We start from the raw sequence: 230,686 nt of genomic DNA, 5'->3' as shown, positions 1-230,686 counted from the left end.
CGTCTATGCCGATGTAGTGCCCAATTCCGGAGGATACCCCAGAAATATATTTGTTGTCCACATCACGGAAAAGTTGCTTGTGTGAAGCATTTGCCCGCGATTTAGAATATGCTCCCGAAGACGGAGGAACGTCCTCAAAAATTTCGTCATCAACTTCATAATCTTCAGGTTGTCCCATCACTGAAATCACTTCGTCAAGATCTTTTAAAGTGACTACCTGTGAAGGGCTTTCAATTTTTTCGGAAAAAAGTTCGCCGATGCGGGCTTCAATGTCCTGCATGATTTCTTCACTACCGTCAGCTCCTTTCAGCGATTTGCGGATGGCGTCCAAGTAGCGCGAAAGTTTCCCGAAGGCATCTTCGTCTATGTGAAAGGAAGTGCCTGCCAAATTTATATTTACTGTCTTGTTCATTGTTTGTTTTTTTCGCTGGTTACTTTGTTCACGGCCTGTTGCAGTTCTGCCCAGGTATCGTTCAATTCGGTTAAAAATAGTTTACCGGTATCGGTAAGTTCGTAATACTTGCGTGGCGGTCCGCTGGTAGATTCTTCCCAACGGTAAGAAAGCAGCCCCGCATTTTTCAGCCTTGTAAGCAGCGGGTAGATGGTGCCTTCCACGACAAGCATTTTTGCGTCCTTTAGAGTTTCAAGAATGTCTGAGGTATATGCCTCGCCGTCTTTTAAAACGGAAAGGATACAGAACTCCAAAACTCCTTTTCGCATCTGTGCTTTTGTGTTTTCGATTTTCATAATTCGTTTTTACTTGTTTTTAATTCTTGTTCGCTATTGATGATGAATGAATAGGGAAGCACACTGGTGGTTTCTTCGCATTGTTGATGAGTCAATGCGCTAACAGTTTCCTGTTCCGTGGGCATACTTACGCCTATAAATTGTAAAATGGCGGCCAATAGGTAACTAACTAATGTGCTCATTTTGAATAGGGTTTTTAAGGTTGGTTTTTATAAATGGAATACAAAGTGGGTAATGATAAAGTTGCCCGCGCGAAGCGTGGATGGACGCATTTATTACGGCATAGAGTTCAAAAACGAACAATGCCAGAAGCAATAAAATGGCCAATCCGAACAATAATATGTATCCTGAAAGATTTTGAATGTTGTTTACTGAAAATTCCCCTGCATTGTTATCAATGGTTTCTATCAATGAAATAAAGTCCGTCGCGAAAATGATAAAGAAGGGGAGACAAATCAATCCAATAAGTATGGTGTAGATTAAAACACTCAGTTGAAAATTGATTGCCTGCTTTCCGTGCTCGTCCACAAAAGCCTTTTCCTTATTGAATGTCCAAATCAATAATGGCGCGATAAAATTCGCGAACGGGAAAAAGTATTTTAAAAAGGTGGATAAGTGAATAAATGCACTTACGTTTTTCTGGTTTTCTGAAATTGTAGTTTCCATTGCTTGTTATTTTCTTATGCAAATATATATCTAAAAGACAGTAGTATGTTACGCATAGTACTATAATTAACATATTTTTAACAAATAGGAAGTGTAGAATATATTGAATATCTTCGTGTAATATTTAAGTCAAAATGAAACTGAGCCCAAGTAAAATCAATACTTTTTTATTATTCAAATTACCTTCCGCTTACTTTACCGGTGTTCGGGTAAAATCAATTTCAGAAACAACTTGCATAACCACGGTAAAACATCGATGGATAAATCAAAACCCGTTCAAATCCATTTTTTGGGCGGTACAGGGGATGGCTGCAGAGCTCAGTACCGGAGCTATGGTTATGTCGAAAATAAAGGAGAGTAATAAAAACATCTCGATGCTCGTGGCGAATAATAGAGCTACTTTCACTAAAAAAGCTAAGGGCAGAATTTTGTTTACCTGTACCGATGGTGCATTAATAAATGAAGCAATTGATAAAACTATTTCTACGGGGAAAGGTCAAACCATTTGGATGAAATCTGAAGGAAAGGATGCGGCGGGGGATGTCGTTTCTACTTTTGAATTTGAATGGACTTTAAAGGTTAAATAGTGTAAACCTCAATTGTGCAAAGGTTTGCGAAACACAGATAGGTGATTAACAATTTTTTAACAAGCTTAATTGGCTCGCAAACAGAATTTAATTCGAAAAAAATGGTTATATTTAAAACGCATTAAAACAAAATCTTCTGCCTATTGTAAAAATCTACCTACTTAAATTTTTAACTAAACCTCAATTAGCTATGGCAAGAGCAATGTTTGATTACACCAAAGCTGTACTTTCAAAAGTAAGTTTTGACGTCAATTTGTTTTGCAAGGAGTTGAAGAAAGCGTTAACCAGATTACTTCCCTACGAAGTAGAAGAACTAAAAGTCTGGATTGACTCGCTTATCAAGCAGAACCCCCAATTAAATCAATGTCTAATTTATCTAAACCCATAAAAAAATCCCGCCTTTTTCGGCGGGATTTTTTAGTTAATAGTTAATGGGTTATTTAGTTATTTCACTGACCATTGAATACTGATCTCTGAATAAGGGCTACTTTTTAGTCGGACTTATAATTTTCACATCCTGAAAAGCAATTGCCCCGCGGATTACGCCAGAAATAATATCGTGCAGCGCATTGATAATTTGCATTTTCAACTCACTTTTGCTGTAAATCAAACTCACTTCGCGCGCAGGGGAAGGTTCCTTAAAATATCTTAAATTCTTGGTTTGCGAAGGCAAAATATCCAAGGTATGTAAATAGGGAAGGAGCGTCATGCCCAAACCTTCGTCGGCTAGTTTTAATAACGTTTCAAAACTACCGCTCTCCAATTGAAATTTTTCACTTCCCCCGTTTTTTGAAGCTTTGCAGAGGTTTATAATTCCATCGCGGAAACAATGCCCGTCTTCTAGCAATAATATATCCTCAATGTCAAGGTCATTGGTTTCCAACTTTTCCTTTGAGGCCAAACGGTGATTTTCCGGAATGTAGCCCACAAATGGCTCATAATAAATGGGTCTTTCTTTTATTTTTTCCTGTTCCAGCGGAGTGGCTGCAATGGCGGCATCTAAATAGCCATCGTTAATTTTTGTAATGATTTCGTCTGTGTTCAGTTCTTCAATTTTCAATTGCACCTTTGGATAACGGTTTGAAAAATTCTTCAAAAACATAGGAAGCAATGTTGGCATTACGGTAGGAATGATGCCGAGTTTGAAAGTCCCACCAATAAAGCCTTTTTCCTGGTCCACAACATCTTGCATGCGTTCCGATTCATTGACAATGTTTCGTGCCTGCTCCACAATTTTTTTACCGACGCCCGTAAGTTCAATTGGTTTTTTGCTTCGGTCAAAAATCTGGATTTCCAATTCCTCCTCCAGTTTTTGAATCTGCATACTTAGCGTGGGTTGCGTAACGAATGTTTTTTCGGCAGCTTTTGTGAAATTCTGCTGTTCGGCGACTGCCAAAACGTATTTAAGTTGGGTGATTGTCATTGTAAATTATATTTATGCAAATTTACATATTTAATCAATATAATTTATAGTGAAAATTTAAAGAAGCCCTCTCGCCTTTATTTCCAAATACTTATTGATGGTATTCACCGTAAGGTTTTCCGGCGCGGTAAGAATGGATTGGATGCCGTATTTATGTAGCTCGTTTACGATCAGCTTCTTTTCATAAATAAATTTTTCAGCAATTGTCTTCTCAAAAACTTGATGGGTGGTGGTTGCTTTTTTGTGCATAAAGGATTTCAACTCGGTATTCTCAAAAAAGATAACCACCAAAAGATGGGCTTTGTTGATTGCCTGTAAATACGGCAACTGACGGTGCAAAGCATCCATAGTTTCAAAATTTGTGAAGAGCAAAAGCAGGCTTCGTTGCTTGATATGTCGCTTCACATCAACATATAATCTTGAAAAATCACTTTCCGAGAAATCGGTTTCCACATTGTAAAGTGTTTCCAATATAAGGTGCATTTGGGCACTTCGCCGTTGCGCGATAACACGGTCTTCCACCTTTCGGGAAAAGGTAAACATTCCCGCTTTGTCGTGTTTTTTGAGGACTATGTTTGAAATAACAAGCGTAGCATTAATTGCATAATCCAGCAAACTCAATTGGTTGAAGGGCATTTTCATCACCCTTCCTTTATCGATTACCGAATATACCGGCTGCGATTTTTCATCCTGAAATTGGTTTACCATCAGGCTGTTTCGTTTTGCCGTGGCTTTCCAATTTATGTTCCGCACATCGTCGCCCGAAGTGTAATCCTTTATTTGCTCAAACTCCATGGTATGGCCAATTCTTCGGATTTTCTTAAGTCCGAAAAGTTTCAGTCTATTGGTAAAAGCGATGAAATCATATTTTTTAAGCTGAAGAAACGAAGGGTAATTTGGCACCATCGCTTCCGCGGAAAACTGTTGTTTCCGGGCAACCAATCCCAAAACCGTAGAGGAAAATACATTCAAATTTCCGAAGTGATATTCGCCACGCTCTGTTGGCCGAACTTGATAGGTGAATTTCTTTTCTTCGGAAGCATTTAAAATAGCTTCAATCTTAAAATCGCGAATCTGCCACTGAATGGGCAATTCATCAATAATTTTCACGGAAGTTTTAAACTGAAACCTATTTACAACCTTAATTTCAATGGAATTATCATCACCGTTGGAAAGTTTTTCAGGCAGTATTCGCTGTGCCTGAATTCCAGTTTTATTTCGATACAATAAGAAGATATCGAAAACAAAAACTCCCAAAAGCAAATAAAATAAAAGCTTAACCACGCCAAACAATTCTTGGAAGAAGTAAGAAAACACAAACATAACCGCCAGCGAGAACAGCACGCTGAAAAATCGTTTTTTTAGGTATAGGCTTTTAAGGAATTTCTTCACTTTTTAAAATTTGTTTCAAGTTTCGGGTTTTTCTATTGGCCATCCGCTATTGAGCGCCCAGCACCCAGCATCTTTATCTCGGAATTTCGATGGTCTCAATAATCTGTTGCACCACTTTATCTGCCGTTATTCCTTCCATTTCGCGCTCTGGGGTTAGCATAATTCTATGCCTTAAAACCGAAGGAGCAATTTTTTTAATATCGTCCGGCGTTACAAAATCGCGGCCGTTCATTGCGGCCAATGCTTTGGAAGCGTTCATAATTGCCAACGATGCACGTGGAGAGGCACCCAAAAATAAGTTGGCGTTGGTTCGCGTATTGTCAACTATTGCTGCGATGTATTTCAGCAAATTGCTTTCAATAATTATTTGTTTTATGGTGTGCTGGTATTCCGCAATCTGTTTTGCGTTCAGCACTTGTGTCACGCTATCCAAAACGAAAGCATCTTTCCTGTGGTGCTCGTTTGTAAGAATGTGGATTTCCTCTTCCAAAGTGGGGTAGGGCACATTTATTTTAAAAAGAAAACGGTCCAATTGCGCTTCGGGCAGGGCGTACGTTCCTTCCTGTTCTACAGGGTTTTGGGTTGCGAAGACCAAAAATGGCGGTTGCATTTTATATTCTGTGCCATCCATCGTTACTTGGCGCTCTTCCATAATTTCGAAAAGCGCGGCCTGTGTTTTTGCGGGGGCACGGTTTATTTCGTCAATCAAAACAATATTTGAGAAAACGGGACCTTGCTTGAATTCAAACTCGCTCGTTTTTACGTTGAAGATTGAAGTCCCCAAAATATCGCTCGGCATCAAATCTGGCGTGAACTGGATTCTGCTGAAATCTACCGCCAAGGTCTTTGCCAACAGCTTTGCGGTCAAGGTTTTCGCAACGCCCGGTACGCCTTCAATCAACGAATGGCCGTCCGTAAGTATTGAAATGATGAGCATTTCCAACATATCGTGCTGCCCAACAATTACCTTTCCGAGTTCGGCCTTAATTTTTTCAACAGCTTCCTGCAGATTTTTTAAATCAATTCGCGAATTGAATTCCAACGGATTTTCCTGTGTTTCTTCCATAATTTTATAGTCTAAATGCTTCTATTTGCTTGTTCAGTTCCAGCAAATCGGCTTCGCTGTGGACTGATTTTTCTTTTAAGTGTTTTATTAAGTGCATCAATTTCTGTGTCTTTTCCAACGTATTTCCGCTTTTCAACGCCAGTTTTTTGATGAAATCTTCCGTAATTTCGTTTGTGTTCACATAGTATTTTGAGCGAAGAGTTTCCAAAAAATAAGTAATCTTCTTCGCTATAATATTGCTGTAATCCTTATGCTGAAAATACAGGTCGCCAATGGTTTTGGTAAATTCCACCGAAGTATTTTCCAACGGCTCAATCACTTCCACAATCCGCTGTTCCCTTTTTCCCTTGAAAAGTACAAAAATCAATAATCCGCCAATCAAAACATAATATGCCCAAGTAAGCGGTGCTTGATCCAAAACAAACCGCATGGGCGAAGTGACCACTTTTCGGCCTGATTTTAAATATTCGTCCCAATAAATTTTGTCCGCATCAATGTATGAAAATACGTTGGCGGCGTATTGTTCGTTGCCTTCCAGAAGGTAATAATTCGAAAAGGCTTCGGGTAGGTTGTGCAATAAAAACTGTCCTTTTCCGAAGTTTATTTTCACATAATTCAAATCTCCCAATACACTTTCGGAATTTTTATAGTATCCCAGGGCCGTGGTTTTTAAGGTGTCAATTTCGTTAAAGGAAGCTTTAAAAACGCCTTTTTTGAAAGCGGGAAGCGAATCCTGCTTTAGGGAAGGCGAGAAAAATTGAGGGCGAATTTCTTCTTCCAAAATATTGTAATTGGCCGTGGATTCGATGCCCAGGGAATCCCTCAGAATGTAACCAATGCTGCGGGAAGCGATAAACACTGTGTTTCCGTTTTCCACATATTTTAAAATTTCATCGGTCTGTCTTTCATCAAAGAATATTTCGTCATTAATAAAAATATAGGCCGAATTTTGCGCATAGGTGCTGTCCGTCAAAAACTCGTACGGGTCTTTGACAATCTTTTCTATTTCGGCATTTTTGAATAGGGAAGGAGCTTCCTCAAAAAGCACAAACCCGCCGAACGGAATTTTATCTGCCGAAGTGTAACTGGCGCGCCAATCGATAGGTTTTGGGCGAACGAGCTCCGTAATCACGATGCCCAGCAACGCGATTCCGAAAATCCACAGTACCCTTTTTGAACGTTTATCCAGCATTTTTCAGGTTTTGGTTGAGTCGTTCAAAATCTTTTTGGGCGTTTTCAAAACCGGCCTTATCCAGTGCGTATTCGCCGTACCAAATGTTGTCGTAGAGATAGGAAGTTTTTTTGAAATTTTCCTTTAAAGTAATATTCTCAATTTCGCGGTAATAGTCGCTATTGGTTTTTTCAAAATGCCAATCGATGATGTTGTTCAGCGACAGTAATTTCAGCGATTTAAGATACATATAGCGAATCGCCAAGCGGTAATTTTCTTCCTTTAGGGCATTTTTTATATAGCTGTCCAAATCAATATTTTCAATGTGTTCCTCCTGAATATTGAGCGGGGCGACCATTTTGCTTTTTCTGCTGAAAAAGGACGAAGCATTATCGCCCACGAGCAATTTCACCAAAATATAAATTGCGAAAACGATGAGCAGGCCATAAATAATGAATTTAACGACTTGGTACATTTCCGGTGAAAGATGGATGCCGAAAATTTCCCCAATTTTTTTGAAAAACCATTGGATTGCGCGGCCCAAGAAGTTTTCGGCCTCGCCTTCCATGGAATCGTATTCAAAATCACTTCCGGAATATTTCTCACTTAAATTTTCAGAAAAATGTTTTGGAGCAACCTTAGTGCTGTCCACCGCAACGGTCAAACTATCCGTTCCGAATGCCGTTGCAGCGAAGGAATTCAGAAGAAAAATTAATATGAAGTGGTATCTATTCACCGGCGCCAATGTTTTCGATACGCTCGCGCGTGGCTTCGTTATAGGTTTCCTCGTGCAGGGAATAATATAGCACCCCATTCACAAATTGTATCATGGACTGGTTGAGTGTATAGAGTATTAGTAGCAGTGCGAGGGCCAGTGTCCATATTACGTTAGCCACGGCTGAATTGGCAAGATCCACCCCTGTATCCAAAGAGTGAAAGGCATAGACACCAATCAAAATGCCCGGAACCATCAAAACGACCATCATTAAAATGCCGAGCAGCATTCCGATTACCAGATTTGAGAGCACGCTTTTCCAAAAGAAACTTTTCAAAAGTTTCCAGCCTTCCCCGAAAGCGTCGGTTACTTCTTTATTGTCGTTTATCATGGCCATAAATGAAAGGCCCATCCAGCCGTTGTATGCCAAAACCAAGATGTAGTATGCAATGGTGCCCAAAAGCGGAATGAAAGAAATAACCATCCCGACCACCATAACCACGAAATACATCAAAATCATCAAAACGATAAAGAGAATTATTTTGCCGAGGTTTTGTTTTACGGTTTCCCAAACTTGGCTTTTTTCTACGGTTTCCCCTTTATTTTTTTCATATTGAATCATATAAGCCGCGGCCAGACTGTAATTGAGAATTGCGGTGACTACGAAAAGAATTATAAACCCAATGATACCGCCGATAAAATAGGCCTGATAGTTTGAAGTATCGGTATCAATTCCATAAACGGGCGTATTGACAAAAGTGCCAACAAAACCAGTTACCAAAAGGTAGCTTACTCCCAAAAATCCGAGAATAAAGAGCCCATTGTAGCTTATGAAAATGTTTAAAAAAGGCTTGAAATTCTGTTTAAAAAACTCGAAATAGACGGTAATTATTTCGCCTACGTCGCGCTGCCGTTTAAGCGGTATATGTTTGTGCTGCATGCTTTTTGTTGAGGATAATGGGATAAATAACGTAATAATAAATAATAAGCGCCAAGGAACTAAAAATAATGGTCATTGCCAACCAAACGGGCATATTGCTGTAACGGGTTATGAACCCTTCAATAAACCCGGCAATGATGAAAAAGGGAATGGTGCTGACCACAATTTTAAGACCGTCCTTTGCGCCTTTCAAAAATGAAACTTTCCGTGAATATGTTTTGGGGAAAAGAATGCTGTTGCCCATTACCATTCCCGCACAGCCTGCAATAACGATTACCGAAATCTCAATGGTACCGTGCAACCAAACGCTTTTAGAGGCTTCGAAAAGAAGGTCGCGGTTGTAGAAAAAGGTGAAAAAGGCCCCGAGCATCACGCCATTGCTGAATAATATGTAGGCCGTTCCCAAAGAGGTAATCACGCCAAAGGCATACGCCAAAAACGCCACGCGGATATTGTTGATGGTAATTCCCAGAAAGGTACCTATTTCACTTCCGCTTTTGTAAATGGCGGTCGGGTCGCCTTTGTCGATATTGTTCAAGGTTTCGTTTACATAACTATCGCCCAGAATCAACCGAACGAATGAATCATCGTTTACCGCGGAAATAGCGCCAATTGCCGTGGCTGTAGCGAACAGCAAAAATGAAAAGAGCAACATACGCTGATGCTGCCGGAAAAACAGCGGAAACTCGTATTTCCAAAAAGTCACAATGCGGTTTTTGGTTTCTTTTTTATTCTTGTAAATCTTTTGGTGCGCTTGCGAAGCCAACGAATTTAAATACTGAAGTGCCTTGCTATCAGGGTAATAAGTTTGCGCATAGGCAAGGTCGTTAGTGAGCTGAATGTAATGGTCCGCAAGCTGGTCTGGACTTATTTTTGAATTAAGTGTGATTGCTTTTTCAAATGCAATCCATTTTTCCTTATTTTGCTTGACGAATGCCGCTTCGCGCATCTTCTTAAATTTTCGATAAATATAACCACTTGCTTTTACATGGCAAACTTAGAAATCAATACAACCCAAAACGTAAATCTGGATTATAAGATAGTAAGTGTGGGCGAGCGTATTTTGGCTTTTCTTATAGACCTTTTCCTGTTTTTTGTGTATTTCTATATCGTAGAATTGGCCACCGAGGCAATGAATATGGCATTTAGTGATAATTGGACTGTTTTTGGGCTTCAGCAATTGTTGCTTTTGCCGGTAATGTTCTATTCGCTTTATATGCACATCCTTTTCAACGGAAGGACCGTAGGAAAGATGGCGATGAAAACCCGCGTGGTAAAAGTGGACGGAAGTCCCGCGCGCTGGAGCGATTATATGGTTTTGTGGATGCTCCGGTTGGTAGATATTTGGATTTTCTTGGGTTCCATCGGCTTGCTGTCGATTATTTTTTCCGATAAGAGACAGAGGGTGGGTGACCATGCTGCGGGAACTGTTGTGATAAGTACAAAAAGCAAGGTAAAAATAAGCCACACTATTTTGGAAGAAATAGCTGAAGACTATCAACCCAAGTTTTTAAACGTAACCAAACTGAGCGACAAAGACGCCAGACTTATAAAGGAAACCTATCTTATTGCAATAAAATCCAACGATTTCAAAACCTTGAACGCGCTTCGGAAAAAAGTGGAAAGCGTTTTGGAAACGTCTTCAGATTTATACGATAAACAATATATAGATACCGTACTGCGCGATTATAACCATTTTACACAGAACATGTGAAGCTGATATTACTCATAGACATTTTAGGGACCATCGCGTTCGCTATTTCAGGGGTGCTTACGGCCCTCAATAAACGGTTGGATCCATTCGGGATTTTGATAATTGCCTTTGTAACGGCTGTTGGCGGTGGAACATTGCGCGATATTCTTATTGATGCCAACGTGGCATGGATGCGCAACCTTACCTATGTTTATGTAATTTTTGGCTCCACAATTTTTGCAGTTATTTTCAGAAAAAGACTGGGTTACATACGCAGATCATTGTTTTTGTTTGACACTATCGGGATCGCGCTATACACTATTGTAGGTGTGGAAAAGGGGATTGCCGCTGGTTTTCACCCTATAATTTGCATCGCGTTGGGAACCATGACAGCCTGTTTTGGCGGTGTTTTGAGAGATATTCTCTGTAATGAGATCCCGATTATCTTCAGAAAAGAAATTTATGCCACGGCCTGTATCCTGGGCGCGTCTGCGTACTTTCTGTTGCAGTATTCCCCCATACCCGAAGATTTTATCGTCATTATTTCAGGCTCCATCGTAATGATAGTTAGATTATTGGCGGTTTATTTCAATCTTTCGTTGCCGAGTATCTACAGGAATGATGAATTGGAAGGAAGTTGATGGGTTGAGAAGTTTACGGGTTTAAAAGTTTATGAGTTTAAAAGTTTAGAAGAATAATTGAATAAATTTTTAAAAAGATAAAACCCTCTGATCTTTTGCTTGGAATTTGGAATTTGGAATTTGGGATTTGTGATTTGGAATTTTCTACTCTATCACTTTTGCCGAAATATAAATATTGTTCAACGGCCAATCCCCATCATCCGCTTTCACTTTTGAGATTTCCTCCACCACGTCCATTCCTTTAGTCACCTTTCCGAAGATGGTGTATTTTCCGTTTAAATGTGTGGTAGAAGATTTTGGCCCAAGAAATATAAAAAATTCATACGGCGCCGTTCTGTTATCGGGGTTTTCGCGGTATTCCTTTGCGCCGGAAACCGTGCCATATTCGTGCACACGCCCGGGAATTATTTCTGCGGGAAGCAAATATTCCTTTCCGAGTTCCGCGCGCTTTTTTTGGGTTGAGGTAAGGTCACTATTTCCCGCCTGGATTATAAAATTTGGAACAACGCGGTGAAAGAACGTTTCATCAAAATAATGCTGCTTTACCAAATAGATAAAATTGGCGCGGTGCAGGGGGGTATCTTTGTAAAGTTCAATTTCAATATCGCCAAAACGTGTGGTAATCAAAACTTTGGTTTCGGGATTTTTCTCGCCGTATTCAGTTAAAAAGGAAACTGCGTTTTCATTCGTGATTTCCGGAAAATTTTGAGTTTCTTCTTTTTTGGATTCAATTTTTTTTTCTCCTTCAGTTTTGATTTCGTTTTCGATTTCAGTTTCAGTTTGGGAAGCCTTTTTCTTATCTTCACAGCTTCCGAAGAACAACACAATTCCCAAGCAATAAATAATCAACTTTCTCATAAATGGATTTTCGCGATTTTGAAAAACGGATTGTAAAAGTAACAAAAATGGAACTTCCCGGCGAAACGGTCCAATTTAAAATGGCGCCAATGGAGCGCCTTCAGGAATTAAAACGTGTGGCGCGCAATCAAAATTCCGCAAAAAGGGCCGGTGTACTGTCTCTTTTTTATCCTTCGGAAGATTTTGAAACGCGATTGATCTTAATTCTTCGGAAAACGTATCACGGGGTTCACTCTGCACAAGTTGGTTTTCCCGGGGGCAAATTGGAGCCCGAGGACGAAAACATTCAGGATGCGGCCCTCCGCGAAACAGAGGAAGAAGTGGGCGTGCCGCGCAGCGCTATATCGGTCTTAAAGCAACTCACTGAAATCTACATTCCGCCGAGCAATTTTTTTGTACAGCCCTTTTTGGGAATCACTTCCCAGCCTCCAAAATTCGTTCCCGAGGAAAAGGAGGTGGAAGCCTTAATAGAAGTGAACTTGCGCGATTTTATGGACGATCTGAACATTACCACCCAAACCTTGTCCACATCCTACGCCGAAAGCATTGAAGTACCAGCCTTTCAATTGAACGGTCATATCGTATGGGGCGCTACCGCTATGATGCTCAACGAAGTGCGGGAATTGTTGAAAATGGCACTGTAACAGCTTATTTTAGTATATTTGCTGGGTTAAACGAAATTCAAAACAGGAAGTACGAAATTTAATAGCCCCAACTTGAAAACCATACCTGCGTACTGAGCACTGACCACTGATTACTGAAAAAATGAGTCTCTTCAAAAAAAATCCTTTTGGACACATACTTTTCTTAAAACTCTGGCTGATACGGATAGCGGGTCTGTTGACACACAGACGCTTTAAGGGTTTTAATGAATTGAAAATTGACGGTAGTGAAATTCTAAGGGAACTGCCGGACAAAAATGTACTCTTTGTAAGCAACCATCAAACCTATTTTGCCGATGTTGCGGCGATGCTGCACGTATTTAATGCGAGCCTGCACGGGCGGGAGGATAGCATCAAAAACATTGGTTACCTGTGGAATCCAAAACTGAATATTTATTTTGTTGCGGCAAAGGAAACCATGAAAGATGGTTTATTGCCGAAAATTCTGGCCTACGCCGGCTCCGTAAGTATTGAGCGCACTTGGCGTGAAAAAGGAAAGGAAGTCAATAAACAGGTAAAGATGAGCGATGTTAGTAACATTACCAAAGCACTCAATGATGGCTGGGTGATAACCTTTCCACAGGGCACCACCAAACCTTGGAAGCCTATTCGAAGAGGCACCGCGCATATTATCAAAAAAAATAAACCTGTGGTAGTGCCTATCGTCATAGACGGTTTCAGAAGGTCTTTTGATAAAAAGGGAATTCGAATAAAAAAACGCGGCATCCTCCAATCGATGGAAATTAAACCTCCCTTGGATATTGATTACGAAAATGAAACAATGGAACAGATTGTGGAAAAGTTGGAGTACGCCATAGAGCAGCATCCATCTTTTCTGAAGGTGATCCCTACTTCCGAAATACAGAGCGAGGAGGAGCTCAACAAGGAGCGGGAATGGCGGTATTAAATTTAGTCGGTAGTTGGTAGTCTGTAGACGGTAGTTGTAAAAATATTGCGAACAAACCCATCAAAAAACCTTGCTGGCTGTGATAGATTGGATTATTACAGCTTTATTCTCTGACTCCCTTTTTTCAAATCTCTATCTTCTTCAATTCCTTATAGTTTTTGTGCAGTCTTCTTAAAAGAATTCCGTAAACAATTCTGTAGAACAGCAGAATAAAACCGATCATCACAATTCCAAAAAGTATTTGTATTGCGAAAAACATCTTCATAAATCTTTCTTGTGAAATTTTTGTGATCCCGTAATCTTCGGTCATAAAATGAAATACTATATCTTGGTTGAAATAGTAGAAAATGTTTATTCCTATAATGAGCAAAACGGAGGCGGTAATATTGTAGATCACAAAATACTTTACCGTTTTACGCGTACGGAGAATATTCTTCATCAAATCTCTTATGGAATCGGTAGTTGAGATTTTGCGATAGTTTCGGTAAAAAAGAATGATAAAAACTCCAAAGACCGTATAGTTGAGCACGTTTACCCCCACCAGAATATTGTGAAGCCCAATGTCATCGCTAAACTTGGTGCTGGATTCGGGTACCAGAAAGGAAAGGAGCGTCCAAAAGAGAATCTCCGCAATACTTATATAGAATATCCATTTTACGATTGAAGAGGATTTCTTCAACAGCATTTTATAAATATCTTCATAGGAAAGCTTGGGGAGCTCCTGCTCCGTGCTTTGCCATTGTTTTTTTAATAGTTCAAGTTGATCCATAGTGGGTTACGGATTTAAAATGGTTCGTAATTTTTCCTTTATCCGGTTCATTTTTACTCTTGCGTTTACTTCGGTAATTCCGAGGGTTTCAGATATTTCCCTGTAGTTTTTGTCTTCCAGATAAAGAAAAACCAGCGCTTTGTCAATATCGTTCAGGTCCTTCACGGCGCTGTACATAAGTTTCAGTTGTTGCTCGGTGGTGTCGTCATAGGGTTCAGAGGAAATTTTAAAACTCACCCCTTCATAATCCTGTGTTTTAATGCTGCGTTTTGATTTTCTATAAAGCGTAATCGCGGTATTCAAGGCTACTCGGTACATCCAGGTACTAAACTTGGAATCGCCCCGAAATTTGGGGTAAGCCCGCCAAAGCTGAATGGTTATTTCCTGAAACAGATCGTTGTGAGCGTCACTGTCATTGGTATATAACCTACAGATTTTGTGTACAATGTTTTGGTTCTCCTCCAGTTGGGTCACAAAACTATGTTCCAGTTCTTTGTTCAATGGTAGTTTGTTAGCTTTTGATTAGTATTTGCCGAAAGAGCTTTGTTACAAAAATCATAAAAATTAAACGAACTCCCTTTACAATGCCTAAATTTAAGCTATAAAAAAAACGATGAATATTCCAGAAACCAGTGTGCCCCGAATTGTAGTTATAGGTGGCGGATTTGCTGGTATTTCCTTCATAAAAAAGCTTCAAAAGGAAAAAGTGCAGATCATACTTTTTGACAGGCATAACTACCATACATTCCAGCCTTTGCTATACCAAGTTTCCACAGCGGGGCTTGAACCGGACTCCATAGCATATCCGCTTCGCAAAATTTTCAGAAAAAACGTGGATTTCCACTTCAGAATGGCTGAGGTTGAAACCATCCAGGCTGAAAACAATACTATCCATACCTCAATAGGAAGTTTACATTATGATTTTTTGGTGATTGCTACGGGTACGCGTACCAATTTCTTCGGAAATGATAGCATAGCCGAAAACAGTATGCCTATGAAGACGGTGCCGCAAGCCTTAAACATTCGCAGTTTGATGCTACAGAATATTGAAAAGGCAGATATAACCACAGATGAAAGAGAGAGAAAACGACTTCTGAACTTTGTGATTGCAGGGGCTGGGCCTACTGGCGTGGAACTTGCCGGAGCTTTGGCGGAATTTAGAAAAGGAATTCTTGAGAACGATTATCCCGAGCTGGAAGAAGAAGAAATGAACGTCCATCTAATTGAAGGATTGGATAGGGTGCTTCCGCCAATGAGCGAACAAGCTTCAGAAAAAGCACAAAAATTTTTAGAAAAACTTGGTGTTCAAATTCATCTGGAAACTTTTATAAGTGATTATGACGGAAAGACTGTTACTACAAAAGATGGGCAAAAATTTGAGACCGCAACCTTCATCTGGGCTGCCGGAGTTACGGGAGCACCTATAAAGGGAATAAATGGCGAAGCTTTAATAGAAAAAGCCAATCGTTATAAAGTGGATGAATTCAATAAAATAAAGGGTTTTGAAAATATTTATGCACTGGGCGATATCGCACTAATGGAAACAGAGGAATATCCCAAGGGACACCCGCAGGTTGCGCAACCTGCAATTCAACAGGGAAAGCATTTGGGGAAAAACTTCAGAAAAATGCTGAAGGACAAAAACATGGAACCTTTTGAATATTTTGATAAAGGAACCATGGCCACCGTAGGTAGAAATAAAGCTGTAGTAGATATGGGCAAGCTGCACTTTGGCGGTGCTATTGCTTGGTTTTTATGGATGTTCGTTCACCTGTGGTTTTTAGTGGGTTTCAGAAACAGGGTAGTAACTTTTTTTAATTGGACATATAGCTATATAAATTACGATCGTGCCGCACGGTTGATAATTCGTCCGTTCAAAAAATAGTTATTGCACCTTTACCGGAATGGGGCCGCCGTTTGAAACCCAACCCCCGCCAATTTCGTCAATGTTGACATCCAATTCATCGGAGGTTTCAATTTTTTTTAGATTTACCTTTACTTCATCGTAGGTATCAACACTTTTTAGGTTTACGTTTAATTCATCGTATGTATTAATATCTACCAAACGTACGTCCAGCACTTCAGGAAAAGGTTTTTGGGTTACATTTTCAGTTTCGTTTGCATAGGCCGATGGGAAAATTTCAAAGTCCTTTATTATATTTATCGTCAAACAAATTGCAATGATTGTCAAAATGATTTTTGTGTAGTTGTCTGTTTTCATAGATTAAAGATTTAAGCGTTTAAACTTTATGTTTTAAAAAAAAATTACTTTTTCACATACGTAACCATTTCTATTTCTTCGGTTTTTCCGCGCAGTTTTTCTTTTCCAAGTTCCTTTTTGGTTACCCCTTTTGGCAGCCTGTAGGCTATGTCAGCAAATTGTTTGGAAGCTAAAATCTCAACATCAAGTTCGTTGCACATGGCCTGTATGCGTGAAGTTGTATTTAAAACATCGCCAGAAAATGCAATGTCGCGTTTTATCTGCCCAATTTCACCAACCATTACCGTGCCGTAGTGAAGACCAACCTTAAATTCGGGGACAACACCGTACTTTTTTAAATATTTGGGTGCTTTGTATTTGATGATTTTTTTCATACTGTAAAAACATTGAATGGCATTGCCATGTTTCAGTCCCCATTTCATTTTCCACGACACAACAACTTCATCTCCCACATATTGATACACCTCGCCCCGGGTTTGAACAATAGCAGGCGCTATGTGCCTGAAGAAATCTTTTAAAAAATTAAAATATTTTTCCTCACCCAAGCTTTCGGCGATTCCCGTTGCATTTTTTATATCGGCAAACATAAAAATACGTCGCTCGTGCTTTGGGCGAAAATATCTTCCTATTAAATAATCTGGAAAAACCCCCGGTCCGTACTTATCGTTTACCATTAAAACGATAAGCGTTACCAAAACGATAAAAAGCCAAATAATATAATTTTTTATAAAAAGCCATGTGCCAAAAAAATAAAACGTTTCCTGTAGTACTTCCCAAGAATAGAAAGGTACTCCCAAGTCTTCGCTGTTTATATAAATAGCTCCAAGGGAACCTACCAAAAAAGCCGTAAGTGTGTACGCAATAATTAAATACAAAAGTGCTTTCCAAAAAACCAACCGCCGGAGCCAGCGCTCCATTAAATTTACGGTAACAATACCGCCGATAAGCCCTGCTGAAATAGCGACGATGAGGTTGGCCATTACTGCTGAATAAAAATCATAGCTTGAACTCAATACTCCATTGCTTTTCAGGGTTATGAATTCATAAAAAAACATGACGTTTGAAATGATAATCCAAGCTACCAAGATCCAAAAAGCCCGCCGCGTGTAAAACCAAAGTTGGCGCGTGGTGTATCTTTCAAAATGTGGTTTTATGGCCATTAGCAGTTTTTGTATTTATCGTGAAGGCCAACACCATTTTTTATCATTGGGATACACTTTTCCAATCTACTCAATTTGGTTTTTTCCTGTTTCGCCTCGGTTATATATTCGGCATATTCCCGCTGTTTACCGGGAGTTAGTTTTTGGAAATGTTCTTTTAAAGTTGTGTCTTTTTTAAAAGCTTCATCCAGTAACGGCGGGATTGAAACACCTTTTTTTTGCACAGGTTTTAATTCCTTTCCAGCTTTGCAGTTTGCTATAGCTTCTTCTACATATTCCAAAACAATTTTTTGTTCAATTTTATCATTTTCTTCAAAGCGCCATTGCCGAAGGGCTTTGGCCTCCTTGGCGTTTATGAGCTTGTTGTGTTTGTCTTTTAAAAACACGCCTTGATGGAACCACAGCGCCATATGGTTTTTGAAATCGGCCATTCCCACTACCAGTTTCCCGTTGAGGGTGTAGGTGGGTTTGCCCCATTTTAATTCTTCTTTCAAATCTGTTTGCAATAGTATTTCACGCAGCTTTTCTAGTTTTTCCTTCCATTTTGTTTGCTTTGCAATAAAAGCATCTATTTTTTGTGAATCGGTCATGGTGCTTTCTTTTCTTCCGAAGATACAATTTTCCATTTCTTCCTTCCTAAAAAAGCTTTGTTGAATTTTTCAGTAAAAACCGTAAGTTCCAAAAAAGCTTAGATAATTACATTTAAAAAAATTACTCCCTTTAAAAAAATAATTGTTGATAAATAAAATATATTTATTGTTTATCAATAAATATTTATTTACTTTCGCAAAGTAATTTTAAATCAACCGTAAATGAAAACAAATATTATAATGAAAGTGATGAATATTATATTTTGGATCGTATTCATCGGTTTGTGCATAGAAACTGGAGCTTTACTCGTTTCTCTTTTTGTGACCCTTTTTATCAATTCTAATGGTGCCGAAGATACGTATATGGGGCTCGACCTTTTGGATTTATACAATTTCAACGTGGAGCACTACATTGGTGTAGCCAGCTTTTCAATAACCTTATCTGCCCTGAAAGCTTATCTTGCCTACCTTGTCATCAAGCTTTTTATGAAGTTTGATTTAAACTATCCTTTCAATGAAAAAACAGCCTCGGTCATTACACAAATGAGCCATTATGCCTTGAGCATTGGGGTTGTGGCCATCATTGCGGAAAATTATGCAAACCGTATAATGAGGCAGGGACTCACCCTCCAAATAGACTGGGGTGCCGAGCAATTTCTATTTTTTGCGGGCATTATTTACATTATAGCATTGGTTTTTAAAAAGGGAGTGGAAATACAAAGCGAAAACGAACTAACAATTTAAATTATGCCTATAATAGTAAACTTGGACGTAATGATGGCCAAACGGAAGATGTCATTAAACGAACTTTCCGAAAAAGTAGGACTTACGCTTTCCAATCTTTCCATTTTGAAAACCGGAAAAGCAAAAGCAGTGCGCTTTAGCACGCTGGAGGCCATTTGCGAAGCTTTGGAATGCCAGCCTGGGGATATTTTGGAGTTTGTGGAGTGAATCTACATTTGAAGACCTAAATTCTACAGTTCGGTCTATTTTATTCTGAAAAAATACACCAAAATTTAATCTTTGACCTGAAAATAAAACCAACCATTTTATGAAGATTTCAGTTATTACTTTTTTACTAGCTATTTTGCCGAGCTTGTTATTGGCACAAACCACCATTTCAGGGACGGTTATGGACAACAAGGGAATGCCGGTATTTGGAGCCAACGTTTATTTGGAAGGTGCTTATGATGGAAGCACAACCGAAGCGAACGGAAATTTTTCTTTTGAAACTACCGAAACAGGCACGCAGGTCTTGATTATTTCTTACGTTTCTTTTGAGCCCTTTAAGTTTGTGGAAGATGTTACGAAAATGAAAAACTTAAAAATCACACTTCGCGAAGATGTAAATTCCTTGGAGACCGTAACCATTTCTGCAGGTTCCTTTTCTGCGGGCGATAACAGTAGGATTTCGGTTTTAAAACCTTTGGATATTGTAACAACAGCCAGTGCTTTGGGCGATTTTGTGGGCGCATTGCAAACCCTTCCCGGAACCACGACCGTTGCAGAAGACGGACGCCTCTTTGTACGAGGTGGCGATGCCGGGGAAACACAGATTTTTATTGATGGTATCCGTGTTTTTACACCTTATAGCCCAACAACCAATAATGTTCCCACCCGTGGGCGTTACAGCCCTTTTCTTTTTGACGGCATTACGTTTTCCACAGGCGGGTATTCCGCGGAATATGGGCAGGCGCTATCATCCGTATTGCTTTTGAATACCATTGATGAGTCAACCCAAGAAAAGACAGACATTGCCATTATGAGCGTGGGCGCTGGGTTGGGGCACACTGAAAAGTGGGAAAAAAACTCGTTGAGCGTTAATGCTTCCTATATAAATTTGGCGCCATATATCGCACTTTTGCCAGATAGAAATGATTGGCAAAAACCTTTTGAGACCGCTTCGGGTGAAGCAGTTTTCCGTCAAAAAATAGGGGATGGGCTACTAAAGGTTTACGGGGCTTTTGATACTTCAGATTTTGAGCTTACGCAAGATGACATCAATCAGCCAGATGGAACACGATTTATGCTAAACAATCAAAACTTTTACACCAACGCAAGTTACAGTGAAATGTTAAATAAAGGCTGGACAATCTTTGGCGGTGGAAGTTACACGTATGGAAAAACTAAAGTTGGAATTGATGATGCAAATATAAAAGATGTTGAAAACTCAGCACACTTTAAATTGAAATTGAAAAAACGCTTTAGCAATCGTTTTAAAATGAATTTTGGCGCAGAACAGTTTGTGACCGATTTCAATGAAAATTATGACGACCCCAATGTTGACGCAAATTTAGGTTTCAACAATAATATTTCCGCAGCATTTACAGAGGCCGATATTATTTTTTCACGGAAACTTGCCCTAAAACTGGGCGTTCGTGGAGAGTATAGTGAATTGTTCAGCGAATTTACAATTTCTCCAAGAATTTCTTTTGCATACAAAACAGGGAAGAGCAGCCAGCTTTCATTAGCTTATGGCGATTTCTTTCAGCAACCGGAAAGTGAAGTGCTCAAATTCACAAACAGCCTGGAAGCGCAGCACACCCAGCACTATATTATGAACTATCAATACTCAGCCAATAATAGAATTTTCCGTGCTGAAATTTATAGAAAGCAATACACCAATCTTGTTACCTATAATGATGAATTTCCTGATGTAAATACCACATTTTTAAACAATGGCGATGGTTATGCACAGGGGCTGGATTTGTTTTGGCGCGATAATAATTCCATCAAAAATGTAGATTATTGGGTAAGCTATTCCTATTTGGACACCGAACGAAAATACCGAAATTATCCAATAAAAGCTATGCCCAATTTTGCAAATACCCACAACCTTTCCGTGGTTGCGAAATACTGGATAAATGATTGGAAAAGCCAGATAGGTTTCAGCTATCAATACGGTAGCGGCAGAACTTATACCGATTTGAATGAGCCTGGATTTCTTCAGAAAAAAACCAAGGGATATAACAGTTTAAGTTTGAATTGGGCGTATTTAATTTCACAACAAAAAATTCTCTATGCTTCAATAAACAATGTTTTTGCTTTTAAAAACGTGAATGGGTATCAATATGCAAACACTGCGGATGCAAACGGAAACTTTGCCCGAAGGGAGTTGCTTCCCGCGGCAGATCAGTTCTTTTTTGTCGGCTTATTCTGGACCATTAGTGATGATGGAAAGGACAATCAGCTGGACAATCTGTAATGCCACAATTCATCCATAAAAATCAACAGTTCAGAATATCAATTTTTAAAAGCTGGGTATTTTAGGGGAAATTTGAATATAAATTAATACTAACTAAAAAATAGAAACCATGCAAAACGTAGTCACTTATTTAATGATTTTTTTCACGGCCCTAATTATGCAGGGGCAAACAGATTCTGCAGTAAATGCAGCTGCCGAACCAACCAAATACCAACAGGGTATGCGTAAAGCTTTTCAACTTTGGCAGGAAAACAAATCGTGGGAAGCCGCAAATGTTTTTGAAAGAATTGCAGCCGCTGAACCGGACAACTGGTTGCCACCGTACTACGTGGCACAAATCAACGTAATCAACAGTTTTACTGAAAAGGACGGAACTAAGCTGAAAGCGCAACTGGACAAGGCCCAGAATTTCATCAATGACGCTACGGCAATCTCAAAAGACAACCCAGACTTACTGGTTTTGCAGGCACAGTTATACACGGCTTGGATTGTTTTTGACGGTCAACAATACGGCATGACCTACTCTCCAAAAGCTTCGGAGCTTTACGGAAAAGCTTTGGGGCTTGCACCCAACAATCCTCGGATTATTTTGGCAAAAGCCGAATGGGACATGGGTGGTGCAAAATATTTTGGCCAATCCATTGAACCCTACTGCAAGGACATTCAGCGTGCCATAGAACTTTTTGCTACCTTTAAGCCAGCAGGTGAATTTTACCCAACGTACGGCGAAGAACGAGCAAAGCAGATACAAGCTGAAAGCTGTAAATAAAAAATTTGCCACGAATTCACGAGTGTTTTTTTAAAATGATACGTGAATTTGTGGCTAACAAACAATTATTTCAATGCGTATTCTAAAGGATTTTGGTAAGGCTTTTTTTGTAGGAACCCTAGTTTTTATTATTCTGGGTTTGATACAGTATGCCAATGGCTATCAGTATGATAATGGAAGGGATATTCTTATCACTTTTCTATATAATCAACTGTATGCCGTGATTCTTTATATGGTGAATGCGTATTATTTTGACTTTTTGTTGAAGGTTTTTCCAAATGAGGTCTTTAAGCTGAAGAATCTTTTAAAAGGACTTCTCGGGGGAATCCTGGTCACACTTTTGGCACTTTTCCTAATAAGGATCATAACGGAAGTGCTTATAGAAGGAAGGGGCTTTTCAGAATTTATTGCTTCCGAAAAGATGCAGTATTACTACATTTCATTTGTAATATCTGTAGTGGTCACGACCATTTTTTATGTGGCCTATTATTACAGGAACAAGCAACAGACTATTGTAAAGGAACAGAAAATAATTGCCGGTACTGCCTCGGCAAAATTTGATGCCCTTAAAAACCAATTGGATCCGCATTTTCTTTTTAACAGCTTGAATGTACTTACCAGTTTAATTGAAGAAAACCCCGAAGCCGCAACGCGTTTTACCACTTCGCTTTCCAAGGTATATCGCTATGTTTTGGAGCAGAAAAATAAGGAGCTTGTTACATTGGAAGAGGAACTGAAATTTGCGGAACTCTATATGTCGCTATTGGCGGTACGTTTTGAGGACAGTATTGTTTTTACTTCGCCTTCAAAACTGAAAAACCCGCAGGCAAAGGTAGTTCCGTTATCGCTTCAACTTTTGTTGGAAAACGCGGTTAAGCACAACCAGGTTATGCCTTCCAAAAAACTTTATATAACTATTTCAGAAGAAAACGGCAATTTGGTTGTAACCAACAACAGTCAGCCGAAACAGGTTTTAAAAGAGAGTACGGGCGTTGGGCTGCGCAACATTCGCGACAGGTATGCACTTTTGACGAAGCGCCCGGTACTTATAAACGAAAACCCAAAGGAGTTCAGCATTGCAATACCCATTTTGGGAGAAAATCTTCAAATTATGAACACATCGGATACTTATATTTCAGAAAAAAAGTACAAACTCGCCAAAAAACGGGTGGAAAAACTAAAAGGGTTTTACATTCACTTAACGCTATATATTTTAATGGCTCCGGTATTTATTTATTTAAATTATATTTCCCGGGCGGGCTTCCCGTGGGCGCTTTTTCCCATAGTGGGTTGGGGCTTTGGAGTTATGGGCCACGCTGCGGAAACTTTTAATTACAACCCGTTTTTTGGAAAGGATTGGGAAGCGCGTAAAATTCGTGAGTTAATGGATAAGGATGAATAAACGACAGTCCATCCACTTAAAACTACAGTTGGGAGATTGTATTTTTTTGAAGCCTTTAATCTTTGATACCTTTATACTATAATTAAAAACTACAATTATGGAAATGGAAAATAACAAAGACAACAAATATTTTAAAGCCAAACAACGAGTGGCAGAGATCAAGAAATTCTACACAAGTTTGATGTTTTATGTAGTATTTATTTGCGCTTTGGCAGGATTGAATTACTACACAAATGAATTAAGGTATCCTTGGTTCCTTTGGGCAGCATTCGGTTGGGGAATCGGGATCTTTTTTCAGGCCATTAAAACATTTAGATGGGCGCCATTTATTGGCAAGGACTGGGAAGAAAAAAAGATGAAACAGTTTATGGAAGAGGAAGAACAAAAATCTAAAAATAATTGGAACTAATGGAGTATTCTGAAAATTTAAAATGGAGAAAGGCCCGCAGAAGGGTAGAAGCGCTAAAAGGATTTTTACAAACATCTTTTTATATATATACTTGTAAACGCTGCCCTGTTTATTATAAGGGGAAGGGTTTTGGAATTTTTTCAAATTGAATCGAACGATAAAAATTTTGTGGAGTGGATTGATTGGAATATTTTGATAGTTCCACTTTTTTGGGGAATCGGGCTACTATTTCACGCGGCCAAGGTTTTTCAATTTAAATTCAAGTTCCTAAAAAATTGGGAAGACAGACAAATAAAGAAATTTCTGAAAGAAGAATAAAAACCACTACAATGGAAACCAAAAAAAGTTTGGCCTATTTGCGGGCAAAGAAAAAAGTGGAAACCCTAAAGGGATTTTACGGTCACTTGGCGGTGTATATAATTGTTAACATAGCGATTATACTTGTTTCGGCCAATGTTTTTAATGCGAAGGAAATAAACTTTGCACACTGGAGCAATTACGTTACCGCTATTTTTTGGGGCATCGGTTTGGTGTCGCACGCACTGTACGTTTTCTTTGTTATGAATGTGAACAATAACTTTCTAAAACGCTGGGAGGAGAAAAAAATAAAGCAATTTTTAGAGGAAGACCTTTAGAAATCGAAATCGAAATCGAAACCAGAAACCAGAAACCAACCAAATGAATGTACTGATTATCGAAGACGAAAAACCCTCTGCACGCTACCTTCAGCGGATGCTCGAAAAACAGGAGGTAAACGTAAACCAAATGCTACATAGCGTGGAAGAAGCCGTGGCGTGGTTTCAAAACAATGAACATCCAGATTTGATATTTCTCGATATCCAACTGAGCGACGGACTTTCCTTTGAAATTTTTGATTCGGTGGAAGTGAACAGTGCCATAATCTTTACCACGGCCTTTGATGAATACGCGCTGCAGGCCTTTAAACTGAACAGCATAGATTATCTTTTGAAACCGATTGACGAGGAAGAATTGCAATGCGCCGTTAAAAAGTATAAATCTTTCAAACCCAGCCCCACAAACGTACAGCTGAATTTTGAGGATATTAAAAAACTGCTCGTAAACCCTGTGGAGCGCGAGTATAAAAAACGATTTACCACAAAAATTGGGCAGCACATAAAAATGATATCTGTTGATGAGATAGAATGCTTTTATTCCGAAAACAAAGGCACCTATGCACATACAGCGGATGGCCGCGACTATCTTTTGGAAACTACTTTGGAGCAACTGGAGCAGGAGCTTTCCCCAGAAACTTTTTTTAGGATAAGCCGAAAGTTTTACATAAACATCAATTCAATAAAAGATATAATAGCATACACAAATTCCCGGCTTCAATTGAAGTTAAATAGTTATAAGGAACAGGAAGTGATTGTTGCCCGCGAGCGCGTTAAGGATTTTAAACTTTGGTTGGAATAACTAATCTTTTCTTTTAAAAGTTTCAATTCTATTTTCCTGAAAGGAAGACGGTAAAAGCTTCGGAATGAATTTTACCAAAAGCGGCAAGAGGACCGTTCCGCCGGGCAAGAGAAAAATTGTAAGTGATGGGATGGTTTTACAAATATCCAATAACTGTTCTTTCACTTTCGATTTTTCTTCAGCAGAAAGATCGCGCAGGGTGGACTGCCCAAGCAATACCATCAATTCACCGCTTTCTTCCAGTTCGCGTGTTAAGCGGTCTTTGTTTCTTATAATCAACAGTTTTACAGTAGAAGCAGATTGCTTGTAAAACTGTTTCACCGGGTGCGAATATTCAAACAGCAGGATTTTTTCGGTATAATTTTTTGAAAAGGTATTGAGGGCCAAAAGACTTTTCTGAAGCTCAGCTTCAGGATAATCAAGTGTAACCAAGAGTTGTTGTAAAAATTGATGTTCTATTTCGTCCATTTTTAAATCTTCCCACACGGTAAGGCAGCAAAGGTCCAGCAGATAATTTTTTTCTAAAGAATTTTCGCTGCTCTTCAAATAATTTAGGCTTTCCAAAAAAGTTGCAGCACCACCTTCTGTATCATCAATTATATATTGCGAAGAAGTTTCAAAAAGTTCAATGAGAAGTTTGTCGTATTTTGTTTTTTTCTTTTTAGACTTTAAGGTGTAGAAACATCCAGTTAAAATTACGGTTTCCAATTGCTTGTAATATTTTTTTGCAGACGCGGGATCTGCCTGCCACTGTTTATAAGCTAAGACGTCTAAGTATAAAAGCGCATAGGTTAATAATGAAACCGTATTTTTTTTCAACAATGTATTGGCCTCCTGCAATCTTGTGGAAAGGATATGCTCTAAAGTATTTTCTGGGCGTTGTGAAAGTGAAAATTTCTGAAAAAAGCCTGTTTTCCTTTTTTCCATCTGCTGGTAAAAAGATAAAATATCTGCTACTGCATCTTTATTTGTCGCATTTTTATTTTTTTCAAAAAAAGAAAAAAGTAAGGAATGAAAGAGGTTTATTTTAGCGAGTTCCTCTTTTGTAAGTTTCAAATTTCCAAGTCTCTTCTTTGGCAAAGCAGCTACAGAGACTCCGTAAATAAATCCAGTTTGTTTTAAAGAATTATAAAATTGTTGATCGTTTTCAAAAGAAGTAATGAGTTCGTTCCTGTCGAAAAGATTTAAAAATTTCAATATCCAATCAGGAGCAGAGGGGTTCATGGTATAAATAATTGAGTAATTTTAGAGCTGTCAAAGCTAGTGTTTTTCACGTTAACAAAAGATTAACGTACTTTTAAAAACCATGCAGTTACATTTAAACGTAAGTATAAGCGAACAAGTAAAAATAAATAATATAAACCAACAAAAAAGATGAAAAAATCAAAACTTTTTGCAGTAATCGGTGGAATAGGCGTAGCCGTACTATCGATATTTTTAATATCCGCAGATCATATTGACGCACCTGCAGTTCAAGGGACTACAGCAGATATTACAGACTTTTATGCCTTTCAAGGACAGAACTCTAGCAACTTTGTATTTGTTGCCAATGTCCAGGGATTATTGCCTCCGGGCCAACCTACAGATGAAGCTGTTTTTGATGAAACGGTATTACTAGAATTTAATATTGACAGCAATAATGATCTTAAGGAAGATTATGTGATTCAAGCAATTAAAAGAGGCGACTCTATGTATTTCTTTGGTCCTTCGGCCCCGGCAATGCAAGGTTTGGAAAGTACAATTGCAACTTCAACACGAAGGAGCGTAAAAATTTCTACCAAAGATGACGTGCAAATTACCGAGCAAGATGGAATGAAGTTTTTTGCAGGACCGCGCGAAGATCCATTCTTCTTTGACTTTAATCAGTATAATGCCGTGCTTTCTGGAACGGCCTCAAGCTTTAACAACCCTGGGATGGACACATTTGCCGGAACAAATGTTTTGAGCGTTGTGGTAGAATTTCCAAAATCTATGTTGCCTGGTGGTACTACTGGTGTAAATCCATTTGCGGCATCAACACCTATGTACAACGTATGGGTAGAAGCCAAAAGAAAACAATAAAAATTGCTAACCTTAATAAATATAAAAAAGATGAAAACATTAAAATATATAACCCTCTTTGCTGCAATCTCAACATCACTTTTATTTGTGCAGTGTAAAGATGACGACGATAACGTAATAATACAGGAAACCTGTACCGATGGAATTATGAACGGGGAAGAAACAGGAGTAGATTGCGGTGGTCCCGATTGTGAGCCTTGCGGACTAGTACTTGATTTCAGCGGAACTTATGTACAAGAAGACCAAATGGGCCGTCCCGGTATAAACACCGTTTTTGGAACTGATGGTTTTAAGGATGCTTTTAACGTAACTGTACCTTCGCAGATGCAAGCTGCTTTTCAGGAAAAATTTGAAACTAAGTTATTGGGCTTAAATCCAGGCTACACTAGTAATGCCTTAGGTCTAGATGCACCAACTTTTACAACTGTACTCTCTAATGATGTGCTTTGGTTGGCGCAATCTGGAATCACAACCTATTTTAACGGAACAGAAATACTTACGGGTAGAGCCTTGAGTGATGATGTTATAGATGTATCACTATTATTGATTTTTGGTGGGCCAATGGGGGATGAAAACCCAGGGCTTACAAGCGATGGAGTGCCAACGAATGATGTTGCATTTTCAAGTAGCTTCCCATATTTGGCTGGACCATTTTAATAGACCTAACTTAGAATCAGAAAAGAGAACCGTCTGTGTTCTCTTTTTTGATTTTAATAAATTTTTAAATACGCGAAACCAACTAAAAAATAACTTATGAAAAAATTCATCACATTAGTTTTTGTTGCTGTATTTTTCGGATGTCAGGAAAAGGCTGAAAAAATCACCGATAGCAATGATTACAACAAATATTTAATTACCTCAAACATTCCTTCGAAAGACGCCATAGATAAAGATTATGAATTTTGGCAGGAAAAGTTCAAGAATGATTCCACAAACTTGATGGAAATGAGCCAATTATCTAGAATTCACGCAGCACTTTTTGGAAGTACGGGGAATATTTCAGAATTGAAAACTTCAGAAGAATTGATTAAAAAATCATATAATGTTTCTGCCAGAAACAAGGATGTTTATCTGCGTAGCCTTGCCCATAATTACATATCTCAGCATCGCTTTAAGGAAGCACAGGTACTATTGGATAGTGCATATACCTATCCTGATAATAAAAAAGAAACAGAAATGATGCTTTTTGACGTGGCGATGGAATTGGGCAATTATGAAAGCGCTGATACACTGCTTGGAAAAATTAAAAGCCCAAAAGATTTCAATTATTTAATTCGCTTAGCAAAATGGAGCGACCACAATGGCAATCTCGATGCGGCGATTAAATATCTGGAACAAGCCAAACAAATTGCCGAAGAACGTGACAATTCAGGTTTAAAATCGTGGATATACAGTAATCTGGGTGATTTTTATGGCCACGCCGGCCGCCTTAAAGACTCTTATAATAGTTACTTAAAAGCATTGGAACTTGAGCCGGACAACCATTATGTAAAAAAGCAAATAGCTTGGATGGTTTATTCTGCTGAAAAAAATACAAAAGAAGCCAATAGAATTTTAGATTCTATTATGGTCAACCATAAAGCACCGGATTACCATCTTTTAAAAGCTGAAATAGCAGCTTACAATGAAAATATTACCGAAGAAGAAATACAATATGAGTTGTTTTTAAAAAAAGCAGAACACCCTGATTACGGAGCAATGTACAATACGTATTTAATTAATCTATACGCTGAAAACAATCCAGAAAAAGCATTGAAGTTGGCTGCAATGGAAATTAACAATCGTGCTACTCCCGAAACCTATCAATTGTTGGCGTATGCGCAATTAAAAGTGGGCCATAAGAAAGCTGCCTTAAAAACAATAGAAGAATATGTAGCGGGCAAAACAGAAGAACCTAGGGCTCTATTTCATTCGGCGTTGGTTTATAAGGCTAATGGCATGGATAAGAAGGTTGCTTTTTTAAAAGATGAACTTTTAGGTGCGGGTTATGAATTAGGCCCAGTAAAAGCTAAAGAAATCGAAAAATTATAATTATTTGAAAACCATACCCTGCCATTTTACGTAAATATGGTTGAGGTTGGTTATCTATCAAGAAATTGATAGATTTTACAAAACCGGTTGATCCGGTTTTCAGAGTTTTTTTGTTAGTTGAAGCGTCCGCCATTGGCGGACGCTTTTATTTTATGCACAAAAAAAATCTGGACGTAGCCCAGATTTTATGATTAATCTTTTTCTTAAATAGTTATCACACCTAAGGTGTAAAGCTGGGACATAGTTGGCATTTCACTTCCGCCCTCTGGTTCTAGGGTAATCCCAAAAGCTTCAGCATCTGGGAAATTCACAAACTTAAAAATGCCTTCACCCATTTCATTTTCTGTTGAGATCAAACCCATACTTGTGGGGGTAAGCGGTTCCATTTTAAGTGACCACACTTGATACACCTTACCTCGTGGCGGAGTAGGGAGTCCTTTGGTATCTATGTATGCAATGTTTTCCTGTTTGTTAAGATAGACCTTTGCAAATGCTTCGGGAGCAACTGCTTGGTTGCCCGGAAGTGTATAAACCTGATAATCTTTTGATCTTAAAACTTCAAGAACTTCATTGTTTTCAGCCAATTGGTTTTCAGCTTTTGATTTTTCTTCACGTAAAACCGTATTCTCTGTGGTTGTTACCTGAATTGAGTTATTTAGATCATTGGTTTGTTTCAGCATCCACATGATTCCGCCCATAAATAGAATTGCTGCCGCCCAGCCAGTTATTGCAGGCCAGTTAATTGATCTTACTTTGCTTTCTTCAGTATTGTTGTCATTTCTTATAGCATTCAATATAGCGGTCCAGCTCATTGCTTGAACTGGTGGTGCTACGGTCTCTGCCAGATGCAATAAAGATTGTTCGATAAGTTCTACTTCGTGTCTTACTTCGGGAAAATCCTGAATTGCCTTTTGTACTTCCAAGACTTCATCTTCAGGTAAGGCACCGCAGACGTAGAGTTCTAAATTTCCTGATGCTATTAATTCTTCGGGGTTCATAATATTTTATCCTAAAACCATTACCCGCAATTCATTGATACAGGTTCGATTTCGTGTTTTTAATGTTCCTAATGGTATTTCCAATGTTTTTGAAGCTTCCGCTTGTGTAAATCCTTTAAAATATAAAAGGTCTATTATTTTTATACATGCAGGCTTGAGCGCGTCAACAAATTTTTTAATCCCAATTGTATTTGTTTTTCTATTTAAGCTATCGGAGGATGATAATATATCTACGAAATTTGTCGTACTTAGGTTTTTTCGGGAGTTTTTAAATGCTTTTGATCGGGTTTCATCAATTGCCGTGTTCCGTGCAATGTTTAGAAGCCATGTGAAAAACCGGCCTTTATTGACAGAATATGAACTAGCGTTGTTCCATACTTTTATGAAGACATCTTGCAAAAGTTCTTCAGCTGTTTCTTCATCTAGTACAATACTGTATATTATTCCGTAAATGGCTTCGCTATACATAGTATATAATCGGGAGAAAGCTTTCTCGTTCCCGTTTTGCATCTCTATAATGAGATCATTGGGTTGCTCCATGGCACATTTTTTTTTTGAAAGTAAATGTAGTGAAATTATTGAGAAGACCCTTTGTTGTAAACCTGCACCTATAAAATTGTTGACGGATATATTGTGTTAAATTTCAATGGAATTTTAAGAAAAAGTTGTGAAAAAATTAATTTTTAATAGCTTTACAGAACTTAACCATCTTGAGTCTAATATTAATCTAAACAAATCAAAAAAATGAAAAAAGTTACCCGGAGTTTATTCCTGGCAATCTTGCTCGTCTTTTCGGGCACAATGGTTGCTCAGAATTTTTCAGGAGCAATCGACCAACAACTAAATCATTATGTAGAGCAAAATGATTTATTGCCACAGGACGCACAGTGGCAAGTAACGAGCGAAACCCAAAGTAGAACGAGCGGTATTCAGCACGTTTACTTTAGACAGCTACTTAATGGAATTGAAATTTATGGTACTGAATCTAGTATCCATCTTGCGTCAAATGGACGTGTAATTTCAAAAGACAGTAAATTTATTAAAAACACTTCTCAAAAGCGAAAAGGTTCAAGTTCTCCTGCACTTACGGCTATTCAGGCTGTTCAAGCAGCAGCTGGACATTTGAATTATTCACTTACCGGTTCTCTTTCAGTATTGCAAGGTGCAGAGGGAGTTGACAGAAAAACATTATTGAGCGACGGCGGAATCTCCTTAAGCCCCATACCAGCAAGGCTGATGTATGCTGTAAACGACAATAATGAGTTGGTTTTAACTTGGGATATTTCAATTCAGGAAAAAAGCCAACAAGACTGGTGGAGTTTAAGAATTGATGCCAATACAGGTGAAATAGTTAACCAAGCCAACTGGATGGTAAGTTGTGCAATTCATCACGATCACAGCAATGATGTGAAAGAAATGAATTTTAACGCAAACTTGTATGATATTCCAAATTACGATGAGATTGTAGCAGATAATACTGCAGCATGTACTGAATGTTATGAAGTATTTGCCTTGCCCCTTGAAAGCCCATATTACGGAGCACGCACCATTGAAGTTCAACCTGCAAATGCTATCGCTTCACCATATGGATGGCATGATACAAACGGCGTTGCTGGTGCTGAATATACCACAACTCGAGGAAACAATGTAAATGCATATGAAGATGGAAACAATCCGGGATACCAGCCAAATGCTGGTGCAGATCTAGAGTTTACCGGCTATCCATTCAGTCAAACATATACCAATGCAAACCAATATGAGGATTCTGCAATCACAAACCTTTTTTATATGAATAATGTTTTTCACGACATTATGTACCAATATGGATTTGATGAAATAAGCGGTAACTTTCAAGAAAACAACTACGGAAACGGAGGCGCTGGAAGTGACTCCGTAAATGCGGAAGCCCAAGATGGTTCTGGAACTTGTAACGCAAACTTCGGTACGCCTCCAGACGGTTCAAACCCAACAATGCAAATGTACATTTGTGGTGATAAAGATGGCGATTATGACAACTTGGTAATTCTTCACGAATATGGCCATGGTATTTCAAACCGTTTAACGGGTGGCCCAGGAGCTTCTGGATGTTTACAAAATGCAGAACAAATGGGAGAAGGTTGGAGTGATTTCTTTGGTGTATTATTGACTATTGAACCAGGTGACACAGGAACCGACTCTAGAGCTGTTGGTACATATCTTTTCGGCCAAGGCCAAGGAGGCGCAGGTATTCGTGACTATCCTTACAGTACTGATATGGGTGTGAACCCACAAACGTATGATTTTATAAAGACTGCTGCCGTACCTCACGGGGTAGGTTCAGTTTGGGCTGAAATGTTATGGGAAGTAACATGGGCATTGATAGACGAACACGGTTTTGACGCAGATATTTATAATTTTACTGGAGATGTAAGCCAAGATGCTGGTAACATTCAAGCTTTGGCTTTGGTTACTGAAGGTATGAAACTACAACCTTGTAGTCCAGGTTTTGTGGACGGTCGGGATGCAATTTTTGCCGCAGACCAAGCAATCTATGGTGGAGCGAATGAGTGCCTTCTTTGGGACGCATTTGCAAAGAGAGGTTTAGGCTACAGTGCTAGTCAAGGTTCTTCTAGTAGCAGAAGTGATGGAACACAAGCTTTTGACACTCCTTCACAAACGGCTACATTGTCAGTTCTTGAAGAAGTTTGTGCATCTTCTGACGTTCTTACTGATTTAGGTGGCGGTAGCCCAAGCGGTGGTACTTACAGTGGCCCAGGAGTAACTGATGATGGAAATGGTTCTACCTTTACATTTGATCCTTCAGTAGCTGGTGTAGGTGTACACACCATAACTTACGATGTTCCTTCTGGACCATGCTCTGTGGCTTCTTCAGCAACTGATACAATTGAAGTACTTGCAGTTCCGGCTGGACCGACTACTACGGGCGTAACAGACTTTTGTGTGGGAGAACCGGTAACCGTTACGGCTACTCTTAATGATCCTAGCAACGTAATTAGATGGTTTGATGCCCCAACAGGAGGAAATTTCCTTTTTGAAGGTGAATCATATACATTTACACCTACTGGGTCTATAGACGTTTATGCACAGGAAAGTGCTCCAGGCCCATTATCACAATTGGTTATTTCAGAAATTAATTTAGAAACACCAGATAGATTTGAGATTCAAAACGTGGGTGTAGCTAAAGATTATACAGGATATAAAGTTGCCGTTAGTGATACTCCTTATGCAGATATTAACGCTGTAAACACAATTGTAAAGAACTTGAGCAGTATGGGCGCCAATTCAGTTATGGATTGGAATGACGATAGCGGTTCTGGATACTGGGGAAATAACTTATTCTGGGATAACTCTGGAACAGGATGGATATTAATAATTGATCCAAGTGGAGAAGTAGTTGACTCTGTTTTCTGGAATTTCAGCGCTGCAGAGATTGCTGGGTTCAATGTAACCATATCTGGTTTCAATATTACTGCCGCTGATTTAGACTGGACTGGAGTAGGAGCTAATTTATCAATAGATTGTTCTTCGGGATCTTTCAGAAGAGTTGGCGATTTAAACACAGCTGCTGATTGGTCTGGAACTTGTGAAGCTGCTGATTTTGGAACACCAAACAGCGATATCAACTTAGGGACTCCAGGATGTCCTGGCGAACGTACGATAGCAGAGGTTATAGCTGAAACCGAAGATCCAGTTATAACTTGCCCTGCAGATGTTACTGTTGAAGTAACCCAAGGAGAGCAGTTTACATTGCCAGATTATACTGGTGATGCAACAGCAACTGATAATTGCCCAGATCCTGTAATTACGCAAGATCCTGCAGCTGGTACAATGGTAGGTCCCGGTGTAACAACAATGACTATGACTGCAACTGATGGTGCCGGTAATGAAGACACCTGTACTTTCACAGTTACTGTAGATGAAATTTTAGGACTTGGAGATAATGAATTTTATAACAATATCTTATTGTATCCAAACCCAACAACAGGCGAACTTACCTTGTTGAATAGAACTACTACTCAGCTTAATAACGCTGTTATTACAGATATAAAAGGTAGAGTGATTAAAACAATAGACTTAAAAGAAGCAGGAATGGAAACCAATTTCTCTTTGGAAAGTCTTGCCACAGGAATGTATTTTGTGAAAATAAATGCAGCAGATACAAGCATTGTGAAGCGTATTGTGAAACAATAATTCCTGGTTAATAAATTTTGAGAGCCCGCGTCAATTTGTTTGACGCGGGTTTTTTTACATCCCACTTTTCAATAACTTTGGCAGATGAAAAAAATTTTATTCTTTGCCGGAAGTAACAGCAGTAAATCCATTAACCATAAACTCGTCAGTTTTGCCGCCACGCAAGTTGCGGAACATAAGGTTGAAGTAATTACATTAACAGATTATAAACTCCCCATGTTTGGTGAGGATCTAGAGAACGAAAAAGGCTATTCTGTGGAATTAAGAATGCTGTATAATAAAATCAAAGAAGCCGATGCGCTGGTTATTTCCGTTAACGAGCATAACAGTACTGTTTCGGCATATTTTAAAAATACAATTGATTGGCTTTCACGTTTGGATCGAAATTTTCTAAAGGATAAAAAGGTTTTGTTGATGAGTACTTCCAACGGAAAACGCGGCGCTGCTTCTGCTTTGGAATACACAAAAAATGTACTTCCCAGATTTGGAGCAACCATTATTGAAAGCTTTAGTTTTCCTTCGTATTCGGAAAACTTTTCGGAAGAAACCAATTCTATTTCCAACGAAGTTTTATTACTGGGTTTTACGGATGTTCTTCAAAATTTCGTGCATCAAATTGAACAATAATGCGCACCGTAAAGAAATATCCCTTTTCTTTAACTGAATATTCTAAAACTCAACTGCTCCAATGGGCGCAACAGTTTGATGAAGTTGTTTGGATGGACAGCAACAATTATTCACAAAAACATCAAACCTATCAGGCAATTCTGGCAGTCGATGCTTTTACCTCCATAAAAACTGATGCCTATAATGCTTTTGATAAATTAAAGGATTACCAAACCACTACGGCAGACTGGATTTTTGGATATCTTACTTATGATCTTAAAAACGATGTGGAAAAGCTGAATTCCAATAATTTTGATGGTTTAGGTTTTCCCGACCTTTATTTTTTTCAACCAAAAAAAATCTTTCTTTTTTCTGAAAGTAATGTTGAATTACATTATTTAAATATGGTTGCCGATGAAATGGATAATGATTTCCATACTATTTCTAAAATTAATCAGAGCCTCGAAGAATCTACCTACCAAAAAAATATAAAAATAAGCATCCGGACCTCTAAGGACAATTATCTTCAAAAAGTGGAAGAGGTGCTTGAGCACATTAAACGGGGAGATATATATGAAGTGAACATCTGCCAGGAGTTTTATTCCGAAGATGCTGAAATCAATCCGTTGGAAGCGTTTATTCAGCTTAATAGAATTTCAAAACCTCCCTTTTCGGTTTTTTTAAAGCTGAACGATATTTTTGCGCTTTCAGCTTCGCCCGAGCGCTATTTAAAAAGAACGGGAACCACTGTTGTTTCCCAGCCTATAAAAGGAACTGCAAAGCGTTTAAAAAATAAAAAGGACGATTTAAAAATGGCGCAACAATTGGCCAAAGACCCCAAAGAACGCAGTGAAAATATTATGATTACAGATTTGGTTCGCAACGACCTTTCCCGCATTGCTGAAAAAGGGAGTGTTACCGTTGAGGAACTTTGCACCATTTATACTTTTGAACAAGTGCATCAGATGATTTCCACGGTCACTTGTAGCGTGGCCCAAAATACTTCTAGCGTTGAGATTTTAAGAAATACCTTTCCAATGGGCAGCATGACGGGTGCGCCAAAAATTTCTGCAATGCAAATTATTGAAGAAACAGAAGATGCCAAACGTGGCTTATACAGCGGCGCTATCGGCTATTTTTCTCCTTCGGGAGATTTTGATTTTAATGTTGTTATCAGAAGTATTCTCTATAATTCTTCTACTAAATATGTAAGTTTTTCCGTTGGTGGTGCCATTACTATAAATTCCGTCCCCGAGAGGGAATACGAAGAATGTTTGTTGAAAGCAAAGGCTATGCGTGAAGTTTTGAATAACTCTTTATGAGTTCTAAAGCTTATAAAGGTTATTTATTAGCTTTTAAGCTTATAAAGTACATTTATTAGTGTTTAAGCTAATAAATTTATATATTTGAATAAATTCTAATAAAATGAACTATTCGGTAATATCTGGCGATATTGTTTCATCAACAGGTTTGCATACCCAAGACCGCAAATTTGTGGAAGAAAACTTAAACATCTTGCTCCAAAGCTTGAAGGAGGAATTTAATGTATATGGCCGCATTATAAAAGGCGATTACTTAGAGTGTGTGGTTCCGAATGCCCCAGAAGGACTGCAAGTGGCCTTGGCCATAAAAAGCTTTGTAAAGGCAATTCCCATTAAAATGAAGGCTTACACAAGTGAAGACAATAGGATAAAACAATTCAAAACCCACGGAATAAGACTTGCTATTGGTTATGGCGAACTGAGCCGTTACAAACCCGAAGAAGGCGTTATAGATGGCGAGGCCATTTATCTGTCGGGGCGCGAAATAAGTGGCGAAACAACCTACAATAAAGAACGCATTGTTATAAAAAACACCTTGTTTTTTGCGTCAAAAAACGAAGATTTAAATAAAAATTTCCAACCTTTACTTGCCTTGCTGGATGTTTTGTTAAGCAAGGCAACATCCAGACAATGCGAGGTTTTGTATTTAAAATTAATGAATAACCAAGAGGACGAAATTGCCAAACGCCTTGGCATAGGACAATCTGCCGTCAATCAGCACTCTACCAGCGTGGGCTGGAATGCCATTGATGAAGCGGTAAACTATTTTAAAATGGTAATTTCAAAATAGAAACTATGGGACTAAAGGAATTATTGCTGCTCCAAATAATCGCACATCTGTGTTTGGATTATTTTTTCCAAACAGACAAGTTGGCAAATCAGAAAAACACAATCGGCTTTAAAAGCTCCTTTTTATATTGGCACGGGCTGGCCTGTTTTGTTTTGGCGTGGCTTTTTTCATTACAGCTAAGTTTTGCTTTGGGAGCGGCGATAATCGCATTTTCCCACTTCTTGCTAGATGGCTTTAAGCGCCATCTCAACAATAGCAGTTATTTTGGACGGTATGCATTTTTTATAGATCAAGCAGCTCATTTGGCCATTCTTACCTTGGTAGTTGTTTTGTTCAATAAGTGGCACGGTATAACTACTTCAATTGATGTTTCAATAAATTTTAAATATTTGCTTATAATTACCGGATATTTGGTCTGTTTAAAACCCGCAAACATTTTTATAAGAGAAGTGTTCAAGGCTACTGAGATTCAAGTGAGCAGCGATAATGAAATGCCGAATGCGGGAAAGGTAATAGGTGTTTTGGAACGTATTTTAACACTTACGTTTATTCTTGTTTCACAATATTCAGCAGTGGGCTTTCTTATTGCCGCAAAATCCATTCTCCGCTATGGAAACAACGAAACCCTAAAAACCGAATACGTGCTTATTGGTACCATGCTCAGTTTCGGAATAGCCGTTATTGCTGGAATTGTAATAAATTTTTTCTAAATTTTTAATTTGCATACTACATTCAAAAAAAATATTGAAGCCAATTTTCCTTTTTTAAGTGAAAAAAAACTGCTCATTGCTTGCAGCGGTGGTTTGGACAGTGTGGTGTTAACATATTTAATGAAAGAATTGAATTATGAGATCGCTTTGGCACATTGCAATTTTTCACTGCGCGGAAAGGAAAGCGATGGCGATGAAATGTTCGTAATCGGGTTGGCTAAAAACTTGGAAATCCCCGTTTTTGCCGAAACTTTCGACACAAAAAAATTTGCCAAAGAGCATAAAATCTCAACCCAAATGGCAGCGCGCGAGCTCCGCTATAATTGGTTTTCCGAAATTTTAAAAGATTTTAAATACGATTTCTTATTGACCGCCCACCATTTGGATGATGATCTTGAAACTTTTTTCATCAACCTATCGCGTGGCACAGGATTAAACGGACTTACTGGTATTCCGAAGGAAAATAATAAAATCATTAGACCGCTTTTAAAATTTTCCAGAGAAGAAATCTTGAAATATGCTGAAGAAAACAATTTGAAATGGCGCGAAGACAGCAGCAATCAAAAGACCGATTATCTTCGGAATACGTTGCGGTTGGAAGTTCTGCCCAAATTCAAAAAAGTGAATGATTCGGTTTTGAAAAATTTTCAAAAAACCCAACAAAACCTAAAGGCTTCACAAAATCTCATAGAAGATTATTTGGCTTTGGTTTATAATTTGGTGGTCACCGAGGCAGCGGATTCATATAAAATTAATATTCAAAAAATCAAAGATCTGCCGCATACAGAAGCATTGCTCTATGAATTATTAAATAGTTTCGGATTCACTGAATGGGATGATGTTTCACAATTGCTCGATGCCCAAACGGGAAAAAAGGTTTTTTCTAAAACGCACCAACTTTTAAAGAACCGTGATGAATTGATTCTCACGGAAATTTCAAAAGAAAATTTTTCCGAAGAGTTTTCAGTTCCAAAAGAAGGGGTTGTTTTTCCAATTAATCTGAAAATAGAATCCGCAGAGTATATCGGCGAAACCGAGAAAAATTTGATATATGTTGCTTCTGAAAAGCTAAACTTCCCTTTAAAACTTAGAAAGTGGGAGCGCGGCGATAGCTTTCACCCTTTTGGAATGAAAGGCAAAAAGAAGTTGAGCAAATTTTTTAAAGACGAAAAAATTCCTCTTACCGAAAAGGAAAAAATCTGGCTGCTTTTAAGTGACGAAAAAATAGTTTGGGTTATTGGCCACCGAATGGATGATCGTTTTAAAGTAACTAAAGATTCGAAGAAAATTCTGAAAATTACTTGGAACGACTAATTCACTAAAACAAGAATCCCGACCAATGGCCGGGATTCTTTAACAAACCTAACTTAGTAAACTTTAAAGTGCACTAAGAATATTTTCTATCCCCACAAAAAATATTGCTTTGTGCATTATCCACTAATTCTATGATTCAAATATAGGTCAGTAAATAAATTTCCACAATACGTACTTACACGTATTTTTTTTCTGATGGAAATCATTTTGAATTGTAAACAATAATAGTAACTTTCCGTTTATGAATTTACCAAAAAGAATAGGGGTTTTAACCAGTGGCGGAGATGCCCCGGGAATGAACGCTGCCATTAGGGCGGTGGTTAGGGCTTGCGCCTACAACGGTATCGAGTGCATAGGCATTTATCGTGGTTTACAAGGTTTGATTGAAGGTGATTTTAAAGAATTGAATGCGCGTTCTGTAAAAAACATCATCAATCGGGGCGGAACTTTTCTGAAATCTGCACGTTCAAAGGAATTTAGAACTGAAGAAGGCAGAAAAAAAGCTTTCGAAAATCTTAAAAAGGAAAACATTGATGCTTTGGTCGTCATTGGTGGCGACGGGACATTTGCGGGAGCTTCCGTATTTATAAAAGAATTCAATTTTCCCATTGTCGGCCTGCCGGGAACTATTGATAACGATATTAATGGAACCGACTATACCATAGGTTACGACACGGCTTTGAATACGGTTGTGGAAGCGATTGATAAAATTCGCGATACGGCAAACTCGCACAACCGTCTTTTTTTGGTTGAAGTAATGGGCCGCGATGCGGGAGATATTGCATTGAATGCGGGCATTGGTGCAGGAGCGGAGGAGATTTTGATTCCTGAGCAAAACATGGGCCGCGAGCGTTTGGTGGAATCATTAGGCCGAAGTAAAAAATCCGGAAAAACCTCAAGTATCGTAGTAGTTTCCGAAGGCGATCAAATAGGGAAGAATATTTTTGGCCTTGCCCAATATATTGAAGAAAATTTAAAGGAATACGAAGTTAGGGTTACTGTACTTGGCCACATTCAAAGGGGAGGTTCCCCCAGTTGTTACGATCGTGTACTTGCGAGCCGTTTGGGTGTTGGCGCTATTGATGCGCTTTTGCGCGGCGAAACCAATGTAATGATTGGGATTGTTCACAACAAAGTTATTTCGGTTCCTTTTTCAGAAGCAATAAAAGGCAGTAATGAAATTGACGAAGATTTGATACGCGTTGCAGATATCATTTCAATTTAAAATTAAAAAAATAAAAATTTATAAATGAAAACGAAAATAGGAATTAACGGCTTTGGCCGAATTGGCCGATTGGCTTTCAGAATTGCATCACAAAGAAAAAATATTGAAATAGTTGCGGTAAATGATTTGCTGGAAGTAGATCATTTAGCCTATTTATTGGAATACGATTCCGTGCACGGAAAATATCCCGGAACGGTTGAAGTAAAAAATGGAAATTTGGTAGTTGATGGAAAAAAAATAAGGGTCACCGCCGAAAAAAATCCCGAAAATTTAAAATGGGACGATGTAGGTGCTGAAATAATAATTGACTGCACCGGAATTTTTAAGGAAGTTGATTCAGCTTCGGCACATTTAAAAGCAGGCGCCAAAAAAGTAATTATTTCCGCACCATCAAAATCGGCACCAATGTTTGTGATGGGCGTGAATCATAAAGAAATTAAACCTTCCGATACAATCATTTCAAACGCTTCTTGCACCACAAACTGTCTTGCACCAATGGCAAAAATTATCAATGACGAATACGGAATTGTTGAAGCTTTAATGACAACGGTTCATTCCGTTACGGCTACACAATCTACGGTTGACCAGCCTTCAAAGAAAAATTATCGTTTGGGAAGAAGCGCATTGAGCAATATAATCCCAACAACCACGGGTGCCGCCGTTGCCGTAACCAAAGTAATTCCAGAGTTGAAGGGCAAACTTACGGGAATGGCTTTCCGCGTGCCAACCACAGATGTTTCCGTGGTAGATTTAACGGTTCGCACTGAAAAACCCGCCACATACGAAGCAATAAAGGCACTCTTCAAAAAAGCTTCGGAAACCAATTATAAAGGAATCGTAAACTACACCGAAGCCGAAGTGGTTTCACAGGATTTCGTTTCGGATCCATACATTTGCACCTTTGATGCCAATGCCGGCATTGCGCTTAACGATAATTTCTTTAAGTTAGTGGCTTGGTACGATAACGAATACGGCTACTCCGCAAAACTGGTAGATTTGGCCGCTCACGTTGCAACTTTATAAACTATGACCCTAATAACCGACGGCGGTTCTACAAAATGTGATTGGGTATTGTTGGATAATTCTGGCGAAGTCGTTTTTAAAACAGCTACTTCCGGGTTAAATCCTACGGTTGTTCCAAAAGAGGAATTGTTGCTTCGCATTGCTTCAAACGAAACTTTAAAAAGCATTTTCAATAGTGTTGAAATTTTAGATTTTTATGGAGCAGGTTGTGGCACTACAACGCCGCGAAGCATTTTAAAGGATGTTTTGGAAGCACTCTTTACCAAGGCAAAAGTCAACGTATCCGAAGATATGGCGGCCGCGGTTTTTGCCGCAACCACCAAACCGGGAATTGTTTGCATTTTAGGTACGGGCAGCAATAGTTGTTATTTTGACGGCACCGAAATTCACGCGCCAATCCCAGCTTTGGGCTTTATTTTGATGGACGAGGCCAGTGGAAATTACTTCGGAAAAAGATTGATCCGCGATTATTATTATCAAAGAATGCCAAAGGAAATTGCTGCGGAATTTGAAAATAAATTCAATTTAGAAGCAGATGAAATAAAGATGAATCTTTACAAAAAGCCCAACCCAAACGCATATTTGGCGTCTTTTGCGCAATTCATATTTACCCAGAAAGAAATAAACCCATACTTTTACGCGCTGATAAAAGAAGGTATTTCAAATTTTATTGAATGCCGCATTCTTTGTTATGAAAAGGCGCACGAAGTCCCTATTCATTTTATTGGCTCCATTGCACATTTTTCAGAAGAAATTATAAAAGAATGTTTTGCGGCACACAATCTTGAACTTGGAAATATCGTTCAACGCCCAATTGATGGGCTAATAGATTATTATAAAAGCAAAATTCACAACTCGTAAATTTAAAATCGTCAATCGTAAATCAGAATGTCTTTACCCAAAATAAATCCTACAAAAACCGAAGCTTGGAAGGCACTTGAAAAACATTTTCAAGAAACCAAAATGCTGCAGATGCAGGATGTTTTTTCAAAAGATCCCGGTCGGGCAGACCGTTTTAAGATTGAATGGCAGGATTTTTACTTAGATTATTCAAAAAACAAAATTACAGATGAAACGCTTTCACTTTTAATAAATCTTGCGGAAGAGGTAAAGTTGAAAGAAGCAATAAACCAACAGTTTTCTGGCAAAAAAATAAACGAAACCGAAAATCGAGAAGTATTGCATACAGCACTTCGCGATTTTGAAAACACCAAACCGGAAGTAAAAGCTACGCTTCAAAAAATGGAACGTTTTTCCGAAGAAATAATAAATGGTTCACACAAAGGTTTTACAGGAAAAGTAATTACAGACGTTGTAAACATTGGCATTGGCGGAAGTCATTTGGGTCCCGAAATGGTTGCGGAAGCGCTTCAGTTTTACCGCAATCATTTAAAAATTCATTTTATAGCAAATATTGATGGCGATTCAGTTGCCGAAACATTAAAAAAACTAAACCCAGAAACTACACTTTTTATAGTTGTTTCAAAAAGTTTCACCACGCAGGAAACCATTGCAAACGCTTCCGTAGTAAAAAAATGGTTTTTGAAAAATGCTTCGGAAGCGGATATTGAAAAACATTTTGTAGCCGTATCAGCAAATGTAGAAGTAGCAAAGGAGTTTGGCATTTCCGAAGAAAATATTTTCCCGATGAAGGATTGGGTAGGCGGCAGGTTTTCACTGTGGAGTTCGGTCGGTCTGTCAATTTGCTGCAGCATTGGTTTCAATAATTTTGAGGAATTGCTAAAAGGTGCTTTTGAAATGGACAAACATTTCAAGAACGAGGATTTCAATAAAAACATCCCAGTTGTACTGGCCTTACTTTCAGTTTGGTATAACAACTTTTTTAACGCAGAAAGTGAAGCCATTGTTGCCTATTCGCAATATCTGCACAAATTGGTTCCATACCTGCAGCAGGCCGTGATGGAAAGCAATGGGAAGAGCGTGGACAGAAACGGCAATAAAATAGATTATCAAACTGGGACGATAGTTTGGGGAAATGTGGGCAGTAATTCGCAGCACGCCTATTTTCAACTTTTGCACCAAGGAACAAAACTGATTCCGACGGATTTTATAGGTTTTAGTGAACCATTGCACGGCAATAGTTACAATCATAATATTTTAATGGCCAATTTCTTCGCCCAGACCCAAGCACTCTGGGAAGGAACGCACGCCGAAAAGGTTGAAAATCCATTCAAGTTTTTCGAAGGCAACAAACCGACCAATTCCATTTTGATAAAAAAATTGACCCCGAAAAACCTCGGAAGCCTTATTGCCATTTACGAACACAAACTTTTCGTGCAGGGCATTATTTGGAATATTTTCAGTTACGACCAATGGGGCGTGGAACTGGGGAAAACTGTAGCAAAAGGAACATTAACTGCTATGGAGAAAAATAATCCTTCCCTGGTAAAGAATCCATCCACCAGAAAACTTTTGGCCCAATTTTTAAAAAAATCACAATAAACTATAAACCACAAACCCTACACTACAAACATTTTTTATATCTTTCAGTTGTAAACTCCCCGTTTATACTTACTGAATTATGCTTACAAAAGTTTATGGAAGCGCCGTATTTGGCGTTGAGGCCACAACCATTACTGTTGAAGTAAATGTTGATAATGGTATTGGTTACCATCTTGTTGGTTTGCCGGATAATGCCATTCGTGAAAGCAATTTTCGAATTGCTGCCGCTTTACAGAACAACGGTTACAAAATCCCCGGGAAAAAATTGATCCTCAATATGTCGCCCGCAGATCTTCGGAAGGAAGGCTCTGCCTACGATCTTACTTTGGCGATGGGAATCCTCGTTGCCACGGAACAAATTGAAGAGCGAAACCCTCTTTCAGAATTTATCATCATGGGCGAACTTTCCCTCGATGGAAATCTACAGCCCATTCGTGGAGCCTTGCCAATTGCGTTAAAGGCAAAGGAAGAAGGTTTTAAAGGATTTATTCTTCCGAAGCAAAACGCCAAAGAGGCAGCTATCGTTGAAGGAATTGAAGTTTATGGAATTGAGAATATAAAAGAAGTAATCGATTTTTTCAACGAGAACATTCCCCTCGAAAAAACCGAGGTGGATATGGTGGCCGAATTTTACGAGCATTTGGAACATCCCGAATTCGACTTTGCAGATGTAAAAGGCCAGGAATCCATAAAACGCTGTATGGAGATTGCCGCGGCCGGTGGTCACAACATTATTTTAATCGGCCCACCGGGTTCGGGAAAAACAATGCTTGCCAAGCGATTGCCAAGTATTTTGCCGCCAATGACGTTGCAGGAAAGCCTTGAAACCACAAAAATTCACAGCGTTGCGGGGCGTACGATGGAAAAAGGAGGCATTATGACTTCGCGGCCTTTCCGAAGTCCACACCATACAATAAGCGATGTTGCCCTTGTGGGTGGCGGACAATATCCACAACCGGGCGAAATAAGTTTGGCGCACAACGGCGTTTTATTTTTGGATGAACTTCCTGAATTTAAACGTGGTGTTTTGGAAGTGATGCGACAGCCTTTAGAAGATCGCGACGTAACCATTTCTCGTGCAAAGTTTACAGTAACTTATCCGTCCAGTTTTATGCTCGTGGCCAGTATGAATCCAAGTCCGGGTGGTTATTTTAACGATCCCGATGCGCCTGTAATGTCCTCGCCTGCGGAAATGCAACGCTATTTAAGTAAAATTTCGGGTCCACTTTTGGACCGGATTGATATTCACATAGAAGTAACGCCAGTCCCTTTTGAAAAATTAAGTGACGAACGTCGGGGCGAATCCAGTATTGTTATTCGGGAGCGGGTTACAAATGCCCGAAAAATACAGGGTAAGCGCTTTTCGGAGTTTGAAAATATACATTACAATGCCCAAATGGGCGTGAAGCAAATTCGTCAATTCTGTAAACTAGACGACGCTTCATTGCAGCTTCTAAAAACCGCAATGGAGCGCTTGAATCTTTCGGCCCGTGCGTATGACCGTATTTTGAAGGTAGCGCGTACCATTGCAGATTTGGAAGCTTCCGAAGCGATTAATGGCAATCACATTTCCGAAGCCATTCAATACAGAAGTTTGGATCGGGATGGGTGGTTTGGATAATATTTCGAAATTATAATTACAGTCTCGTTTTAACTTATTTTTAAGACTTAAACACGCTTCACATAGTATCTTTAAAACTTTCTTAAAAATTCAGTCAATTATGTTTAAAAACTCCCTTAAAATCAGTGTTGTGGCAATGGCTTTCATAGCATTGATAGCCTTTTCCTGTAAATCAAAACAAGAAACTACCGCCGAAGATAGTGCAAAACTTTCAGTAGAATTTGAAAAGTACGAGCTTGAAAACGGACTCGATGTAATTCTTCACCAAGACAAAAGCGACCCGATTGTTTCACTCGCCATTCAGTACGGTGTAGGTTCCAACCGTGAAAAAACTGGGCGCACCGGCTTTGCCCACCTTTTTGAGCACATGCTTTTTCAGGAATCTGAAAACGTGCCGCAGGACCAATTCTTCAAAACAATCCAAGACGCTGGAGGGACACTAAATGGTGGAACTTGGAAAGACGGCACTATTTATTATGAAGTTGTTCCTAAAAACGCAATGGAAACCGTGATGTGGCTAGAGAGCGACCGAATGGGCTTTTTAATAAACACAGTAACCGAATCTGCTTTTTACAACCAACAGGAAGTAGTTCAAAACGAAAAGCGCCAGCGGGTTGACAACAATCCCTACGGACATACAAGTTGGGTTATAGACAAAAATTTATATCCCGAAGGGCATCCGTACAACTGGCAAGTAATTGGCGAACTGGAAGACCTTCAAAACGCGACCGTGGAAGATGTAAAGGAATTTTACGATCGCTTTTACGGTCCAAACAATGCTACTTTGGTTTTGGCAGGAGATTTTGAAACTGACGAAGCCAAAAAAATGATCGAGAAATATTTTGGTGAAATAAAGCGTCGTCAAGAAGTGGAGCCCTTAAAACCGCAACCGGTCACACTTTCAGAAACCAAAAGACTTTATCACGAAGATAATTTTGCCACGGCACCGCAACTAAATATGGTTTGGCCAACGGTGCAACAATACACCGAAGATGCATATGCACTTGATTTTCTTGGAGAAATCCTTTCCCAAGGAAAAAAGGCGCCCCTATATAAAGTTCTGGTAAAAGAGAAAGATTTAACTTCAAGAACGACGGCCTATAACAATTCAAGTGAATTGGCCGGAGATTTTCAAATTTCGATAACTGCAAACAATGGAGTTGACCTTGATTCTATTGAAAGTGGCATTAACGAAGCTTTTGCGCTTTTTGAAAAAGAAGGTGTAACCGACCGCGATATTGAAAGAATAAAAGCAGGTCTTGAAACTCAATTTTATAATGGAATTAGCAGCGTTTTGGGTAAATCGTTTCAATTGGCACGATACAATGTTTTTACAAATGATCCAGGTTTTATAACCGAAGATATTGAAAACATCAAAAAAGTTACCAAGGAAGATGTTGTAAGGGTTTATAACAAATATATAAAGGGAAAACCTTATGTAATGACCAGTTTTGTTCCAAAGGGACAATTGGAGCTGATTACGGAGAATTCAGAAAAGGCTAACGTTGTAGAGGAAGAAATTAAGGACAATGTTGCTAAAACCGTAGAAAATAAAAACACCGAAATAGTAAAAACACCTTCAAACTTTGATCGCTCCAAGCCACCCGTTCAAGGAGCGGCTCCTCAATTGACGATCCCTGAAGTGTGGAATGCCAATCTTGAAAATGGATTGAAAGTTTCGGGAATTGAACAAAACGAAATACCAACAGTGAATTTCAGTTTGGTTATTGAAGGAGGTCATTTGCTTGACGATATGAAAAAGAATGGCGTTGCCAACTTAATGAGCGATATTCTAATGGAAGGTACAGCCAATAAAACCCCTGAAGAGTTGGAGGAAGCCATTGACCTTTTGGGTGCAAGCATTAATATGTACACTACGGATGAATCTATCGTAATTAGAGGCAATACCTTGACGCGTAATTTCGATAAAACAATGGATTTGGTAACCGAAATCCTCTTGGAACCGCGTTGGGATGAAGAGGAATTGGGACGTATTAAAACCAAGACCATAAACCAAATTGAACGTTCCGATGCAAATCCAAATGCAGTTGCCGATCGTGTTTACAATAAAATTCTTTATGGTGAAGATCATATTTTCAGTTATCCTACTATTGGAACCGTGGAATCTGTAAAGGCAATTACAATGAACGATTTAAAGGAATATTACAACAAGAATTTTTCGCCTTCCATAAGTTCATTCCAAGTAGTTGGAAAAATTGACAAAGACGCGGTTTTGAAAGATTTGAAAGGTTTGGAAGAGCGTTGGGCTGCAAAGGAGGTTACTATTCCTGAATATCCAGTTGCCAATAATCGGGATAAGGCTTCCCTTTACTTTGTAGATATCCCGAATGCCAAGCAATCTGTTATAAACGTAGGCTATATAGCTTTACCGAAAACAGATAATGACTTTTATCCTGCGGAAGTAATGAACTATAAGCTGGGCGGTTCCTTTTCAGGAAACGTAAATTTAATACTGCGTGAGGAAAAAGGATATACCTATGGCGCCCGAACCAATTTCAGCGGAAGTAAAATTCCAGGGACATTTACAGCCTCATCAAGCGTTAGAACCAACACCACAGGAGAGTCCGTTCAAATATTTAGGGATGAAATCTCAAAATACAAAGAAGGCATTTCGCCCGAAGATTTAGAGTTTACAAAGAATGCGCTCATAAAATCAAATGCACGCCGTTTTGAGACCCAAGGTTCACTTTTGGGAATGTTGCAGGAAATCAACGAATACAACCTTCCGGCAAATTACATTGAAAAGGAAGAAGCCGTTGTGAAAAATATGACATTAGAGCAACATAAGGAATTGGCCAATAAATATTTGGACGCTTCCAAAATGGCTTATTTGGTGGTTGGTGATGCCGCCACGCAGTTTGCGCAGTTTAAGGATATGGGCTTTGACGAAGTGAAGCTTCTCGACAAAAATGGAGAGGAAGTAAAGCTTGAGGAAGTAAAAAAGTAATATTTATATTTAGAAATTTATTTACCACGAATCCACGAATAATTTTTTGTTCGTGGATTTGTGGCTTTATCTTTATCCAAATTCGACAGTTTTATGAAAAAATTCTATCTGCTTTTTTTCTCTGTAATCCTTCTTTTTGCCTGTAAAGACCAGAAAAGAGATAGCTCAGAAACTTCCAAAAAAGATGAAACTTCCATACAAACGTTTCCCGAACCAACCTTTACATTAGCTGAAGCCAATAAACTGATTGAGCTTCCACTGCAATGCGTAGGCACAAAATATCCTTATAAACCCGGTGAAACCTTGGAAAGTAAAGCAGATTTGGTGGAACCAATCGCCGTGCATCCTATCTTTTATGGGTGTTTTGACTGGCACAGCGCCGTCCATGGCTATTGGTCTATGGTTACGCTGCTGAAACAATTTCCAGAAATGGAAAAGGCAGAGGAAGTTAGAAAATTGCTGAAAGAAAAGATCACAGCCGAAAATGTGACTACCGAGCTTGCCTTTTTTGAAAAACCCATCAATAAATCCTTTGAAAGAACCTACGGTTGGGCTTGGCTCCTAAAACTTTCCGAAGAATTACACAATTGGGACGACCCAATGGCGAAGGATTTGGAACAAAACCTGAAACCATTGGCAGATATTATTGTGCTTCGTTACAAAGAATTTCTTCCAAAACTGAATTACCCAATCCGAGTGGGTGAGCATACCAATACAGCCTTCGGATTGACTTTCGCTTATGACTACGCTAAAACTATGGGCGATTTGGAATTAAAACAATTAATTGAAAAGCGCGCCCGCGATTTTTATATGAATGATGAAAACTGTCCTATTGATTGGGAACCCAGCGGCTATGATTTTCTTTCGCCTTGTTTGGAAGAAATTGACATCATGCGCCGCGTACTATCACCAAAGGCAAAATATTCTGATGGAGAAGAGTTTATAGAATGGTTGGATAAATTTATGCCTCAACTTGCTGATAAAAACTATCATTTAAAAGTAGGGGCGGTAAGCGACCGTACTGACGGCAAATTAGTGCATTTGGACGGCCTGAACTTTAGTAGGGCTTGGGTTTTTTATGGTTTGGCAAAACGGTACCCGAAATACAAACATCTTGAAAATTTAGCGAATGAACACGTGGCCTATTCCTATCCAAACTTAGTGGGTGATAGTTACGAAGGCGGCCACTGGCTGGGCAGTTTCGCTATTTATGCATTAAATACGCTTCACGAAAAATAGGCTAATGTGTGCGGTTTTCCTTTAAAAACTCACGTCTGATTCCCTGTTGTAAAATTTTAAATGAAAGTGTTTCAGATTTTTCACTTAAAACCTGTAAGCAGCAAAATTGGATGATGTTCAAAATATTGGAGCCCGTGAGTTCGTATTTTTTTGAAATTTCTTCCCAATCAATTTCTTTTGAAATTTTCAGTTTTTCGGGAAGATTTGTTTTCCAAATAACAGCCCGTTCCTTTGCACCGGGCATTTCGAAAGCGATAATAGATTGAAACCTTCGCGTAAAAGCTTCGTCAATATTATCCCGAAAATTGGAAGCCAAAATAATCAATCCGGGATGCGATTCTACGCGCTGCAGTAAATAGCTAACCTCTTGGTTTGCATATTTATCGTGGGCATCTCTAACATTTGTTCGTTTTCCGAAGATGGCATCGGCCTCATCAAAAAACAAAATCCAGTCTTTATGCGCGGCCTTATTGAAAAGGTTTGAAAGGTTTTTTTCGGTCTCGCCTATGTATTTGGAAACCACTGTTGAAAGGTCAATACGATACACGGGTTTGTGGGTGTATTTTCCCAAAAGGCTTGCGGTCAGTGTTTTTCCCGTACCCGCTGGTCCATGGAAAAGCACTCGGTAGCCTGCTTTCAAGCGTTTCTCCATTCCCCAATTTTTGAAAAGATGGTCGTTGTGTTGCAACCAAAATTCAAGCTCCTTTATTTGCTGCAAGGTTTTTTCGCTTAAAATCAAATCATCCCACTCCAATTGGGTTTCAAGTTTTTCCGCCGGAAATTGGGTGCTCAATTTTGGTGGCGGCACCTCTCCCGTGGTGAGCTTGTGTATAATTTCTGGGAAAAGCACTAATTTTCCGCTCATCATAGGTTCTCCCGAAGGTACATTTTCGAGGTAAAGCACATCTTTTTTGTTGAAGAAATGTGCTTCCGAAAAGTAGTCCATGCACTCCATTCTTTTTGTGAAATCTGAGCCCCCCAAAATAAATTGAACGGTTTCGCCCGTGGGAAGAATGCCGCGGTGATTTTGCCCTTTTACACCGCCAAACTCAACAAAATCGGTCCCTTTTGGGAATTCCTTTGAAACCACATCGAGCAAAATTGACGGATAAATGGAAGGTGCGAGGGCCAAAAGAAGAACTAATGCTTCCGCTTGTGAAATGTTTTCTTCTTTTAAAAATTCGCCCAATTTTGATTTCCCCAGTTTTTTTAAATCCAAAGTAGGTGCTTGCGTCCCAAAATCTGAGATGGGATTTTTTATTCGCCACGAAATGACCGCTTCCAAAAAGTTGAAAATTTTAGTTAGCTCAATTTCAGATGTATCTTTCATCTATATTTTATATTATTTAAAAAGCGATTTCCGGATTTTTGTTTTTTTCCATGGCTTTTGTATTGATTATTTTTTCGATTTCTGAAAATTGCTCTTCCAACAAAGGATGTTTTAAAATGGCATCGATATAATTTAAGCTGCTTATACTTAAATGCCGTGAAAGGGTAGGTTCGTAAAATTCCCAAGGGTCAAAAAAGGATTTGTTTGGCTTTTCGGTCAAGGAAAGTATCAAATTGTTTTCCTTTTCGAGAAAAACTTCAAGTTTTTTGCGGGTTTTGGAATTTGTAATCGTGCCCTTAAAAAACGCTTCCACATCATCAATGGAGACTTTGTGCGGCATAAAAATTTTGAAATAACGCAATTTTCCATCGGCTGCTTCTTCCCAATTGGTCAAATAATCACTGAGGTAGTTGGGGATTTTATCAAGATTGAGCCCCGTTTCCAAATCGACGATTATGTTATCCGATTCGTTTTCGTTTTTGTGGATGTGAAGGATTTTGTTTTCTTTTTTGAATTTTTCAACCAAATAATTCACATACAGACTTTTGCTGTTTATAATTTCAACATAAGCAATCTGTTTGTCGCCCAAAACCTGATTGCGAAGTAAATAATGGTGCAAATCCAAACATCCCAAAAGTCCGCTATTGTCAATCGCCCCCGCATCGATAAAATGGCCGTGCCCCTTTATTTTTGCGGCCGGACTGAAAATAGGGAAACGGTTGGTAGTGGAAACCGCTTGGTAAAAAGGAATGGTTTTATTGCCCGCCAAATCGGCCAGATTTTCTGCATAGGGAAAAATTGCGTTGAAATCTCTTTGTCTCACAGACCACAGAATGCCACGGTTTCCTTTTTGGCCGGCGGTATTCATAATGAGCGACGGAAAATAGCCGCCTTTCAAGAAAGCTTCTTTCCAATAATCGCGAAAAGAGACTTTGGAAAGATGTTTTGAAGGCGTGTTTTGAATGTTGTTTTGATATTTCACCATTGCATAATATGGACGGTCGCGTAAGCCGATACGCTGGCTAAACGGCCACAGCTTTCGATAGGTATCCAGCCCGAACGTTAGTGTTAAATCCAGTGATGTATAATTTTGTTTTGCGAGGGAATCTATCTTTTTTTTGATGCGAAGCGTATCCAAAGCATCTTCCTTGAAAAGCCCCGTATAGAGCGCCAAACCTAACGAACCGCCCGAAGCGCCCGAAAAGGCGATGCTTTGTTTCAACAGTTTTCCTTCTGTATTTGTTTGTAATTTGTTCAGCACATTAAGTGTCCAAACGTTTGCTTTTAACCCGCCGCCGTGTGAAGCTATAAAGAAAAGTGTGTTGTCCTTTTTTGCTTTTAGACTATCCAAAAATACTGCTTCGGGTATTTCGGTCTTTGTGTTTTCAACTAAATCCAGTTCGTGGGTAGTGACTTCGGTATTGGTACAATTTGTAATAATTATGAGAACAATCAATATCAGGTTAATTGCCAAAAATGCACGATAACTTTTGGTGTTCAGCAATTGTTTTTTTCTGGCAACAAAAAAGTACTTACCCAGACTTGCCAATACAAAATAGTAAAAGTAGAAGAAGGCGAGCAAAATGGGAACGCCATTCATCAGCGGCCATCCCAAAATGCTGGCCATTGTGAGTACAAAAAGAAAAATTGCGGCCACTAAAAAGTTCAAATAAAACATTAACAGATAGTTCTCGGATTTTTCCAAAAAGTGGATTTTTTCAAAAAATATCCGTACGGGAAGATATTTGGCGCTAGTTAACGTATCTAAAATCAAACTGAATTTGGAGCGCAACAATCTGAAAAAAATGTAATTGAACATAAAGGCATAGCTGGTCAACAGCAGCATTATAAACCCTCCCGGGCTGAAATTGCCCCAAGTAAGCGTATTTATGAGCAGAACAACGCACAGGATAGCAATGATTAGGTACCAAAGGGCCAATTTTCGGTAGAATTTTATTAGCTTTTCAGGAAGTTCTTCGGTGGTTTTTTCACTTTCGTACCTGGTGATTTTTTCCTTCAAATAGATATAAAGTACAAAAGGGACGAGAAGCAGCACATAAATAATAATCTTCACCTTATCAAAAGGGAAATCCTCAAAAATGAAGTTTGGCTTAAAACTGCTGATGATGAAGTGTATCCAAACAATGTGTATTAAAATGCCCGTGGAATAGCGGAAATAATTGGCCCAGTTATCGGGTTTGTAACCTGAGCTCTTATCTGTGGTAAAAGTATAGACCGTAAATTTTTTAAAAATCCACCAGTTTAAAGGGTGCTTTGCGTGCCAGTTTGTATAATCGCCACTGTTGTTGAGATCAGCTGCATAATAGGTATAAATAGGGTAGTGGGAAAGCGCAACAGCCAGCCCGTTAATGAAAAAGAATGCCAAAAACAGGGAAACCCATTTGGTCTCTATCAAATCGACCATCATAGTGAAGGCCTGATCCATTTGGGTTAACAACAAAAGAATGATCAATATGACCAAAAGGCTTAAAATAGAAGACTTAAAAAAGTTTTTGAAAGATTTGAAAAGACGATGCACAACATCAATCAGCTTTGTAATCCACGATTTTTTTTCTTCAGTTTCTTTCATTGAAAAATTGATATAAGCTTCTAATTTAAAGATAATTATCTAGAAAAATTTCTTTTGAAAAAATAATAAACTATACCAATGGCTCGATGGAGAAAACATCCAGTTTCGATTTTCTGAAATTTCGGGTTCTTTTTAAAACCGCAATCCCGTTTCGGGAGCCCGCTTGGTTGGTGTTTCCCTCAATGGTCTCAATCACGTCGTTGCCCACGGAAATGATAATACCTGTATGCGTCCAATCATATCTAGATTTTTGCAAAAGGAAAAAATCACCCGGTTTCATCACCGAAGGATTGTTGCGAACCGTTTGGTAACGCGTCAACAACCCTTTGCTCAAACCTGTCGTCCCAACGGTATCGCAACTGTAAGTAAGCGGCATTAAGCTGCGGAAATCCTTCCCGAGCGCGCTGGCGGCTTGGTCTAAAATTGTTTGTGCAAAGCCCATGCACCAGTACCAAGGCGAACCGTCATGGCCGTCCATATACGCCCGAACCCACGGGCCACTGTTGGATTGTCCTTTTATTTCGAGTTCGAAAGGGGCATTCCTTAAATGATTTTCAGCCGCTTCCACCATTGCATTTCTTAGCGTGATTGACTGCAATGGTCTTTCAAAGGCATCTTTCATGCCTTCGCAGAGTTTTTCAAAAAGTTGTGGGGTAACTATCCCGTTCTGGCTGCTTTTTGTTGCCTTTTGAAAATTTTTGACCGCTTTTTCGGTTGCTGGGCCAAAATCGCCGTCAATTCCGGTTACAGTACCACTTTCGGGGTTTTGAATGGCATAGAGTGAAAGCCAAGACTGTATTTTCATCACATCTTTTTTAGTATTGTCGCCGTGTCTTTTTTGGGTCTCGTTAATGGTCAGCTCTTTTAGATATTTGTCTTTTTTCATGATTTCATCTGTTAAATTGTTTATTTTTTGAGGAAAATTATTTTCGATTCCTGAACGGCGACGAGCATCCCGTTCCAAGCGCCAACGGTGTGTATGAAATTATCGATTTCAAAAACTTCAACATCTTTTTGAATAAATGCAGATTTCCATTGGTAATTTCCGTCAATGTCCATTTCCTGTTTTTGTAGCCAGAGCGCGGCCTCGCTTCCCGAAATCGCCTGTAGTTTTCCGGTATTTGCGTTTTTTGAAGCAACACAATGTTTCTCTTCACTGTGCTGAAATTTTAAACACACGGTGTTGCTTTCCATCCATCCAAAATAAATATCTTCATTTGATTGCCCAACTGTTATAGACTGTGAAATATTTAAGGAATGTTGCTCATTTGTAATCAAATCAATTACGATCGTTTTGTTTTTTTCTGAAATGATCGCGAAAAGGGTTTTCGGGACGGCGATGAGTTTTGCTGGCGGATTTTCAACTTGTATTTGCTGAATTTGTTCTATTTCAGAATTATTAAAATTTAAGATACCACGCTTTATTTCATCAGTTTTTTCCTGCCAAGCAACATATATTTTATCCGTGCCGCCAACCTTGGGCCAAATACTGGGAGTGATTTCCAAAGGTATTTTTTGAAGAATTTCTCCGGAAAAATTTATAGCTACAATTATGGCGTTTCCCTCATTATCACTGCCGGAAATAATTATTTGGCTTTCAAAAATATAAGCAGATGTCGATAATATGGGAAGGGTTTTAATTTTTTCAAAAGTGAAAGAATCACTTATTTTAAATACAAAAGTTTCTCTCTTTGCAATTGAATTTGTTAAGATGAAAAGACTTTCCTTCCAAGAAACCAAAACGGCATTCGTTTCAACAGCAACGGGCAGTGAAACGGTTTTTTCAATTTTCAGAAATGATTTATACTTTGTCATCTTAATATTTTTCTGATTTAGGCATTGTCGTGCATAAATTCCGCAAAGGATACATAAGCCGGTATAAAAGCGGCCTCCACGCCGGGTGTTGAAGCGGCGAGGGCTTCCAAAAGCAATGATATCTGCTGCCGCGGATCAGCCCGGAAAAAATCAGGGCCAATAAACAGCGTATCGCCTGCAATGGTGGCGCCACCCATCCAAGACACTACACCAACGGCAAGGCCAAATACTGTTAAGTCTCTTTTTACGGCAAAGCGCATCAATTTATATTTTTCAACGATAGCGGCTAATTTCACCATATCGTCCAAAGTAGGTTGGTTTGGCGGAACGGAAGGATCATTTACGGGAAATCGCAATGCAGCTTCGTGCATATATGCATTGGCCCAAGTTGCGGCCCAGGTTTGGGAGCCATCGCGTACTAATTGTGCTTCCCCGAAGAGTTGCCCCGAATGGCTTGTTGCCCAAGCCAGTCTTTTCTCCAATTGTGCAATGGCAAGTTTCAGTGGGTCTTCATCCGCAGCATCTATCCCTATAAAAGTATCATTGGACGGCGTGCTTATTCCGGCCGGCACCGCATTTGCATTTCCTGTAGTCTGTACTTCTTTTGCAAAAAGTGCAAAAAGCGCATAGCTGTCTGAATTTCGTAAACGATCTTCAGGCGAAAGCTGGAACATCATCCGTTCGTGCCTATACGCCACGTCTTTTGTCCCTTCGGTAGGAGCTCCCGCGCCACCCAAAGGTGTGGTTCCGTGGGCGCTTTCGTGAATTAGATTTCTAGCGGCATCGTTGGTGTTCAAACTTTTAAAGGTAGGAACGCATAAAGTCATGGTTGAAGCAGAATCGACACCATTATTATATGCTATTGGCCCATTTTCACACCCGCCGGTATCACATTGGCCGCCACAATTTGTAATTGCGGGCAAACCTGCAACATGCGCTTGCAGTCTTAACAAATTGCTTGAAAGTGTTGCTAAAATGGCAGCATCATTTCTTCCGAAAAATTGCTGTACTAAATTTGGGTTAAAATCTGCGTGTGTTGCATTTGCAGCATTTATGGCTGCAGTCATGGCGTCATTGGCTATGGGCAATGCGGTATTAAAAGCGGTCAACGTATCGGGATCCATCGTTGCGCAGGGCTGGGTAGGCGGATTTACTTTTTGTGGAGGATTGCTTCCCACAACTATTGCATCGCAATCCAAGGTTGTGGGAGTAGCCGTTCCCGTTAAGATTTCAACGCTTCTCGCACTTGCAAAATCACTTCGTGTTGAAGTGGCCGCGGCATTTCCAATAGCCGAAACAACGCTTATGGCGTTTGGATTCTGTTGTAATCTTGCCAAAACCGCATTGGCCCTATCCTGCGCAAGGGTAGTGGGTTCTTCCATACTTGCAAAGCCAATCAACCTTACATTCGTGGGCGTTGTCAATTTTAAGGCATCAATTGCGGCAATTCCACCTGGAGTAAGAATGGCACTTCCCGCTGCGAAAAAAATCTTGTCCTGCGAAGAAGCAGGTATTCTCGTAATCTGAAAATCGTTTGGTCCCGCTGTTGGCATTACGGCCGGGAGCGCACCAGCGGTTGGCTGAAGTGTTACTAGGCTTTTTCGGTTTTGGGTTGAATCTATGGCCGAAAATTCCTCCGTTTCCCCATGTGCAAATTTGTTAAAGGTTGCGGTTGAAGGAATACCGGGACTTCCATCGCTAGGGTTTTTCAGTTCGTTTTCCACTGCATTTGCGCGATCGCAGGAAAGACGCCAATTGGTTGAAGCCGCTCCATCACAGCTCGCAAAGCCATCAATGCGTACAGTGTCATTGCGTGCGTCGGCGTGCCACTTTGCCGCAATTGCTGAAAGCGCTGCTTTGCTTTGGGCGTCTATGGCCCAGTTTCCGACCACATAATTTATTTCAGTGTTTTGGTGGGTTGGGCGTGATGTTTCGGTAGAACATCCGTTCATACCCGTTGAGGGAATTGTTGTAGGACTATTTTCGCAGGCCCGCTGAATATTATTGTGAATGCCTTTATTTTGCTGAATTACATGCGTAAGCTCGTGCGCCAACAAGTGTTTTCCAGATTTTGTGGAAGGATTGAATTTCCCGGAATTGAAATAAATATCGTTGCCATTTGTAAACGCCTGCGCTCCCAAAGCGCGGCTCATTTGCACGGAGGTACTATTGTTGTGAATGCGTACATTGCCGAAATCTGCCCCAAAACTTTTCTCCAATTTTGCTTTTGAATTTTTGGGAAGGGGAGTGCCACTGCCTTTCGTGCTTTTTAAAGTGCTTTGAATATTTGAAGCTGAAGCACTGCTGCTTTTGGAGGATTTTTTTTGAATGCTTTCTTCTTTCTGTTCGCAGGCTTCACATTTTTTTTGGATTTTGGGAATCCCATTTTCAGAGGCTTTTGAAATACCGGTCTCCTTTTCACATTCCTCACATTTTTCTTGGATTTGTTCGTCTTCAACGCTCTTTAATTGGACCAACGGGGTTATGGAATCGGAAAGCGGCTGTTGTTGGATTTCCGTATTTTCTTCCTCGGTTTTTTTCTGAATTGTTGCTGGTGGAAAAAAAGTTTCCGAAGCACGGAAGGCACCATTTTCCATTCGCTGCACCACTTTATCGGCTACGGAATCGGCTTCTTTTTCATAAGCATCGTCGGCTTTTCCCACAGATAGCTTGGCCTGTGCCGCAAAAAAGGGCGTATTGCCTTTTGTGGGCTGCAAGGAATTTGGTTTTCCGTTTTGGGCGCTATTTATTGAAAAAGCTCTCATAATTTTACCAATCCACAAACAGGATTTTTTCCTTCCACGGAATTTTGATCAAATGCACATTCCACGGCAGTTTGTCCAAAAGAATATCCTGGGTTTTGCGTTGAATATAAAGCTGTTGTTTTTCTGCTGAAACCGTGAGTTTGCCTTCCCGTTGCAAAAATTCGTTTTGAAGAATTGCGGTGGAATTGCTTTTCAGCGCCGTCCAATGGCCAAGCACGGCCTCCAGCAATATCTCACAGGCCATTTTTTGCTCCTTTGTCAACAAAATATGACGGTTAATTGGATGGTTTAGAGGAACATTGCAAAGAAATTTCTCAAAAACAAGTTCGTACTCATACGCCTGTTCCTTTCCCGTTGCCAAATAGTGGAGCGCGTGGATGGCTTCGTCCATTTTTTCAGGTTTGATAGTCTTTTCCGAAATAAAATCCATTTTTTCAAAAAACATTTTTAGGAAGGGATGCAGTAAAACCAATCCGGCATTTTGTACCAAAATACCATCCTTATTTGTTTCAGCTTCTTCTTCAGCGTCAGTAATGTCTATCTCTTTTTGGCTCTTTTCTGTTTTAAGGGAAACTTCTCTTTCAGCAGTTTCCTTTTGAATATTTTTAGTGTTCAAAGAAATATCCAAACCGAAACTTTCTTTTGAAATTTGTAGCAATTTTGAGACTTCTTTGGCGGGAATATTTTGAAATATTGTTTCAACTTCTTCGGCGTTTTTATGAATTGAATACAACAGCACAGCTTTCCAAAATTGGGTTCTGAATTTTTTGGGAACCTTGTTTTGCCAATCACCTAATTCGGTTTTTTCTAAATAAGAATTTACTATTTTAAATAACTGATTGTCATCAAATTGATAAATCAATCGCTTCCGAATCGTTGCTTTTGAAAGAAGGTTTTTCAGTTCTTTTAATGTTTCACTTTTGGAAATTGTTTCCTCAAAAAAACCTTTCCACATATCCGGTTTTTGATCAAACCACCACGGCAGTGTTCCTGTTTTTAGAAAATGAAGAAATGATTCGGCCTCGTTTTGCGCAGGCGACGTGGTTTTAAAATCATTCCACTCCGGGCTTAAAATATTTTCTTTATTAATCGTTCTTTTTAATTCTTTGATAATTAATCTTTTGAGGTCTTTCAAAGGATCTTTTTCTTTAATAGAGATTTCCAAGGAAATATTTTCAATTCGAATAATTTTTGGATTGTTTTTTTGAAGCGAATTGAAATAACTGTCTATTTCAGGAAGAATTTCTTCTTTAAAAAAATCGCCCAATCCATCTTTTAATTGCATACCATGGGCAAGTGAAGGGGTATTTACCCCAATTTGTACTTTTTTTATGATATTTTTTGGCGCAACCATTTGTTGTTTAGTTTTTTAGACTTATATTTACTACTCGATTCAGAGATGAATTACTGGGTTGTGTGCAGTTTAGTTCAAGTTCTTTTATAGTTTGTACTTTAGTTCGTTCGTTAGGTTTACTTTCGTCGGTCTTTTGTCTTACTTGTAGTGCTAGTTCTTTAGTGTTTAGACCCATAAGGGTATCATTCGGATTGTACAATTTTACCGACTGATACCCTTCTTTTTTTACGCTATTTTCAGCTAAACTTCTCATATTCTTATCGCATTTTCGCCCGTTGGCGTTCCAAAATAGAAATCTGCCACTGTTTTGTATTTTGCCATTGCAGCATCCAGAACGCTTGAGTATTCAAAATTTGTTATGTAAATGGAGAGTTTTGTGACGCCCGTTTCATTGTGAAGATATTTCCGCAGGTTCACGAACAGCACAATATCATCGTGGGTATTTTTCTTGTTTCGTCTATGGTGGTCGAGCATAAATTTGTTTACCCAAATGCCATTTACCCAATCGCCATCCAATCGGAATTGTAGGTTCGTGCCACTTCCGGCCGCCTGGTTCAAATCGCGTTTTAAGTTGCCGATTATGGTTCTAATCTCTTGTGGCAACTGTGCTGAAGAGGTAACCATTCGGGTCAATCCTGCTTCAATTATTATAGGATTGGTAACCAATCGCTCAGTGAGTTTGCTCCATTTTGCCCATTTTTCATCATAAGTTCCGTAATCATCATCTTTATTTACTGGTGCAATCTGTGCGTGCAGTTTTTGATAGAAGGCCTCGCGGTAATTTCTCAAATCACGGCAACGCATCGCATCGGGCCTGAAAACGCGATTGTTTCGGAACATGCCATTGTTGCTGTATGTATAAATGGCATTGTTGTTTGCCTGTGAAATCTCCCGCAGACGAATGGTGAAAGTGTCTTCCTTCGCACGCGTAATGACCAGCCTTTTCTGACTTTCGTTAAAGTCGAAAACCACGCCTTTGTCAAATTTTTTATTTAACGCTTCGGTCACTGCGTGTATCCTTCTCAAGAATATTTCCTTTAAAGGAATTGTAATTGTAGTCGTTCTATTAATTAGCGGTTCGCCGTTAATCCTGTATTCAATAACCTGCAGCACATAATTTTGCGGCATCGGTTTATTGCGGCTCTGCGTTCCTTTCAAACTTCGTGAAAGGTTGTTCATATATTTTAGCGAGCTGATCCACGGATAGGTACATTCCATCAAAGAGCAGCAACCGTCTGAAGCAGTGCTGATTTTAGTCGAAATACAAAAATCGGCCACCACATTTTCCCTTTCGGAAACCAACACGAAGGTTCCGCCTTTGGGAACTCCCGCTTTATGGGCAATTGAAGGGTTTTCCCTTAAAAAAGAAGTAAAGGCCTGCGCATCTTTTTGAAGGTCGAAAAGCAAACAGTCAAAATCCAAAGCGTAGTCATTCTTTAAATTATTTATTGCATTGCGGCTGTCCTGCGCGGGATGCCCAAAATGCCCTTCAATCCTGTAAAAATCGTTGCAATCCAACTCAAATTGCAATGGATTTTGAACCCAGCTATTCGGCGCGAGGTTTTCTTTGTGAAAGCTTACGTTGAATCGCTGTTTGTAGTTTTCGGTTTTGTTGAAATCCCAAGCCGTGAGCATTTCAGCATCAACTTCGTAATAAACGGGAATGGCTTTTTCGCCCAAATTTCCGCAGGTTTTTGAAGGCGTAATGGCAACCTGTCTTTCATCGGAAAGATTGAAATTGTCCAAAACCAAAACCAAGCGCTGAACCAAACTTTTCGCCGTTTTTAGATATTTGGCGTATTCATTGTTTGTTGGCGAATGGTAAAAATCGTGGCGCAATTCGGGATAAATTTCTTCGGACGAAAGTGCGCCCAGCAACAAATGCTTAGGAAATGCCTCAATATTTGGGCAACATTCGGTTTTCAGTTTTAAAAGAATCTCTGCCAGTTCATTATAGGTATCGCTTAAATCGCGTACCAAATCATAGCGGTATTGGACCTTTTCATTGGTGTTGAAATCATCCAAATTATTTATCTGGTTCAACATCGTGTTCGATGTCCCGTCCTTTATATCCAAAACGTCGGAAAAACCTTGGAACAATTGCTGAAACGCGGAGTGCAAACTGTTTTTTGAAGCTGTAATTGCAGCTTTATAAGCAGCGGCCAATTTTGTATATGAAGTTGCATTGCCATCGTTTAAAATTACCTTCGGAACAGCGGTTTGCGGAAGGTTTGTAAATGCCTCGTAAACGTTGTGCTTCGTAAAAATGGCATCCTTTGCATTTACTATATTTTCAACATCTTCCCGGTTAATCAATAACACCCGAAGATTTTGGATATTTAGCTGCCCTTGATTGTCGCAATTTGTGGTGGTACAGATGTCTGCTTCTTTCGGAAAACTTTCCAAATACAGTACGACAACTTTTCCATTGAGCAATTGAGAATTTATGGGAAGATGACCGGCTTCCAAATCTACCTTTTCCTGCGGAATTAACTCCCATAAATCAATCGTTGCATTGCCGTTTCTGAAGTGTTTGTACTTAGCCTTATCATCGTCAAAATCGCGAAAATGCGAATATTTGATACTTTCCAAAACAATGGAGGTAACGGAAGAGTTTTTGATACTTTTTTGAAGTTTCAGCAAATCACCATCGGTCGTAACACCGCAGCCCTGCGTTACGGTTACAAGCGATTTTTGGTTGTTTACCGAAACCTTAAATCCGCACGCGACGCCAACGCCCACCAGGCATACGCGCGTCAAGCGGTCTTGGTCCTCAAAATATTCTATAAATTCGTTCAACTGCCCGGAGGTCAGTACTTGGTCGTCCACGAAGGAGCGGTACTGTGGAGTAATTTCCATTAATTTAGTGCCCATAACTTTGGTATTTTAAAGTTTGCCCAGGTTGGTCCTGCCCAGGATAATATCTTGTTGTTCTTCGTCATCATCACAATCGTGAAGCGTTCCCTGCGTGTAAATGGTGTGCAATGTGCTCATAATTTTGATAAGCCTTTTCAATTTTGTGGTCGGTTGTTTTTGGCCCATATCGGTTTTTGCCAATAGCCAGGCTTTGTAGGCTTCTTCCAGTTCCACCATTTCATTTTCCTCGCCTTTGGTGTCGTAACTTTTTGGGTAACCAATCCAACAGATTTTTGCCAAAATATGCGAAGGCAATTCCTTTTGAATCAGTTCTTCCAAAAACCTTCGGAAATCTACATTGCTGTAGCGTTCCGTCCATCCCGGCAAAACGATGGAAACCCTGAAAGAGTAGGGGTCAATGCCTTCGCAACCCTCGCAATTATCGATACAAATCGGTAAAAAAGTATTTTCGGGAGCGGTGTCTTTTGTTACGTCGGGGCGAAGCAGAATATGCTCAATAACGTACATTCCTTCGTTGAAATCGAGGGTGTTTACAAATTCAACGGTTTTAGCAATTGCATTTTCGGCGGTCGATTGTGTTGAAAAATTCGAAATCCTTCGGGCTATCACGTGGCCTTCATCGGTTGTATCGGGAATGTTCGGATTGGTAAGGTTGAAGTAAAACTTTCCGGCGGTATTCACTTTTATTTCATAGTTTTCCGCAAAGCGGCCGTAATTTTTCACGTCTAAAATTTCCTTATAAAGCGAAGTCAAATTGTGGTAATGCTTGCTGGAGGAAGAAAGAATTTCCTTGTCTTTGCTTCGGAAACGGAAACGGTATTCAATGATGCCGTCGGTGTCAATTTCCTCGTAAATTTCCAACGGGTCGTCAGAGAAATTTCTACGGAAATAATTTGGGTTGCCGCTTAAAAGTGCGATGCGTTTTTGGAATGCCGAAACATTGCCGGTGTCCCACAAATCTTCGGCTTTCTGTTCAAAATAATTGAAACTCAAAGGTCGTTCACAGCCAATCATTCCGTATTGTTGAAGAAAACCTTCCTTGGTTTTGATAACCGCAGCGTCGGTATTGCTGCCGTAAAGTTGCTTCATCAAAAAAGCGTACTCGCTGAAACTTTCCGCAAAACGTGAAAGCAAATGATCGAGCATTTGGTTCCTGCGCGCAACTTTCTCGTCAAGGTCGGAGAACAAAATATCAGTAATGTTATCATCGGAAGAATAATTGGCAGAGACCAATTCTGAAAGGTCTTTTACGTTTTCAACCATCTGCGTGAAATAACTTTTGTCCAGTTCGCCGTTGATTGAAAAAATATCCTTTACATTTTTTAGATGTGCAAAATAGCTTGCGAAAATCTGGTCAAAAAAGAGCAGATATGCTTTCAGTTGTTTCACTTTTGCGCGGTCTGCAATGGTTGCCGTGCTTTTTACGCCCAATTCCCCAACGCCATAAACTTCTGGAAAATCGTTTTGTATCGTACTGTAATTGCCAACATCGGAAAACCGTCCAACGGGCAGTTCCAACGATTTTTTCTGCGAAGCGGTGTCGAGAATATTGGCTTCGATTTCATCATAAATCGCTTCCAAATAATCGGCAACCGCTTTTTTGTTTATGTTCAGCGGAAGAAATCCTTTGTAATAACTGAACGAACTTTTATCGCAGCGTTTCGGCTTTTTTCCTTCGGGAATGCAGAGATTCCAGATTTTTTTGGTTTCGGGCTTGCCATCGCAATTGTTGATAGTGACGTCACGGATAACATCAACGCCTTCAATTTTTTGGATTAGATCAATTAAGTCGGTCAATCGCACCTCTTTTCGAAGTTCTGTTTTTCGAAGTTCTGAATTGTCAATAAATCCATTTTTCAAAAGCGGTCCGTTAAAGATTTCATCGGGCGCATAGCCTTTTTCAAGCATTTCCTTTAAAGAGTAGAAGCGGAGGGAAGGCGACAGATATTCGTCAATTGTATAAAGAATCTCTGCGTGCACTTTGTCCTCGTCGGCTTCGGGTTTCAGTTCCACGATTGCGCAAACAGCTACCGGATGGTTTTCAACTTCCTCGATTTCAATTACATCTTCGCAAAGATTTCGGTGTGCGTGATAAACCGTTCTAACCTCTTCTTTTAGACTTTTTATTTCTTTGTTTCGCTTCGCTTCGGTATTGAAAATTTCTGAGTCAAGCTCGTCCAATTCCACCAAAACATCGTACAACCCATTCAAAATGAATTCCTTTTTATACTTTTCCTTTATTTCGAAAGGTTTGTAGGAAAGCTTATTTTCTTTACAGTTGGCATACACTTTCTTTTCGTGTTTTTTCAGCCAGGCATTTTTCACGCCTTCAATGTCGATAAACAATTTTCGGTAATCCAGCGCGGTTATTGGTTTTATGGGCAGTGCATTTTCGGCTGTCAGAAATTGCTCATTTAAAAAACTCGGATTGTTTTCCTCTGCCAAAATATTCTCCAACGGAAGGGAAAGCCGCGCGCCCAAATCGGTAATCGCGTAGCACAAAACTTCCAAAGTCGTGATTCCCGGGTCGTGGGCGTTGTAGTCCGTCCACAGACCGCTGCCCAAAGCCTCGATGTATTCGATTCCCTTTTTTCTAAGGAATTCGAAGTCAAGGTCGTCCTGGGTGGAGGTATCCTTCGCGATGGTGCTGTATGTTTTTACGGAAGACATACGGTTGGTTTTTTAGGGGTTTGTTCACTGCATTTTGATTGCACGGCGGTTATAAAATGCTTTTTTGCCGAGACCAAAATTGCTTTCGGACTCGATGGAATCACGTTCGTTTTTTCAATATATGCTGAAGTTTCAGAGGTTCTGTGCTTCACACTCACATCGTCTAAAAAGTCAACGTACGGCTGGTTTTCCAAATAGGAAATGAGTTTGTTTTTGTGAAAGGCAACACCAAAATTCAGTACTGAGGTTTCCGAATACGCCCAAGGCGAAAGGTATTTTTTGACGTCTTCCTCAATTTGTTTTGTATAGAAATTTTCGTCAAAACCTGTGTTGAATTTCACACCGAGCGTAACCTCAACTTCTTCGTAATCGGGGTTTATAATTTCCGCGAAAACGAAAAACGTGTTCAGTTCGTTGATGTAATTTTGAATCTCGTTTCGCTTGGCAGTACTCAATCGCGGCTGAAAAATATCGAAGGCATTATTATTTTTAATATCAGGAATCACAACTACCATAACATTTCCCGGCGCGTGAAAATCATTGCCTTTTGTGTGGTTTAAGCATTTCACTTTATACACTTCCGGAAATTTTTGAAGAATTAAATGTTCGTAATCCCACAGTGAAATGGCGCGGTCGCGATGGCGAATCCGTTCGCTCACGCGGCGATAGTAGCTTTCATCGCTTTCCTCGGGTTTTCCGCCAAAGGAATTGTAGGGTTGCAAAACACTTTTTATTGCGGAATCGCGCTCCGTAAGTTTGCTGATGGTTTCGGCAGGCAGACCGTTTTTAAGGTGCGAAAGTTCATTGCTATTGTTTACGAAAGTTGCCGTAATAACCTGTGCGTGGACGTTTATAAACCTACAAACCGCATCGAAGCTCTTTGGATTTTTTGCGCGCAGCCAAACCATTCCCGAAGGCAACAACGTATTGTTTTCGGTAGCTTCGCGCGGAATTATGATGGTTACAATTCCTGTTTTTAGGAAGTTATCTGTTGTATTTCCCAACAAATAATCGCTCGAAAGTTCCATCCAAGAATTGTTTGAAAGCACTGCCCAAGAAATTTTTTCAGCAGAGGAAAAAGTTTCCGCCAACGGGTTTTCGGTTCCTTCCAATAATTGAAACAATAACTGCACTTGCTGCAATGCCTCGGTATTCTCAAGACCGATGTAAAGTTCGCCGCCAGCACAGTACGTTGGGACCAAAGTCTCGGAAGTTTCCGCCTGCCCGAACGGATGCTCGTGGAACAATTGTATCTTTTCAAGATTTGCGGTTTGTGAAACACCAAATTCAACTTCTTGACTCGCGGTATAATTCAGTGCAATTTTTTCAATAATTGGAGTGTACGGTTCGTTGGGCAGTACGGTATCTTCTTCCGTGGAAAGCGCGAGCGCATAAACCTTTGGGAAGAGTGCGTGTAAAAACGATTGGTTCAACGATAGTTTTATTGGTCCGTTTTTTCCCGTTGTGTAATTTGCGTTATTGATGGAAAGATTGCTTTCAAAAAGTTCCCCATTTTTGGTGAAAAGCGGAAAGGCACCGTTTACGGTTACCAAATTTTCATTGTTTTCAACGGAAACCTTCGCCTTAAAATAATCGTTTCCGGTTACGTAAAGATTGCTCGGGCTTGAGGTTGGATTAAAAGTTAACCCAGCAGGTTTTGCATATTTTTTGGTTACCGTATTAAAATTGAAATAAAGCGTTTGAAAATACAGATTTGGCGATAGGTTGAAATTGTTATCGTCTTTTCTGTATGCAATGTAATGTTGTTTGAAATCGGACGGAGTATTCAGCCACGAGGCGTGAAGTGAAACTGTGTTCCACTTTTTGCTGAACATTTCGGGATAGTCAATATAGAAAGCGGAGCGTTCCATAGGCTGCGTTCCGAAAGGAAAAAAGGGCTTGTCTGCAGCAAGGGTTCCAAAATCATTTTTCAATTGCAGATTTTCAGCTTCGGAAACGGAGACTTTTACGGTTGTTTTTTTTACTTTTTTCTGAAGCAATTCCGTATAAAGTTGGTAACCGATGCTGAATTCGGGTTGTTGCGTTTTCAGCAGAAATCGAAATACTGGTTGTTCGGTTTCGAAATTTTCTTTGTGGATTTCTTGGTTATACGGAACAATTGCCTTTTCCGTTTTATCAATTTTCAAACAAAATTGAACTGTTTTATTTCCAACAACCGAAGTAAAACCCTTTGTTGAAGCCGAAATTTTAAACGGTCCCAGCCAGTCTTTTTCACCAGTGGCAAAAACGTCGATACAATCAATTAGCTGTGAAATATTGAAAACCGGAATTGATTTTTCAAGATTGAAAATAACTTGGATTACGCGTTCCCCTTCGCCCAAATTCAAGGTTGGTGCTGCAATTGCAAATCCAAGGTTTGGGGTTTCCAAAGAAATTGAAGGTTTAAAATGGGTTGGGTAACCAAAGGGCAACCAATTTCCATCGGCTTTAAAAGGTTCGCCTTTGCCGTCTGCGGAATTTACTGCTGGCGCGGCAAATAGCCCGTTAAATTCAATTGGGTTTAGATTGTTGGTTTTTCTGTGATGGTAAATGCTTTTTAAGGCACCAACAGTCGCTTTGTTAACAACTACTTCTTTATCGGTTGCGTATTGCAGTCGTTTCCCCAAAGCATCTTTTCCGGCCTCCAGTAGCGTGTGTTCATCTACTTTGGAAGTAGAAAAATTCTTGGCCAATTCAAAAATAAGATGAACACTATCTGCGACCGGAGCTTTTTTGTCAATTTGAAGAATTTCGTTGTAATAGAAATCGAGATGTCTTTTGGTAAGTGCATTAAAATGTGCTTTGGAAATTTCAAGCAATTTCAGAAAGCACACAAAAAGTGCAAGGTGCGGGGAGAGGCGGTTTGACGTTTCGGCCTCTCTTAAAAAAGCTGTGATTTTTTCCTTTTCAATAAAAAATGATTCCCAATTTCCCGAAGGTACAGCAGCATTTTCAACAGAAAAATAATTTACTTCCGAAGCAAAATTATAGGCAAACTTCATCCAGTCTTCTGTTGAAAAATCGTTCAAGTTCAGATTTTCCGGAAGCATGGCGCTGAGCGACCTTTGGGTCTGTTCGGTGCCCTTATGGTTTATCAGAAATTTATTTTCGCAGTCTTTTGCCATGGTTTTTATACTTCGGTGCCTTCGGTTTTGTAAAATGGAAATACAAGGTTTGCCCTCGAATTTGTGATTCTGACAACGTATTCAATGTTTATTAAGACCTCGCCGTTCAGCTCATTTGTGGTGTCTAGCGATACTGTTTGTGTATCAATTCGTGGTTCGTAATACAGAATTACGGTTTTTATAAGTTCAATTATATAGGTCTTTAAGGTTACATCCAGCGGTTGAAATAATAGTTCTTCCAAATTGCAGCCATAATTGGGAAGCATTACTCGTTCGCCCAAGCGGGTTGATAAAAGAATTTCAAGGCTTTTGTTGATATCTGCCACTCCGGTCGTGGTGACCAATTGGCCCGTTTTTTTGTCAAAATGGGGCGGAAAACTCCAACCTTCTCCTAAAAATGTATCTGATGTATTCATAATTATCCTCCTATTAATACCGTGAATTCCCCCAAAACAATACTTCCACCGTGTGCCGTGCTATCTCCCAATCTCGCTGCGGGCATTCCGCCGATAAATACCGAGGACGAGCCCATTATTATTGAGTCCGGTGGTCCCGCACAGGTTGCCATATCTCCAACTCTGGCTGCGGGCATTCCGCCTATTAAAACCGTTGGTTCGCCCGCAGGAAGTATTGGCCCGCCAACGTGCGGACTTCCGTTTGGGTTGGTCATCGGGCAAATGTGCATATCGTTTATTCGGGCTGCTGGTGGCATTTTGGTTGTTGGTTTATAGTTGTTAGTTGATTGACTTTTTAATTTATTTGAACTAATGATCCTTTTAAAACTGCGACGGCACTGGTTGAAACTTCCGCTCCAGCACTGCCTTCAGCTTTGAATTGGGCATTCGCTTTTACATTTATATTCATAGCTTCAATGTTGCAATCACCGGTTGCTTTTATGCTGAAATCCTTTCCGCTTTCCATCGCAACCCCATCACTGTCCATTGTAATTTTGTTTGAATTTTCATCCTCAATTACAATTGCTCCCGCATCTTCGTCTATGGTAACTTTTTTCCCGCCGGGCGTTTCAATAGTGATTGATTTTTTCTCATCATTGAAAATGAGTTTCATTTCACTTCGGGTAACAAACCCTTTTTCGTGATTGTCGTCGGAGGCTGTCAAAGGGGCGGGTTTTGCGCTGCTGTGGAGCATTCCGAGGATTACCACATGGTTTGGGTCGTCGTTTACGAAACCTACAATTACTTCGTCTCCAATTTCTGGCAGAAAGAAAGAGCCTCGGTTATTTCCGGCATCCAGAGTTGCGATACGTGTCCAAATGCCCTGTTTTTCTTTGTTGATGATGGGTATTTTCACCAAAATTCTATCCTCGCCGTCGGGATCCGATTCCAATTGTGAAACAACCCCAATTTGCAAGCCACTCACCGCGGGAATAATTCCGGCAGCAGGCAACTCTGAAATATCATAGGTTTCGCTGAACCATTTTGGGTTCATCCCGAATTCGGCGTCAACGGTCCAGTTGCCATCCACAATTTCGTGGCGAACGGCACTGATAAAAATCTTTCCGTTGAAACGTTCGCCCACGCCTTCCAACTTGAGCATCGTTCCGGGTTTTACGGTTGGAATGCCTTGAAATTTTACGTGTCCGCGCGTTTTTGAAAGTTGCTGGAATAGACTTTTTGCATCGCTCCAATCTTTTAATTGGGTTGAATTGTAACTTCCGCCGCTTTTCAATTCCAAATTTTCAAGGTTTATTATTTCCGCTAAATCTGAAACCGAAATATTTCCGTTTAGGGAAATTGCGGGGTCAGTGGCTTCGGCTTCCACAATTTCCTGTTCGGAAGGATTCCAGCCGTATACGGTAATTGTGTTGAATTGGTTTCGGGCATCCATTTCCGCATCAAAATCGAGTAGGGTAGCGCCGAAGGCAACGGTTTCAATTGCATCTTGGGAAAGATCGGGTTTTGAAACTGTTATTTTTCCATCATCAACAGTACAAATTTGTCCGTTGATTTGGGCACGAGTCATTATAAAATCCCAATCGGAAGCTCGATATTGAACCATTTCCTTATTGGTGAACGAAGTTGCTTCCACATCGCTTTCCAAGGCGTATTTGCCAATAATTTCTTCAATAATATCGCTGTCCTTGCTTTCGTAGTAAAAATTGCTCTTTCTGCCAATGGTCATTTTCACGGCCTCATCGCGGCATTCCACAATCAAAACTGAATTGCTTTCGCGGATTTTAATGCTTTGTTTTATGATTATTCCTTTAAAAATGGTTTCCTCATCGCTGTGGTAGCCTGCCTTTATTTCGATATTTTTTCCGGGAACCAATAAATCCTCATTGCTGAGACTGAAATTTTGCGAAGCCGCTTCCCCATCAAAAAACACGATTTGCGCAAAGGGAATTCGGTTTATTTCCTTTTCCACCGAAATATTCTTCACTTGATGTGCGGCCGAAAGTTCGGTGCCCTCAATCAAGATTTTGAAGGTTACCAAATCGGCGCTTCTGGAGGTTTCTATGGTTCTACTGTTCGGCATTTTAGGATACTTTTTCTATGGGTGGAAATTTTAGCTGTTGGCCCGGTTTCAATCTTCGGAAATTGGTCAGGTTATTGGCGGCGGCAACCTGCAAGTAATATTTTGAATCGCCGTAAATCCTGAAAGTCATTAGCGGCAGCGTGTCGCCTTCCTTCACAATCCGCACGTGTGTTAAATCTGGGGAATTGTTGTTTTCCTTTGCCAATCTCAAAAGTTCGTCCACGACGCCCTTGAAACTTGCAGTTACCGTGGCCCGAAGGGGAACGCCTTCTGGTGAAAAAAGCTTGTATTCAATAGACATTTCTGCCAAAATCCCTTTGAAAAGCAGCGTGCCCCATCCAATCATTAAATAATTGGGTTTGTGCTCATCGCCGTTATAATCGAAAACGATTCTTTTGAATCGCTCAATATCGGCAACGATTCCCATGCCAATCGAATTGTCGTGCCCTTTGATAATGCCCGTTCTGTCAAAAAGAAATTGGAGATTCAAATCCTCGGGCAGCGAACGAACGTATTTGGGCTGCGTGGCACTAGTGCCCTGGCCTTGCGCTTCGGTGTATTCCACCTTGTATTTGAAAGCGTATTTTTCGGGATTCAATAAAGAAGAAAATACGCCGTCGCCCACCAATTGGGTGAATTTGTTATCGCGGTAGGCTATAATTTTCAGCTTTGTGAGTTCGCCTTTCATTATCGTTCTTTTTTTCGGGATTCAATTCGCATAACCTCTTCAACGGCCGCTTTCACAATTCTTTCCGCTTTGCCCACGGATTGCGTATCTCGTGGGGCATTGGATTGTTCGTCGCCGTTCACATTTATCTTGATGTGAAGCTCTTTGATTTCGATAGGCATTTTATACGAGTGTAAAATAGTTATAGGCTAATTCTATGGTCTCAATCGTTATTTTGCTTTCTTCGGCATTAAAATCGTCAACGCTCCATTTTACGGGATAAACATGCACAACGTTCCAGGTTACAAGCGGTTCATGCTTTTCGTTCAGCAATTTTACTGTGAGATCAACGGGTTCAAACTGAAAACTTTCAATGGCGTTCCGGCACCATTTTATGATTTCGGAATCGGTTACCATCCCGCGTTTCAAAACAAGGTTTGGAAATTTGGACCGCACCGGCAATTTATGTTTGAACCTGTTTTCGCCTCCCTCTGCAAATTCCTCGGTCTCAATATCTATGGAAAGCCCCGATACCGATTGGAACTGAACGTCTTTTTCCTGTGAGGAAATTCCGTTGAATTCCACCTTAAAATGAAAGCTTACCGGAGGATATTCAGTGGCCATCAATCTCCGTTTTGGATGGTTAGACCTTCGTGGGCAATCTCCAGAGTTTCAATGGCGGTTTCGTTGCCGTCGCCTTTCAAATCTGTGGATTGTACCTTTATCGGAAAGGCGTTTTTCACCTTCCAAACTATTACCGGCGCGTGCTCTTCGTTCAGCAATGAAATGGTGATGTCGCGGCGCTCAATTTTATTTAGGCTTACGGTATTCCACCATTTGTAAAACTCGTTGTCGTTCGCAAATGAACCGCGTTTTAAGGTTATGTTGCTGTATTTCTGCATTCCCGGCATCTTTATTTTGCTGTATTCCGGGCTGGCACCGTGACGGTACTCGATCAATTCGGTTTCTACGTCCAGTCCACTGACCTCGGTAAAACCTATGTTTGTTCCTCCCCAGTCCACTGAGAAATGAAACTTTACTAATGGATATGTATTTGCCATTTTGCTATGTGTTAAATGTTAATGGTTAAATGTTAAGTGTTTTGTGTTCCGTTTGAAATAACTGCTCACTGCTACTGAAAACTGCAAACTAAGACTAAGCTTCCTGCATTTTGTGCGAGAATTTCAAAACAATGAATTCTGCAGGGCGTACTGCAGCCATTCCTATTTCAATATTCATAATCCCGTTCAATATGTCATCTGCGGTCATTGTTTCGCCCAAACCTACGCGCACGTAAAATGCCTGTTCGGGTTTGGCGCCTGCCAATGCGCCTGCTCTCCATTGAAGAATTAGAAAATTTTCAATCATCGCGCGTACTTTTACCCAAGTGTTTGCATCATTAGGTTCGAAGACAAACTGTGCCGTAGCTTTTTCAACAGACTCTTCCACCATATTGAAGAAACGGCGAACGGGTACGTATTTCCACTCGTTGTCATTGCCCGCAAGAGTTCGTGCGCCCCAGACCAAGATTCCCTTCCCTGTAAATGACCGGATGGCATTGATGGATTTTCCTGAGGTATGGATGTTCAAATCCTGCTGTGCTTCGTGGGTAATTTTGATTGTGGGCTCCACAGCGGCACTCACCGATTCGTTTGCAGGGGCTTTCCAAACGCCCCGATTGCTGTCCACTCGTGCATAAACCCCGGCCATTGCACTGCTTGGCGGAAGTGTTACGTATTGTTTTTCCAGTTCGGTTTTTATTTTGTTATAAAGTATCAAGTTGAAATCGGAATCGCCACTGTCTGCAAGCTCGCTTAATGCTTTGGTGTCATATGCGCCTGCTGAAGTAGTATTGGTTTCATCTGTTACATTATGTGCCAATGTAACGGCTGCATCATCGTATGCATAGCTGTAAACAGTTCTTAAGAAAGGGTGATAGGCCGCACCATATTTCAATAAATCAACACCATTGCCCAAGGACGCAGTGTTGCGAATATTGTCACTATTGTTAGCGAAAGCATCTATAATAACAAAGCGGTCTTTCAGCTTTTGCGATTGCATCAATGCTCTGTTTATAAGCGAGTAGTAGCTTGAAGCGGTGGAAACCGCCATCGCATCTGGAAATACATAAAGCGTGGGCTCATCAAATTTTTCAAACTCGTCTAAACCTGCGGCAAGCAATGGCTGATTTACGGTTCCGCTGGTATAATCACCCACAGAACATATGTAGCAAGGCCCACCGCCATTGTCAAAATACATGCGCATGGCATAATACATTACGTATGGACTGGTGGTTCCCAGCGCCACGCTAAACTTTTGGTCCAAAAGCTGTACTGGTGGCCCGCTGTTTATGGTATCGTTGATGGTTACGGTAATGTTTGCTTCCTTCTGCGCCTTTCCAAAATAGGTTTCGTATTCCAGCAGCGAAACAATACGTTTCGGTTTGTTGCGGACGGTTGTGTCGCTGATTTCGGTGTAGCCAATAAAGGCCGGGATTGCTGTTTCCACTTGGGCCACAGATGGTGGAAACTTCGATATTTCCTCCACATAGACCCCGGGTGTTTTGTACGTAGTTGCCATAGTTTTTGTTATTGGTTAATAAATATTTCTGAAATGGTTTTTATGATATTTCCGCCGCCGTCCTTTTCAAATATGAGTCGGGATGGGAATGCGGAAGGTCTTTCTTGGCCGTTAAAACTGTAACCTATAATACCGTTTTTGGCCAACGGAAGTGTTGTGGGATCTGTAGAGTGGAGGAGTGTATTGGTTGAGGCATCACGGTAGTTCCAGATGGTGCTTCGGTTTTTTAATTGAAGTTTGAAGGTTTTTGGAAAAGCGGGAATGGTTCCGTTTGCGTTTAGAATATTCCGTGCGTTGCCGTCGAAGGGAACAGTGTCGTCTCCCGCCATTTCCAACGAAATGATTCCGAAAAGCCCAATCTTTTCTTTGGTGGAAAGATTTTTTGCCATTTCACCATAACTTGTTTGGTTTATAGTGAAATTTTCTACGGGCAGGGTAGTGGTTTCCAAATCTAAATAATTGAAAGAAACGCCTTCGGAAACAGGTTTTTTGTTTGAAAAATAATAGGGAATGGCCGGCTTTGGATTCACCGTTGAATAATTTTCGAAAAGCGGATCTTTCACATAAATCAAAAAATTGAAAACTGTTGTTTGCGGAAGATTAACAAAAGGTCTGTATGTTCCCGAATTGGGCGCAGTTTCCTCGGCTTTCGCATATATGGTGAACCCACTGGGAGTGGTTTTGAAAACTAGCTTGCTCCCTTTAAAAATTTCCTGGGTTTCTTCGGAAGGAATTATTTCACAGAAATCCCCAAAATTGTATTTGTTGAGCTGCGCTTCCTTTAAAGTAGCATTCGCATCAAAAGCTATACTGCCATCATCTAAAAAATAGTGGTGGTACAGATTCATACCGAACAGAATTTTATATGTGGCAGTAAAACTCATGGCATATTGTTATTGAGGATTCCAGAAATTTCAGTAATCGGTTTGCCTTTTTCAACAAGCGAGTCGCTTTCAATTTTTACGACACTTATTTTGTAGAGCACGCTTGGCAGGGCTTTTCCGCCCAAAGTGCCCCAGATATAATTTAGTTGTTCAAATGTTGGGGTGTAGAGCTCGGCAATAAAGCGAAACTCTTTTATATTCTCCAAAGCCGGAATGGTTGGATTCAATGGTGTGTTTGTTTGCGTAAAGATTTTTTTTGATTGAAAAAATTCTATAATAAAGGAAATAGCAATTAGCGAGCGCGTATATGTATTTCTATTTGCCGAGAAGAGTGCAAAAACATTTAGGTTTACTGGTGCATTTTTGTAAATAGTTTCCCCGTTTTTAACTTTGATATTTGGATTGTTTTTTAGTGAAATTTCCTCTTCAATGTTTAAAAGCGATAGCACCACTTTATCGCTCATAGTATTTATGTCGGGATCCTCATATTTTGAAACATTTTCCAGAACCACCAGATTTGCATCCGTAGTTTTTTGCTCCAAATATTTTGAAACTTGATCTTTTACTATTTCTAGTGTTTCGTAAATCATTTTACAAAGAATCTGTTGGTTGTTCTTATAAACCCAAATGTATTGAAACATAAGAGTCTATACAACAGGATTTTACCTGAATTTTCAAGGGGATTTTCACTGTATTTTTTATAGGTAAAACCCCTGTTAGGTTATAGGAAAAATCCTATAAGGAAAGGGGATTTTCCCTGTTTATTCGTTACAAAAAGCACTTTTTTGATTGTTTTTACTACATTGCTGCCAATTAACCATAAAACCAATTTAATTATGTCAAAACCATCAAATTGTATCACGGTTGCTGCGGCAAAACAATTACAGGATAACTGGGTAGCAACACGCGCTGTTGATATTGAACGTGCCATGGGATCGGGAGATACTCGTGAATTTTTGTTTAGCGTTGCAGAGCTTGAAGAGTTTCTGGCCTATGTGAAAGCTGGTTCCGGAAGTATGAATCCAGGAATTCGTATTTATTTTGGAGCGTATGATAACGCAACATCTGATAAAGCTACGGTCTTTTTGGCTCCTACATTGGGAACTACTCAAGGAGTGGCAAATGATTATAGTTTAGAGCCTTTAAACAACAGTATTGGTGGGTTTCCTCCAAAAAACTATTAATAGTGTTAGCACTTTTCTTTGTACACCTAGTAGAATTTTTAGCATTTCTAACCGGGCTTGTTTATTATCAAAAAAATAAATCCAAACCAACTTTTTACCTAGTTTGGTTTTTAGGTATTACTGTGTGTTCTGAGATTTTTGGTTGGTACGCATATTTTGTTGAGAATGGTTTTTTGTATTTTTTAAAGGGAACCCCTTTTGAATCAAATTATTGGTGGGCGAATATTTATACAGTAATTAGTTATTTGTTCTACGTAAACTATTTTAAGTGGTATTTATCGGCTAAAAAATCAGTAACTATTATTAATAGGGTTTCAATAGTTTTTTTGATATTCAGTATTTTGGAAATAGTGTTTTCAGGAGATTTCTTCATTAAGTTTATGCCTATAACCAATATTCTCGGGACTTTGTTTGTTTTCTTAAGTATTGCATTTTATTATTTGGAATTGTTGAAAAGTGATCAAATCCTGCAAGTACAAAAAAGCCTTCCATTTTATATATCAGTAGGAGCGTTGCTTTTTCATCTATGTACCACTCCATTTTTTATATATAGTTCTTATTACAGCAATACTATTGACCCTGGGTTTGTGAATCTATATAAACAGGTTATCTTTGGGACTAACTATTTGTTGTATTCCATCTACATTGCTGGATTTTTAATATGCTATCGGACAGAGAACCCCTACTACCCCAAGAAAAGCTTTTAATAGTTTATTTTATTGCTGTACTATTGTTTTTTGCGGTCTTTGCAATTGTTTTCGTTGTTGCTTTTCAGCGCCGAAAAAACAAATTTTTAAAGGAACGTTATGAAGCAGAAAAGCGTTACCAACGCGAATTAGCAGATTCACAAATAGAGATACAAGAACAAACCCTAAAGAACATCGCTTGGGAACTGCACGATAATGTGGGCCAATTGCTTTCCGTGGCCAATATCCAGCTTAATGTATTGTTGAATTCCACTCCGGCAACTTACCATGGACAAATTCAGGAAACAAAGGGCATAGTGCAAGAATCCGTTCAGGAAATACGTTCCCTATCCAAGGTGCTCAATAACGATGTGGTTCTAAAAAATGGGCTACTTGCTTCGCTGAACGTGGAGCTTGACCGATTTAAGCGTTTGGGCTATCTCGACGCCTCCCTAAAAATAACTGGCGACATAATTCCTATAAATAGCGCGAGCGAAATTATCATTTTCCGTATTCTGCAGGAATTTCTTTCTAATGTATTGAAACACGCTAGAGCTTCAAAATTATTCGTACATTTAGATTATAAAGAAAAAACACTGGAAATTTCTGCAAATGACGATGGAATTGGCTTCGATACTTCGCTGAAAACTGACAGCTCGGGTATGGAAACTATGATGAGCAGGGCAGTATTGATAAATGCAGAATACAAAATCATTTCCGAAATAGGAAAAGGCACTCAATTATACTTAAATTATCCCTATAAAAGCACAAAATGAGACCAGAAACAAATCATACAGTTGGTATAGTGGACGATCACTCTCTTTTTGCACGTTCATTGGAAAAACTTATCAATTCATTTCCGCACTTCCAAGTTATATTTCACGCTAAAAACGGATTACACCTCCAGAAAAAAATTGAGGACAGTGATCTTTTGCCAGAGATAATACTTTTGGATATAAACATGCCCGTGATGGACGGTTTTGAAACGGCAGAATGGCTCACGCTGCACCATCCGGAAATAAAAGTGTTGGCACTTTCCATGCAAGATGATGAACATACAATCCTTAAAATGTTGCGTCGAGGAGTAAAAGGATATTTGCTGAAAGACATACACCCCGAAATTTTGAACACAGCCCTTAAAGAGTTGAGCGAAAAAGGATATTATCACTCCCAAAAGGTATCTGAAACCTTGCTGCATTCTCTAACTCCCGATGAGGAAGGAAGAATTTTCGACTTTAAGGAAAATGAACTTACTTTTATAAAATTAGCTTGTTCTGAGTTGACCTATAAGGAAATAGCCGTTATGATGGAATTGAGCCCAAAGACTATTGACGGGTACCGTCAGGATTTGTTCAAACGACTTAAAATAAAAAATAGAGTAGGACTTGTTATTTTTGCTTTGAAAAGAAACTTAATTCAGCTTTAATTACAGGCATTCCATACAGCATCAACTGGGGGGGTAGCTTCTATACAAATTTCTTCTTTTTGAACTGGATGGGTCAAAGTCAATCTTTTAGCGTGAAGATGAATACTGCCATCTGAATTACTTCTGTCAAAACCATATTTCAAATCTCCTTTTATGGCACACCCAATAGCCGATAGCTGTGACCGAATTTGATGGTGCCTACCAGTTTCCAAAGTTATTTCCAGTAAATAATAATTGTCAAGTTTTTTCAGAAGTTTATAATGGAGTATTGCTTTTTTGCTGTCCGGTACTTCTTTAATATGAGCGTATGATTTGTTCTGTTTTGAATTTCTTTTTAAGAAATGCGTTAGCGTATCCTCCAATTTTGGGGGAGGATTTTTCACTATAGCCCAATATATTTTCTCCGTTTCCCTTTCGGAAAACATTTTATTTAAACGGGCCAATGCTTTAGAAGTTCTCGCAAATACAACGACTCCGCTCGTGGGACGGTCTAATCTGTGAACTACCCCAAGAAATACTGCGCCGGGCTTGTTGTATTTTTCGGCAATGTATTCCTTCACAACTTCCAAAAGGGGGGCATCTCCAGTTTTGTCGCCCTGAATAATATCTCCCGGACGTTTATTTACGACGATTAGATGATTGTCTTCAAACAGAACTTGAAGATTGTCTTTGGTACTATGTATGTTTGATTGTTTGATTTTTCTAAAAGGCAAATTATCTAAGAATCTAAAAATCAGATTTTAATATTGTTCACTATCATTGGGAAAATCACCACTCTTTACATCAGTACTATACTGGCTGAAGGCGTTTTTCATTTCAGAATATAAATCTAGGTACCTTCTTAAAAAACGTGGGTTGAATTCATGCGTCATCCCAAGCATGTCGTGAGTTACTAAAACCTGCCCGTCAACACCATTTCCGGCACCAATACCGATTACGGGAATGCTTATTTTTTCTGCAACTTCCTGGGCCAACTTAGCGGGAACCTTTTCCAATACCACTGCGAAACAACCTGCTTTTTCAAGCAATAATGCGTCAGAGATTAGTTTTTCCGCTTCCTCTTCTTCTTTTGCGCGAACAGTGTACGTTCCAAATTTATAGATAGATTGCGGCGTTAGACCCAAATGGCCCATTACTGGAATTCCCGCATTCAAAATTCGTTTTATGGACTCTTTTATTTCTTTTCCGCCTTCAAGCTTCACAGCGTGACCGCCACTTTCCTTCATAATTCTGATTGCTGAGCGCAACGCCTCTTTTGGATCGCTTTGATAGCTTCCGAAAGGTAAATCAACCACAACCAAACTGCGTTCGATAGCGCGAACCACAGAAGCCGCATGATAAATCATTTGGTCCAGCGTAATCGGCAGCGTAGTTTCATGGCCAGCCATTACATTGGATGCCGAATCGCCCACCAAAATTACATCTATACCGGCGCTGTCCACAATCTTGGCCATTGTAAAATCGTATGCCGTGAGCATCGATATTTTTTCGCCTTTCTTTTTCATATCCACCAAAGTTTTGGTAGTAATTCGTTTATATTCTTTTTTGGCTGTTGACATATTCTTTAAAACTGGTTCTATTAAAATGTAAAAGTACTATTTTTGAATAGTAACCAAGTAAAATTTTCAAGATGAAATCTCTAATCCTTCTTTTTTCAATTTTTATCGCAGTCCAAAGTTTTGGCCAAGAATCGCTCTCTACGGAAAATGCCAAAATAATCATCAATATTTTTATGGATGGATACCGTGCAGGCGACACGCTAAAAATGAAATCGGTGATGCACCCCAACATGACCATGAATCGCGCCTATCTTAATACCGAACAGGAAAATATATTAATCTATATTAGATCGTCAGATTTGCTTCAGTATGCCGCTACAAAGGGCAAAGAGCTGGATTGGGATGAAAAGTTGAACGATTATATTGTAAATAGCGACGGTAATATTGCACACGTTTGGGCGCCCTATGAATATTACATGGACGGAAAATTTAGCCATTGTGGGGCCAATTCATTTACGTTGGTTTACACGGACGAAAGTTGGAAAATCCTGAATCTTATAGATTCCCTTCGCATTGGGAGCTGTAAGAAAGAATGATTTTAACAATCGCTAATATTCACTTGCACCGCAAGACCGCCCTCACTGGTTTCCTTGTATTTTGAAGTCATGTCCTTTGCCGTTTCCCACATGGTGGCAATCACTTTATCGAGGGGCACCTTTGCTTTGGAAGGATCGCTATCCAAAGCCATTTCGCAAGCGTTTATTGCTTTTATGGCACCCATTGCATTACGCTCTATACACGGAATTTGCACCAGACCTGCAATGGGATCGCACGTCATTCCCAGGTGATGTTCCATTGCAATTTCGCTGGCCATTAAGCACTGTTCGGGAGTTCCGCCCATCAATTCACAAAGCGCGCCAGCGGCCATGGAGGAAGAAACGCCAATCTCTGCCTGGCAGCCACCCATAGCTGCCGAAATGGTAGCACCTTTTTTGAAGATACTGCCAATTTCGCCAGCCGTGAGTAAAAATTTAAGAACGTCCTCAAAATTTGCATCGTGGTTTTCAATCACCATGTAATACATCATCACGGCAGGGATTACGCCCGCGCTTCCGTTGGTTGGAGCTGTGACCACACGGCCCAACGAAGCATTTACTTCGTTCACCGCGAGGGCAAAACACGAAACCCATTTCAGGATTTGACGGAACTTCACTTCGGTATTTCGTATTGCGGCAATCCATTCTTCGGCATTGGTGTATTTGCTATCGCCAATTAGGTTTTTGTTCATCTCAAAAGCACGGCGCGTTACATTGAGTCCGCCGGGCAAAGTACCCTCCGTGTGGGCGCCAACGTACATGGAATCCAACATCACGTCCCAGATTTTCTTTAGGCCGTCGTTTATTTCGGCTTCGCTTCGCAATGATTTTTCGTTTTCTAAAACTATTTCCGAAATACTTTTCCCTTCCGCTTTGCAATATGCCAAAAGTTCCGTTCCTTTTTCAATAGGGAAGGGGAATTGGGCAAATTTTGCCAATTTAATTTTTTTGCGTTTCCGTTCCTTTTTTACGGTAAAACCGCCACCGATGGAATAAAAAGAAGAAGATTTTTTGGAGCCGTCTTTTAAAGTTGCCCTAAAAGTCATCCCATTCGGGTGAAATTCTAAAAACTTTCGGTTGAAGATGATGTTTTGCTTCGGAAAAAAAGGGACTTCCAGTTCGCCGTTTAGTTTCAGTTTATTCTCCGAATTTATAAAATCAATTTCCTTTTCAATATTTTCAATAGGAAAAGTTACAGGATCAAAACCCGAAAGGCCCAACATTACCGCAAGATCGGTTGCGTGCCCTTTTCCCGTGAGCGAAAGGGAACCGTACAGATCTACTGAAATTTCCGCTACTTTTTCAAAATTGCCTTTCTCTTTCAATTCGCCAATCCATCGCAACGCCGCGCGCCACGGCCCCAAAGTGTGCGAACTTGACGGCCCGACACCAATTTTTAGCATGTCAAAAACACTGATACTTTCCATAAATTCAATCTTGATTCAAACCTAAGAAATTTTGCGCTATCCCGCTAAAAGGAAAGTAGTATTTGTTTATAATTATTATTGGAAATAATCCACAAAATAGGAAATATTCCTATTTTTGAACTATGGAAATTTTCACTTCAGGCAAACTCACAAAAGTAAAAAGCAGGCACGAACCGGGTGTTTCAAAACAAACGGGCTTTGCAAGCCCCGCAACACATTATTTGGAACCCACTATTGATTTGAACCAAGAATTGGTACTGAATAGAGATGCTACATTTTTTGTGCGGGTAGATGGCAATGGATTTAAGGAACACAATATTCTTGATAGGGATGTTTTGATTATCGATAGGTCGTTATCCCGAAATTTTGATGATTTGGCGTTAATAATCCAAGAAGGGGAATTTAAGATAAAGCGCATTCCTTTTGGTTTTTCGGAAGAAGAATTCACCGTTTGGGGAATAATCACTTACATAATCCATTACGCCCGATGATTGCCTTGGTAGATTGCAACAGCTTTTACGCCTGCTGCGAGCAGGTTTTTCGTCCCGACCTTTTGGGAAAACCCGTTGTGGTTTTGAGTAATAACGATGGCTGCGTGATTGCCGCAAACAAAGAAGCGAAGGCGATTACGGACATCCCTATGTTTGAGCCAGTTTTTAAAATCAAGGATCAACTGATTGCCCACAAAGTGAACTTTTTTTCTTCAAATTATACGCTTTATGGCGAAATGTCGCAGCGGGTGATGAACATACTCGGGACGTTTTCTCCAAATGTGGAAGTTTATAGTATTGATGAAGCCTTTGCAGATTTATCTGGGATGAAAAATATTTTGCTGAACGATCATGGGCATTTAATTAAAGAAACCATTTCAAAAAATACGGGGTTACCAGTAGGTGTGGGGATTGCGCCAACAAAAGTGCTGGCAAAGCTGGCAAACCGAATGTCGAAGAAAATTCCTGACAACAACCACGTTTTTGTAATCGATTCCGAAGAAAAAAGGATTGAGGCACTAAAATGGTGCAAGATTGGCGACGTTTGGGGCATTGGCAGAAAGCATGCCGAACGGTTGAAAAATATAGGCGTTTTTAATGCACTTCAATTTACTGAAACTCCGTTGCAATGGGTCCGAAAGGAAATGACAGTTGTAGGCGAGCGCACCTGGCGCGAACTAAAAGGCGAGCCGTGCATGGAATTTGTAACCCAACCGCCGCCAAAAAAAGGAATCGGCACCGCGAAATCTTTTGGTAGAAAATTACCTGACTTGGAGCGTATTGAGGAAGCGTGCGCGTATTACATAAGTGAAGTAAGCGAGGTGCTTCGCGCCCAAAAATCATGCGCCACTTATGTTCAGGTTTTCATCATAACCAACTACCACAGCGATGTAGATAAGCAATATTCCAACAGCCGGACCGTGACTATGGAAATTCCTACGAATGACACCTTCAAACTTATTTCCGCAGCGCGAAAAGCGTTAGTTGAAATATACAAACCTGGTTATCGCTATAAAAAAGTAGGAGTGAACCTTACGGGCATCATTCCACAGGATTATGTGCAGGGAAATCTGTTTCACCAACCTTCTAAATTAAATAACTCAAAACTTATAGAAACCTTTGACGCCATCAACCGGAAATTTGGAAAAGCAACTATTTCTTCAGGTTTGGTGGGCACACGGGTTAATGAATGGGAACTCATTAAAAAAGAACGAAGCCCGCGCTACACTACGCAGTGGAAAGAATTGTTAAAAGTTGGGGAGAGAGTTGAAACTCAAAAATCAACTTTTTTAAAATCAACTTTTCCGTTTTCATCAATTACTTTATAAACTCCAAACGGGGCATCTTCATCCACAATTAAAAAACTTTCATCCTTCTCAAAATTATTGAGATAAGTTTTGTCTTCTGCTAGGTATGAAAACAACACCCTAAACAGGTTTACATTTGTCTTCAGTTTATCATCAAATCTTGGCACTTCATTGTCAGGCCATTTTATGGCAAGCGTGGAAGCAAATATTGAGTTTATAAGCCTAGGATCAGTTATTTTTTTATGACGTTTGCTCGTGTAGTTTAAGCCCACATACCCTCCATGGTCAGCAACGATAATTATAAGCCCGGAAGGGTCATCTTTGATTATTAGAGTAATCATCTCGTATAACCAAAGATTTGCTTTTTCAAAATTTTCAACATACACTTTTCTTTCTTCTTCTTTGCCCTTGGATTGATTTTTTGTGACGGAAATATGGCCCGGGAGGATTTTTTCAATAAAATAAAAGTTAGCTTGATTTTTATTTTCTTTAATAGCTTTTTTCATTTCATCTAGGCTATTCACTGCCATGTCAAACCCGCGTGATAAAAATGAAAGTTCTTTATATGGAATGGAGCAATAATCATAGCCTAACGTTGGCCTATTGACAATGATATATGGAGATTCAATGATCAGCGATGTTTTGTAGTCGTTTTTATTAAAGACGGATACCACGACATTATTGCTGGCTATACTTTTTCGCAAACCATAGGCTTCCTTTGTGTTGTCTTTCGGATTTTTATAATAATGATGTTTCATCGCAAACATTGAACTGTTGGAGGTAATTGTGTTGGAATAATTACTTCGGAAATTGGGATAAATCTTAAAATCTTTTTCGATTAGAAAACTTTCAAAGTTACTATTGTCAATATGGTAAGGCTCATTTTTTAAGGTATTGGCATTGGCATAACCATCTGGCTGAATAATATAAACATTTGGCATTTTCTTAAAGGTAACTTCTGAAATACTATCTGGCAGTTGTTTCCATTCCGAAGAAAAATTTATGTTTCCAATATAAAAGACCAATTGAACCGCGACAATCAATGCGAGTAGATATTCCAGCACAACTACTTTTTTCAAATGTTTTTTCAGTAGAAAGGAAAACCCAAACGAAAGTATAATGACCAAAAGGATTATTTTCTTTTTTGGGCCAATAATACTATAGGTAAGTAACCCAGCAAAACTTACCACGTTTGAAAAGGTTAAGAGCAAATCATAATTTTTAGCGACAAATGATATTTTTTTTGAAGAGACCTTTAAAAAAATATTAACTGCAACTGGGATTAGTAAAAAGAAGACAATAAAGAACAATGTCTGCGATAAGGAATCTACCAGCGTAAAGTTTGAATAATAATTATAAAGAAAAGGGTAAAAGCCACTTGCAATACCAAGTATTATAGGATTTTTAATATTGAATAAATTCTTCAAAAGGGCTGCTATTTGCTAATAGTAAAACTACTAATTAATTTTTTTATTAAAATTCTGCCATCCTGTCATAATCCTTCCGCTGGCACAATCATTGACTTATACACTCCGTAAAATAAAAATTGAATTAACTAAATATATAACACAATAGATATGAGTAAAATAATTGGAATCGACTTAGGTACAACCAACTCCTGCGTTGCCGTGATGGAAGGTAGCGAGCCAACGGTTATTCCTAACGCCGAAGGAAAAAGAACAACTCCTTCCGTAATTGCATTTGTGGAAGGTGGCGAAATTAAAGTAGGGGACCCTGCAAAACGTCAGGCTGTTACCAACCCTACAAAGACCATCAGCTCCATTAAGCGATTTATGGGGAACAAATATTCCGAATCAAAGAGTGAAGCGGAACACGCAGCATATAAAGTGGTAAAAGGTGATAACGATACCGCCCGTGTTGACATTGACGGCCGTATGTACACCCCACAGGAACTGAGTGCAATGATTCTTCAGAAAATGAAGAAGACCGCCGAGGATTATTTAGGACAAGATGTTACCCGTGCGGTAATTACCGTTCCTGCATATTTTAACGATAGCCAGCGCCACGCAACCAAGGAAGCCGGTGAAATTGCCGGTCTTAAAGTGGAACGTATTATCAACGAACCCACTGCGGCAGCTCTAGCGTACGGTCTTGATAAAAAGGGAACCGACCAAAAAGTAGTGGTTTTTGACTTTGGTGGTGGTACGCATGACGTTAGTATCCTAGAATTGGGGGACGGCGTTTTTGAAGTATTGGCTACTGATGGTGATACCCACTTGGGTGGTGATGATGTTGACCAAAAAATTATCAATTGGTTGGCTGATGAATTCAAAAAAGAAGAAGATTTTGATTTGAAGAAAGATCCAATGGCGCTCCAGCGTTTAAAGGAAGCTGCTGAAAAAGCAAAAATTGAATTGTCTTCCTCAACACAAACCGAAATCAATTTGCCTTACATTACGGCTACTGCTAGCGGACCAAAGCACTTGGTAAAAACGTTGACACGCGCCAAGTTTGAGCAACTGATTGAGCCACTTGTAAAAAGAACTATCGAGCCTTGTGAAAAAGCAATGAAAGCTGCTGGTTTGAGCAAGAGCGATATAGATGAAGTAATTCTTGTTGGGGGTTCTACCCGTATTCCTGCAGTGCAGGAAGCCGTTGAAAAATTCTTCGGAAAAAAACCACACAAAGGAGTAAACCCAGATGAAGTTGTAGCTGTTGGTGCCGCAATTCAAGGTGGTGTATTGACCGGAGATGTGAAAGATGTACTTCTTCTTGATGTAACCCCACTTTCACTTGGTATTGAAACTATGGGTGGTGTAATGACCAAATTGATTGAGGCCAACACTACCATTCCTACCAAGAAAAGTCAGGTATTCTCTACTGCGGCCGACAATCAGCCCAGTGTTGAAATCCACGTATTGCAAGGGGAGCGCCCAATGGCGAACGACAACAAAACAATCGGTCGTTTCCACTTAGACGGAATTCCACCAGCACAGCGCGGGGTGCCACAAATTGAGGTGACGTTCGATATTGATGCCAACGGTATCATTAAAGTAAGCGCTACCGACAAGGCTACCAACAAAACGCAGGATATCCGTATTGAAGCTTCTTCCGGCTTGACCGAAGAGGAAATCAAAAAGATGAAGGCCGATGCCGAGGCAAATGCCGAAAGCGATAAGGCTGCGAAGGAAAAAGTTGAAAAACTGAACGAGGCGGACGCAATGATCTTTCAGACTGAAAAGCAACTGAAAGAGTTTGGCGAAAAATTATCTGACGATAAAAAGAAGCCAATCGAAGATGCTTTGGAAGAATTGAAAAAAGCGTACGAAACCAGAGAAGTGAGCAATATACAGCCCGCTTTGGATAAAATAAACGAAGCTTGGAAAGTTGCTTCTGAAGAAATGTACAAAGCCCAGGCCGAACAGCAAGGTGCCCCAACTGGTGATGCCGGGGCAGGAGCCGAGCAGGGAAGCACAGGTGGCGGTTCTGAAAACAGCGATGTTGAGGATGTAGATTTTGAAGAAGTGAAATAAAAAGCCCCCTAACCCCAAAGGGGGGAATCGGGAAATGCTTAAAAGCAAAACCGCAACCTGAGAGGGTTGCGGTTTTTTAATTATTATAATTCGAATTATTACTTTTTATCTGTATGAAGCTTTAGATTTTTTAAATCATATCAGTATTCCAAATTATAAAAAAAAAGAGCGACCTCATAAAGGCCGCTCCATTTAAAAGCTTGCTTTTTAACCAAATATTAAGCTTTAAGGTCTTTGGAGTGGGTGGGGGCCACTTGGTACAAAGACCGGGGCAATCTACTAATATTTTTCAAAAATACAATGTTTTTTATCGATAAAATATGTTTTTTAACGTGTTTAAAAAATAAGCGGCCCATTATAGGCCGCTTGGAAATGAGGAAATAGAATAGTGTTAATCTTCATTTTCGTCCCGTTCTACAGCTATTATGGGCTGTGCGGGCTCAATTTGTGGGGAGTTATTGAGTAAATCTATTTTTGCTCCAGAATTTGACAGCAATATCACTGAAAAATCACTCGGATTGTTAAAATTATTTTCTGCAACCATAAGCTGCTTCAAATTTGGACAATTTGCCAATGATTGTGGTAAAGCGCCATACAAATCGTTATCAAACACATTAAAAACTTCAATCTGCCTAAGATTTCCGATACTTTCGGGCACCGTTCCGCTCAATTGGTTACTGCTTAGGTGCAGCTGCTTCAAATTAGAAAGCCTGCCTAAAGACTCCGGAATGTTTCCATTCATGGCTGTCCCGTTTATTGCTAAAATTTCTAATTGTTCCAGATTGCCCAATTCCGCAGGAATGGTTCCCGAAATAGGGTTAAACGACAATTCCAATTTTTTCAAATTTTTTAATTGTCCCAAAGAGGCTGGCAATATACCATTCAAATTATTGAACAATAAATTGATGCCCGTTACCTTATTGTGTTCAACCGTAACTCCGTACCAAGTTTCCACAGGTTGCTCCAAGTTCCATTGTTTGTTCCATTCCAAACCATTGGTAGCGGTATAAAGATCTAAAAGAACTTGTTTTTCCTGTTTGCTCACCTGCGCCATAACCATGGACGCGATAAACATACATACGCAGGTAAATATTGCCTTTTTCATAGTTTGGGGCTATTTGGTTGTTAAAGCGAAGTAAAAGAAAAACAAAAGAAGTTAAAACACAAAATTATTCGATGAAATACACAATATTCTTAAAATTATATGGAATGTTTTAATAATAATTCCCTGTTAACCTCATGGATTCCATCAAAAACCTCAATGTTCAGCCGATCTTGAAAAAGTTTGGTGCCTTTAAGTTTCTCTTCGGTCTCACGGGCTTCTGTAATGTACTGGTCCTTATTTCCGTAAAGATAGATTACCTCGGCATCCTTTTTGAGAAATTCAAAATCGTTGGGTTGCAATTCATTTGGAATTCCCCCCGAATGAAGAATAAGCTTATCACACTGAACTTTACGGCTGGCAACCCAGCGCGTAGCTATGGAAACACCTTGGCTATAGCCCATAACTATTAAGTTTGCAGTAGTTTCGGCAAGCTCCTTTACATAAATTGCGTCGATATATTTCAGTATATTCTGGGTTTCAAGTTGTGTATTTTCACGCGTAAGCCAAGAGGCGCCAACGTGCTTAAAATCATTTCCTTGGTAATATTTTGAGGGAGCCTGTGGTGCAATGATGAAATTTTCTTCGGCATTTAATTCGGAAAAATAATTGATAAAGTACTTGCTCAAATAGCCCATTCCGTGAAAAACCATCCATACATTCTTGGTTTTTTCGGTTAACTCATTGAGGGTGTGGTATGTATTCGTAGTTGTATAGGTAACCTCTTTCTGGATGCTCATTTTGTTGAATTCAATTTTGTATTTTTACAAATGTAAACCAATACAATGAAGTACACCAACGACGAAATTTTGGCGGCCTGCAATAAAATGTGCCAAAATACCTTAATGGAAACACTGGGCATAGAATTCACCGAAGTGGGCGATGATTTCCTCGTTGCCAAAATGCCCGTCACGCCAAGGGTTCATCAACCCGATGGGGTTTTGCACGGCGGCGCCTCTGTAGCCTTGGCCGAAAGTGTGGGCAGTGCGGGGGCATTTATGTTTTTGAATGCAAATGATGTAATAATCCGTGGAATTGAAATTGCCGCCAACCACGTAAAAAGCGTGCGCGATGGTAATGTATATGCCCATGCCAGTATTATTCACAAAGGAAGGACCACCCAGCTCTGGCAAATAAAAATTACGAATGAAGACGGCGCCCTCGTTTCCCTCGTAAAACTTACCACCCTTACCTTACCAAAAAATTAATGGATTTTAACCTACTCACTGAAAAAATCGAAAAACATTTTGAAGAAGGATTGCCCTTTGTGGTATATTCGTTGCCGAATCAAAAAATTGTATCTGCTCTACTTCAGAAGAACCCAGAACTTAGTACCATTAGCGAATTGACGGACAACGGTTTTGTTCTCGCGCCTTTTGAGTATAATGATTCAGCATACTTTATTCCTGAGAATGATTCAGAAATAGTTAGTGCAGAATTATCGGAAAATACTATTGAATTGACGCCCGTTCCGGTAGCCGAAAACGCTTCGGAGCGGAAAACTTATTTGGAAAAAGTTCAAAAAACTATTGACAATATAAAAAGACGAAGGGCTACCAAAATCGTTATTTCGCGTCCGAAAGATTTTCCACTATCAAATTTTTCACTTAAACAATTGTTAGAGCGTTTGTTTGGGGCCTATCCATTGGCCTTTCGATATATTTGGTACCATCCGCAAACGGGGATGTGGTGCGGTGCAACGCCAGAAACCTTAGTGCGGGTTGAGACAGACTCCTTTAAGACCATGGCCCTGGCGGGAACACAATCTTTTTGCAATTCGGAAAAGGTTTCCTGGGGCCCAAAGGAACTGGACGAACAGCAAATGGTAACCGATTCAATAACCAACAGTCTGCAGCGCGTAACCTCGGTATTGAAAGTTTCCAATCCGTACACATATCGCGCCGGGTCGTTGCTTCACTTAAGAACCGATATTACCGGCATTTTAAAAAGGGGAAAAGCCACGCTGACAAAAATTGCAGCTGCCTTGCATCCAACCCCTGCGGTTTGTGGCAGTCCACAAAAATTTGCCAAGGAATTCATACTCCAAAACGAAGGGTATAACCGCGAATTTTACACAGGGTTTTTAGGACCCGTAAATGAAAATGGAGCTTCTGCCTCACTAATGGTTAACCTGCGGTGTATGAAGATAGAAAACAATACGGCCCGCATCTTCGTGGGCGGGGGTATCACTATTGGCTCACAGCCGGCCGATGAATGGCAGGAAACCCAAAATAAAATGCAGACAATGCTACAAGTATTGGCACCAATGCTGTAATATTTTCGGCGTCTTCGTACCTTTGCGCTGCATGAAATTCTCAACTAAGATTCTCTCACAAACGCTTGTGCAATTATGTTTGGACAAGGGTATTGACCATATAGTTATTTCTCCCGGATCGCGCAATGCGCCACTTACCATTGGTTTTGGGGAACATCCCGATTTTAAGTGCTTTAGCATCGTAGATGAACGTTGCGCAGCCTTTTTCGCATTGGGTATCGCGCAGCAAATTAATAGGCCCGTAGCGGTCGTCTGTACATCGGGTTCGGCCTTGCTCAATTATTACCCCGCGGTGGCCGAGGCATTTTATAGCGATATTCCTTTGGTCGTCATTTCCGCAGATAGGCCCGCAGACTATATTGACATTGGCGATGGGCAGACCATCCGACAGGAAAACGTTTTTGAAAACCATATTCTTTACAGTGCAAATTGCAGTGAAGGCGAAGATTTTCAGATTAAAAATGAAACCGAAATAAACGTTGCCTTAAATACGGCAATCGAGCTGAACGGTCCCGTTCATATAAACATTCCTTTTTCCGAACCTTTATACCACACGGTGGAAAACCAACTGGTTTGGCCACAGAACGTTCCTGCGCGACAGCGGACAGCAGGCGTTGAGGAAAATCTGGATGCTTTTGTAAGCCGATGGAATTCCAGTAAACGCAAAATGGTATTGGTGGGAGTATTACCGCCAAATAGTGTGGAAATGCGTTTTGTGGAGCAACTTGCAAAGGACGATAGTGTTTTGGTGTTGACCGAGACCACTTCCAACCTTCACCACGAAAATTTTATCACGGCCATAGACCAACTGATTGCACCTTTAACGGATGGAGATTTCAAAAAATTGCAGCCCGAAATACTGCTCACCTTTGGCGGAATGGTGGTTTCAAAAAAGATAAAGGCCTTTCTGCGCAGTTTTCCTCCAGCGAAACATTGGCACGTGGATTCGAAGAAAGCTTTTGATACTTATTTTGTACTGTCGCATCATTTCAAAACAAGCGTCAATGGTTTTTTTGCTGAATTTCTTCCGAAGACAATTTCGGTGGAAAGTAACTATCAAAGCCATTGGCTCGCAATAAAGCGACACAGATTGCAGCGGCACGCAACTTACGAAGCTGAAATTCTATACTCGGATTTTATGGTTTTTTGCGAAATATTCCACAGTCTTCCACAAAATATCCAGTTGCAATTGAGCAATAGCGCCACGATTCGCTACGCCCAACTTTTTGAAATTCCGGCTTCTGCCGAAGTTTTCTGCAATAGAGGTACCAGCGGAATAGACGGAAGTACGAGTACTGCGGTAGGAGCGGCCTACGCTTCAAGATTGCCAACGGTTTTTATAACCGGCGACCTCAGTTTTTTCTATGACAGCAATGCGCTTTGGAACAATTATATTCCTAAAAATTTTAAAATAATTGTCGTGAATAACGGCGGTGGCGGTATTTTCAGAATTCTTCCAGGGGAAAAGGATACGGAGCTTTTTGATACTTATTTCGAAACAAAACACAACCTAAACGCCAAACAGCTTTCGGCAATGTATGGTTTCAAATATGAAACAATTCACGGAAAAGAAGATTTGAATAAAACGCTGAGGGATTTCTTCAGAATAACTGAAGGTCCTGCTCTGTTGGAAGTTTTTACGCCGGCAGCGATAAATGATAAAGTGCTTTTAGACTACTTCAAATTCATTTTATAAATACCCTTTCCCCCAAATGGCGGCTTCTGTAAGATTGTCAAACATTTGAAAGGGTTTTTTGCAAAACTTAGCCTCCAGTTCTGCGTTGGTATGTCCCACTTCGCTATAATTTACCACTCCTACGGCGCGTAGTGTAGGTACTTTGTTCAAATATTTGTAATCCATCGGCTTAATGGAGTAGGAATGCACGCGATTGGAAATATATACCCAAGGCTTAGTTCCTAAATAATTTAGCCCTTTTAGCAAAATGGAAAAACCAGTTTTATACGAAAGAACCACACCTTCATTGGCTTCAAAAATAACGATGCCATTATAAAAATAAACCATGCCAATATCGGTCTCCAATCTTTTTTTCAACTGGAAGTCTGGGGGAAGGTTATGTAGCGTTATTTTTTCCATTTTCAATGTGAATTTACATTTTAAGTTTGATTTGTATGTACGTGGTGTGCACTTTTTTTTGATAAGAATACAGTACCTTTGCAACTATGATAAAACTGGGCGAATACAATACTTTGGAGATTCTTCGAGAAACCGAACCGGGTCTATATTTGGGCGATGACGAGGAAAATGTGGTGCTTTTGCCGCATAAATACAAACCAGAGGAATACGAAATAGGCGATGAGATTACCGTCTTCATATACTTGGATAACGAAGAGCGGCCCATTGCCACAACGCTGGATCCCTTTCTTCAATTGAACACCTTTGGGTACTTGCATTGCAGCGATGTAACCGAATATGGCGCCTTTATGGATTGGGGCCTGGAAAAGCAACTATTTGTTCCTTTTAAGGAGCAGGCGCGGCCCATGAAGAAGGGTAACTGGTACATTGTCTATTTATATATTGACGAAAAAACCAATCGATTGGTGGGAAGCAGCAAGACGAACCATTTTCTTCAAAATGAAAACTTGACCGTAGAACCTTTTCAGGAGGTAGATATTTTGGTTACGCACTTAACGGAAAAAGGTGCGAACGTTATTGTGAATGGGCAGCATAAAGGATTAATTTATATTGAAGATATTTTTGAGGATATCCGTACGGGGGATAAGATGAAGGCTTTTATAAAAAAAATTCGTCCCGACAATAAAATTGATATCGTACTGCAAACCCCGGGCTATAAAAGCATTGAGCCGAACGCCAATTTTATCCGCGAGGAATTGGAGGCTGCCGGGGGTTTTTTGCCACTTCACGACAAAACCGATCCCGACACTATCAAAAATATGCTTGGGATGAGCAAAAAGAGTTTTAAAAAGGCAATCGGTACGCTTTATAAAGACAAGCAGATTATTATTAAGGAAGATGGAATAGAGCTGATTTAGCCAGGTTTTTCCTCAAATTCTGGGCAGTCAACGCGTATGGTTTCGGTTTTTAAAGGTTTCTGAAGATATTCGCAATAGTCGCCTCCATCTTGTTTCGTGTGGTACTTACAAGCAAAACACATCCGCTGCACGCTGATTATCCCAGCTTTGTTCAAATTGTAAATAAGCTTTACAATGGTTTCATAGACAGTTTCCAGTTGGGCTGCGTCAAAAGTGTCGAACTGTTTTTTTAGGGGATTTGCGTAATTCTCGGTTACCGAAACCAATTGTTTTCCTTTTTCCGAAAGCGCTATCAGATAACTTCTGCTATCGGAATTTGAATAATCCTTTAAGATCAATTTCTTCTGTTCCAAAGATTTCACCGCATCGCTGATGGTAGGTTTGGTAACGTCAAATTCCTTTGCTAGATAACTCACCGTGCAGAGTGAACTTTTATGATAGGCAACAAAAATGAGGATCTGGATCTGGATGGGGCTCACGCCAGCTTTTTTTGCTTCGGCCCAGAGTAGAGTACGGAATACTTCTGAAATCCGTTCAAGGCCAACCACTATCTTGTTGCTCACACTTTCCTGCTGAAAAGAGGTATCGAAAACACTTTTTTCCATAATAAAGCCTGTTAAGGGGTAAGCCCTAACAGGCAAAGTTAGTATTCCTAATTACTTTTATCAAATTTTTTAGCAACAGTTTTCCATTTCCAAAATATAAAAACCTTTATCCCTAATAGCTGCTTCAATCTCTGTACTCGCATTTTCAATATGACAGAAATTGCATCTTTTTGAATCCAACGCTTCGGTTTTAAAAGATTTATTTTTTAAATATTGTTCACCGTACTCATAAATTTGATTCTCGTCTTCTATGGCTGCGGGTACCAAAATATCAAAGTGCATTCTTGCACCATTAGACCTTTCCACATATGTATCCCAAACTGCTATTTGCATAATTAATTACTTTTTACGGTATAGGGTAAGGTCAAATTACCACTGGCCACACTGTAAACCTTATAAACTCCAAGCATTGGCTTATCCAAATTTTCAGTGTTTACTTGCATATATGCGGCCACACCATCATAGTTAAAACTGATTTGATTGTTCATTCTGTATTTTGGAACTACAACTTTAATAGTGTTGTTTATTGCCTTTACACCATAGCCGGGAGAGTCCATATACATTGGCATTCCAGGGTTGGTGGGTGGAAGTTTTACAGTTGAATCGTCCTTTTTAAACTGCTTTACAGCAAGTCCTCCTTCAACTCTTTTATCTTCAACCAGAACAACCCAATGTGGATGCCAGATTACACCATCATTATCATATTTACTATCCATATTCTCATCCCATAGAGGAGTGTCATCAAAATCTGGATGGGAGGTAAGGGCCAAGGCTACAATTCCATCAGTTTCACTGAATCCAACATCTGAAGACTTTAAAGTGGTAGGAAAAACATACCCTAAAACAGGAGCTCCGTTCATTTTACCGGCAGGACTCGGAGTGGTGGCGCCTGCATTTCCGGCTACCGTTATTTCCCAAATTAAGACATCTAAATTAGTATGATATGTAACTTCGACATTTGTAATTTTGAAATCATCATTACCATATTCTGTATTTTGTGAGAGGGCAATAGTTGCCAGCAAAAGTGTTGCTATTATAAATATTGATCTTTTCATTTTTTGTTTATTTAAATACAAAGACTTTCCGAAGAAACCTATGTATGGTTAATTAATTTTTTAAATCGGCCATGGAAGCGCCATAGTTAATGTGTAACACATTACCAGTAGGAGTAACCAATGCTGGAACAGATTTTACACCTGCATTTTCGGCTTGTGAAATTTGTGATTTTTGCTCACCAAGATGAACCACCTCAACTGTAGCGGGATCCAACAGTTCGAGAATTTCGTTTTCGGCGTTTACGCATACGGGACAACCTGCGTGATAAAAAACAGACTTTTTCATAATTAATAAGGATTTAAGTTTAACAGCAATATTGCTTTAGCAAATATAGTAAGGAATCCTAACTAAATAAAATAAAAATGATTTTATTTATATGTAAATACTAAAGTCATAAATTATTAATAACCATTTATACGGTAAGGAGCACAACGAGGGCAAACGCCGTACGGAGGACAGGAGTCGGCAAAGAGAAACCCTCGGGAAGCGTCTTTGTACGCAATGTTTTTAACCTTTGTGGAGCCATCAGGGTTATAGCTTCTGTTGCCATAAACTCCATATTCTTTTGGATCCAAAGAAATTTTAATGTCTGACTTTACATAATTTTCGCTCGCGGCCATTGCGTCATACATACTCACAGGTTCACGATAATTATTTTTATCCATTTTAAACGAAGGGAGTTTATTTGAGATTTTTTTCGAAAAACCTGAATCTAAAGGTAAGGGAGTAGTCAGAAGGCTTTCAATTTCCGGTAACTTCACAAAATCCAATTTATATTTATTGGATTCAAAGTCCAACTGTGCCGAAGCTATCAGTGGAAGAAATAAAAGAAGAAGTAGAAGCTTTTTCATCGTGACAAATGTATCAAAATTTGAGCCAACATTAATAATCTTTTTTATCTACAAATTTAATTTTGAGGCAGTGTTTTTAGGTAAAGCGTCTTTATGAACTGTTACACTTATTGCCTTTAACCGCATATAACCTTCGCTAAAATATACATAGCCACCGTTGGCAACGCGCGTTTCGTCTGTTCCCCAACTGTTTTTCACTTTGTAGTATTTGGTGCCGTGTTGGTCGCGGAGCATTCCTGTAATGTGCATTAGGTGATCATCTGTAGTGTTATAATTTTCAAACTCTTCTTGGCGATATTCCTGTGTTATTTTCTTTTCGGGATATATGCCCTGCAGGGCTTTTATATTATTCTCGCTAATTTCGGGAATAACCGCTACGCCGTCTTTTGAGGAAAATGTTTTTTCACTAACGTCGCAATCCAATTCAACCGTAAAGCCGTTTTCCAAAGCATTATCAATAGTCGCCATCATCTCATCCAGTGGAACATTGTAAAAACTGCCGTTGCTCCAATTGTCCGGGATGTTCAGAATAAATTTTGAATAGAAGGGGACGTGGGTAAAACTGCTAAGGTTCACGTAATCGGCAGGCTGTATTTTGGTCATTGCCAAAAAAGTTTGTGGGGTGTATTGTTTTTCCTCAAATGTGAAGTTGGTTACGTTTTTACCGATATATGCGTCCAAAACACCTTCAATAGCCGTGCGCCATTTTTTGCTGAGTTTTCTACCAGGATTGTCAACGTAGGTTTTTAGCATAGCTTCAAGAACGGCAACCATTTCGGCATGGTTATGGGTAGTTTCTCCAGTATTCAAACCATCAAAGACCGCTTCGGGCACTAAACCATATTTTTCTACGGAATTCATCACATCGTGTGCCAGGCCACCCTCGCTGAACTGTGCTTTACCTTGTCGCATGATAAAGTTTTCTGCTTTTAGTGGATATGTATTCCGCACTTGGTACATTTCGCTTAAATCAATTTTCTTTCCCGTAAGGCGCATAATTTCACTCTCCAAAAACGAAGTACTGCTGAAACTCCAGCAGGTTCCCGTAATGCCCTGGCTTATTACTGGAGTGGTTTCAAGGTCTGTAATGGTGGTAAATTTGTAGGCTTCTTGGGCAGTTAGGTTTAATGTGAAAAGAATTGCCAAGGATAGAAGAAATTGTTTCATGGAATAGTTTTTAAATAAAATTCTTAATTATTTTAGAGGTTTTTGGGTCGAGTTTTCCGCTGAAAATTAAATTCTTTGCTTTTTTGTTTGTGAGCATTTCATAAAATATGCACGCATTCAGAAATGCTCCAGCCATTGAAGGGTGTTGGTCGTCTTCAAATATTTCAATATCGGGATAACTGCTTAAAAATCTGTTTGCGATATTTCCATTGTTGCTTTTTTCAATATTAGTTGCATTTGCAATAAAAGTATACGCTTCATCAACAGCTTTGGCTTCTTGTTCAAAATTGATGAATTTTGTAGAGCAGAATTGCTCATCACTTATTTCCCGTGTTATTAAAAAGGAGGAATAACAGTATTCTTTTGGATACTCATGTTTGGATACCCAAGTGTGGAAAATAGCAAACCTACAATCTTTATTTGGTACCAGCCCTTTTATTCGTTGAATGGATGGAATGACCAAACTATCTTTTGACTCAGGTATAAGAACCCTCACTGTTCCTTCCTGTAAAATTACAACATCCCAAGGCTTTACTAAAAGTTTTTTTTCTGTGCTGGTTGTATCTCCCAATTGTTTTTCAAATCTGGAATTTTCTTTTGATGGGTCAACCATAAAGTTTAAGTGGCTTTGTAATGAAACCCCCGGAAATGTAATTTGGTCTATTTTAATATTTGGATCTGTTTCGTTGAGCATCTCTTGAAGTAACTGTGGCATATCATTATAATATGTTAAGCTATTACCTACAAAGAGAACATTTATAGTTCTTTTCTGTGAATGGCATCCCCACAAAAAGAGGGAAATTATTAAAGGAAGAATTTTTTTCATTAAAAATTGACTGTAACTTTACGCTAAAATAACAATTATGGCTACACCCAATTGGAAAACCGCTAAAGAATATACCGATATAACCTATAAAAAATCAAACGGCGTGGCTCGGATTGCGTTCAATAGACCCGATGTGCGCAATGCGTTTCGCCCAAAAACTACGGCTGAATTGCTCGATGCCTTTCACGATGCGCAGGAAGATACTTCCATAGGCGTGGTGCTGCTTTCCGCCGAAGGACCTTCGTCCAAGGATGGAGTGTACAGTTTTTGCAGTGGTGGCGACCAAAAGGCGCGCGGCCATCAAGGCTATGTGGGCGAGGATGGGTATCACCGTTTAAATATTCTTGACGTGCAACGCTTGATTCGGTTTATGCCGAAAGCAGTTATATGTGTGGTTCCGGGCTGGGCCGTGGGTGGGGGACACAGTCTGCACGTGGTCTGCGATTTAACCTTGGCAAGTAAGGAACATGCAATCTTTAAACAGACCGATGCCGATGTAACCAGTTTTGACGGTGGCTACGGAAGTGCTTATTTGGCAAAAATGGTAGGGCAGAAGCGGGCACGTGAAATCTTTTTCCTCGGAAGAAATTACTCGGCACAGGAAGCTTTTGAGATGGGAATGGTGAATGCCGTAATTCCGCACGACGAACTTGAGGATACAGCTTACCAATGGGCGCAGGAGATTCTTGCAAAAAGTCCAACTTCCATTAAAATGTTAAAATTCGCAATGAACCTAACCGACGATGGAATGGTGGGCCAACAAGTGTTTGCGGGGGAAGCTACGCGCCTTGCTTATATGACGGAAGAGGCGAAAGAGGGCCGTGATGCCTTTCTTGAAAAACGGAAGCCAAATTTTGATAAGAAGTGGTTGCCGTAGCTTATTAGTGGGTAGTGGGGAGAGTAGTTGATAGTGGCTCAACGGCGAATAACGTTTCTGGAATAGATTGTTTCTTGGTGAGTAACGTGATGGTTTATTTCGCTAAATTCTAATTCTCTTTCTCTATTTCACTATTGACCAGTTCTTTTTGTACCCAGGCCATAGCTTCGCTGAGTGTGTCGAATACTTCAAATTTTTTCTTGTAGAACATGCTTTCCAATCTGGCGTTTGACTTTGCAAGTTCAGTTTTGGCCACTATGGCTATGGCAATCAGTTTGTGTATTTTGGAGGTTTCGAGATAGGTGAGCGGATCCACGGCATAGTTAAAGTATCTGTTGGAAATATATACTACCTTTTTGTTTGCAAAATGTTCATCCAAAACTTTTCTGAGCTTATCATTGTGCTCCGGAGTTACGGTTACGCCTTCCTCAAATTGATTCACGATAAAGTTATCAAAAATGAAAACTTCTGATTCCGGAAATTTGTAATAATGAAACATGCCCATGGCTCTTTCGGTTGGATGGTTTCCTTAAAGGTACGTATTTTTTCTTTTTGAAAACGTTCTATAATGGAACTGATTTTATCTTTTTTTTTGGGGAATAAGCATATTGATAATGAGACAATTGCAAAAAATTCGAGAAAATTCTGGTTGCTTGATTAGGTTGGGAATCTGCTACTCCTTTTTTGATGCAAAGTAACCTTTCAAAATTAATTGCACGCCCCATTTCATAATTTCCATCGATTGTGTATTATTTAGGCCAACAACATCTTTAGTGACTATTAAAGGCTCAATTCCCATTAAAATAGTTAACAGATTTATTAATTTTTCGCTTTCCTTGTTATCGATTGATGTATTTTCAAAGGCAAGCTGTAGCGTTTTTTTGCGTCTTGCACCTCGTTTTATTTCTGATGGATTTGAGGTTATGACCGAGCTTAGATATTTTCGAAATGCGCTTTCATGTTCTATGGCCAGTTTGTTATAATAATTTTGGATGTAAAGAATCCTATCCTCAAGACTATCCTCTTTGATATTTTCAACAATTTTATCTGGATTTTCTGCTTGGATATTGAGAGCGGCCTTATTCACTAAAATTTCAATGTTTGAATAATAGCGATAAACTGTAGCCCTTGAAATACCACATTCTTTTGCAATATCTTCCAGCGTAAATTCTAAACCTCTATTTAGAAAATATTGGGCGCTGTTTAATATTTTATTTCTCGTTTCTAATTTTTGATTTATCCGACCGGATTTAAAATATTCCTTTTTCATAAGACAAATATCTCATAAAACTTGGTTTTTTCAAAATTGTATTTTAAGTTTGTGAGACAAAAATCTCATAAAATGAAAAATCAAACTGCTAAATGGGTATTGGGCCATAAAATAACCACCCACGGGACATCCGGGGACTTCGATTTGATGCTGGCAGAAACTCCCGCACATATTCAAGTACCTCCACCGCATTTTCACAACAACTTCAAGGAATCATTCTTGATAATTGACGGTGAAATGGAATTTTTAGTAAACGGTGAAGTAAAAATTGTTAAAGCGGGAGAGTCGCTCGACATTCCCCCTAAAACGCTGCATACTTTTTCAAATAATAGCAATTTACCCTGTAAGTGGATAAATATTCACAGTCCCAAGGGATTTAAAGGATTTTTTGATGCCGTAGGAATACCTGCTGAAATAGAAAATGCTCGAGAGAAGTCCCATACTCCCGAAATTGTCCAGAAAGTAATTGCAACTGCCGAAGCATTTGATATGAACATCAAAGTTCAATAAAAAACGCCAGCAAAGAAAACTATCGCTGGCGTCATAATGTTTAATTAAATTTTAAAATTATGGCAAATTTTATGGATAGTTTAAATATACAAAAAAAAAAATTCTTGCATGGGCAAAAAATAAAATTCACGTCTCAAATCTCACGTCTAACATCCCAAGTCACATCCTCACTACTTCGCATACGCATCGGCATGTACATTTTTAACCGCCCGGCCGCTTGGGTCGTTCATATTCTTAAAACTTTCATCCCAATCGAGGGCTACTTGACTGCTGCAGGCTACGCTGGGTACACTGGGCACTGTTAGTGCCGCGGCATCGCTGGGGAAATGTTCCTCAAAAATGGTTCGGTAATAGAATTCTTCTTTGCTTGTTGGGGTCTGTATAGGGAATCGGTAATGGGCATTTGCTATTTGGTCGTCGGTAACTTTTTTGTTTACCATTTCCTTTAGGGAGTCTATCCAGCTATAGCCCACGCCGTCGCTAAATTGTTCCTTTTGCCGCCACGCAACTTCTGCGGGGAGCATATCGCCAAAGGCTTCGCGAAGCACCCATTTTTCCATGGCCTGTTTGTCCTGTGGGGCTTTCTGCCCGGCAAGTATCATTTTATCTTTTGGGTTAAGGCGCATGGCCACGTCCATAAACTCTTTGTCGAGAAAAGGTACACGGCCCTCAATACCCCAAGAGGCCAGGGATTTATTGGCGCGAAGACAATCGTACATATGGAGTTTGTCGAGTTTTCGCACGTTTTCCTCGTGGAAGTCCTTTGCCGAAGGAGCTTTGTGAAAATAGAGGTATCCGCCAAAAATCTCGTCGGCCCCTTCACCAGAGAGTACCATTTTTATCCCCATGGCCTTAATGGCACGGGCCAAAAGAAACATAGGGGTGGAGGCGCGAATGGTAGTAATATCATAGGTTTCCACGTGATAGATTACGTCCTGGATTGCGTCCAGCCCTTCCTGGATGGTAAAATGGATTTCGTGGTGCACGGTTCCAAGATGGTCCGCTACTTTTTGGGCGGCAGCCAAATCTGGCGAGCCCACCAACCCCACCGCAAAGGAATGGAGCCGAGGGTACCATGCGCCCTCGGTATCGCCAGTTTCCACACGTTTATCGGCGTATTTTTTGGCCAGGGCAGAGGTGATGGAAGAGTCCAATCCGCCCGAAAGCAGTACACCATAGGGTACATCGCTCATCAACTGTCTTTTTACGGCGGCATCCAGGGCATCGCGCAAATCCTGAATGCTCGTCTCGTTTTCCTGCACGGCATCAAAGCTCATCCAGTCGCGGGTCCACCATCTTTTCAACTTGCCGTCGCTGCTGTGCAGATAGTGGCCGGGAGGGAAAAGTTCAATTTTGGTACAGTAGCCTTCCAGCGCTTTCAACTCGCTGGCAACGTAAAATGTTCCGTCCTTATCCCAGCCCATATAGAGCGGTATAATGCCCATATGGTCGCGGGCAATCAGGTATTCGTTCTTTTCGGCATCGTATAAGGCAAAGCCGAAGATGCCATTGAGTTCATCCAAAAACGAAGGTCCTTTTTCCTTGTAGAGCGCTAAGATAACTTCGCAATCGCTTTTTGTTTGAAAGTTGTATTTTCCCTCAAATTGCTTGCGCAGTTCCATATGGTTATAGATTTCGCCATTGGCGGCAAGCACCAGCTTTTTGTCTTCGGAAAATAAAGGCTGTTTCCCCGAAGTGGGGTCTACAATGGCCAAGCGTTCATGGGCCATAATGGCTTTTTTGTTGCTGAATATCCCGCTCCAGTCTGGGCCGCGGTGCCTAAGGCATTTTGCCATGGTCAGTAACTGTGGCCTCAAGTCTTCTGAAGGCCTTTTTAAATCGAATGCACATACAATTCCACACATAATTGATAGGTTATTTGGTTAATAGTTTATAGTTATTTGATAATTGGTTTTTATTAAAATCTCTTCAAATATTATTTTCTGTTTCTGTTTCCCCCTTTTGGGGGCAAGGGGAACAAGAGGCAAAAAAAAAGCCCGTCAGGAAAAAAACCTGACGGGCTATGTATCGCGACAAGTTTTTGTTACGGCAGCTCGTTATTATTATTATTTAAACTGTTGAAAGACATAAACCTGTTCTAGTTTTAGAATTGAATTGCTAATTTAAAGTAATTAATTCCAGACTTCCAAATATTTATTGAATAAAATGTAATTAATAGTTGAAACTATTGAATATTCGATAAAGTGCAGGATTTTGTGATTTTAAGGTGAATTCCTTCAAACCTAATTCATCAAAATTTTAATCTCCAATGGGAGCGAATCTTTGGGGATTTCATTGCCGGCTGTGTTGTAAAAAACATATTGTACGCCAATATCCTTTAAAAGTTTTACCATGTAGATTTCGCGTTTTGGATTGTAAAAGGTGATAAATTCTGCGTGGCGGATGCTGTAGTCCTTATAATCCTTGTCAATTTTAAGGCGAACCTCTGCCGGGATTATTTCACTGGGCATAAATTCTGAATTGAAAATAAGCACCCCACTGGGAAGATAGGAGGCTGAAAACCCGGGACGGCCGTCGTCTTCAAATTTGGCGATGTACCTTAGGTTTGGGGCGTCCTGCATTCCGTCCATTTCCTGTACTCGCCATTCAGAAACAAAGTTGGTAGGAAATAAGGTTTCCTGCCGGTCCAATACATGCTGCGGCACTTGTGATTGGGGGATAAAGCGAATGTTGTCGTTTACATCCTGTGAGGTAACGACGGTGGTAAAAATGATACTCAGCAATAGTGTAAAAATGTTTCTCATGGCGCAATATTTTTAAATTACGCTATAAGATACATAGCCTAGCTAAAGTATAACAGGACTTTAGCGTTATCTTAACTTGGGAAACTCCGAAGGATTTGACTCGTGCATGATGGCGTAAACCCTTTCATAGACATCTTCCACGGAAGGTTTGCTGAAGTAATCACCATCGGTGCCATAGGGCGGACGGTGGTCCTTTGCCGAGAGGGTCTGGGGTTTGCTGTCCATAAATTTATACCCGCCCTGTACTTCAATAATATGGTTTAAAATGTATGCCGAAGCGCCTCCCGGCACGTCCTCGTCAATTACCAGGAGTCGGTTGGTCTTGGCTACGCTCTTCACCATATCGTGGTTGATATCCAAAGGCAGCAAGGACTGCACGTCAATAATTTCAGCATCTATACCTGCCTGTTGCAGTTCTTTGGCGGCTTCTTCCACAATTCTCATGGTGCTTCCGTAGGAAACCAAGGTAATATCGGTTCCTTCCTTAATGGTTTCCACAACGCCGATTGGGGTTTTGAACTCGCCGAGATTGTTTGGCATTTTTTCCTTTAAACGATAGCCGTTTAAGCATTCTATAACCAAAGCGGGCTCATCGGTTTCCAATAGGGTATTGTAGAAACCTGCGGCCTTGGTCATATCGCGAGGTACCAGCACATACATTCCGCGCAATAGGTGGATCAAACCTGCCATTTGTGAGCCACTGTGCCAAATGCCTTCCAATCTGTGGCCACGGGTGCGGACAATCAACGGGGCTTTTTGGGTGCCGTTGGTTCGGTATCGAACGGTAACCAAATCGTCACTCATAATTTGAAGGGCATAAAGTATGTAATCCAAATACTGAATTTCCGCGATGGGTCGCAAACCGCGCATCGCCATCCCAATTCCCTGGCCGAGAATGGTAGCTTCGCGAATTCCGGCATCAGCTACCCGTAGCTTGCCGTATTTTTCCTGCATGCCTTCCAGGCCTTGGTTTACATCGCCAATTTCACCACTGTCCTCCCCAAAAATCAATACATCGGGGTGTTTGCTGAAGATAGCGTCAAAGTTATCGCGAAGCACGACGCGGCCATCTACTTCCTCGGCATCGGTTGCGTAGGAGGGAAGCACCTCCTTTATGGTTTTGGCGTTCTCTTTGGCCTCACTGTAAAGATGGGCACTGTATTTGGGCTGGATTGTTTCGCAATAATTCTCAATCCAATCCTGAAGTTGTTTCTTTTCAGAAGAATTTTCCCCTACTACATAGCGCAGTGCTTTGCGCGCGGAAGCGAGGATATTTCTACGCAATGGCTCCTTTTCGGAAGCCAATTCATTCTTTATTTTTTCAATGAAATTTTTGTTTGGGCTGCTCTCGGCTAAGTTGCCCAACAATACCACGGCTTCCTGCTGCTCCTTTTTCTGGGGAGCCACAAAGGCTTCCCAGGCTGCTTTTTTGCCGTCACGTACTTTCTTTTTTATTTCCTTTTCTATTTCTGAAAGCTCTTCATCGGTAGCAATATCACTGGCAATCATCCATTCGCGCATTTTCAGGTTGCAGTCGAATTTTGCCTCCCACTCCAAACGGTCCTTGCTTTTGTAGCGTTCGTGCGAGCCACTGGTACTGTGGCCCTGGGGCTGGGTAAGTTGCTGTACGTGGATCAGGACGGGCACATGCTCCTCCCGGGCAATCTTAGAGGCACGGTTGTAAACTTCAATCAATTCTGGATAGTCCCAACCTTTCACGCGGATAATTTCATAACCATCCTCTTCCTCATTGCGTTGGAATCCTTTTAATATTTCTGAAATATTCTCTTTGGTGGTTTGGTATTTTGCGTGGACTGAAATTCCGTACTCATCGTCCCAAACGCTCATTACCATCGGTACTTGGAGCACGCCCGCGGCATTTATGGTTTCCCAAAACAGCCCTTCGCTGGTGCTGGCATTACCGATAGTTCCCCAAGCCACTTCGTTTCCGTTTATGGAGAAATTGGTTTTGTTTTCAATCCCTTTTACATTCCTGAAAATCTTTGAAGCTTGCGCCAAGCCCAATAATCTTGGCATCTGACCTGCCGTGGGCGAAATATCGGCACTACTGTTTTTTTGTTGGGTAAGATTTTTCCAACTGCCGTCTTCATTGAGGCTGTGGGTTGCAAAATGGCCTCCCATCTGCCTTCCCGCGCTCATAGGGTCCGCCTTTATATCGGTATGGGCATAAAGACCTGCGAAGAATTGCTCAATAGTTAATTTCCCGATGGCCATCATAAACGTTTGGTCGCGGTAGTAACCACTGCGCCAATCTCCATTTTGGAAGGCCTTGGCCCAAGCCAGTTGCGGTACTTCCTTGCCATCGCCAAAAATCCCAAACTTTGCCTTCCCTGTAAGTACTTCACGGCGGCCCAACAGACTACATTCACGGCTGGTAACAGCTATTTTATAATCGTTTATAACTGTTTCCTTGAAATCGTCAAAGGAAATTTCGCCGTTGGTCTTTGGGTCTGTCTGCATTTCAATGGGTTTTAGTTTTGCAAAAATAGCGAAATTGAGGGTGTTTCGCAACGCTTAGTTATCCACAGGCGGTTTTTGTAACAGAGCGGATTTGTGTTTCAATCTTTTTTTGAAGGAAGAGCGCTCACAATCAACAATCTAAGCAAAAGTATAAAAGGAAACCCGTGGAGCAAGACATCAAACCAGTCTGCTCCCTGCATGCCTTCGGCGCCGCCTGCAATCCATTTGATTTTGCCCCAAATGTGGGGTTCGGGCAAAAATGGTGCTAAGCCCAAGGTTAGGCAAAGGAGGATGACGATTCGCCAATTATTTAATAGCTGCATTTTTTGATTTTATTTGAAATACCGGTTTTTAAAATTTCGGCTCTCATTAATACCATCTTCGCGTAAAAAGTCCCAACAGGGTTTTTGGGCTCAAAGTAATTATAAACCTAACTTTTTCATCATAATGGGGCAGATTTGGTTCAAAACCCAAGTTTGAATAGATTGGGAAGTAAAGCTCAAAATAATCGGCCACCAGACTTACCCGCACCCCACTGTCAAAAACCGCATTTGTGCCGCGTTTTTTGTTGCTGACCAAACCTACATCGGCATAGGCATAGATCCATCTCCAGATGTTGGTACTGGCATTTACGGTGGCCATCCAGCTGTTGGCATATGCCGGCTCCAACTGCGACTTAAAACCTCCTTCGGCTATGATGAGCTGCTGGCTAAAAAGCCCCGAATCTTCACTTCTACCGTAATAATTATAATCGAAAAGATAATCGTTGGGACGGTCTAGGGCAAAGCTGAAGAAATCTTCATTTTCACGGGTATCGTTAAAGAGAAAAACCCCTGCAAAGAAGCGAAGGTTCAACTGGCGGTTGCTCAGAAAGAGCTTGCGGTATTCCAAATCAACCGACAGCTTGCTGAATTTAGAGGAAATTTCATAGTCGGCAACGCCCCTAAAATAATTGATAAGGTTGGGGTTTGAATACACATATTGCATGTTGAAAACGCTGTAATTCGGCTCCTGGTTGGGATCATTTGGGTTCTCGTCCCGATATACGTTTACGTTTCTGAGATTGATGTATTGCTTTTCGTTATTTCGCAAATCGTCGTTACGAAAGGCGAAGGTAATGTATGGCGTAAAGCGCTTATAGAAAAGTCCCCGATCGTAGGAATAATAATTTCCGGAAAAACCGTAGCGCATGGCGTAGAGATTGCCTTGGTCCATAGTCTGCGTATAGCTGATGGAGGCACTCCCCACAAGGGTTTTGGAACGAAACCCAAACTGCGGCTCCAGACTGTAATGCACGGCCTTGGGCAATACCGTTTTATTGTAAAGCCGCAATCCCGCCGAAATACCGTCATAGAGGTTATATTCAAAAATGGGCATGAAGAAAAACTGGGTGTAATTTGGGTCCTCCACATCCTGAAAAAGCCGGAACTGTAAGGGTTTATTCAGCAAACCTTTTACGGCCTTAAAGTTGTTTCTTCTGTTGTATTCGGGAATTTTTCCTTCGTAATTGAGCGCCAGTTTCCGGATGTTTTCCGCAGGAATGGTTACCGTAGTTATACTATCCACGGGCCTCGTCCAAGTTTTATAGACAACTTCCTCTTTGTTGAGGCCGTAAAGCGAAATGGGCAATTCGCTATTTCTGTTGTTCTTTATAAAGACCTTTAGCGAATCGCCTTGTTTTTCAACTTTCTTTATTTTGAAATCAATCGTGGTGCGGGTATCGGCAAAATCCTCAAAAAACCAATTTATGGGAAGTTCGGTGTTTCGGGAAAGCACCGTTTCAAAACTCGAGGATTTAATGGGCTTCAATCTATTTTCAGAATAAAACTCCTTAATACTTCGGTTTACGACACCGTCGCCCAAATAATCGTTCAAATACCGAAGCCCACTTGCGCCGTAGTAGCCGTTGGCAATATTCATATTGAATTTCAACAAGGAGTCCTTTGGCGTGGTCAGGGCCTGATGGATGTTGTTGCGTGCCATATTCAAATAGAGGATTGGATACTGGTCGTTAAATTCCAGATCTGCCGCGTGCGCCCATCGGATTATCCACCAATTGCTCAGATTGCCTATTATCTTCATTTTTGGGTAATAGGTATCCACATATTCCATCATCAGGTAAATTTGCAACGCATCCTGAAGCCAGTAATCATCCCGGGAATCCATAATGAGGGTATTGTCAATATAGTTTCGGGTAATGGTTTTTAGCTGCTCCATATCGTACTCAAAACCATCGGGAAACGGACTGATAAACCGCGGCAATTGGTTAAGACCGTAAACGGGATTAGTTTTATAATCGGTTTCGCTAATGACCATTTTTTCAAAGGGATATGGGCCAAGCCGCTCATCCAGAAAATGCGCAATTCTATCAATCAACAAGGCCTGTACTGGCGGATTTACCTTGCTGTTCTGTATGTTTGTGATTACCTGCAGCTTATCTGTTTCAATAGTTTCAAAAGTGGGAATCTTTTCTAGGTAGATTGTTGCGCCCGTGCGCTCCCTTCCTCCAAGAGCAATGGATTTCGTGTTTTGGGAACTGGGCTCGTCCAGCAAATCCAAATCTGAAGTGAGGGAGTAGTTCTTCGGAAAATGGAGGCTCACCGAAAATTCGGACGGCGTTAAATAAAGGTCGTCAATATTTTTATTGCTGTAAACCTGCCATTGGCCATTATAAACAGCGGGGGAAATATACCAATACCGAAGCTTGTAATTGCCGTTCTTATCTACCCCGTAGCGCGTAAATTTATTATCTGCAACCTTAACACTATATTCCAGATTGAAGGTGTAGCTATCTCCCGGCAGGAGGGGAGTCTGCGGGATTATTCTCAATATATCCACTTCGTCACCGCGTTGCCACTGTAATGGATTTTTGGCCGTACCATAAATTTTTTCAATGGTGGTTTTGCCGCGATCTTCTTCTTTTTCAAAATGAAAGGAGCTGTCGTAATTTTCGGCAAAGCGCTTGCCCAACGGACTGGTTTTGGTGGAAAAACTATTGGCCCAATCAAAAAGGTATAACTCCCTTAGCGTATCTGCAGAAGTATTTTTATAGGTTATCTGTTGTTTTATTGCCAGTGTTTTTTTGCCCGGAAGGAGCGTCGCATCAATGTTTATAACATGCTGCGCGCCTGCCTGGGCCGCCAAACAGAAAAAAAGTAGGTATAGAATCCTTTTTGGCATCAAGGAGTTTTAAGAAATTTTAGGGTTTTGAAGCCGGGGATGTTCGTTTTTAAATAATATATTCCATTGGCAAATTGGCTTATATCTATCGAAATATGCCCTGTATTTTCTGAAGTGAATTCCAAGAGTTTTTGCCCCAAAGTATTGTAAATTTCAAAAGAAACGCTTTCCGAAACACTCGACGCCAGACGAATGTTTAATTCTGAGGAAGCCATTGTGTTTTCTAAAAGAATAGCGCTTATAACCGCAAAATCCGGATTGTCCAAAACAATTTCCTTGTCCGTTTCCAGGTCCATCACAATGGGCAGATGATCGCTCATATTGTAAAGATGCTCCCGCAATTCTTGGCTGAAATCTCCAGCGCAGTCGGGGCTGTTTATACTGTTGTCGTAGCAATTGCCATTGTTCCCAAAAGATTTATAGGTGCTTTCAATATATTTTAATTTGGGGTTGCCCAGCATATTTTCTGAAATGGTTATAAAATCAAACCTATCGTCCAGCCCGCCGCCGGCTCCCGCGCCAAAAGGGCCTGAGCTTAAACGGGTGCTTTGCGAATGTATATCCTGAAAACTATCATTGTTATGCCACGACCCCGGACGATCAATAGGATCTACCATTACAATGGCGTTCGTGGGGTCCAATAATTCTTGGTATCCCGGCTCGCTCGAAGTATAAAAGTTAAAATCGCCACTGAAAATTACGAAGGAATCGGGATCCAAGGTTTCCAGTCTGTCGGTAAACTGGTTTACCATATCCAGGCGCAATGTTTGGTTCCCGCTACCTTGGCTGGATTTAAGATGGGTTACGAATACCTCAATTAGCACTGGGTCTGTTTGTTGGTCGGCAGTGCTGAGTTTTAAGGTATAATGGTTTATATCGCGCACTTGCGTTGGGATAACTTCGGCAGCTTCCAGTGTAAACATTCCTTTTCTGTAAAACAGGATTTGTTGATGGTCTGGGTCGCCGGATTGGCTGGGCTGAAATGGAGCCCGTAAATAATTGACGCCTTCATCGTTGAGCGATGTATTCAAAATTAAATCGGCACCATATTCACTTTCCAGCTCGCAAACCATAAAGATATCGGGCTCGTAATCGTCGATTATCTCCATTAAAATCTGTTCGCGATTACTGGGCTGGGCAGAGGGAAACTCCAACAGGTTGTAAAACATGGTCTTTATGGTTCCCTGTGCATTTGCGCAAAGCGAAATTATAAAAAAGGCAACCGTAAGTATCGTTTTAAACATTCGGATGGTTTAAGAATTAGAAGTTCGGGCTTAAATTGTATTCGTTATAAAAATCGTTTAATATTTGAAGGACTTCGTCTTCCGAATCAACCAAATGTACCAAGTCCAAATCTTCCGCACTTACGTTGTTATTGGCTTCCAAAAGCGTTGTTTTAATCCATTCAAAAAGACCTCCCCAAAATTCGGTGCCTACAAGTATTAATGGGAACTTATCAATTTTGTGGGTTTGGATAAGGGTCAAGGCCTCGAAAAATTCATCAAGCGTTCCAAAGCCTCCGGGCATTACAACAAACCCCTGGGAGTATTTTACAAACATAACCTTTCTTACGAAGAAGTAGTCAAAATCGATACTTTTATCGCTGTCAATATAAGGGTTGTCGTGCTGCTCAAAGGGAAGGGTAATGTTTAACCCAACGGAAGTCCCTCCGGCCAAATGTGCTCCTTTGTTTCCAGCTTCCATGATTCCTGGTCCACCGCCGGTTATGACGCCGTAACCATTTTCAGTAATCTTTTTGGCAATGCTTTCTGCTAGTTTATAATATTTGTGGTCTGGTTTTGTGCGGGCAGATCCAAAAATGGAAACACAGGGGCCTATTCGGCTCATTTTTTCATATCCACCCACAAATTCTCCCATAATCTTAAAAATGGCCCAGGAGTCGTTGGTTTTTACTTGATTCCAGTTTTTAGGTATTTGTTCGTCTCTCATTTTTCAGTGTTCGATGTTATGAGTTATGCGTTATGCGTTATGCGTTATAAGTTAAGTGTTACTCGTCATTCGTTCCTCGTGCCTCACGAATGTAATTCTTTTTTAAGGAATCGGGCGGTATAACTCTTTTTGTCTTCGGCTACTTCTTCCGGGGTTCCCAGGGCCATAATTTTTCCGCCCTGCTTTCCGCCTTCGGGACCAATATCTATAATATAATCAACGGTTTTAATAACGTCCAGATTGTGTTCAATAATCAGTACCGTGTTTCCTTTGTCAACCAGTTTATTCAGCACTATCATCAAAACGCGAATGTCCTCAAAATGAAGTCCCGTTGTGGGTTCGTCCAGAATGTAAAAGGTGTTTCCCGTATCGCGTTTGGAGAGTTCGGTAGCCAGTTTAATTCTCTGTGCTTCCCCGCCCGAAAGCGTGGTGGATTGCTGGCCCAACGTAATATAACCGAGACCAACATCCTTTATGGTTTTTATTTTTCGGTGGATTTTCGGGATATTTTCGAAGAATCCATCCGCCTCGTTGATTGTCATTTCCAAAACATCGTAAATGGATTTCCCTTTATAACGTATTTCCAAAGTTTCACGGTTAAAACGTTTGCCTTGACAGGTTTCGCATTCCACATAAACATCGGGAAGGAAATTCATTTCAATAACGCGCAGACCGGCGCCTTTGCAGGTTTCGCAGCGGCCGCCGGCAACGTTGAAACTAAAACGGCCCGGTTTATAGCCACGAATCATCGCTTCGGGAGTTTTGGCGAAAAGATTGCGTATTTCAGAAAAAACACCCGTATAAGTGGCTGGATTGCTTCGTGGCGTGCGGCCGATGGGCGATTGGTTTATATCGATTACTTTGTCAATATTTTCAAGCCCTTCAATTTTTTTGTAAGGCATCGGTTTTTTTACGCCATTAAAAAAATGTGCGTTGAGAATAGGGTAGAGGGTCTCGTTGATAAGTGTACTCTTTCCGCTGCCGGAAACGCCCGTTACACCTATCATTTTTCCCAAGGGAAATTCCACTGAAATGTTTTTCAAATTGTTTCCCGAAGCCCCTTTCAACGTTAGCGTTTTGCCGTTTCCTTTTCTTCGCTTTTTTGGGACTTCAATTTTCTTCTTTCCGCTTAAATAATCTGCGGTAAGTGTGTTGTGTTTTTCTATTTCTTTTGGAGTTCCTTCGGAAACAATCTCGCCACCGTGCCTTCCCGCTGCCGGCCCAATGTCAATCACATAATCGGCGCTTTCAATCATATCTTTGTCGTGCTCCACAACAATTACGGAATTGCCTATATCCTTCAATTGCTTCAGGGAAAAAATCAATCGCTCATTATCGCGTTGGTGCAGGCCAATACTGGGCTCGTCCAAAATATAGAGCACGCCCACCAACTGCGAGCCAATCTGCGTTGCAAGTCGTATGCGTTGCGCCTCCCCGCCCGAAAGTGATTTTGAGCTGCGGTCCAGAGCCAAATACGTCAACCCAACATCCACCAAAAACTGAAGCCTTGAGCGTACTTCCTTTATAATTTCGGAAGCGATTTTAAGCTGCGTTTCCGAAAGGTTGTTTTCGAGGTTTGCAAACCATTCCGCCAATTCCACCACATCCATGTTAGCGAGTTCGGCAATGTTTTTATCGTTCACTTTAAAGTAAAGCGATTCCTTGCGAAGCCGTGTGCCGTTGCACTCCGGGCAGGGAATTTTGTCCATATATTCCTTTGCCCAGCGTTTTAGAGAAGTGGTTTCGTTTGCGTCGAAAGTATTTTGGATAAAAGTGGCGACGCCCTCAAAATCTATTTTATAGCTGCGGGTGATACCGAGTTCCTTTGAAGCAACTTCAAATTTTTCATTTCCGCCGAAAAAGATAACATTCTTTGCTTCTTGCGGAATACTTTCAAACGGATCGCTCAACTTAAACTTAAAGCGTTCCGCAATCAATTCAAGCTGCTTAAAAACCCAATTGTTCTTTTGGGGCCCGTGCGCGGCCAAGGCGCCCTGCTTTATGGATAGTTTTGGATTTGGAACGAGCTTGTTCAAATTTACCTCGTAGAGTTTCCCCAACCCTTTGCAATTGGGGCACATCCCTTTTGGTGAATTGAAGGAAAAATTGTTCGGCTCGGGATTTGGGTATGAAATTCCCGAGGACGGGCACATCAGCGACCGGCTGAAATAGCGGGCTTCGTTCGTATCGTTATCCAGGACCATCAGCACATCATCACCGTGGTACATTGCGGTGTTTATGGTTTCGGAAAGCCGCTTGTTGTTATCGCTTTCGGCGGAAACCTTCAGTCGGTCAATAACTATTTCAATGTCGTGGGTTTTATAACGGTCCACTTTCATGCCCTTCACAATATCGCGCACCTCGCCGTCCACGCGTACTTTTAGGAAACCTTGTTTGGCAATCTGTTCAAAAAGTTCGCGGTAATGCCCCTTTCGTGACCGGACAACCGGAGCCAAAATGCTCACTTTTTTATCGGCGAAATATTCAAGGATAAGCTGTTTTATCTGCTCATCACTATAGCTGACCATTTTTTGCCCTGTGTTGTAACTGTAAGCATCACTGGCGCGGGCGTAAAAAAGACGGAGGAAATCATAAATTTCAGTAATGGTGCCAACGGTAGAACGCGGACTTTTACTCGTGGTTTTTTGCTCAATGGCGATTACTGGGGAAAGGCCTTCAATTTTATCTACATCAGGGCGTTCCAAGCTGCCAAGAAATTGGCGTGCATATGCTGAAAAAGTTTCAATATAGCGACGTTGTCCTTCGGCATAAATGGTATCAAACGCCAAGGAGGATTTTCCGCTGCCGGAAAGCCCTGTGATTACTACTAATTTTTCTCTTGGAATGCGAACGTCAATGTTCTTTAAGTTGTGGACGCGGGCGCCCAAAACTTCAATAAAATCCTCATTTTTCAGCATAGCTGGCAAAGGTACTCAATAGATTGGAAAATAAAGAATGCATGGCAATGGCGCGGTGTTAATTTTTGGTAAAAAATGAAATGTTTTTTTAGCGGTTCACTTCCTTTGAAAGAAAAATATGAAATGTAACCGCAACGTAGAAGATGGTACTTATTACGATGGAATAACCGACAATAATAGCCAGTACCGAAAATCCGAGCATTAAATAGGTAAGCGGCAATAGCACACCAAAAACCATTAACAAAAAAAACACGATGTATAGATAGTAAATAAGTCGTGGGGTTTTTCTATTTATGTGGCTCTGGAATTGGGATAATTTCGGAATGACATCCTTGGTCAAGTGCTCCCAGAGTTTCGAAAAGAAAATTTCATTAAAGGAGGAGTTTTCAAACTTGTCCTGGTCTATGGTATTGGCAAGCGTTAAAATTTTCTCCCTGTGGCGCTCGAAGACGGCTTCCAGATTTAATGATTCCTTATAATTTCCGAATTTATATCCAAACACATACCACAGGCCTGAGCCGCATTTGTGTTCAACCCATTTTTCTATGATATCGTTGTCATAAAAAATAGGATAGTTTATAGTTTCGGGAATGTGCTTGTCCTTCGGGTCGGTCATCAACAGCGATTTTAATTCCAAATAAAGGTTCTCCGTTTCACCGAAATGATGCGTTTCTTGAAGAAACTCAATGGCCAGCTTAGATTTTCCTTTGTAAAATTCCTTAACGTCAAAATAAGTAAGATCGGCATAGTCTTTTTCCATATATTCCTTCAGTCCAGGAAGCCAAATATTTGAGTTGAACAAAATTTCAGCAATATTGCGGAAATTGTGCATTTTCTGTGTTGTCTTGCTTATTTTATGGATAATTTTGGCTTTATATGACTTTTGTCTCATGGCAGAAGCCGCTAAAAAAACCATTAAAATCGCCGATAAAAAACCACTGATGCCTATATAAATTGACGTAAGTTTTTTTAAATTTTCTTCAAAACCCAGTGTGTTTAGGTATTTATCATAAAGTAGAAAAATAAGCCCTGCACAGATTGCCCCACTTATCACAAAGGCAATAATGGAGTACAAATCCTTTAAAAAAGATTTACTTTTCATAGGCTACAAAGCGCCAAACGGCGAAAAGATAATAAAACGAGGATTTTTAAAACAAGAGAATTATTTCAGAAATGTGAATTGATTAATTTCTGCAACAAGAGATAAAGAAAAGATTATATAGGTTTCTACGGTAGAAGAAATAAATAGTTTTTTCAAAAAGTCTCAATCTAAATTTTTTAAAAATCCTTGGTTAATTCCCTCAAATCTAACCTTTTTTATTTCCCAAATATACCTCTTTCGATATAATGCACAACATTTCGATTAAGCGTGAATAATAAGTTAAATTAATAGCCTATAGCTGTATCATCGCCTCGACTATCAGCTCCGCCTTCTAGTTTTCCGTTTGGTAATACCAATATAGCATCTACGTAACCTATCTGTGGCAGTATTTCGGTAGATGTATAGTATCCTTTTGATTCTAGATCTGCGATGGTAGCTTCAGAAAAACTTTTTTCTTCCATCAAAACTACATCGGGCAACCATTGATGATGAAACCTGGGAAGATCTACTGCTTGCTGCATATTCATTTTAAATTCATAGACATTCAGAAATGTTTGTAGCACCGATGTAATAATTGTGGAACCTCCAGGAGTGCCCAAAATCATTAACAGCTTTCCGTCTTTTTCAACAATGGTAGGGGTCATTGAACTTAGCATTCTTTTTTGTGGAGCTATGGCATTTGCCTCTCCTCCTATAAGCCCAAACATATTTGGAACACCGGGCTTGGCGCTGAAATCATCCATTTCGTTATTCAAAAAGAAGCCTAGTTCCGAAATATAGAGCTTTGAACCGTACGAAGCATTAAGTGTTGTAGTGACTGAAACCGCATTTCCAAATTTATCCACGATGGAATAATGAGTGGTTTCCATACTTTCGCCAATACCTATTTTTCCTGGCTTAATTTCTTTGGAAGGTGTTGCTTTTTCCAATGAAAAGTTTTCCATTCGTTTTAAGAGATAATTTTCAGACAATAATGAATCTACAGGAATATCGATAAAATCAGGGTCGCCCAAATATTCACTTCTATCTGCATACGCCCTTTTTTCGGCCTCAACCAAAAGTTGGATATATTTTGTGGAATTGTGCCCATATTCTGAAACTGGGTAAGGCTCAATCATTTTTAAGATTTGCGCCAAACAAATGCCTCCGCTAGAGGGTGGTGCCATGGAAATGAGCTTAACATCTTTATACTCAAAAACTAGAGGTTCTCTCCAAATAGCCTCATATGCATCTAAATCCTCCTGTGTTATTATTCCTCCTTTTTTTTGAATATAATCGATCATCTTTTTTCCGGTCTCTCCTGCGTAAAACTCTGCACGTCCATTTTTCGCTATTCGCGAAAGTGTATTAGCAAGCGCTATATTTTTTAGTGTATCTGCCTCTTCATAAATCTCAGTAAAAATAGAAGGTTCGCCGTTTATTTTTTTAAATTGCTCTTTAAATTCATCAAAACGGGCTTTTTGTTTGGGTGTTATTGAATACCCTTTATTAGCAAGGTCTATTACGGGTTTTAGGAGAATTTCCATGGGAAGGGACCCAAACTTTTCATGAACAGCAAATATCCCCGCAATAGTTCCGGGAACACCTACCGCAAGGGCACCATCCGTACTTTTTTCAGCAATTACATTGCCCTCTTTGTCCAAATACATATCTGTAGTGGCCGCCAACGGGGCTTTTTCTCGAAAATCGAGGGTGCCAATTTCGCCGTATTGGCTTCTGTAAACCATAAATCCGCCACCACCAAGATTGCCAGCATTGGGGTAGGTTAGGGCAAGTGCCATTTGTGTAGGGATCATTGCATCAAATGCATTTCCGCCCATTTTAAGTATTTCAGTACCGATTTGTGAAGCTTCCGCCCGTGCCGAAACTACCATCGCGCTGTCTGCAATTACTGCTGCTTTTTCGGTTTTTGGTTTTTCAATATTGGCTTGGGCTTTCGGTTTTTCTTTGCAGGCGAAAAACAGTAATACGATCAATATAAGGTGGGTGGGTTTCATAGGCTGTCAAGTGTTTCTTGGGAAAAGACAATCAATTCTTCAAAAAAAGAGGTGAATTCAGCTTCAAATTCTTCGTAATATTCTTCAAGTTCCACAACGGCCAAGTTCATTTTTGAAATGCCTTTGGTACGCACGTTCATTTGTGCCAAAATTTTACTGATACCTTCCACGGTAGCATAGCTCAGCAACCAATTATCAGCAATCATATAGGGCATCATTTTTTGGATACGCGCAGGAAGAATTGTGAAGTTTTGCCTAAGCAAGGTATAAAAATTTTCCACGAAACCGGCTAATGGCTCCTCAGAATAGTTGCTCCAGTTTTTCGCCAAAAAGTGATCGTAAAGTATGTCCACAATCACCCCGCTGTAATGGCTGTAGTTTTTGTGAAGCCGAGCTGTACTTTGGTGTACCGTGGGATGTGCATCGGTAAAACTATCAATGGCACGGTGCAGCAAAATCCCCTTTGCGATGGAAGGCGGAAATTTTAAATACCGTTTTCCTTTGATGCCATCGGCAATAAAATTGCCGATGATAACACTTTCGTCCTTGCCGGAAAGATAGATGTGGGCCAAAAAATTCATTCAATAAATATATGTATTTTTGGGCTGTAAAAACTGAAAATTGAACCGATTACCAAATTTGGACCCACTGCGGTTTTTTCTTGCTTCCTTTGTGTTGCTTTTTCACTTACCCCAACTTTCCGCCAATCAGGGTTTGCCTTATTTTGATAGCCTTCCTATCTATCACCGTGGTTTGGAAGCGGTTTACATGTTTTTTGTATTAAGCGGGTTTTTGATTATTCGGCTCATTTATCGCGCAAAAATCAGGGATGCCTTTTCCATAAAAGATTTTTACGTCAGAAGGATTCTGCGGATTTTTCCTCTGTATTATCTTGTTTTGGGGTTTGGGCTGCTTTTTTACAATGTGATTTTGCCTTTTCTGAATATTCCTTTTGAAATAAATTACACTTGGAAAGAAGCCCTTTTTTATAACGTTTTCTTTCTTCCGAATGTCTTTGCAAAAATCTACGAACCCGGCGGCATACTTGAAATTTTGTGGTCTATCGGGATCGAGGAACAGTTTTATCTCGTGATTGCGCCTTTGCTCTTTTTTATAAATGTAAAATGGGTACTGCGCGTATTGAGCCTTTTGCTGCTTGGATATTTCATACTTTATTGGTTCGATGTTTTTGAGGTACTCCGTAACTATACTTTTGTATTTTTCTATCTGTTTTCGGGAGGGGTAATCGCAATTTTGGAAGAAAAGCAAATGCTGGATTTTTTAAAACGTTCGGCGGTTTTTCCTTTGGTGATTTGCATTGCGACATTGCTTTATTTTACAACCGATTGGTTTCTATTTGAGCCGCTTTGGCTTCGGGCTGCCTTCACGTGTTTTCTCTTTGGATCTTTTATCCATTCGCTGGCATTCAATAATCGGGGAGTAGAGGTAAACAGTAAAATTTTAAACCATTTCGGTAGTATTTCCTACGGAATTTATATGTTTCACGCCATTGTTTTAAATGCTGTTGTATTTTTGTTTTTGAAACTGGAAATGCTCCAAAACCTTAATGAAACTTTAACCATATTTTTATTGCACCTGCTTACCTTCGCAAGCACACTTTTGATAGCTCATTTATCTTACACCTACTTTGAGCTTTACTTTTTAAAATTAAAAAATAAATTCAGAAAATGACATTAATTAAATCTATATCAGGAATCCGTGGAACTATTGGCGGAACGCAGGGCGAAAACCTAACTCCAATTGATGCCGTAAAATATGCCGCAGCCTATGGAACTTGGGTAAAACAGCAACGCAATAAAGAAAGCTATAAAGTTGTTGTGGGCCGTGACGCGCGTATTTCTGGCGAAATGATCCAGCAATTGGTGATGAATACCTTGGTAGGAATGGGCATTACCGTAATAGATTTAAATCTTTCCACAACGCCAACGGTTGAAATTGCGGTTGCTTCGGAACATGCCGATGGTGGAATCATTTTAACGGCAAGCCACAACCCAAAACAATGGAACGCCTTAAAATTATTGAATAATAAAGGCGAATTTTTAAATGCCGAAGCGGGACAGCAAATCCTCGATATTGCCGAAAATGGAACTATTGAATTTGCGGAAGTTGATAATTTGGGTGAAATCCATAAAAATGATGCTTACATAGATTTGCACATTGATGAAATATTGAATCTGCCTTTGGTGAAAGCCGATGCCATAAAACGTAGCAAATTTAAAGTGGTTGTTGATGCGGTGAATTCTACGGGAGGCATTGCGGTACCTTTGCTTTTAGAGGCTTTGGGTGTTGAACTCGTAAAATTGCATTGCACGCCAAACGGACAGTTTCCGCACAACCCCGAACCTTTAAAAGAACATTTGGGCGATTTGATGGAAAGTGTTGTAAAAAACCACGCCGACTTCGGAATTGTGGTTGATCCAGATGTTGATAGACTTGCATTTGTAGATGAAAAAGGCGAAATGTTTGGCGAGGAATATACGCTGGTTGCGGTTGCCGATTACGTTTTGCAAAACACGCCTGGAAATACAGTGAGCAATATGTCTTCTTCACGAGCTTTGCGCGATGTTACCGAAAAGCACGGCGGAATTTATACTGCCAGTGCTGTGGGCGAAGTAAACGTGGTTGAATTGATGAAGGAAACTAATGCCGTGATAGGAGGTGAGGGAAATGGCGGAATTATTTATCCAGAGCTGCATTACGGCCGCGATAGTTTGGTGGGCATTGCTTTATTTTTAAGCTTTTTGGCGGAAGAAAAAATTCCCGTTAGCGAACTTCGGAAAAAGTACACGGCTTATTTTATGAGCAAAAAGAAGATTCAATTAACCCCACAGTTGGACGTTGATGCCATTTTAAAAGCGATGGAAGCAAAGTATGCTGCGGAGGAAATAAACACGATTGACGGCGTAAAAATAGACTTTCCCGAAAACTGGGTGCACCTTCGAAAATCAAACACGGAACCTATAATAAGAATTTATACCGAAGCAAAAAGCCAAGAAGAAGCGGATGGTTTGGCGGATAGGATTATTGAGGAAATTAAAGGAATTGCTGGACTATAGTCAATCCATTTTCCGCAACTTCCACCGTTTATGCGACCATAAATAATACTCGGGTTTTTCGCGAATCTGTGCTTCCAAAGCATCAAAAAACATACGAGTAATTTGAAAATCGGGGTATTCTTTTGGATTGTCAACCAAAGGAACAAAAGTGGCGGTGTAATACCCACGTTTCACTTTTTCAACTTTTAAATAGAGTACTGAAAAGTCGAGCTTTTTAGCCAGTTCCTCGGTTCCGGTGAACATGGGTACATCAATTCCCATAAACGTGTCGCGGTGTTTAAAAGCACCCTTTTTTGGAGTTTGGTCTGAAAGAATATAGGTAAGTGTTTTTATTCCTTTTTTCCACTTTCGGAAAAGGACAGCTACAATCTTTTTATTGCTCACAATGATGCCACCAAAGTGTTCCCGCGTTTTTTTCACAAGCGCATCAAATTGCTTGCTGCCCAAAGGCTTGTAAACGGCGTGGGCTTGATGCTGCATCAATTTGTTGAGGATTCCGCTCCATTCCCAGTTGCCGTAATGACCTGCCATTAGCAGGATGCTACGGTCGTTTTGGTAGTAATGGTCGAGTACTTCGGCATTGGTAACCACAAAACGTTTGCGGATTTCCTTTTCGGAAATGGTAAAGGCCTTTATGGTCTCAAAAATTATATCGCAAAGATGTTTAAAGAATTGCTGCGCGATCCGGTCTCTTTCTTGTTGTGTTTTTTCGGGAAAAACCAACGCCAGATTATCCTTCACTACTTTTTTGCGATAGCCAATAATGTAATAAGCCAAAACATAGAGCGCGGTGGATTTTATGTACAAAATGCGCATCGGCATAATGGAAAGAAGCCAAAGAATTGGATAAGCCAGTATATAAAGCAATCTTTGCATAGAAATTATTAGCGCAAAACTAACTAATTTTATTGCAAGAATTAGAATACAAAATTCATTATAATATAATAACCCAATAACTTCAATTCCTAAATGCAAAATTTAGATATCGCAACAATCGTAATCATCGCCGCCAATGTAATCATCTCGATGAAAGGTTTCAATGATTTTTCCTTTTTTGAAAAATATAAATTTAATATTGCGGGAATACGCCGTGGCGAGCAGATACGTATGTTTAGCTCTGCTTTTCTACACGCCGATTTTTCACATTTGCTCTTCAATATGCTTACGCTTTATTTCTTTGCACCCGTAGTTATTATGAGCGTTGGGATTACTTATTTTGTGATAATCTATGTGGCGAGTTTGCTGATAGGTAATTTGCTTTCCTTTTATTTCCACAAAGATGAATACCATTACAGCGCAATAGGGGCAAGCGGTGCGGTGATGGGCGTACTATATTCCGCTATTTTGTTTTTTCCCGATATGGGCCTTTATTTGTTTTTTATCCCTATCCCCATTCCAGCGTGGCTTTTTGGGATGGCATATTTGTTGTACTCTATCTACGGAATGAAAAAAAGATTGGGAAACATTGGCCACGACGCCCACATTGGTGGGGCCATTGGTGGTTATGTACTTACACTTGTTTTTGCACCTTATTTGTTTCAAACAAGTTTATGGATCGTGGTTTTACTCGCCATTCCATTAATTCTTTTATTCGTTCTTCATAAACTAGGAAAAATTTAAAAAAAAGAAAACTATGAAAACCTTACAAACACTTTTAATCTTAGCAATAACTACAACTACCGCAATGGCTCAAAACACACTTCCACCAAACACTATAGACGTTACAGGCGAAGGGATTGTTCGCGTGGTTCCAGATGAAGTTACCATCAACATTCGTGTGGAAAACACCGGAGAAAACACCAAAACACTCAAAGAACAAAACGATGCAACCATCAGCGAGGTTTTAAAATTTCTGAAGAAAATGGACATAGCCGATAAAGATGTACGCACCGAATATATGAACCTCAACAAAAACTATGACCATAACAGCAAAACGTACACCTTTGCCGCCAATCAATCACTTTCGGTAAAGCTGCGCGATCTTAAAAAATATGAGGCAGTAATGAAAGGCTTGATTGATACTGGAATTAACAGGATTGACGGTGTGAGCTTTTCTTCTTCAAAAGAAGAGTCACTAAAAAGCGAAGCGCGAAAAAAAGCGGTTGAAAACGCTAAAATGAAAGCTCAGGAATATGTTTCAGTTTTAAACCAAACAGTAGGGAAAGCTGTTTCAATTAGTGAATTCAATAATGCCGGCGGGCCGCAGCCTATGTATAAAATGGCAATGATGGATTCTTCATCGGGCGGGGGAGGCCAAACGATTGCCCTCGGCGAAATGGAGATTAAAACAACGGTGAATGTTAGCTTTCTTTTGAATTAAGAAATATTTTTTCCAAATAAAAAGCCTCGGTTTCATTTTAAACTGAGGCTTTTATAGTTTTAAATTTTACTGATTATTCTCCGCCTAAAAGCGTAGCAATTTTTGCTTCCAATGCAGCTCCACGAAGGTTTTTATCTATAATGATTCCGTTTTCATCCAAAAGGAAGGTTGCGGGTATAGACCTAACGTTGTACTGTTGCGCAATAGGATCTTGCCAAAATTGAAGATTGGATACATGGTACCAATCCATTTTGTCATCTTGTATGGCTTGTAGCCATTTGTCTTTTTGTCCCTCTTTATCTAAAGAGACACTTATAATATTTAAACCTTTATCGTGATATTGGTTGTAAACCTTTACCACATTTGGATTTTCTATTCTACACGGGCGGCACCAAGATGCCCAGAAGTCAATAATGGTGTATTTGCCCAGCGCATCCTTTAAGGACATCATTTCACCCGTCGGGGTGGGAGCACTGAAATTGGGTGCTGCGTTCCCAATTTCTGCTTTTTTCATTGCCTCAAGATTAGTTTTTAAATCTTTTACAATTTCGGTTGAGGCTAGTTTAGGGTCCATCTTTTCAAGATAAGCAGAGGCTTCCGCTGGAGTAAGATCTTGCCTGCCAACCATTTCGGAAATAAGCATTGCTGCAAACAATGTGTTATTGTTGTTTTCTAGGAATTCTTTTTTATATTCTGTCTCTTCTGCCAGAATATTTAGATTTTGGCTTTGAATTTGAGCAATTGCCCCAGTGTCATTTGTCTGTTTTGCGGCGCGAAAACGCTCCATACTTTCTTGCTTTCTTTTATTGAAAACAGTCATTTTATTTACAAATTCAGTATAAGCTTCATTTTGTTTACCACCAGATACGCGTGAAGCCTGAATACTATCTTTGTAAATAGTTGCCTTCATATCTACATTTTCAGGAAAAAATAGGACAGAGCCTTGTACTTCGTTAACCCTTAAGAAATTAAGACTTGAATTTTCTTTGTTGGGATAAGTTGCAGAAAACTTTCCTTGATTGATTGTAATGGTATCCAGTAATTTAGGTTGCTTGTTTTCCAGCGTGTAAAGATACATTTCAGTACCATCGGCAAAGCCAATTGCGTCGCCTTCCAGCTTATATGAATTGGTATCTTTATTGCAGGAGATTAATGAAATTGTTAAAAGTAAAGCTAAAATCAGTCTCATAAATTTGTCTTTTTTTAAGATTGTGGCAAAAATAGCTGTTTATTCTCTCAATGTGCGAAATGAGCTATTTTTTTATTATTTATTAACATATTATGGCGGTATTAACCTTTACTTTTATCCAATAAATAACTTCTTATGAAGAAATTGAAAAGGGATTTTCCATTAAAATTAAAAATAGGTTTCAAAAAAGTTTTTGATGCTTACAAGGAAAACACGCCCGAAACTGAAGGAGAGAAAAATCTTGCTGCTGAAATTCTTTCAGTTGAAGAAAAATTTCCACAGTTATCTGAGGGTATTAGTGATTTTAATAAGCTATCAGAATATACAGAGCAGATAAATACAATTATGAACCCATTGTTTCCAACGGCATTGGGCCAAAATGAAATTAAATTTGCAACCATTCCATTTCAAGACGTAGCCTTTAAAAGTACACAACGCTATAAAAATATAATTGAAGCCGCCGGTTCTGATTTTAAACTGGACATCATAAATTTTGATGAAGATCAATTTTATATCATGGGCTGTAGTATGATTCTAGGAGCTTATTATGATAAGAAAGTTGATTTTAGACGTTCCTACTATTACAACATTCCAGATGCGCGTGGAATGATTAAAAACTATAGGTTGCTCTATAATGCAGATTTTGTAGAAATTCAAAAAACCGATAAGGCCAAAGATATAACCGAGGAGGATATTAATGAACTTTTGGAAAGTTTTGAGGATGTTTCCGTTTGGAAAGAAAAATTTCCGCCAGAAAGTTGGATTTTCAATGGCTTTGTAATTGCGTCCTTGACAGATGTTACACTAAATGTTTCTATTTCAGATTTTAAGTCGAATCTATTGCGATTGGAAAAAAACGGTGGTTTTGAGAATACGGAATTCAGTCGTATTTTCCGTTCCATATTCGATTTAAAAGAATTGATGATCGGTTTTACGGACTATAATGAGGAAACCGAATCTTTTGAAAGAACTTTGTTTAAAGAAATTACCAGTTTTATTCTCAATAATAACAAGTCTCAATTAAGCAAGGACGCACTTTGTAGTGCTTCCTATTATACTCTTTTTAAGCAGAAGGAATTTTATTGTGTAACCGATGCGCAACGGTATCACGAAATGTATCCGGAAAACCTACTCTATAAAAAAATGCTGGATCAAGGCATGAGGAGCGCCATTTTTGCTTCTATTGTACACGATGATAAAATTTTAGGAGTTTTGGAATTGGTTTCGCCAAATGCCAATGACTTAAATACAATTAATGCCAATAAGCTGCGCGATATTATGCCTTTTTTGGTTGACTCTGTTGTACGCTCAAAAGAAAACCTTGAGAATGAGCTTGAACTTATAATTCAAGAGGAATGTACTGCCATACACAGCAGTGTGCACTGGAAATTCCGCAAAGAGGCGAAACGTTATCTCAATACCATAAATGAGGGCAATCCTACCTTTTTTAAGGAAATAGTTTTTGAGGACATCTACCCGTTATATGGACAGACTGATATAAAAGGATCTTCCGAGGCGCGAAACGAGGCTACCAAGCAAGATCTCATTCTTCAATTGAGTTATATCGATGGGCTTTTGAAAAAACTTTCCAATCAAACTTCCCTTCCAATATTTGATCAGATGATGTTTAGTATTGCAAATTTTTCAACAGAAATTGAAGAAAATTTGCAGGTAGATACCGAGCGGAAGATAATGAATTTCATTTCTTCCGAAATCATCCCTTTGTTAAAACATATTAGACATAAAAATGATATCTATAAGGAATGGGTAGATGAATATTACAAGCTCATTGACATAAACACTGGCTTTGTTTATAAATTCAGAAAAGATTATGATGAGTCTGTAATGCAAATAAATAAAAGGCTTGCCGCCATTTTAGACCGCAAGCAACAGGAGGCCCAAAAAATGTATCCACATTATTTTGAGCGTTTCAAAACCGATGGAGTAGAGCATAATTTATATATTGGTGAAGCTATTACAAAAGAACGGTCGTTCAATAAAATATACCTTAAAAACTTAAAACTGTGGCAGCTCCAGGTTATGTGCGAAATGGAGAATAGTTTTTATCGTTTTAAGGACTCACTGCCCATGAGCCTAAACGTAGCTTCAATGATTTTGGTTTTCAATGGCTCATTATCACTTCGTTTTCGAATGGATGAAAAACGCTTTGACGTTGATGGAACATACAATGCGCGCTATGAAGTTGTAAAAAAACGCGTAGATAAAGCAAACATTAAAGGCACTGAAGACCGTATTACTGAGCCTGGAAAAATTGCAATAATTTACTCTCAAAAAGAAGACGAGGAAGAGTATTTGAAATATTTGAGTTTTCTGCAACATCAAAAAATGATTGATACAGAAATCGAAATACTCGAACTTGAAGATCTACAAGGGGTAACTGGTTTAAAGGCTTTGCGTGTAAAGGTGCTTTACAGTAAAAGCAACGACAAGGTTAAGGAATACTATACTTATGAGGATCTAATCTCACAAATCGAGGAGTAATTATACTTCCAAATAAAAGAAAACCGCAAAGGAAATCAAGGAAATAATAGTTCCGGCTACAAAAATTGTGTAGGTAAGCCTTAAAATCCGGTATTTCCTGTCCAATACTTTTCCTAAGAAATACAAATCTTTAGTAAGTGACTTGTACACATAGTTTCTGTCCTTTAGTAGTTCTTCAATGGCCCATTCGTATTGTTCCAATTCCATTTTATGAAAATTTCCGAAGAAGGTTAGATTCACACTTCTATTAGCTACATCTTCTTTGGTAAACTCTCCGCGGGTAACGTTTGGGCGGGTAGCGATTACCGCTAAAATCATAGTTATGGCACTGAAAAGTACAAAAATGGCGGTAGGAATAATCAAGTAATTGTTATTGTCCAATTTGGAGATAAGATTGGAAAGTACCAACGAAATTATAATTGCATTTACAGAAAGCATAATATTCGCTTTTGTATCAGCAATATCGCTCAATTTCATATGGTTTCTTAAGGCCGTCCTGTAAAAGGTTTGTATGCCGCGTTCGGGGCTGTCGTTTTTATATTGTGCCTTTAGCTTTGCCTTTACACGTTCTTTCTGGATTTTTTCCTTTCTTTTTTTTCGTTTGTTTAGCAGATCGGCAAGATTTTCCTCCTTTACGGGTTGCCATTCCTTTAGGGCATATTCGGTATAAAATTGATGGTTCTCTACCAAAACTTTTATATTTTCATCCAACCATTCCCGTGAGGTATAGTTATGGACTTTTTGGATCAAATACTCTTGTCTTAAAAACTCGCTGGCTTCCTCAAAATAGTCCTTGCCAAAATGTGATGAATCAGCATCTCGAATTGCTTTTTCAAGTTCCGATTGTGGAGTGGTATCCTTAAATTTTGTGGCAAGAATACACTTTTCTACTCCATTTATTATATCATCATCTACATTATGCTCCTTTAAAAATTTATTCGCAATTTTCACACTTTCTTCTTCGTGGTTTTCCCGTCCAATTATATAGCCCGTATCATGCAGCAAAGCCGCCAAACGCAGTATTGTAGCATCTTTAACATCAAATTGGGAGTTTTCAATAATTTCATTTATACTTTTATAAACACGTTTTGAATGGGTATAATTGTGATAAACGAAAGTGCTTGGAAGCTTGTCCTTAAACAGTTGAAAGATAAAATTATCTGCAGCTTCAACAATATTGCTCATAAATTTTTTTTAGATATCCAAAGTAGTAAAAAATCAACGTACATAAATAAATATGAATAAAATTAACATCTTTATAACTTTTGTTGCCGCTGCGCTTTTTTCAGCTTGTGCAAGCTACAATCCACAATTTAAGAACCCCAATTCAGAAGCTCCACTACCACTTTCCAAAAACAATATAGATAAGACTTTTTATCTTATAGGTAATGTTGGAAAATCAAGTGAAAATACTTCGAAATCACTTCAATCCTTAAAAAATTATATAGCGGAAAACAATTCTGAAGATAGCTATGTATTGTTTTTGGGGAATAGTTTTTATCCCTCAGGAATGCCGCCAAAGGATGAAGCTGCAAAAGCACGGGCAACTAAGGGAATGCAAATGCAGGTTGACGCATTGAAAGACTTTAAGGGAAAGGTTGTGGTACTGCCTGGTAATCGTGACTGGATAGGTGGTGTGGACGGCTTAGAACTTGAAGAGGATTTTCTTAAAGCACGTTTTAACGATGCCGATGTGTTACAGCCAAATAACGGTTGCCCTCTGGAAAGTATTGATATTAATGATAATGTGCATCTGATTGTCTTAGATACCCAATGGTTTCTGGAAGATTGGGATAACAATTCTAAAATGAACGATAAGTGCGATATCAAAACCCGTGAGAAATTGTTTATTGAAATAGAAGGTGAATTAAAGAAGAACGCTACAAAGACAATTGTTTTTGCAATGTACCACCCTTTGATTACGTATGGCGAGCACGGCGGTAAATATCCCGCAATCCACAAAGATTTTTTCAGCACCTTAATAAAACAAGTGAAAATCCAAGGCGCAATCTCTAAGCAAGACCGCTATAATGAACGTTATAATGCCTTAATGAGCCGTCTTAAAGTGCTCACCAAAGATTTGGATCGTCTTGTATTTGTTTCGGGTCATGATGAGTCGCTACAGTACAATGATGACGGCACGGTAAAACAAATTGTATCTGGTGCCGGTTCTGGCGCTACTGCTGCCGCACTTGGTCAGTATGGGCAATTTGTATATGGACATGAAGGTTTCGCAAAGCTGGAGGTTGGTAAAAATGGCGCTTCCCAAGTAGAGTTTTTTAAATCTGAAAAAGATGGAAATTACCAATTGATGTTTCAAAAGGAAATTTTCCCCGCTATTGAAACGTACGATTTTTCAACCCTGCATGAAAATTTTCCCGAAACCGTAAAATCACAGGTATATACAGATGAAATGGTAGATAAAACTGGTTTTTACAAAGCTTTATGGGGCGAGCATTACAGAGAATTGTATGGCACCGAAGTTACGGCAAAAACAGTGCTGCTCGATACACTTTACGGAGGCTTAAAGGTAATTAGAGCAGGAGGAGGCCATCAAACCCGCTCTTTGCGTTTGGAAGATAAGGAGGGCAGAACCTATAATATGAGAGCTTTAAAAAAGAGCGCCGTACAATTTTTACAAACAGTTATTATTAAGGATAAGGAAATAGAAAATGATTTCTTAAATACAATCCCCGAAGATTTAATTCTCGACTTCTATACGGCTGCACATCCTTACGGAGCCTTTACGATACCTAAGCTGGCAGAAGCCGCATCTATATTGCATACCAAACCAAAGCTTTTTTATGTTCCCAAGCAAAAGGCTCTAGGAAATTTTAATGCTGATTATGGAGATGAACTTTATATGATTGTGGAAAGGCCCGATGAAACTTTCACGGGACCTATTTTCAATTATCCCGATGATATGGAAAGCACTGATGATTTATTGGCAAAACTGCGCGAGGATGAAAAATACAAACTAAACGAAAAGGCGTATATACGCGCACGCGTTTTTGATATGCTTGTGGGCGATTGGGACCGTCATAACGATCAGTGGCGATTTACACAACACGACAATGAAGACGGAACGGTGACTTTTGAGCCTATCCCTCGCGATCGCGATCAGGTTTATTCCTATTTTGACGGTGGACTGTTTGATTTGGCAAGGACTGTTTTTAGTACTTCACGTCAATTTCAGGTTTACGATGAAGAGTTGAAACACACAAAATGGTTTAATGCTGCCGGTATAAAACTGGATCACGCCTTAATTCAGAACAATGGAAAGCAAGCGTGGCTGGAAGAGGCAGCAATTGTACAGCAAAGTATTACCGATGAAGTAATTGCAGAGGCTTTCAGCGATCTTCCTAAGGAAGTACAGAATGAAACTGCTGCGGAAATAATAAAAAAACTGAAAGGGAGGCGGAACAACCTTGTTGAAATAGCAGAAGAGTATTATGAATATCTTGCAAAACTCCAAACAATCACCGGAACAGATAAAGATGATTACTTTGAAATAACCCGTTTGCCAGAGGGAAAAACCAATATCAAGACTTACCGTATTAAAGATGGAAAAAAGGACGGGCTAATGGTTGACAGAACTTTTAATGCAGACGAAACCAATTCAATTTGGGTATATGGATTGGATGATGATGACGTTTTCGAAGTAAAAGGAAAAGGTGATCACCCTATATTTTTAAGAATTATTGGAGGGCAAAATAATGACACCTATAAAATTTCCAATGGTCGAAAAGTGAAAATTTATGACCAAAAAAGCAAGAAAAATACAATAGAGGAAAAAGGTGGCGCTACATTTAAATTTACCGATAATTATGATTTTAACACTTACGATTATAAAAAACAAAAACAAAGCATTCATTTGTTTCTTCCAACGGTAGGGTACAATCCAGATGATGGCTTTAAAATTGGTCCTTCGTATTTACTAACCTTTAATGGCTTCCAAAGAAACCCCTTCTCGCAGCAGCACCGCATAAGTTCAGGCTATTATTTTGCCACAAATAGTTTTGATATAAATTACGAAGGCGAGTTTGCAAATATTTTCGGAAGTTGGAATTTCCTATTGGGAGGTTATTTTAAGAACCCCAATTTTTCTGAAAACTTTTTTGGTTTTGGAAATGAAACCCTTAACCCACAATATGAATTTGACTTTGATATGGACTACAATCGCGTTCGCATTGGTGGCTATGGGGGCTCTATTGGCGTAACAAAAGATTCCCCTTACGGAAGTACATTTCAAATCAAGGCTATTTTTGAAGGAATTGAAGTGGAAGGTACAAACGATAGGTACATAACCGAAGTTATTCCCGCGCCCACCGAGCTTGACGAAACCAAGTATTTTCTTTCCGCAGAAGGAAAGTATCAATACGAAAGTTATGACAATAGGGTTAACCCCACACGGGGCATGAATTTTTCATTAGTGGCCGGAGGAACCCAAAATATTGATGATAGCGAAAAAATATTTGGATATGTAAAACCACAAATAGTTTTTTACAACGCTTTGACGCGCAACAGAAAACTGGTACTAAAAACAGACGTTCGCGGACAGTTCAATATTGGGAATAACTTTGAGTTCTATCAAGGTGCCCAATTGGGAAGCGATACTGGGCTTCGTGCATATCGTGATGAGCGGTTTACAGGACGAAGTGCTGCGGTTGCCGGCGCAGACCTTAGATATAGTTTCAATAAATTCAAGACTGCGCTTTTACCCATACAGCTGGGTATTTTTGGAGGATATGATGTGGGAAGGGTATGGGTTCCAAATGATACTTCCGATGTGTTTCACAATTCTTATGGAGGCGGATTTTGGGTAAATACTGCAGATTTGTTAAGCGGAACGTTTAATGTCTTTACTGGGGAAGAAGGAGTACGCTTCACCTTTGGCGTTGCTTTTTCAATGTAAGAATTTATGATTTTTAAAAAGTTCTATTTTATATTTTTTACTGCGTTTTTCATCTCTTCCTGCGCTACGTATGCACCGCAGTTTAAGGATAAGGATGCGATGCCATTGTATCCTTCGCAAAAAAAAATAGAAAAAACTTTTTACTTGGTTGGCGATGCAGGTCTTTCACCTATGGGTGGTATGAGCGATGCGCTAGCTACCTTCAACAATTATCTTAAAAACGAAAAGACAAAGGGCAATTATACCATTTATCTGGGTGACAATATTTACCCATCAGGAATGGATCCCGAAGGTCACCCGCGAAGAAAGGAATCTGAGAATATGATTGATGCCCAATACAAAGCAGTTAGGGATTACAAGGGGCAAACCATATTTATTCCCGGTAACCACGAATGGTACAACGATGGAGTAATAGGCGTTGCCCGTGAAGAAAATTATGTGGAAGCGCTATTTCCAGATCAAGATGCGTTTAGGCCTAGTAATGGATGCCCACTGGAAAGTGTAGCCGTTTCTAAAAACATTCAGTTGCTCATTATAGACACGCAATGGTATTTGGAGGATTGGAACGCAAACCCCACAATCAATGAAAATTGCGATATAAAGACCCGGGAAAAGTTCTTTATTGAGCTAGCGTTGGAATTGGAGAAAAACCAAAATAAAACCATTGTCTTCGCCATGCACCATCCCATGTTTACCAATGGTAATCACGGGGGGTATTTTGCGCTTGAAAAGCATCTATACCCTCTCCAAAAAAAAATACCGATGCCCCTTCTTTCCTCCTTGGTGGTACAGGTACGATCCCAGGGCGGGGTTTCGGTTCAGGATAGATATAATGAGCTCTATAATAATTTAATGAACAGGCTACAGGAGCTAGTAAAAAATAATAAGCGATTGGTTTTTGTATCCGGTCACGACCATAATTTGCAATACATCGAAAAAGATGGTCTTAAACAGATTGTTTCTGGTGGAGGTGCAAAAGAATCGTATGCGGCATTAGGAAAAGACGGTTTTTTTAGTACGGGCATGCAAGGTTTTGCGGTGCTGGATGTGTTTGAGGATGGCTCCTCTTGGGTGCGTTATTTTGTGAAGGGTGAAAATTTTCAGCCAAAAATGCTTTTTCAAAAAGAAGTTATTCCCGCACCTATAAAGCGGGATATTTCGGAGTTACCTGAAATATTTCCACAACAGTACACCGTTCCCATCTTTAAACAGGATAGTATAAATGAGGCATTATTTTTTAAAACGGTTTGGGGTGCAAAATACAAAGAAGCATACTCAACACCAGTTACTGCACAAGTTGCTTCTTTAGACACTTTGTATGGAGGCTTAAAAGTGATTCAGGAAAACAAGGGAATGGATTACAATTCACTTTTATTGGAAGACAAAAATGGTAACCAATATCGTATGCGCGCAATGGGCAAAAACGCCTTGCAGATTTCAAGAAAACTCATTTTTGAAGATACTGAAGACAAACCTACAGATACTGAAAAGTCTGATGTCCCTTCCGTAAAAGGACAAAATACAAATTTTTATACCGCTTCGCATCCATATGCTATCATGGCAATTCCGGATATGGCCCGGGCAATAAATATATTTTACACAACCCCTCAATTATATTACGTTCCCAAGCAGAAAAGTTTGGAGGGTTACAATGATCGTTTTGGAAATGATTTGTATTTGATTTCTATAGAACCTTCCGAGAAGAGCGAAGGAGAAGGTCTTTTCAAATACCCCGATGATGTAGAAACAACGGATGATATTTTGATCAAACTCCGAAAGACAGGAAATGTTCAAGTTGATGAGGAAAATTATATAAAATCCAGATTGTTTGATATGCTAATTGGCGATTGGGACCGAGAGCCAAACCACTGGCAATGGGCAGAATACTACAACCGATATAAAAAAAATGTTTACGTTCCCATACCCAACAACCGCGACAATGCCTTTTCAAGTTTTGAAGGAAATATTTTCGATTACACCCGTTCGCTATTTAACGGGTCTCTGCAAACTCACGTATATGGTGAAAACTTGAACGATTTGGAATGGTTCAATAAAGAAGGTGTGATTCTAGATCGGGCCTTATTGAAAAATTCGGGCAGGGCACAGTGGAAATATTTGGCAGAATCCATACAGGACAGTATTACCGATGCGGTAATTGAAATGGCTTTTAACAACATTCCACCAGAAGTTCAGGATGAAGCCCTTGAAGATATTAAGCAGAAATTAAAGGAACGAAAGAAGAATCTGGTTACCATCGCAGATAATTACTACAGTTATCTTTCCACATTACAAACTATTGTAGGAACCGATTATGACGATCTGTTTGAGATAACAAGACTTCCGGACGGTAAAACGCTGGTGAGAAGCTTTACAACCATCAATGGAATAAAATCAGATACCATAATTGATAGAACATTTTCAAGAAACGATACTAAAGAAATATGGATCTACGGCCTAAATGGTAATGATAGGTTTATTGTAAATGGAGCGGGAGATGATTTAATTTTTTTGCGAATAATTGGAGGAAGGGATAAAGACAATTTTAGTTTAAAAAAGGGTAGAAGATTAAAGGTTTACGATTATGAAAGTATGCCGAATGTAATTGAAGAAAAAAAGGGTGGGAGCATACGTTATACGGATATTTACAATCTAAACACCTATGATTATCGAAAGCAAATAGATCGTTCGCAAGGATTGGTTTCGGCAATTGGGTATAATCCCGACGACGGCTTTCGTGCGGCACTGCAATATGCTTATAGGGTAGATAATTTTCAAAGAAATCCATTTTCCCAAAAACACATAGTAAGTTTAGCCTATTTTACTGATATCAATAGTTTTGAACTTTCATATTCTGGAGAATTTGCGAATATAAAAGACGATTTAAATCTAAGTTTTGGCGCCCGGCTTACCAGTCCAAATTACAAGGTTAATTTTTTTGGCTTTGGAAATGAAACCCAAAATCTGCAGGACGAAAATGGGTATGATTATAATAGGGTAGATGTGCAGCATATTTCAGGAAATATTGGATTGCTTCGCAATAGTAATTTTGGTAGTTTTTTCAAGTTGCAAACTACCTTTGACGCTTATGAGGTGGGAAATTCACCAACCAATTTTATTTCTGAAGCAACAGTTGAAAATAAAGGAGAAACAAGCTATTTCGGCACCTTGGAAGGGATTTATAATTACCGAAGTTTTGACGACCCCCAAAACCCGACGATAGGGATGATGTTTGATCTTAACGCGGGAGTTACCGATAATTTGGAAGATATGGATGAGGTGTTTGGCTTTTTAAAAACACGTCTCGGGTTTTATAATACTTTAGTTAAGAACAGGACCTTAGTGCTGAAAACCAACATTAATTACCAGTTAAATATGGGACAGAAGTACCAGTTTTATCAAGCTGCAAATCTGGGAGGAGACAATGGTTTAAGGGGCTATAGGGAACAGCGTTTTACAGGGAAATCGTTTTTGGTGGGCAGTGCAGATCTGCGATATAGCTTTCCAATGTTTAAAGTGGGGTTGTTGCCATTTCAGATTGGTATTTATGGAGGTGCAGATTTAGGAAGAGTTTGGCTGGCTGATGATAGTTCAAATAAGTGGCACAATTCCAGAGGTGGTGGTTTTTGGATAAATGGACCGGGTGGAGCGAATGTTAACCTTAGTTTGTTCAATTCTACTGAGGGAACAAGGCTTAGCTTTGGATTGGGATTTGATTTTTAAACATAAAAAAACTTGCCAAATATTATAAATATTTGGCAAGCTTCAAGGTTTTTAAATTATAAAGCTTAAGCTTCCGGATGGCCTTCTCCCGTTTTCATTGTCCAAGCATCCAGCATCCAACTTATTTTTTCTATATGGCCAATGAAGCCGCCAATCATATCAATAGTACCTTCATCGCCAGCAGCATCAGCTTTTTCAACAACCGTGCGCATTTGCTTCAGTAATTTTCCGTGATCATCCAGCAATATTTCAACCATCTTTAAATCTTTCGTGTCAGATGGAGACTCCTTAATATTGCTCATTTTTACATAATCGGTAAAATTACTGGTGGGTTGAAAACGAAGAGTCAAGATTCGCTCAGCAATTTCATCAATTTTCAATTTTGCATCGTCGTACATTTCTTCAAACTTAATGTGAAGATCAAAGAAATTATGGCCAATTACATTCCAGTGAAAATTTCTAAGTTTTTGATAGTACAAATGGTAGTCTGCGAGTAGTACATTTAGCTCTTTTGCTGTTGCGGTAGTTTTCTTTTTATCGAGGTTTAAATAGCTCATTATATTGTTTTTTAAGGTTTCACCCAAAGATAATTAACCTTATTTAAGCAATCAATTTTAATAGATAGTTTAGCCTTTTTTTAACTCTGAAATACTTATAATCGGTACATAGAATTGCTTAAAAAAAAGGCCAAGAATTTTTTGTAGGAAAAAACGACGTTTTTCTTACATTTTAATGACTTTGCTATGGCTTTGCTATGGCTTTGCTATGGAGTAGCCGTGAGGAGGTTATTTTGAAGTTTTTTTATTCTTTAAATTGCTATCGCTTCCCCTATTTGGCGGTTTTGGCAAGTTGGTGTCTTTTTTAATTTTGTCCTTATCCTTTTCCACCTCACCATATTGGTTGTGGTCGCGTTTTTTTCCGAATCCGTCAACAGTATTTCCCATAATTACATTTTTCTTTAAAATTAAAAAGATTTTGTTATGGCACCAACATTTGCTTTGTATTTCAATAGTTTCAAACCTTCTCTTTAAATTCAAAATTGTAACTTTCCAAACTCTATAAAATCTCACGATGAATACTCTTTTAAGTACAGCAATAAAAGCGGCTTTGTCTGCCGGAACAGAAATTCTTAAGATTTACGATACCAATTTTGAGGTGGAGCACAAAAACGATGATTCACCCCTTACGCAAGCTGATAAAAATGCAAATGAGGTAATAAATGAGTATTTGAAACCTACCCAAATTCCAATTATAAGTGAAGAAAACAGGCAATTGGATTATGCTGAAAGGAAGGACTGGGACCGTTGTTGGATTGTGGATCCACTGGATGGCACCAAGGAGTTTATAAAACGAAATGGTGAATTTACGGTAAACATTGCTTTGATTGAAAACGGCAATCCCGTGCTTGGAGTGATTTACGTTCCCGTTACAAAAGAGTTATATTTTACTTCTTCGGATGGGAAGACTTCAAAAAAAATAGTTATTACCTCAGAAAATGATTCGGTTGAGAAAATAGTAAAAAACGCTAAAGAAATCAAGCCAAGTAAAGCTTCCGTGGTAAAAATTGTGGGTAGTCGTTCGCATTTAAATGAAGATACTAAAAATTTTATTGCAGAAATAGCGAAGCAAAATGAGGTAGAAATTGTTTCAAAAGGAAGTTCGCTAAAATTCTGTTTGGTAGCCGAAGGACTCGCACAACTTTATCCCCGTTTTGCCCCAACTATGGAATGGGACACTGCCGCGGGACACGCAATCTGTAATGCTGTAGGAGTTTCGGTAATTGATCAGACCACTGGAAAAAATATGCAATACAATAAACCCAATTTACTGAACAATTATTTTTTGGTAAGGGTATTATGAAGGACCACACCAGAAAGAGGCATATAGCAAAAACCATCACTTGGCGCATTGTCGGTACGCTAGACACCATATTGTTATCTTGGCTCATTACCGGAAATCCGCTGACCGGACTTAAAATTGGATTTGCCGAGGTAATAACCAAAATGATATTATATTATTTTCACGAACGGGTTTGGTTTAGCATTAATCTTTCAGAAAAAGGCATTATCCGCGAAAGCCGAAAAAGGCATGTATTGAAAACCTTCACCTGGCGTGGTGTAGGAACGCTAGATACTATGTTGCTTTCTTGGTTAATAACAGGAAACCCTTTAACGGGACTTAAGATTGGCCTTGCGGAACTTTTGACAAAAATGATTTTATACTATCTTCACGAACGCTTTTGGTATCGCATAAATTACGGACTGCCAAATAGAAATTAACTTACAATTTTATGGAAGAAAATATAATTCCACATAACTTCAGTATCACACAGCGACAACGGAGTGATTTAAAAAAGCACGAGCCGTTGTTGATTTGGTTTACGGGGCTTTCAGGTTCTGGAAAATCTACCATTGCAAATGCATTGGAAAAGGCCCTTTTTATTAAAGGCATCCATACATATCTATTGGATGGCGATAATGTGCGCAAGGGTTTAAACAATAATCTTTCCTTTACGCCAGAAGACCGAAGTGAAAATATTAGACGAATTGCTGAAGTGGCCAATTTAATGATTGATGCAGGTTTGGTAGTTTTGGCATCGTTTGTCTCACCTTATAGGGAAGACCGTGAAAACGTAAAACGAATTGTAGGTTATGAAAATTTCGTGGAAGTTTTTGTTAATACCCCGATAGAGGAATGTGAACGGAGAGATGTAAAAGGATTATATGAAAAAGCAAGAGCTGGAGAAATCAAGAATTTTACTGGTGTAAACGCCCCTTATGAACCTCCCATCGCTCCCGATGTGGAAATAAATACAACCATGATTTCTGTGGAACAAGCGGTGACGTTGATTATGAAATTTATTAAAAAAAAAATATAAATGGGGATTCGTTGATTCGGGATTCGTTGATTCGGGATTCGTTATTTTGAGTATGGGGTCTATTTTGAATTAGAGTGATAGGATTATAAACGATGGACTATGGCAGGAAATTTTGAAGAGCTGCATTGTTGGCAAGCTTGTTATAATTTGAAAACTTATTTGAAAACTAATGTTTTGAAAAAGTTGCCAAAAATTGAAAAATTTGAACTTCACGCGCAAATACTGCGTGCTGCACGTTCTTCCACTGCAAATATAGCGGAAGGCTGGGGGAGGTATCATTACAAAGAGAACATCAATTTTTTACGTTTTTCAAGAGGTTCAGTTGCTGAAATTTGGGATCATTGCATTGAAGCAAAAGACTGTGATTATATAAATTTGGAAACTCTTAATGCCGTTCGTTTACAGACAGAAAAATGTATACAATTAATTAACGGTTACATTAGATATTTACAGCAGAAGAATAATGAAAAATAATGTTTTATAATGAAAATGAATCGAATCCCTAATGTACCAATTGAGAAATTCACGTATTAATCAATTAATGAATCTTCAATTAATAAATTAATAAAAGACTAATGAGTAAATATTATTTAAATTATTTAGACGAATTGGAATCTGAAGCCATCTATATTCTTCGAGAGGTTTGGGCACAGTTCCAAAACCCCGTGATATTATTTTCAGGGGGAAAGGATTCCATTCTTGTGACACATTTGGCGAAGAAGGCATTTTACCCTTCCAAGATTCCGTTTCCGTTGCTACATGTAGATACAGGGCACAATTTCCCTGAAACCATTCAATTTCGTGATGATTTAATAAAGGAATTGGGAGTGCAATTAATTGTCGGTTCAGTTCAGGAATCGATTGACACGGGAAGAGTTGCCGAGGAAAAGGGAAAAAATGCAACACGCAATGCGCTTCAAATTACAACTTTGCTCGATGCCATAGAAAGCAACAAAATAGATTGCGCCATTGGCGGCGGAAGACGTGATGAGGAGAAAGCCCGTGCCAAGGAACGTTTCTTTTCACATAGAGACGATTTTGGGCAGTGGGATCCAAAAAACCAACGTCCAGAACTTTGGAATTTATTAAATGGAAAACATTTTGAAGGCGAGCATTTTCGAGCCTTTCCCATAAGCAATTGGACCGAAATGGACGTTTGGAATTATATAAAGCGTGAGGATATAAAGATTCCTTCCCTGTATTTGGCACACCAACGCGAAGTGGTTTGGCGAAATGATTCGTGGATTCCGGTTTCTAAATTTTTAAAGTTGGAAGAAAACGAAAAAATTGAAACCAAAAAAATCCGTTTTAGGACTTTGGGAGACATTACTATTACTGGTGGAATAGAAAGCGATGCGGACACTTTGGAGAAAATCGTGGCTGAAGTTGCCGCAATGAAACAAACCGAACGAGGTAACCGTACAGATGATAAGCGCAGCGAAACGGCTATGGAGGATAGGAAAAGACAGGGATATTTTTAAGGAATCCGAATTAATCCGAATTAATCCGAATTAATCCGAATTTTTGCGAATTTATGCGAATGTTAACGAATTTATCCGAATTAGGGGATGGAAACTAATAAGATATTATTTAAGGAGGAAAGCTATAAAATTATTGGCGCTTGTATGCAGGTACATAATAATTTAGGTCCTGGTTTTTTGGAAGCTGTTTATGAAGAAACGCTGGAAAAGGAGTTCCGTAATTTGAGCATCCCCTATAATAAGCAAGCTAAGCTAAATATTTTCTATAATGACGAAAAGCTGAGTAAAACCTATAGAGCAGATTTTATATGCTATGAAAAAATTATTGTAGAGACTAAGGCAGTAAGTATAGTTCCAATGGCCTTTTCCAAACAATTGAGAAATTATTTGAAGGTGACAAACCTTGAACTGGGAATACTCGTCAATTTTGGAGAATCATCCCTAACCTATAAAAGAATTTTAAATAAACCCAATTCGAACCATTCGTAATAATTCTGATAAATTCGTGCAAATTCGGATAAATAAGTGATAATATGGAAATAGATAAAAACCAACTACTAAGATTTACCACGGCAGGAAGTGTGGATGATGGTAAAAGCACGTTGATAGGGAGGTTGCTTTACGATAGCAAGGCAATTTTTGAAGACCAATTGGAAGCCATAGAAAATACGAGCCGTAAAAAAGGTCACGAAGGCGTAGATCTTGCCTTGTTTACAGATGGACTTCGCGACGAGCGGGAGCAGGGAATAACAATTGATGTGGCCTATAGGTATTTTACCACTCCAAAACGTAAATTCATAATTGCGGATACTCCCGGACATATTCAATATACACGGAATATGGTTACAGGTGCTTCAACGGCAAATGCAGCTTTAATATTGATTGATGCCCGTCACGGAGTAATTGAACAAACCAAACGCCACGCCTTTATCGCTTCACTATTGCAGATTCCGCATATTATTGTCTGTATCAATAAAATGGATTTGGTGGATTATTCAGAAGAAGTATATGAAAACATCATCAACCAATTTGAGGAGTTTTCCTCAAAACTATACGTAAAGGACATTCAGTTTCTACCCATTAGCGCTTTGGATGGTGATAACGTGGTGAACCGTTCCACAAACATGGATTGGTACCAAGGCGCCCCTTTATTATATACTTTGGAAACTATGCACATAAGTAGCGACATCAATAAAATAGATGCCCGTTTTCCGGTACAAACAGTTTTACGCCCACAGCGGGAAGGTTTTATAGATTACCGAGGGTATGCGGGCCGTGTGGCCAGTGGAATCTTTAGACCTGGTGATGATGTAGTTGTATTGCCTTCCGGTTTTACTTCAAAAATTAAAAGTATAGACACTATGGACGGTTCTTTGGAAGAAGTTTTTGCACCCATGTCTGTTGCTATCACCTTGGAAGATGACATAGACATCAGCCGTGGCGATATGATCGTTAAGGAAAATAATCAGCCAAAGCCACTTCAGGAATTTGACGCCATGCTCTGCTGGTTCAACAATGCCCCTGCGCGGCCACGGGCAAAATATACCATTGTGCACACTTCAAACGAACAAAAGGCGATGATAACCAATGTGGTCTATAAAATTGACATAAACACCTACGCCCGCGAGGAAGACGATAAGGAATTGAAAATGAACGACATTGCCCGAATCAGCATCCGCACCACACGGCCGTTGATGGTGGACGAGTATCGGGACAACCGCATAACGGGCAGTTTTGTGTTGATTGACGATGCTACGCATGAAACCGTTGCGGCGGGGATGATTGTTTAAATGTGGATTCGTGATTCGTCATTCGCGATTCATTGATTTGGAAATTAAGATAAAATCGCACTCTCCTTTTGACTTAGTTAGGAATGACATCCCCCTAACCCCCTTGAAAGGGGGGACTGTCTTGCCTTGGTTTGAGGTTTGGGATTTGGGGTTCGGAATTTGGGATTTTAGCTAAAATCACACCCTTCTTTTAACTTGGTTTGGAATGACATCCCTCGATCCCACTTATCTAATTCTAAGTGGTTTAAAAATAATTTGTCCAACTTCTAAGATAAATTTGGTGTTTTTGAGAAGATATTTTTATCTTGCTCCGGCATCCACAAGGTTCCCCAATCTTTGTGAGTGCTTGTAATTTGTGGCTGCCCCGCGATAAATTGCAACGCTGTAAAGAACTTAACCGCAAATAATTAAAATGAATTTATCCCCACTTCGTACCTACCTATTTCCTTTATTTTTATTTTTCACATTTAGTCTTTTTTCCCAGAACGGTGAATACAATCGTTGGTCTGCTGAAGTTTCCACCGGTATTCACGTGCCACTTGCGCCCAATGACGGGATATCGCGTAAAAAGTATATAGCGTTTAAGCAGTTCCAATTAAGTGGACGCTATATGTTTAGTGACAAGTTTGGCGTGAAAGGGCATTATGGCTTTAACCGCTTTGCCAATCCGGATGATACTGAAATAGGCATAAGTTTAAACAGATTGGGTCTTGAAGGTGTGGCCAACGTAGGCCGATTATTGAATGTGAGTTACCGGCTAAGGGAGCGCCTAGGACTATTGATACACGTGGGCGGAGGGATAACCTTTGCGCAACCCGCTACTATTAGCGGTACTGAACATATAGGAAATATAATGGTAGGACTTACCGGGCAAATTAAATTGAGTGAGAGTTTTGCCTTTATTGGCGACCTAAGTTATATTACCAACCTAAAACAGCATTACGCTTATAACGGAGCGCTCTTGGACCCAAATTTTGAAAGCGTTAGCGGTAGTTTCGTTACTGTAAGTATTGGGATTATGTACTATTTAGGAGAGAATAAATATCACGCTGACTGGTATTGATTAGGGGTATTAGAATTGTCTTAAATCTCCACGAAAATTGGTCATAGCCCGGTCCCCTAAATCCCCAAAGGGGACTTTTCTGCTCGGAGTTTTTTATGGTTTAGGCTTGGAGAGCGAAACCCCACGAGAATTTGCCCCTGCGCTAAAGGGAGAAGGCTGAAACCCCACGAAAAATTTGCCCCGCCCCTAAAGGGAGTTTTTCGTGGGGTTTCTTGGTTTTGGGGAATTTCCTTCTGAATTGGTTTTTAGGGTTTGGGCTTTGGGAGCGAAGCCCTACGAGAATTTGCCCTGGCCCTAAAGGGAGAAGGCTGAAACCCCACGAAAAATTGCCCCGACCCTAAAGGGAGTTTTTCGTGGGGTTTCTTAGTTTGTCATTAAAATTCTCCAAAACCTCTCCCTTTAGGGTTGGGGAAGAAGGTTTTGGGGAATTTTCCGTTCGAAATGTTTTTTAGGATTTAGGCTTTGGGAGCGAAGCCCTACGAGAATTTGCCCTGGCCCTAAAGGGAGAAGGCTGAAACCCCACGAAAAATTGCTCCGGCCCTAAAGGGAGTTTTTCGTGGGGTTTCTTGGTTTTGGGGAATTTCCTTCTGAATTGGTTTTTAGGGTTTGGGCTTTGGGAGCGAAACCCTACGAGAATTTGCTCCGGCGCTAAAGGGAGTTTTTCGTGGGGTTTCTTGGTTTGTCATTAAAATTCTCCAAAACCTCTCCCTTTAGGGTTGGGGAAGAAGGTTTTGGGGGATTTTTCTTCTGATTTGGTTTTTATGGTTTAGGTTTTGGGGAATTTTCCTTCCGAAGTGTTTTTTAGGGTTTAGGCTTTGGGAGCGAAACCCCACGAAAATTTGCCCCGGCCCTAAAGGGAGTTTTCGTGGGGTTTCTTCAATAGTATTTATCATTATATTTAGGTTTTATTATTTGAATGGGAAAATCTAGACCTTCTTATCATCACGGAATGTTCAAGGGTGCGCCTACAAGCAGCTTTGTCAAAGCTTTGGTATTAAGGAGAAATATGACGGTTGCCGAGAAAATTTTTTGGGAAAGGATAAGGAATAAAAAATTGCAGGGGTTAAAGTTTAGGAGACAGCATCCTCAGCATTTATATATATTGGACTTTTACTGTCATTCGCTACAATTAGGTATTGAGATCGATGGTCCCTATCACGACGCCAGTGATCAAACAATAATTGATGAACATAGAACTGCGGCCCTTGAGGCAATGGGAATATCAATTGTCCGTTTTACGAACTATGATGTGGAGAATCATATTGATGAGGTAATTTGCAGATTAGTAGAGATCATAAAAAATATTTAAAGGATCCTCCAGTCCAATAAAATTCCCCCGGCGCTAAAGGGAGAAGGCTGAAACCCCACGAAAAATTTGCCCCAACCCTAAAGGGAGTTTTTCGTGGGGTTTCTTGGTTTGTCATTAAAATTTCCCAAAACCTCCCCCTTTAGGGTTGGAGAAGAAGGTTTTGGGGGATTTTCCGTCTGATTTGGTTTTTATGGTTTAGGCATTGGGAGCGAAACCCGACGAGAATTTGCTCCGGTCCTAAAGGGAGAAGGCCGAAACCCCACGAAAAATTGCCCCGACCCTAAAGGGAGTTTTCGTGGGGTTTCTTATTTTGGCTTTAAAAATTCTCCAAAACCTCTCCCTTTAGGGTTGGGGAAGAAGGTTTTGGGGAATTTTCCGTTCGAAATGTTTTTTAGGATTTAGGCTTTGGGAGCGAAGCCCTACGAGAATTTGCCCCGGCCCTAAAGGGAGTTTTTCATGGGGTTTCTTGGTTTGGCTTTAAAAATTCCCCAAAACCTCTCCCTTTAGGGTTGGGGAAGAAGGTTTTGGGGAATTTTCATCCAAAGGTTTTTGGTTCGGCTTTAAAATTTGTTCAAAAAAATTGCCAATAGGCTGTTTTTAGCGTTGCTGGCTATCAAGTTATTAACATTTCATCATAGGCATGAACTGTTGTGGAGCTTTTAGGTAGTAAAAATTATTGTCTCCCAGTAAATATTCAACAGTCTTTTTTTAAAAGGATCGCACACTTCATCTATAAAAATGCACATTTAATCTTCCCAAATTTTAATTGTAAAAGGTTAAGTAGCTGATTTACAAATATAAAACCCTGTAATTTTCGTTAATAAATATTTCGCGCGTTAATTACCACTTTTTACCATAAAAAACAAGAATTTTTTTGTTGATAAGTGTTAAAATTTATTTTCAAAAAGAATTGTATTTCTTCTTAATTTGCCGATGTCAATGCAATGAAGCGGCGACCGCCGAAAGGCGAAATACTAATTCTATATGGTTTTATTAAAGCCAATGGAGCGTAAGAATCCCCAAGATGTGGCCGCTCCGCCCAAATTTTATGCCCAGGCTATTTCGCAGGGCATCACCGATCTGCAAAGGTTGGCGTATTTAGTGTCTAACCAATGTACCGTAAGGGAAGCTGATTGCCTTGCCGTTCTCAATGCCCTCCAGCACAATGTGATGGACGAACTGGCAATGGGAAGGGTAGTGCAACTGGGTACCTTGGGCAATTTCCAGATTGGCGTGCGATCAGAAGGTACGGACGTGCAGGAAGATCTGAATGTGGCCGCGGTACGGTCTGCACACGTAAACTTCAGGCCAGGACCACGGTTCCGGACATTCCTGAAAACCGTAAGATATAGGATGACGGGCAGCTAGTAATTGCGTCATTCTTCTATTTTACATTTCTGAAAATAAGTCCCGGGGAACGTTCTTTCCCGGGATTTTAATTCTAGAAAAACTACGCGCCATTATAAAAAACATCTACATCTTTTTCTTAAACTGCTACGCCCTTCCCAAAATTCGCTAAGCGAATAAAAATATTTCATAGGCAGTTCCAAAAAATCCCTAAGCACTTTTAAAAATCCCACATTTTTTGATTGCTTTTTCTCTTTTAAAGCCATTTTAAGCCGCTCCGTTTTCTGAAATCATACATGGGCAGGTTATGGTAATAAACAATTTATAAACAACTTGTCAACAACTAATTAAACGTCAAAACTGCTCTCAAAAGCGAAGCATTGAGGGAAAACCTTCTTAAAAAGAAAAAGCCCAAAAAAATCAGGCAGCTAGTAATTGCGAGTTCTTCTGGGCAGTTCTGAAAATAAGTCCCGGTTTGTTAACCGAAATTTATGGTATAAAGTTAGAACTTATCTACTCCATCCACAACAGCATTGGCAAAATTCTATCAGCAGAAGACCACAAAGCGATTATTAACAATCCTTATCCCACAAAGCCAGAATCCGTCATTCACTGAACGCTGCACCTAAATAACTTACATTCGAGAGAAATGTGGTTATATGGGAATTTGGCAATAGGCCATTTTGGAACAATTTGTATCTTGGATACGTAACTTAAATTCAGAATATGTTTCCCTTTAAATTGACCCAAAAAAAAGACACGCTTAAAACACAAGAACACTTCTATTACGCGACCGCCATAAAAGTTGGCAGTCTGGAGGAGGAGGTACTAATTGCTAGCTTAAGCGAGCGCAGCAAATTGCATCCGGTGGACTGCGAGCGGCTATTATACCATCTGGCCGATCTCATGGGGGAAACGCTTATGGAGGGAAAAACCGTAAGCCTACCGAATTTGGGGATTTTTCGGGCCACCATTAGCAGTAAGGGAGTGGCGGCACCAAAGGATTTTAAAAAAGAATTTATAAAAGGTTTAAAGATTGCCTTTTTGCCGCATAAGAGAATGAAGGCAAAAATGAAGGCGGTGCAGTTTAAGGAGATACGGCGATAGGGAAAAATCAAAGTTTTAAATCACTGAATGATTAGCCATAGATTTAGTTTTGCATTCGCTGCTGTATAATTTGTTCCAGTATAAGACATTGGCATACTTACGTAGTAAATTTTTTACCACTCAATTAACATCTAATCGGTTTTATTTGGCAGTTAATCGATAGCGGTTAGTTATCTTTGCGGGCTTAAAAATTTTTGAGACGAGTATAGCACTGGTTTTAAATTTTAATGACTACAATATGAAAGTCATTAAGAAACACTAATATAAGCTGGGAGAATGAAGTTTAGTTTAATTATTTTAAAATGAGCTTAAAGCAACAAGCAATCAGTGGCGTAATATGGACCTTTGCACAGCAATTTTCTGTGCAAATTATCAATTTTGGAGTGCAAATTGTTTTGGCTCGTTTACTAATGCCAGAAATGTTTGGGTTAATTGCGATGATTAACATCTTTGTTTCAATTGGACAAATGCTAATGGATGGTGGGATGACCACTTCTTTGATAAGAACTAAAAATGCTGATAACAAAGATTACTCTACAGTCTTCATGACTAATTTATCGGTAAGTATTTTTGTTTATTTAATTGTTTTTGTTTGTGCTCCATTAATTGCTGATTTTTATGATCAAGCTATTTTAACGGAAATAGTTAGGGTGTTTGCTCTAATGTTTGTGATTAATGCTTTTTCAGCAGTTCACGTGGCAAAACTCACTAAAGAAATGAATTTTAAAAAGCAAATGACCTTTCAAATTCCATCTACGGTAATTGGAGCTATAACGGGAGTCACTTTAGCTTTAATGGGCTATGGGGTGTGGAGTTTGGTCTGGTTGAATTTGGCACAAGTAACAGCTTTAAGTTTGCAGTATTGGCTAATGACCGATTGGAGGCCGTCTTTTATCATAGATAAAAGCAAACTAAAATATCATTTTAATTTTGGTTATAAAATGACACTCTCGGGATTGCTGGATAGAATATATAATAATGCTTATAATATTGTAATTGGGAAATTCTTTAGTCCAGCTCAAGTTGGCTTTTTCTATCAAGCAGAATCAATGCGATTGTTCCCAGTAAACCAAATTGGTAGTGTATTGGGAAAAGTTACATACCCAATGTTTGCTAAAATTGAAACCGACAAGGAATTAAAAAATGCTTGCAAGAAAACGATGAAACTGGTTTTGAGCGTAGCAATTCCAGTAATGTTTATTTTAATTCTTGTAGCAGATGATTTATTCTTGTTGGTATTTGGTGAAAAATGGATGCCTGCAGTACCTTATTTTAAAATATTAGCGATTGCTTCTATAGTGCGCCCTATTAGTGGTTACAATCTTAATATCCTTAAGGTAAAGGGAAGGAGCGATTTGTTTTTAAAAGTTGAAGTAATCAAAAAGATTCTTGGTGTAGCTGCTATTGCTATAGCCCTACCATTTGGCATTATGCCCTTAGTGATTTCTTTAACAGTAGTTTCTTATTTGTTTGTGATGGTTAATATGATTGTTTCTGGACGACTGATTAATTATAAAGTTTGGGAACAGTTAAAGGATATAAGTTTGCTTTATCTAATAGGAATTATAGTAGGTATAATTTGTTTTTTTGTATTGCCCTACACAGATACGTCCTATTTAATAGCAAACATATTAATTGGTACCACCATTTATGGTGCCTTATATGTATTTTCTGTTTTATCATTTGAAAAACAGATAATTGAAGTTATTAGAAATTTAATCAGAAAATAGAATATGATATTTAATTCAGACATATTATTTACTGGATATTATGGACAACAAAACACAGGGGATGATGCTTTTGTAGAAGTGGCTTCTTGGGGTGCAAATAAATATTGGAATAAGACAAATAACAGATTTCTTGCAAAATCTGAGAATCTTCCTAAAACATTGTTTCCTGTCAGTGGTTACCCATTGACAATACCAAAGACTTATTCTTTACAGGCAGATTGCTTATTAAGCAATACACAAGCTTTTATTTATGCTGGTGGCTCAACTATACATTCCCGATTAAGTCCTTCTAACATAAGGTATAAGGCGGTTCAAAGAAAAAAAAATGGTAAGGATTTAAAATATGGAGCAATTGGTGTATCGATTGGTCCATTTAAATCTATCGAGAACGAAAGAGCAATTCAATCCTATTTAAAACATATGGATTTTCTCGCCGTTAGAGACCAAGCTTCATACGATATTGTTTCAGAATGGGACTTGCCCTATAATCCTATCAATGCCTTCGATTTAGCCGCCTTGCTTCCAGAGATTTATAATTATTTATTTCAAAAAAAAAATAATCAAATTAAAATAATTGGTATTAGCGTATGTCCTTATGAATCTCATCAAGTAGGAATGAATTCTTCAATGGAAATAAAAAGAAATACTATGCTAATTGATTTAATTAAGAAATTAGACAAATTAGGTAATTTTCATTTCAGATTTTACGTAATAAATGGAAATCCTAAATATGGAGATTTAAAACTGACTACAGAAACTGTTGAAAAGGCTTCGCCTAAAAATTTTGAGATTTTCTATTACAATAAAAATACAAAACTAACTTGGGAGTCCATAGCGCAATGTGATTTAGTAGTTTCAACAAGGTTGCATGCAGCAATTTTTGCTTGTTTTGCAGAAGTGCCTTTTATGCTAAACGAATATCATAGAAAATGTGGTGATTTTCTTAATAATGTAGGGTATAATAATATGTATAGATTATTTAATAGTGAATTTGATGTAAATAAAAAAGCCGAACAGATAGTAGAGATAGTAAATAATCCTAGTATATATAGTAAACCAAAACATATTAAAGAAATGACTGAAAAGGCAAGAATAAATTTCACTGCAATAAATTTTTAAAATGTTTACCGTAGTAATCCCATTATATAATAAAGAATTAAGCGTTTTTAACACTATAAAATCTGTAGTAAATCAGACTTACAAAGATTTTGAAATTGTTATTGTAAATGATGGTTCTACCGATAAAAGTGTAGAAGTCGTGGAGCAAATCAAAGATGATAGAATTCGTTTGATCCATCAGGAAAATCAAGGTGTTTCTGCTGCTAGAAACACAGGAATTAAACACGCAAAGCACGAATGGATTTGTTTTTTGGATGCGGATGATTTGTGGGAGAAGGAGCATTTAATGACTCTTAAAGAAATGATAAGTGATTATTCACGACATAAAGTGTTTTGTACTTCTTATGTTAGAAGTAATAACACTCTTCCAATGATTCAGGATAATTCAGTTATTATAATTGAAGATTATTTTAAAGAAGCAATTAAACATCATTTTTTTTGGACCTCGGTAACTTGTATCCATAATTCTATCTTTGATGAAATAGGAGGGTTTAATGTTTTATTAAATAGAGGAGAAGATTTAGAATTATGGGGAAGAATTGGCAGGAAATATATTTTTATAAGGTCTAAGAAAATTACAGCTATTTATCGTTGTGAGGCTGAAAATAGAAGTGACCTGAAATTTATACTGGAAAAAAGTAGAGTTTATAATTATCAATTCTTAGATAATAGTACTGATTCTGAAAAGGCTTACTATAATAAGCAAATTTCAAATGTTTTAAAATCATTCATAAAGCAAAGAAAAATAGAAGATTTTATTAAATTAAAGAAAAAGCACAAAGGCTTTATATCTTTTTCAGATATCTTAAAATATTAGCTATATGAAAATTTTAATAACCGGTGATTTTGTCATTAATATAGATTATCCAATTGATAATATCAATAAGGAGATAATTAGCTTATTTCAAAATTCAGATTATAATATTGTGAATTTAGAAGCGCCTGTAACCAACAGCAATTCAAAAATTATAAAAACGGGACCTCATTTAAAAGTCAATAAAGTGAGTACGCTCGCTGTTTTAAAAGTTTTGGAAATTGATTTAGTTACATTAGCAAATAATCACGTACTGGACTATGACCAACAAGGAGTGTTGGATACCTTAAGGTTCTGTCAAGAAAATTCAATAGCAACAGTAGGAGCGGGAAAAAATAAAGAAACAGCTTCAAAAGTTTTTTATATAGAATCTGCAGAAGGTAAAATCGCTATCATTAATATGGCCGAGAATGAATGGGCTTCTGCTACAGAAATTACAGCTGGGGCAAACGGCATGGATTTGATAGACGATGCAAAACAAATTCAAGAAGCAAAATCTAAAAGTGATTTTGTTTTTGTAATTGTTCACGGAGGTCATGAATTTTATAATTTGCCAAGCCCTCGAATGCAAAAGCAATATCGCTTTTATATAGATAATGGAGCTGATATGGTTATAGGACATCATACGCATTGTATCAGTGGGAGGGAAATACATAATGGCAAACCGATTTATTACAGTTTAGGTAATTTCTTATTTACTGAACCAAGTACTTATAATGATTGGTATACTGGATTAGTATTGGAAATTGAAATTAATGAAGGAAAAGTTACAACTTCTCACTTTTCAGTTATTCAAAACAAAGATAATTTTGGGTTAAGTTTATTATCTGGTAAAGCAAAAGAGAATATAGATAAAAGATTTGCTACGTACAGTAGTGAAATTCAAGATTTCGCAACCCTTAAAAATTCGTGGGAATATTTTGTAAAACAAAGAACAAAAACCTACTCAAGTTATTGGTCTCCCTCCACCTTTGTCAAAAATAAATATTTAAAGGCGGTGTTGAATAAAACTGGAATACTCAAACCTCAGAAAAAGGCTTCTGCTCTCTATCTTAATTTATTGAGATGTGAGGCACATAGAGATGCTTCAAAAGTATTTTTAAATGAGATTCTAAAAAAATGAAAATAGCGGTACATCAAAAAAAAGTTTTTAAGAGCTTTGGATTTAGCATTATGAGGCTAAAAGTGCTATTTATAAAACCATATAAATACGATGATAAATAATTTAATTTCATTTACCTATAAATTCATATTTACACCTAAAATTTATTGGTCTTTACAAGTACTAAAAAAGTTGAATATTCAGGATGTTGAAACTAAAAGAGTACATCAACTCGATAAGTTAAAAAAAGTTTTGAAAACTGCTTTTGAACAAGTCCCTTATTACAAAAATATGAATGTGTCAATCGACCCAAATAATTTCTCATATAAAGATCTTCAAAAAATCCCCGTACTTACAAAAGATATTATTAGAACCAAGAGTAATGAGTTATTTAATGATAGTTATTCTAAAATGCAAAAGGTGCGCAAAAATACTTCTGGTGGTTCAACCGGCGAACCCTTAGAGTTTTATCAAACAAAAGATCAAGGTATTTGTGGAACAGTAAATTATTTTTATGCCTTACACTTAAATGGTATAAATTTTTATGATAAATCTGCCGATTTATGGGGTGCAGAAAGAGATATGTACAACTCAAACAATCAATTTAATATCAAATCTCTAATTCATAATAAAACTACTCTTAACACCTTTGTTCTAAATGATTCCATCATTGCATATTACGTAAAAATTCTTAATAAAAAAAAACCTTTGTTTATTAAGGCCTATGTACACTCCCTTTATGATATTGCAAAATATATCAATAAGAATTCGATTAAAATAAATTTTAAACCGACTATTCATTGCACTACAGGCCCGTTGTATCCTGAAATGCGCAAAGAAATTAGTAAAGCATTTAACTTTGCTTATGTATATAACTTCTATGGATCAAGAGAAGTCTCTGCAATTGCAACGGAAGTTAAGGGTCTGCAAGGAATGTACGTGATGTTTGACAATGTTTTTGTGGAAATACTGGATGATGATAACAATCCTGTGAAAAAGGGAGAAGAAGGCGAAATAGTAATTACAACACTTAATAATTTTTATATGCCCTTGTTGAGATATAAAATTGGCGACCGTGCAGTTAAAGGTGATGATATGGAGTGGGGGGTGTTAAAAATGGAAAAAGTGATTGGACGAACACTAGGTGTGATTTATAGAAATGACGGCACTAAAATAGATGGACAGTTTTTCACAACATTATTTTTTAATAAAAAGGGGATTAAATCATTTCAACTAATTCAAAAATCTATTTCTGTTCTAAATTTATATATAGTGAAAAACAAAGATTACGAAGAAAGTGAATTGGAAAGCATATTAAAAAAGATTAATAAAGAATTACCTCATTCTCAAATCCATGTGATATTTGCCGATAAAATTAATTTGACGAGAACGGGCAAGATTATGTATGTTTATTCTGAAATTGAGAAATAATTTAATTTAAGAATGAGTGAAATTAAATATGGAAATTTAAAATTTTAGGAAAAGTTTTATGAAAAACTTTTTGTATTTACTGGTGTTACTTTTATTGATTTTTCTTACCCCTGATAGGTTTGAACATTTCAATGCAAATTATATTTTTCTTATCTCCATTTTGTATTTAATCTCAGTAGTTTATTTCCTCTATCAACAATCTAAGCATACCTCAAATTGGCTACGATTTGATGTAATGTTTCTAATTGGCTATACCATAGTTCATTTTCAGATTCCTTTTTTAGCATCTTTGGGGATGGAACCCGAAAGACCGTCTTTTATTTGGTTGAACAAGGCCGTGGTGAATTTTGCAACCTGGATGAGTGTAGTGGCTATTGTGTTATGGATGTTGGGGTTTTCATTATATAAATATCCAAAGCAAAAAAGTATTGCTCAAACTACTTCCGCAACGGTATCTGTAAATCTTTGGATTTATGATGGTCTTTTATTTCTTTCGTTCGTAGTTTTTTTATTCTTAGTGGGTCCAGTTTTCTTATCCGGAGCTTATAATACTAATGTGTGGGGGGAAGGGGCAAATTATATATTTCTTTTATTGCGAGTTTTACTTTACTTACGAATTTTTTATTTTATACAAAAATTGCCTTCTAATACCCGTATAAAAGATGTTATTAAATCCTTTTCTGCCAATAAAATTTTCTTTATTGTCTTATTTTTATATACACTTCTATTTTTGCGCACAGGTGATAGAGGGCCTGTGATGCAAGTTGCATTAATATTTTTAGGGGCTTATGCTATCTATGTAAAGCCAATACCAGTTAGAAATCTGATTTTATATACTCTTTTGGGAGCATTTGTTTTTACAATAATCCGTTATGGAAGAGGTAGGGATGCTTCTGCTTTTGATGAGGGAAATATTATAACCAGAGGGTATTCGTCCTTTCAGGATCAGGAGGAAGTGAACATTACCAATGAACTCGCATCCTCGGTTCGAATACAATATCGAGCTTTGGATGTGGTCCCAAATAGCCACCCCTATCTTTACGGACTAACTTTTGCTACTGTGGGCATTGGTATTTTTCCTTTTGCTGGCTCTGCCACTTTAGATTTATTTAATATCCCTCGAATCTATGCAGGATCGGCGAATTTTTTCACATATTTAGGACAAGGCAGATTTGTTTCCTATGGCGAAGGAAGCGAAATATTGGCGGATATTTATATCAACTTTGGTTTGTATGGTACCTTTTTGATAATGCTGCTTTTTGGGTGTTGGAGCGGTAAAGTATATAATCGTACAATTTTACAGGACCCAATTTATGTACTTATTACATTGATCTTACTTGCATCTGCTCTTTCTATGAACAGAGGTATGCTATTTACCCCGCTGAAGGATATAGTTTATATTTTATTTTTAAATTATTTATTTCTAAAAGTGATTAAATAAATAAGACAAACCAAATCTATGAATTAACCTTATGATAAATAAAATAGTCTTTTTTGTTACAGGATTAGATTCTGGTGGAATAGAAAATTATCTTTTGCGCTTCTTAAAATATAAAGCTACGTCCTTCTTAAAGATAATCGTCTATTGCAAAGGAGGAAATGGTGGACAACTAGAAAACGAATATTTAAAAATACCGAATGTTCAAATCATCAAAAATAAGTTAAGTTTTTTCAACCCCATTGATTATATCAATCTAACAAAATATTTCAAACAACATCATTTTGATACGGTATGCGATTTCACGGGTAATTTTGCCGGTCCTATTTTATGGAGCGCAAAACAGGCGGGAATTAAAAATCGGGTAGCTTTTTATCGAGGTTCTACCGATCACTTTGAAAAAACATTTTTAAAATCGCAGTACAACAGTTTTGTCAAGCGCTTAACTTACAAATATGCATCTAGTATATTGTCCAATTCACAAGCAGCTTTTGATTTTTTCTACAGCAAAAGACGGCAGGACAATCGATTTAAAGTAATTTACAATGGTGTGGATTCAAAACAGTTTGAGGTTGGTAATCAGAATTTAAGACAAGCTTTGAATATTCCTAATCATGCCTTTGTCATAGGTCATACCGGCAGGTATAATCCTGCCAAGAACCACAGAGTTATTGTTGAAGTGGCAGAAAAGTTGATAAAAATGCATAACGACATATATTTTATTTTGTGTGGTAACGGTGTAAAGGAGAATTTGAAAGACAAGGTGAAAGAATTAGAAATTGATTCAAACGTACGCTTATTTGAGAATAGAAGTGATATACCTGTTTTCTTAAATTCCATGGATGCCTTTTTTTTTCCATCCATAACGGAAGGTCAACCCAATGCTTTGATTGAAGCAATGATAATGGGCTTGCCATTTGTAGCTTCGGATATTGAACCAATAAAAGAAACAGTGGGTAAAAATTCTTATTTATTAAATCCTAATGATATAAATGGTTTTGTTTTCATTTTGGAAGATTTTTATTTAAAGAATGTAAAAAGGAATTCAACATTAAGAGATCAAACAATCAAAAAGTTTGACTATAAAGAACGGTTTAATGAATTATATTATGTTCTGGTAAAATGAGATTATTATTTGTTCACGACCATCCTTTTTTCAAAAATAAAAACGGTATAGTTTATACTGGCGGTTCTTTTCCCAAAAAGTTGTGGGACAATTATTTAATTAATTTTGGAGCTATAGATGTTTATGGTAGAAATTCTAAATCTACCTACTCTAAAATGAGCATATCTTCGGCTGACCAAGTCTCGTTCCATTTAACGACAAAATATAATTCTGCTTCTACACTTTTCAAAAACCGAAAAACCATTGAAAAAGAACTGCATACCTTAATGATAAATGCGGACGTTGTTTTAGTACGACTGCCGAGTGTTTTAGGTTTTATTGCGAGTAAGGTTGCATTTATTAATAACAAGCCATTATGGGTGGAGCAAGTAGGAAACGCGAAAGAAGCATTGTCCAGTTATGGTTCGTTAATGGGTAAAATTGCCGCACCGATTTTTGAACATCATAATAAAAAAATAGTCTCGAAAGCTGATTTCGTGAGTTATGTTACCCTAAGTAAATTACAAAAAGATTATCCAGCTAGAAATACTGCAATTACAATATCATTATCAAACGTTATCATAGATAGAATCTTAGGAGTTGAGGATTTAAATAAAAATAGGTTTTCCAGCGATATTTTTAGACTTGGCATTATTGGTGGATTTGACGCCAAATACAAAGGTCAGGATATTTTCCTTAAAGCCATCGCCACTTTAATTCCGGATGTCAAAAAGAATTTAAAAATTAGTCTTGTAGGTAAAGGAAATTATGAATGGATTATTGATCTTGCGGAAAGATTAAACCTTAAGGATAATATAGAATTTATAGGTCCCCTAGAATCCGGGTCTCAAATTAATGAGTTTCTCAAAACACTTTCATTATACATCCAACCTTCCCTCACTGAAGGAATGCCACGAGCTACAATTGAAGCAATGGCAATGGGTTGTCCTGTAATTGGAAGCAATGTAGGTGGTATTCCGGACATTCTTTCAGATAGGTTTATTCATAAGAAGGGAAATATAAAAGAGTTGGCAGCACATATTGATTATCTATATTCTAACAGAGATGAGCTAAAACGAGAAGCTGTTTTAAGTCTTACTAAAGCCGTTCCTTACCTTAAAACAAACCTTGACAAAAAAAGATTGGATTTTTACGCGTCAATGAATAAAATTTTAAAAGATGCCTAAACCCAAACTAATCCGTATAACAACAGTACCTATTTCCCTCGTAAAGTTACTGGAGGGGCAACTTGCCTTTATGCAGAAGTATTACGAAGTTATTGCTGTTTCCGCAGAAAAAGAAAGATTGGAAGCCTATGGAAAGGAGGAAGGCGTGCGAGTTTTTTCTTTAGAACTCACTAGAAAAATAACACCCATAAAAGATATTGTAGCGGTTTTTAAACTGTATCGCTTCCTAAAAAAAGAAAAGCCATTAATCGTACATACCCACACCCCAAAAGCGGGAATCGTGGGCATGATGGCGGCTTGGCTTGCAGGTGTTCCAAATCGTTTGCATACCATTGCAGGTCTTCCACTAATGGAGACTACAGGGAAGAAGAGAAAACTGCTAGATTTTGTAGAAAGGCTCACATATAAATTTGCCACCAATGTGTATCCAAATTCCAAAGGTCTTTACGATTTTATTATTAATGAAAATTTAGCGAAATCGGAAAAGCTTAAAATAATAGGACAGGGGAGTAGTAACGGTATAGATACTGAATACTTTAATCCTACACTTTTCAATTCAAAAAGAAATATTCTTCGCCAAAATCTTAATATTTCGAATGACAATTTTGTTTTTGTTTTTGTCGGTAGGCTAGTAGGTGATAAAGGAATAAACGAGTTGTGTGCGGCTTTCTCAAACCTTATAGTTGATTTGGGAATGCAGAAGTTAAAATTGTTATTGGTCGGACCGCAAGAATCTCAATTAGATCCATTAAAAAAGGAAACTCTTAAAACGATTGAAAATAATCCAAATATTATTATGGTGGGGTATCAGCAAGATGTTCGGCCATATTTTGCCGCAGCAGATGCCTTGGCTTTTCCAAGTTATCGGGAAGGTTTTCCTAATGTAGTTATGCAGGCCGGTGCCATGGGTTTACCGTCTATAGTAACCGATATTAATGGCTGCAATGAAATTATAATCCATAGGGTAAATGGATTAATTATTCCGATTAAAAATTCTGAAGCCTTAGCGAAAGCTATGCGATTATTGATTGAAGATGTAAATTTATATCAACACTTAAAGGGCAATGCTAGGGCTCAAATAACGAATCGCTATGAACAACAACAGGTTTGGGATGCGCTGTTCGAAGAATATCAAAGCTTACTCAAACAGAAAAGTAGGAAATAGAAAAAATTGTTCATTTTTAGCCTCAATCTAAATTTAAAGAAATAGACAGCGTGTTATATCAAAACTCAATAAAACCTTTTTTGGATTTTGTCTGCGCCTTCTTGGGTCTTATATTGCTTAGTCCTATTTTTTCCGTCGTTTGGTTAGGTCTTACAATAGCCAACAACGGAAAACCTTTTTTCTATCAACGGCGCCCCGGAAAAGGAGAAAAGATCTTTACCATCATCAAGTTTAAAACGATGACAGAAAAGAGAGACAGTAGCGGTAGATTGCTACCAGATGCCGAACGCCTTACTGCCATAGGCAGTTTTGTAAGAAAAACTTCACTAGACGAGCTGCCACAATTGTTAAATGTATTAAAAGGCGATATGAGTTTTGTGGGACCGAGACCTTTATTGCCGGAATACTTACCTTTATATAGTGAAACACAACGAAAACGGCATAACGTAAAACCTGGTATTACAGGTTGGGCGCAGGTAAATGGGCGGAATGCACTAAGCTGGGAACAGAAGTTTGAGTTTGATGTTTGGTATGTTGAAAACCAAAGTTTCCTGCTCGATTTCCGCATTCTGTTAAAAACTCTGTGGAAAGTTTTTAAACGTGAAGGGGTTGCACAGGAGGGCCAAGCTACCGCAGAACAATTTAAGGGAAGTAGAGGTTAATAGATGGATTGCAATTTTCAATTTAGTTATAACTTAATAAAATATGATATTATTCGGTGCAAGCGGCCATTCTAAATCTGTAATTGACATTGCAGAATCCATAGGCGAGAGGATTACCCGCATATATGACGACAATCCCAAGGTCGAAGCAGTATGCCATATTCCGGTTCAAAAATTTCTTGCCGAACCTATAAATGCGAATGAGGCGTGGATAGTTTCTATAGGCAATAATCGGAACAGAAAGAAAATTGTGGAAAAATTGACGCAACATTTTGGTCTTCTTGTACATAGAACCGCCAGTGTTTCTTCTTGGTCATCTTTAGAAGAAGGAACTGTTATTATGGCAAAGGTTGTTATAAATGCCAATACGGCCATTGGAAAACATTGTATCATAAATTCTGGAGCTGTTGTGGAACACGATTGTATGCTGGGTGATTTTGTTCACGTTTCACCCAACGCGAGTCTAGCAGGGGGTGTAATTGTGGGGGAGGGAACCCATATTGGCATTGGTGCCTGTGTATTGCCGGAAATCAAAATTGGAAAATGGGCCACCATCGGGGCTGGCGCTGTAATCATAAGGGATGTGGAAGATGGGGCAGTAGTGGTAGGGAATCCTGGCAGGGTAATAGGCTGAGATAAGAATGCGGACCCAATACTGTAAGTTGTATTTTATAAAGTTTAAAAAAGATCTTAGCTGCATTTATACTACCTCTTTGCCCTGCATTTAGGACAGGTTGCTCTCTGTGATACTTAATACCCAACCCCATTTAAAGATTACTAACCAACAAAAATATTTCTATCAAAAGAATATTCGACATAGTATTTTCGATAATTGGTCTCCTGATTTTTGGCTGGTTAATACTCTTGTTATTGCTTTTCGCCTATTTTGATACGGGGAAGGCTCTTTTTTGCCAGCCAAGGGTAGGGCAATATGGCAAACAATTTACCATTTTTAAGATACGGACATTACAAACTTGTTGTGGAAGCGTTTCAAAATATGGAAAGTTTCTCCGGCGTTCCAAATTGGACGAGTTGCCGCAACTGTTAAATATCCTTTTTGGACAAATGAGTTTGGTGGGCCCACGTCCCGATATTCCCGGATATTACGATAAACTGGAGGGGGAGGAAAGAAAAATATTGGAACTGAAACCGGGTTTAATCAGTAAGGCGGCTTTAAAATATTATAATGAGGAAGCCCTTTTAAAAGAACAGACGGATCCCCTTAAGTACAATAATGAAGTTATCTTTCCCGACAAGGTACGAATGAACCTGGAGTATTATTACAATAGATCGTTTGCGGAAGACTTGAGGATTATGTGGCTCTTTTTGACGAAGTAATTTTTTTCTCAATTAATTTTTAATGTTGCGCAGCTGTTTCTATGTATAATTCAAAACTAATCTAGCTACTTTCGGAAGGTCTTCACCTACGTTCAAGCTGTATCCATTGGAGTTGAGGTAGTTTTAAGCTACTAAAAGGCTACTTAAAGCCTATTCAAAAGCTAAAAAATTTATATGGTTCGCGCGGAATATTAATTTTGAGGGATAGAATAAATTTGTCAATCCCTTATCATTTAATGTCGTCATATTATTTCTTAACTTTGCGCCCTTTTAAAGGTGCGATACTATTTAATATTATGCTGTTACCTCATTATAGGGTAAGCTTTATGCGATATTACTGTAAATGAAATTTTAAATATATTTCCCCAACATCAAATTAATGGACTCAAAAATATACCTATCCTCCCCACATATGGGCGGTGCCGAGCAAAATTACGTTAATGAGGCGTTTGACACAAATTGGGTAGCTCCCTTGGGTCCAAATGTGGATGGTTTTGAGAAATCTTTAGAAAGTTATCTGGGAAATGGGAATCACGTTGCCGCACTTAGCTCTGGCACTGCGGCAATACATTTGGCACTTATTTTATTGGGCGTTGAAAAGGGCGATGAGGTAATCTGCCAAAGTATGACCTTTTCCGCTTCAGCAAATCCAATTGTTTACCTAGGCGCAACTCCCATTTTTGTTGATAGCGAGCCGGACACCTGGAACATTTGCCCGAATTATTTGGAAGAGGCCATAAAAGATCGAAGTTCTAAAGGGAAAAAACCAAAAGCAATAATCGCCGTACATCTTTACGGAATGCCCTATAAAGTTGATGCAATAAAAAAGATTTCTGAAAAATATGAAATTCCAATTGTGGAGGATAGTGCCGAAGCGTTGGGAAGCACTTATAAAGGTCAAAAATGTGGTACTTTTGGCGATATTTCCATCCTATCCTTCAATGGTAACAAAATCATCACAACTTCAGGAGGTGGGGCATTGGTTTCTCGATATTTGAAGCACAAAGAGAAAGCTATTTTCTTGGCTACACAGGCGCGGGATGCCGCACCGCATTACCAACATTCTGAAATAGGCTATAACTACAGGTTGAGCAATATTTCTGCGGGTATAGGCCGAGGCCAAATGGAAGTTCTTGATTCACATGTAGGTTTGCGTAGAAAAATGAATGAATTTTACAAAGTAATATTTAAGAATGTCACTGGAGTTAATGTGTTTTCAGAACCTAACAGCAATTATTTTTCAAATCATTGGCTTTCCTGTATTCTTGTAGATAGTTCAGAATGTGGTTTTTCAAGCGAAGATATTAGAATGGCAATGGGGGAAAATAATATTGAGTGTAGGCCATTATGGAAGCCAATGCATTTACAGCCAATATTTGAAAGAGCTCCATATTATGGTGGGAAAACTGCAGAGAGCCTATTTAATATAGGCCTTTGTTTGCCCTCAGGTTCAAATTTAACAGATGAAGAAAAAGTTAAGATTAACGATGTTTTAATACCTTTTATCGATAAATAGGTTATATTTGTAGTCCCAAATCTTACGAAACCGTGCCTTATAACAATTCACTATTTGAGCAATTAAAGATGCGCACTAGAACTATAGGTTTATTAAACCGACGGTATTTGCCACGTTGGGCTGTATTGATGTTGGATGTTTTGATATGTTTGGCTTCATTTGTATTGGCTTATTTAATATTGGACGGTACGCCGTTAAAATTTCAGAATGTATGGCCTACTCCATTGCGGGCTCTATTCATTTTGGGTATAAATGTATTTTTCTTTTATATTTTTAGGACTTATGCGGGAATAGTTCGCCACTCTACATTTACCGATGTATTCAGGGTAGCTGCAGCGTCTTTTTTTACAGCCATTACGGTTGTTACTTATAATACAACTTATTATTTTTTTCAGGGAGAAAAAATATTTCTTACTACGGCGGTTATACTTTACATGTTTTTTTCATTTACATTAATGTTGTTTTTTAGAATTGCGGTGAAGGAGGCCTATCAGTATATACGTAGAATGAATACTGCTAAAATCAAGAAGCGGGTATTGATTGTAGGAATGGACAATCAGACCATTAACCTGGGAAGGGCGCTGACCTCGGAATCTGACCAAGCTTTTCAATTGATAGGGTTTATTTCCGATGATAATTCCACTAAGAGATTAAATGTTCTTGGAAAGCCGGTTTTTTTAACATCGATAAAAAAGGATTCTAAAGAATTTTCCTCTTTGCTGGAAAAACATCGCATTGATGGGGTTTTAATGGTGCGTGATTCTTTATCAGTAGCCGAAACAAATGAAATAGTAGAAGCTTGTTTGGCGAATAAAATACAGGTATTTAATATGCCGTCTGTTGAGAATTGGAACCAGAAACAAGACCTACAGACCCAAATAAAGCATATAGAAATTGAGGATTTATTGGATAGGTATCCGATTGAAATCGATTCTGCTATAATTAAAAACGATCTTGAGCATAAAACAATTTTGGTAACCGGGGGCGCAGGATCGATTGGGAGTGAAATAGTAAGACAATTGTCATTATTCAATCCTCGAAAAATCGTGGTTTTGGATAATGCGGAGTCGGCATTATATGAGATGGAACTTTATTTGGAAAATAATTTTCCAGATTTAAAATTTGCCAGTGTTTTGGCTGATGTGAGAAATATCGATCGCCTTGAGATGATATTTGCCACCTACAAGTTTGATATAGTTTTTCATGCTGCGGCATATAAGCATGTACCTATTATTGAGAAAAACCCTTACGAGGCTGTAGGCGTAAATATTAGTGGTACGATAAATCTTGCCAACCTCGCTGTACAACATGGGATAGATAAATTTGTGATGATATCTACCGATAAGGCCGTTAACCCGACGAATGTAATGGGAGCATCAAAAAGAGCAGCGGAGATGTATGTACAGTCACTTCAGGAGAAAATAGGCACCCATACCCGCTTTATTACAACTCGATTTGGAAACGTTTTGGGATCCAATGGTTCGGTAATCCCGCACTTTAGAAAGCAGATTGAAGCAGGAGGACCTGTAACTGTCACCCATAAGGATATAATACGTTATTTTATGACCATACCAGAAGCCTGTCAATTGGTATTACAGGCTGGTACCATGGGTAAAGGAGGAGAAATATTTATATTTGATATGGGTAAGCCGGTAAGAATACTCGATATGGCTGAACGAATGATAAAACTCTCCGGATTCCAACCTTATAAAGATATTGATATAAAAATTACCGGTTTACGTCCTGGGGAAAAACTGTATGAAGAGCTTTTAAGCGAAACTGCTGAGAGCTTACCAACTTTCCACTCGAAGATTATGGTATCAAAAGTGCCCACAGAGGATTTTTATAAGGTTAGTGAGAAAATACAGGCTATTGTCAAAGCCACCAACCAAAATAAAAAAACGGAGGTGGTCCTAAAGATTAAGGAACTAGTGCCAGAGTATATTAGCCAGAATTCTGAATACCAGTTTTTGGATATTCAGCACCAGAATTAATAATATAATGTTATCAAATAAATTAACCTTCATATAAGTAATGAAGGTTTTCTTTTTTATAAGTTTTATATATTTTTAAATACGCTTGTTTCCTTAAAATCATGAATCCTTTAGTGTACGGTTGATAAAAGATTATATTTGCAAAAAAGATATGATACGATATTTTATAAAGTTATTAGTTGTTGTACTCCTGGGGACCCTAGGGGTATCCTGTGTTTCTTCTAAGAAAATTGTTTATTTCCAAGATTTATCTGAAGGGCAGCGAGTGCTTGATACTCTACAAAAAAGCTCTAAAATTCAATCTGGAGATCTTCTAAGTATTGTGGTTTCCGCATACGATTTAAATGCGGTTCGTCCATTCAATCTAATTAGTGAGACACGTCCTACAGCTGAGGTTTCTGGAATAAGTATAAACAATACCAACCAGCAACAAGCCTATCTTACTGCACAGGACGGAACGATAGATTTTCCTGTATTGGGCAATGTAAAGGTAGCCGGGTTGAGTAGGACGGAATTAAGTGAGATGTTGACAAAACGTATTTCCGAATATGTGAAAGATCCTATTGTTACCATTCGTATCCTTAACTTTAAGGTAAGTCTTTTAGGGGAAGTAAATAGGCCCGGAACCTATAATTTTGAAGGAGAGCGACTGACACTGCCTGCTGCCTTAGGATTGGCCGGAGATATGACAATCTACGGAAGAAGGGATAATGTATTGGTTATTAGGGACGATGGTAAAACTAAACAATATGAATATCTGGACCTTAGAAGTGCAGATGTTTTAAACAGTGAATATTACTATTTGCAACAAAATGATGTAGTATATGTGGAACCCAATCGGGCACAGGTACAGAGTAGTAGTTTTAATAGAAATACCGCAGTCTATGTGAGTGTAGCCTCTCTACTATTGTCTGCGATGGCTATTATATTTAGATAGTTTTAGATACTGTTAAATACCCTCCAATAGCTTTTAATAATTGGGAAGGAAAATTATTATATGAACGAGAATCCAAAAATCCAAGAGTCAGATGAGCTTTCATTAAGAGAGTTAATAGAGCAATATACCCAATATTGGTATTTGTTTGTAATAGGGGTGTTGATTGCCCTTGTACTCGCTTTTCTTTATCTGCGATACACCCCACAATTGTACCAGAGTAAGGCAACTATTATCATAAAGGATGAAAAAACCCAGAGTCCATTGGAAATGGCGGCCTTTTCCCAATTTGGAAGTTTTTTATCCCGATTTAAGAATAATCAAATAGACAATGAACTTGCAATCTTTAACTCCAAAAGATTAATTTCTGAGACCGTAAAGGAGTTGCAGCTCAATATTAAATATGAGGTTGTTGGCAATATAAAGACCTCTGAACTGTATGGCTACAAACCGTTTGAGGTTAAGTTTCAAAGTTTTAATGAGGATTTGGATACAAATGTACCCGTCCTCTATTTCAAAATTTTGTCCAGCAATGAGTTTCATCTTGAAAGTGAGGAAATTGAAATTGCCGATACTTATAATTTTGGAGAACAAATAAGACTGCCTTTTGGCGAGATAACCGTATTGCCAAACCTAGAAGATGCTGACAAATTTGAAGGATATGTAAATAAGACCTTACTCGTAAGTTACCATACGGTAGAGAAAGTAGCCTTGGGTTTTCAGGATCGTGTCAATATTTTTAATACAGATGGCAAAAGTAATGTAGTGGAATTGTCCATACAGACCCAAAATAAGGAGAAAGGTCAGGATTTTTTAGATGAGCTGGTACGGCAATACAATAAGGATGCGGTACTGGACCGAAATGAGATTGCGAAAAAAACATCGGCCTTTATAGAGTCACGATTGCAGATTATTACCAAGGAGCTGGATTCGGTAGAAAGCAATAAGGAAGATTTTAAAAGCTCCAATAGACTGACTGACATTCAGGCGGAAGCCCAAATAACCCTGGAAAATGCCAGTGAGTTTAATAAGCGGCAGTTGGATGTTTCTACCCAAATGGAGTTGAGCAATACCATGATAGACTATATCAAGAATAGCAATCCTGATGAATTGCTGCCCGCCAATATTGGAATCTCCAATGAAAGTGTAGGCACGGCAGTGAATAATTACAACGAACTTATTTTATACCGAAATAAATTATTGCAAAGCTCCACCTCTAAAAATCCTGTAGTAAAGAGTGTAAACGAACAAATTGCACAAATGCGCGCCAATATTTTGGGAAGTTTGGAGAATTCACGTAATGGATTACGAATTGCGATGAAGGATTTAAATGTACAAGAAAATATTATCAGCTCCAAGATATCCCAAGTCCCTGCCAAAGAAAAAATATTTAGGGGCATAGAACGACAACAGACCATTAAGGAGCAGCTTTACCTCTTTTTACTGCAACAGCGGGAGGAAGCCTCCATTGCCCTGGCGGCTACGGCAGATAGGGCCAAGATAGTGGATAGCGCCTATGGCCCGCAGGAGCCGGTATCGCCAAAAAAATCCCTAATTTATTTGGGTGCGCTCTTGGCGGGACTGCTTGTGCCATTCGGCGGTATTTATAGCTTTAATTTATTGAATACCAAAGTTAAAGGAAGAAAGGATGTAGAAAGACATCTTAAATCGGTACCTATTATCGGGGAGATACCAAAAGTGCAAAAAGGAGACTCAGACCTGATAAAGCATAACGACCAAAGTATAATGGCAGAAGCCTATCGGATTTTCAGGACCAATCTGCAGTATCTGTTTATTAATAAGTTGGAGAAGAACGAAGAGGGGAAATCCCTAATCGTAACCTCCACCATAAAAGGAGAAGGCAAAACGTTTGTAGCATTCAACTTGGCCCTAACCCTTGCTCTTACCGGGAAAAAGGTAGTTTTGGTGGGTGCCGACATACGGAACCCGCAATTGCAACGGTATTTGCCAGAACATTTAAAATCTAAAAAAGGTCTTACGGAATATATTGTATATGAAGACCTGCAGGTAGCAGATGTGGTGGCACAGAGTGAGTATAACGAAAACCTAAATATAATTGTATCGGGTGCCATTCCCCCGAATCCCGCGGAATTGTTAATGCAGAAACGCACTTCCACCCTAGTGGAGGAGCTGCGGAAACAATACGATTATATAATTTTGGACACCGCGCCAGCAATGCTTGTAACCGATACCATTTTGATCAATAAGCTGGCTGACATCACCCTTTATGTGGTGCGGGCAGACTATACCGATAGGCGCCTGTTGGATTTTGCGAAAGATGCCATTGAGGACGGTCGCCTTACCAACGTGGCAATGGTATTGAATAATGTAGCTTTAAACAACTTCGGTTATGGTAATAAATACGGGTATGCCTATTCGCGCGAGGATCGTTCGTTGCTCAAACGAATTTTGAATAAGCAATAAGCTGCTACTTACTATGAAAGGTTTCCTGGTTTTAGTTTTGTTATTTCCAATGTTTCTCTCTTCCCAAGAATTCGGGATTGAGGGGGAAGTGGGAACCAAAATTATCGTGACCAATAAAAATGACAATCCGTTTTGGTTCCACACCAATACGAACTATGGAGTGGGAGCGCTAACAAATCTTTCGGTAACTGCCCAACTTAATGCCAGTCTTAATTATTCTACTTTTAAAATTAATGCGGGTGCAGCCGCTTTTGGCAGGGATGGAGTGGAAGATGCCATCCAGCGTCGGGATTTATATCTTCAGTTTGAAAATTCGTGGCTGTTGGCAACCGCAGGAGCTAAGAAACAAAAGGAAGTATTGGATGGTCTTTCCGCAACCAATCAAAACTTTCTATGGTCCGGAAATGCCCGGCCTTTGCCTGGGTTTCTATTGGAAGCCAATAACCCTTTTAAGATTTCAAAAACCTTTGCCATAGATTGGGGAATAGGACATTATGTTATGAACGATACCCGATATGTGGACAATACGCAACTGCATTACAAGCGTTTGGGGTTAATCACCAAGTTTAATGAAAACAACATCCTTACGCTAAAAGTGCAGCACTATGCACAATGGGCAGGTACTTCGCCAGAATGGGGCAAGTTAAAGAGCGGGTTTAAGGATTTTGTAAATGTATTTTTTGCACACACCACGGAGGAATATGGTATTGAGGGCGAAACCCTAAATAAGCTGGGTAATCACCTAGGGAGCATTTTGTTGCAATACAACCTAAAAAATAAGTTTGGGGAATTCTCTATCTATCACGACCACTATATTGAGGATGGAAGTGGCACTCGATGGGCGAATTTTCCCGATGGGCTGTGGGGTATCTATTTTAAACCGAACAACCAGCGTATTATAAGTTCGATACTCTATGAATACATCGACACCGTGGACCAAAGTGGGATATCAGTTGGCAGCGGAAAGGACAATTATTTTAGCAATTCCATCTACAGGAGCGGCTGGACCTATGAGGAGAATGTAATTGGCGTCCCGTTTATTTTATACAATAAGGAACTGTCCTTGGAGAGTACGGAACCGCGGTATATTAGCAACAGATCCAAAACACACCATTTGGGGATTATGGGACAGTTCAATAACTTAACCTGGAAAATAAAAACCACTTATTCAAAATATCTCGGCACTTATGGCGCCCCTTTATATCCGGAGTGGAAGTATTGGTATAACTATGGTTCGCTATCGTATAAAACTGAAAAACTGGGTATTTTCACGGCGATGGGAGGTGTCGATTTTTCTAACAGAAGCTCTACGGTTTTTGGTGCTGGCTTGGCCTATTCGTACCAGTTTTAATTTTCAGGAATTCCTGTCTTTTTTAAATGTTACTATTTTCATAATTTTTTTGAAATGAAGTCAATTAACTTTGGTGGAACAGAAAATAGCCGTTAATTTTGTCTTTTATTTATAATCAATATAAACTACAATACAATGAAAAAACTAATTTTAGTATTCGCGGCCGTCCTTGCAATAAGCTGTGGCGACAACAAGAAAGAAGAAAAAAATGATTTAAAGATCGGTGCTCCGGTAGAGGAAACCACTCCTGCCGAGACTACTGATGATTCGGTAACCGAGGTTACGATTACCGGAAACGACCAGATGAAATTCAATAAAAGTGAAATTCGCGTAAAAGCGGGTCAAAAAGTAAGACTTACCTTAAAGCACGTTGGGACAATGCAAAAAACAGTAATGGGCCATAACTGGGCACTGCTTACTCAGGATGCCGATATGGCTACCGTGGGACAGGCTGCAGCTGTTGCGGAAGATAACGACTATATTCCTGCGGATATGACAGATAAGTTTATAGCGCATACCAAAATGCTTGGTGGGGGTGAAAGCGACACCATTGAATTTGACGCTCCTGCTCCAGGCACTTATATTTTTATGTGTACCTTCCCTGGGCACTATGCTTTAATGCAGGGTAAGTTTATCGTAGAATAATCGGATTAATCAAAATATCTTTTAAAAGCCGCAATCTATATTGCGGCTTTTTTATTTGTCGATGTTTTTTCCCTTAAGGAGAAAACCCAAGGGCAGCATCAAAAAAATAAATAGGTACCTTCCCGTTATCAGCCCCACGATGGTCACTACCGCCGCCGCTACCATAAGGATGATTTTAGTGTTTTTGCTCATTTGAAGAGTTTTTAAAATAGGCATTAGGGATTAGGGATTAGGAAATAGACACTAAAAACTTGAAACCATCAACTTAATCTCCCCCATAAACCAATTCAATAAAATCAATTTTTGGAATGTCTCCAAAATATTCTTTAACTTCAATATCTTTCAGCAATTCTGAAATGTCTTCTTTTTCATAACGGGCGCCTTCCAATAGTTTTTCAAGCTTTTCCACGGGCTCTTTTCCGAAGAAATCGCCGTAGATTTTAAAATCCTTGATGTGTCCCTTTTCCACAAAAATACGAAGATCAATTTCACCAATTGGAAAACGTTTGCTCCGCTGTATGTTGAATTTTGGGGAACGTCCGAAGTTCCAATCCCAAGTGTCGTATTTCTCTTCTTTCAATTCGTGGACAGCTTTCCATTCCTCGGGCGTTAAATGATAACTCTCAAACGGTTCACTTTCCTCATATAGTCCTTCCAATAACAATTTTCTGAATTCTTCAATCTTTAAAGGTTGCTTTAAAAATTCAGAAATATTGGCCACGCGGCTGCGTACCGATTTATGGCCCTTGCTCTCAATTTTACTCATTTTGACGTTAAGCGCGTTTACCACTTCGCCCAAAACCGTATCAAACAAAAGTGTGCCGTGACTTACCATCCGCTTTCCGGTAGAAAACTGCGCAGTGCCAGAAATTTTCTTTTCATCAACCTGAATGTCGTTGCGGCCCTTTAGTTCAGCGTTTAGGCCCAAACTGTTCAAAACCTTTATTACGGGCGCGGTGAACTTTTTAAAGTTGTTCAAACTTTTTATATCGTGATCGGTAATAAAACTGAAATTGAGGTTCCCAAAATCGTGATATACCGCACCCCCGCCTGAAACCCTTCGCACTACGTGAATATTGTTCTGCTCAATATACTCGTGGTTAATTTCTTCCAAGGTGTTTTGGTTACGGCCAATAATAATCGACGGCTCGTTTATGTAGAAGAGCAGATAATCATTATCTGCGCTAAAGTTCCGCAGGGCGTATTCTTCGAGTGCAAGGTTAAGTCGTGGATTGGTATTGCCTTCGTTTTCTAGGAAAATCATGATGTTAAAAGTTTTCGCAAAGGTACAAACTTCAAGGCTTAAAGTTGATACTTTAGTTTAAAGCCGCTATACCAATTTCGAGGCATGCCGGGGTAGTAGTATCGCGGTTCGGAGCCCCCAAAGCCTGTGGCATTTATCAAAACCGAGGAGGCATATTTTTCATCCGTAAAATTATTTATGCCTGCATTTATTTCAAAAGAGAGCGCTTTTGAAAGTTGATTTTTATAGGAAGCCTTAGTATTGAAAACCGTATATTTTTCTGAATAAAGCGCGTTGGCGTCGTTAAGTGGAATTTCCCCAATATGAAGAAAATTAGAACTCAAACTGAAGTTTTTAAAACCAAGATTTATGCCTCCGTTTATTTTTTTATCGGGGACTCCCGTAAGTTGGTTTCCCGAAAAATCACTGTCGCCATCCACGAAGTCGATAAATGTATGGTCCGTAATTTCCGCATTTAAATAGGGCGAGATATATAAAAATCGTCCTGCGGATTGGTTATAGGAAATATTTAATTCAATCCCTTTGTGTTCCGTTTTGCCCGCATTTCTGCCAATATACTGATCGTCGCCAACGCGCTCCGCTACCAGTAAGTCGTCAATATCCAACAGATAGGCATTCACCTGAAGGTGAAGTTTTCTCCTAAAAAGAAAAAGCTCACTTCCCAATTCATAATTGAAACCCTTCTCCGGCCCGAGGTTGGGATTTACGACTCCGTTTGGCGTAAGGGTCTCCTCAATGGAAGGATAATTAAAGCCGCGACTAAAGTTGAAATAAACGCTACTATTTTCAGTGAATTGATATAATAAGTTTACATTCGGCGCCAGAATGGGCTCAAAATTGCGTTCCGCACTTTTATTGGAAGCCCCTTCGTTAAAGTCGTCGGTAAAATCATAAGTGGTTTGGTTAAAATTGAGGCCAAACTGACCTTTCAACTTTTGGGTAAAGGGAAGGGTCACGGTCGCAAAAACATTCAAATTGTCCCTTTTTTCAATATTATCACTTAACAATTGTCCTTCCAAACTGCCGTTGCCATTGTTTTCCTCATATAAATTTTCAATCGTTTTCCAGTTGTATTCATCTTTGTAAAATTCCCCTCCAAAACTGAGATTGGCTTTATTTTTTAAAAATGAAAAGTCTTTTGCAAAAACCGTCCGTGCGCCGTAACCGATGGTGTATTCATCCAAAATATTAAAAGGCCGCGGCTCATAATGGTCCAAATAGGTATAAAAAACACTGCTGGTATTGGTGAAATTTTCGGAAAATCGATGTGTATTGCTCATTCCCAACAAGGTCTGTTTATTATCCTCAAAACCCTGCGCAGCCTTCCACGTAAAGGCCGCTTGGGAAGGGTCTTCCTCAAAAGCCGTCCTGCCAATGGAGCTGGGAATCTGGGCGAGATAGTCCACATAATTAACCAGTAAATCGATTTCGTTTTTAGGATTCAATTTATATGAGGAAGTAAGTAACAAGGTTTTCCTATCATAATCGCTATTCTCGCGAAAGCCGTCCGTTTCCAAGTGGTCGTAATTTAAATTTAAGGAAAACCTGTCGGTTGCAGTCGCGGCGGCGACCGTGTTTTTAATCAGTCCAAAGGAGCCAACGGAAAGGTTGGTGGCCAAGAAAGAATTGCCCACGGCAGCCTGTTTGGAATTTATCAGCAGGGTTCCGCCCAAATTGGTGCCGTATTGAGTGGCTTTGGGCCCTTTTACTATTTCCATGGTCTGAATATGCTCGGGATCAATCGCGTCTATTGCCGTTTCGCCACCGCCATTGGTAAGAGAAATTCCGTTAAAATAGGCGCGGATTTTATTGGTACCATAAAGCGTGCGCGAGCCTACGCCCCGAATTACGATCCGGTTGGTATTGATGGCCCCGCTCTGTATATAAACCCCGGGCGTTTCATTGATGGCTGAAACTAAATCCCTGGGGCTGTATTCCTCAAATTTTTCAGCGGAAATTTTTTTCGTGGGAATCAGGATCTTGCTTTCTTTTTGATAGGTTGAAGAAATGATCACTTCATCTAGATTTTCAGATTTGGATAGCGGTGAAAGTTGAAAAGCCTCGTTATTCTTGGTCATTTGCACGGTAACATTGTAAAAATCTGGATGCCGAAGGGTTATTTTTAAGGGGAGTTTGAATACTTCGGAAAGCTTAAATAATCCTTCGTTATTGGTTTCAACAGTCTTTTCACCATTCACAAAAACCGAAACCTCAGGTATTGGGGAATTATATGTATCAAATACAAAGCCCTTCAATTGCTGGGCTTGCAAGGTATTTAATATGGCGATTATAAAAATAGTGGCCAGCGTACTGTGAAATGTTTTTCCCATAAAATTATTTGATTTAAAAATAGCCAATAACTAGACGAAAGGAGGCACACTTTATAAGTTTAATCAATTTTTAACTAGGGGTTAGTGAATATTTCAGGATTGATTATTGTGAAAAACTTCGCCATTAAAAATTTATATTTGCGCTCTATGGGCAGATTGGTACAAATTGCGATATTACCGCGGCAACAGGAAGATTTGGATTATATCCTTGAACTTGCTTTGGAAAAAGAGAAGCTGCGCAGGGATGGAATTAGTGACTGGCGGATTCGCAAGCGCTCCATTGATGCACGCCGGAAACCCATAAAAATAAATCTGCAGATTGAACTGTGGCTGAAAGGTGAGAAAAGGGAAACCATTCCGCCATTCGTGCCCCAAGATGTTTCAAAAGCAAAGGAAATAGCGATCATTGGCGCTGGGCCGGCAGGGCTTTACGCAGCGCTTCGGGCAATTGAGGCTGGATTGAAACCGATTGTTTTTGAACGCGGAAAAGACGTCCGCGAGCGCAGAAGGGATCTTGCGGCCATCAACAAAGACCAAATTGTAAACCCGGAAAGCAATTATTGTTTTGGGGAAGGCGGCGCGGGAACCTATTCCGATGGGAAACTATATACGCGCTCAAAAAAGCGTGGAAATGTACTGAAAGCCTTGGAATGGTTTGTGCACTTTGGCGCCGATGAAGATATACTGGTTGATGCGCACCCGCATATTGGCACCAATAAACTTCCAAAGATAATCACTGCAATGCGGGAAGCTATTATCGAAAATGGTGGTGAAGTGCATTTCAATTCAAAATTGACCGACTTAAAGCTGAAAGCGAATGCTATTGAAGCCATTCAAATAAATAACGAAAAATGGTTTGGGTTTGAGAATGTAATACTTGCAACCGGCCATTCCGCACGGGATATTTTCTATTTGCTTCACGATAAAAATATTAAGATTGAAGCCAAACCGTTTGCCATTGGGGTTCGGGTGGAGCACCAACAGGAACTTATCGATTATATTCAATATCACGGCGAGGTGGACAATCCGTACCTGCCACCGGCCAGTTATGCCTTAGTGGAGCAGGTGGATGGATTGGGTGTGTATTCTTTCTGTATGTGTCCCGGCGGAATAATAGCGCCCTGCGCCACCGAGCAGGAGGAGGTGGTTACCAACGGTTGGAGCCCAAGCAAGCGCAACAATCCGTACGCAAACAGTGGCATTGTGGTGAGTGTGGAGCCGAAGGATTTGCCAAACTATAAAAAAGACGATCCTTTTGTATGCTTAAATTTTCAGAAGGAAGTGGAAAAGTGTTGTTGGGAAGCAGGAGGGAAGACCCAAAAAGTCCCTGCCCAGCGGATGATTGATTTTGTGGAAGGAAAAATTTCTGAGGATTTTCCAAAAACATCGTACCAACCCGGAATTGTTTCGGCGGATTTGAATGAAGTACTGCCACCATTGCTTTCAAAAAGATTGAAAAAGGCCTTTGTTATCTTCGGAAAAAAAATGAAAGGATATTATACAAACCAAGCAGTTTTGCATGCGCCGGAGAGTAGAACTTCTTCCCCCATAGCAATTCCAAGAAATTCTGAAACGCTTGAACATATTGAAATAAAAGGTTTGTATCCTTGTGGCGAAGGCGCAGGTTATGCCGGGGGAATAATTTCCGCAGCCATTGATGGGATTAATTGTGTGGATGTGATTGTTCTTAAATTAGAAACAAGAAAGCTGTAATTCCACAACCATACTACTGTAAGCAATTTCAAGGATTTCTTTCCTTTTTTTCTATTCCATTCTTGCATACTTACAATAAATACTTCGCCATTTTCTATTTTTTATCCAGATAATTTGTTTTGTGGAAACCCAAGTGATGACATTTCACAAAGAAATTCGATGGACTTTTAAAGGGGATGGAAACCAATCCCTATAATTAAAAAATGATTTTATGATGAAAAAAAAATTACGACACTTATTTTCTTTATTAATAATATTTATGACTACAGCCGCCTTTTCACAGGATTGGGAAGTGGTTGGTATTCCCGGATTTTCAGCGGGAATTGTTCAGGATATTTCCTTAGTATTTAATACTAATGGAGAACCGTATGTTGCCTATAGGGATGGTGGTAATTCATTTAAAGCTACTGTGATGAGGCATAATGGAAATAACTGGACTTCTGTTGGAACAGCAGGATTTACTCCCGGGGAAGTAAGTTATACTTCGCTCGTCATAGACAATAGTGGAACGCCGTACATAGCATATTCCGACAGTTCACTTGACTCAAAAGCAACGGTAATGAAGTTTGATGGCACCAACTGGGTAGTTGTTGGTACTGCTGGTTTTTCTGCAGATACTGCATATCACACTTCCCTCGCAATTAGCAACACTGGTGAATTATTTGTCGCATACCAAGATTGGGCGGAAGGTTATAATGTAACTGTTATGAAATTTAATGGAAGCAACTGGATACCTGTGGGCAGTCCTGGATTTTCCGGTGGTGGTTCAATTTATACCGATCCTGCTCTCGCCATTGGCAATAGTGGCAATCTTTATGTGGCATTTCGTGATGCTGGAAATGCAAGCAAGATGAGCGTGATGGAATTTGATGGAAATACTTGGGTTTATGTAGGAATTCCAGGATTCTCAGCGGGTAATATTATATATCCATCACTTGCTTTTGATAGTAATAATGATTTGCACGTGGCTTACACAGATGGTGGAAATGAAGGTAAAGCGACTGTAATGAAATTTGATGGGAACAACTGGATACCGGTTGGGAATACCGGATTTTCGGAAGATGAAGTTTCATTTACCTCGCTTGCATTCAGTAATGCTGGAGCTCCGTATATAGCTTTTCGGGATAAAGCAAATGCAAATAAGGCAACTACAATGTTTTATAACGGGACAGATTGGGTAGCCCTTGGAACGGAAGGATTTTCGGAAGGAGCAACGGGTTATACCTCACTTGCATTCAGCAATACGGGTATGCCTTATGTGGCCTATTTAGATGCAAGTAATGGAGAAAAGGCTACTGTGATGCGTTATACCGGCACCTTGGAAATAAATACTGTACAAGCTGTGCCTTTTTCGATATATCCCAATCCTGCGCAACACAACATTTATTTGCAATGGGAAGAAGGCACCCAACCTAATTCTGTTTCAATTAGGGATATGCAAGGAAGAAATGTGATGGAAATTTTTCCGGTTATCAATACTATTAACATTGAAACATTACGTTCGGGAATCTATTTTTGCGTATTTGAAAATGCGGATGGTGTATTTTATAAAAAGTTTATAAAGAAATAAATAAAAACCTCTCCATTCTTAATTACTTTTTTGTTTTTAATTGGAAATAAAAAAAGACTACTTTTTTTGGTAGTCTTTTTTGCATCGATACGGTTATCAAATTTATTTTATTGCGAGGAGCTCGAGTTCAAAGGTAAGATCTTGCCCAGCCAATGGATGGTTTGCATCTACAATAATAAACCCGTCTTTTACATCGGCTACACGAAGTTGGCGTTCGCTGCCATCGGGGTTTTTTGAAACAAGACCCATTCCCACTTCAGGTTTTATTTCCGGAGGAAGGTTTTCATTTGGAATTTTTTGAAAAAGCGACTTTTGAACTTCGCCGTAAGCTTCTTCCTTTGGGATGGTAATTGTTTTCTTTTCATTCACTTTCATATCGACCAATCCTTTTTCAAACCCCGGAATTAGCTTGCCTTCACCCAATTTCACTTCCAGCGGCTCACGTTGAACGGAACTATCGAAAACCTGTCCGTTGTTCAATTTTCCTGTGTAGTGAAGTTTTACGGTTTCATTTCCTTGTACTTGACTCATAATTTTGTTTTTTCAATTATTGTTCAATAAGGGGGCAAAACTATGGGTTTGCATTGCCAATTCCACAGAAAAGAACCATTAATCCTGAGATTTATGGAAATATTAACGGATTTACCCTTGTATAAGAGGTGGTGGGGGATAATGAAGAGAACTGATTTAAAATTTGTAAATTTAGTTTTTACACTACATCAGTAATTAAGCAATGGACCAACCAGTAAAAATATTTAGGTTTGACGTTGAAGAGGCAAAAAAAGTTGCTTCTTCAACTAATGAACCTCATATCCACGATTTTGAAGAAATCCTTATAGGAATGGAGGGTTCTATTGAGCATTTCATAGATTTTGAAACCACAACCGTAGATGCTCCCTATGTTTGTTTTGTAAGCAAAGGTAAGGTTCACAGAGTAAAGCCTATAGTAAAAGATGGTAAGTGCGATGTTTGGGTAATTAGGTTTGGTAGTGAATTTGCAGCTGAAATTATTTTTCAACTTTACGCTGCATTCCACAATACGGCTAATATATTTTGGCCGGTGGAAAGGTTTACCGGCCGCCTTCCTGTTTTGACTGAAATGATGTATAATGAATTAAGACAATCAAATCCTGATTTTTCCGTCATTCGCCATTTGCTCAATGCCGTTATTTCGATTGTATTATCAGAAAAACAGAAACAGCAGCCCACAGCTATTTCCTCAAACCAAAATGAGACGTTTACCAATTTTCTCGCCATTTTGGAAGAAAATTTTCGGCGCCCCTTGAGCGTGGGATATTATGCAGAAAAATTGTTTATGAGCACACGGAACTTAAATTTAATTTGCCAAAATATTCTACAGCAAAGTGTGTCGGAAATCATTGAAACCAGAAAATTGATTGAAGCCAAAAACCTTCTGATTTCCACGGATAAAACCATTGCCGAAATAGCCTACGAATTGGGTTATAATGAAAATTCTTACTTTTCTAATGTTTTCAAAAAGAAATCGGGGCAAACACCAGGTGAGTTTCGGGATGAAATGCGAAGCCTGTTAACTTCCTAAAATTATACCTCTACTACCGAAAAGTGTAATTCTTAACATCCGTATTGCTACTATTTTTGTAATCAAATAATTAATTACAATTTAATTCTAAATGATTATGAAAAAAGTACTGATTTTAGTTGTAATGTCCCTATTTACAATAGGAGCTTTTGCACAGACCCAATGGCAGGTAGACCCAAACCACTCTTCGCTAAACTTTAGCATCAAGCATTCAGGCATTAGTTTGGTGAATGGCAACTTTTTAGACTACACAGGTAGTTTAACCACCAATGGCGAGGCCTTGAGTGATGCACAATTTAATTTTAACGTGCAAGTGGCAAGTATCAACACCAATGTAGATGCGAGGGACAAACACTTGAGAAGTGCCGATTTTTTTGAGGTGGAAACCTATCCGACGATGACCTTTAAAAGCACTAAAATTTTAGCGACGGGTAAACCAGAACATTTTTTATTGTATGGAGAGCTTACTATTAAAGGAGTTACAAAACCAGTAATTTTTGATGTGTACTACGGGGGAACTGCCAAGAGCGACCAAGGTGAAAAATTAGGTTTGAAAGCGAAAACCACTATCAACAGGTTTGACTATAACATTAATTTTGACCCTACCGCAACTGGTATTGGTAAGGATGTGGATATTGTAGTTCATCTACAGTTCGCCAAACAGTAAAACTATTTAAAGGGAAGTTATTCATATTTTGAATTTAGAAATCATGAAAAAGTTTAAAATCCAAAAGATAAGCAGAGAAGACGTGTATGGCAAAGCAAGTTTCGTAGTTAGATTACGTCAATGAATAGAAAACAATTTTTAAAATCAATGGCACTATTGCCGCTAATAGGTTCAAGTATGAAATTGAAAGATTTAAATAAAATGACAGCAACAATGAGTAGTACAGAAAAAATGCCTGTACTATTCTTGGGTCATGGAAGCCCTATGAATGCCATTGAGGAAAATGAATTTGTGGCAAATTTTAGACGGCTGGGAAATGAATTGGTACGCCCCAATGCAATACTCTGTATTTCTGCCCATTGGGAAACGAATGGCACATATGTAACAGCAATGCAAAATCCTCCTACCATTCATGACTTTGGAGGTTTCCCACAGGAGCTTTTTGAAGTACAATACCCAGCACCGGGAAGCCCTCAACTGGCAAAACAGACCAAAGCGATAATAACAAAAACAAATGTAGGATTAGATGATAAATGGGGGCTCGACCACGGAGCGTGGAGCGTTATAAAACATCTCTATCCCAATGCCGATATCCCGGTAATTCAAATGAGCATTGATTATACACAGCCTGCAAAATATCACTATGAATTAGCAAAGGAATTGAATGGCCTTCGCACAAAGGGTGTTCTAATTGTGGGAAGTGGAAATATGGTACACAATCTTCGCATGGTTTCATGGAAAAGGTTAAACGAAGTATATGCCTACGATTGGACTATAGAGGCCAACGAAAAGATGAAACACTTTATCGTTAACGAAGATCACAAAAGTTTAATTGACTTTAAATCCCAAGGAAAAGCTTTTGAGTTAGCCATCCCAACGCCCGAACATTATTTGCCGTTGATTTACACCTTGGCATTAAAGACCAAAAATGAAGAAATAACAATATTTAACGACAAACCTGTTGGAGGTTCACTTACAATGACTTCAGTAAAGATAGGTTAGAAACAAAACAATGAATTATGAAAAAATTACTGGATATTGAATTAAAAGAGAACACAGTTGGTATGGCTGTCTTATTATTAAGGTTGGGTGTGGGTATAATGATGCTTGTTCATGGAATTCCAAAACTATACATGCTGTTTAGCGGAGATATTCAGTTTCCCATTGTTATGGGGATGAGCGCAACGTTTTCATTAGTATTAACTGTGGTTGCAGAAGTTTTATGCTCTATATTATTGCTAATTGGACTTTTTACCAGAATAGCGGCCATTCCATTGATTATAACCATGTTGGTAGCCGTATTAATGATTCACGGTAGCGATCCATATGCCTTGAAAGAATTAGGACTGTTTTACTTGTTGGCCTATGTAGTTTTGTTAATACTTGGCAGCGGTAAATATTCTTTTGATGCTATTTTGAAAAACTATCAACTATAAGAATAGATATCTACAGCTATGTCCCTGTCAAAAACCATATTGGTTAGGTCACTTGTGCTTTTTCAAACCCATGGAATCAAGACCGTTAGAATGGATGATATAGCCCGAGAAATGGGTTTATCAAAGAAGACCATTTATCTTCATTATGGCAGTAAAAAGGAATTGGTTCAAAAATGTATTCACCATCTTTTTGATTTACATTTTTCAAATATCAAAAGGATTCAAGATGAAAGGGGAACACCGATAGAGAAAATAATAAAGATTTATGAATACGCCGTAAAACATTTAATAAAAGTTACACCTAATTTTTATTTTGATTTAAAAAGAGGTTATCCGGAAACCTATCAGTTTTATGCCCTTCAACGCGGTAAAATAGTTTTTGGTATAATTAAAACCTTATTGAAAAAGGGGCAAAGGAGTGGTGATATAGACCCCACAATCAATACCCAGTTGTTTTGTGAATTTCATCTGATAAATCTGGATCAAGTAATAAGCCATAAAACCGCACTTATGGAATATAGCTTGCAAGACCTATTGGACAACACTATTAGAGTGAGCCTGAATGGTATTATTAAAAGACAATAATTTATTCAGCTCTTTTTAAATTTAAATCCTGCATGTTAATGAAGGCAAGTTACTTCCCGATGCAATATGTAATTATCCTTGATTTTACGATAGTTACAGCATTTGGGCAACAAATAGGATACAAAAAATGCATAAAAAGAGTAAAACAAGAGCAATCATTAATAAATTCACTTACGAATATAACATAAAAAAACCGCTCGATTTGAGCGGTTTTCAAATAAAAGCACCAAGCTATTAATTGGCTATCCCAGAGCCTAAATAAGTACTGTTTGACACTTGGCTACCATCGGCAGTTATAAATGCCATAAATAGCTCTACAGTATCTCCTGCGTAGGTTGTTGGAATTGCAACAATTTGAGTCCCTACTGTTCTGTCGGCTCCATCTGTTAAAGAAATAGATTCTTTCTTTGATGGATTGTAAACCAATAACATTGCTTTATCGGTAGCATTTGCGTTACCTTCAGCAGAGTTATCATCCCAGTTAAAAGTTACCTCTCCAGCTGTTGCAAGATCTGTAGAAGGGTTCAAAGCAGCTGACAAACCTCCTCTACTTACTAATGCGGTTGCATAATCCACCTCAAAGTCAGGTTCGACTCCTGTGATGGCATTATTCAACACATAAGACATCGCAGCATTAAATGCTGTTTTCTTCACTGCTAAAAACTTATATCCTTTTTGGACAAATGGTTTTACAGCCTGAATAAATTCTAAAGTCACAGTAAACTTGGTTCTTTGGTTTACCTGACCTACAGTTCTTGGATTGGCTACACTTGAAGGTTTAATTCTGATGTAGTCAATACCTTTCCAGCTTCCACCTATAATGTTTCCAACCTTACCGGAAAGCCCTCCTAAAATTCCTTGAGCAATTTTACCCATAACATAAATAATTTAAATGAAACTTACTTTTCTTCGGACTTGGTACGGACTTGACACGAAGTTGTACCTTCCGTTGAAATATATGGCAATAATTATGCATTCAATTCAATCAAGATTATGTTGCGCTGATTTGCATTCCATTGCATTACTGTCAAGATTATCAAACTTTTGATTTGGTTTATTCCTTTGACAGATGGATATTTTGACAGTGAGCAGGATTGCGTCAAATCGGCAAGATTCTACTTGTTCAATCCAATTGTTCTAATGGTTATAATTATTCAAGATATTCTTGGTTACATCTTTTTTTTTTAGAATCGAATAAAAAAAGAGCCCCCTAAAAAGGAAGCTCTGAAAGACAGCACTCAAACCAAAAGATGCGCAACGTGTACTCTTTAAAGCCAACGTAATGAACACCTAAATGGAATGGACTACCTGATGTACGTATGCCCGCCAGCAACCATCTGCTACCTAAACGGACTCTAAATAAAAACTTAAACATAATGCCCCTATTTCACAGGACGGTGCGATTGGTGCAAGGGCTATGGAAAAAATACTACCCGGATTTTTAGTTTGCAGTTGTCTGTTAAAGACCATATTATCAATGACATAAAAATTATAATAGCAGAAAAAATTAAGGGTGGAGATTTTTTTCAACAGGCGAAGCGAACCCTTGTGGCTCTCGCATCCGCACGCCTGTACCTTTGCTTTTTGTTTGAGTTTTTTATCCTATATAATCAGATGCAAGTTGTTTATCATCCTTTTGTCTAAAGACAAAAACAATAATGTTTTTTCAAAAGAAAAAGAAAAAAGAAAGTAGATTCTTTAATGGCGTAGACATACTGTCAAGTTTTTTGTGAAAAATATTGCTTCACAAAATGGCGATAGCAGGAACGACTTAATCTTGGGGCAAAATTTTTTAGAAAACCCGTAGGGCTTGACCTTTATAGCCTTGTGCGGTTGGCAAAGGTAGCCACATATATTTGCCATCTTTTTTTATTTTAATATTTCAAATTGGTTTAAACTTGATTCAATTTGCTTTTAAATTTTCTGGGGAATTAACTCTTAAAAAAATAGGTTTACTAAACGCATTGAGCGGTGGGTGAAGCGTTTGTATGGGTAGAATTTTAAATAGTTGTTTGATAAAACAGCATTTAAACAAGCTACTTATACAGGACTTTTAGACAATAGCTTATTACTTTTTTGACCTCTCGACTGGCGCTCGAGACAAGGCGAGCGATAAAAAGTAATGTGCTATGGCGTACTATAAATATTGTAAACCTATTTTTTTATATCCTATTTCTTGGGTGGTGGGGAAAAGTGGACTTTTATATTTGTTAGCGAAATGAAACAAACAAAGACTTGAGGTAAGGAATACTTGGACTTAACGATGGTTTTGTGCAGTTGAATGAGATAACTAATATTATAATTAACTTAAACTTTCTACTGTTTAATAATAGTTCAAAATATAGTTAAATGTTCGGATGTGAGCGTTGGATGAGCGGATATTTAGCTCGTTTCATTTTTATTTTAAATTAATGTACTCGTGAATATCCACAGTTTAATTTTAGTTCCGATTTGTGCGGATGGTGAGTGGATATTTTACATAATAGCAGTTATAGCGACGAAAATATAATAAAACGCCGTAGGCAACCTTTGAAAGGATTTTTGCTCCTATAACTTCTATTATGTAACATAGCTTGGGATTGGTTTTGTGGCGTAATAGTTGTTTGAGCGTTGGCAATGGCTCTTTGCTTTTTTATTGTACCAATTTTATAAAATAACGACGTTTAAATAAAACAAGCAATGTGCCATTATAGCTTTAGATACAAGTATTATGACATAAAACCAATTATGCATTGGCGCGCGGAACAACACAAAAGACAGAGGATTTTGAGCTTTCGACAGGCTCAAGCCAAGGCAAGCGAAAAAACTGGGTTTTGGGTTGTGGGGAATAAAAAAGAGCCTTCCGAAAAAGACTCTTTCATTATTGCTTAATGGTCGTGATTTGAATGGTCATCACTTTCTTCTTCACCAGATTGATTCATCATCATTTCGTGGTCGTATTTACAACAACCTGGTAAACCATCATATGCTTCTTCATCACCTGCTACTTTTTCGGTATCATATCCTGAAGCTGCGATTGCTTTATGGATTGCCATTGCATCGGTTTTTGTATCATCAAAAGACACATCAATCTTCTTTTTATCGACATCCCAATTAGCACTTGCAACACCTTCAACACCGTTAGCTGCTTTTTCGATAGTGTTTTTACACATTCCGCAATTTCCTCTTACACCAAAAGACAGGTCTGTCATTGCCATATCTTTTGACATTTCAGTAGTTGTGGTTTCTGTTTCTTTTTTGGTTTCGTTTTTACAACTTGTTAAACCTAATGCTGCTATTACAGCTACACTTAAAATTACTTTTTTACTCACGTCGATTACATTTTTGTTTTTGTGTTCGTGATTTTTCTTTGAAAAATTCATTGTTTAAAATTTAATTGTTATTACTTGATTTATTATTCTATTACTTGTTTTACTTCACCACAGGTTAGCATTGCTTCGCCAAAATATGGATTGATTACTTTTTCTTCTTTGCTTAACCAATAGGCTCCGTTATTGTTATCTGCCATAGGGCAAAATTCTACATATACCTTTTCATTTACACCAAATATTTGAACCGCTTTTATTAAATATGAAGACAAGTGTTTAAAGTGATTTCTTTGGGTTTTAATGTCTTGTGAACCGGCTATTGAAGTTGTAGAAGATTTTATCTCATCTATTAATGACATCCAATGATTGTGTGCTTCATCTTTAAGCAATTTCATATCTGTATTACCCAAATTTGATAGTAAAGAAGTTGCATTTTGTGAACTACCTTTTGAGTCTTCTTTTACTAAAGCATCTTTTAAATTGATGTAATCATTGTACACCTCTTTTAATTGCTCTTGAAATTTCTCTGACACTTTTAAGCGTTCATTCATATGAGTATGGTCACTTTCCTTTTTTGATGCATTATTATCCATACCTAAATGACCTTCGTGACCTGACATAGTTTTACCACCTTGCTTGTTCATCATTGATTTTTTGCCTTGTAGTTGTGCAGCAGCATCTACAGTAAATGTTCCGTTGGTAACAATTTCATTTCCTACGAACAATCCTTCCAACACCTCATAATTATCACCTATTTTGTTACCTAAAGCAACTTCTTTCAATTCAAAAACAGGTTCATTAGGATTTGATTTGAGATAGACTACAGAGCGTTCGCCTGTCCAAAGTACTGCCGAAGATGGTATCATTATTACTTCATTTGCATTGGTTTTAGAGCTTTCAATTGCTGCGGTTACAAACATTCCTGGTTTAAAAATGGTTTCTTTATTATTTAAAACCACACGTAAATCAACAGTACGAGTTTTGGTATTTAAAATTGGATCTATAAAATCTACTTTTCCTTTAAACTGTTTATTAGGATAGGCATTGGTGATTATTTTAACTTCTTGCCCTTTTTTGAAAAGTTCAATTTGATTTTCATACACATCAAAATTTGCCCAAACTGTGTTGAGATTGGCAATTTTTAATAAGGGTTGTCCTTGTTTGATGTAATCGCCTTGCTCTACCAATTTTTCTGTAACAGTACCCGAAACGGTTGCATAAACAGGAAAGTTTTCTTTTACTTTTCCTGTTTCTTCAATCTGGTTGATTTGATTTTCAGAGAGTTTCCATAATTTCAATTTATTACGGACTGCTTTGTATAAAGCAGGTTGAGATTCTTTTAAAGAAGCTGCTGTGATTAATTCTTGTTGTGCTGCATATAATTCGGGTGAATAAATAGTTGCCAATAATTGTCCTTTACGAACTTCTTCGCCAGTAAAACTAATGTTTAAGCGTTCAATTCTCCCTGAAAAATAACTCACTTGTACTGCATTTGCTTCTTCGTTTTCGGCTATTTTTCCTGATAATTTTATGATTCCATTTTCGACTGAACCATTACCAACAACGATAGTTTGAATGTTTGCTAAAGCCATCGCATTAGCTGTTAATTTAAACTGGTCTGCTGTTAAACCATCTGCACCAGCTTCAGCAGGAATTAAGTCCATTCCACAAATAGGACAATCGCCTGGTTCAGGCTGCATAATTTGTGGGTGCATAGAGCAAGTCCACATTTGATTGGTTTGTGTAACTTCATTGTGATTATGGTCTGCTTCTTCTTTTGATGAACCACCAAATAGGAACCAACCCAAGAGCAAACCTACTGCCAACAAACCTATGTATATGACTATTTTATTATTTTTCATTTTCTAATCGTTTTATCATTGCTTTCATTTCTTCTATTTCCTTTTTCTGTGCTTTAATAATATCCTCTGCTAATTGTTTAACTTCTGGGTCTTTTATATCTGCTCTTTCGCTTGTTAGAATTGCTATGGAATGATGTGGTATCATACCCTTCATCCAAAGTACATCACCTACGGTTGATTTTTGGTCACGTACTAAACCTAAAGCACCAAGGAAAAGGACGATGCTACCTAATACAATACCCAAATTTTTCCTTTTATTCTTGTACATATTCTTCATAAAGAAAAACATAATTAAAGCCATAGCTGCAATACCTAAACAGACCATATAAAATCGTGTTAGACTAAACCATACGTGGTCTATGGAATAGGTGTTTAAATACATCGTTATGTACATTGCTACAAATGATGAGCCTAACATTAAAAAGAATTTTGTGTAGTTGCTCATACCTTTTTCGTCGTGTTTGTGTTTTTCCATAATTTTAAATTTTAATGATTATAATTTTCTTTTTAATAATTTTCTAATTGATGGTGAGGATGTGTACCATAGTAAAAAGCCACTTAAAACCGTTATTAAGCCTAACAATGAAAATGCCCTTAAAACAGTTGTATTAAAATTGTCTCTTCCTTCATAATCCATAGTGTGCGTCATCCATAGAAAATCGAACCAACGCCAACTACGATGTCTTACAGTTTGAAATTTTCCATCTTTAACAGACACATAGGCTTTTAATACTTCATCAGATTTATAAGAAATCACATAAGCAGGTAATAAACGTTCTCTGTATTCGTGGTGTTTACCTACCTCATTTATTTGCTCTATTGATTCTACTTCTAAACCACTTTTCATATAATTTTTTGCGATGTAAAGCGCTTCTTCTTTTGAAATAAAATTCTTTTTTGTTCCGTCTAAAGCGTTATATAATTGCTCATTATTTACCCAATAGTAGGGTGTATTATTTATATCTCTTAATTCAATAGTATTGACACCATTAGCAATATTTAGTGTTGATGGGCTTATTAAATTATTGAAAGCTTGTGGTTGATAATCCAAATTCTTGAAATGGTCGCCGTGTATGTCGTCTATATTTGTCCAACTGAAGTACAAACCACTAATTGTCCAAAACAGGAATTGAATGCCTAAAAAGAGACCTAAATAGCGATGTGTTTTTCTGATTTTTAAAGCTGTGTGTCTGTTTACCATAACTATATTTTTATCCTTCTTAAACGTAACGCATTTGCAATAACTGACACCGAACTAAAACTCATTGCTAAAGCAGCTATCATAGGTGATAATAAAATTCCAAAAAATGGAAACAACACACCTGCTGCTATAGGTACACCTAACGTATTATAAACTAACGCAAAGAATAGATTTTGTTTGATATTCTTCATTACTGCACTACTTAAATGACGAGCTTTTACTATACCGTGTAAATCGCCTTTTACCAATGTAATCATAGCACTTTCAATAGCGACATCTGTTCCTGTACCCATTGCAATACCTACATCACTTTTTGCTAAAGCTGGTGCATCGTTAATACCATCACCTGCCATAGCAACCACTTTACCGTTGTTTTGAAGTTTCTCAACTTCTTTTAATTTGTCTTCGGGTAACATACTCGCTTTAAAATCTGCCATATTTAATTCAGAAGCTACTGCTTGAGCTGTATCATGATTATCTCCTGTCAACATTATTACATCAATGCCTTTTTCTTGAAGTTCCTTAATCGCTTTGGCACTTGTTTCCTTTATTTTATCTCCTATAACCACATATCCTACAACGGTTTCATCTAATGATAAATAAGAAACTGTCTTACCTTGTTTTTGGTAAGATTTAGCTTCGTCTTTCATTTTAGAAGTAATATCTGCGTTGGCATATTCCATCATTTTAGGATTTCCTAATGCTATTTTTTTATCATTTATTATCGCTTCAACACCTTTTCCTGTGACAGCACTAAAGTTTTCAGATTTTATTATTTCAGCGTTATGTTCTTTACCATATTTAACTGTCGCTTCTGCCAAAGGATGTTCACTATTGGTATTTAATGAAACGATGTATTGAAGTACCTTTTTGTCGTTATAATCATCACTAAAAGCACTTACGGTTTCAACTGTGGGTTTTCCTTCGGTAATCGTACCCGTTTTATCTACAATTAAAGTATCAACCTTATCCATTTTTTCAAGAGCTTCTGCATTTTTAATCAGCACACCATTTTGAGCTCCTTTACCAACACCAACCATTACAGACATTGGTGTTGCTAAACCTAAAGCACACGGACACGCAATAATCAAAACTGCAATTGCATTGACTAATGCATATACATAGGCAGGTTCTGGACCCCAAATAGCCCAAACAATAAAAGTGATAACAGAAATAATGACTACTACAGGTACGAAGTAACCCGATACTTTATCCGCAAGATTTTGAATAGGTGCTCGACTTCTACTGGCATCGTTTACCATATGTATAATTTGTGATAACAGTGTATCGCTACCTACTTTTTCAGCTTTCATTAAGAATGCTTGGTTGCCATTTATTGTGCCACTACTAACTTTATCATCTTTAATTTTGTTAACAGGAATAGGTTCACCTGTAATCATTGATTCGTCAATACTGGTTTCACCCTCTGTAATAATACCATCAACAGGGATTTTATCTCCTGGTTTTACCTTCAAAATATCGTTAAGTTCTATCTTATCTATACTGACTTCAACTTCTTCACCATCTACCATTTTAATGGCTTTATTAGGTGCTAATTTTAGTAATTCTTTTACTGCGGAATTGGTTTTACTGTGAGCACGAGCTTCCAATAATTGACCTAAAAGCACTAAAGTTAGAATTACCGTTGCTGCTTCAAAATACACGTGAACTGCTCCAGATTCAGTTTTAAACTCATTGGGAAATACATCAGGAAATAACATACCAAAAACACTGAACAACCACGCTACACCTGCTCCTATACCGATAAGTGTAAACATATTGAGATTCCACGTTTTTATACTTCGATAAGCGCGTTCAAAAAACATCCACGTAGCATAAAATACCACTGGAATGGATAAAGCAAACTGAATCCAATTCCAATATTTCTGTTCCATTATATCGTATAACGGATTGTTATGTAGCATTTCGCTCATTGCTATTAAGAAAATTGGTAATGTAAATGCTGTTGCTATCCAAAACTTTTTCAATAGTTTTTTATAAGTCTTTTCTTCAGCAGAAAGATCTGGTTGCATTGGTACTAAATCCATACCGCAAATGGGACAGGAACCTGCTTCATCTTTTACAATTTCAGGATGCATTGGACACGTCCATTGTTCTGCATTTGATGTTGATAGATTTTGTTCTTCAACCAAATCCATTCCGCATACAGGACAATCGCCTGATTTATCGTAGGTTTTATCACCCTCGCAATGCATTGGGCAGTAAAAAGTACCTGTTCCTTTGCCTTTTTGGGTTTTCTCCGTTTTCTGTTTTGAATGATGATGATGTTCCCCTTGGTTATGAATGCTGTATCTACCACCATCATCTTTTAAGGCCTTTTGAAAGATTTCTAACGGAATATGCTTTTCCATTTCGATGGTAGCTTCGGCTTTTTCAAGGTTAACAGTTACTTTTGAAACGCCTTGTACTTTTGAAAGTGTTTCCTCTACGTGAGTACGACAACCGTTACAAGTCATTCCGTGTATATGATATGTATGTTTCATTGTTTACTGAATTAAATAATTAATTATGGCACTTTGAACATAGTAGGACTTAACAGATTCTATTTGGTTCATTTGAAACTTTAATTGCAATTCCTGTATATCCAAAACATCATTAAAATCAATGTTTCCTGTTTCGTAGCTTTTGATTAAAATATCTTCTGCATCTTTAGCCTGTTTTAAGTTTTTGGTTTGGGTGGCATAACTAATTCTTGCAGAAATTCGTTCGTTAATGGCTTTGCTTAAAAGGGTTTCCAAAGTATTTAAGCGTTCTTGTTTTTGTGAAAGAATTTCTTGTTGTTGCAACTCATTCTGTTTGGTTTGTGATTTGTACTTTTTGTTGAATATTGGAATTGATACTGATACCATTGGCATTATAATGTCTTTTCCGTTATCGCTAAAATCCATATCTGGTCGCTTCTCAACATTGATATAATCCAACCCAAAGCCAATCATCGGACTGCTTTCTTTTTGGTTTAATAATTCGGATTGTTCTACGGATTGGTAGAGTTTATCATATTTGAGCAGTTCAGGATGCAATGCTAAATTTTGAGTTGTAGTATCAAAGTCTTCTAAAGGCATCATCAATTCTTCGATTTCGTTTACCACAACATCATTTTCTCTATTCAATAGATTATTAAAATTAGTTTGTTCCGCTAAAAACTGTTGTTGCAATACATCTTTTAATTGTTGCATTTCGTTTTGACGCATTTGCAAACGTAATACATCTACTGCTGACGCCTTACCTACCTCAACAGAAGTCAATGCCATTGTTTCATAGGTTTCCAACAATTTAATATTATCACTCAACACTTGCTGTTTTGCTTGGTTTGCATACAGATTGTAATAGGATTGAGATACCGAAGCCATTAGTTTACGTTTGGCAATAACAATCTCTTCATACTTCGCATCTGCAAGTGATGTTACATAATCTTCACGAGAGGTAATTGTACCAAACCAAGGCAACATTTGTTTTGCTGATACTTTAAACCGTTGTGCGCCTGTTCGTGTTTCGGGTTCGCTAACAAAGTAGCCAACACCAAATTCTGTATTTGGAATGGTATTGACTTCGTTTACTTTTTCTGAAACTCTTTTGTATTGCAACTCGAATTTTTGAATCTCGGGATTGTTCTCTAACGCCTCGTTAATTAATGTTTCTAATTGTTGGGCGTTTCCTTTGAGACAAAAGAGAATAGAAAAAAGAAAAAAGACTGTTTTTATAGATTTCATTTTGATGCACTTTTAAGTTGAACTTCGGCTTTCCAGCTATACAAAACTGGTACAACAAACAAGGTGATTAAAGCGATAAGCATTCCGCCAAAACTTGGTATGGCCATAGGAATCATTATATCGCTTCCTCGTCCTGTTGATGTGAGTACAGGCAAGAGTGCTAAAATGGTTGTTGCTGTAGTCATTAAACACGGTCTAATACGCTTCTCGCCTGCTTCTACAATAGAGGCTCTAATTTCCTTTTTTGTTTCTGGTGAATTTCTGTCAAATGTTTGTGTTAAATAGGTTGCCATTACTACTCCGTCATCGGTTGCTATACCAAATAGAGCAATGAAGCCTACCCAAACAGCTACACTTAAATTAATGGTGTGCATTTGGAATAAATCACGTAGGTTTTCACCAAAGACACTGAAGTTTAAAAACCAATCTTGACCATAGAGCCATATCATTACAAAACCACCAGCAAAAGCAACTGCAATACCTGTGAATACCATTAGTGATGTCCCTACTGAACGAAATTGGAAATACAGAATTAAGAAAATGATTGCCAACGCTAAAGGCACAACAACCGACAAGGTTTTTTCTGCTCTTAATTGGTTTTCATACGTTCCCGTAAATTGGTAGTTGATACCTTTTGGGACTACCAATTCACCACTATCTATCTTTTCTTGAATTAAGGTTTGTGCATTTTCTACCACATTGACTTCTGCAAAACCATCCATTTTATCGAATAACACATAGCCTACCAAAAAGGTATCTTCACTTTTTATGACTTGTGGTCCTTGTTCGTAACGAATGGTTGCCAATTCGTTTAAAGGTACAGGACTGCCTTTTTCAACAGGTACATAAATTTGTTGTAAGTCGGTTGGATTTGCTCGTAATTCTCTTGGATAACGTACACGAACGCCATAACGCTCACGACCCTCAACGGTTTGGGTTAATGACATACCACCAACAGCTACTTTTAATACGTTTTGCACCTCTTCAATACTTACACCATAACGTGCAATTTTTTCTCTGTCAATATCAATAAGTAAATACGGTTTACCTACAATACGGTCTGCAAAAACGGCTTCATCCTTTACACCTTCAGCTTCTTTTAAAATGGTTTCTAACTGCATTCCAAAGGCTTCAATTTCTTTTAAATCTTGTCCTTTTATTTTGATTCCCATTGGTGCACGCATTCCTGTTTGTAGCATTACCAATCGGGTTTCAATAGGTTGTAGTTTTGGTGCTGATGTGACGCCTGGTAATTTGGTGACTTTTACAATTTCGTTCCAAATATCGTCTGGTGATTGTATTTCTGGTCGCCAGTTTCGGTAAAACTCGCCATCATCGTCTGGGATTAATTGTTCTTTTACATTTAGAGATTGCCACGCTTCACGTTGTTCCGCTCGCAATGACATTCCGTTTTTTAATACATACTCACCATCATTGTTGACCTTATAGCGTTGACGCCCTCCTTTATCATTCAGCATATATTCAGGTTTGTATTGAATGATGTTTTCATACATTGATAATGGTGCAGGATCTAAAGCTGATTCTGTTCTTCCTGCTTTACCCACAACGGTTTCAATCTCTGGAATACTGGCTACTGCCATATCCAATTGCTGTAAAACGCGCTTATTTTCTTCTACTCCAGAGTGTGGCATTGAAGTTGGCATTAATAGAAAAGAACCTTCGTTTAAGGATGGCATAAACTCTTTACCTGTGTTTTTCATTATGAAAAAGCCTGCTATGACAATTGCTGTAGGTATGGAAAGAAATAATAATTTATTGTCTAAACACCATCTTAAAATACGTGTGTAGTATTTAATGAATAATCCAAATACACCTAACAAGCCAAAACAAATAATAGCTACAAAAATGAGGTTTAAGAAGATGCTTTCGTTTACTCCTAACGGTCGCCAATATTCTGCTAATAAGAATACAATTGCCGAAGCAGAAATGATGATGTTGGCAAAGTTTGCTTGTTTATCTGAAATCTTGTTTTGAAGATTTAATAAAGCTGTGACACCAAAAGCGATGAGTATGACACCTAACCAATATCCATAAATTATTGCTGCTATTCCTAATACTATTAAAACACCGTTTAAAGCATATTTAAAATGTTTTTGAATGCTCTTTTTTCGGAATAAAAAGGCCGCAAACGGTGGTATTAGAAATAAGGCTACAATTATGGACGCTGTTAAAGCAAAGGTTTTAGTAAATGCTAATGGTCTAAATAGTTTTCCTTCTGCACCAATCATTGTAAATACAGGAATAAAACTGATAATGGTTGTCATTACTGCGGTTACGATTGCACCAGATACTTCTGCTGTTGCGTTGTAAACGACTGTGTTTATTGGTAATTTGTTTTCGTTTTCGTCTAAATGCCTTACGATGTTTTCTGAAAGTATGACACCAACATCTACCATTGTACCAATAGCAATAGCAATGCCTGATAGTGCTACAATATTGGCATCGACACCAAAGAGCTTCATTGCTATAAATACCATTAACACCGCAACAGGTAATAGCCCTGAAATCAATACGGAAGCACGAAGATTAAATACCATTATGATAATGACCAAAATGGTAATGAGTATTTCTAAAGTTAAGGCTTCATTGAGTGTACCCAATGTTTCTTGAATCAATTCTGTACGGTCGTAAAATGGTACTATAGTTACTTGTGATGTTCTACCATCTGCCAACGTTTTTGTAGGTAGTCCTGCGCTTAATTCGTTTATTTTGGCTTTTACATTATTAATCACTTCCATTGGGTTAGCGCCATAACGTGCTACTACAACACCACCAACCACTTCTGCACCTTCTTTGTCTAAAATTCCACGTCTTGTTGCAGGACCTAAAGACACTTTTGCCACATCTTTAATTTTGATAGCTGTGTAATCTTCTGAAGTTACAACTGCATTTTCGATGTCTGCTATGGATTTCACATAACCCAAACCACGTACCAGATATTCGGCTTGATTGATTTCTAAAGTCTGTGCTCCAATATCTCGGTTACTTTCTTTAACTGCTTTTACAATATGGTGCAAGCCAATATTATATTGACGCATTAACTCTGGGTTTACATCAACTTGATATTCTTGCACGTAACCACCAATAGATGCAACTTCAGATACACCACTTGCAGATGACAATGCATATTTTACATAGTAATCTTGAATACTACGTAATTCGTGCAAATCCCAACCACCCGTTACATTTCCATTTTCATCACGACCTTCGAGTGTGTACCAAAATATTTGACCTAATCCTGTAGCATCTGGTCCCAAAGCAGGATTAACACCATCAGGTAATAAACCACTTGGTAAGGAATTTAGTTTTTCGAGAATGCGACTTCGACTCCAGTAAAACTCTATATCTTCTTCAAAAATGATGTAGATACTGGAAAAGCCAAACATAGACGAGCTACGAATGGTTTTTACTCCAGGAATACCCAATAATGATGTGGTTAATGGATAGGTAATTTGGTCTTCTATATCTTGTGGTGAGCGACCATCCCATTTGGTAAAAACGATTTGTTGGTTTTCGCCTATATCTGGTATGGCATCTACAGCAACTGGATTACTTGGTAAGAAACCAGTATCCCTATTGAAAGGTGCATTAACCGTTCCCCATCCTACAAAAAGGACGAGTAGCAGAACTGCAACGAGTTTATTTTCTATTAAAAATTTGATGCTTTTATTGAGCATTGGCTTTGATTATTAAACAGTTAGACATTGGTGATAGGACAACACCGAATACAGCAAATTATCCTTATGGCAAAAAGCCATAGAATAACACAGTCTAAAGTTTAAGAATCAAATTAAATAGGTCTCGTCAATCTTGTAGATACGCCTTATGACGAGTGGCGGTTTGTATTCTTCGTAAGCCGTTACGTTTTTTTCTAAACCTTCAAAAAGGTTGATGTAAGTGTAAACAAATGAAGCTAAAAATACTTGTTGTTCAAATGTGATTTTGTCAACTTGCAATTGTAATTCGTCTTGACCTTCAATTGCTAATTGTTTATCATCACAACAATTTTTCTTGGTAATAGAACATCCTTCGGTTGAAGGCTTTTCCATTTCCATTCCGCACCCTTTGGCTTTATGAAAAATAGCAGTTTCTACTAACGTATCTCCGCAATAATGCATATTCACAGTAAATGACATTGTAGAGAATAACACTACAAAAGCCATTGCGAAAGCCATTATTTTATGCAATACTTTTTTCATTGTAATTGCAAAGTTACGAAATTTTAACAAATACTTATTTAATTAACAGAAGTTTAATGCTCAACTCCATTTCATTTTCTGTAACCTTACCGCATTTAGAATTGCTAATAAAGCCACGCCTACGTCTGCAAATACAGCTTCCCACATTGTTGCCAAACCTCCTGCTCCCAAAATCAGTACAATTACTTTAATACCAAAAGCCAAAATGATATTCTGCCATACAATTTTTCGAGTGGAACTGCCTATTTTAATAGCTCTCACTACTTTTGAAGGTTGGTCGGTTTGAATGATAACATCGGCTGTTTCTATGGCTACATCGCTACCTAATCCGCCCATTGCTATACCTACATCACTTGCTGCTAAAACAGGTGCATCATTAATACCATCACCAATGAAGGCTACTTTATTTTGTGGATTTTTCTTTAATGCTTCAACTTCATTTAATTTATCCTCTGGCAATAAACCTCCCTTGGCATTTTCTATTTTTAAATCCTTTGCCACTTGTTGAGTTATGGAATCTTTATCTCCTGAAAGCATCATTATTTTTTTAATCCCTACCCTATGTAAACTTGATATGGTTTCTTTAGCATCCTCCTTTAATTCGTCCGCAATTACCACATAACCTGCAAAAACATTATCAATAGCTACCAAGACAATAGATTCCACGATAGATTCAGTTTCATTAGGCACTTCTATATTATTGGATACCATTAAAGCCTTATTTCCAACCAAAACTTCTTTACCTTTTACCATACCTTTTAACCCTTTTCCTGCAACTTCAGAAACCTTATTTGCTTCAAAATTGTTGGTTCCTTTCTGGTATTCCATAATAGCTTTAGCAATAGGATGTGTAGATTGCTCTTCCATTGCCATTAGATAGTTCATAAATTCTTCTTCATCCCAATCAAAGGTCTTAATGCTTTTGATTTTGAAAACTCCTTTGGTTACCGTTCCTGTTTTGTCCATTACCAAAGTATTTATCTTGGTCATTGCATCTAAAAATGAAGCACCTTTAAATAATATTCCATTTTTTGAAGCTGCTCCCAATCCACCGAAATATCCTAATGGAATTGAAATCACTAACGCACAAGGACAAGATATTACCAGGAAAATTAATGCTCTGTATAACCAATCTCTAAACACATAATCATCTACAAAAAAGTATGGTATAAAAGTTACACCAATAGCTAAAAACACTACAATTGGTGTGTAGATACGAGCAAACTGTCTGATGAATAATTCTGTTTTAGACTTACGAGCTGTAGCATTTTGAACCAAGTCTAATATTCTCGCAATAGAACTATCTTCAAAGGTGTTGGTTACCTCAACTTCAACAACACTTTCTAAATTGATACTACCTGCGTAAACCTTTGCATCTTTCTGAATAGAATCTGGTTTGCTTTCGCCTGTTAATGCTGCGGTGTTTAGAGATGCTTTTTCGGATAATAAAATACCATCCAATGGAATTTTTTCACCTACTCGAATTTGTATTTTCTCGCCAATATTTACAGCTTCTGGCGACACACTTATATAATCACCATCACGAAATACATTAGCTTCTTTTGGTCGAACATCTAATAAGGCTTTAATATTTCCTTTTGCTCTATTAACTGCTGCGTTTTGAAATAATTCTCCTACTGCATAAAATAGCATTACTGCAACACCTTCGGGATATTCGCCAATGATAAACGCACCAATGGTGGCAATAGACATTAAAAAGAACTCGGTAAAAACATCGCCTTTTATAAGACTTTTCCATCCTTCTTTAATTACAGGAAATCCAACTGGAATATATGCTAAAGTGTACCAAACTACTCGAATCAATCCTTCAAATTGAGGAATCGCATCAAAATAATCTACAGCGATACCTACCATTAACATAACAAAACTTATAATAGCAGGAATGTATGTCTTGAATGCACTTCCATCTCCGTGGTCGTGACCATCATCGTGAGAATGTTGTTCTTCTGAATTTGGTTTTAAATCTCTTAAATTGACTTTCTTTTTTTTCATTTAGTTTTGTTTTAGCAACAACTTTTGTTTTGTTGAATTGGTGGACAAGGAACTGTACCATAAGAACAATACACACAACAATCTCCTTCGATTGGTTTCAAAACCGTTTTACAATGCTCACACTCGTAAAAGAATTGACAAGCGTTAGTTGGCATATCTTCTTTCTTTTTATGACCACAGGTTGGGCAAGTGATTTCCGATTTTAATATAGTTTGCATCAATTTTAATTTTTATCAGTTACTTTATAACCCGTAGAATTAATTGCTTTCTCAATTTCTAATTCATTAGTTTTAGTTTGGTCATACTCAATGATTGCGTTACCATTCTTGTATGATGTTTTTGAGTTTACAATTCCGTTAAGTTTATTTACTTCGTGGTTTACGTGAGCTTCACAACTGGCACAAGTCATTCCACTTATTTTATACTCTGTTGTTTTGATATTTGATTTATCAACGATAACAATTTGTTTCTCTGAATTTGGATAAAACATACTTGAGTAGTATGGTAATGCCAACATCACTATTGCGAATACTGTTACAACTCCTAAAAAGGTTTTTGACTGAATAAATTTTGGTTTTTTATCCGTTTCACATTCACAGTCGATTTCTTTTTCTGGTTTTAATTTTTGATACCAAGCAAAGAGAAGAACTAATATAGTTAGCCCTATTAAGTAAGGTCTAAATGGTTCTATCCAAGAAAAAGTTGAAGCTACACCACTTGTACCTGCAATTAATGCCAAAACAGGTGTGATGCAACACAATGAAGCTGTGATTGCTGTTAGGATACTTGTAACCGCTAATTTATTTTTCATTCTATATATAATAATTTTTCAATGTCATTTGGAATAGGCATACGTTTTAATGGTGGTACGTTTGCGCCACCTGTGTTACCAAGAGGAACGTGATTTATAAATGATTTCCAGCCACCAACAAGCAATCTAATAATTTGACCGAATACTTCTTTAGTATCTTTTTGTCTAAATCCAAACTTTAGCATTAGCCAATGTGAATAGGTATGCTCTATAGGATAAGATTGTCCTATTATATGACTACGTTCTAAATGATACCAAGCATTGCTAAAATGCTTATTTTCTAAACAGAAACTGTATAGTTTTAATTCTTCGTTATACGCCTGTTTCAGATGTTTAGGTATTTTAGTATTAAACTTCATATCCACTAATTTTGGATAAATGTACTTTAATAGTAAGTGCAATGGAAGTGCAATTATTAGCCACTACACTTATCGCAAATACCTTTTACCACCAAATTTACATTCTCTGACACAAAACCATCAGGTACTTTAATTTGCGGTATTTTATGTTCTGTTAGGCAAATCGTTTCATTGCAATTGTTACAATGGAAATGTAAGTGTAAATCGGTTTTTATATCACAATTACATCCCTTTTCGCATAACGCATATTTTGTTATCCCTGTGCCATCGTCTATTTGATGTACAATATCATTTTCCTCAAAAGTTTTTATTGTTCTGTAAAGCGTTGTTCTATCTGCTTTTCCAAAAGCATTTTCAATATCACTTAAGGTTACTGCAACATTCTTTTCCGCAAGAAACTTATAAATTAGCAACCGCATTGCTGTTACGCGAATATCTTTTGACTCTAATACTTGTTCTATCGTTTCCATAATTAATGAGCGTGTTCTGCTTCTCCTTTTTTCATTTCTGCTATAAGGTAATACGCATTATTGTAAGCAAATTTGGTATTAGCGGATACTTCTTCTGAAAAAGTAACTTCAATCCAATCTCCATCTTTTTCTCCAGTTATTACTTCTACAGGCTTAAAAGCCCAAATTTCACCTTCTTTTTCTATCGTAAAAACAAAAAATCTATCGCCATCTTTTACAATGGCACTTTCAGGCAATGCCTTTGTTAAAGCATTATCGGTTTGTATTCTTCCTTGAATGTACATACCTGGAATGAGATTACCTGATTTATTTTCTATTTCGGCGTGCACGTGAACCGCTTTAGGGTTGTCTTCAAAGGTTTTGCTTACCGAGTAAATCTCGGCCGTAAGTTCTGCATCTGGTATGGATTGCACACTAAAAGTTACCTTTTGCCCTTGTTTTACTTTATAGACATCTTTTTCAAACACCATTAAATCTGCGTGCACGTGGTGTGTGTTTACAATCTCGAACAGTTCAGTTTGTGGTTCTACATATTGCCCTGTCTTAACCTCGACTTTTTGCACAAAACCTTCAATGGGGCTTCGTAGCGGAATTTGTTGAGCGATACTCCCATTACGAACTGATGCTGTATTGATATTCAAAATTTTCAGTTGAGCTGCCAAACCATTTACTAATGCAGTTGAACCTTTGTATTCTGCTTCTGCCTTTTGGAAATTAGCACCAGATCCTACTCCTGCATCGTATAATTTTTTTTGGCGTTCGTAATTTTTCTTTAAAAGTTCGCTATTGCTATAAGCGTTTAGGTAATCGGTCTGTAAGGCTATAATATTTGGATGTGACAAATAAGCCACTACCTGACCTTTTTCAACTTTATCGCCTTCAATGACTTTTATGAATGTTACATTTGCTCCTATAACAGAAGTAATAGCAGCTTCGTTTTGGGGTGGTACTTCCAATGTGCCGTTTGCCTCAACATAGCCACTCATATTGCGTAAGCCCAAGGTGTCTATTTTCATTTTTAAGGCATCAAACTGTTGCTGATTAAGCGTTACTTCGCCTTCTTCGTGGTGTTCTTCATTTTCACTGGTTTGTTCTGTTTTATCGTGAGAAAGTCCATCATTTTCTGAATGGTCTTTTTTATTGCCACAAGACACCATAAAAAGTGCTGCAAAAATGACTGCGATGTATTTGTATGCTGTTTTTTTCATAATGTTATTGATTGAAATATTGTAATTGAAATGCACTTTCTAAATAATTGAATAAAGCGTTTTGAGCTTCCAGTTCTGACTGTACGGCTTCTTTTACCAATTGTGTAAAGGTGGTATAATCTATTTCTCCTTCCTTATACGCCAACAACGCTCCTGATTTCTGGTCTTTGGTTAACGGTAACACTTGTGTTTCGTAAAATTCCCAAGACAGTTTCCATTTTAAATAATTTTCTTTTGCTTGTGCATATTGTGATTGTAATTCTTGTTTTTTGAATAACAAATTACTTTCTGCAATAGCATTGTCAATTTTTGCTGATTTAATTCGGGCTTTGTTTGAACCTGACAGGAATGGAATGGAAATTCCTGCTTGATAGGTATAAAAACCTGAATTACCATTAACTTTTTGTAAACCACCCTGAAGGTTCAATTTTGGTAAATTATCAGCTTTTGCTGCCCTCAATTCTGCTTCGGCGACATTCAATTGATTTTCTGAAACAGTAACCATTGGATGTTCATTTGTTGATAAGCTATCAGTTTCAATCGTTGCAATGTTTTCCAATTCTTCTGATACAGTATAAATTTCGTCTTCAAATAACCAAAGATTTAACTGTTGTATGGCTATGAGGTAATCTCTGTATGCCTGTACTTTTTTATTTTGAATTTGAAACACTTGATTTTTTGCCGCTGAATACTCCAATTTAGAAATGGCTTCCACTTCAAAGTTCAGCGTAACTGCTTGTTCAAAATTACCATAGATGGAATCAAGCTCTTTGTACAACTGAAAGTTTCTCATAGACTGATAACATTTTGCCCACGCTTTTTTCACTTCCAGTTCTACCTCCAATTCAGATAATTGCAATGCTTTTTGAGACAACTCAATGCGTTGTTGTTGCAGTTTTCGTTTTGCTCCGATTCCAAACACATCCATATTTGATTGTCCAACACCGACCGTTGTGTAGATTCCTGTTCCATCTTTCACTTCTTCACCTCCTGTAAAGATTTGAGTAGAACCAAAATCATATGCTGTGGATTTTAGGTTTTCTTGTTTGGTAACTTCCAATTGTTTTTGCTTCAATAGTGGATAGTTCTTTTTAGATAAAGCAACAGCATCGTTCAACGAAATTTTAGGCAAGGTATCCGTGATTTGTTGTGCATTACTTCGAGTTGAAAACACAAACATTAAAACCAGTACTGCGGCTGCACTCACTACTTTTTTGTTCGGCTTTAACCTAAAGTTCTTATTCTCTACCCAATGATATAATATAGGCAATACAAATAAGGTGAGTAATGTAGAAGTCAATAATCCGCCAATAACTACCGTTGCCAACGGACGCTGTACTTCTGCACCTGCCGATGCTGAAACAGCCATTGGTAAAAAGCCCAATACATCTGTAAAAGCAGTGAGCATAATGGGGCGTATTCTTCGCTTTGTGCCTTCCAAAATCCGTTCTTTTAAATTGATAACACCTTCTTCTTTCAATTCATTTAAGCCACTTATCATTACCAAGCCGTTTAATACGGCCACGCCAAACAATACAATAAAACCAACACCTGCCGAAATGCTAAAGGGCATATCTCGTAGCCACAACGCCACCACACCACCAATGGTAGCCATTGGAATAGCAATGTATATCATTAAGGTTTGTGGTACTGATTTTAAAGCAAAGTATATCAGTACGAAAATAAGTAGTAAGGCAATAGGTACTACGGTTTGTAAGCGGTTACTGGCTCGTTCCAAATTTTCAAAAGCACCGCCATAGCGTACAAAATAGCCAGAGGGTAATTCCAATTGTGCATCTAATTTGGTTTTAATTTCTTCTACCAACGACTTTACATCACGTCCTCTTACATTGATCCCTACATAGGTTCTGCGGTTGGTATTGTCCCTACTGATTTGCATCGGGCCTGATTTATAGGATATATCAGCTACTTCACGAAGTGGAATTTGTACCCCTGAAGGCAAATTGATAAACAGATTTTGAATATCTGATATATCCTTACGGTTGTGTTGATTTAAACGAACTACCAAATCAAACCGCTTTTCGCCTTCAAAAATAACGCCTGCATTTCCTCCTGCAAATGCCGATTGCACCATTTTGTTAAGTGTGTTGATTTGCAGTCCATATTGGGCCAACTTATCTCTACTATAGTTTATAGTCATTTGAGGCAGACCTGTTGTGGCTTCGGCTTTCATATCACCAATACCTGGTGTTCCTGCAATTATTTTTGTTATTTCTTCTGCCTTTTGAGATAAGACCTCGATGTCTTCGCCATATAATTTAATAGCAATATCTTCGCGCACTCCTTCAAGCAACTCGTTAAAACGCATTTCTATGGGTTGGGTAAATTCATAATTGACTCCAGGGATAATTTCAACAGCTTCTTTCATTGCTTCAATAAGCTCATCTTTTGTCTCTACCGTAGTCCATTCATTTTTAGGTTTCAGTATGACGAATACATCGGCAATATCCATAGGCATTGGATCAGTTGGTATTTCTGCAACACCAATACGGCTCACAATTTTTTCGACTTCAGGAAATTTCGCCTTAACAATCTGCTCGATTTTGGTAGTAGTTTCTACGGTTTCAGACAGTGAACTACCCGGCTTTAAAATGGCGTGGAATGCTATATCACCTTCATCGAGTTGTGGGATAAACTCACCTCCCATTCGGGTAAACATAAAGACTGTTACCGCAAATAGTGCCACAGCAATTCCTACAATTAATTTGCCTTTTAGAAGGGCTTTTTCCAATAAAGGTTTGTACTTATTTTCAACCCAATGCACAAATTTATCACCATAAGATAATTTATCATTTTTTGGTGTTCTCAATACCAAAGCAGACATCATTGGTACGTAGGTAAGACACAAAACCATAGCTCCAATCATTGCGAAAATAAAAGTCAATGCCATTGGTTTGAACATTTTCCCTTCAATGCCTTGTAAGGCTAAAATGGGAAGAAACACAATAAGTATAATCAACTGACCAAAGAAAGCTGCATTCATCATTTTTTTGGAAGCCGATGCAGCAACCTCATCACGCTCCTTGTTTGTTATTTTTTTCTTTTTAAGTACTTGGGAAGCGATAAGAAATACCGTAGACTCCACAATAATTACTGCACCATCTACAATAATTCCGAAGTCTATAGCTCCTAAACTCATCAGATTTGCCCATACGTTGAATACATTCATTAAAATAAATGCAAACAGTAACGATAATGGAATGGTTGAAGCTACAATTAAGCCACCTCGCCAATTACCCAACAAGAAAATGAGGATGAAAATAACGATTAAAGCCCCTTCAATAAGGTTTGTAGCAACTGTAGAAGTGGTTTCACCAATTAACTTACTTCTGTCTAAAAGTGGTTCAATAATAACACCTTCTGGCAGCGATTTTTGAATTTGAACCATTCGCTCTTTAACATTGGCAATCACATCATTGGAATTTGCACCTTTAAGCATCATCACCAAGCCACCGACAACTTCTCCTTCTCCGTCTTGAGTTAATGCTCCATAACGAATGGCTGAACCAAATTGAACCGTTCCTATATCGCCAATGGTTATAGGCACATTATTAATGGTTTTAACCGTAATTTTTTTAATGTCGTCTAAACTTCTTGCCAATCCTTCCCCTCGTATAAAATTAGCCTGATGGTTTTTTTCGATATAAGCACCACCCGTATTTTGGTTATTGGCTTCGAGGGCTTCAAATACATCTGTAATGGTAATCCCAATAGATTTAAGCTCGTTAGGGTCTACAGCAACTTCATATTGTTTTATTTTACCTCCAATAGCGTTGACCTCGACAACACCAGGAACCATTGCCATTTGGCGTTGTACAATCCAGTCTTGCATTGTACGCACATCTGAAATGGAATATTTATCTTGATATTCTGGTTTTACTTTTAATGTGTATTGGTATATCTCTCCCAGACCTGTGGATATAGGCCCCATTGTAGGTTCTCCAAAACCCGCAGGAATTTGTTCTTTTACTTCGTTGAGTTTTTCTGCTACCAATTGTCTCGGAAGATATGTACCCATATCATCATCAAATACAATAGTTACTACTGACAGACCAAAGCGTGAAATTGAGCGAATCTCTTCCACATTGGGCAAATTGCTCATTGCCACCTCAACAGGATAGGTAACTATTTGCTCAATATCTTCTGTACCTAAATTTGGGGATTGCGTTATTACCTGAACTTGGTTGTTGGTAATATCGGGAACGGCATCTATGGGTACTTTTGTCATACTCCAGATACCTGCTCCAATAATGGTAAGCGTTAGCAAACCAATAATGAATTTATTATTGATTGAAAAATCAATGATTTTATTAATCATAAGAATGGTTATAATGTATTTATAAATAGAGATAAGCAACCTATTACAAAAATGGGTTACTTGAATTTATAAGATACCTGCATACGCAGGTATTCATTAAACCTGTGGTGGTTGTAAAAGGGTAGTATTGAAGTCTTTTTCAAGACCATCAAAATAGTAGAATAATTGAGTTGGAATAACAGTATTAGATAAACTGTAATCTACAACATTAAAATGTGTAACGTGAATATGACAACAGTGGCATTGGCAAAATGGTGAGCATAAATCTGCTCCTTGGTGTTGATGGTCGTTGTCTAACGCTTGAGAAATTTCAGTTTTAACCTCATTATCAGGTATACCATTATCTTCACAAGGCACTAAATTGAGCGCAAAGATATAAATAGATAATATGAGTGCTAAAACTTTCATTGAGACAAAGATAAAAATATTTTAATGCAATGGTGTTGCAAAGTATTTATAAAAACCACAACGTATCTTTAGCGTCCTCTGGAACACCGTTTTCGAAACGAGGTGCTATTTGGGCTACCATTTCGGGATATTTTATGGTAATTGGTACATTTTGTTGGCGTAAAGATTTCCAATATAATCTACTGAACTGATATACTTGGGTTAACAATTCTTCAATCACCTCAACATCTTCAAAAGCATCATCATCCGGACTGCTTATTTTTATCTTTATAGGAAATGGGTAACCATCTGTATCTGCATAATGAATATCATTTGGGTAACGTGCATTATTAAATAGTAAAAATTTATTTACACCTATGCGAATGTATGTACCACTTACAGGCATTAATTTATCTCCCCAATTTACATCGTAAGCAATCATATCTTCTGCTTCGGTTTTGTTTATATTCAAAATATATAAAGGCACTCCTAATTTTAGTTTGTTCATCCCATCTACAATAGGCTGAAGTTCTTCGTAACTCATTTCTTTATAAAAATGAATCACTACTTTGTCTGCTTGAGCTACTGATGTAAAATCTCTAATGGCCTTTAATATACTACCTGCTAATAGTTTTGTTTCGTTTTGGTTGAAATATTCAAAATTTCTAAACAAACCATTGTTTTGAAAACTAAATGCACTTGCTATATACCGTCTGTTTTCACCTTGATTGGTAAATGCTCCTACTCCAATTACCAATTCTTTCTTATCGGTTACTGCCAGTTTCCAAGGTGCACCACCTAATTTAGCGTGAATTGCCAATGCCATATTTTGCAACGAAAACTGAAAATTGTATTGGTCTTGGATGTTTACAATCATCTTTTCGTAATCTACCACTTGGGTTACAATGCCTTCATTTAAAAACAGTTCTTTAATGCGGATGTAAATTTCCCTATCGTCAGGATCTGGTGTAAACTTATCGAAAGGACTGATGTAAAAGGCTGCATACTTTACATTTTCGTGGTCAAAAGTTAAACTTTCAAGCTGCACAACTATTTCAGGTATTGGGTCATTTTCATTGGTGAACTCAATAAAATGCTCTTTTGATGCTGTAGCCTTGATATTTACATAGGCTTCTAATCCTTTATAATAGTTCTTTTCAGTATTTACACCTTCTTTTAAATTTTGATAGAAAGACAATACCGAATCCTTATGAGAGGTATGGCAAATGAAAAATATCTTGATATTTTGATTGCTTGGACGTCTGTAAGGGTTTAGAATGTTCATTGCCTTTTTAGGCACTAAATGGGTTCTTTTATTACCATATTGGTCTTTACCAAACTCTAATAAACCCAAGTTGGGGTTAATGTGATTGATGCGATTGCCAGGAACATCTATAAAGGCATCTTGTTTAAAAGGAAACAAGGTTTTAAATTCTTCTGTAAACAAATAGTTTTTAGCAAATGTAGTGATGAGTGCTACATACTTTTGGTATCTGTTCTTTGGTCTGTCTGGTTCTTCAATAGGGATGTTTAAGGCTCTTGCCAATTGTAAATTGAATATTGGAAAGGCTTGAGCAAATTCTATACTGTTGTAAAATTCTTCCTTATCCTCTGTGTCGAGGTTCATTTGGTAATTGAAGGTTTTTTGACCATACACACAACGCTTAATATACTCTGTTTCCTCAATATCCTTAACTGATTTTGTGAGGACTTTTGACGTACCATCATACGATACTACAAGTTCTGGTAAGTCAGTGAGTGTTGCAAACTGTATTTTGAATGAGAATTTATAGTATAAATTATAGTCTGCTGTATTCCCTTTTTTTGAAGGCATCCATACTTGTACATCACGTACAAAGTTTTTGACCACGATGTAACCCTTTTCTAAAAAATAAGTTTTTAATTGGTGTTTAAGGAATTGCTTGTAAATGCGTAGTTCTTTATCCTTTATTAAATTTATTTTGATACTTGGGGCATTGGGTATTTCTTGAGTAAATGTGGTGAAAATATGCTCTAAACTTGATAAATCTGTATCTGGAAACGCCTCTTTTATCTGCTTTGAAAACTTTGATTTATGGATTGGGTGGCTACCTTCTATATCTTCTAACGATAAATATATGACAGGTGTACTACTTGGCCATTTAAAATTGAGTATGTTGGTTTTTAAGTGTTCTTGCATAGATAATGAGGTGTTTTAGCTATTGCCATAATGGTTCTTTATCCCAATCAGGCTTCATACCTAATGCATTAGGGTCTACATTAGGGTACTTTATAAATAAATCATTTAAACGTGTTGTAAATTGGTTGTTAGTCTGAATGGTATTTAATAAATATTTCATTAAACACATATGTACATAGAGTTTACTGAACTCGTGCTGTTTTGGGACATTGTCGCTATCTATAATCCAAGGATTTGGTGGTTTAGGTAGTAACTTTACCGTTCCGGGTAGGTTTCTATTCCATAATCTTGAATGATGTGCACAAAAGTTGCGAATTTGAGCAATAGATTGTAACCAACTTGGTAAATAGGTATGGTTTACTGCTCCAAATTCTTGTGCTATACCATCTTTTGCTTTAACTGTATGTATGAGATTACCATAGAGCTTTGATAAGTTACCAAAACTTACTTGTTCTAAACTTTTCCAAGAGGGTGGAAACCTTAAATCATCCTTGTGTTTGTTATAATGGCTTTTAATAGTTACATCCTTACTTCTTGCTCTCGTAATTTCTTCTTCAATTTTTGAGAGGGTTCTGGTGAATTGTAGGGTATCAATAAAAATACTTGAGTTAGAGAACCACCAAGGGTCTATTTCGTGAGATAAGTTATATATCAGTTTGGTGCGTAAACTGATTTCAATTTTTTCAATTACATCAAACAACAATAATCGTAATTCTGCATCAAAATTGTATAAGGCAATTACATCTGAAAATCTACTGTTTGGCTTAAAGGTATGTTTCTCTTTATCTTCCTGCATCACATACCAATATTCACCGAGACGGTAGTAACTTATATTAGCCAAGTACTTTTCTGCTAATGGAACATTGGGAATTTGCAAGCCCCTCTTTTGTAATTGGGCAATCTGCTCTTGTATGGTAGTGGGCTTTTTGCTAAACATATAAAAACGTCTTATTGTTTAACAAAAGGAAGGTATATAAAGCAAAAGACACACCCTGGGACGCTGTTCTAATGGGTAGCGTGGTGTGTACTGTTACTGCAAAAGTACAAACTTTATACCATATTTTACTACTTTTTACCATATTTTTTGTTTTTATACTCATTTATGAGTTCTCTAAAATATCTTTATTCAACAATTTATTAACCGACTGCATATCTTGATAAGTAGATTTTGCCCTTAACATTATCTTCTCAATTACTTCTTCTGAAGCTTCCATCTTTTTCATTAAACCTATACCAACAATATAATCCAATAAAAAGGAAATGTATAGCAACTCAAATTGAGAAAAAATGTTATTCTTTGTCTTATTTCGATGAGTTAGATAATCCCTATGTCTTACTATTTTAGAAACATAACCTTTGATTTCGCTTTCTGGAATTGAAGTAATTCTATGAATTAACTCTTTATGTTCTAATAAATATTTTTCTACAGTTGGGTTTTTATGAGTTTTACCAAATTTAAAACTGTAAGCTTCAAAGGCTGAATATGAATTAGTGAACCTTCTACTATGACTTGTCTTTACAGTTAATAAATTTTCAATTATTATATCGGCACAATAAGTAATGTCTGGATTCGTAAACCAATGTTTGATTAATTTAGATAAGTCTTCATTAATTGTATCATAATCAAGTGTAATAAAACCAGAAATGTTCTCCTTATTAAAATCATCCTTGTAATATAATGAACCCCACTCACCACAACTTAAACACTTAAAATTAAAGGACTTAAACTGAACAGATTTACCGTAAATGAAATGAAATATTTTTTGAAATGAATTGTAAAGTTCAATGCTTTCCAGAATACTCAAATTCTTTGTAGACTTGAAGTCTACATAGCCTATGTTATCCATTCTTAAAAAGTCGTGATTGGAAGTGTATGAAGTAGATTTTGTTATTGTTAAAGTTAAGTCTTGTGAAATGACTGTTTGGTGTTTTATGTCTTCTTGTTTTTCAACCTTATCTTCGATTGAATTATACCAGTTCATTTTTCTAACCCACTTTACAATTGCTGCATTGTCAATTTGAAATTCACTCACTTTTAAATTTATTGGCTCTATTAAGTGATGAGCACACACAAATGTATATTTAGGGTGATATACTTTAGTTTCAATTATACCTGTACTACTATTTTGTATATTACAATTAACAAAGGTTACATAACCTAAACCTGTGAACATTCCATAAATCACTTCAATTTGGTATGCTGCATATTTCTTATTCAAATTTGTGGTTATAAATATCTTGTTATGTTTTAGCTCAAGTACGCAGAAGCACTTCACATCTTGTGATTCCTCAAACCAAACCTCACCGAAATATTTATTCTCTTTAAACATTTAATTTTTACTGCTTTTTAACAATCTTACTAATTTTTTCTTCAGCTATTTTGAGGATTTCCGTACTGTCCTTTTCGTTTTTTATCATTTGTACAATCTGTTCGGACATCCAAAGCTTAATTAATTTGTTCTCATCTTCTTTTAATTCTTTTGCAAATGCTATTACCTGCTCTCGTCTTGCCATACGGTTTCCTCGTTCAATCTTGCTTAAATAAGCCACATCCATATTGATATTTGCAGCCATTTCCCTTAATAGCAAATTGCGCTTTTCGCGCAATGAGCGTATGTATTCGCCAAACTCCATAATAGCATTTATTAGACTTGTCAGATTTTGTCTAATTTAAGAAAAGGAAGCTAAAGGAAACCAAAAAGATATAAACAGTTATTAACAGAAAGTGAAGAAGTTAAGGATTTAAGGGAACACATACGTTAATTCCTTTATTTCCTCAATTTCCTTATAATGATTTTGCAGGATTTGAATAGTTATTATGAGCTTCTCTATGTATTAACCCTGCATCAACAAACTTTGTAATGTAACCTTCTGCTGTTTTATGTGGAATGTTTTGTTTGGTTGCTAAATCTAAATAATCTTGTCTATCAAACTGTTTTGGTAAACTCTCTAAAAAGCGTTCTTTACGATTCAGGCGTTTTACCGTTTTTTGCTCAATAGGTAAATCATTAAACACTTTACTACTATGCTTTACTAAAATAGAAATAATAGTTAGCGCATTTTGGAAATCGACATCCTCACATTCTTTTACTTGATTCACATCACCATCCTCCATAATACGAAATGCTGTGAATAGCATAATAACACGAAACGCAATTAAACCTAAACGTCTTATTGTTGCAATGTATTCTTCTGGCTGTAAGTTGATGTATTTGGTTTGTAAGGATTCAAAAAATGTATTGAATTGCTGTTGTTGAGGTATTGATAGCCTTACTTCAATTTCTGGATTATTCTTTAATGTTTTATATAAGCCTAAAAACTCGTTTCCTAATTGCGAATAGTAATCATCTAAACCCACATTGTTATTGCTTGAAAATACGTTTTTCCAAGTGGGTTTTATATTCATATAGTAGAACATAAAACGACTGAACAAACCATTTTCGGCATTCGGGATTAAGGTAGCTACTTGCTTGGGTGTTCCTGACAACACTGTAGATAAACACGGTTTTTCAATATCTACATATTCTCTGTCGGTTCTGCGATAATAGCTAATGGTTTCGTGATGAAACGCTTTCCGAAAACCATCGCTATAATTACCGTAATCGCTTTTAAATGCTTGTGCTAATGTATCGCCTTCGGTTTCAAAGATTAGTCCTTTACCTTCATTATCAGAAATTAATTGATATACACCAGTAACACTATTGTTGGCAGGTATAAACAACATTCTTTCAGGCGGTTTACCGGGTTTCTCCAAGTTTTCATCTTTACCCTTGTTCATATTATAGGTTGCCATTTCTGTATTAAATTGCTGCTTTAATACTTTGGCTTGCTCACGTTTTAATTTATGAACAGGATCTACCAAATTTTTAATTTGGTTGAGTCTGCCTTTACCTGCAGATGCAGGTGCAGTTACAAAAAGATATAAATTGGCAAACACTTTACGTTGGTCGTAGACACCAAAAAGTTTAGGAAAACAGGCACTAAAGGCGGTTAAAGCTCCTAACAACAAAATGTCCTTTTCCTCTTTACTACTTGCAGGATTTACAACTTGTTGTAAAAACTGCGGTAAGGTATTAAATACCTTATCCGGTATTGTTGGCATTGCTTGTTCTGGAACATCAACAACAGTTGCAACATTTGTTGCAACCTCGTTGTTGTGTTGTTGCTTCATTGGTTTTATACCTGCCTGATGCGCATAATGGTAAAAAGTAGCAATGGTAATACCGTGCCCTTTAGCATTTAGACAATTATTGAATTGCTCATCACATTCTTTTGAATCATAACCTACATAGTTTTTGCTTATACGGTGGAAATAGTCTCTTCCTGTTTCTCCATATTCTTCAGCTAAAGCAAAGCCTAAATCTCTCCAAGTGGTATAATTTCCCGTGATGTCTATACCTGATTGCTCAATTGTAGAAATATAGGTTCCAATGTCGTTATCAGCAACAGCAACAACATTAGTTGTTGCGTTGTTGCTTATTGGTTGCGGTTGTTCTTCTGGAACTTCCAACCATTCTTTTGGATTAAATATTTTAGTCATAATGCTTGGTGTCTTTTATGTAAAAAGGCTGTTGGGTCGTATGGTAAAAAACACGCTCTGGAAACGTCTTTACCTGACTGGTCAACCTCAATGTTATATGTATGCTTAATATAATTGGCTACTGCCGTGAAATACTCCGAATGTTTTACTTCTGAAACATCTATCCTGATAATCCATTTTAGTCCATCACCAGATGGTGATGTGAATAGCATTTCGGTTTCAAAGTATTCATCGTTCAGTAATTGTGCTTTTAACTCTTGAAGATTATCCAAATGGTCGAAATCAATAGTTAATAGATTGGAATGCTCTAACAAATTGTTATCGTTTCGCTTTTCAAACGTTCCTGAAAAGGTGACGTAATCAAAGCGATTAGCTTTGAATTTACGTGCTTCCTTTACATCGGTTATTGCTCTTAAATCTTCAGTAATCTTTTTGTATTTATCACTTGTGATTAATGCAAATACTTGATGTAATCGCAAGGTTTCCGAAGGAAACACATTGCGGACTGGGGATTTGAAAAAGCTACAGTAAGCATACCAGGTATCGTCTGGACCATTCAACCAATCTAATTCATCTTTTTCCTTTACTTCTAAATTGAGATGCAACTCTTGGTTAATCTTGAGCAACAATTCTTCTTCATCGGTTATTCTAAAATGGTATTGCGCAAAATCGAACACATCACCGCTAAAGGTCTTTAGCTCTGTGTCTCGATGTGTTGCTATTACACCATCAATATGAATCCGTAAGGTTTCTTTACCACCATTAAAAGGGTTTCGGGTTATCCCGCAGTCCCTTCCTTTTACAGAAAGGACTGTTGTTTCAGGATAATACTGTCTTAACACGTAGGCATAAATTTTTAAGCCGTAATGTGTTTTGTCTAAAATTGCCTCTCTACTTACTTCCATCTCTTTTGAAATTATGGTTGTAGTAGTTATCTTGAAGCAACTGCTCTACATCGGACACCTTATAATAAAACTTACCCTTTACCTTGCTATAAGGCAGTGTTCCGTTATCTCTAAAGGTCTGTAAGGTTCGCTTACTGATGTGTAAGGTCTGCAATACGTCTTGGTTGTCTATCCACGTATCTTTTAATACTTCTGCTCTCGAATGTCTTAATAACTCGATACGTGCTTTTAAGTCCTTTATTTCTTGTGAGAGCGCCAAGAGTAAATCGATTATTTCAGTCATAACTTCACCGCTCCTTTCTTAATTAAGTAATCGGCAGCTCGTTGTTCGATTTCATCTTGTGAATCGACACGGTTACTCAATAACCATTGTTCTAATTCTGCTCTGTTGAAATAAATCTTCTTACCATTCGGCTTGTAATGTGGAATGGTTCCGGTACTCGTAAGCTTGTATAAATGGGATTGTGATAATTCCAAAAATTTACAGGCTTCGTTAAAAGTCAATACGTTTTTTACAATAATGTTTCTGTCTAAAACATGTGCTTCAATAATTTTAAGACGTTCTAATATTTCGTCCATAACTAATTAATTTTAAGTAATAGAAATGGACATCTGGCCAAATGTCATTCTTGGTTTTCAAGAACAGGACAAAGGTTTAAAATTGGCTATCGGATTTTAGTAAGAGTGTAAAATAAGGGTAAGAGAACAGTAAGATTTCTTACTAATCTTACTGTTTTTTATTGCAGTTGTTGTATTGTTTTATCGATTTCTTCTTTTTCTTTCGGGCTATCAATCTTGTTTTTGTATAAATTTCCTGCTCTTAAAGCTGCTCCAGTTTTAGTTATAAACTTTCCTGAACGTTCTATAGTTGTTGGCTTCAAATTATGGAAATAAGATTTCAATTCTTTTACAACATAACTGAATTGTGTTGTTTCACATTGCAAGTAAATCAAATAATCTATATCGTTGAAGTTTTCTGCTAATAGCAGTTTTTCCAATTGTTCTGGGGTCGTTCTATTGTCTAATAGTTCAATCCTAAAATGTAATTGCTTTATAACTGAAAGTAATTTTGAAGTATCTCTATTTTTATAGCCAAATGAGGTTTTATGCTTACTTTTTTGTTTAGATGGCTTTTTAACTACCTCTTTTTTATCAGCTTCTAATTTTACAAATACTGATGTATCAAAATCTGTATCATTAAAATACTTTTCTGCTATTTCTTGAATTGAGAATAACGCAGTATCTGAAAATTGTCCGTATTGCTCTTGTAGTTCAATGTATAGGCGAATTGCGGACACTTTTAGGTAATTGATGATGTAATCGGTATCGTCGCCCAAATCGTTATTTATAGACTGCTTTTTGATGTATTTGGCAATATCCTTTAGATACTTATCATACTTATTAAACTGTCTTGTATATCTGTATTTGCTTTCAGGTTCTCCTGCATCGGTTGGGAATTCGGATTTTAATCCTGCTAATTCAGTTTCAGTATCATTTGAAATCAACTTAAAGTAATATTCTTTTTTACTGTTTAAAGGTCTTTTAAAGTTTATTTTAAAGGCCGCATTAGTAGCTTTTGGTAACTTCTTTAATTCAGAGTTCAGAATATTAAATTCTCTTTCTGATCTATTGTTTCTGTGTAAACCGTTAGTAATTGATACCAAACTTGCAAATACATTTCCTTTCATTATAAATCCAATTGAATACGGTTAGCAGCTTCTTTCTTTTTATCATCAATTACTTTGGCATAAATCTGTGTTGTTCTTAATTCTTTATGCCCTAATAATTTTGATACTGTGTAAATATCTGTACCCAAAGTTAACTGTAAAGTTGCATAGGTATGACGCGCACAATGAAAGGTAATCTCTTTTGTAATACCTGCTTTCATCATCCATTGTTGCAATTTAAGGTTTGACCAGGCACTATAATGTAAGCCTTCAAAAACTTTTACTTCGGGTTTTCCTGCTTCACCTAATAATTCTCTTGCTTGTTCTGAAATTGGTAAAGTTTCAGCTCCTTTGGTTTTCTTTTGTCTGAAACGTATATAATAACCCATTTCTTTAGAGTGTTGGATTTCTGACCACAGTAATTTTTCAATATCTGACCAACGCAATCCGGTAAGGGCTGAAAATATAAAAGCATTTTTCAATAGTGGTAATTCACATTCTGTATTAACTGCTTTTTGCAATTCATCAAGCGTTAAAAATTCTCGTTGAGGTTCTCCTTGTTTGAAATAGTCTACACCATTAGTAGGATTGACTTTTAAAATACCATCCTTAACTGCTTGCTTTAAAGCTGCGCAAAATTTACCATAGTATGAATATTTAGAGTTTTGAGACAATTTTTTACCTGCTCTGGCCATTGCATCTTTGTCTAAATACTCTTTGAAACGCTCTACAAATGATTTATCCAAATCTTGAAAACTAACATCTGTAGGACAAAAGGTCTTTAAATGTTTTAGCATACTATTCCAATTCCCATAGTTGCCAGAGCTTGTATTTTTCTTTTCAGCTAAAGCTGTAACATAAGTAATAAAACTTCCTTTTAATTTCTCAATATCCTGAAAGCCATAAATACCATTTTGAATTTCTATTTGGCGTTGTGCGCAAATGGTTTCTGCTAATTGTTTGGTTTTCTTGTTTACCTCTCTTTCAGTTTTAGTTTTAGGATTAGGTGTAAGGTATAATCGCAAATACTCGGTTTTGCGTTTTCCTTTATGATAGTAATCTAAATACAGACTTATTTTATCATTCTTTTTGCGTTGTCTTAATGTTACTTTCATAGGATGCTAATTAAAGAGGTTTTCTATTTGCCATCTGGCTACAATACGTTTTCTTCCAAAAGGGACTGCTTTTAAACGTCCTTGTTGAATCATTCTTTGAATGGTCCATCTACTAACACCAATTAATTGTGAGGCTTCAGTAACGCTTAAAAAATCTTTATTATTTACCGTGTTGAGGTTTGGAATTTGGGCAGCTTCTTTTTGGTGCTGCATATCCTTTGTAAGAGTAGCTTGAATTTTTTCTTTACGCTTACGTGCCTTATAGGCTTTTTTAGCACAAGTATCACCACAGTATTTAGTTACTGTTGTGCGTGCTGTAAAGGCATTACCGCAATGTTTACAGCTTTTTGGGATGTATAAATTACTGCTCATAAATGGTGCTTTATGTAGCGTTATGGTGCAACGTGGGGTAATATGGTGCATCATTTCGCTAATCTTTTTGCCAACAGATTTGGGCAACAAATCCGTATATAAGGCAACAGATATACAACAAATTTAGTTAAAAAAGAGCAAAAAAGCAACAAAAAAGAGAAGATAAAAACCTTTAAAATCAATACATTAACAAATAAAAGAAAGCAAGTTACTTCCCGATACAGAAATTGGCAAAAATATTACCAAGCAGTTCGTCATTAGAAATTTCACCGGTTATTTCACCAAAATAATAGAGCGCCTGCCGGATGTCTATGGCCAAAAGATCACCGCTTAAACCATTGTCAATACCTTCCTGTACTTTAATTATTTCTTCCAAAGCTTTTAGCATGGCGTCATAATGGCGGCTGTTGGTAACGATGGTTTCGTTATTACGAAGCGCGCCAGTGTTTACAAACTCGAGCAATTTATTTTGAATTTTCTCAACGCCTTGCCCAGTCTTTGCGGATAATAAATGAAGATTGCCGATTGCGGATTGTAGATTTTCTATTTCTTCGTTCGAAAGTTTATCAACCTTATTGGCAACAATCAAAAGATTTTTTGAAGGGTATTTATTTTTAATGGTTTCAATTTCCACTTTAAACTTTGAACGTTGAACTTTGAACTTTTCAGCATCAAAAAGATAAATTACAACCTGCGCCTGGTCTATTTTTTGAAATGTTTTTTGAATTCCCAAACCTTCAATAACGTCCACCGTTTCTCGAATTCCCGCCGTATCAATAAATCGGAAACCAATGCCTCCAATAATTATTTCGTCTTCAATGGTATCACGGGTAGTTCCGGCAATGTCGCTTACAATAGCGCGTTCTTCATTTAGCAAAGCATTTAAAAGCGTCGATTTTCCAACGTTGGGTTCGCCAACGATGGCCACGGGAATACCATTTTTCAAAACATTTCCTGTGGCAAAGGAATCTATCAATCGCTTAAGGACCTGCGTTATTTTTGAAATGAGTTTTTGGAATTCCACTCTGTTAGCAAATTCAACATCCTCTTCGGCAAAATCCAGTTCCAGTTCAATGAGTGAGGCGAAATTCAAAAGCTCTTCGCGCAATTTCTTTATTTCCGAAGAAAAACCACCGCGCATTTGCTGGATTGCCAATTGATGGCTTGCTGCGCTATCGCTTGCAATAAGATCTGCTACGGCTTCGGCCTGGCTCAAATCCATTTTACCGTTCAGAAATGCGCGAAGCGTAAATTCTCCAGCTTGAGCCATTCTGCAGCCTTTCCGAAGGCATAATTGAATAATTTCCTGCTGAATATAATTGCTTCCGTGGCAGGAAATTTCAACAACATCCTCGCCGGTATAACTGTTTGGGTTTTTGAAAATAGTTACAAGCGCTTCATCAATTACACGTTCGCTGTCCTTAATTTGGCCCAAATGCACCGTGTGCGATTTTTGATTGGAAAGCTGCTTCCCCGAAACGGAAAAAAAAATAGAAGAAGCAATTGCAATAGCATCTTGCCCGGAAAGCCGCAAAACTGCGATTGCCCCAGAACCCGCCGGGGTTGCCATTGCCACGATAGTATCTGTTTGTGTCATTGGCTGCAAAAATACTAATTTTTGAAACCATAAAATTTATTAAATAAAAAAAGGGCAGCACCAAGACTACCCTCTTTAAAGCTAAATAATTCATTAAAAATAATTAGTAAGCAATATTTTTAAAAGTCCCTGTCATTGTTATGGTTTCTCCTGTATTTACTACTGCTGTAATATCAAAATTTCCTGAAATCAATCTGCCGCCTTCAATTTCGGGATTCGATTTATTTTCTGAAATAACGATTTGTCCTTCGGAAGAATTGTAGGTAATCATTGCTTCTTGATCGCGAATAATAACGTTTGTTACAAAGCCATTATCATCAACATTTCCAATTTCTTTGATAACAGTGTCAAAACCGCCGGTTTCGTTTAAGAAAAATCTGATAATATTCTGGTTTTGGTCGGTAACGGCAATGGTGATACCATTTGCGGTTGTGGTAGAATAAAATCCTAATCTTGAGGAATAATTGCTGCCAAAACTTCCGCCATTTATGGTTGCATTGAACGATGCTTCCGGAGCACTTCCGCCGCCATCATCGTCTTTTTTTGAACAGGAAATTATTGCTGCCGATAAGAATAAAATGCAAAGAATTTTTAAGGTTTTCATGTGATTTGTTTTAGGTTAATAAGATTTTTTAAGGATTAAACTTACAACCCATCGTAAGCCACGGTAAAATATCATCACTATTTGTAAAAATAAAAATCCGCAGAAAGCGGATTTTTTAAAAATTATCTAACAATCTAAAAATCAAACAAGCTAAAGTGCTAATTATTCAACATCACCGGCATTACGAGCATGGTAACGGTTTCGCCCTCATCCAAACCATCAACAGGGGTAAGAATTCCTGCGCGATTAGGCAAGCTCATTTCTAAAGAAACCTCATCGCTAGTTAGATTGTTCAACATTTCAGTAAGGAAACGGCTGTTGAAGCCAATCTGCATATCGTCGCCTTGGTAATCGCAGGTCAAGCGCTCCTCTGCTTTGTTGCTGTAATCAATATCCTCTGCTGAAATGTTCAACTCGGCCCCAGCAATTTTCAAGCGGATTTGGTGCGTCGTCTTGCTGGAAAAGATGGAGACACGACGAACTGAATTCAAAAACTGGTTTCTGTCAATCACCAATTTATTGGGGTTTTCCTTCGGAATAACTGCTTCGTAATTGGGGTATTTCCCATCAATCAACCGGCAGATCATTTCGGTATTGTCAAAACTGAATTTGGCATTGCTGTCGTTGTATTCTATGGTTACGTCTTCCTCGCTGCCGGCAAGTATGCTTTTTAAAAGCGTTAAGGGCTTTTTCGGCATAATAAATTCCGCGGTTTGCGAAGCGCTGATGTCATCACGGGTATATTTTACCAATTTGTGCGCATCGGTGGCAACGAACACTAGATTATCTGTTGAAAACTGAAAAAAGACCCCGCTCATTACTGGACGTAAATCATCATTTCCCGAAGCAAAAATCGTTTTGCTGATGGCCGTAGCCAGCACATCGCCCTGGACCACTGTGGAAGAAGGATCCTTCAATTCCACGGCGTTTGGAAACTCCTCGCCACTGGCATAGGCAAGGGCATATTTACCGTGGTTGCTGCTTATTTCAATGGTGTTGTTGTCTTCAACGGTAAATGTCAAAGGTTGCTCCGGAAATGTCTTTAGGGTTTCCAGCAAAAGTCTTGCGGGAATACAGACCATTCCTTTTTCGGTGCTTTCCACTTCCAATTTTGAGGAAATGGTTGTTTCCAAATCGGAAGCGGAAACGGTAAGGGATTTTCCATCCAAATTGAACAGAAAATTATCTAAAATAGGAAGCGTATTATTATTGTTGATAATACCACCCAAAACTTGCAGTTGCTTTAATAAATACGAACTCGATACGATGAATTTCATTGAATATTTATTTTTTTGATCAGAATAATGATAAATGCCTTGGTTTTAGCATACCTACAAATATATTTCAATTGAAGTGTTTGTTAAAACAAACTTATTAACATTTAACGGGTGTATCGCCGTTTGCGGTAGAAGTTGAAAGCGATTCCAAAAAGTGCAAGTAAGCCCAACGGTAACAGCAGGTTAAGCGTTTGCCATTTTGAGCGCTGTTCCACCGTTTTTTGTGGATCGAGAAATGGCACTGCAATTTGCCGCGTGCGAATGTTTATAAGTCCGCTGTCGTCCAAAAGGTAATTGACGGTATTCAGCAGAAATTCCTTATTTCCGTAGAACTGATTGGTCATTTTATCGAAGCCAAGCTCGAGCGGGCGATTGCCCTGCAATTGGTTTTTTATCACATCGCCGTCGCTTATCACTACCATTTTTGAAGGTTTGCCGTCATCTATATTTTTCACGTTAAGCTTAAGTGGCTTCACACGATTTTTGAATACTGAAGTGAACTGTCCTTCCAACAAAACCGCAAGCGGAATTTCCCCTGCATTGTACTCATTTGGGTTTGGGCCTTCATTTACTACCTGCAAATTCTTCGGGATTTCCACGTCAAAGTCAATAGGAAAGGGAAGTCCCACTATTTTTGAAATAGGCGAAGTGGAAAGCAGCACGGTCTTTTTAATGTTGTTCGGCAGCGTATCGATGGCGCTGGCGTAATCAAATTTAACGGCCTCGATGTTTGAAACTATGGGGTGATTGTTTGCACTGCTGCTCAACGGACTGAAAAACCACGGATAGCGGTTGTACTGCGCTTCGCGTTCGTCGCCACTTGCCAGAACGATAGGGGCGGAATAGACGTCTTTCACCAAATTTGGATTGATGCGGATTCCGTATTTGAAGAAGAAATCATTTAAATTCAAATCCTTTCCAAAGGCGAACATATTTCCACTTATGGTGTCCATCTGCATTTGTGTGGCATCCATCAACCACAGCGATTTACCGCCGTTCATAATAAATTGGTCCAGTACATATTTTTCCGCATCGCTGAATGGTTCCGTAGGTTGGGCCGCAACTATTAAATCAAAACCGTTCAGTGCATTTAAGGTTTTTTCAGGGTTTGTTGCTACCGAATCCAAGGTAAAAGGCGCGATAAAATAATACTCCCGAAGTGTTGCGAAAAAGTCGGCAATGTAGCGATCGTCATATTCTCCATTTCCTTTCAGAACCGCAATTTTTTTCGATTTTTGCGTGGCCAGTTTCTTAAAACCGTCTGCGAAAGCATATTGCAGATTCTGGAGGGAGCTGTTCACGCGTTCTTCGGAAGTGGCACCCAGTTGGTTTTTGAGTAACGGAATTTTGACTGATTTGCCATCGTGATGCGCCAACGCCCAAGGATAGACGAGTTCGGTGCTCTGCTTACCACTTTCGGTCACGGAAACCTGTGCGGGGGTCAATCCAAACTTTTCAAATTGCGATTGAAAGGCTTCGTTTCCTTTTTCGGTGGGATTGATGAAATCAAACATTATATTTGAATTATATGCGGAAAATTCCTCCAAAAGTTGCTCGGTCTCACTTTGTAGCCTTCGGAATTCCGGGGGGAAATTTCCTTTTAGAAAAACATCGACTATAATGGGAGAATCTACGTAATCAACAATTTCCTTTGCTTCCGCGGAAAGGGTAAAACGCTTGTCCTGCGTAAGGTCAAAACGTTTGTAGAAATAGTTTCCGAGGATATTCAAAAGAAGTAAACCTCCGACCAAAAGGGCTATTGAAACGATATTTTTTTTAATTGAAGTCTTCATTATTGTTTCTTCAATTTTAAAATAGTCAGTGCGATAAAAAATACAGTTACGCTCAAAAAGTAAATCAAATCCCGTGTATCCAAAACGCCGCGCGCCACGCTGTCAAAATGCGCCTTCATTCCCAAATTTGAAACATCGAAAGTGGAGGAGGTAAAACCTTCAAACCCATAATAGAGCGCAAAACACAGAAATACCGCAATGATAAAGGCCACAATTTGGTTCTGCGAAAGCGTGGATGAAAAGATGCCGATGGAAGTATAGGCAAATACCAAAAACAGCAACCCGATGTAGGAGCCGATGGTGCTGCCCACGTCCCAATTACCGGGCGGATTGCCCAATTCTGAAATTGTAAAAATGTATAGAATTGTTGGAATTAACGCAATTACTATTAAAATAACGGCGCCAAAATATTTTCCCAAAACGATTTGTTTCAGCGAAATGGGTTTCGTCAATAAAAGTTCCAACGTACCCATTTTCATTTCGTCGCTAAAGGCGCGCATACATACTGCGGGAATCAGGAATAACAATACCCATGGCGCGAGTTCAAAATAGGGGGAAAGGTCCGCAAACCCAGAATCGAGAATGTTGAAGTTGCCGCTAAAAACCCAAAGAAACAGCCCATTGATCACCAAAAACACGGCAATCACCAAATACCCAATGGTGCTGGAAAAGAAGGAGTTTATTTCGCGTTTTATTATTGTGAGCATCTAATTATTTTAAGGAATGTAAAGTGTCTACACTCCATGCTTCCGCTTTTGATTTAAACATCGGTTTTGTAACGCTCCAAACGTTTTTGAAAAGTTCACTTGTTCTATAGTTTTCCAAATCGGTTTCATCATTCCAACGGCTGTAGGTGAAAAAGATTGTTTCGTCATTCTTATCCTTGTAAAGTTCCAGAAAAGTGCAGCCCGGGAAATTTCGGATTTTTTCTTTCACGGTCTCAAAATTAGCCAGAAACGCAGGGATATTCTCCTTTTCAAACTCCATTTTAACTATTCTTGTAAACATAATCTTCCACTTAACACTTAACACATAACACATAACACCTAACCCTTAACCCTTAACCCCTTCCGAAATAAAATTAATCGTGATGGTATCGCGAAACTCAAGCCCAAACAAGCTCGCAGCGCCACCAACTGAAGTGGGATTGCTCTTATAAATGGCCAGTTCCAAAAACTGTGATGAATTCCAAAGTGCAAGCCTTTTTCCATCCTCTTCACGTTTTTCGGGAGGTTGCTCAAAGTTAATGGCATCACTGTAGTGGGTGTGTATTTTATTGAATTTCTCAGAACGTGCGTTAATTAAAAATTCCCTTCCCTTACCCACGCTTTCAAACAGCTTTCTGCCAATATTGCTGATCACATTTCCGTAATTGTCAATATAGATAACATTGCCGATTATTTGGCTTTCGTTGTTGTTTACCACGGGGCGAATGCCCGTTAGCTCTTTTATTTCAGAAATAGGCTTTCCAATTACCTCCAGCGTCCCGCCGCGGGCAATGTGGCCAGCGACTTTTACAAAAACATCGAGTACCGGGAAATTACTTATAATGCGATCGTGGATGTTTATTTCAACTATTTTTTCGGGTCGTATTTCCGAAGTGAGCATAGAGATAATGCCATTGTCCGCACACACAAAATAATGGCCGTCCATCAATACGGCAATGTGCTTATTTTCAGGATTTAATTCAGAATCTACCCCAATTACGTGTATACTTCCGGGAGGGAAACTTTTATAGGCATTCTGAATAATGTATGCAGCTTCGTGTAAGTGAAATGGTGAAATGGAGTGAGAGATATCAACAATTTTGGCATCTTCCATTTCAGTATAAATAGCTCCTTTAACCGCGCCAACAAAGTGATCTTTCTCTCCAAAGTCAGTAGTAAGTGTGATTATGGCCATAAATGGATTGTTGATATTTTCTTAAAAGATTTACCACAAAAATAGGTTACTTTTGTTAGTGGCAAAACTATTTTTTGCATATTCCAAATAATAAAAAAGCACGCCTTTTGAACGAACTTATCATCGAACTTACAGAGATCAGTCCAAGGGAATTCTTCGGACTTGAAAACGCTAATATTGACCTTCTTAAAAAGTATTTTCCAAAACTTAAAATCGTTGCCCGCGGCAATAAAATAAAGGCCTATGGCGATGAGGACGTGCTGGAGGAGTTTGATAGGCGCATTACCATGCTGCTCGAACAGTATATGAAATACAACAAAATTGACGAGAACGTAATTGAGCGTGTACTGTTGAGCCGTAGCAAGGAAGATTACGAAACTCCCGAATTCAATAATAAGGAAGTGATAGTGCACGGGGTGAGCGGAAAACCTGTAAAGGCACAAACGGCGAACCAACGGAAATTGGTAGAGCTTATGCGCAAAAATGATATGGTTTTTGCAGTGGGCCCCGCCGGAACCGGAAAAACATATACTGGTGTTGCCCTTGCTGTTAAAGCACTCAAAGATAAAGAAGTAAAGCGCATTATCTTAACAAGGCCTGCGGTGGAGGCTGGGGAGAATCTGGGTTTCCTTCCGGGCGATTTAAAAGAAAAGCTCGATCCGTATATGCAGCCGCTATACGATGCCCTTCGCGATATGATACCCGCGGAAAAGCTGGCATCACATATTGAGACGGGCGTCATTCAGATTGCGCCCTTGGCATTTATGCGCGGCCGTACTTTGGACAATGCCTTTGTAATTTTGGACGAAGCCCAAAACACTACCCACGCACAGATGAAGATGTTTTTGACCCGTATGGGAAAAAATGCCAAGTTTATGATTACGGGCGATCCGGGACAAATTGACCTTCCGCGGCGGGTGATTTCGGGTTTAAAGGAAGCCTTGCTGGTTTTAAAGGATGTGAAAGGGGTGGGAATTATATATTTGGACGACAAAGACGTAATCCGCCACCGTTTGGTGAAAGAAGTAATTGCCGCCTATAAGAAAATTGAGAACGTAGATTAAGAAATCCCAAAATATTAAACTCCAAATTCCAATTTTTAAATCGAAAATCGTATATCTAAAATCAAAATGAGTAATACCATAATTTCAACAGATTTCAATTTCCCCGGACAGAAAAGTGTTTACCACGGAAAGGTCCGCGAAGTCTATACTTTGGAAAACAATATACTTTTAATGATTGCCACCGACAGGTTGAGTGCCTTTGATGTAGTTATGCCCAAGGGAATCCCATACAAAGGCCAAATCTTGAACCAAATTGCAACTAAAATGATGCGCGATACGCAAGATTTGGTACCCAATTGGTTGATAGCTACACCCGATCCAAACGTTGCTATTGGTGAGGCTTGCGAACCTTTTAAAGTTGAAATGGTAATCCGTGGCTATATGAGTGGTCACGCCGCTCGTGAATATAAAGCTGGAAAGAGAATACTTTGTGGCGTTGCTATGCCCGAAGGAATGAAGGAAAACGATAAATTCCCGCAACCAATAATTACTCCAGCCACTAAGGCCGAAATGGGCGATCACGACGAAGATATTTCGCGGGAAGATATTTTAAAACGCGGAATTGTTTCCGAAGAAGATTATCTTCAGTTGGAAGATTATACCCGAAAACTTTTTCAGCGTGGTAGCGAGATTGCTGCAAAAAGAGGGTTGATTTTGGTGGATACCAAATATGAATTCGGAAAAACGAAGGATGGAAAAATAGTTCTTATTGATGAAATCCACACCCCTGATTCATCACGCTATTTTTACGCGGAAGGCTACGAAGAAAGGCAAAAAAACAATGAACCACAGAAACAACTTTCGAAAGAGTTTGTACGCCAATGGTTGATTCAAAATGGTTTTCAGGGATTGGAGGGGCAAAAAGTGCCTACGATGAGCGATGAATATATTGAGACCGTTTCAGAAAGATATATTGAACTTTATGAAAATATCACTGGAGAAAAATTTGTAAAAGCTGATGTTTCAAACATTCAGGAGCGCATTGAGAAGAATGTATTGAAATATCTTTCAAATTCTAATTAAAATTTTACTTACGTTCCTGAAAGTTAAAACTGTGAACATAGCCAAAACTTAACTCTGTAAAATCAGCTTGTCCCAAGTTTGCATTTAGGTGGGCACCTAAATAAAAATTATTTTTAGGAGCCTTTTCCATACCTTTCAAATAATATTTAAGCCCCAAACGGGAAGATATACGATGCTTTCTTTTGTAGCTACCATCCAGCTCGCCCAAAACCCAAGTTTTTGAAATTACTCTTGGCGTATTATCCCATCCTTCATTAATTCGCCATTCAAGCTTGTATGCTGGTTTGTGCAGGTTGTAACCCAATTGCAGATCAATACCCACATGGTTCAGGAATATTTCGCCGTGTACGGTTATACCCAGATTGGATGCATAATACCAAGGATTGCCTTTGAAATAATCAAACTCCCTTCCGGCCTGCACCAAAGATTCATTTCCTTCAATATAATCGTAATAATGCTGGTAGAAGCGATAGTAAAAACCTAATCCAATTTTAAAGGTATTATTATAGACACGACCATATTCGCCAGCGAATGTATAAACATTTTTTTTGTCGTTAAAAGCCAATGCAAAAACATTCTGTCCAAGTCCACCGCGCAATGCGAAGTAATTATAAACTGTCTTTTTGTATAGTGGAATATTTTCTTCAGAATCAATTTCAGGATATTTTAAAGGATTTTTTATAGCTGCGGAAAGGCTCAACAAAAATGAATTATATCCTTGGTTCAATAAACGCGTATGTCCGTTGGAATGATGCGAATACCCCACGCCAACCCGCAAATCGGAACTTTTTAATGAAAGAAATTTATAATAAAGATACATTCTGAAAGCCCAAGTAACATCAGTGGTTACAGCTTGATTTAGAGGATTTGTTTCTGCATTAAATTTTTTTGTGAAATAAGAAGCTCCCATTCCAGTCAATACGCTCCATTTTTCACTTCCAAAAGCTTTAAATTCTATATACGGCATTGCGGTAATAGCATACCCTAAGCTATCTAGATTTCCAAAATCGGTTATTCCTATCGAGAACCCTGTTTTCGGATCTTTCAAGCGTTGTGCCCATTGTTGTGGGTTGTTTGTATGATCACGCCCAAAATTAAGGACAATTTGTTTCTGTAATTGAGTATCGGGAAAACCGTGGTTTGCTTCCATTGTAAGCCCTAAGAGAACTTCAGGGGTAAAAGTAAAAGCACTTTTTTTCCAATCGTTCTCAGTTTGAGCGAAAGAAAAAAAGGTTACGGAAAGAAGGAAAATGGTTAGTTGTTTTTTCATTTGGTGCTGCAAGTAACAATTTCCTCGTTAATTTTAAAAATTTAAAACTTACATTCGTTGTAAATTTTAATCATTTCCTTTGGAAAGAGTAGATAATTTTATTGCCGAAATGGCCTCATATGCATGGGGTTTGCCATTATTGATTATTTTAATTGGCGGTGGTTTGTACCTTTTAATCAGGATTAAATTTCTACCATTTCGTTATTTGGGTCATGCAATTGCAGTGCTCAGAGGAAAGTATGATAGCGAAAGCGATGCTGGTGAAATCACCCATTTTCAGGCATTGACAACTGCACTTTCCGCTACCGTGGGAATGGGCAATATTGCGGGAGTTGCTGTGGCAATAGCCATTGGTGGACCCGGAGCTGTTTTTTGGATGTGGGTAAGTGCGGTAATTGGAATGTCCACTAAATTTTTCACTGCTACGCTTGCCATTCTTTACCGAGGAAAGGATAGTGACGGAAAAATTCAAGGTGGGCCAATGTATTTTATTACTGAAGGATTGGGCCAAAAGTGGATGCCAATGGCCGTTCTGTTTAGTGTTGCCGGATTGGTTGGAGCCTTGCCGGTTTTCAATGTTAACCAACTTACACAGGCCATCAACGACATTCTTTTGAAACCTGCCGGACTTTACAGTGGTTTTAAAACAGATTTAATTATTGGGCTTGTTTTGGCTACTATTACTGCCTTTGTTGTTTTAGGTGGGTTGTCGCGAATTAGTAAAACTGCTTCGAAAATGGTTCCAGCCATGGTTGTACTCTATTTTGCTTTGGTGCTGATTATTCTCGGCGTGCATATAGATGTAGTTCCACAATATTTGGGATTAATTTTTACCGATGCCTTTTCTGCAAATTTTTATAAAGGTGATGCATTTTTAGGTGGGGTTATTGGCGGAATTATTCTTTTGGGAATCCGTCGTGGTGCTTTCTCAAATGAAGCGGGGATAGGGACCGCGCCAATGGCGCACGGTGCCGCAAAAACTAATGAACCCATTCGTGAAGGTTTGGTGGCCATGCTGGGCCCAGCAATTGATACCCTAATAATTTGTACGCTTACTGCCCTGGCGATTTTGGTTACGGGCGTATGGCAAAGTAGCGATGCCAATGGGGTGAGCTTAACGGCTTCAGCTTTTGAGGAAAGTATGCCAACCTTTGGTAAATATGGATTATTGGCGTGTATTGCGATTTTTAGTATCTCATCGCTTTTTTCATATTCCTACTATGGCAGTAAGTGCATGTCTTTTCTTTTTGGGGTAAAAAACAAAGGAATTTATAACTATTTCTATATAATTAGTATTCTTGTGGGAGCTACTACTTCTTTAAGTATGATGATAAATTTGATTGATACTTTCTTTGCGTTGATGGCTATCCCTACAATGACGGCAACCATTATTCTGGCGCCGAAAGTGATAAAGGAAGCGAAGATTTATTTTGAAAAGTTGAAAGAGTCTTAATGCAAACTATCCAATTTTCGGTTCACTAATGCTGTGAACTTCTTTGCGCCATCGGGATTTAAATGGTTTTCGTTTAAAAAATCTTTTGCCGTAAATTGAAGCGTATCGGTTTCTTTATCCAAAATAGTCACATTTTTATATTTTTTCAAAATCTCTGACAGCACACTGTCACGACGGCGTACGATGTTTGGGTTTCTTTTATTTAAATAAGTTTTATATAACGGTATGGTGGAAATTATAACCTTCAATTTTTTCTCTTTCATATGGTCTAGCATTTTGAATAGAAAAGCAGTATTTTTTTTAAAAATATCTGGATTTTCGTGGGTATAAATTTTGAAATATTTATTTTTTATTTGAGCAGTATCATATTTTAACTTATGAAATGAACCATAATATTTATTGATATCGAAACCAAATTCATTTAATTGTTCTCCGTTTTTCTTGTTCTCATCAAAATAATAGTCTTTTATTTTGGAGGAAAAATATCGAGGGTGGGAAAGATAGATGAGTTTATCCTTAAAATAGGTCTGCCGTTCAAAAGTATTGATTCCATAATAATTCAAGTAAATATTGTTTTTCCAGTAATTTTGGGAGTGATAAGGCAATTCCAAATGCATGTATGAAACCTCAAACAAGATATATTTTAGTTTTGGAAGCTTATCTATAACACCTTTTAAAATCAAATAATCTTCCTTATGATGTTGGGAAGATGAAGCCATATTAATTGCAGGTACATGTGAAAGAGCAGGATTAAAACTGCATTTTACTTGTGAAGAACCTAGAGCAACTAGCTCAATTTTGGTAGAGTTTGATTCTAGATAATCTCCCACAACTTTGAATGTAATTGGAATTTGCAGGGCTAAAACCTCCAAGAAACAATACGTCATTACGACAGGAGTGAAAAAAAATACGCAGTATTTTAAGAACTCTTGTATTGATTTACTAAAATTGAAAATAGATAAAATCTTCTTGAAATCCGGCATATTGAAAAATGATAAAAATAAATATATAATATATAATCCAACGAAGGGGCCGTCTGATATGTTTTTCCAATTGACTTAACGGAAAATCCTTACGGCGGGTTAATATTTCAGAAGTCAGCATCAATGCGGTAAATATCAAAAAATATTTATTTATTAATTGACTAATTTGTGTACTGGGAATAAAACTTAAGATACGCTGGACCACAACCCAGGCGTCATCAATATTCTGACTTCTGAAAAGGACTGAGGATAAACTAGCTATAAGAACAAAAAAGAGGGGCAGCAGAAAACTTAGCTTTGAAGACTTATGAAATAGACTTGATTTTCTATCCTTTGTTAAAGGAGTTCTTTCCAAAACAATCAAAAACCCTTGAAAAAGTCCAAAAATCACAAAAGTCCAGTCGGCTCCGTGCCAGAGACCAATGAGCCCCATGGTTAAATAGACAGCAATATTGCGGCGTGTATTACTTCGCAGGTTTTTTTGAATTATTGGGAAGTATACATAATCCGTAAACCATCTTGTGAGCGTAATATGCCATCGTTGCCAGAATTCCGTAACGCTTTTTGCCAAATACGGAACATTGAAGTTTTTGCTCAGCTTAAAACCAAAAAGCTTTGCGGTACCTATGGCAATATCTGAATAACCCGAAAAGTCACCATAAATTTGAAAAAAGAAAAGTATCGAAGCATAAAGCAAGGAAAAACTACCGTAGTCTTCTGGGCTTGCATATACCATATTTACAACATAGGCGGCGTTATCAGCAATCACCATTTTTTTGAAAAGCCCCCAAAGTATTTGCCGTAACCCCTCTTTAACTTGATCTATATCAAATGATCTTTTTTTGCTGAATTGCGGTAACAAATCAGAGGCTTTTTCAATTGGCCCTGCGACCAATTGAGGAAAGAAACCCACAAAACACAAAAAGTTAAGTAAATTATTTGTAGGCGTAACTCTATTTTTATACACATCTATGGTATAACTCATAGTTTGGAAAGTATAGAAACTTAGCCCGACCGGAAGTATTAGGTTTAGTGTGCTAAAAGCATATTCTCCCTGTTGCATATTGAAAAGCAACGCGAATTCATCAATAAAAAAATTGTAATATTTAAAAAGAAAGAGTACTCCCAAATTCCAAATAATACTGCTATAAAGAAAGATTTTTTTTCTACTAAAACTCTCAGAACCTTTAATAGCTAGTGCGGCAAAATAATCTACCAAAGAACTAGCGACTATTAAAAAAAGAAATCGCCAATCCCACAGCCCGTAAAAAAAATAGCTAGCTGCAAGCAAAATGAGGTTTTGTGCTTTTATTCTTTTAAAACCCACAGCCCAATAGAGCAGGAGGGTAATGGGAAGAAACAATCCAAATGAAAAGGAATTGAATAACAAGGTTTGCTGGATTTTGCGGTAAATATAACAAAAAAGAGACCGCTACAAATTTTAGATTCTAGCGGTCTCTTTTTTGATTCAGAAGTAAAAATTAACCTACTGAATTTTTATTTTTATTATTCAAAATAACTGAAAGTCTCTCCATCGTTAATATTTAATAACGTCTCATAAATAAGCTTAATGACGTTTTCAACATCATCGCGGTGGACCATTTCCACTGTAGTGTGCATATACCGCAAAGGCAATGAAATTAATGCACTTGCCACCCCGCCATTGCTATACGCAAAGGCATCTGTATCAGTCCCGGTAGCTCTAGAAAGTGCTGCTCGCTGGAAGGGAATCATTTTTCTTTCGGCAGTTTCAACTATAAGATCCCGCAGTTTCTGTTGGACGGCGGGCGCATAGGCGATTACTGGACCACATCCAATTTCTGCCAGGCCCTGTTTCTTTTTGTCAATCATTGGGGTAGTGGTGTCGTGTGTTACATCGGTAACTATTGCCACATTTGGCTTAATTCGATCTGCGATCATTTCGGCGCCTCGTAGTCCTATTTCTTCTTGTACTGAATTGGTAATATAAAGACCAAAAGGAAGTTTGTTTTTGTTCTCGTGCAGCAATCTGGCCACCTCGGCAATCATAAAACCGCCCATTCTATTATCCAAGGCTCGGCAAACAAATTTATCCTCGTTTAAAATATGGAATTGATCGGGATACGTAATGACGCAGCCCACGTGGATCCCCATTTTCTCAACTTCTTCTTTGTTTTTTGCCCCCACATCTATAAAAATGTTTTCGGGTTTTGGGGGCTCTTCTTTTGATTTATCGCGTGTGTGGATAGCAGGCCATCCAAAAACGCCCTTTTTTATTCCATTCTTCGTATGGATATTTACAATTTTTGAAGGTGCTATTTGGTGGTCGCTGCCACCATTTCTTATTACATAAAGCAGCCCATTGTCACATATATAATTAACATACCACGAAATTTCATCAGCGTGGCCTTCAATAACTACTTTAAATTTTGCCTTAGGATTGATAACGCCTACAGCAGTTCCGTAGGTATCTGTGAAGAATTCGTCTACGTATGGTTTCAAATAGTTCATCCACAGCTTTTGACCGTCCCATTCGTAACCTGTAGGTGCCGCATTGTTTAAATATTCCTCTAAAAATTTAAGTGATTTGTCATTCAATATTGATGTAGTCATAAATTCATTTTTCTGAAAAGATTCAAGTATGGTAAAATTAGTGATTTCTTATGGAGACCCACAAGGCAATTTGCTTATTTTTGGAACGTTTTTGGATGATGTATAGCTTTTCATATAAAAATTTATAAATGAAGATTTTCATACCTATATATATATGTGTGCTGTTTTTTAACCTGAGCCCTATATATGGTCAGACGGATACTGAGTTTTTAAAAAAACAAAAGGATTCTACAGAGGTTATGTATTATATAATCGAGGGTGATACTATAGCTCGTGAAATGATTGATCTTGATGAAGTGATTTTGTTAGACAAACTAAAATTTAAATCAGAGCAGGACAGAAGGCGATATCTCATCCTTCGCCGAAAAACCAGAAAAGTATATCCGTATGCCAAATTGGCCTCTGAACGGTTGACCACTATGACCGAACGGTTGAAAACAATTAAAAGCAATAGGGACAAAAAAAGATATACCAAACGTATTCAAAAATACATAGAAGGCGAATTTTCAGAAAAACTAAAGAAATTGACCCACACTGAAGGACAGATATTAGTAAAGCTTATCCACAGACAGACCGGTCGCACAGCGTTTGAGCTTGTAAAAGAACTACGGACGGGCTGGCGCGCTTTTTGGTACAATACAACGGCCAATCTTTTTGAAATTTCCTTAAAAGAAGAATACAATCCTTTTGAGATAAAAGAAGACTATTTAATTGAAGATATTTTAGAAAGATCCTTTCAAGAAAATAAACTCGAACGACAAAATCCTGCATTTCCAATAGACTATCTCGATTTAAAGGCACATTGGAACAAAAAAACTGTTAATAACTAAGGTAATCAGGTAGTTGCGTATTATTTTAAAACATGTTATGTTTGTAGTTCGCTCTTTTATATTTTCATAACAATCAGCATAACAGTGCCTTGGTTTAAAAACTGATTTAAGTGTAGTTTAAAAATTAATTTATCCATAAAGAAAAATATTTTTACCACTAAAAATCTAGGTTTCAAAACGTTATTACTTGTTGGTGAAATTTACCGAAAAAACCTTGGCAATAAGTTTGCGGGAACGGAAAAGGGTTCTATATTTGCACCCGCTTAAAAGAACAACCACAAGCTGTTCGGCAAAGCAAAACAACGGTCTTAAATTTTTTTTGAAATATTTTTTTAAAAAGGTATTGCGGGATTAAAAAAGAGTTGTACATTTGCACCCGCTTAGACAATGAGTGACTACAGAACACGATCTGTCGGCGAGCAAAACTAGATAAAAAAGTTCATTGAGATATTGAAATTGACAGCGTAGGTCGCCACCTGGAGAGGTGGTCGACCGACAGAGAAAACTAAACTAAGTGAGAATTCCTGAATTTTTTTGAGAGTCGGGCTCTTTTGGTGTATGGTCGCAATATTATTGAAGATTATACGATGAAGAGTTTGATCCTGGCTCAGGATG

The 230,686-nt window shown here is 38.5% G+C and carries 205 protein-coding genes and 1 pseudogene (1 of these 206 cut by a window edge); 92 read left to right on the top strand and 114 right to left on the bottom strand.

Translation table 11 applies throughout. The features are described from left to right. The 4 genes in view from LS48_RS01040 to LS48_RS01025 are tightly spaced (each overlapping or abutting the next) and all read right to left on the bottom strand, a layout consistent with a single transcriptional unit that may run on beyond the window. Window positions 1-412, bottom strand: the 5' portion of a protein-coding gene (locus LS48_RS01040) for a PspC domain-containing protein (protein WP_062619093.1). The gene continues 1,352 nt to the left of window position 1, outside the view; the window shows 412 of its 1,764 coding nt (coding positions 1-412); its start codon is at window positions 410-412; its stop codon lies off the left edge, out of view. Then, on the bottom strand, window positions 409-747 hold the full coding sequence (locus LS48_RS01035; RefSeq protein WP_062619092.1) for a PadR family transcriptional regulator: 339 nt from the start codon (window positions 745-747) through the stop codon (window positions 409-411). The genes LS48_RS01040 and LS48_RS01035 overlap by 4 nt, the downstream gene beginning before the upstream one ends. Continuing rightward, entirely contained in the window at window positions 744-929 is a 186-nt protein-coding gene (locus LS48_RS01030) for a hypothetical protein (RefSeq protein WP_062619091.1), read from the bottom strand. The genes LS48_RS01035 and LS48_RS01030 overlap by 4 nt, the downstream gene beginning before the upstream one ends. Then, on the bottom strand, window positions 913-1,413 hold the full coding sequence (locus LS48_RS01025) for a DUF4870 domain-containing protein (RefSeq protein WP_062619090.1): 501 nt from the start codon (window positions 1,411-1,413) through the stop codon (window positions 913-915). Before LS48_RS01025 ends, LS48_RS01030 begins: the two co-directional genes overlap by 17 nt. Window positions 1,414-1,547: 134 nt before the next feature. Here LS48_RS01025 and LS48_RS01020 point away from each other — a divergent pair, with 134 nt between their 5' ends. Together LS48_RS01020 and LS48_RS01015 are read left to right on the top strand one after the other, a co-directional pair. Further along, window positions 1,548-2,000, top strand: a complete 453-nt coding sequence (locus LS48_RS01020) for a DUF4442 domain-containing protein (RefSeq protein WP_062619089.1) — start codon at window positions 1,548-1,550, stop codon at window positions 1,998-2,000. 190 nt (window positions 2,001-2,190) lie between these two features. Further along, a complete protein-coding gene (locus LS48_RS01015) occupies window positions 2,191-2,388 on the top strand; it encodes a hypothetical protein (RefSeq protein ID WP_045079953.1) in 198 nt (65 codons plus the stop codon). Between the two features lie 96 nt (window positions 2,389-2,484). Here the strand turns inward: LS48_RS01015 and LS48_RS01010 are convergent, their stop codons facing one another. The 7 genes from LS48_RS01010 to LS48_RS00980 all read right to left on the bottom strand — a co-directional run bounded on the left by LS48_RS01010 (window position 2,485) and on the right by LS48_RS00980 (window position 9,656). Further along, a complete protein-coding gene (locus tag LS48_RS01010; RefSeq protein WP_062619087.1) occupies window positions 2,485-3,423 on the bottom strand; it encodes a hydrogen peroxide-inducible genes activator in 939 nt (312 codons plus the stop codon). Between the two features lie 57 nt (window positions 3,424-3,480). Next, the gene (locus LS48_RS01005; protein WP_062619084.1) at window positions 3,481-4,815 is read right to left on the bottom strand and encodes a DUF58 domain-containing protein; all 1,335 of its coding nucleotides are present in this window, start codon (window positions 4,813-4,815) and stop codon (window positions 3,481-3,483) included. A 73-nt stretch (window positions 4,816-4,888) separates the two neighbouring features. Further along, window positions 4,889-5,881: an AAA family ATPase gene (locus tag LS48_RS01000; protein WP_062619083.1), complete on the bottom strand. Its 993-nt coding sequence runs from the start codon at window positions 5,879-5,881 to the stop codon at window positions 4,889-4,891. 4 nt (window positions 5,882-5,885) lie between these two features. Then, window positions 5,886-7,073 (bottom strand): DUF4350 domain-containing protein, encoded by a 1,188-nt coding sequence (locus LS48_RS00995; RefSeq protein ID WP_062619081.1) that lies wholly within the window; start codon window positions 7,071-7,073, stop codon window positions 5,886-5,888. Continuing rightward, window positions 7,063-7,788 (bottom strand): hypothetical protein, encoded by a 726-nt coding sequence (locus LS48_RS00990; RefSeq protein WP_062619079.1) that lies wholly within the window; start codon window positions 7,786-7,788, stop codon window positions 7,063-7,065. The genes LS48_RS00995 and LS48_RS00990 overlap by 11 nt, the downstream gene beginning before the upstream one ends. Further along, window positions 7,781-8,707, bottom strand: a complete 927-nt coding sequence (locus tag LS48_RS00985) for a hypothetical protein (protein ID WP_062619077.1) — start codon at window positions 8,705-8,707, stop codon at window positions 7,781-7,783. The genes LS48_RS00990 and LS48_RS00985 overlap by 8 nt, the downstream gene beginning before the upstream one ends. Continuing rightward, window positions 8,682-9,656, bottom strand: coding sequence for a stage II sporulation protein M (locus LS48_RS00980; protein ID WP_062619074.1), 975 nt, complete (start codon window positions 9,654-9,656; stop codon window positions 8,682-8,684). The genes LS48_RS00985 and LS48_RS00980 overlap by 26 nt, the downstream gene beginning before the upstream one ends. 39 nt (window positions 9,657-9,695) lie before the next feature. Between LS48_RS00980 and LS48_RS00975 the strand changes: the two genes are divergently transcribed. After that, window positions 9,696-10,421 carry an RDD family protein gene (locus LS48_RS00975; protein ID WP_062619073.1) on the top strand — a complete coding sequence of 242 codons (726 nt, stop codon included), beginning with the start codon at window positions 9,696-9,698 and terminating at the stop codon, window positions 10,419-10,421. Further along, window positions 10,418-11,041, top strand: coding sequence for a trimeric intracellular cation channel family protein (locus LS48_RS00970; RefSeq protein ID WP_062619071.1), 624 nt, complete (start codon window positions 10,418-10,420; stop codon window positions 11,039-11,041). Before LS48_RS00975 ends, LS48_RS00970 begins: the two co-directional genes overlap by 4 nt. A gap of 144 nt (window positions 11,042-11,185) precedes the next feature. Here the strand turns inward: LS48_RS00970 and LS48_RS00965 are convergent, their stop codons facing one another. After that, the gene (locus LS48_RS00965; RefSeq protein WP_045079943.1) at window positions 11,186-11,899 is read right to left on the bottom strand and encodes a peptidylprolyl isomerase; all 714 of its coding nucleotides are present in this window, start codon (window positions 11,897-11,899) and stop codon (window positions 11,186-11,188) included. A 2-nt stretch (window positions 11,900-11,901) separates the two neighbouring features. Between LS48_RS00965 and LS48_RS00960 the strand changes: the two genes are divergently transcribed. After that, entirely contained in the window at window positions 11,902-12,543 is a 642-nt protein-coding gene (locus tag LS48_RS00960; RefSeq protein WP_062619069.1) for an NUDIX hydrolase, read from the top strand. 121 nt (window positions 12,544-12,664) lie between these two features. Next, window positions 12,665-13,468: a lysophospholipid acyltransferase family protein gene (locus LS48_RS00955; protein WP_045079941.1), complete on the top strand. Its 804-nt coding sequence runs from the start codon at window positions 12,665-12,667 to the stop codon at window positions 13,466-13,468. Window positions 13,469-13,592: 124 nt separating this feature from the next. Here the strand turns inward: LS48_RS00955 and LS48_RS00950 are convergent, their stop codons facing one another. Continuing rightward, on the bottom strand, window positions 13,593-14,237 hold the full coding sequence (locus LS48_RS00950; RefSeq protein ID WP_062619067.1) for a DUF8845 family protein: 645 nt from the start codon (window positions 14,235-14,237) through the stop codon (window positions 13,593-13,595). A 6-nt stretch (window positions 14,238-14,243) separates the two neighbouring features. Further along, a complete protein-coding gene (locus LS48_RS00945) occupies window positions 14,244-14,738 on the bottom strand; it encodes an RNA polymerase sigma factor (protein ID WP_062619065.1) in 495 nt (164 codons plus the stop codon). Window positions 14,739-14,850: 112 nt separating this feature from the next. Here LS48_RS00945 and LS48_RS00940 point away from each other — a divergent pair, with 112 nt between their 5' ends. Continuing rightward, on the top strand, window positions 14,851-16,122 hold the full coding sequence (locus LS48_RS00940) for an NAD(P)/FAD-dependent oxidoreductase (protein ID WP_062619063.1): 1,272 nt from the start codon (window positions 14,851-14,853) through the stop codon (window positions 16,120-16,122). Here the strand turns inward: LS48_RS00940 and LS48_RS00935 are convergent, their stop codons facing one another. Genes LS48_RS00935 through LS48_RS00925 form a run of 3 tightly spaced genes read right to left on the bottom strand, consistent with a single transcriptional unit; the run spans window position 16,123 to window position 18,244 of the window. Continuing rightward, the gene (locus LS48_RS00935) at window positions 16,123-16,458 is read right to left on the bottom strand and encodes a hypothetical protein (RefSeq protein WP_062619061.1); all 336 of its coding nucleotides are present in this window, start codon (window positions 16,456-16,458) and stop codon (window positions 16,123-16,125) included. A gap of 44 nt (window positions 16,459-16,502) precedes the next feature. Next, window positions 16,503-17,618 carry an adenylate/guanylate cyclase domain-containing protein gene (locus LS48_RS00930; protein WP_062619058.1) on the bottom strand — a complete coding sequence of 372 codons (1,116 nt, stop codon included), beginning with the start codon at window positions 17,616-17,618 and terminating at the stop codon, window positions 16,503-16,505. Then, entirely contained in the window at window positions 17,618-18,244 is a 627-nt protein-coding gene (locus LS48_RS00925) for a YdeI/OmpD-associated family protein (protein WP_235810990.1), read from the bottom strand. Before LS48_RS00925 ends, LS48_RS00930 begins: the two co-directional genes overlap by 1 nt. A 186-nt stretch (window positions 18,245-18,430) precedes the next feature. Here LS48_RS00925 and LS48_RS00920 point away from each other — a divergent pair, with 186 nt between their 5' ends. The 9 genes and pseudogenes from LS48_RS00920 to LS48_RS00880 all read left to right on the top strand — a co-directional run bounded on the left by LS48_RS00920 (window position 18,431) and on the right by LS48_RS00880 (window position 25,427). After that, a complete protein-coding gene (locus LS48_RS00920) occupies window positions 18,431-18,952 on the top strand; it encodes a DUF2975 domain-containing protein (protein ID WP_062619054.1) in 522 nt (173 codons plus the stop codon). A gap of 3 nt (window positions 18,953-18,955) precedes the next feature. Next, window positions 18,956-19,159, top strand: a complete 204-nt coding sequence (locus tag LS48_RS00915) for a helix-turn-helix domain-containing protein (RefSeq protein WP_045079935.1) — start codon at window positions 18,956-18,958, stop codon at window positions 19,157-19,159. Between the two features lie 100 nt (window positions 19,160-19,259). After that, window positions 19,260-21,413, top strand: coding sequence for a TonB-dependent receptor (locus tag LS48_RS00910; RefSeq protein ID WP_062619052.1), 2,154 nt, complete (start codon window positions 19,260-19,262; stop codon window positions 21,411-21,413). Window positions 21,414-21,522: 109 nt separating this feature from the next. Further along, window positions 21,523-22,182 carry a hypothetical protein gene (locus LS48_RS00905; RefSeq protein WP_062619050.1) on the top strand — a complete coding sequence of 220 codons (660 nt, stop codon included), beginning with the start codon at window positions 21,523-21,525 and terminating at the stop codon, window positions 22,180-22,182. 73 nt (window positions 22,183-22,255) lie between these two features. Then, window positions 22,256-23,584: a 2TM domain-containing protein gene (locus tag LS48_RS00900; RefSeq protein ID WP_062619047.1), complete on the top strand. Its 1,329-nt coding sequence runs from the start codon at window positions 22,256-22,258 to the stop codon at window positions 23,582-23,584. A 103-nt stretch (window positions 23,585-23,687) separates the two neighbouring features. Next, the gene (locus LS48_RS00895) at window positions 23,688-23,993 is read left to right on the top strand and encodes a 2TM domain-containing protein (protein ID WP_062619742.1); all 306 of its coding nucleotides are present in this window, start codon (window positions 23,688-23,690) and stop codon (window positions 23,991-23,993) included. A 69-nt stretch (window positions 23,994-24,062) separates the two neighbouring features. Next, window positions 24,063-24,311, top strand: a pseudogene (locus tag LS48_RS15680) (2TM domain-containing protein); the annotation flags it as partial. An 11-nt stretch (window positions 24,312-24,322) separates the two neighbouring features. Continuing rightward, a complete protein-coding gene (locus LS48_RS00885) occupies window positions 24,323-24,628 on the top strand; it encodes a 2TM domain-containing protein (RefSeq protein WP_062619042.1) in 306 nt (101 codons plus the stop codon). Window positions 24,629-24,671: 43 nt separating this feature from the next. After that, window positions 24,672-25,427: a LytR/AlgR family response regulator transcription factor gene (locus LS48_RS00880; RefSeq protein ID WP_062619041.1), complete on the top strand. Its 756-nt coding sequence runs from the start codon at window positions 24,672-24,674 to the stop codon at window positions 25,425-25,427. On the opposite strand, the gene LS48_RS00875 is transcribed toward LS48_RS00880, so the two are convergent. Next, window positions 25,428-26,651, bottom strand: coding sequence for an LETM1-related biofilm-associated protein (locus tag LS48_RS00875; RefSeq protein ID WP_062619039.1), 1,224 nt, complete (start codon window positions 26,649-26,651; stop codon window positions 25,428-25,430). A 150-nt stretch (window positions 26,652-26,801) separates the two neighbouring features. Here LS48_RS00875 and LS48_RS00870 point away from each other — a divergent pair, with 150 nt between their 5' ends. The 3 genes from LS48_RS00870 (at window position 26,802) to LS48_RS00860 (ending at window position 29,519) form a co-directional block, all read left to right on the top strand. Then, complete coding sequence (locus tag LS48_RS00870) at window positions 26,802-27,488, top strand: DUF4331 family protein (protein ID WP_062619037.1); 687 nt, start codon at window positions 26,802-26,804, stop codon at window positions 27,486-27,488. A gap of 30 nt (window positions 27,489-27,518) precedes the next feature. Then, a complete protein-coding gene (locus LS48_RS00865) occupies window positions 27,519-28,145 on the top strand; it encodes a DUF4331 family protein (RefSeq protein WP_062619035.1) in 627 nt (208 codons plus the stop codon). A gap of 96 nt (window positions 28,146-28,241) precedes the next feature. After that, window positions 28,242-29,519, top strand: coding sequence for a tetratricopeptide repeat protein (locus LS48_RS00860; protein ID WP_062619033.1), 1,278 nt, complete (start codon window positions 28,242-28,244; stop codon window positions 29,517-29,519). A gap of 203 nt (window positions 29,520-29,722) precedes the next feature. Here the strand turns inward: LS48_RS00860 and LS48_RS00855 are convergent, their stop codons facing one another. Continuing rightward, complete coding sequence (locus LS48_RS00855; RefSeq protein WP_062619031.1) at window positions 29,723-30,517, bottom strand: anti-sigma factor; 795 nt, start codon at window positions 30,515-30,517, stop codon at window positions 29,723-29,725. A 6-nt stretch (window positions 30,518-30,523) separates the two neighbouring features. Then, entirely contained in the window at window positions 30,524-31,057 is a 534-nt protein-coding gene (locus tag LS48_RS00850; protein ID WP_062619030.1) for an RNA polymerase sigma factor, read from the bottom strand. 240 nt (window positions 31,058-31,297) lie between these two features. On the opposite strand from LS48_RS00850, the gene LS48_RS00845 reads away from it, so the two are divergent. The 13 genes from LS48_RS00845 (at window position 31,298) to LS48_RS00785 (ending at window position 49,989) form a co-directional block, all read left to right on the top strand. Then, on the top strand, window positions 31,298-34,708 hold the full coding sequence (locus LS48_RS00845; RefSeq protein WP_162266488.1) for a M36 family metallopeptidase: 3,411 nt from the start codon (window positions 31,298-31,300) through the stop codon (window positions 34,706-34,708). A gap of 84 nt (window positions 34,709-34,792) precedes the next feature. Continuing rightward, complete coding sequence (locus LS48_RS00840; protein WP_062619026.1) at window positions 34,793-35,335, top strand: NADPH-dependent FMN reductase; 543 nt, start codon at window positions 34,793-34,795, stop codon at window positions 35,333-35,335. Further along, on the top strand, window positions 35,335-36,636 hold the full coding sequence (gene pabB, locus LS48_RS00835) for an aminodeoxychorismate synthase component I (RefSeq protein WP_062619024.1): 1,302 nt from the start codon (window positions 35,335-35,337) through the stop codon (window positions 36,634-36,636). Before LS48_RS00840 ends, pabB begins: the two co-directional genes overlap by 1 nt. A 103-nt stretch (window positions 36,637-36,739) precedes the next feature. Further along, window positions 36,740-37,426, top strand: a complete 687-nt coding sequence (locus LS48_RS00830; protein ID WP_062619022.1) for a helix-turn-helix transcriptional regulator — start codon at window positions 36,740-36,742, stop codon at window positions 37,424-37,426. Window positions 37,427-37,431: 5 nt separating this feature from the next. Further along, window positions 37,432-38,136, top strand: coding sequence for a DUF3307 domain-containing protein (locus LS48_RS00825; protein ID WP_062619020.1), 705 nt, complete (start codon window positions 37,432-37,434; stop codon window positions 38,134-38,136). A 9-nt stretch (window positions 38,137-38,145) separates the two neighbouring features. Continuing rightward, complete coding sequence (gene tilS / locus LS48_RS00820; protein WP_062619017.1) at window positions 38,146-39,450, top strand: tRNA lysidine(34) synthetase TilS; 1,305 nt, start codon at window positions 38,146-38,148, stop codon at window positions 39,448-39,450. 241 nt (window positions 39,451-39,691) lie between these two features. Beyond that, window positions 39,692-40,675 carry a 6-phosphofructokinase gene (gene pfkA / locus LS48_RS00815; protein ID WP_062619015.1) on the top strand — a complete coding sequence of 328 codons (984 nt, stop codon included), beginning with the start codon at window positions 39,692-39,694 and terminating at the stop codon, window positions 40,673-40,675. Window positions 40,676-40,699: 24 nt separating this feature from the next. Further along, a complete protein-coding gene (gene gap, locus LS48_RS00810) occupies window positions 40,700-41,698 on the top strand; it encodes a type I glyceraldehyde-3-phosphate dehydrogenase (protein ID WP_062619013.1) in 999 nt (332 codons plus the stop codon). A 3-nt stretch (window positions 41,699-41,701) separates the two neighbouring features. Next, the gene (locus tag LS48_RS00805) at window positions 41,702-42,559 is read left to right on the top strand and encodes a BadF/BadG/BcrA/BcrD ATPase family protein (RefSeq protein ID WP_062619011.1); all 858 of its coding nucleotides are present in this window, start codon (window positions 41,702-41,704) and stop codon (window positions 42,557-42,559) included. A gap of 27 nt (window positions 42,560-42,586) precedes the next feature. Further along, on the top strand, window positions 42,587-44,161 hold the full coding sequence (gene pgi, locus LS48_RS00800; RefSeq protein WP_062619009.1) for a glucose-6-phosphate isomerase: 1,575 nt from the start codon (window positions 42,587-42,589) through the stop codon (window positions 44,159-44,161). A gap of 79 nt (window positions 44,162-44,240) precedes the next feature. Next, window positions 44,241-45,782, top strand: coding sequence for a YifB family Mg chelatase-like AAA ATPase (locus LS48_RS00795; protein WP_062619007.1), 1,542 nt, complete (start codon window positions 44,241-44,243; stop codon window positions 45,780-45,782). A 100-nt stretch (window positions 45,783-45,882) separates the two neighbouring features. After that, entirely contained in the window at window positions 45,883-48,750 is a 2,868-nt protein-coding gene (locus LS48_RS00790; protein WP_062619005.1) for a M16 family metallopeptidase, read from the top strand. 93 nt (window positions 48,751-48,843) lie between these two features. After that, entirely contained in the window at window positions 48,844-49,989 is a 1,146-nt protein-coding gene (locus tag LS48_RS00785) for a DUF2891 domain-containing protein (protein ID WP_062619002.1), read from the top strand. Between the two features lies 1 nt (window position 49,990). On the opposite strand, the gene LS48_RS00780 is transcribed toward LS48_RS00785, so the two are convergent. The 19 genes from LS48_RS00780 to LS48_RS00690 form a co-directional block, all read right to left on the bottom strand. After that, window positions 49,991-51,319, bottom strand: a complete 1,329-nt coding sequence (locus LS48_RS00780) for an ATP-binding protein (protein ID WP_078056353.1) — start codon at window positions 51,317-51,319, stop codon at window positions 49,991-49,993. Window positions 51,320-51,335: 16 nt separating this feature from the next. After that, window positions 51,336-53,909, bottom strand: coding sequence for a patatin-like phospholipase family protein (locus LS48_RS00775; protein WP_062619000.1), 2,574 nt, complete (start codon window positions 53,907-53,909; stop codon window positions 51,336-51,338). A gap of 70 nt (window positions 53,910-53,979) precedes the next feature. Beyond that, window positions 53,980-54,795 (bottom strand): peptidoglycan-binding protein, encoded by an 816-nt coding sequence (locus LS48_RS00770; protein ID WP_062618998.1) that lies wholly within the window; start codon window positions 54,793-54,795, stop codon window positions 53,980-53,982. A 20-nt stretch (window positions 54,796-54,815) separates the two neighbouring features. Beyond that, window positions 54,816-55,724: a hypothetical protein gene (locus LS48_RS00765; RefSeq protein WP_062618997.1), complete on the bottom strand. Its 909-nt coding sequence runs from the start codon at window positions 55,722-55,724 to the stop codon at window positions 54,816-54,818. Window positions 55,725-55,741: 17 nt separating this feature from the next. After that, complete coding sequence (locus tag LS48_RS00760; protein ID WP_062618994.1) at window positions 55,742-58,489, bottom strand: eCIS core domain-containing protein; 2,748 nt, start codon at window positions 58,487-58,489, stop codon at window positions 55,742-55,744. A 4-nt stretch (window positions 58,490-58,493) separates the two neighbouring features. Beyond that, window positions 58,494-59,843: a contractile injection system tape measure protein gene (locus LS48_RS00755; protein ID WP_062618992.1), complete on the bottom strand. Its 1,350-nt coding sequence runs from the start codon at window positions 59,841-59,843 to the stop codon at window positions 58,494-58,496. 249 nt (window positions 59,844-60,092) lie between these two features. Next, a complete protein-coding gene (locus LS48_RS00745) occupies window positions 60,093-62,717 on the bottom strand; it encodes a hypothetical protein (RefSeq protein ID WP_062618987.1) in 2,625 nt (874 codons plus the stop codon). 12 nt (window positions 62,718-62,729) lie between these two features. Then, window positions 62,730-65,390 carry a baseplate wedge protein gene (locus LS48_RS00740; protein ID WP_062618985.1) on the bottom strand — a complete coding sequence of 887 codons (2,661 nt, stop codon included), beginning with the start codon at window positions 65,388-65,390 and terminating at the stop codon, window positions 62,730-62,732. Next, window positions 65,378-68,515, bottom strand: a complete 3,138-nt coding sequence (locus LS48_RS00735; RefSeq protein WP_062618982.1) for a baseplate J/gp47 family protein — start codon at window positions 68,513-68,515, stop codon at window positions 65,378-65,380. Before LS48_RS00735 ends, LS48_RS00740 begins: the two co-directional genes overlap by 13 nt. A gap of 5 nt (window positions 68,516-68,520) precedes the next feature. After that, on the bottom strand, window positions 68,521-68,931 hold the full coding sequence (locus tag LS48_RS00730) for a GPW/gp25 family protein (RefSeq protein WP_062618980.1): 411 nt from the start codon (window positions 68,929-68,931) through the stop codon (window positions 68,521-68,523). A 2-nt stretch (window positions 68,932-68,933) separates the two neighbouring features. Continuing rightward, a complete protein-coding gene (locus tag LS48_RS00725) occupies window positions 68,934-69,227 on the bottom strand; it encodes a PAAR domain-containing protein (protein WP_045079903.1) in 294 nt (97 codons plus the stop codon). 38 nt (window positions 69,228-69,265) lie between these two features. Beyond that, window positions 69,266-71,011, bottom strand: coding sequence for a type VI secretion system tip protein VgrG (gene vgrG, locus LS48_RS00720; RefSeq protein ID WP_062618978.1), 1,746 nt, complete (start codon window positions 71,009-71,011; stop codon window positions 69,266-69,268). Window position 71,012: 1 nt separating this feature from the next. Then, on the bottom strand, window positions 71,013-71,699 hold the full coding sequence (locus LS48_RS00715; RefSeq protein WP_062618975.1) for a CIS tube protein: 687 nt from the start codon (window positions 71,697-71,699) through the stop codon (window positions 71,013-71,015). Further along, window positions 71,699-71,860, bottom strand: a complete 162-nt coding sequence (locus tag LS48_RS15460; protein WP_193392779.1) for a DUF5908 family protein — start codon at window positions 71,858-71,860, stop codon at window positions 71,699-71,701. Before LS48_RS15460 ends, LS48_RS00715 begins: the two co-directional genes overlap by 1 nt. A 1-nt stretch (window position 71,861) precedes the next feature. After that, on the bottom strand, window positions 71,862-72,302 hold the full coding sequence (locus LS48_RS00710) for a phage tail protein (protein WP_062618973.1): 441 nt from the start codon (window positions 72,300-72,302) through the stop codon (window positions 71,862-71,864). Next, window positions 72,302-72,739, bottom strand: coding sequence for a phage tail protein (locus tag LS48_RS00705; protein WP_045079899.1), 438 nt, complete (start codon window positions 72,737-72,739; stop codon window positions 72,302-72,304). The genes LS48_RS00710 and LS48_RS00705 overlap by 1 nt, the downstream gene beginning before the upstream one ends. A 94-nt stretch (window positions 72,740-72,833) precedes the next feature. Next, a complete protein-coding gene (locus LS48_RS00700; protein ID WP_062618972.1) occupies window positions 72,834-74,258 on the bottom strand; it encodes a phage tail sheath family protein in 1,425 nt (474 codons plus the stop codon). Window positions 74,259-74,266: 8 nt separating this feature from the next. Next, complete coding sequence (locus LS48_RS00695; RefSeq protein ID WP_131807674.1) at window positions 74,267-75,106, bottom strand: hypothetical protein; 840 nt, start codon at window positions 75,104-75,106, stop codon at window positions 74,267-74,269. A gap of 32 nt (window positions 75,107-75,138) precedes the next feature. Beyond that, complete coding sequence (locus LS48_RS00690; RefSeq protein WP_062618968.1) at window positions 75,139-75,732, bottom strand: Pvc16 family protein; 594 nt, start codon at window positions 75,730-75,732, stop codon at window positions 75,139-75,141. A 246-nt stretch (window positions 75,733-75,978) separates the two neighbouring features. On the opposite strand from LS48_RS00690, the gene LS48_RS00685 reads away from it, so the two are divergent. From LS48_RS00685 to LS48_RS00670, 3 genes are all read left to right on the top strand, one after another. Next, window positions 75,979-76,326 carry a hypothetical protein gene (locus LS48_RS00685; RefSeq protein WP_131807673.1) on the top strand — a complete coding sequence of 116 codons (348 nt, stop codon included), beginning with the start codon at window positions 75,979-75,981 and terminating at the stop codon, window positions 76,324-76,326. A 661-nt stretch (window positions 76,327-76,987) separates the two neighbouring features. After that, on the top strand, window positions 76,988-77,788 hold the full coding sequence (locus tag LS48_RS00675; protein ID WP_062618962.1) for a sensor histidine kinase: 801 nt from the start codon (window positions 76,988-76,990) through the stop codon (window positions 77,786-77,788). Then, window positions 77,785-78,438 carry a response regulator transcription factor gene (locus LS48_RS00670; protein ID WP_062618960.1) on the top strand — a complete coding sequence of 218 codons (654 nt, stop codon included), beginning with the start codon at window positions 77,785-77,787 and terminating at the stop codon, window positions 78,436-78,438. The genes LS48_RS00675 and LS48_RS00670 overlap by 4 nt, the downstream gene beginning before the upstream one ends. Here the strand turns inward: LS48_RS00670 and LS48_RS00665 are convergent. Beyond that, a complete protein-coding gene (locus LS48_RS00665) occupies window positions 78,435-79,151 on the bottom strand; it encodes an RluA family pseudouridine synthase (RefSeq protein WP_235810989.1) in 717 nt (238 codons plus the stop codon). The two genes, LS48_RS00670 and LS48_RS00665, sit on opposite strands and share 4 nt — an antisense overlap. A 27-nt stretch (window positions 79,152-79,178) precedes the next feature. After that, on the bottom strand, window positions 79,179-79,997 hold the full coding sequence (gene panB / locus LS48_RS00660; RefSeq protein ID WP_062618958.1) for a 3-methyl-2-oxobutanoate hydroxymethyltransferase: 819 nt from the start codon (window positions 79,995-79,997) through the stop codon (window positions 79,179-79,181). A 71-nt stretch (window positions 79,998-80,068) separates the two neighbouring features. Between panB and LS48_RS00655 the strand changes: the two genes are divergently transcribed. Further along, window positions 80,069-80,533, top strand: a complete 465-nt coding sequence (locus LS48_RS00655; protein WP_062618956.1) for a nuclear transport factor 2 family protein — start codon at window positions 80,069-80,071, stop codon at window positions 80,531-80,533. Window positions 80,534-80,535: 2 nt separating this feature from the next. Here the strand turns inward: LS48_RS00655 and LS48_RS00650 are convergent, their stop codons facing one another. Further along, window positions 80,536-81,960 (bottom strand): L-serine ammonia-lyase, encoded by a 1,425-nt coding sequence (locus LS48_RS00650; protein WP_062618954.1) that lies wholly within the window; start codon window positions 81,958-81,960, stop codon window positions 80,536-80,538. 122 nt (window positions 81,961-82,082) lie between these two features. Here LS48_RS00650 and LS48_RS00645 point away from each other — a divergent pair, with 122 nt between their 5' ends. Both LS48_RS00645 and LS48_RS00640 read left to right on the top strand, forming a co-directional pair. Continuing rightward, entirely contained in the window at window positions 82,083-82,451 is a 369-nt protein-coding gene (locus LS48_RS00645; RefSeq protein ID WP_062618952.1) for a S24 family peptidase, read from the top strand. Then, window positions 82,448-83,779 (top strand): Y-family DNA polymerase, encoded by a 1,332-nt coding sequence (locus LS48_RS00640; RefSeq protein WP_078056352.1) that lies wholly within the window; start codon window positions 82,448-82,450, stop codon window positions 83,777-83,779. Before LS48_RS00645 ends, LS48_RS00640 begins: the two co-directional genes overlap by 4 nt. Here LS48_RS00640 and LS48_RS00635 read toward each other — a convergent pair. Next, complete coding sequence (locus LS48_RS00635) at window positions 83,725-84,969, bottom strand: hypothetical protein (protein WP_131807672.1); 1,245 nt, start codon at window positions 84,967-84,969, stop codon at window positions 83,725-83,727. The genes LS48_RS00640 and LS48_RS00635 overlap by 55 nt on opposite strands. A gap of 366 nt (window positions 84,970-85,335) precedes the next feature. Here LS48_RS00635 and dnaK point away from each other — a divergent pair, with 366 nt between their 5' ends. Next, the gene (gene dnaK, locus LS48_RS00630; protein ID WP_062618947.1) at window positions 85,336-87,252 is read left to right on the top strand and encodes a molecular chaperone DnaK; all 1,917 of its coding nucleotides are present in this window, start codon (window positions 85,336-85,338) and stop codon (window positions 87,250-87,252) included. A 391-nt stretch (window positions 87,253-87,643) separates the two neighbouring features. On the opposite strand, the gene LS48_RS00625 is transcribed toward dnaK, so the two are convergent. After that, the gene (locus tag LS48_RS00625) at window positions 87,644-88,357 is read right to left on the bottom strand and encodes a leucine-rich repeat domain-containing protein (RefSeq protein ID WP_131807671.1); all 714 of its coding nucleotides are present in this window, start codon (window positions 88,355-88,357) and stop codon (window positions 87,644-87,646) included. Window positions 88,358-88,452: 95 nt separating this feature from the next. Then, window positions 88,453-89,094: an alpha/beta hydrolase gene (locus LS48_RS00620; RefSeq protein ID WP_062618943.1), complete on the bottom strand. Its 642-nt coding sequence runs from the start codon at window positions 89,092-89,094 to the stop codon at window positions 88,453-88,455. Between the two features lie 45 nt (window positions 89,095-89,139). On the opposite strand from LS48_RS00620, the gene LS48_RS00615 reads away from it, so the two are divergent. Genes LS48_RS00615 through menD form a run of 3 tightly spaced genes read left to right on the top strand, consistent with a single transcriptional unit; the run spans window position 89,140 to window position 92,325 of the window. Then, a complete protein-coding gene (locus tag LS48_RS00615) occupies window positions 89,140-89,562 on the top strand; it encodes a PaaI family thioesterase (protein WP_062618941.1) in 423 nt (140 codons plus the stop codon). Beyond that, entirely contained in the window at window positions 89,562-90,629 is a 1,068-nt protein-coding gene (locus LS48_RS00610) for an isochorismate synthase (RefSeq protein WP_062618939.1), read from the top strand. Before LS48_RS00615 ends, LS48_RS00610 begins: the two co-directional genes overlap by 1 nt. Window positions 90,630-90,660: 31 nt before the next feature. Next, a complete protein-coding gene (menD, locus tag LS48_RS00605) occupies window positions 90,661-92,325 on the top strand; it encodes a 2-succinyl-5-enolpyruvyl-6-hydroxy-3-cyclohexene-1-carboxylic-acid synthase (protein WP_062618937.1) in 1,665 nt (554 codons plus the stop codon). Here the strand turns inward: menD and LS48_RS00600 are convergent. Further along, complete coding sequence (locus LS48_RS00600) at window positions 92,320-92,724, bottom strand: hypothetical protein (protein ID WP_062618935.1); 405 nt, start codon at window positions 92,722-92,724, stop codon at window positions 92,320-92,322. The genes menD and LS48_RS00600 overlap by 6 nt on opposite strands. 86 nt (window positions 92,725-92,810) lie before the next feature. Here LS48_RS00600 and LS48_RS00595 point away from each other — a divergent pair, with 86 nt between their 5' ends. Beyond that, window positions 92,811-93,641 (top strand): CvfB family protein, encoded by an 831-nt coding sequence (locus tag LS48_RS00595; protein ID WP_045079880.1) that lies wholly within the window; start codon window positions 92,811-92,813, stop codon window positions 93,639-93,641. Here LS48_RS00595 and LS48_RS00590 read toward each other — a convergent pair. The 7 genes from LS48_RS00590 to LS48_RS00560 all read right to left on the bottom strand — a co-directional run bounded on the left by LS48_RS00590 (window position 93,638) and on the right by LS48_RS00560 (window position 98,146). Next, entirely contained in the window at window positions 93,638-94,246 is a 609-nt protein-coding gene (locus tag LS48_RS00590; protein ID WP_062618932.1) for a MarR family winged helix-turn-helix transcriptional regulator, read from the bottom strand. The genes LS48_RS00595 and LS48_RS00590 overlap by 4 nt on opposite strands. Window positions 94,247-94,315: 69 nt before the next feature. Beyond that, entirely contained in the window at window positions 94,316-94,579 is a 264-nt protein-coding gene (locus LS48_RS00585; RefSeq protein WP_062618931.1) for a DUF2024 family protein, read from the bottom strand. Window positions 94,580-94,581: 2 nt separating this feature from the next. Beyond that, window positions 94,582-95,301 (bottom strand): hypothetical protein, encoded by a 720-nt coding sequence (locus LS48_RS00580; RefSeq protein WP_062618928.1) that lies wholly within the window; start codon window positions 95,299-95,301, stop codon window positions 94,582-94,584. Between the two features lie 52 nt (window positions 95,302-95,353). Continuing rightward, window positions 95,354-95,587 (bottom strand): thioredoxin domain-containing protein, encoded by a 234-nt coding sequence (locus LS48_RS00575; RefSeq protein WP_062618926.1) that lies wholly within the window; start codon window positions 95,585-95,587, stop codon window positions 95,354-95,356. 116 nt (window positions 95,588-95,703) lie between these two features. Next, entirely contained in the window at window positions 95,704-96,153 is a 450-nt protein-coding gene (locus tag LS48_RS00570) for a hypothetical protein (RefSeq protein WP_062618924.1), read from the bottom strand. Between the two features lie 48 nt (window positions 96,154-96,201). Continuing rightward, window positions 96,202-97,320 (bottom strand): C1 family peptidase, encoded by a 1,119-nt coding sequence (locus tag LS48_RS00565; protein ID WP_062618922.1) that lies wholly within the window; start codon window positions 97,318-97,320, stop codon window positions 96,202-96,204. A gap of 10 nt (window positions 97,321-97,330) precedes the next feature. Then, window positions 97,331-98,146 carry an SGNH/GDSL hydrolase family protein gene (locus LS48_RS00560; RefSeq protein ID WP_062618919.1) on the bottom strand — a complete coding sequence of 272 codons (816 nt, stop codon included), beginning with the start codon at window positions 98,144-98,146 and terminating at the stop codon, window positions 97,331-97,333. 37 nt (window positions 98,147-98,183) lie between these two features. On the opposite strand from LS48_RS00560, the gene LS48_RS00555 reads away from it, so the two are divergent. Next, on the top strand, window positions 98,184-99,023 hold the full coding sequence (locus tag LS48_RS00555; protein ID WP_062618917.1) for a 1,4-dihydroxy-2-naphthoyl-CoA synthase: 840 nt from the start codon (window positions 98,184-98,186) through the stop codon (window positions 99,021-99,023). A gap of 109 nt (window positions 99,024-99,132) precedes the next feature. Here the strand turns inward: LS48_RS00555 and LS48_RS00550 are convergent, their stop codons facing one another. Next, window positions 99,133-99,522: a hypothetical protein gene (locus LS48_RS00550; protein WP_235810988.1), complete on the bottom strand. Its 390-nt coding sequence runs from the start codon at window positions 99,520-99,522 to the stop codon at window positions 99,133-99,135. A 174-nt stretch (window positions 99,523-99,696) separates the two neighbouring features. After that, a complete protein-coding gene (locus LS48_RS00545) occupies window positions 99,697-100,293 on the bottom strand; it encodes a TetR/AcrR family transcriptional regulator (protein WP_062618914.1) in 597 nt (198 codons plus the stop codon). Between the two features lie 72 nt (window positions 100,294-100,365). Here LS48_RS00545 and LS48_RS00540 point away from each other — a divergent pair, with 72 nt between their 5' ends. Next, window positions 100,366-100,803, top strand: coding sequence for a cupin domain-containing protein (locus LS48_RS00540; RefSeq protein ID WP_062618912.1), 438 nt, complete (start codon window positions 100,366-100,368; stop codon window positions 100,801-100,803). A gap of 170 nt (window positions 100,804-100,973) precedes the next feature. On the opposite strand, the gene asnB is transcribed toward LS48_RS00540, so the two are convergent. The 11 genes from asnB to LS48_RS00485 all read right to left on the bottom strand — a co-directional run bounded on the left by asnB (window position 100,974) and on the right by LS48_RS00485 (window position 117,777). Beyond that, the gene (gene asnB, locus LS48_RS00535) at window positions 100,974-102,668 is read right to left on the bottom strand and encodes an asparagine synthase B (RefSeq protein WP_062618910.1); all 1,695 of its coding nucleotides are present in this window, start codon (window positions 102,666-102,668) and stop codon (window positions 100,974-100,976) included. 378 nt (window positions 102,669-103,046) lie between these two features. Continuing rightward, entirely contained in the window at window positions 103,047-103,568 is a 522-nt protein-coding gene (locus LS48_RS00530) for a hypothetical protein (RefSeq protein ID WP_062618908.1), read from the bottom strand. A gap of 66 nt (window positions 103,569-103,634) precedes the next feature. Then, window positions 103,635-106,049, bottom strand: coding sequence for an alpha-ketoacid dehydrogenase subunit alpha/beta (locus LS48_RS00525; RefSeq protein ID WP_062618907.1), 2,415 nt, complete (start codon window positions 106,047-106,049; stop codon window positions 103,635-103,637). A gap of 98 nt (window positions 106,050-106,147) precedes the next feature. Next, entirely contained in the window at window positions 106,148-106,372 is a 225-nt protein-coding gene (locus tag LS48_RS00520) for a hypothetical protein (RefSeq protein WP_062618904.1), read from the bottom strand. 46 nt (window positions 106,373-106,418) lie between these two features. After that, window positions 106,419-109,229 (bottom strand): gluzincin family metallopeptidase, encoded by a 2,811-nt coding sequence (locus LS48_RS00515; RefSeq protein ID WP_062618902.1) that lies wholly within the window; start codon window positions 109,227-109,229, stop codon window positions 106,419-106,421. Next, the gene (locus tag LS48_RS00510; RefSeq protein WP_062618900.1) at window positions 109,229-110,473 is read right to left on the bottom strand and encodes a T9SS type A sorting domain-containing protein; all 1,245 of its coding nucleotides are present in this window, start codon (window positions 110,471-110,473) and stop codon (window positions 109,229-109,231) included. Before LS48_RS00510 ends, LS48_RS00515 begins: the two co-directional genes overlap by 1 nt. Window positions 110,474-110,489: 16 nt before the next feature. Continuing rightward, window positions 110,490-111,179 carry an LOG family protein gene (locus tag LS48_RS00505; protein WP_062618898.1) on the bottom strand — a complete coding sequence of 230 codons (690 nt, stop codon included), beginning with the start codon at window positions 111,177-111,179 and terminating at the stop codon, window positions 110,490-110,492. Window positions 111,180-111,262: 83 nt separating this feature from the next. Continuing rightward, window positions 111,263-114,097 carry an excinuclease ABC subunit UvrA gene (gene uvrA, locus LS48_RS00500; RefSeq protein WP_062618895.1) on the bottom strand — a complete coding sequence of 945 codons (2,835 nt, stop codon included), beginning with the start codon at window positions 114,095-114,097 and terminating at the stop codon, window positions 111,263-111,265. A gap of 88 nt (window positions 114,098-114,185) precedes the next feature. Continuing rightward, window positions 114,186-115,199 carry a hypothetical protein gene (locus tag LS48_RS00495; RefSeq protein ID WP_062618894.1) on the bottom strand — a complete coding sequence of 338 codons (1,014 nt, stop codon included), beginning with the start codon at window positions 115,197-115,199 and terminating at the stop codon, window positions 114,186-114,188. Window positions 115,200-115,483: 284 nt separating this feature from the next. Beyond that, on the bottom strand, window positions 115,484-117,196 hold the full coding sequence (gene ggt, locus LS48_RS00490; RefSeq protein WP_062618892.1) for a gamma-glutamyltransferase: 1,713 nt from the start codon (window positions 117,194-117,196) through the stop codon (window positions 115,484-115,486). Then, window positions 117,193-117,777: an acyl carrier protein phosphodiesterase gene (locus LS48_RS00485; RefSeq protein WP_062618890.1), complete on the bottom strand. Its 585-nt coding sequence runs from the start codon at window positions 117,775-117,777 to the stop codon at window positions 117,193-117,195. Before LS48_RS00485 ends, ggt begins: the two co-directional genes overlap by 4 nt. A 40-nt stretch (window positions 117,778-117,817) precedes the next feature. On the opposite strand from LS48_RS00485, the gene LS48_RS00480 reads away from it, so the two are divergent. Beyond that, window positions 117,818-118,888 (top strand): acyltransferase family protein, encoded by a 1,071-nt coding sequence (locus LS48_RS00480; protein ID WP_062618888.1) that lies wholly within the window; start codon window positions 117,818-117,820, stop codon window positions 118,886-118,888. After that, window positions 118,885-120,273, top strand: a complete 1,389-nt coding sequence (glmM, locus tag LS48_RS00475) for a phosphoglucosamine mutase (RefSeq protein ID WP_062618886.1) — start codon at window positions 118,885-118,887, stop codon at window positions 120,271-120,273. Before LS48_RS00480 ends, glmM begins: the two co-directional genes overlap by 4 nt. On the opposite strand, the gene LS48_RS00470 is transcribed toward glmM, so the two are convergent. Then, complete coding sequence (locus tag LS48_RS00470) at window positions 120,274-121,149, bottom strand: lysophospholipid acyltransferase family protein (RefSeq protein ID WP_062618884.1); 876 nt, start codon at window positions 121,147-121,149, stop codon at window positions 120,274-120,276. It abuts the gene before it with no gap. A gap of 93 nt (window positions 121,150-121,242) precedes the next feature. On the opposite strand from LS48_RS00470, the gene LS48_RS00465 reads away from it, so the two are divergent. Both LS48_RS00465 and LS48_RS00460 read left to right on the top strand, forming a co-directional pair. Beyond that, complete coding sequence (locus tag LS48_RS00465; RefSeq protein WP_062618882.1) at window positions 121,243-121,893, top strand: rhomboid family intramembrane serine protease; 651 nt, start codon at window positions 121,243-121,245, stop codon at window positions 121,891-121,893. A 13-nt stretch (window positions 121,894-121,906) separates the two neighbouring features. Further along, the gene (locus tag LS48_RS00460; protein WP_062618880.1) at window positions 121,907-122,593 is read left to right on the top strand and encodes an SIMPL domain-containing protein; all 687 of its coding nucleotides are present in this window, start codon (window positions 121,907-121,909) and stop codon (window positions 122,591-122,593) included. 73 nt (window positions 122,594-122,666) lie between these two features. On the opposite strand, the gene LS48_RS00455 is transcribed toward LS48_RS00460, so the two are convergent. Beyond that, window positions 122,667-123,782, bottom strand: a complete 1,116-nt coding sequence (locus tag LS48_RS00455) for a TlpA disulfide reductase family protein (RefSeq protein ID WP_062618878.1) — start codon at window positions 123,780-123,782, stop codon at window positions 122,667-122,669. Window positions 123,783-123,917: 135 nt separating this feature from the next. On the opposite strand from LS48_RS00455, the gene LS48_RS00450 reads away from it, so the two are divergent. Beyond that, window positions 123,918-126,284 carry a hypothetical protein gene (locus tag LS48_RS00450; protein ID WP_062618875.1) on the top strand — a complete coding sequence of 789 codons (2,367 nt, stop codon included), beginning with the start codon at window positions 123,918-123,920 and terminating at the stop codon, window positions 126,282-126,284. On the opposite strand, the gene LS48_RS00445 is transcribed toward LS48_RS00450, so the two are convergent. Next, complete coding sequence (locus tag LS48_RS00445; RefSeq protein ID WP_062618873.1) at window positions 126,285-127,469, bottom strand: Pycsar system effector family protein; 1,185 nt, start codon at window positions 127,467-127,469, stop codon at window positions 126,285-126,287. 52 nt (window positions 127,470-127,521) lie between these two features. On the opposite strand from LS48_RS00445, the gene LS48_RS00440 reads away from it, so the two are divergent. Next, entirely contained in the window at window positions 127,522-131,199 is a 3,678-nt protein-coding gene (locus tag LS48_RS00440) for a ShlB/FhaC/HecB family protein (protein ID WP_062618871.1), read from the top strand. A gap of 6 nt (window positions 131,200-131,205) precedes the next feature. After that, on the top strand, window positions 131,206-134,919 hold the full coding sequence (locus LS48_RS00435) for a metallophosphoesterase (RefSeq protein ID WP_062618869.1): 3,714 nt from the start codon (window positions 131,206-131,208) through the stop codon (window positions 134,917-134,919). A 65-nt stretch (window positions 134,920-134,984) separates the two neighbouring features. Here the strand turns inward: LS48_RS00435 and LS48_RS00430 are convergent, their stop codons facing one another. Beyond that, on the bottom strand, window positions 134,985-135,476 hold the full coding sequence (locus LS48_RS00430; protein ID WP_062618867.1) for a Dps family protein: 492 nt from the start codon (window positions 135,474-135,476) through the stop codon (window positions 134,985-134,987). A gap of 228 nt (window positions 135,477-135,704) precedes the next feature. Then, complete coding sequence (locus tag LS48_RS15255; RefSeq protein WP_157881704.1) at window positions 135,705-135,863, bottom strand: hypothetical protein; 159 nt, start codon at window positions 135,861-135,863, stop codon at window positions 135,705-135,707. A gap of 127 nt (window positions 135,864-135,990) precedes the next feature. On the opposite strand from LS48_RS15255, the gene cysQ reads away from it, so the two are divergent. From cysQ to azu, 29 genes are all read left to right on the top strand, one after another. Next, the gene (cysQ, locus tag LS48_RS00420; RefSeq protein ID WP_062618863.1) at window positions 135,991-136,779 is read left to right on the top strand and encodes a 3'(2'),5'-bisphosphate nucleotidase CysQ; all 789 of its coding nucleotides are present in this window, start codon (window positions 135,991-135,993) and stop codon (window positions 136,777-136,779) included. Further along, window positions 136,776-137,198 (top strand): DUF2061 domain-containing protein, encoded by a 423-nt coding sequence (locus LS48_RS00415; protein ID WP_062618861.1) that lies wholly within the window; start codon window positions 136,776-136,778, stop codon window positions 137,196-137,198. The genes cysQ and LS48_RS00415 overlap by 4 nt, the downstream gene beginning before the upstream one ends. Before the next feature lie 11 nt (window positions 137,199-137,209). Continuing rightward, complete coding sequence (gene cysC, locus LS48_RS00410; protein WP_062618859.1) at window positions 137,210-137,797, top strand: adenylyl-sulfate kinase; 588 nt, start codon at window positions 137,210-137,212, stop codon at window positions 137,795-137,797. Window positions 137,798-137,896: 99 nt separating this feature from the next. After that, window positions 137,897-138,271, top strand: a complete 375-nt coding sequence (locus LS48_RS00405) for a four helix bundle protein (RefSeq protein WP_062618857.1) — start codon at window positions 137,897-137,899, stop codon at window positions 138,269-138,271. A gap of 101 nt (window positions 138,272-138,372) precedes the next feature. After that, window positions 138,373-139,278, top strand: a complete 906-nt coding sequence (cysD, locus tag LS48_RS00400) for a sulfate adenylyltransferase subunit CysD (RefSeq protein WP_062618855.1) — start codon at window positions 138,373-138,375, stop codon at window positions 139,276-139,278. A gap of 87 nt (window positions 139,279-139,365) precedes the next feature. Continuing rightward, window positions 139,366-139,767 carry a GxxExxY protein gene (locus tag LS48_RS00395; protein WP_062618853.1) on the top strand — a complete coding sequence of 134 codons (402 nt, stop codon included), beginning with the start codon at window positions 139,366-139,368 and terminating at the stop codon, window positions 139,765-139,767. Between the two features lie 44 nt (window positions 139,768-139,811). Continuing rightward, on the top strand, window positions 139,812-141,068 hold the full coding sequence (locus LS48_RS00390; RefSeq protein WP_062618851.1) for a sulfate adenylyltransferase subunit 1: 1,257 nt from the start codon (window positions 139,812-139,814) through the stop codon (window positions 141,066-141,068). Window positions 141,069-141,480: 412 nt separating this feature from the next. Further along, window positions 141,481-142,131: a hypothetical protein gene (locus LS48_RS00385; RefSeq protein WP_062618849.1), complete on the top strand. Its 651-nt coding sequence runs from the start codon at window positions 141,481-141,483 to the stop codon at window positions 142,129-142,131. Window positions 142,132-143,047: 916 nt separating this feature from the next. Next, window positions 143,048-143,440, top strand: a complete 393-nt coding sequence (locus tag LS48_RS00375) for an endonuclease domain-containing protein (RefSeq protein WP_078056350.1) — start codon at window positions 143,048-143,050, stop codon at window positions 143,438-143,440. A 984-nt stretch (window positions 143,441-144,424) separates the two neighbouring features. Continuing rightward, window positions 144,425-144,808, top strand: coding sequence for an HU family DNA-binding protein (locus tag LS48_RS00370; RefSeq protein ID WP_062618844.1), 384 nt, complete (start codon window positions 144,425-144,427; stop codon window positions 144,806-144,808). A gap of 705 nt (window positions 144,809-145,513) precedes the next feature. Then, on the top strand, window positions 145,514-145,894 hold the full coding sequence (locus LS48_RS00365) for an HU family DNA-binding protein (RefSeq protein WP_062618843.1): 381 nt from the start codon (window positions 145,514-145,516) through the stop codon (window positions 145,892-145,894). 302 nt (window positions 145,895-146,196) lie between these two features. Further along, window positions 146,197-147,624, top strand: coding sequence for a lipopolysaccharide biosynthesis protein (locus LS48_RS00360; protein ID WP_062618842.1), 1,428 nt, complete (start codon window positions 146,197-146,199; stop codon window positions 147,622-147,624). A gap of 3 nt (window positions 147,625-147,627) precedes the next feature. After that, complete coding sequence (locus LS48_RS00355; RefSeq protein ID WP_062618841.1) at window positions 147,628-148,743, top strand: polysaccharide pyruvyl transferase family protein; 1,116 nt, start codon at window positions 147,628-147,630, stop codon at window positions 148,741-148,743. 1 nt (window position 148,744) lies between these two features. Then, window positions 148,745-149,560, top strand: coding sequence for a glycosyltransferase family 2 protein (locus tag LS48_RS00350; RefSeq protein ID WP_062618840.1), 816 nt, complete (start codon window positions 148,745-148,747; stop codon window positions 149,558-149,560). 4 nt (window positions 149,561-149,564) lie between these two features. Beyond that, window positions 149,565-150,680, top strand: coding sequence for a CapA family protein (locus LS48_RS00345; RefSeq protein WP_062618838.1), 1,116 nt, complete (start codon window positions 149,565-149,567; stop codon window positions 150,678-150,680). Between the two features lie 90 nt (window positions 150,681-150,770). Further along, window positions 150,771-152,090, top strand: coding sequence for a phenylacetate--CoA ligase family protein (locus LS48_RS00340; protein WP_062618836.1), 1,320 nt, complete (start codon window positions 150,771-150,773; stop codon window positions 152,088-152,090). Between the two features lie 58 nt (window positions 152,091-152,148). Continuing rightward, window positions 152,149-153,531, top strand: coding sequence for an O-antigen polymerase (locus LS48_RS00335; RefSeq protein ID WP_062618834.1), 1,383 nt, complete (start codon window positions 152,149-152,151; stop codon window positions 153,529-153,531). Between the two features lie 31 nt (window positions 153,532-153,562). Beyond that, complete coding sequence (locus LS48_RS00330) at window positions 153,563-154,654, top strand: glycosyltransferase (RefSeq protein ID WP_062618831.1); 1,092 nt, start codon at window positions 153,563-153,565, stop codon at window positions 154,652-154,654. Beyond that, window positions 154,651-155,820, top strand: coding sequence for a glycosyltransferase (locus LS48_RS00325; RefSeq protein WP_062618829.1), 1,170 nt, complete (start codon window positions 154,651-154,653; stop codon window positions 155,818-155,820). Before LS48_RS00330 ends, LS48_RS00325 begins: the two co-directional genes overlap by 4 nt. Continuing rightward, a complete protein-coding gene (locus tag LS48_RS00320) occupies window positions 155,813-156,985 on the top strand; it encodes a glycosyltransferase family 4 protein (protein ID WP_062618827.1) in 1,173 nt (390 codons plus the stop codon). The genes LS48_RS00325 and LS48_RS00320 overlap by 8 nt, the downstream gene beginning before the upstream one ends. Window positions 156,986-157,035: 50 nt before the next feature. Next, window positions 157,036-157,647 (top strand): sugar transferase, encoded by a 612-nt coding sequence (locus tag LS48_RS00315; RefSeq protein WP_062618825.1) that lies wholly within the window; start codon window positions 157,036-157,038, stop codon window positions 157,645-157,647. Between the two features lie 43 nt (window positions 157,648-157,690). Beyond that, entirely contained in the window at window positions 157,691-158,281 is a 591-nt protein-coding gene (locus tag LS48_RS00310) for an acetyltransferase (RefSeq protein ID WP_062618823.1), read from the top strand. A 158-nt stretch (window positions 158,282-158,439) separates the two neighbouring features. After that, complete coding sequence (locus LS48_RS00305; protein WP_062618822.1) at window positions 158,440-158,985, top strand: sugar transferase; 546 nt, start codon at window positions 158,440-158,442, stop codon at window positions 158,983-158,985. A gap of 379 nt (window positions 158,986-159,364) precedes the next feature. Then, window positions 159,365-160,501, top strand: a complete 1,137-nt coding sequence (locus tag LS48_RS00300) for an aminotransferase class I/II-fold pyridoxal phosphate-dependent enzyme (protein WP_062618820.1) — start codon at window positions 159,365-159,367, stop codon at window positions 160,499-160,501. Window positions 160,502-160,533: 32 nt separating this feature from the next. Continuing rightward, entirely contained in the window at window positions 160,534-162,495 is a 1,962-nt protein-coding gene (locus LS48_RS00295; protein ID WP_235810987.1) for a polysaccharide biosynthesis protein, read from the top strand. A 151-nt stretch (window positions 162,496-162,646) separates the two neighbouring features. Then, a complete protein-coding gene (locus LS48_RS00290; protein ID WP_062618817.1) occupies window positions 162,647-163,432 on the top strand; it encodes a polysaccharide biosynthesis/export family protein in 786 nt (261 codons plus the stop codon). A 60-nt stretch (window positions 163,433-163,492) separates the two neighbouring features. Beyond that, window positions 163,493-165,874, top strand: a complete 2,382-nt coding sequence (locus LS48_RS00285; RefSeq protein WP_062618815.1) for a GumC family protein — start codon at window positions 163,493-163,495, stop codon at window positions 165,872-165,874. Between the two features lie 13 nt (window positions 165,875-165,887). Continuing rightward, entirely contained in the window at window positions 165,888-167,225 is a 1,338-nt protein-coding gene (locus LS48_RS00280; protein WP_062618813.1) for a capsule assembly Wzi family protein, read from the top strand. 135 nt (window positions 167,226-167,360) lie between these two features. Then, window positions 167,361-167,870 carry an azurin gene (azu, locus tag LS48_RS00275; RefSeq protein ID WP_062618811.1) on the top strand — a complete coding sequence of 170 codons (510 nt, stop codon included), beginning with the start codon at window positions 167,361-167,363 and terminating at the stop codon, window positions 167,868-167,870. 51 nt (window positions 167,871-167,921) lie between these two features. On the opposite strand, the gene LS48_RS15455 is transcribed toward azu, so the two are convergent. From LS48_RS15455 to LS48_RS00265, 3 genes are all read right to left on the bottom strand, one after another. Beyond that, a complete protein-coding gene (locus LS48_RS15455; protein ID WP_193392778.1) occupies window positions 167,922-168,062 on the bottom strand; it encodes a hypothetical protein in 141 nt (46 codons plus the stop codon). 73 nt (window positions 168,063-168,135) lie between these two features. Beyond that, window positions 168,136-169,134 carry a lipoate--protein ligase gene (lplA, locus tag LS48_RS00270; protein WP_062618809.1) on the bottom strand — a complete coding sequence of 333 codons (999 nt, stop codon included), beginning with the start codon at window positions 169,132-169,134 and terminating at the stop codon, window positions 168,136-168,138. 38 nt (window positions 169,135-169,172) lie between these two features. Further along, entirely contained in the window at window positions 169,173-171,464 is a 2,292-nt protein-coding gene (locus LS48_RS00265; protein ID WP_062618807.1) for a TonB-dependent receptor, read from the bottom strand. Window positions 171,465-171,611: 147 nt separating this feature from the next. Here LS48_RS00265 and LS48_RS00260 point away from each other — a divergent pair, with 147 nt between their 5' ends. Both LS48_RS00260 and LS48_RS00255 read left to right on the top strand, forming a co-directional pair. Then, a complete protein-coding gene (locus LS48_RS00260; protein ID WP_062619737.1) occupies window positions 171,612-173,177 on the top strand; it encodes an NAD(P)/FAD-dependent oxidoreductase in 1,566 nt (521 codons plus the stop codon). Between the two features lie 259 nt (window positions 173,178-173,436). Further along, window positions 173,437-174,747, top strand: a complete 1,311-nt coding sequence (locus tag LS48_RS00255; RefSeq protein WP_062618805.1) for a T9SS type A sorting domain-containing protein — start codon at window positions 173,437-173,439, stop codon at window positions 174,745-174,747. Window positions 174,748-174,849: 102 nt separating this feature from the next. Here the strand turns inward: LS48_RS00255 and LS48_RS00250 are convergent, their stop codons facing one another. Continuing rightward, the gene (locus LS48_RS00250) at window positions 174,850-175,278 is read right to left on the bottom strand and encodes an FKBP-type peptidyl-prolyl cis-trans isomerase (protein ID WP_062618803.1); all 429 of its coding nucleotides are present in this window, start codon (window positions 175,276-175,278) and stop codon (window positions 174,850-174,852) included. 202 nt (window positions 175,279-175,480) lie between these two features. On the opposite strand from LS48_RS00250, the gene LS48_RS00245 reads away from it, so the two are divergent. The 5 genes from LS48_RS00245 to LS48_RS00225 all read left to right on the top strand — a co-directional run bounded on the left by LS48_RS00245 (window position 175,481) and on the right by LS48_RS00225 (window position 178,996). After that, complete coding sequence (locus tag LS48_RS00245) at window positions 175,481-176,308, top strand: helix-turn-helix domain-containing protein (protein ID WP_062618800.1); 828 nt, start codon at window positions 175,481-175,483, stop codon at window positions 176,306-176,308. A gap of 97 nt (window positions 176,309-176,405) precedes the next feature. Beyond that, window positions 176,406-176,975, top strand: coding sequence for a YceI family protein (locus tag LS48_RS00240; protein WP_062619735.1), 570 nt, complete (start codon window positions 176,406-176,408; stop codon window positions 176,973-176,975). A gap of 177 nt (window positions 176,976-177,152) precedes the next feature. Next, window positions 177,153-177,977, top strand: coding sequence for a 4,5-DOPA-extradiol-dioxygenase (ygiD, locus tag LS48_RS00235; RefSeq protein ID WP_235811001.1), 825 nt, complete (start codon window positions 177,153-177,155; stop codon window positions 177,975-177,977). A 17-nt stretch (window positions 177,978-177,994) separates the two neighbouring features. Further along, complete coding sequence (locus tag LS48_RS00230; protein ID WP_062618796.1) at window positions 177,995-178,411, top strand: DoxX family protein; 417 nt, start codon at window positions 177,995-177,997, stop codon at window positions 178,409-178,411. Window positions 178,412-178,429: 18 nt separating this feature from the next. Then, a complete protein-coding gene (locus LS48_RS00225) occupies window positions 178,430-178,996 on the top strand; it encodes a TetR/AcrR family transcriptional regulator (RefSeq protein ID WP_062618793.1) in 567 nt (188 codons plus the stop codon). Between the two features lie 234 nt (window positions 178,997-179,230). Here the strand turns inward: LS48_RS00225 and LS48_RS00220 are convergent, their stop codons facing one another. From LS48_RS00220 to LS48_RS00050, 35 genes are all read right to left on the bottom strand, one after another. Then, entirely contained in the window at window positions 179,231-179,872 is a 642-nt protein-coding gene (locus LS48_RS00220; RefSeq protein WP_062618791.1) for a DUF6266 family protein, read from the bottom strand. Between the two features lie 1,991 nt (window positions 179,873-181,863). After that, window positions 181,864-182,358 (bottom strand): heavy-metal-associated domain-containing protein, encoded by a 495-nt coding sequence (locus LS48_RS00210; RefSeq protein ID WP_051881039.1) that lies wholly within the window; start codon window positions 182,356-182,358, stop codon window positions 181,864-181,866. A 32-nt stretch (window positions 182,359-182,390) separates the two neighbouring features. Then, complete coding sequence (locus LS48_RS00205) at window positions 182,391-184,166, bottom strand: efflux RND transporter periplasmic adaptor subunit (protein ID WP_062618787.1); 1,776 nt, start codon at window positions 184,164-184,166, stop codon at window positions 182,391-182,393. Next, entirely contained in the window at window positions 184,156-184,641 is a 486-nt protein-coding gene (locus LS48_RS00200; RefSeq protein WP_062618784.1) for a DUF305 domain-containing protein, read from the bottom strand. Before LS48_RS00200 ends, LS48_RS00205 begins: the two co-directional genes overlap by 11 nt. Window positions 184,642-184,659: 18 nt before the next feature. After that, complete coding sequence (locus LS48_RS00195; protein ID WP_062618782.1) at window positions 184,660-185,367, bottom strand: PepSY domain-containing protein; 708 nt, start codon at window positions 185,365-185,367, stop codon at window positions 184,660-184,662. Window positions 185,368-185,369: 2 nt separating this feature from the next. After that, window positions 185,370-187,871 (bottom strand): heavy metal translocating P-type ATPase, encoded by a 2,502-nt coding sequence (locus LS48_RS00190; protein WP_062618780.1) that lies wholly within the window; start codon window positions 187,869-187,871, stop codon window positions 185,370-185,372. Window positions 187,872-187,874: 3 nt separating this feature from the next. Continuing rightward, on the bottom strand, window positions 187,875-189,098 hold the full coding sequence (locus tag LS48_RS00185; protein WP_062618778.1) for a TolC family protein: 1,224 nt from the start codon (window positions 189,096-189,098) through the stop codon (window positions 187,875-187,877). Beyond that, window positions 189,095-192,796, bottom strand: a complete 3,702-nt coding sequence (locus tag LS48_RS00180) for an efflux RND transporter permease subunit (protein WP_062618776.1) — start codon at window positions 192,794-192,796, stop codon at window positions 189,095-189,097. Before LS48_RS00180 ends, LS48_RS00185 begins: the two co-directional genes overlap by 4 nt. A gap of 108 nt (window positions 192,797-192,904) precedes the next feature. Then, window positions 192,905-193,318 carry an HYC_CC_PP family protein gene (locus LS48_RS00175; RefSeq protein WP_076692387.1) on the bottom strand — a complete coding sequence of 138 codons (414 nt, stop codon included), beginning with the start codon at window positions 193,316-193,318 and terminating at the stop codon, window positions 192,905-192,907. A 60-nt stretch (window positions 193,319-193,378) separates the two neighbouring features. Then, a complete protein-coding gene (locus LS48_RS00170) occupies window positions 193,379-195,331 on the bottom strand; it encodes a heavy metal translocating P-type ATPase (protein WP_062618773.1) in 1,953 nt (650 codons plus the stop codon). A gap of 11 nt (window positions 195,332-195,342) precedes the next feature. Then, window positions 195,343-195,549, bottom strand: a complete 207-nt coding sequence (locus LS48_RS15545; RefSeq protein ID WP_076692386.1) for a GDCCVxC domain-containing (seleno)protein — start codon at window positions 195,547-195,549, stop codon at window positions 195,343-195,345. Between the two features lie 5 nt (window positions 195,550-195,554). Then, window positions 195,555-196,142: a mercuric transport protein MerTP gene (merTP, locus tag LS48_RS00165; protein ID WP_062618771.1), complete on the bottom strand. Its 588-nt coding sequence runs from the start codon at window positions 196,140-196,142 to the stop codon at window positions 195,555-195,557. After that, window positions 196,139-196,501, bottom strand: coding sequence for a DUF3703 domain-containing protein (locus LS48_RS00160; protein WP_062619731.1), 363 nt, complete (start codon window positions 196,499-196,501; stop codon window positions 196,139-196,141). The genes merTP and LS48_RS00160 overlap by 4 nt, the downstream gene beginning before the upstream one ends. A 56-nt stretch (window positions 196,502-196,557) precedes the next feature. Continuing rightward, on the bottom strand, window positions 196,558-196,971 hold the full coding sequence (locus LS48_RS00155) for a Fur family transcriptional regulator (RefSeq protein ID WP_062618769.1): 414 nt from the start codon (window positions 196,969-196,971) through the stop codon (window positions 196,558-196,560). A 2-nt stretch (window positions 196,972-196,973) separates the two neighbouring features. Beyond that, window positions 196,974-198,179: an efflux RND transporter periplasmic adaptor subunit gene (locus tag LS48_RS00150; RefSeq protein ID WP_062619728.1), complete on the bottom strand. Its 1,206-nt coding sequence runs from the start codon at window positions 198,177-198,179 to the stop codon at window positions 196,974-196,976. Window positions 198,180-198,183: 4 nt separating this feature from the next. Further along, window positions 198,184-202,518 carry a CusA/CzcA family heavy metal efflux RND transporter gene (locus LS48_RS00145; RefSeq protein WP_062618767.1) on the bottom strand — a complete coding sequence of 1,445 codons (4,335 nt, stop codon included), beginning with the start codon at window positions 202,516-202,518 and terminating at the stop codon, window positions 198,184-198,186. A gap of 96 nt (window positions 202,519-202,614) precedes the next feature. Beyond that, on the bottom strand, window positions 202,615-202,926 hold the full coding sequence (locus LS48_RS00140; RefSeq protein ID WP_062618764.1) for a DUF6660 family protein: 312 nt from the start codon (window positions 202,924-202,926) through the stop codon (window positions 202,615-202,617). A 46-nt stretch (window positions 202,927-202,972) separates the two neighbouring features. Then, window positions 202,973-205,084, bottom strand: coding sequence for a Piwi domain-containing protein (locus LS48_RS00135; protein ID WP_062618762.1), 2,112 nt, complete (start codon window positions 205,082-205,084; stop codon window positions 202,973-202,975). Window positions 205,085-205,103: 19 nt separating this feature from the next. Next, a complete protein-coding gene (locus tag LS48_RS00130; RefSeq protein ID WP_062618760.1) occupies window positions 205,104-206,021 on the bottom strand; it encodes an Abi family protein in 918 nt (305 codons plus the stop codon). Between the two features lie 163 nt (window positions 206,022-206,184). Further along, window positions 206,185-207,414, bottom strand: coding sequence for an ApeA N-terminal domain 1-containing protein (locus LS48_RS00125; RefSeq protein ID WP_062618759.1), 1,230 nt, complete (start codon window positions 207,412-207,414; stop codon window positions 206,185-206,187). Between the two features lie 7 nt (window positions 207,415-207,421). Then, on the bottom strand, window positions 207,422-207,718 hold the full coding sequence (locus LS48_RS00120; protein WP_062618757.1) for a helix-turn-helix domain-containing protein: 297 nt from the start codon (window positions 207,716-207,718) through the stop codon (window positions 207,422-207,424). A gap of 151 nt (window positions 207,719-207,869) precedes the next feature. Next, on the bottom strand, window positions 207,870-209,624 hold the full coding sequence (locus LS48_RS00115) for a DUF3987 domain-containing protein (RefSeq protein ID WP_062618755.1): 1,755 nt from the start codon (window positions 209,622-209,624) through the stop codon (window positions 207,870-207,872). Then, window positions 209,621-210,529, bottom strand: a complete 909-nt coding sequence (locus tag LS48_RS15065) for a BT4734/BF3469 family protein (protein WP_078056348.1) — start codon at window positions 210,527-210,529, stop codon at window positions 209,621-209,623. Before LS48_RS15065 ends, LS48_RS00115 begins: the two co-directional genes overlap by 4 nt. Next, window positions 210,516-210,812 carry a helix-turn-helix domain-containing protein gene (locus tag LS48_RS00105; RefSeq protein ID WP_062618753.1) on the bottom strand — a complete coding sequence of 99 codons (297 nt, stop codon included), beginning with the start codon at window positions 210,810-210,812 and terminating at the stop codon, window positions 210,516-210,518. The genes LS48_RS15065 and LS48_RS00105 overlap by 14 nt, the downstream gene beginning before the upstream one ends. After that, window positions 210,809-211,108: a helix-turn-helix domain-containing protein gene (locus LS48_RS00100; protein WP_062618751.1), complete on the bottom strand. Its 300-nt coding sequence runs from the start codon at window positions 211,106-211,108 to the stop codon at window positions 210,809-210,811. Before LS48_RS00100 ends, LS48_RS00105 begins: the two co-directional genes overlap by 4 nt. Window positions 211,109-211,266: 158 nt before the next feature. Next, window positions 211,267-212,217, bottom strand: coding sequence for a DUF6617 family protein (locus LS48_RS00095; protein WP_062618749.1), 951 nt, complete (start codon window positions 212,215-212,217; stop codon window positions 211,267-211,269). After that, window positions 212,217-213,311 (bottom strand): site-specific integrase, encoded by a 1,095-nt coding sequence (locus LS48_RS00090; protein ID WP_062618746.1) that lies wholly within the window; start codon window positions 213,309-213,311, stop codon window positions 212,217-212,219. The genes LS48_RS00095 and LS48_RS00090 overlap by 1 nt, the downstream gene beginning before the upstream one ends. 6 nt (window positions 213,312-213,317) lie before the next feature. Further along, window positions 213,318-213,683 carry a helix-turn-helix domain-containing protein gene (locus LS48_RS00085; protein WP_062619724.1) on the bottom strand — a complete coding sequence of 122 codons (366 nt, stop codon included), beginning with the start codon at window positions 213,681-213,683 and terminating at the stop codon, window positions 213,318-213,320. Window positions 213,684-213,891: 208 nt separating this feature from the next. Next, window positions 213,892-215,280 carry a tRNA uridine-5-carboxymethylaminomethyl(34) synthesis GTPase MnmE gene (gene mnmE, locus LS48_RS00080; RefSeq protein WP_062618744.1) on the bottom strand — a complete coding sequence of 463 codons (1,389 nt, stop codon included), beginning with the start codon at window positions 215,278-215,280 and terminating at the stop codon, window positions 213,892-213,894. A gap of 103 nt (window positions 215,281-215,383) precedes the next feature. Further along, window positions 215,384-215,884, bottom strand: a complete 501-nt coding sequence (locus LS48_RS00075; RefSeq protein ID WP_062618742.1) for a hypothetical protein — start codon at window positions 215,882-215,884, stop codon at window positions 215,384-215,386. 158 nt (window positions 215,885-216,042) lie between these two features. Further along, the gene (gene dnaN, locus LS48_RS00070) at window positions 216,043-217,161 is read right to left on the bottom strand and encodes a DNA polymerase III subunit beta (protein WP_062618740.1); all 1,119 of its coding nucleotides are present in this window, start codon (window positions 217,159-217,161) and stop codon (window positions 216,043-216,045) included. Between the two features lie 104 nt (window positions 217,162-217,265). After that, entirely contained in the window at window positions 217,266-218,954 is a 1,689-nt protein-coding gene (gene gldG, locus LS48_RS00065) for a gliding motility-associated ABC transporter substrate-binding protein GldG (RefSeq protein ID WP_062618738.1), read from the bottom strand. Then, window positions 218,954-219,661 (bottom strand): gliding motility-associated ABC transporter permease subunit GldF, encoded by a 708-nt coding sequence (gene gldF, locus LS48_RS00060; RefSeq protein WP_062618737.1) that lies wholly within the window; start codon window positions 219,659-219,661, stop codon window positions 218,954-218,956. The genes gldG and gldF overlap by 1 nt, the downstream gene beginning before the upstream one ends. A 4-nt stretch (window positions 219,662-219,665) precedes the next feature. Then, complete coding sequence (locus tag LS48_RS00055; protein ID WP_062618736.1) at window positions 219,666-219,962, bottom strand: putative quinol monooxygenase; 297 nt, start codon at window positions 219,960-219,962, stop codon at window positions 219,666-219,668. 45 nt (window positions 219,963-220,007) lie between these two features. After that, window positions 220,008-220,856 carry an SAM hydrolase/SAM-dependent halogenase family protein gene (locus LS48_RS00050; RefSeq protein WP_062618735.1) on the bottom strand — a complete coding sequence of 283 codons (849 nt, stop codon included), beginning with the start codon at window positions 220,854-220,856 and terminating at the stop codon, window positions 220,008-220,010. A 107-nt stretch (window positions 220,857-220,963) separates the two neighbouring features. On the opposite strand from LS48_RS00050, the gene LS48_RS00045 reads away from it, so the two are divergent. Together LS48_RS00045 and LS48_RS00040 are read left to right on the top strand one after the other, a co-directional pair. Then, on the top strand, window positions 220,964-221,920 hold the full coding sequence (locus LS48_RS00045; protein WP_045080159.1) for a PhoH family protein: 957 nt from the start codon (window positions 220,964-220,966) through the stop codon (window positions 221,918-221,920). A 66-nt stretch (window positions 221,921-221,986) separates the two neighbouring features. After that, complete coding sequence (locus tag LS48_RS00040; RefSeq protein WP_062618734.1) at window positions 221,987-222,943, top strand: phosphoribosylaminoimidazolesuccinocarboxamide synthase; 957 nt, start codon at window positions 221,987-221,989, stop codon at window positions 222,941-222,943. A gap of 4 nt (window positions 222,944-222,947) precedes the next feature. Here the strand turns inward: LS48_RS00040 and LS48_RS00035 are convergent, their stop codons facing one another. After that, window positions 222,948-224,213, bottom strand: a complete 1,266-nt coding sequence (locus LS48_RS00035; RefSeq protein WP_062618733.1) for an acyloxyacyl hydrolase — start codon at window positions 224,211-224,213, stop codon at window positions 222,948-222,950. A gap of 79 nt (window positions 224,214-224,292) precedes the next feature. Between LS48_RS00035 and LS48_RS00030 the strand changes: the two genes are divergently transcribed. Next, the gene (locus LS48_RS00030; RefSeq protein WP_062618731.1) at window positions 224,293-225,666 is read left to right on the top strand and encodes an alanine/glycine:cation symporter family protein; all 1,374 of its coding nucleotides are present in this window, start codon (window positions 224,293-224,295) and stop codon (window positions 225,664-225,666) included. On the opposite strand, the gene LS48_RS00025 is transcribed toward LS48_RS00030, so the two are convergent. The 3 genes from LS48_RS00025 to LS48_RS00015 form a co-directional block, all read right to left on the bottom strand. Next, window positions 225,663-226,553, bottom strand: coding sequence for a hypothetical protein (locus LS48_RS00025; protein ID WP_062618729.1), 891 nt, complete (start codon window positions 226,551-226,553; stop codon window positions 225,663-225,665). The genes LS48_RS00030 and LS48_RS00025 overlap by 4 nt on opposite strands. A gap of 55 nt (window positions 226,554-226,608) precedes the next feature. Beyond that, complete coding sequence (locus LS48_RS00020) at window positions 226,609-227,634, bottom strand: MBOAT family O-acyltransferase (protein WP_235810985.1); 1,026 nt, start codon at window positions 227,632-227,634, stop codon at window positions 226,609-226,611. 521 nt (window positions 227,635-228,155) lie between these two features. Further along, window positions 228,156-229,241: a M42 family metallopeptidase gene (locus LS48_RS00015; protein WP_062618725.1), complete on the bottom strand. Its 1,086-nt coding sequence runs from the start codon at window positions 229,239-229,241 to the stop codon at window positions 228,156-228,158. Between the two features lie 128 nt (window positions 229,242-229,369). Here LS48_RS00015 and LS48_RS00010 point away from each other — a divergent pair, with 128 nt between their 5' ends. Further along, window positions 229,370-230,071 carry a DUF4294 domain-containing protein gene (locus LS48_RS00010; protein WP_062618723.1) on the top strand — a complete coding sequence of 234 codons (702 nt, stop codon included), beginning with the start codon at window positions 229,370-229,372 and terminating at the stop codon, window positions 230,069-230,071. Window positions 230,072-230,686 lie beyond the last annotated feature (615 nt).

The organism is Aequorivita aquimaris (assembly GCF_001573155.1).
Classification (GTDB): Bacteria; Bacteroidota; Bacteroidia; order Flavobacteriales; family Flavobacteriaceae; genus Aequorivita; species Aequorivita aquimaris.
The sequence above is the reverse complement of the archived record's forward strand: the minus strand, read 5'-3'. Positions and strand labels throughout refer to the sequence as shown.

Bases quoted from the DNA above. Each gene is read 5' to 3' on its own strand.
- LS48_RS01035 (WP_062619092.1), bottom strand. From the start codon at position 747: ATGAAAATCGAAAACACAAAAGCACAGATGCGAAAAGGAGTTTTGGAG.
- LS48_RS01030 (WP_062619091.1), bottom strand. From the start codon at position 929: ATGAGCACATTAGTTAGTTACCTATTGGCCGCCATTTTACAATTTATA.
- LS48_RS01025 (WP_062619090.1), bottom strand. From the start codon at position 1,413: ATGGAAACTACAATTTCAGAAAACCAGAAAAACGTAAGTGCATTTATT.
- LS48_RS01020 (WP_062619089.1), top strand. From the start codon at position 1,548: ATGAAACTGAGCCCAAGTAAAATCAATACTTTTTTATTATTCAAATTA.
- LS48_RS01015 (WP_045079953.1), top strand. From the start codon at position 2,191: ATGGCAAGAGCAATGTTTGATTACACCAAAGCTGTACTTTCAAAAGTA.
- LS48_RS01010 (WP_062619087.1), bottom strand. From the start codon at position 3,423: ATGACAATCACCCAACTTAAATACGTTTTGGCAGTCGCCGAACAGCAG.
- LS48_RS01000 (WP_062619083.1), bottom strand. From the start codon at position 5,881: ATGGAAGAAACACAGGAAAATCCGTTGGAATTCAATTCGCGAATTGAT.
- LS48_RS00995 (WP_062619081.1), bottom strand. From the start codon at position 7,073: ATGCTGGATAAACGTTCAAAAAGGGTACTGTGGATTTTCGGAATCGCG.
- LS48_RS00985 (WP_062619077.1), bottom strand. From the start codon at position 8,707: ATGCAGCACAAACATATACCGCTTAAACGGCAGCGCGACGTAGGCGAA.
- LS48_RS00980 (WP_062619074.1), bottom strand. From the start codon at position 9,656: ATGCGCGAAGCGGCATTCGTCAAGCAAAATAAGGAAAAATGGATTGCA.
- LS48_RS00975 (WP_062619073.1), top strand. From the start codon at position 9,696: ATGGCAAACTTAGAAATCAATACAACCCAAAACGTAAATCTGGATTAT.
- LS48_RS00965 (WP_045079943.1), bottom strand. From the start codon at position 11,899: ATGAGAAAGTTGATTATTTATTGCTTGGGAATTGTGTTGTTCTTCGGA.
- LS48_RS00960 (WP_062619069.1), top strand. From the start codon at position 11,902: ATGGATTTTCGCGATTTTGAAAAACGGATTGTAAAAGTAACAAAAATG.
- LS48_RS00955 (WP_045079941.1), top strand. From the start codon at position 12,665: ATGAGTCTCTTCAAAAAAAATCCTTTTGGACACATACTTTTCTTAAAA.
- LS48_RS00950 (WP_062619067.1), bottom strand. From the start codon at position 14,237: ATGGATCAACTTGAACTATTAAAAAAACAATGGCAAAGCACGGAGCAG.
- LS48_RS00940 (WP_062619063.1), top strand. From the start codon at position 14,851: ATGAATATTCCAGAAACCAGTGTGCCCCGAATTGTAGTTATAGGTGGC.
- LS48_RS00935 (WP_062619061.1), bottom strand. From the start codon at position 16,458: ATGAAAACAGACAACTACACAAAAATCATTTTGACAATCATTGCAATT.
- LS48_RS00930 (WP_062619058.1), bottom strand. From the start codon at position 17,618: ATGGCCATAAAACCACATTTTGAAAGATACACCACGCGCCAACTTTGG.
- LS48_RS00925 (WP_235810990.1), bottom strand. From the start codon at position 18,244: ATGGAAAATTGTATCTTCGGAAGAAAAGAAAGCACCATGACCGATTCA.
- LS48_RS00920 (WP_062619054.1), top strand. From the start codon at position 18,431: ATGAAAACAAATATTATAATGAAAGTGATGAATATTATATTTTGGATC.
- LS48_RS00915 (WP_045079935.1), top strand. From the start codon at position 18,956: ATGCCTATAATAGTAAACTTGGACGTAATGATGGCCAAACGGAAGATG.
- LS48_RS00910 (WP_062619052.1), top strand. From the start codon at position 19,260: ATGAAGATTTCAGTTATTACTTTTTTACTAGCTATTTTGCCGAGCTTG.
- LS48_RS00905 (WP_062619050.1), top strand. From the start codon at position 21,523: ATGCAAAACGTAGTCACTTATTTAATGATTTTTTTCACGGCCCTAATT.
- LS48_RS00900 (WP_062619047.1), top strand. From the start codon at position 22,256: ATGCGTATTCTAAAGGATTTTGGTAAGGCTTTTTTTGTAGGAACCCTA.
- LS48_RS00895 (WP_062619742.1), top strand. From the start codon at position 23,688: ATGGAAAATAACAAAGACAACAAATATTTTAAAGCCAAACAACGAGTG.
- LS48_RS00885 (WP_062619042.1), top strand. From the start codon at position 24,323: ATGGAAACCAAAAAAAGTTTGGCCTATTTGCGGGCAAAGAAAAAAGTG.
- LS48_RS00880 (WP_062619041.1), top strand. From the start codon at position 24,672: ATGAATGTACTGATTATCGAAGACGAAAAACCCTCTGCACGCTACCTT.
- LS48_RS00875 (WP_062619039.1), bottom strand. From the start codon at position 26,651: ATGAACCCCTCTGCTCCTGATTGGATATTGAAATTTTTAAATCTTTTC.
- LS48_RS00870 (WP_062619037.1), top strand. From the start codon at position 26,802: ATGAAAAAATCAAAACTTTTTGCAGTAATCGGTGGAATAGGCGTAGCC.
- LS48_RS00865 (WP_062619035.1), top strand. From the start codon at position 27,519: ATGAAAACATTAAAATATATAACCCTCTTTGCTGCAATCTCAACATCA.
- LS48_RS00860 (WP_062619033.1), top strand. From the start codon at position 28,242: ATGAAAAAATTCATCACATTAGTTTTTGTTGCTGTATTTTTCGGATGT.
- LS48_RS00855 (WP_062619031.1), bottom strand. From the start codon at position 30,517: ATGAACCCCGAAGAATTAATAGCATCAGGAAATTTAGAACTCTACGTC.
- LS48_RS00850 (WP_062619030.1), bottom strand. From the start codon at position 31,057: ATGGAGCAACCCAATGATCTCATTATAGAGATGCAAAACGGGAACGAG.
- LS48_RS00840 (WP_062619026.1), top strand. From the start codon at position 34,793: ATGAAAAAAATTTTATTCTTTGCCGGAAGTAACAGCAGTAAATCCATT.
- pabB (WP_062619024.1), top strand. From the start codon at position 35,335: ATGCGCACCGTAAAGAAATATCCCTTTTCTTTAACTGAATATTCTAAA.
- LS48_RS00830 (WP_062619022.1), top strand. From the start codon at position 36,740: ATGAACTATTCGGTAATATCTGGCGATATTGTTTCATCAACAGGTTTG.
- LS48_RS00825 (WP_062619020.1), top strand. From the start codon at position 37,432: ATGGGACTAAAGGAATTATTGCTGCTCCAAATAATCGCACATCTGTGT.
- pfkA (WP_062619015.1), top strand. From the start codon at position 39,692: ATGAATTTACCAAAAAGAATAGGGGTTTTAACCAGTGGCGGAGATGCC.
- gap (WP_062619013.1), top strand. From the start codon at position 40,700: ATGAAAACGAAAATAGGAATTAACGGCTTTGGCCGAATTGGCCGATTG.
- LS48_RS00805 (WP_062619011.1), top strand. From the start codon at position 41,702: ATGACCCTAATAACCGACGGCGGTTCTACAAAATGTGATTGGGTATTG.
- pgi (WP_062619009.1), top strand. From the start codon at position 42,587: ATGTCTTTACCCAAAATAAATCCTACAAAAACCGAAGCTTGGAAGGCA.
- LS48_RS00795 (WP_062619007.1), top strand. From the start codon at position 44,241: ATGCTTACAAAAGTTTATGGAAGCGCCGTATTTGGCGTTGAGGCCACA.
- LS48_RS00790 (WP_062619005.1), top strand. From the start codon at position 45,883: ATGTTTAAAAACTCCCTTAAAATCAGTGTTGTGGCAATGGCTTTCATA.
- LS48_RS00785 (WP_062619002.1), top strand. From the start codon at position 48,844: ATGAAAAAATTCTATCTGCTTTTTTTCTCTGTAATCCTTCTTTTTGCC.
- LS48_RS00780 (WP_078056353.1), bottom strand. From the start codon at position 51,319: ATGAAAGATACATCTGAAATTGAGCTAACTAAAATTTTCAACTTTTTG.
- LS48_RS00775 (WP_062619000.1), bottom strand. From the start codon at position 53,909: ATGAAAGAAACTGAAGAAAAAAAATCGTGGATTACAAAGCTGATTGAT.
- LS48_RS00770 (WP_062618998.1), bottom strand. From the start codon at position 54,795: ATGAAAAAAGACAAATATCTAAAAGAGCTGACCATTAACGAGACCCAA.
- LS48_RS00765 (WP_062618997.1), bottom strand. From the start codon at position 55,724: ATGACAAAGTATAAATCATTTCTGAAAATTGAAAAAACCGTTTCACTG.
- LS48_RS00760 (WP_062618994.1), bottom strand. From the start codon at position 58,489: ATGAGAGCTTTTTCAATAAATAGCGCCCAAAACGGAAAACCAAATTCC.
- LS48_RS00755 (WP_062618992.1), bottom strand. From the start codon at position 59,843: ATGGTTGCGCCAAAAAATATCATAAAAAAAGTACAAATTGGGGTAAAT.
- LS48_RS00745 (WP_062618987.1), bottom strand. From the start codon at position 62,717: ATGGGCACTAAATTAATGGAAATTACTCCACAGTACCGCTCCTTCGTG.
- LS48_RS00740 (WP_062618985.1), bottom strand. From the start codon at position 65,390: ATGTCTTCCGTAAAAACATACAGCACCATCGCGAAGGATACCTCCACC.
- LS48_RS00735 (WP_062618982.1), bottom strand. From the start codon at position 68,515: ATGGCAAAAGACTGCGAAAATAAATTTCTGATAAACCATAAGGGCACC.
- LS48_RS00730 (WP_062618980.1), bottom strand. From the start codon at position 68,931: ATGAATACATCAGATACATTTTTAGGAGAAGGTTGGAGTTTTCCGCCC.
- LS48_RS00725 (WP_045079903.1), bottom strand. From the start codon at position 69,227: ATGCCACCAGCAGCCCGAATAAACGATATGCACATTTGCCCGATGACC.
- vgrG (WP_062618978.1), bottom strand. From the start codon at position 71,011: ATGCCGAACAGTAGAACCATAGAAACCTCCAGAAGCGCCGATTTGGTA.
- LS48_RS00715 (WP_062618975.1), bottom strand. From the start codon at position 71,699: ATGAAAGGCGAACTCACAAAGCTGAAAATTATAGCCTACCGCGATAAC.
- LS48_RS15460 (WP_193392779.1), bottom strand. From the start codon at position 71,860: ATGCCTATCGAAATCAAAGAGCTTCACATCAAGATAAATGTGAACGGC.
- LS48_RS00710 (WP_062618973.1), bottom strand. From the start codon at position 72,302: ATGGCCACTGAATATCCTCCGGTAAGCTTTCATTTTAAGGTGGAATTC.
- LS48_RS00705 (WP_045079899.1), bottom strand. From the start codon at position 72,739: ATGGCAAATACATATCCATTAGTAAAGTTTCATTTCTCAGTGGACTGG.
- LS48_RS00700 (WP_062618972.1), bottom strand. From the start codon at position 74,258: ATGGCAACTACGTACAAAACACCCGGGGTCTATGTGGAGGAAATATCG.
- LS48_RS00695 (WP_131807674.1), bottom strand. From the start codon at position 75,106: ATGAATCTGTACCACCACTATTTTTTAGATGATGGCAGTATAGCTTTT.
- LS48_RS00690 (WP_062618968.1), bottom strand. From the start codon at position 75,732: ATGATTTACGAAACACTAGAAATAGTAAAAGATCAAGTTTCAAAATAT.
- LS48_RS00685 (WP_131807673.1), top strand. From the start codon at position 75,979: ATGTCAAAACCATCAAATTGTATCACGGTTGCTGCGGCAAAACAATTA.
- LS48_RS00675 (WP_062618962.1), top strand. From the start codon at position 76,988: ATGCTATCGGACAGAGAACCCCTACTACCCCAAGAAAAGCTTTTAATA.
- LS48_RS00670 (WP_062618960.1), top strand. From the start codon at position 77,785: ATGAGACCAGAAACAAATCATACAGTTGGTATAGTGGACGATCACTCT.
- panB (WP_062618958.1), bottom strand. From the start codon at position 79,997: ATGTCAACAGCCAAAAAAGAATATAAACGAATTACTACCAAAACTTTG.
- LS48_RS00655 (WP_062618956.1), top strand. From the start codon at position 80,069: ATGAAATCTCTAATCCTTCTTTTTTCAATTTTTATCGCAGTCCAAAGT.
- LS48_RS00650 (WP_062618954.1), bottom strand. From the start codon at position 81,960: ATGGAAAGTATCAGTGTTTTTGACATGCTAAAAATTGGTGTCGGGCCG.
- LS48_RS00645 (WP_062618952.1), top strand. From the start codon at position 82,083: ATGGAAATTTTCACTTCAGGCAAACTCACAAAAGTAAAAAGCAGGCAC.
- LS48_RS00640 (WP_078056352.1), top strand. From the start codon at position 82,448: ATGATTGCCTTGGTAGATTGCAACAGCTTTTACGCCTGCTGCGAGCAG.
- dnaK (WP_062618947.1), top strand. From the start codon at position 85,336: ATGAGTAAAATAATTGGAATCGACTTAGGTACAACCAACTCCTGCGTT.
- LS48_RS00625 (WP_131807671.1), bottom strand. From the start codon at position 88,357: ATGAAAAAGGCAATATTTACCTGCGTATGTATGTTTATCGCGTCCATG.
- LS48_RS00620 (WP_062618943.1), bottom strand. From the start codon at position 89,094: ATGAGCATCCAGAAAGAGGTTACCTATACAACTACGAATACATACCAC.
- LS48_RS00615 (WP_062618941.1), top strand. From the start codon at position 89,140: ATGAAGTACACCAACGACGAAATTTTGGCGGCCTGCAATAAAATGTGC.
- LS48_RS00610 (WP_062618939.1), top strand. From the start codon at position 89,562: ATGGATTTTAACCTACTCACTGAAAAAATCGAAAAACATTTTGAAGAA.
- menD (WP_062618937.1), top strand. From the start codon at position 90,661: ATGAAATTCTCAACTAAGATTCTCTCACAAACGCTTGTGCAATTATGT.
- LS48_RS00600 (WP_062618935.1), bottom strand. From the start codon at position 92,724: ATGGAAAAAATAACGCTACATAACCTTCCCCCAGACTTCCAGTTGAAA.
- LS48_RS00595 (WP_045079880.1), top strand. From the start codon at position 92,811: ATGATAAAACTGGGCGAATACAATACTTTGGAGATTCTTCGAGAAACC.
- LS48_RS00590 (WP_062618932.1), bottom strand. From the start codon at position 94,246: ATGGAAAAAAGTGTTTTCGATACCTCTTTTCAGCAGGAAAGTGTGAGC.
- LS48_RS00585 (WP_062618931.1), bottom strand. From the start codon at position 94,579: ATGCAAATAGCAGTTTGGGATACATATGTGGAAAGGTCTAATGGTGCA.
- LS48_RS00580 (WP_062618928.1), bottom strand. From the start codon at position 95,301: ATGAAAAGATCAATATTTATAATAGCAACACTTTTGCTGGCAACTATT.
- LS48_RS00575 (WP_062618926.1), bottom strand. From the start codon at position 95,587: ATGAAAAAGTCTGTTTTTTATCACGCAGGTTGTCCCGTATGCGTAAAC.
- LS48_RS00570 (WP_062618924.1), bottom strand. From the start codon at position 96,153: ATGAAAAAGCTTCTACTTCTTCTTTTATTTCTTCCACTGATAGCTTCG.
- LS48_RS00565 (WP_062618922.1), bottom strand. From the start codon at position 97,320: ATGAAACAATTTCTTCTATCCTTGGCAATTCTTTTCACATTAAACCTA.
- LS48_RS00560 (WP_062618919.1), bottom strand. From the start codon at position 98,146: ATGAAAAAAATTCTTCCTTTAATAATTTCCCTCTTTTTGTGGGGATGC.
- LS48_RS00555 (WP_062618917.1), top strand. From the start codon at position 98,184: ATGGCTACACCCAATTGGAAAACCGCTAAAGAATATACCGATATAACC.
- LS48_RS00550 (WP_235810988.1), bottom strand. From the start codon at position 99,522: ATGTTTCATTATTACAAATTTCCGGAATCAGAAGTTTTCATTTTTGAT.
- LS48_RS00545 (WP_062618914.1), bottom strand. From the start codon at position 100,293: ATGAAAAAGGAATATTTTAAATCCGGTCGGATAAATCAAAAATTAGAA.
- LS48_RS00540 (WP_062618912.1), top strand. From the start codon at position 100,366: ATGAAAAATCAAACTGCTAAATGGGTATTGGGCCATAAAATAACCACC.
- asnB (WP_062618910.1), bottom strand. From the start codon at position 102,668: ATGTGTGGAATTGTATGTGCATTCGATTTAAAAAGGCCTTCAGAAGAC.
- LS48_RS00530 (WP_062618908.1), bottom strand. From the start codon at position 103,568: ATGAGAAACATTTTTACACTATTGCTGAGTATCATTTTTACCACCGTC.
- LS48_RS00525 (WP_062618907.1), bottom strand. From the start codon at position 106,049: ATGCAGACAGACCCAAAGACCAACGGCGAAATTTCCTTTGACGATTTC.
- LS48_RS00520 (WP_062618904.1), bottom strand. From the start codon at position 106,372: ATGCAGCTATTAAATAATTGGCGAATCGTCATCCTCCTTTGCCTAACC.
- LS48_RS00515 (WP_062618902.1), bottom strand. From the start codon at position 109,229: ATGCCAAAAAGGATTCTATACCTACTTTTTTTCTGTTTGGCGGCCCAG.
- LS48_RS00510 (WP_062618900.1), bottom strand. From the start codon at position 110,473: ATGTTTAAAACGATACTTACGGTTGCCTTTTTTATAATTTCGCTTTGC.
- LS48_RS00505 (WP_062618898.1), bottom strand. From the start codon at position 111,179: ATGAGAGACGAACAAATACCTAAAAACTGGAATCAAGTAAAAACCAAC.
- uvrA (WP_062618895.1), bottom strand. From the start codon at position 114,097: ATGCTGAAAAATGAGGATTTTATTGAAGTTTTGGGCGCCCGCGTCCAC.
- LS48_RS00495 (WP_062618894.1), bottom strand. From the start codon at position 115,199: ATGAAAAGTAAATCTTTTTTAAAGGATTTGTACTCCATTATTGCCTTT.
- ggt (WP_062618892.1), bottom strand. From the start codon at position 117,196: ATGAAACCCACCCACCTTATATTGATCGTATTACTGTTTTTCGCCTGC.
- LS48_RS00485 (WP_062618890.1), bottom strand. From the start codon at position 117,777: ATGAATTTTTTGGCCCACATCTATCTTTCCGGCAAGGACGAAAGTGTT.
- glmM (WP_062618886.1), top strand. From the start codon at position 118,885: ATGACATTAATTAAATCTATATCAGGAATCCGTGGAACTATTGGCGGA.
- LS48_RS00470 (WP_062618884.1), bottom strand. From the start codon at position 121,149: ATGCAAAGATTGCTTTATATACTGGCTTATCCAATTCTTTGGCTTCTT.
- LS48_RS00465 (WP_062618882.1), top strand. From the start codon at position 121,243: ATGCAAAATTTAGATATCGCAACAATCGTAATCATCGCCGCCAATGTA.
- LS48_RS00460 (WP_062618880.1), top strand. From the start codon at position 121,907: ATGAAAACCTTACAAACACTTTTAATCTTAGCAATAACTACAACTACC.
- LS48_RS00455 (WP_062618878.1), bottom strand. From the start codon at position 123,782: ATGAGACTGATTTTAGCTTTACTTTTAACAATTTCATTAATCTCCTGC.
- LS48_RS00450 (WP_062618875.1), top strand. From the start codon at position 123,918: ATGAAGAAATTGAAAAGGGATTTTCCATTAAAATTAAAAATAGGTTTC.
- LS48_RS00445 (WP_062618873.1), bottom strand. From the start codon at position 127,469: ATGAGCAATATTGTTGAAGCTGCAGATAATTTTATCTTTCAACTGTTT.
- LS48_RS00440 (WP_062618871.1), top strand. From the start codon at position 127,522: ATGAATAAAATTAACATCTTTATAACTTTTGTTGCCGCTGCGCTTTTT.
- LS48_RS00435 (WP_062618869.1), top strand. From the start codon at position 131,206: ATGATTTTTAAAAAGTTCTATTTTATATTTTTTACTGCGTTTTTCATC.
- LS48_RS00430 (WP_062618867.1), bottom strand. From the start codon at position 135,476: ATGAGCTATTTAAACCTCGATAAAAAGAAAACTACCGCAACAGCAAAA.
- LS48_RS15255 (WP_157881704.1), bottom strand. From the start codon at position 135,863: ATGGGAAATACTGTTGACGGATTCGGAAAAAAACGCGACCACAACCAA.
- cysQ (WP_062618863.1), top strand. From the start codon at position 135,991: ATGAATACTCTTTTAAGTACAGCAATAAAAGCGGCTTTGTCTGCCGGA.
- LS48_RS00415 (WP_062618861.1), top strand. From the start codon at position 136,776: ATGAAGGACCACACCAGAAAGAGGCATATAGCAAAAACCATCACTTGG.
- cysC (WP_062618859.1), top strand. From the start codon at position 137,210: ATGGAAGAAAATATAATTCCACATAACTTCAGTATCACACAGCGACAA.
- LS48_RS00405 (WP_062618857.1), top strand. From the start codon at position 137,897: ATGGCAGGAAATTTTGAAGAGCTGCATTGTTGGCAAGCTTGTTATAAT.
- cysD (WP_062618855.1), top strand. From the start codon at position 138,373: ATGAGTAAATATTATTTAAATTATTTAGACGAATTGGAATCTGAAGCC.
- LS48_RS00395 (WP_062618853.1), top strand. From the start codon at position 139,366: ATGGAAACTAATAAGATATTATTTAAGGAGGAAAGCTATAAAATTATT.
- LS48_RS00390 (WP_062618851.1), top strand. From the start codon at position 139,812: ATGGAAATAGATAAAAACCAACTACTAAGATTTACCACGGCAGGAAGT.
- LS48_RS00385 (WP_062618849.1), top strand. From the start codon at position 141,481: ATGAATTTATCCCCACTTCGTACCTACCTATTTCCTTTATTTTTATTT.
- LS48_RS00375 (WP_078056350.1), top strand. From the start codon at position 143,048: ATGGGAAAATCTAGACCTTCTTATCATCACGGAATGTTCAAGGGTGCG.
- LS48_RS00370 (WP_062618844.1), top strand. From the start codon at position 144,425: ATGGTTTTATTAAAGCCAATGGAGCGTAAGAATCCCCAAGATGTGGCC.
- LS48_RS00365 (WP_062618843.1), top strand. From the start codon at position 145,514: ATGTTTCCCTTTAAATTGACCCAAAAAAAAGACACGCTTAAAACACAA.
- LS48_RS00360 (WP_062618842.1), top strand. From the start codon at position 146,197: ATGAGCTTAAAGCAACAAGCAATCAGTGGCGTAATATGGACCTTTGCA.
- LS48_RS00355 (WP_062618841.1), top strand. From the start codon at position 147,628: ATGATATTTAATTCAGACATATTATTTACTGGATATTATGGACAACAA.
- LS48_RS00350 (WP_062618840.1), top strand. From the start codon at position 148,745: ATGTTTACCGTAGTAATCCCATTATATAATAAAGAATTAAGCGTTTTT.
- LS48_RS00345 (WP_062618838.1), top strand. From the start codon at position 149,565: ATGAAAATTTTAATAACCGGTGATTTTGTCATTAATATAGATTATCCA.
- LS48_RS00340 (WP_062618836.1), top strand. From the start codon at position 150,771: ATGATAAATAATTTAATTTCATTTACCTATAAATTCATATTTACACCT.
- LS48_RS00335 (WP_062618834.1), top strand. From the start codon at position 152,149: ATGAAAAACTTTTTGTATTTACTGGTGTTACTTTTATTGATTTTTCTT.
- LS48_RS00330 (WP_062618831.1), top strand. From the start codon at position 153,563: ATGATAAATAAAATAGTCTTTTTTGTTACAGGATTAGATTCTGGTGGA.
- LS48_RS00325 (WP_062618829.1), top strand. From the start codon at position 154,651: ATGAGATTATTATTTGTTCACGACCATCCTTTTTTCAAAAATAAAAAC.
- LS48_RS00320 (WP_062618827.1), top strand. From the start codon at position 155,813: ATGCCTAAACCCAAACTAATCCGTATAACAACAGTACCTATTTCCCTC.
- LS48_RS00310 (WP_062618823.1), top strand. From the start codon at position 157,691: ATGATATTATTCGGTGCAAGCGGCCATTCTAAATCTGTAATTGACATT.
- LS48_RS00300 (WP_062618820.1), top strand. From the start codon at position 159,365: ATGGACTCAAAAATATACCTATCCTCCCCACATATGGGCGGTGCCGAG.
- LS48_RS00290 (WP_062618817.1), top strand. From the start codon at position 162,647: ATGATACGATATTTTATAAAGTTATTAGTTGTTGTACTCCTGGGGACC.
- LS48_RS00285 (WP_062618815.1), top strand. From the start codon at position 163,493: ATGAACGAGAATCCAAAAATCCAAGAGTCAGATGAGCTTTCATTAAGA.
- LS48_RS00280 (WP_062618813.1), top strand. From the start codon at position 165,888: ATGAAAGGTTTCCTGGTTTTAGTTTTGTTATTTCCAATGTTTCTCTCT.
- azu (WP_062618811.1), top strand. From the start codon at position 167,361: ATGAAAAAACTAATTTTAGTATTCGCGGCCGTCCTTGCAATAAGCTGT.
- LS48_RS15455 (WP_193392778.1), bottom strand. From the start codon at position 168,062: ATGAGCAAAAACACTAAAATCATCCTTATGGTAGCGGCGGCGGTAGTG.
- lplA (WP_062618809.1), bottom strand. From the start codon at position 169,134: ATGATTTTCCTAGAAAACGAAGGCAATACCAATCCACGACTTAACCTT.
- LS48_RS00265 (WP_062618807.1), bottom strand. From the start codon at position 171,464: ATGGGAAAAACATTTCACAGTACGCTGGCCACTATTTTTATAATCGCC.
- LS48_RS00260 (WP_062619737.1), top strand. From the start codon at position 171,612: ATGGGCAGATTGGTACAAATTGCGATATTACCGCGGCAACAGGAAGAT.
- LS48_RS00255 (WP_062618805.1), top strand. From the start codon at position 173,437: ATGACTACAGCCGCCTTTTCACAGGATTGGGAAGTGGTTGGTATTCCC.
- LS48_RS00250 (WP_062618803.1), bottom strand. From the start codon at position 175,278: ATGAGTCAAGTACAAGGAAATGAAACCGTAAAACTTCACTACACAGGA.
- LS48_RS00245 (WP_062618800.1), top strand. From the start codon at position 175,481: ATGGACCAACCAGTAAAAATATTTAGGTTTGACGTTGAAGAGGCAAAA.
- LS48_RS00240 (WP_062619735.1), top strand. From the start codon at position 176,406: ATGAAAAAAGTACTGATTTTAGTTGTAATGTCCCTATTTACAATAGGA.
- ygiD (WP_235811001.1), top strand. From the start codon at position 177,153: ATGAAATTGAAAGATTTAAATAAAATGACAGCAACAATGAGTAGTACA.
- LS48_RS00230 (WP_062618796.1), top strand. From the start codon at position 177,995: ATGAAAAAATTACTGGATATTGAATTAAAAGAGAACACAGTTGGTATG.
- LS48_RS00225 (WP_062618793.1), top strand. From the start codon at position 178,430: ATGTCCCTGTCAAAAACCATATTGGTTAGGTCACTTGTGCTTTTTCAA.
- LS48_RS00220 (WP_062618791.1), bottom strand. From the start codon at position 179,872: ATGGGTAAAATTGCTCAAGGAATTTTAGGAGGGCTTTCCGGTAAGGTT.
- LS48_RS00210 (WP_051881039.1), bottom strand. From the start codon at position 182,358: ATGAATTTTTCAAAGAAAAATCACGAACACAAAAACAAAAATGTAATC.
- LS48_RS00205 (WP_062618787.1), bottom strand. From the start codon at position 184,166: ATGAAAAATAATAAAATAGTCATATACATAGGTTTGTTGGCAGTAGGT.
- LS48_RS00200 (WP_062618784.1), bottom strand. From the start codon at position 184,641: ATGGAAAAACACAAACACGACGAAAAAGGTATGAGCAACTACACAAAA.
- LS48_RS00195 (WP_062618782.1), bottom strand. From the start codon at position 185,367: ATGGTAAACAGACACACAGCTTTAAAAATCAGAAAAACACATCGCTAT.
- LS48_RS00190 (WP_062618780.1), bottom strand. From the start codon at position 187,871: ATGAAACATACATATCATATACACGGAATGACTTGTAACGGTTGTCGT.
- LS48_RS00185 (WP_062618778.1), bottom strand. From the start codon at position 189,098: ATGAAATCTATAAAAACAGTCTTTTTTCTTTTTTCTATTCTCTTTTGT.
- LS48_RS00180 (WP_062618776.1), bottom strand. From the start codon at position 192,796: ATGCTCAATAAAAGCATCAAATTTTTAATAGAAAATAAACTCGTTGCA.
- LS48_RS00175 (WP_076692387.1), bottom strand. From the start codon at position 193,318: ATGAAAAAAGTATTGCATAAAATAATGGCTTTCGCAATGGCTTTTGTA.
- LS48_RS00170 (WP_062618773.1), bottom strand. From the start codon at position 195,331: ATGAAAAAAAAGAAAGTCAATTTAAGAGATTTAAAACCAAATTCAGAA.
- LS48_RS15545 (WP_076692386.1), bottom strand. From the start codon at position 195,549: ATGCAAACTATATTAAAATCGGAAATCACTTGCCCAACCTGTGGTCAT.
- merTP (WP_062618771.1), bottom strand. From the start codon at position 196,142: ATGAAAAATAAATTAGCGGTTACAAGTATCCTAACAGCAATCACAGCT.
- LS48_RS00160 (WP_062619731.1), bottom strand. From the start codon at position 196,501: ATGAAGTTTAATACTAAAATACCTAAACATCTGAAACAGGCGTATAAC.
- LS48_RS00155 (WP_062618769.1), bottom strand. From the start codon at position 196,971: ATGGAAACGATAGAACAAGTATTAGAGTCAAAAGATATTCGCGTAACA.
- LS48_RS00150 (WP_062619728.1), bottom strand. From the start codon at position 198,179: ATGAAAAAAACAGCATACAAATACATCGCAGTCATTTTTGCAGCACTT.
- LS48_RS00145 (WP_062618767.1), bottom strand. From the start codon at position 202,518: ATGATTAATAAAATCATTGATTTTTCAATCAATAATAAATTCATTATT.
- LS48_RS00140 (WP_062618764.1), bottom strand. From the start codon at position 202,926: ATGAAAGTTTTAGCACTCATATTATCTATTTATATCTTTGCGCTCAAT.
- LS48_RS00135 (WP_062618762.1), bottom strand. From the start codon at position 205,084: ATGCAAGAACACTTAAAAACCAACATACTCAATTTTAAATGGCCAAGT.
- LS48_RS00130 (WP_062618760.1), bottom strand. From the start codon at position 206,021: ATGTTTAGCAAAAAGCCCACTACCATACAAGAGCAGATTGCCCAATTA.
- LS48_RS00125 (WP_062618759.1), bottom strand. From the start codon at position 207,414: ATGTTTAAAGAGAATAAATATTTCGGTGAGGTTTGGTTTGAGGAATCA.
- LS48_RS00120 (WP_062618757.1), bottom strand. From the start codon at position 207,718: ATGGAGTTTGGCGAATACATACGCTCATTGCGCGAAAAGCGCAATTTG.
- LS48_RS00115 (WP_062618755.1), bottom strand. From the start codon at position 209,624: ATGACTAAAATATTTAATCCAAAAGAATGGTTGGAAGTTCCAGAAGAA.
- LS48_RS15065 (WP_078056348.1), bottom strand. From the start codon at position 210,529: ATGGAAGTAAGTAGAGAGGCAATTTTAGACAAAACACATTACGGCTTA.
- LS48_RS00105 (WP_062618753.1), bottom strand. From the start codon at position 210,812: ATGACTGAAATAATCGATTTACTCTTGGCGCTCTCACAAGAAATAAAG.
- LS48_RS00100 (WP_062618751.1), bottom strand. From the start codon at position 211,108: ATGGACGAAATATTAGAACGTCTTAAAATTATTGAAGCACATGTTTTA.
- LS48_RS00095 (WP_062618749.1), bottom strand. From the start codon at position 212,217: ATGAAAGGAAATGTATTTGCAAGTTTGGTATCAATTACTAACGGTTTA.
- LS48_RS00090 (WP_062618746.1), bottom strand. From the start codon at position 213,311: ATGAAAGTAACATTAAGACAACGCAAAAAGAATGATAAAATAAGTCTG.
- LS48_RS00085 (WP_062619724.1), bottom strand. From the start codon at position 213,683: ATGAGCAGTAATTTATACATCCCAAAAAGCTGTAAACATTGCGGTAAT.
- mnmE (WP_062618744.1), bottom strand. From the start codon at position 215,280: ATGACACAAACAGATACTATCGTGGCAATGGCAACCCCGGCGGGTTCT.
- LS48_RS00075 (WP_062618742.1), bottom strand. From the start codon at position 215,884: ATGAAAACCTTAAAAATTCTTTGCATTTTATTCTTATCGGCAGCAATA.
- dnaN (WP_062618740.1), bottom strand. From the start codon at position 217,161: ATGAAATTCATCGTATCGAGTTCGTATTTATTAAAGCAACTGCAAGTT.
- gldG (WP_062618738.1), bottom strand. From the start codon at position 218,954: ATGAAGACTTCAATTAAAAAAAATATCGTTTCAATAGCCCTTTTGGTC.
- gldF (WP_062618737.1), bottom strand. From the start codon at position 219,661: ATGCTCACAATAATAAAACGCGAAATAAACTCCTTCTTTTCCAGCACC.
- LS48_RS00055 (WP_062618736.1), bottom strand. From the start codon at position 219,962: ATGTTTACAAGAATAGTTAAAATGGAGTTTGAAAAGGAGAATATCCCT.
- LS48_RS00050 (WP_062618735.1), bottom strand. From the start codon at position 220,856: ATGGCCATAATCACACTTACTACTGACTTTGGAGAGAAAGATCACTTT.
- LS48_RS00040 (WP_062618734.1), top strand. From the start codon at position 221,987: ATGAGTAATACCATAATTTCAACAGATTTCAATTTCCCCGGACAGAAA.
- LS48_RS00035 (WP_062618733.1), bottom strand. From the start codon at position 224,213: ATGAAAAAACAACTAACCATTTTCCTTCTTTCCGTAACCTTTTTTTCT.
- LS48_RS00025 (WP_062618729.1), bottom strand. From the start codon at position 226,553: ATGACGTATTGTTTCTTGGAGGTTTTAGCCCTGCAAATTCCAATTACA.
- LS48_RS00020 (WP_235810985.1), bottom strand. From the start codon at position 227,634: ATGAGTTATACCATAGATGTGTATAAAAATAGAGTTACGCCTACAAAT.
- LS48_RS00015 (WP_062618725.1), bottom strand. From the start codon at position 229,241: ATGACTACATCAATATTGAATGACAAATCACTTAAATTTTTAGAGGAA.
- LS48_RS00010 (WP_062618723.1), top strand. From the start codon at position 229,370: ATGAAGATTTTCATACCTATATATATATGTGTGCTGTTTTTTAACCTG.